The following is a 230,686-nucleotide window of genomic DNA, read 5'->3' on the forward strand; positions in this document are numbered from 1 at the left end:
TGAGTTTTATTATAAAAAAAACCAATTAGAATTAGAAAAAGAAATAAACAGAAGTACATTTATTACTTTCTTTTTATCCACCATTTATTTTTTTATAATAGCTATATTTTCTGACGTTATACTATCTTTTTTTGGTCATGAGTATCTTTTCGCTAAGAGCTCGCTTGTTCTTATGATGCTTGGTCAATGGTTGAACTCTTCATTTGGATCTGTAGGAACTATCCTTCAGATGACAGGCTATTCAAGAGTACAGCAACGTAACACGCTAATATCTATTGTAACGTCTGTATTTGTCGGGCTAATAGCTATACCTGTATTTGGTTTGTTAGGTGCCGCTTTGATGTTTTCATCATATTTAGCTTTAGTTAATTTGTTATCGTGGAATGATGTAAGGGTAAGATTAGGAATAAATACATTGAAAGTTTATAAATTTTATAAATAATCAATTATTAGTCTCTCGTTAAAGTGAACGATATGAAAGAAATATTACATGTAGTCCTAAATTCTGGCCCCACTAATATGGGGTATAATGAATTTTATTTAAATACTCAAGATAGTTCTAGGTATATAGAACTTAACCAGGGTGTTAATTTTATTGATAGTATGCTCCGATTTTTATTCCAATACTTCAAATGTTCGTCTCAATATAAAGTAATCCATGTGCACTCCAATCAACTGTTGCTAATATGTTGGTTAATTGATTTGGTTAAATTAAAAAAAAACAGATTGTTATATACCGTACATACATCTTTTGAAAATTTGAAGGGTAAAAATAGGGTTCTTTTTTTTATAAATCTATCCTTGTCGAAGAGGGTTGTGTTTTGTAGTCAGTCAAGTTTTGACAGCTTCCCTGTATCTGTTAAGTCTAATGGTAAGTGTGTAGTAATTAGAAATGGTGTGAACATACAGAGCTCTAGTTTTTCAAACGGATTTTTAGGTTTTATTTGTCTCGGCCGGCTGATTAAACTCAAGAGAGTGAAAAGTGTGCTGAACGCTTATGCTAGTTCAGGTGTTAATAGTGGCTTGAAGTTTATTGGTGATGGTGTATTACATAGCGAACTTAATGATAAAAGTCGATCCTTAATTAACGTAGCTTTGCTAGGTAAAGTTGATAGGAGTACAGTTCTCGAAGAGCTGCAAAAAGCAAAGAGTATCGTTTCTTTTTCCTCAATAGAAGGGATGCCGGTATCTGTTCTGGAGGGAATATCTAAAAAGTGTATACCAATATTATCCAAGATCCCACCACATGAAGAGTTAGCCTCTTTAGGTTTTAAAGTATACATTGCAGAAGATGAAGAGGAATTAGAAAAACATATTTTGGAAGTTGATAATCTAAGTTTTGAAGAGTGTAGTAGAATTGTAGAATATAATTACAAATTATTAATTAAAGAGTGCACTATAGAAAGTATGTTAACACAATATAATAACCAATATGAGGTTTTATTTTAATGCAAGTTGAAATTACAGGTCCTCCATGTTCTGGGAAATCTTTTTATTTGAAGGGTAAAGTTAACCTTTTAAGTAAGAATTGTGTGAATAAAGTGTTTTTTTTTGGGGCCGGATTTTTGGCGCTAAGTTATTCTGAGTTATTTTTACTGATCAGGTTATGCTCTCAAGAAAAAGTGTCTTTTTTTTTTAAAATTAACATATTCTACAATTCACTCATAAAGTTCGGGGTATACTCTAAAAACGTGAACAATGATGATGTAGTGATTGATGAAGGCATATCACATTTGGCATTTAATTTCTTAGAAGCAAAATATAATGATTTAGAATTACTTTTGAAATATAGATTACCAATTGTCCATGTTAAAATTCTTGTAGATGTTGATGAAGATGTTTTAAAGCATAGATTGCTAAGTAGGGGTCATACACGATTACGTTATTACTCTGTAGATGAATTATTGAAAAAAAACCTATTGGCTAAGAAGAAAGCGGAAGAGTATTCAAGAAAGTTTTCAGGTAATTATACGGAATTGAAATTATGATTGATTTATATAAGAGCTTATTTAGTGAGTTGGATAATAACAATATAGTAGTATCAGTTTGGAAGTCTTTGAATCGATTAGATCACTTTCTTTCTGGTAATGAAGACTTGGATTTGTGGGTGAAACTTAATAACAAGGAGTCATTTGAAAAAATACTGAGTTCCTTGGGTTTTTTAGAGTTTTCACCATTTGTAAATAAATTTGAACATGTAGCACATTTCTATGCTTTTTTTAAAGGCAAAATAGTCCATCTACATGTTTATTATAAAATCGTTACAGGTGAAAGTAATACAAAGAATTATATATTACCGTTAGAGCATTATCTAGAAAAAGAAAGGGTGAAAAATTCAGGAGTTACAACACCTAGTGCTGAGTTATCAAGAACTATTTTTTTAATACGCTCTTACTTGAAGAGTGGCAGCATATATGGCGCATTACTCTTACTAAGAGACTCTGAGAAGTATAGAGGAGAAAAGGATTACTTAAAATTAGGAGATAAGTCTGAGATTTTTTATATTCCAGATTTAATAGATAATAATTTACTTGAAGCGATGCTTGATAATACTATTGATGGAAATTTATTTAAGCGTTTCTGGTTATCTTTTAAGGTAAAGAACACCTTGAAAAAGCACGCTAGAATGAATGAGTTGAGCCACTTCTTTTATAAGATTCAAGATATTTCTTTAAGGTTATTTAATAAGCTAATTTTTAAAAGAAAAAAACGAGCAAGTATGGGTATAGTATTATCAATTTGTGGACTTGATGGTAGTGGGAAATCTACAGCTGTAGAGAATGTTGGCTGTTTGATGAAAAAAAACTTTGATTATAAGTTGATTCATTTAGGCAGACCAGCTCCGACTTTACTTACATTACCATTTTGGTTTGCTTTCAGGTTAGCAGAAAAGGTTAGGCATAAGGATAAGTCAGCCGAAAGATCTGTTGAGTCTTTCCTCCCTAATCCAAATGTTACATTATTAGCTGCCATTCGGTACTGTATTATTGCTATCGAAAGAAAAACGGCAGCAATTAAAGCGCATGCTTATTCAAAGAATGGCTATATTGTAATAACAGACAGGTATCCTTCTTTAGAGTATGGGAAAATGGATAGTCCTAGGATTACTAAAAATAAACAAAGAAACTTTTTTTATAGATTTCTTCATAATGTGGAGAGAAATTGTTACGATGCTATTCCTGCATGCGATATTTCTGTGAAGTTAAGTATACCCGTAGAGACAGCGGTCTATCGTAACTCAATTAGAGTTAAAGCAGGCAAGGAAACTGCCAACGAAATAAGAGCTAGATATCTTGTTAATTCGGACTTTAAAGCAAAAACATTAGAGCATATAGATATTGATGCATCACAATCTATTGATGCTGTTAGAGATGAGATTGTGAACCTTATCTTTAAAAAGCTAGATAGTTAATAAATATCTAGCTTTTAGATTCATGTGCTTATATTTAAATGTTTGACCTATTCTAGTGTCATTGTATTGACATGTCTGGTTGATTCAATCAAAGCGCTGACAACGAAATAAGGCGAGCGAATGAAAAGAATCGTTATCACATCTAATACCAGTTGGTATTTGTATAATTTTCGTAAAAACACCATAAAAGCTCTACTTAACTCCGGTTATAGAGTGCTCGCAATTGCTCCACAAGATGACTATTCAAAAAAACTCGAAGCACTTGGTGCTGAATATCATCATATAGCTATCGACCAAGGTGGCACGAACCCTGTTAAAGATATAGGCACATTTTTTAGCTTTGCGAAGCTGTATCGAAAAACTCGACCTGCTGCTGTTTTAAACTTCACACCAAAGAATAATATCTACAGTACATTAGCGGCCAACCTTTTTGGTGCTAAGTCTATCAATAATATTGCCGGGCTTGGTATGGTGTTCATCAACGAAAACCTGACGGCTAAGTTAGCGCGTATTCTGTATAAAATTAGCCAACCCAGAGCGCATACTATTTTTTTCCAAAACGAAGATGACAGAGCATTGTTTGCAAAGCATAACCTTGCTCCTTTAGATATTACTGACCGAGTGCCAGGCTCCGGTGCCGATTTGTCTCGTTTTTCAGTTTCACCAAGTAATGACGATGGTACTGTTCGCTTTTTACTCATAGCGCGAATGCTCTATGACAAAGGCATCGGTCATTATGTCGAAGCTGCTCGTGAACTAAAAGCAAAGTATGGTGATGCGGTTGAGTTTCGACTCTTGGGGTTTCTTGATGTGAATAATCCATCTGCGGTCTCTAAGCAGGATATGCAATCTTGGGTGGATGAAGGTGTTGTCAATTACTTGGGAACGTCTGATTCGGTTGAAAAAGAAATTGCTCAAGTTGATTGTATGGTGTTGCCTTCTTTTTATAGAGAAGGTGTACCTAAATCTCTGCTGGAAGCATGCGCGATGGGTAAGCCTATTGTGACCACTGATAATGTAGGTTGCAGAGAGACTGTCGATGATGGCATCAATGGTTACCTGTGTGAACCTCGCAGTACTGCAAGCCTTGTTGAAAAACTTGAGCTAATGGCCACTCACTCTCATGAGCAACGCCTTGATATGGGCTTACAAAGCCGCATCAAGGTCGAGAACGAATTTGATGAAAAGATTGTCATCAATAGATATCTAGAAGCGGTTAAATCTGCACTGAATTAATTTCTAAATATGATTATGTTTCGAGGTGTCAACCTTGGTGTAAAAAACAACAAGTTGGTTAAAATGAAAATTGCAATTGCCGGTACAGGCTATGTAGGCTTATCAAATGCGATGCTATTATCACAGCATCATGAGGTTATCGCGGTCGATATTATCGAAGAGAAAGTAAGGCTATTGAACGATAAACGTTCTCCGATTGTCGATGCTGAAATTGAAGATTTCTTGGCGAATAAGCCATTAAACTTCACCGCGACACTCGATAAAGAATTGGCGTATTCAAATGCCGATTATGTGGTTATTGCTACCCCTACTGATTATGACGTAGAGACGAACTATTTTAATACCTCTTCCGTTGAAGTGGTAATTAAAGACGTGATGGCGATTAATCCTAGTGCAATGATGGTGATTAAGTCGACTGTTCCTGTGGGTTATACCGCGCGCATTAAAGAGGAACTTGAATGTGAAAACCTGATGTTCTCGCCAGAGTTCCTACGTGAAGGTAAAGCGTTATACGATAACCTACACCCGTCTCGTATTGTAGTCGGTGAGCGCTCTGAACGCGCACAAATTTTTGCTAACTTGTTGTTAGAAGGGGCGGTTAAAAAAGACGTAGAAATCCTCTATACCGATTCAACAGAAGCCGAAGCCGTAAAGCTGTTCTCTAATACCTACTTGGCACTTCGCGTCGCTTACTTTAACGAGCTAGATACCTATGCAGAATCGCACGGGTTAGATACGCGTCAAATTATCGATGGTGTGAGTTTAGACCCTCGCATTGGTTCTCATTACAACAACCCTTCATTTGGTTACGGTGGTTACTGCTTACCAAAAGATACTAAGCAACTGCGTGCTAACTACTCTGATGTGCCAAATAATATTATTGGAGCGATTGTGGATTCTAATACCACACGTAAAGATTTTATTGCCGACTCTATTATTAAAAGAAACCCAAGACGCGTTGGTATCTACCGATTAGTGATGAAGTCAGGCTCTGACAATTTCCGCGCTTCGAGCATTCAAGGCATTATGAAACGCCTTAAAGCAAAAGGCATTGAAGTGGTGGTGTTTGAACCAGAGCTTAAAGAAAAAGAGTTCTTCCACTCATTAGTATTAACAGATTTCGAGCAGTTTAAGTCAGGTTGTGATGTGATTGTCTCAAACCGCATGGCTCAAGAGTTAGCGGATGTAAAAGACAAAGTGTACACGCGCGATCTATTCGGTTCAGATTAAGGAATAAGCAATGAAGTATTTGGTAACGGGTGCTGCGGGTTTTATCGGCAGCGCGGTAGTAGAACAGCTAACCGCGAAAGGCCATCAGGTTGTCGGTATCGATAACCTGAATGACTACTACGATGTCGCATTGAAAGAAGCGCGCCTAGCACGTATTCAACATGCTAATTTTAAATTGGTTCAGTTAGACATTGCCGATCGCGATGGCGTCGCGAGTTTGTTTGAAACCGAGCAGTTTGACCAAGTGATTCACTTAGCCGCGCAAGCGGGGGTTCGTTATTCCATTGAAAACCCACATGCCTACGCAGATTCAAACTTAGTCGGTCATTTGAACATTCTTGAAGGGTGTCGTCATAATAAGGTGAAGCACTTGGTTTATGCCTCTTCAAGTTCTGTATACGGGTTGAATGCTAAAACACCGTTTGCAACGTCAGATTCGGTGGATCACCCAGTATCATTGTACGCAGCGACCAAGAAGTCGAATGAGCTAATGGCGCACAGCTATTCTCACTTATACGACATTCCAACCACAGGCTTACGCTTCTTTACCGTGTATGGTTCGTGGGGCCGTCCAGATATGGCTCCGTTTATCTTCACTAAGAAGATTCTGGATGGCGATACCATTGATATCAACAATAACGGCGATATGTGGCGTGATTTTACTCACGTAAACGATATTGTTGAGGGGGTGGTGCGTATCGCTGATGTGGTACCAACACGTGATAATGATTGGACGGTAGAAGCAGGCTCCCCTGCGACCAGTTCTGCGCCTTATGCCGTTTATAATATTGGCCATGGCTCTCCGATCAGCTTGATGGATTTTGTGAAAGCCATTGAAGACGAGTTAGGCATTGAAGCGAAGAAAAACTTCCGTGAAATGCAACCTGGTGATGTATACCAAACTTATGCAGACACACGAGACTTGTTTGCAGCAACGGGTTACACGCCGAAAGTAACGGTTAAAGAAGGTGTGGCTGAGTTTATTCAGTGGTACCGCGAGTTTTACAACAAGTAGAGTTCCATAGAGTGTTTTAAAGCCCAATATACAAACGACCCGGTTTGTTAAGTAATCCCCCTGTTTATTAATAACACCCTCTGATGCCTAAATTGCCTCATTCCATACTGGTTTGAGGTATTTTTCTTTAGATGCACACCTCAATCTCATCCGCAATATTTTTATATATACGTCAGTTAATAACACATAAGAATTTAAATAATGATCAAACACTGTTTATTCCCAGCAGCGGGTTATGGCACGCGCTTTTTACCTGCAACTAAATCCATGCCAAAAGAAATGATGCCTATCGTTAATAAGCCGCTTATTGAATACGGCGTTGACGAGGCGATTCAAGCAGGCATGACCAGCATGGCCGTTGTTACTGGCCGTGGTAAAAGCTCATTAATGGACCACTTCGATAAGAACTACGAACTTGAGCATCAAATTCAAGGCACTAACAAAGAGCCTTTACTCGATGATATACGTTCTTTGATTGATTCGGCTCAGTATACGTTTATTCGCCAACGTGAAATGAAAGGGCTAGGGCATGCCATTTTAACAGGTAAAGAACTGGTGGGTGAAAACCCATTTGCTGTTGTTCTGGCTGATGACCTTTGCATCAATGATGATAAAGGCGTGTTAGCACAAATGGCCGCGCTGTATCGCCAGTTCCGCTGTTCTATTGTTGCGGTAGAAGAGGTACCAGAATCTGAAACGCACAAGTACGGTGTAATTGCCGGCGAGCACTTAAGTGATGACCTGATTCGTATTACCGATATGGTCGAGAAGCCAGAGCAAGGCACAGCGCCAAGTAACCTCGCGATCATTGGGCGCTACATTCTAACCCCTGACATCTTCGATATTTTGGAAGACACACAGCCGGGTAAAGGCGGCGAAATCCAAATTACGGATGCGCTGTTAGAGCAAGCTCAAAAGGGTTGTGTGATTGCGTATAAGTTTAAAGGTAAGCGTTTTGACTGTGGCAGTGTTGATGGTTACATCGAAGCGACAAACTACTGTTATAAAAATGTCTACCTGAAAGGCAGCAAAGCCGAAATGGATCAAACTGCTACTGAAAAGGTGTAGCGCATATAAATTCGATGAATCGCGATAGTTTTATCTTTATTGCTGTCACTTCATTGTTCCATGGAATCACCTTTTTCTAACAATCCCCAAGGCTTAAATTAATGTCATTGTTTGAATACTTTGTCGAACTTTCTCTGTTCTTCTTTCTTTCCTTTTCGGTGTTGTACTGCATGCGTAAAGTGGGCTATGCCATTGGCTTAGTCGACAAACCGAATGCCAGAAAACATCATGAAGGTGTGGTTCCTTTGGTGGGAGGCATCTCTCTTTGCATTACCGTGTTGTACTTCCTTTACGTGAATGCGGCGGAATTCAAGAGGGTTGAGATAGCGGCGGCGTGCTTAACGGTACTGGTATTGATTGGGGTGGTCGACGACCGCTTTGACATCAGTTTTAAGCTCCGAATGGGTGTGCAAGCCATCTTAGCTTTGATCATCATGAACTATACGGGGTTAACCCTCTCTCATGTTGGTGATGTATTCGGATTGGGTGTGCTGGAATTCCCTGTCGTGGTTGATAGCATCGTTACTGTGATTGCCGTGATCGCTGCCATTAACGCCTTTAACATGGTCGATGGTATTGATGGGCTACTGGGCGGTTTAAGCATGGTAGTGTTTGCATCGTTGGGTGTGGTGTTCTTCGCTTATGAACTCGAGTTTTACGCCTTTTTCATGGCTGTGATGGTGGTGATCTTATTACCCTTTGTGCTGTTTAATTTGGGTTATTTTGGCAAGCTGCGTAAAGTGTTTATGGGCGATGCCGGCAGCATGATGATTGGCTTCATTGTCATCTGGGTTTTAATTGGCGGAACGCAGTCCGAAGAGGGGCCTTATGTCATTCGACCTGTGACCGCCTTGTGGTTAATTGCGGTGCCTTTGATTGATATGATGGCCATTATGATCCGTCGGATTCGTAAAGGGCATTCTCCGTTCCATCCTGACCGTGAGCATTTTCATCACATCATGCAGCGCATCGGTTTTACACCTCGTGAGTCGTTAGTGGTGATTTGCTTGGTGCAATTGGCGTACTCAACGCTGGGCCTATTAGGCGAATACTTCCAAGTACCAGAGTTCATTATGTTCTACATCATTGTGGCGTGTTTCTTATTCCACACTTACGCGATGACGCACTCGTTTAAGATGGCGAAGATAGTAAGAAAATGGAAGAAGCTAGAATCGAAATAGTTTGATGTGTCGTTAACGGACAGGTCTATATCGCAGTGCTTAGCTGGTTAAATTAGAGAGTTAGAGAGTTAGAGAGTTAGAGAGTTAGAGAGTTAGAGAGTTAAAGAGCTAAAGCAGTCACAATAGTTCAAACTAAGACAAACATAGAAAAAGGGCCCAATCTCAATATGAGGTGGGCCCTTTTTACGTTTAACTTGAGAAGTTTTAGACTTGAGCGCTTTTGCTCTTAATCATTTTCATTTGAAACCTAAACCATTAATACACTTCTAATCACTAGTACACTTTTTCTGGAAGATTACGCCAACTTCTAATCCAGCTTGTAATACGCCAAACATAGCTCATGGCTACAGTGTATGACGTAAAACAGATCATAAACAGGATGAACATGGTCGATTCCGCAATCTCTAGGAACTCCCCGTAGATACCGAACCCTGCAAAGGCACTTGCGATTAAACAAATGATGGCCAGGGTTTGTCGTGAGGTAAAACCAAGGCGCTGGAAAATGTGGTGTAAATGCTCTCTGTCGGGTTTGAATGGAGAATCACCGCGGCGTATACGTCTGAACATGATAGCGGCCATATCCATCAGCGGCACAGCAATTAGCCACAATGCTGTAATTGGACGCATCATGGTTTCTAATGGATCTTGGCTGGCACCTAACAGTAACCAAATCACGGTAAAGCCAATCATCATGCTACCAGCATCGCCCATAAAGACTTTACGCTCTCGCCCAAGAATACCAAGGTTCATCATGATATAAGGAACGGTTGCGACAATGAACACCACGCACAAATACGCTAAGCCGTGTTGGCTGTCTACTTGAAGTAAAATGGCGATACCACCAAAGGTCACAATAGCAAGCCCACCTAATAAGCCATCAATACCATCGACCATATTGAACGCGTTAATCGCGCCAATCACAGCAAGTATCGTCACTACTGGGCTAAGAAACCCTAAATGCAGGTCGCCAGTACCAAATAGGTTGCCAATGTTCTCTAATCGAATATCGGCGAAATACATCATGCAGATGGAAAGAATCGCTTGCACCACCAGTCGTATTTTGAAGCTAATGTCGAACTTGTCATCAAGCGCCCCGATAATAATCAGCGTAATGACAGAAGCTAAAAAGAGTGGGCTATGCGGGATGACATCTGGGTGGGTAACGATGAACTGGCTAATGGTTAAGCTGATCGCTATACCCCCCACTAATGGGATCGCGCCACTGTGCAGTTTTCTCTCATTCGGTTTATCCACTAAGCCAATGGATTTCGCGAATTTTCTCATCAAAAAGAGTGAGGAAAAGGAAAAGAAACCAACAAATGATAGCTCTAATAACATGATTAACTCTAGCCAATGTTTTGTATGAATTTTAATTGCGTGCATCTTACGTTAAAATTATCAATATGTACACTCAGTTGAGTATGTTTTGTTCGTTATGTTTTGAGTGTGACATCGGTTTTCAGTATGTAAAATTGTGTTAATTAAGAATGATTGCTGCAATGCATTTTCTCGGATGATTTCTAACTCTTCATAGGTGCCTTAAACACAAAATGACATTTTTTTTCACATCCGATCCTCTTACCTGCGACGTTTCTTGATCTTCCGCTACAGTTTTGACTGTAAACTGTAGTAAAATTACGCTAATTTGTTTTTATACCGATTTATTTTGAATTGAACGAGGTCAGTCCTATGTCAGCTAAGAAGCCAATGGCTCTAGTGATCCTTGACGGTTACGGTTACCGTGAAGACAACCAAGACAACGCTATCGCGAACGCTAATACACCTGTATTAGACGGTCTTATTGCTAACCAACCTAACACGCTAATCTCGGCTTCTGGCTTAGATGTAGGCCTACCTGATGGCCAAATGGGTAACTCTGAAGTGGGTCACACCAACATCGGTGCGGGTCGCGTGGTATACCAAGATTTAACGCGTATTACTAAATCAATCGCAGACGGCGAATTCGGTCAAACTGAAGCGCTAGTGAATGCTGTTGATAAAGCGGTTAAAGCAGACAAAGCGGTTCACATCATGGGTCTTATGTCTCCAGGTGGCGTTCACTCTCATGAAGATCACATCTACGCAGCTGTTGAAATGGCAGCTGAGCGTGGCGCAGAGAAAATCTACCTACACGCTTTCCTAGACGGTCGTGATACGCCGCCACGTAGCGCAGAAAATACACTTGCACGTTTCCAAGCGCTATTCGCTAAGCTTGGTAAAGGTCGTGTTGCTTCGCTTATTGGTCGCTACTACGCAATGGACCGTGATAACAACTGGGATCGCGTTCAAGAATCTTACGACCTTCTGACTCAAGCAAAAGCAGAGTTCACATTCGACACTGCAGTAGCTGGCCTAGAAGCGGCTTACGCTCGTGACGAAAACGATGAGTTCGTTAAAGCGACTGAAATCAAAGCGGAAGGCGAAGAGTCTGCCGCTATCGTTGATGGCGATGCAGTTATCTTCATGAACTACCGTGCTGACCGTGCTCGTGAAATCACACGTGCATTCGTTCCTGATTTCGATGGTTTTGCTCGCAACGTATTCCCAGCGATCGATTTCGTGATGCTGACTCAATACGCAGCAGACATTCCACTGCTTTGTGCATTCCCACCTGCTTCTCTAGAGAACACTTACGGTGAATGGCTATCGAAAGAAGGCAAAACGCAGCTACGTATCTCTGAAACAGAGAAATACGCGCACGTGACGTTCTTCTTCAACGGCGGTAAAGAAGACGAGTTTGAAGGCGAAGAGCGTCAGCTTGTTGCTTCTCCAAAAGTAGCAACGTACGACCTACAGCCAGAAATGAGCGCACCAGAACTTACTGAAAAGCTTGTTGCAGCAATCAAAGGCGGCAAATACGACGCTATCGTTTGTAACTTCCCTAACTGTGACATGGTTGGCCACACTGGCGTTTACGATGCAGCAGTTAAAGCGGTAGAGTCGCTAGACGAATGTCTTGGCAAAGTGGTTGATGCAATCAAAGAAGCCGACGGCCAACTGCTTATCACAGCGGATCACGGTAATGCGGAAATGATGGTAAACCCAGAAACGGGTGGCATCCACACTGCGCACACTAACCTACCAGTTCCACTTATCTACGTGGGCAGCAAAGACGTTGAGTTCAAAGAAGGCGGTAAGCTGTCTGACCTAGCACCAACGATGCTTTCTCTATCTGGTATCGCAATCCCGGCAGAAATGTCAGGTGATGTGATCGTTAAGTAATTGTTTGGCTCAGCGGTTCACGTTGAGCTTTAATGATTTTGAAAGCCCGCACTTCAAAGTGCGGGCTTTTTTATAGATGCGAGATAAGAGTAAACGGGATTCGAAGAGCTTTAAGAGCAGATGCGAGATGCGGGTAAGCGAGTATCGAAGAGCTTTAAAGATCGAACCGGGTAAGCGAGTAGCGAAAAGCGATAAAGCAGAAAGAGAATTCCTTCTTTGCTTTTCGTATCTCGCTACTCGTTTACTCGTATCTATGTCATGTGCTTTTCGTATCTCGCAACTCGTTTACTCGTATCTAGTCATGTGCTTTTCGCATCTCGTCACTCGCTACTCTCATCTTGCTTTTAGAACAGAACGCTCAAAATCCAACAACCATTCTTTGCGGTTCATACCACCGGTGTAGCCGGTTAATGTTCCATTCGCACCGATGACTCTATGGCAGGGAACAACAATACTAAATGGGTTCTTGCCGTTCGCACCACCGACTGCTCTTACGGCTTTTGGGTTGTCCATTCTTTTAGCTTGTTCACCGTAACTGATGGTTTCGCCATAAGGAATGGTAGTTAAAGCCTGCCAAGCTGCTTTTTGAAAGTCAGTGCCTTTTATCGCCCTTAATGGCAAATCGAATTCTGTTCGTTGACATGCGAAGTACTCATCTAACTGTTTTGTCGCGAGTTGGCAAAGCTCATCTGGATTGCTAGTCATTAGCTCTTCGTGATTTACATGGTCAATTTCAATAATTGACACACCATTACTCACAATGATCATTTTGCCAATCGGTGTGTCATAAAGCATTTTGTAAATGGCGTCTTCCATGTCATCTTCCTTGTTCTAGTCTTTTTCTGCTCTCAAGTTCTTCGAATCTCGATACCCGAATCTCGCATCTGCTCTTACATTTTTTTGCATCTCGGTTAGTCGAATCTCTCATCTGCTCTTACATCTTTTCGCATCTCGATTACTCGCATCCCGCATCTGTTTTAGCTCTAACACGAAGCGCAAAGCAATACCCTGAAATACCGCCCATGATGTTCCCCAAGGCTAAGCCTATAAACAACCCTTCGACGCCATCGATTTGGCTGCCGATCCAAGCGAATGGAAGAGTAAATACAAATAGGCGCATGAAGCTCCACTGGAAGGCTTTGAGTGGTTGATGCATAGCATTCATGGCGCTAATCAGCATCATCACGATACCTTGGAACCCATAGCTAAATGGGACGACTAACAGGTAATGCCACAAGATGCTTCGTACGGATTCTTCTTGAGAAAAGAGGGCAGCCAAAGGGATGCTCAATGGCACCATCATTAAGAAAATCAAACCTTGGAACATCACGGCAAAGCGCATGCTTAAGAACAGAGCCTTGAAACTACGCTGTGGATTGTTAGCGCCAAAGTTCTGTGCCATGAAAGGCGTGAGGGCAGAAGTTAAAGACATCAACACGATGATCAAAATCGATTCGATACGCTGGGCAGCTCCGTAAGCCGCCACGGCTTCTGTTCCTTGTTTGGCTAACATCATCATGATTATGGCGCCAGCAATTGGGTTCAGAGCATTAGAAAGGGCGGCGGGTGTGCCGATGGTTAAGATCTGTTTCCAGTCATCGATAATGTTTTTTAGTTTGGGCGGAGCAAGTAGCTTTTCGCGTATGGTTAATACATACAGTGAGCCACATAACGCACCAAACCAACTGAATCCGCTAGCAATGGCGGCGCCTTGAATCCCTAATTCAGGGAAAGGGCCGTAACCAAAGATTAATAGAGGATCGAGAATGCCGTTGATAAGGCCGGCCAGCATCATTATCTTGGCGGGTGTTTTGGTATCGCCACTCGCTCGTATTGCGCTGTTGCCTGCCATAGGAATAACAAGCAGCGGTATCGCTAAATACCAGACTGTCATGTATTCAGATATGAGTGGCAGTAACTCAGGTTCAGCACCTAACAGAGTAAACATAGGCTCTAGCGTGAAAAGCCCTAGTGTTGATGTAAACCCAACAAGAAGCACCGCAAGTAATAAACCGTGACAAGTAAAGCGAGCTGCATTTTGCGCGCAACCTTGGCCAAGTAATCTTCCAATACATGTCGACAAGCCAATGCCTATGCCCATGGTAATGCAGTTTATGGCGAAGGTGACAGGGAAGGTAAAGCTCACCGCTGCGAGTGCTTGTGTGCCGAGCAATGAGATAAAGAACGTATCGACAAGGTTAAACATCAAGATCGCCACCATGCCGAAGATAGTCGGTATGGTCATGGTGCGTAGAGTCTGTGCTATCGGGGCCGTGAGAAGCCCATGCTTATCTTGCATGTAAAACGCCGTTGGAACTAAAACCGTAGGATAAACAGATGTGGGCGGGAAAGGAATAGCTTAAAGAGCAGATACGAGTAAACGGGATGCGAGATACGAATAGCAAAAACAAAGAAGGTGATTCTACTTTCTGCCTGCTCTTGCCTTTCGCTCTTCGCATCTCGTTTACTCGCATCCCGTATCTGCCCCTTAGATCACAATTTTTTCTTTTCCCCCTTGGGTTCTCCCACATCGCCCCAACATATTGGGTAACCCCATGCCAATCGTGGCAACTATCATATTAAATGGAAATTATCAGGAGATACGACCGATGAATATCCGTCCTCTACACGACCGAGTTATCGTTGAGCGCCAAGAAGTTGAATCTAAATCTGCTGGTGGCATCGTTCTAACTGGTTCTGCCGCTGAAAAATCAACGCGCGGTACTATTCTAGCTGTTGGTAAAGGCCGCATTCTAGAAAATGGTTCAGTACAACCATTGGACGTTAAAGTTGGCGATACCGTTATCTTCTCTGAAGGCTACGGCACTAAAACTGAAAAGATCGACGGCAAAGAAGTTCTGATCATGTCTGAAAACGACATCATGGCGATCGTTGAGTAATCCGACCCATAAAACTGAACTGAATAAAGAATTTTAAAGGAAATTAAGATGGCTGCTAAAGACGTTAAATTTGGTAACGACGCACGTATTAAAATGCTAGAAGGTGTAAACGTTCTGGCTGATGCAGTAAAAGTAACGCTAGGTCCTAAAGGCCGTAATGTTGTTCTAGACAAATCATTTGGCGCACCGACGATCACTAAAGATGGTGTTTCAGTTGCACGTGAAATCGAACTTGAAGACAAGTTCCAAAACATGGGCGCACAAATGGTTAAAGAAGTGGCTTCGCAAGCGAATGACGCGGCGGGCGACGGAACAACAACAGCAACGGTATTGGCTCAGTCTATTATCGCTGAAGGCCTAAAAGCGGTTGCTGCTGGCATGAACCCAATGGATCTTAAGCGCGGCATCGACAAAGCGGTTATCGCGGCTGTTGAAGAGCTTAAGAACCTTTCTGTTCCTTGTTCAGACACTAAAGCTATCGCGCAAGTAGGTACTATCTCTGCGAACTCTGATTCGACAGTAGGTAACATCATTGCTGAAGCGATGGAAAAAGTAGGTCGTGATGGCGTCATCACGGTTGAAGAAGGTCAGGCTCTGCAAGACGAGCTAGACGTAGTTGAAGGTATGCAGTTCGACCGCGGTTACCTGTCTCCTTACTTCATCAACAACCAAGAAGCGGGTTCTGTTGATCTAGAAAGCCCATTCATTCTTCTTATCGACAAGAAAGTTTCGAACATCCGTGAACTTCTTCCGACTCTAGAAGCAGTTGCTAAGGCATCTCGTCCACTTCTTATCATTGCTGAAGATGTAGAAGGCGAAGCGCTAGCAACTCTTGTTGTGAACAACATGCGTGGCATCGTTAAAGTGGCTGCTGTTAAAGCACCTGGTTTCGGCGACCGTCGTAAATCTATGCTTCAAGACATCGCTATCCTAACGGGCGGCACGGTTATCTCTGAAGAGATCGGCCTAGACCTTGAAAAAGTAACGCTAGAAGACCTAGGTCAAGCTAAGCGCATTACGATCACTAAAGAAAACTCAACCATCATCGATGGTGCGGGTAATGAAGAGATGATCAAAGGTCGTGTTTCTCAAATTCGTCAACAAATCGAAGATGCAACGTCTGACTACGACAAAGAGAAGCTTCAAGAGCGCGTAGCTAAGCTAGCTGGCGGTGTTGCGGTAATCAAAGTTGGCGCAGCTACTGAAGTCGAGATGAAAGAGAAGAAAGACCGCGTTGAAGATGCACTTCACGCAACTCGCGCTGCTGTTGAAGAAGGTGTGGTTGCTGGTGGTGGTGTTGCACTTATCCGCGCTGCATCTAAAGTTGCTGGCCTTGAAGGCGACAACGAAGAGCAAAACGTAGGTATCCGTGTTGCACTACGTGCAATGGAAGCGCCTATTCGTCAAATCACTAAGAACGCAGGTGATGAAGAGTCTGTTGTTGCTAACAACGTTCGTGCTGGCGAAGGTAACTACGGTTACAACGCGGCTACTGGCGAATACGGCGACATGATTGCAATGGGTATCCTAGATCCAACTAAGGTAACGCGTTCTGCACTTCAGTTCGCAGCATCAGTTGCTGGTCTTATGATCACAACAGAAGCTATGATCACTGACAAGCCACAAGATTCTGGCCCTGCAATGCCTGATATGGGTGGCATGGGCGGTATGGGTGGCATGGGCGGCATGATGTAATCATCCCCCTTTCTCGTAACAGAGAAAGTCATACATAAGCTTTAGAACGGAGACCTCGGTCTCCGTTTTTTTATGTTTTGAAATTGTCACTCCCTACTGATCTTTTCTATACGTACCAGAGGACTTTTGTGTTCTGAGATTCCAGATACTTCGTCCCTCAGTTCTGGAATGACAGTTGTTATAGCTGGAGTTATTTTGCGTTTCGTCATTCCCTACAGCGAGGCACGAGCGTGATAGGGAACCTTTAGTGTTGTGCATCGAAATGTATGCTGACGGCTACTCTTACCTCTCACCGTATCCCTTTCTTTATATTGCTCTTTATGACTTAGCGGCTTATATTCAACAGTACAGTTATGACATCAATCTAACATGGCTAACTGTTTAATTAAGGATAATAAATGCTTGATTGATAATATATAAATCAAGTTAATAATAGTCAGTGGAGACTTCCCCAATGAAAAAACTACTTTCAGTACTTGCTGTGTCTGCCGCGGTAATGGCACCAGCTGCATTCGCTTCTTCGCCTGTTATGTTCTCAACCATTAACGGCTTCAACGCACCGGACTCAGATGCGGTTGGCGGTGTGCGCTTGGCTTTACTTCACGGACAAGTGAACGACCTTAAAGGCCTTGATCTTGCTGTTGTTGGTATGTCAGAGACGCAAACCACGACGGGTGTAAACTTGGGCATTTTTGGTGCATCAAAAGTAAACCAAGAGATGACTGGTGCTTCACTTGGTTTCTTCAACTGGAATACAGGTAAAACGACGGGTCTAAACCTTGGTGCTGTAAACATCACTAACGATGTAAAAGGCGCGAACGTGAGCTTCGTAAACTACTCTGAAGGCGACACCATGGTTGATGTTGGTGCAGCTAACCTTTCTGAAGTGTCAACGGTTCAAGTGGGTATTTTCAACAAAACAACGAAGATCGAAGGCGTACAGATTGGTTTGATCAACTGTGCTGATAACGGTTTCTTCCCGTGCTTCCCTATTGTGAACTTTGCTAAGTAAATTGTAGTGAGCCTTTCAGCTCCCTATTGGCGAGTTGCTTTTTTTAGTAAGGCTTAAAGCTTTCAATGTTTAAACCTATTAACGCCTAAGCCCTTGAGTTTAGGCGTCATTGTTTTCCATTCCTAACGCACATAGCTCAAATGACTTAATAAGCATTCTGTTTTATATTTGCTATTGCAGTATTTTTACTTATAAGTACAATGTGCGATAAATTCCCAACGATGATTTATATGCTTTGATTAATACCCATACCGTCGATTTTAAAAAGGCTTTTTTAAGTCTGACCGCCAGTTTTTTAGTAGTTTTGGGCTTGTTGCTCGTTGATTCAGCGGAAGAATCAGATAAACAGTATGGAATCGAAAACCAAGGCGTGACACGCTCTTTAGCGGAGCTCACACAGATCATAAATGCGCTTGAGTACAACATCACGGCGCTCTATCCATTGCATGGGGATACCTATGTATTCTCGCATGAGAAAAAGGTCGAAGATGAAACGTGCTATTTCACTAGTGAAGAGCAGCATGCCCCTCGCTTTGACTTTATGTTCTCTGGCCCCAGCGAGATGTGCGACCCTAAGTCGGATCTTCATACTGAAGCCGGTAAGCGTCTGTTTATCGCGCCAACCATGGCTTATTTCGCCAATACCATTGATACCATCTCAGCGATCTACTTCATTTCGAAAGAGAAGTTTGTTATCTCTTCTCCCTCTGATATTGCCCAATATATGAAAGGTGATACGTTCGACTCTGTCGTAAATAGCCGACCATATTGGATTAATACGATTCGCTTTGGTTTAGCTCAAGGGCAAGACCAAGTGGTGTACACCGGCCAATACGATGATTACTTAACAGGTAAGAAAGTGGTGACCTTAACCAAGGGGATTTACGTTAATGGTGAATTCAAAGGGGTGTTGGGTGTCGATGGATATGTCTCTAATCTAGTCTCGAACCCTACCCATGGCTATAAAGTCACGAGTACTCGAGGCGCAAACAAGTACGGGTTTATGGACTTTACCTATTCCAAGCCTCTGTATGTTGATGACATTAACACCCAGCTATACCTGAGCATTGAAGAAGATAAGATCGAGCACTTTCTACATGTTTTGGAGATGGAAAGAGTCCAGCTTGTCATATTATTAGCGTTGTATTTCATCTTGTCTTTATGGCTGTGGCGTGTATATGTCAAACAAGAGCACAAGCGGTTGAATGATTTAGCGATGCTTGACCCCATGACGGGTCTAATGAATCGACGCGGCTTTGAAGCTAAATTGTTAGCACAAGAAGAAGCATCGATTATTGGCTTCGGTGTGTTCGATATTGACGACTTTAAAAAGGTAAATGATCAATATGGGCACAAAATCGGAGACGAAGTGATTTGTCATGTTGCTCAGTTGATGATGAACAGCATTAGACAACAAGATATTGTCGCCAGGTTTGGTGGTGAAGAGTTTGTCGTGGCTATTACTGGCGAATCATCGGAGTTGCTTACGTCGATTTTTGAGCGGATACAAAACGACATTAATTTACAAAGTTATCGTTGTGCGAATGGTGACAAGATTGATATATCAGTTTCAGGTGGAGCGACGCTTTACTCACTGTATAAGTTTGATAGTGTCGGGCACTTGTGGGAAAACCAGAGTATTCGCGGTTCCGACGAGCAGCTTTATAAGGCTAAAGCTTCGGGTAAGAATCAAGTGCTGATTCACGTGTACTAAGAGTTGTGCTTTGGTTTGGAATACGTTTCTAAACGAATAAATGAACAAGCGAATAGCCTAGTTGTTTTCCAACTAGGCTTTTTGATTTGATTTGATTTGATTTGATGAAGAGGGGGGGGGGAGTTGTTATTTTTTCATTCGCCCTTTATTCATCCATTTTTGGTGAACACCACGACGTAGGCTTTGGAAGCTGTTCTCGACCTTGTCGACCCCAAGCAAAATCACCAATGCCATTAGCGTGATGATAACCGACTGCGAAAGGTGCCCTAACGCAATCATCATCCCCAACGCCGCCAACACCCAAATAATGGCGGCTGAGGTGACACCATGAATCTTTCCATCCAATGTCATCATTACCCCAGCACCAAGGAATCCAACCCCCGTAATTATCTGACCAAGCACACGAGCTTGATCGAGAGTGTTGGGGGATAGGCTAATCGCCATGGTGAGGAAGAAATAGGTACCGCTGATGATCAGAATCGACGTTCGGATTCCGACGGGTTTACCACGAGTTTGTCTTTCGATTCCTATCAACGATCCACACAGCATACATGCTGCAAGGCCTGCCCAGCTAAAGGGGGCAAGGTTGAGAGTTTGTTCTATAAATTGTGACATATCACCCCTCCTAAGAATTTAGAATAGAGCCGAGTATGCTAATAATAGACCGGACGATCGAACAAAAAATTTTTGTCTTAACGGTTGGTGCTAATGATGAAGCGCTAGCAGCCTGTCGTGGTTAGTGCGAATACTGGTGTGGTCGTCTCGGTCGCTTCTTGGTACTCAAGATAGCAGTTTTCCCCTACCTTTTTACGACTTGCTGGAGCGTAGATAATTTTTCCATCTTTGTCATTACTGTTCGTAAAGTACCAATCTGCATTACCGACTCCCCACTCAGCATCAAGAAAGGTGGATTCGATGAGCATTGACCAAGCGTCGCTGTTGATTGCTGCTGGGTAGCCGTAGACGACTGAAATATTGTCACCCTCAACGTTAATCGATGCGCTAGCTGCTTTATCTAAGCCTAATGCTGATGTCTTACCATAAAGCATAGCACTAGCACCTTCCATTCCGCCCTTGAGGCCATTTAATGTTGAGATACGAGCATCGGTTTGAAGGTTGAGAAACTTAGAGGCTGCAGTCACCGAAACAATACCCAGAATCACGATGACCACGACCAGTTCAATGATGGTGAAGCCTTTTGATCTGAGTTTAGACGCTTGTCGGGATGTGATTGCTGGTGGAGTGACTGAGCTCGTGTGTTTCATTGATACTACTTCTTTATTCAATGTGTAGGTCGAGTGGCGTCTTGCTGCTGCGGCCGCCAATCTCGCGAGTTAGCTTTGGTACTAGGTAGCCAGAAACTTCAGAGATCAAGCCTTTGAAGTGGTGCTTGGCTTCTTCATCAGAAATATAGAAATGAGCAGCGCCCTGAACCTTATCAAGTACATGCATATAGTAAGGTAAAATACCGGCGTCGAATAGCTTCTTGCTTAATTCTTTCAACGAGTTAGCGCTGTCATTTACGCCTTTTAGCATCACACCTTGATTGAGTAGAGTCGCACCACTTTGCTTCAACTTATAGAAGGCTTGCTTGAGCTCTAAGTTAATCTCGTTGGCATGATTAATATGGCTGACTATCACCACATTGAGGCGAGTTTGAGCTAACAATTGGCACAGTTCATCCGTCACTCGGGCAGGGATCACGACAGGTAAACGGCTATGGATACGAACGGTTGTCACATGCGGAATCTGTTCGATGGCATGGATAAGCCAATCTAGCTCGCTGTCCTTTGCCATCAGAGGGTCGCCGCCAGACAAGATCACTTCGTTGATCTCAGGATGTTGAGCCACATAGTCTAAGCTGACTTGCCAAACTGACTTTGAGCCTTTGTTGTCTTGATAAGGGAAGTGACGGCGGAAGCAGTAGCGACAGTTGATGGCGCAACCACCTTTTACGATCATTAGCGCGCGGCTTTTATATTTGTGCAGCAGCCCTGGGATCGCGTTGTCTTGTTCTTCCAGTGGATCAGCCGAATAACCTTGGTGTACTTCGAACTCTTCGCTTAAAGGTAATACCTGACGCAGTAATGGATCGTGAGGGTTGCCTTTTTCCATTCGCTCGACAAAACTTAGGGGCACCCGAAGGGCAAATAACTCACGAGCAGCAAACCCTGCTTGCCACGGTGTTGGGTCTATTTCCAATGCTTCAAGCAGTTTTGTCGGGTCAGAGATCGCATTCGATAGTTGTTTGAGCCAGTTTTGCTCAACAGATTCGACTTTTCGGGTTATGATATGCGGCATTGAAATTAACTCAAAGATGTGGAAGAGAAAATCATGGCGTCAGTAAGCACCAATGAATTCAAAGGCGGTTTAAAATTCATGTTAGATAACGAGCCTTGCGCAATTATCGACAATGAATACGTTAAGCCAGGTAAAGGCCAAGCGTTTAACCGTGTAAAACTTCGTAAACTGCTGTCAGGCAAAGTGTTAGAGAAAACATTCAAGTCAGGCGAAAGCTTCGAGCTTGCAGATGTTGTTGACGTTGAACTAGGCTACCTATACAACGATGGCGAATTCTACCACTTCATGAACAACGAAACATTTGAGCAAATCGCAGCAGACGTAAAAGCAGTCGCTGACTCAGCAAAATGGTTAGTTGAAAATGACGTTTGTACTCTAACGTTGTGGAATGATAACCCTATCACTGTTACTCCGCCAAACTTTGTTGAGATCGAAGTAACTGAAACCGATCCTGGCCTGAAAGGCGATACACAGGGTACTGGTGGTAAACCTGCAACTCTAGCAACAGGCGCGGTAGTTCGCGTACCTCTATTCATCGCTATCGGTGAAGTTGTTAAAGTTGATACTCGTACTGGCGAATACGTTGGTCGTGTAAAATAATTTGATTGTGCCCATCTTGTTTAGGATGGCTCAATGAAATAAGAAAGGTCGCTTATGAGCGGCCTTTTTTGTATCTGACGATCAGGAAAAGCAGATTCGAGTAAACGAGATGCGAGATACGAAGAGCTTGAAGAGCAGATACAAGTAAGCGGGATGCGGGATGCGAAGAGCTTGAAGGGCAGATGCGAGTAAACGAGATGCGAGATACGAAGAGCTTGAAGGGCAGATACGCGTAAACGAGATCCGGGATACGAAGAGCTGAAAGAGCAGATTAGAGTAAGCGGGATGCGAGATACGAAAAGCAGGAAGATCAGAGCGAGTCAGAGAGATAAGATATTCGACAAACAATAAAAAAGCAGAGCTGGATAACCTAGCTCTGCTTTTAAGCTCTTCGATACTCGTTTACTCGAATCCCGTATCTGCTCTTAAATCATAAAGATGAAGATAACAGACAACGCGCTGATTAGGCCTGCAACGAAGTAGCAGCCAACTTTACCTGCAACGCCGACGTGGAACTTAAGGTCGTGCATGCCGTGGTGAAGACGGTGCATTGCGTGCCACATTGGCAGTGCTAGCGTACCGATGATGAATAGCGCACCGATAATGCTGGTGGCAAACTCAGAGACGCGTTCGTAGCTCATTGCATCCGCATCGATAATGCCCATTGGCACTAAGATACCCAGCACTAGGATCGTGATTGGTGTGATCATCGCGAACCAAGTACCACCAGCGCCGAATAGGCCCCACCAGATTGGTTCATCAGAGCGTTTCGGATTGTGGTTAACATTGTAATTTGTGTTCATAACGAAGCTCCTTACACCACCATCAGAACGATTAAAGAAATAAATGCCACCGCTGCCCACTGGGTCAGTACGATGATTCTTTTATCTACCAATTTACCTTTAAGACGGATTGGCATTACTTGAGGCATCATGCTGAAGAAGGTCTGAGCGTGCAGTAAGCTGCCTAGCAGTGCCACGATGTTGATACCAACAACGATAGGGTTAGCCATAAAGCTCAACCAACCAGCCCAAGCTTCAGGACCTTTCACTAGTGCACCCAAACCAAAGGTTAGGAACAGAGTGAATAGAATCAAAGGCAGTACAGTCGCTTCACGTAGCATGTAGAAGCGGTAGAACGGATGGTTGCTCCACCACGTTCTCTTCATCTCACGAACATAAGGCTTACGATTGCTCATATTATGCCTCCTCTGCTGTTTTTACTTGCGATCCATCAGGCTTGAACATCGAAATAACGAAGTCCATTGAAGACTCAACTTTGCCTTGGTTTACAGCTGCTGCTGGGTCTACTTTCTTCGGACATACGTCAGAACAGTAACCAACAAACGTACAGCCCCAAGCGCCGTTGTCGCCATTGATAAGCTTCATGCGCTCAGCTTTACCATTGTCACGGCTATCTAGGTTGTAACGATGAGCAAGAGCAAGTGCCGCAGGGCCGATGAACTCAGGGTTTAGACCAAACTGAGGACACGCTGCGTAACACAAACCACAGTTGATGCAGCCAGCGAACTGTTTGTACTTCGCCATTTGCTCTGGAGTTTGGATGTTAGTGCCGTCTTCTGGTTTACGGTCGTTACCAATGATGTAAGGCTTGATTGCTTCAAGGCGCTCGATAAACGGCGTCATGTCGACAATCAAATCTTTCTCGATTGGGAAGTTGGCCAAAGGCTCGATCTTGAAGCCATTCGGGTAATCACGTAAGAAGCTCTTACATGCCAGTTTTGGTACGCCATCAACCATGATGCCGCAAGAACCACAAATCGCCATACGACAAGACCAACGGTAAGACAGGTCTTTATCTAGGTTATCTTTGATGTAACCAATCGCATCAAGTACCGACATGGTTTCATCAAATGGAACTTCAAAGGTTTGAAAGTGAGGTTCTGCATCGTGCTCAGGGTCATAACGCAGGATTTCAATTTTTTGGATTCGATTCGCTGACATTATGCTTGCTCCTCTTCGCTCTTCTTAGCATTCTCTTCTGCTGCTTTTTCAGCGGCAGCGGCTTTCTCTGCTGCTTCACCGTATAGACGAGCTTTAGGTTGAGATTTAGTAATCTTAACGCCGCTGTAGTCGATGGTTGGAGCTGCATCTTCGTTGTAGAAAGAGAGAGAGTGCTTCAGGAAGTTCACGTCATCACGTTCTGTGCAGTTGTCGTCTAGACGTTGGTGTGCACCGCGAGATTCCTTACGAAGGATCGCTGAGTGAACCATCGCTTCTGCAACTTCAAGGCCGTAACCCACTTCGATAGCGTAAAGTAGGTCAGTGTTAAACACTTTGCCTTTGTCTTTAATGCTGATCTTCTTGTAGCGAGCTTTCAGTTCCGTGATCTTGTTGATGGTTTCTTGCATCAAGTCTTCTTGACGGTAGATACCACAACCTGCTTCCATGGTGTGACCCATTTCAGTACGGATGTCAGCCCAGTTCTCATCGCCTTCTTGAGCTAACATGCCTGCGATGCGATCTTCAACCGCTTTAATTTGCTTAGCGATAGCGTCTTCATTCCAGCCTTTGAATTCAGCAGCACGTTTCACTGCTTGTTCACCGGCTACGCGGCCAAATACCACGAACTCAGCCAAAGAGTTAGACCCTAGGCGGTTTGCACCGTGTAGGCCAACTGAAGCACACTCACCAACGGCGAATAGGCCTTTAATGCGAGTTTCACACGTGCCGTTAGTTTCGATACCACCCATGGTGTAGTGAACGGTTGGACGAATTGGGATTGGCTCTTTTGCTGGGTCAACGTTTACGTACGCTTTTGCAAGCTCACAGATAAACGGTAGACGTTCTTGCAGGTACTCTTCACCAAGGTGGCGAAGGTCAAGGTGTACTACATCACCAAGTGGGTGCTTGATGGTGTTGCCTTTCTGCTGCTCGTGCCAGAATGCTTGAGAAACTTTGTCACGAGGACCCAGTTCCATGTATTTGTTTTTCGGTTCGCCCACTGGAGTTTCAGGGCCCATACCGTAATCTTGCAGGTAACGGTAGCCGTTCTTGTTGACGATGATACCGCCTTCACCCCGACAACCTTCGGTCATCAAGATGCCAGTGCCCGGTAGGCCTGTTGGGTGGTATTGAACGAACTCCATATCACGCAGCGGAACACCGTGGCGATAAGCCATTGCCATACCGTCGCCAGTTACGATGCCGCCGTTGGTATTACAGTGGTAAACACGACCTGCGCCACCGGTTGCTAGAACAACAGATTTCGCTTTAATCGTAACAAGCTCACCTTCAGACATATGAATCGCGATAAGGCCTTGTACTTCGCCATCTTCAACGATCAAATCCACCACAAAGTACTCATCAAATCGTTTGATTGTGTCGTACTTCATCGAAGTCTGGAACAGTGTATGAAGCATGTGGAAGCCAGTTTTATCCGCTGCGAACCACGTTCTTTCTACCTTCATACCGCCGAATCGGCGTACGTTTACTTCACCGTTTTCTTTACGACTCCATGGGCAGCCCCATTGTTCCATTTGGATCATTTCGCGAGTCGAGTTTTCAACAAAGTATTCAACAACATCCTGTTCACATAGCCAGTCACCACCGCCAACAGTATCGTTGAAGTGGTTATCTAGGCTATCTTCGTCTTTAATTACTGCTGCTGAACCGCCTTCTGCCGCTACCGTGTGCGAACGCATTGGGTAAACTTTAGAAATCAGTGCTACTTCCAATTCAGGATTAGCTTCAGCCGCAGCGATAGCTGTACGAAGACCAGCGCCGCCTGCGCCGATGACTGCGATATCTGTGGTAATTGTCTTCACAGTTATTCTCCAGTGTGATGCGGAGTATTCCGCTTGTTATTATAAAAAAGCTTATTGGTGGCACTTACTAATTAATAGTACGTAAACGGCATCAACCGATCATCACCCCTAAGCCTTAAGTGGTAGGCTCAGTGTAAAAGAGGAGGGCGTTTCAAAAATTGATGTATTTAGGTTTTTGCTTCGGTAATGCATATGGAGGCATAGAATTTATAGGTTATGTGACTGCAATCACGGCAATCAATTGTTGATAACGATTAACCCACAGGACTGGTGTTAACGGCTTGTTGAGTATGATTTTCGTTATCAATGTTGATGTGGAAGCTGTATTGATAATTGTATTGTAGAACGTAATTTTCTGGCTTCATTAAAACAACATTTTGCTTTCATCAATAGACAGATAGATGCTTACAAAAGAGACGAAAGGTGGTAATTTTCGTCGCCTAGAATTCAGTGATATGGAACTTGATAATGCACTCCACATGGCAACCCGCCGCAACCATTAAGCAGTTAAAGCAACGTGCTGATATCCTTAATCAAATTCGCCAGTTTTTTGCAGAGCGAAGCGTGATGGAAGTGGATACACCGGCCATGAGCCACGCCACGGTGACGGATGTGCATTTGCATACGTTCAAAACTGAATTCGTAGGGCCGGGTTATGCGCACGGCCAGCCACTGTTCTTTATGACGAGCCCAGAGTTTCATATGAAACGGCTGTTAGCGGCGGGCAGTGGTTGTATCTACCAAATTTGTAAGTCTTTTCGTAATGAAGAAAACGGCCGTTACCATAACCCTGAGTTCACCATGTTGGAGTGGTATCGCGTTGGCTTTGATCATCATGACCTGATGGATGAGATGGATCGGCTGTTACAGCAGGTACTTAAATCAGGTTTCGCGGAGCGAATGACTTACCAACAAGCCTTTATTGATGTACTGGGTGTGTGTCCATTAGAAGATTCGATGGATACCTTAAAGCAGGCTGCCGCGAAACTAGGGCTCAGCGATATTGCAGATCCAGAACAAGACCGCGATACCTTATTGCAACTGCTGTTTAGTATTGGTGTTGAGGCGAAAATAGGCCAGCAGGTGCCTGCGTTTGTGTATGACTTCCCAGCATCACAAGCAGCGTTAGCTAAGATCAACCCAAACGATTCACGAGTCGCCGATCGCTTTGAGGTGTATTTCAAAGGTATCGAGTTGGCTAACGGCTTCCATGAGTTAGATAAACCACAAGAACAACTGCAGCGTTTTGAAGATGATAATGCCAAGCGTATTGAGATGGGATTATCACCTCAACCGATTGATCATCATTTGATTGAGGCGTTAAAAGCGGGCTTGCCAGACTGTGCGGGTGTGGCTTTAGGTATCGACCGTCTGATCATGCTGGCGCTGGGCTACGATCACATCGATGATGTGACGGCTTTTCCTTTCCCGCGTTCTTAGTTTTTTGCTTTTGTTTTTAGCGGATAATTAATCGTCATTAACTATCCGCTTCACTAGCTGACTAGAATACCGGTACCCACTACAGCAACAATGGCACCGATCCAAGCGTAGGCATTTGGTCTCTGTTTGGTGTACAGCCAGAGTATCGGTAACAACATGATGGGCGTGGTTGAAGATAACAGAGCGACCATACCGACATTGCCTTCCTGCAGCGCATACAAGATCAGCGTCATCCCCACCGCCATCGCTAGAAAGCCGTTAACAGCGGTAATCGCGAATATCTGCTTATTCATTGGGTTAAGTGCGCGTGAAAGCTTCGCTCCCGTTAAACGGAACAGAGAGTGAGCCACAAAGGCGGTGATCATTCGAATGGCAGAGGCGGCTATTGGGTCGATACTGGTTTGCATCACAGGCTTGGCAATAATACCGCCCAATGCTTGGCAAATCGCCGCTGTGATTCCTAACGCAACGCCAATCCACACTGTTCCCTTAATGGTTTCGAGTTGATTGTTCGCTTGTCCTCGACGACCAAAGAATATCGCGGTTAACACGCCGCTAAACACCAAAGCCGAGCCAATCAGCTCTACCGAAGTCATGCTTTCGCTAAATAGGAAGTAACCGAGAATCGCCGAAAACACGGCGTGACAAGAGAACAGCAAACCCGCTTGGCGCGGTCCCATTCGGTTCAAACAGGCAAATAGGGCAGTATCACCAATGAAGATACCAATCAGGCCTGACAGCATCATAGGTGTGATTAAGTCAGCTTCCACACTTGACCAACCACCGGTAAACCAAGCCATGCTCGATAAGATGATCGCGGTACAACCCATTCTCCAACGGCTATAGGCGAAAGAACCTAAGTGTTGAGCAGGCTTTACTGACATCAGGCTCGCAATCGCCCAAAGAAAAGCGGCAGCAAGAGCTAACCATTCGAATCCCATCTGAATAACATCCTTGTGTCTGGGATAAATTAGCTCATCAATATGCATCAAACCGAACCGAGAACAAAGTGATTCTTAATAAAAGCACCGCTTTGCTGCTCAGTTACCGCCTTGATCCTCAGTTACTGTTTTGTTCCGGTTATCCGTTTCGCTTGTCTGACTAGCGAGGCTTTATACTTTAAAGCGTTCCACATCTTGGCGCATCGATTCAGCAGCGCTGCTCATTTCATTTGAGCTATTGCGACTGCTTTCCGCCTGTTGTGCCAAATCGTCAGAGGCATCTTTGATTCCTTGCGTATTACGGCTGATGTCTTCGCTCACCGCGCGTTGCTCTTCTGCAGCGCTGGCTATTTGCAGCGCCATGTCGTTGATTTCAGTGATCGCTTGCGTGATTTTAGTCAGGCTGCCATGGGCTTGCTCAGCGAAGCCAACACTGTTCTCTGCCAGTTGAGTGCTGGTGGTCATGCTTTCAACAGCATGTTCGGTGTTTTTCTGCAGCGTATCAATCATCACGCGAATTTCTTCGGTCGAGCCATGCGTTCTCTGACTTAACACGCGCACTTCATCGGCCACAACCGCAAATCCACGACCTTGTTCACCTGCTCGAGCGGCTTCAATCGCAGCATTTAATGCCAACAGGTTGGTCTGTTCGGCAATGCCTTGAATGGTGGAGAGGATCTGGTTAATGCTTTGAGCATTGCTCTCTAATTCACGAATAACATTGGCTGCATCTTCAACTTGTGTTGCTAGGCCAGTAATCGCATCGCGGTTTTGTTGGATTACCTCTTGGCCTTCGTTACAAGCGGTAGCGGATGCCTGAGAAGCGGATGCCGTTAATTCGGCGTGGCTAGCCACTTCGGCTGCGGTGGCGGACATCTCATGAATCGCGGTCGCAATTTGGTTGATATCGTTTTGTTGATTCTCAACGCTAATCGAAGATTGGGTAGCCAGTTGATTGGCTTTCTCTGCATGATTGTTGAGATCGTGGCTGTGTTCTATCACGCCCTTCAACATGCTTTGCATCTGGCTTAAGAACTGGTTCACAAGCTCGGCAAGTTTACCAATCTCATCCATACGTGTGATATCAATGCGCTGAGTGAGATCGCCTCTGCCTTGAGCGAGCTGAGTTAGCGCTGTAGACAATGTTTGTAATGGAGAAAGCAGGCGGTTGATCACCATTGTGCTCGCAATTGAAATGATGATGTACAAAACCAAAGAGGTCAGCGTGATGAATTGAATGGCATCGGATACTGCAGAAAACGCCATCTCTTTATCGATAACAATGCCTAGCGACCAATCGGTATTCGGAACATTGGCCATGTAGACCAGCTTATCGCCTTGACCAGGCCAAGTGAGAGTAGTGATCACCTGGTCTTGGAGCAGTTGTGAAACCTTGTTGGTTGTTAGCTCTGGATTCAAACTGATCAATGGTTTTTGACTCAGCGCTTCATCGCTGTAGGCAACGATGTTGTTGTTGCCATCGACTAAAAACGCAAAGCCATCGTTATCCAGTTTTACATTGAGGACTGTATCGATAATGCTGGTTACAGTTAAATCTGCCGCGAGAACACCTTGTCTATTGCCACTGAATGCTTTGGCAAAACTGATGACAATGCTGCCGTCAAAGTCTTGATAAGGTTCGGTAATGATGAGGTCTGATGTTGCGTTGGCGTCTTTGTACCAAGGACGGGTGCGTGGGTCGTAGCCTGCTGGCCAATCTTCACCTTTGTCGCCATAAGCGATAGTGCCATCGCTGAATCCTGCATAAACAGATAGGAATTGCCCGGCTTGTTTGGTGATCAATAACTCGCGGTCAGAGTTACTGTTGCTTGAAATAGTCGATTCATTGGCAAGCATCATATCACTGCGGATAGAGAGCCAGTCGGCAATGTAATTGGTGGTGCCAACACTGACATTTTTCATTTCTTGGTTGATCGCGACTTCAGTCTCTTGAGTCAGCTGATTAACCGATATCCAGGCTTGAGCGCCACTTACGACGGCAATTATGACCGCAATCGCGATCTGAATTTTAAACTTAATAGTATGTCTCAAGGTCCATTCCTCTCTTATTAGACAAAAACCTAACTACGGTGACGTACTTGATATTGAAGTGGTGTGTTTCTTATGGGGGTATATTGCCGTTGTCTTAGGCAGAATGAATGTGTTTAAAATCATAAATTCTAAATATATTTACTCTGATTTTTGTAAAACAGTGAAGTAAAGTCACAGTTATTTATTGAGTTAAATTTCAATCACTTGTTGTGGTCATTGTGCGTGAGATAGCGTTAATAGGCGCTAAATTTACATTTAGCGCCTTAGTCGGAATAAAAGTGATCGTTGAACGTCTATTAGGTGATGATGAACAACGCGAGGTAGACCATTAACAAGCCGACAATACCTAAGATGATGCCCATCTTCGCCATGTCTTTGCTTTCGATGAGGCCAGTTGAGTAAGCCAGTGAGTTGGGTGGTGTCGATACTGGAAGAATCATACCGAGTGATGCGGAGAAGGCGACCACAACTAACAAGCCTTGTAAGCCGCCAATCGCGACCAAACTTTCCATGGACGCGCCAATTGCAGCCGCTATCGGCATCAACAAGTTGGCAGTCGCGGTGTTCGACATGAAGTTCGCCATTAACCAACACACGATAGATAGTGTCAGTACCACAGCAGCAGGCGAGAGCGATTCATAATCAATCGCGTGCGCTAATGCGGCAGCTAGTCCTGTTTTGTCTAAGCCAATACCAATCGCAATGCCCCCTGCCACTAACCACAACACATCCCAGTTAATCAGCTTGAGCTCTTCTTTGCCCATGATGCCGGTCAGAGTGAACACTGCCAGTGGAATGATCGATACCACATAAGTGTTCATGCCGTGCAGTTTGGTGGTCATCCACAATAAGATTGTCGCAGCGAAGGTGATGTAAACCACAATCGCTCGCCAACTTTTTCTAAATTGACCATCTAGCTTGAGGACCATGTTTCTTTCTTTAGAAGGGAAGAATTTTTGTAGAAGGAACCAAGCGATGGTCAGTTGGATGATCACAAAGGGTAAGCCCATCATCATCCAACTAAGGAAGTCGATACTGTTTTCGCCAGTTAGGTATTGCAGTGCGATCGCATTGGGTGGTGTACCTATTGGTGTTGCGATACCACCGGTATTGGCGGCGATTGGAATACACAACACGAGCGCTTTAATCCCCATGTCGCCTTTTGGCGCAGAGGCTACGATAGGACCTAGCAATGCGAGCATCATTACCGTTGTGGCGGTATTCGACATGAACATCGAGAACACGGCGGTGATCAGCATTAAGCCGAGCATAATGAAGCGCGGTTCCGTGCCAAACGGTTTGAGCAATACTCGTGCTAAGTTGTTATCGAGTTCGTATTTGGATGCGGATATCGCAAGAGCAAAGCCACCCATAAAAAGGATGATTATTGGTGACGAAAATGCACCGAAGATGTCGGTATATTTGATTAACTCACCGAGATCGTGTCCTGCTGGTGGATTTCTAAATAAGTGCAGGCCTTTGTCGGAGATCATCACCAGTTCAAGTGCAATGATAAGAATTGAGGTGGCGAATACCGGAACAGGCTCAAGCACCCACAGCAGGGCTGCTAATAAGAATATCGCCAACAGGCGGTGTTGAATCAGTGTGAGATCATCGATTGGTATTGAATCTATCGGCATGAATAACACGCCTAAGGGAATCGCAAAACAAATCAACAGCTTGACCAGAACGCCAATATTGAGTTTAGGCATGTACAAAGACCCTATGAAAAAAATATCTTCAAATAGAGTAAGTTATCTGGATTTTTGGTACTTGGAGACGGGTTGTAAAATCGAAAAGTTGTTTAAGGTTTCGGCAGTTGTTTTGCTTTTGGTCAATCTTTTTTCTGGACAATTCGACGTCCTGCTCGTTGGGAGTAAGGTTGTCGGTAGTTAGGCTTGTTGAACTCTTGGAGGGAAGTGTCTGGAACTAGATAAGAAAAAAGCGCGTTCTTCTCTAAATATAGAAAAATAACGCGCCTTTAAGACTAAATGAGCTAACTCAAACCGTTAAGCTTGGTCAGTGTTCTCTGCTGAATCAACAGCTTCAGTCTCAACTTCTTTACCCGCAATGTGCGCGAAAGGGGTGCCTAGAACGGTTTTCTCACCATTCTGCATAGTTTCGTCAAACTTGATTGCATCTTTAGCAAACAGGTTGATAACCGTTGAACCAAGCTTGAAGCGACCCATCTCTTCGCCTTTTTTCAAGATAATAGATTTATCACCTTGTGCCGGGTAATCCCACTTGTAAACTGAGTTACCGCGAGGTGGCGTGATGGTGCCAGCCCATACTTGCTCGATGCTACCTACGATAGTTGCACCAACCAGTACTTGTGCCATTGGGCCAAACTCAGTATCAAAGATACAAACTACACGCTCGTTACGTGCGAATAGGTTTGGAACGTTCTCTGCCGTTAGCGGGTTTACTGAGAAAAGGTCTCCTGGAACGTAGATCATCTGACGCAGTGTGCCATCGCATGGCATGTGCACGCGGTGATAATCACTTGGCGACAAGTAAAGCGTTGCGAATTCGCCGTCTTTAAATTCATCGGCTAGAGCAGCATCACCACCCAATAGTTCACGAGCTGAGTAGTTGTGGTTTTTAGCTTGAATCAGTTGACCGTCAGTAATTGGGCCAAACTGACTTACACGTGCATCAGCAGGGTGAACAATAACAGAGTCACCTTCTGCGATAGGGCGCATGCCTTCTTTCAATTCACGTACGAAGAATTCATTGAATGTTTTAAAGTGTTTTGGATCGCTATGCAGAGCTTCATCCATGTTTACTTTGTATTGCTTGATGAACCAGTTAATGATCGCTGTCGTTAAGCCACCCGCTTTAGCAGATGCCAGTTTACCGACTAGGCGAGTTAGCCCATGCTGTGGGATCCAGTACTGCAATCCAACTTTAATCTTATCCATTGTATTAATTTTCCAATGCTAATTGTTTTTCAATTAAATCTGTCGATGACGGTTTAGGGCGCGAGATGTTACTTAAATTCGCGCCAATTGTCAGTAAATGCACACATTTGTTCACAAAAACGCGATTAGAGATCGGCTTTCTTGCTTCGTGAGTACTGACGGTTATCTTTGTTGTCAGCCATTGTTTCAATAATGCGGTGGTAGCTAGCAAAGCGTAAGCGGCTAATTTTTCCGTCTTCAACGGCTTCACGCAGAAGACATCCTGGATCGTCATTGTGTTTACAATCGCGGAACTTACAGCCACCTAGGTATGGCTTGAATTCAATGAAAGCATCTGTGACTTCATCGGGTTCTAAATGCCATAGGCCGAATTCACGTACCCCAGGGGAATCGATAAGATCACCACCAGAAGGGAAGTGATACAAACGCGCTGCTGTGGTGGTGTGTTGACCCAGTCCTGAGTTTTCAGAAACTGCCCCTTCTTCAATGTCCAATGTTGGCATCAGTGCATTCACTACACTGGATTTACCTACGCCAGATTGACCAACGAAAATGTTGATACGATCTTTCAGTTCAGCTTCCAACTCTTTGATGCCGTAACCCGACTCTTTACTCACGAACATGACTTTATAGCCGATTTTCTCGTATATCTTCAGCGTTTCGCGGTATTCGCTAATTTGTTGCTCTGTCAGCAAGTCGACTTTATTGAGTACAACTAAAGGAGCAATATTCACCGTTTCAGAGGCGATCAAGTAGCGGTCGATGATATTAAGTGATAGCTCTGGTAGTACAGCTGAAACGATAACCATTTGGTCTACGTTTGCGGCAACCGGTTTTAAGCCGTCATAGTAGTCAGGACGAGTTAGCATTGATGTTCTAGGCTCAACGGCTTCGACAACACCAGAGATGCCAGCCATTGATTCAAGCCCTGCGCGCCAAGTTACTTTGTCTCCGGAAACTAACGTTTCGATACTACGACGTAAGTTACAACGGTGAACTTCGTTGGTTTCAAGATCTTCGATATCAGCATGTTGACCAAAGCGCGTAATCACGAGTCCGCTTTTTGTTCCGCCAAGCATGTTCTCATCCCACTGGATAGAATCTTCTTTCTTGAGTCGCTTGTTCTGGTTGCTACGTACGCGACGTACCTGACCTTTGGTTAACTTCTTTTTTTTAGCCACAATTTTTCACTTAACACATCTAACTTGATGATTGAGGACTCAAACAGGATGTTATTGGTGCCACTGATTTCGATGGCCCTAAAGCTAGTTTGAGTATAGTTATTTGGGTATAGTACCTCTTTTACACATAAACAAATAGGCGACGCCTTATGTCCTTTAGCGATCAGAACCTTATTTGGGTTGATCTAGAGATGACAGGACTTGATCCTGAAACTCATAAAATTATTGAAATTGCTTCTATCGTTACAGATAGTGAGCTCAACATTCTGGCTGAAGGGCCTGTTTTGGCCATTCACCAACCTCAGAGTGAACTGGATAAGATGGATGAGTGGTGTACGACAACTCATACTGGCAGCGGTTTAGTAAAGAGAATTCAAGAAAGCACCGTTTCAGAGCAAGACGCAATCAAACAAACGATTGAGTTTCTTGAAAAGTGGGTACCGAAAGGTAAATCGCCTATTTGTGGTAACAGCATCGGCCAAGATCGCCGTTTCCTATACAAGCACATGCCAGAGTTGGAAGAGTACTTCCACTACCGCTATGTCGACGTAAGCACTTTGAAAGAGCTTGCGCGTCGTTGGAAACCTGAAGTACTCGATGGTTTTTCTAAATCAGGAAGCCACCTTGCACTAGACGATATTCGAGAGTCGATTGCAGAGCTTCAGTACTACCGAAAAACAATCATTAGCATCTAATCTGATTGAATGATCACGTTTATCTAACTTTTCAGGTACATACAGGGCATTTTTTTTGCAATTTTGTGTGCTTTTTCAGCAGTTGAGTAAAAACTTGCTGATTTTTGCATTAAGGACTTGCATCACAAAAAAATGCTCTTATAATTCGCAGCCCTGAACGGCGAAAGACGTTTTCAGATTGCGATACTAGCTCAGTTGGTAGAGCGCAACCTTGCCAAGGTTGAGGTCATCGGTTCGAACCCGATGTATCGCTCCAAATTCTCTCTTTTTTAGAGAACAGTTTCATTGTCTTAAACAATGCATCCGGACGCGGGATGGAGCAGTTTGGTAGCTCGTCGGGCTCATAACCCGAAGGTCGTCGGTTCAAATCCGGCTCCCGCAACCACATTACAGTTGAACGTTGGTTTGAAGCTTCTTAGCAGAAAGATGAACGGTTAGCTTATGCGATACTAGCTCAGTTGGTAGAGCGCAACCTTGCCAAGGTTGAGGTCATCGGTTCGAACCCGATGTATCGCTCCAAATTCTATTCTTAGAAGCTGTCTCTTTGAGAAAGTGCTCAGAATGAAAATGGTTTAGTCTCATTGTCTTAAACGGTAATGATGCGAAAAGAGAAACATCCGGACGCGGGATGGAGCAGTTTGGTAGCTCGTCGGGCTCATAACCCGAAGGTCGTCGGTTCAAATCCGGCTCCCGCAACCACATTACAGTTGAACGTTGATTTGATGCTTCTAGCAGAGAATATGGACGGTTAGCTTATGCGATACTAGCTCAGTTGGTAGAGCGCAACCTTGCCAAGGTTGAGGTCATCGGTTCGAACCCGATGTATCGCTCCAATTTAAAGCCTCATTGTCTTAAACAATGCATCCGGACGCGGGATGGAGCAGTTTGGTAGCTCGTCGGGCTCATAACCCGAAGGTCGTCGGTTCAAATCCGGCTCCCGCAACCACATTACAGTTGAACGTTGATTTGATGCTTCTTAGCAGACAAGATGGACGGTTAGCTTATGCGATACTAGCTCAGTTGGTAGAGCGCAACCTTGCCAAGGTTGAGGTCATCGGTTCGAACCCGATGTATCGCTCCAAATACTCTCTTTTTTGAGAACAGTCTCATTGTCTTAAACAATGCATCCGGACGCGGGATGGAGCAGTTTGGTAGCTCGTCGGGCTCATAACCCGAAGGTCGTCGGTTCAAATCCGGCTCCCGCAACCACATTACAGTTGAACGTTGGTTTGATGCTTCTCAGCAGAAAGATGAACGGTTAGCTTATGCGATACTAGCTCAGTTGGTAGAGCGCAACCTTGCCAAGGTTGAGGTCATCGGTTCGAACCCGATGTATCGCTCCAATTTAAAGCCTCATTGTCTTAAACAATGCATCCGGACGCGGGATGGAGCAGTTTGGTAGCTCGTCGGGCTCATAACCCGAAGGTCGTCGGTTCAAATCCGGCTCCCGCAACCACATTACAGTTGAACGTTGGTTTGATGCTTCTCAGCAGAAAGATGAACGGTTAGCTTATGCGATACTAGCTCAGTTGGTAGAGCGCAACCTTGCCAAGGTTGAGGTCATCGGTTCGAACCCGATGTATCGCTCCACTTTCTTTTCGAAGAGAGAGGAAGCCTCATTGTCTTAAACAATGCATCCGGACGCGGGATGGAGCAGTTTGGTAGCTCGTCGGGCTCATAACCCGAAGGTCGTCGGTTCAAATCCGGCTCCCGCAACCACATTACAGTTGAACGTTGATTTGATGCTTCTAGCAGAGAATATGGACGGTTAGCTTATGCGATACTAGCTCAGTTGGTAGAGCGCAACCTTGCCAAGGTTGAGGTCATCGGTTCGAACCCGATGTATCGCTCCACTTTTATTCGAACAAGAAGTAGTATTCTTAGAGCCTTGCTCAGAATGAAAATGGTTTAGTCTCATTGTCTTAAACAATGCATCCGGACGCGGGATGGAGCAGTTTGGTAGCTCGTCGGGCTCATAACCCGAAGGTCGTCGGTTCAAATCCGGCTCCCGCAACCACATTACAGTTAAACGTTGGTTTGATGCTTCTTAGCAGGCAAGATGAACGGTTAGCTTATGCGATACTAGCTCAGTTGGTAGAGCGCAACCTTGCCAAGGTTGAGGTCATCGGTTCGAACCCGATGTATCGCTCCAGTTTACTCTTCATGGTAAACAAAACTCTTTAAACCACAGCGTTTAAAGACGACCTTACCGGTCACGCTCTTTCTTTAATGCTGCGAAGCATAATCCCCCAAAAAAGCAAATAATCCTCCATCATGGTGGATATTTTTTTGTCTTAAATTTTTCTTAGCAACTGGAATGCTAGTAAACATCAGGTCTCTGAAGCAGATACTTGAGGTTTTTCACATCTATAAACAGACTTATCCACAAAATGTTAGGTGTGGATAACTTGGTTGATAAAGTTATTTCAGACTTAATTCTTTACATATCTCAAAAAGATCTTTCTTTATTTCAATGCGTTAGTAAAACACAGCTCTCTGTAACCTGTTGTTTTATATTGGATTGTCACTTGGCTTGTGATTGAGCTAAAGATCGTTAACTTGTTGTTTTTTGATCTTAATCATTTATGGGCTTTGTGTTTAACTTTATGCGGGTGTTGAAAGTTTACGAAATATTTTAATTTTTTCCACATTGCCAAAATTGAGAACAAGGTCAAACATTGTTCTAATATTATGTGCAACGGGTTGTCTTAAATATTGGACTATTTAGGCAGGTTAACTAGCCAATCGTTGGTGCTTAAAGGGCTAGGCGTCTCTTGGCAGGCCTTTCTCAACAATGCGTATTAGTCGGTGCTTTTTGGTGGAGATTTTGCTGCTATTTTTTTGCACACAGTTATCTTCTTGCACGCCGCTAGCGTTGGGTAACTGTTGTAGTTGTTTATTCAAAGCCCACTCAATATGCACATCCAACATGTCGTTTTTGCCTTGATGAGATTCTAGTGTTTCAATAATGCGTTGTTGAAATGGCGCATTGCCCATAGCAACAAAGATATTGCGCAACCATTGGGTGTGTCCGATACGCCTTATTGCTGAGCCTTCCATTTTCTTTAGGAAGGTGGCTTCGTCCCAACTTGAAAGTGAAACGAGATCGGCCTCTTGGAAATCTTCTCTACGATGAAAGTCTGTTTGCTCTGTGAGTTCGGCATGACGATTCCACGGGCAAACTAACTGACAGTCATCACAACCATAAATACGGTTACCAATTGCGTCTCTAAATTCTTCCGGGATCACACCATCGTATTCAATGGTTAAGTACGAAATACACTTACGCGCATCGACAACACCGTCGGCGATAATGGCACCCGTTGGGCAGGATGTGATACATGCGGTACATTTCCCACACTCATCGACACTCGGTGTATCGACTGGCAGAGGAATGTTAACCAACAGTTCGCCTAGGAAGAACCAAGAGCCCGCGTCTTTATCGAGAATTAACGAGTGTTTACCTGTCCAACCCAGCCCCGCTTTTTGAGCGAGCGGTCTTTCCAAAATAGGCGCTGAATCCACGAAAGGACGTGAGTCAAATCCCTCAACTTCTTTCTCAATTCTTTGTCCCAGCTTTTTCAACTGGTTACGGAACAATTTGTGATAATCGCGGCCTAAAGAATAACGGCTGATATAGCCCTGAGTGGTCTCGTTTAGGTTGGATGCAAACTGAGCTTCTGGTGGTAGGTAATTCATTCTAGCGCTGATTACTCGAATGGTCCCTGGATGAAGTTCATCAGGACGTGCACGCATCATTCCATGTCGAGCCATCCAATCCATTTCGCCGTGGTTGCCAGCATCTAGCCATGCTTGAAGAGGGGCTTCGTGTTCACTTAAATCAACATCGCAGATGCCAACTTTTTGAAAGCCGAGCTCTTTTCCCCAGATTTTAATTTGTTCAGCAAGATGGTCTAGATTCATGGCTTAATTCTTATTTTCTCTGTTTTACAATTAGAGATAAGGCTAATTAAAATTAGGTTCGGCAAAAATGGGGGCGGATCTTAACGGATCTTTACGAGATTAACCAGAACAGACGTGTTTTGAGCAGTATTTTTCATAGAACTTACACTTGAGTGCTTGTCTCCCAAAAGCATCACGGTTTACTATTCTTGTTCTTTTGATTTTTATATAGTCAACGATCGATTTTTAGAGAACGTATTCATGAGCACGAAACAATTTACTTTGAAAGATGAACAAGCAACGATTCAACTAGGAACGGAGCTTTCTAATCTTTGCTCACAGCAGACGACTATTTATCTGCATGGTGATCTTGGCGCAGGAAAAACGACGTTCAGTCGTGGCTTTGTAAAAGCACTTGGCCATCAAGGAAATGTAAAGAGCCCAACGTATACTCTAGTTGAACCTTACCAACTTGCAGATTGGCAGGTGTACCACTTTGACCTTTATCGCTTGGCCGATCCTGAAGAGTTGGAGTTCATGGGTATCCGTGATTACTTTACTCCAGACGCTATTTGTTTGGTTGAATGGCCTGAGAAAGGTTATGGGATGCTACCTGAAGCAGATTTGGATATTGATATTCGTTACCAAGACGATCACCGTATTGTTTCTTTAACCGCTAATAGTGAATACGGACAGCGCTTACTTAGTCAGTTGGAGTTATGTTGATTTCTAAACGCCTTTTTTCATCAGTAGCCGTAATGGCTGCTGTTTTTTCTTTACTGTTTTCTTCACTTGTTTCTGCAAACTCATTGAAAGGGTTGAGGGTTTGGCCTTCACCTGAAGAAACTCGTGTGGTTATCGACCTTAAATCAGAAGCGGACTTTAGCTATTTTACTTTGAGTAGCCCGAGTCGCTTAGTGGTCGATTTAAAACATACCAATCTTGCGACCAAGTTACCTGTTGTGGTGAAGGATAGCCCCGTTCTGTCGAAAGTTCGTAAGAGTTCCCCGCCAGACAAAAATACCTATCGCTTGGTTTTCGAGTTGAAGAAATCCTCTAAAGCCGATTTGTTTAAACTGAGCCCGACTCCTGGTGGTCAGTATGGGCACCGTTTAGTGATTGATTTCCCTCATGGTGCGACAAGCAAGGGAACAACAGCTTCGAAGCCGAGTAAGCCAACAGTTAACAAAAATATTAATCAGGTTAAACGTCAGAAAGACATTCTGATCGTGATTGACCCTGGCCACGGCGGTGAAGATCCAGGTTCAATCGGCCCATCTCGTAAATATGAAAAGAATGCGACTCTGAGTATTTCTCACAAGCTTGCTGCACAGTTGAATGCCGTCCCGGGGATCAAAACTCGCATGACTCGCAATGCCGACTACTTTGTAAACCTTAACCGACGTGTTGCGATTGCTCGTGAAAATGAAGCTCACTTGTTTATCTCTATTCACGCGGATGCGTTTACGACCCCGCAACCACGAGGTGGTTCGGTGTTTGTGTTGAATACTCGACGCGCCAATACAGAGATCTCGCGCTGGATCGAGAACAAAGAGAAACAGTCTGAATTGCTCGGTGGTAGCGGTGCAGCTTTCACTGGCAACATTGATGATAAAAACGTAAACCAAACTCTGCTTGATTTGCAGTTCAGCCACTCTCAAAAAGAGGGCTATAAGCTTGCAACAACGATTCTGTCTGAGATGGGTAAGGTCGCTAAGCTTCATAACAGCAAGCCAATCAATACCAGTTTAGCGGTATTGCGTTCACCACAGATACCATCGGTATTGGTCGAGACGGGCTTTATTTCAAACCCGACGGAAGAGAAGCTTCTTTTCCAACGCTCGCATCAAGATAAATTAGCACGAGCAGTGACTAAAGCGGTCGTTAAATATTTGAAGGCTAACCCGCCTGAAGGGATTATCTTGTCTAATGCAACGTCATCAACGGGTGGTGTGAGCCAACATAAAGTGTCTCGTGGCGAGTCATTATCGGTAATTGCGAGCAAATATGGCACGTCGACGCAGACCTTGATGAAACTCAACAATCTGAAATCGAGCAGCCTAGCGATCGGTCAAGTACTTAAGATCCCAAGTAGTGCTTCAGGTTCGTCATCAAGCAGTGCAGTGAAAACTAAGACCATCACTCACACGGTTAAGTCTGGAGAGTATCTAGGCAAGATAGCCAGCCGTTATAAAGTTCGAGTTACAGATATCAAACGTGAGAACCGCTTGAAGTCTGAAACCGTGAGAGTAGGCCAGAAGCTACGTATTACGGTTGAAATGAAAGACGTACCTCTGCGTAAACATAAAGTCGCAAGAGGTGACTACCTAGGTAAGATTGCTTCTAAATACGGCGTGAGCGTCAACAGCATTCGCCAAGCGAATAAGCTACGATCTGACAGCCTAGCAGTGGGTCAGGTGTTGATTATTCCGCACAAATAAGCTTTTAACGCAGACATGTTTCCATCAGTGGCAGTAAGGTAACTATAAATATGACGATCAAAATACTGCCAGCTCGGTTAGCTAACCAAATCGCAGCGGGTGAAGTGGTAGAAAGACCAGCTTCTGTTGTGAAAGAGTTGGTTGAGAACAGTTTGGATTCAGGTGCCACACGTATCGATATTGATATCGAGAAAGGTGGCGCCAAGATGATCCGTGTTCGTGACAACGGCAAAGGCATCGTTAAAGATGAGCTTGCCTTGGCGCTGAGCCGTCATGCTACCTCCAAGATCCATACCCTTGATGACCTCGAGGCGATCGTCAGCCTTGGTTTTCGTGGTGAAGCACTGGCGAGTATCAGCTCTGTTGCGCGCTTAACCATGACTTCACGCCCTGCGACTCAAGATCAAGCTTGGGCTGCGCACAGTGAAGGTCGGGATATGCAGGTGAAACTGCAGCCTGCAGCGCATCCTATTGGTACCTCGGTTGAGGTGTTGGACCTTTTCTTCAATACACCAGCACGTCGCAAGTTCTTACGTACTGAGAAAACCGAATTCACGCATATTGATGAGCTGCTTAAACGTATCGCATTGAGTCGCTTTGACGTGACGATCAACCTTCGCCATAACGGTAAGATGATTCGTCAGTACCGCGCAGCAAAAACACAAGTTCAAGCAGAAAAGCGCATCGCTGCGGTATGTGGCAACCCTTTTGTTCGTCATATGCTTAAGATCAAGCTAGAACATCAAGGCCTAAAACTTCATGGCTGGATCACCACGCCTGAAGGAGCAAGGCAACAAAGCGATCTACAATACTGCTATGTGAACGGTCGTATGATGCGAGACAAGCTGATCAATCATGCGATTCGTCAAAGCTATGAGACCAGCCTACGCCCAGACCAATTTGCAACTTATGTGTTGTTCATTGAGCTAGACCCGCATCAAGTCGATGTGAATGTTCATCCTGCAAAGCATGAAGTACGCTTCCATCAAGCCCGCCTTGTGCACGACTTTATCTACCAAGCGTTGAGTGATGGCTTAGCACAAAGCAAACAAATTGATGCAGCACCGATCAATCAATCGGCTTTTCATCAGTCAGAAGCCTCAAATTATCAGCAAGATAGTTCGATGTCTGAAGCGGGGGATGTTGCGAGTTTTTCTGAGCCAGAAAGTATAACGCCGACTCATTCGGATCAAACACAGATCTCTGAGAGGCTGCGACACGCCATTGAGCAGACGCCAGCCTACCCAAGAAAAGCCGAATCTGAGCAGGTTTATGATAACCCTCAGCACAGCGTTAATGATGCTGGGCAGCACTATAGCTCACCAGAAAACAGAGGTTCATCGTCTAGCAGAAGCTCTTCAACCAACTTAGATTCGTCAACTAAGATGAGTTCAGCTAGCACAGGCTCGTCGGCTCGTGAAACCAGCTTTACAGGTTCTCCTCGTCAAGAGTGGATAGAGTCTCGACCTGCTCCGAGAAAAGAAAAAGAACCCAACCAACATCATGCTGACCCCGCGCCTTTAAAGCGTGAAGTTAAAGCCTACAAAGAGCTGTTGAAAACGCCAGATTTTGATGTTCAAGTTGTACAGCCTTCACTTTCTCAAGAGCATGTAGCACCAGTAGAAACCAGAGACAACATAGAAAATAAAGAAACTCAGTCTGCTCAACAGAATCCGGTTCATTCAAAGCCAAGAGCACCTGTGACGGACTTAGGCAAAGCAGTCTCAGTAGTGGAACGCCAATATTTGGTAATGGGAAACAAAAACGGCAGCGTATTGGTGTCTCTAGCCAAAGCAGAATTGTTACGTGTGATTGGCCAACTTGATACTCGAGAAGGGGCGTTAAAAAGCCAGCCGCTGTTGGTGCCTTTATCAATCAAATTAGGCGCTGATTTAGTCGGTGTCGCTAAGGCGCTAAGCCCAATGCTGTCCGTGCTTGGTATCGAGCTTAAAGCTAGGAATAACGAAGCGATAATGGTGATGGGAGTGCCTTCTCCTTTGAGGCAGCAAAACTTACAAATTTTGATCCCAGATCTGTTATCGTACGCGGCTTCAATAAACGCTCAGGCCTCGGAGACTCAAGGTCACAGCTTTTCTAACGATACGTTGCCATTACTGGTTAACTGGATCGGGATTCAGACAGCACAAGTAAAAAACGACTACACTTTATCTGAAGCGGTTCAACTAGTTGGGGAACTTGAGCAACTTTGGCATGGTCTACTTCCATTAGATGATCCCGAATTTGTTAATCCTATCGACTTTTCAGCGACCATCGCAGCTTTTATGGCTTAGTCGTTTATCGATTTAAAGACTCAAGTTTATTGACGGTTTAACTTTTTGCGATGACATTGATCTTCGCAACGATACGTATTTTTGCGACAAAAAAGCCCTTTGCTATAAAGCGCTATAACAGAGAAACCAATACAAAATATCATGACTGAAAAATTACCTTTAGCGTTGTTTTTAATGGGCCCAACGGCATCAGGAAAAACAGATTTAGCTATCCGCTTACGTCAGAAGTATCCGGTAGAGATCATCAGTGTCGATTCGGCATTGGTCTACAAAGACATGGATATCGGCACCGCTAAACCGGATGCGGAAGAGCTTGCGCTCGCGCCTCATCGCTTGATTGATATTCTTGATCCAAGCGAAGCGTATTCTGCGGCAGATTTTCGTCGTGATGCGATCAATGAAATGAATGCCATTGTAGCGGAAGGTAAAATCCCGCTACTTGTTGGTGGCACAATGCTTTACTACAAGGCATTGTTGGAAGGTTTATCGCCACTACCAGCCGCGGATCAAGAGATTCGTAAGCAGATTGAAGCGGAGTCTATTGAACAGGGTTGGCAGGCATTGCACGATCAATTAAGAGAGATAGATCCCGTATCCGCTGAAAGAATACACCCAAATGATCCACAAAGGCTTTCAAGGGCATTGGAAGTTTATCGAATTTCGGGTAAAACATTAACAGAGCTAACTCAAACGAAAGGCGATAGCCTGCCATTTCGTGTAAAACAATTTGCAATAGCTCCCAAGGAAAGGAAAGAACTCCATCGCCGCATTGAGCTGCGTTTCGAAAAGATGATAGAAGCGGGTTTTGAAGATGAAATGAAGGCGTTGTACGCCAGAGAAGATCTTCATCCTGAACTGCCATCGATCCGATGCGTTGGTTATAGGCAGATGTGGGATTATTTAGATGGGAATTGTGATTTAGACGAAGCGGTTTTCCGTGGTGTCTGTGCAACCCGTCAATTGGCCAAGCGACAAATCACCTGGTTACGCAGTTGGGATGATTTAACTTGGTTAGATAGCGAAAACATTGAACACGCGTTAGAAACTCTTTCAGATGCAATAGCATCTGATTAGTATTGCTGTGTATAATGTGATCGCTTTTGCGTGAATATACTCTGGAAAGGATCAGTTATTGAGGCTTTTAAAAATCACAGCCTTTCAATAACAACGGAGTTTTTTTATTCGTTTAGCTCAGATGCAAAGGCCGCACCTTTTTGTGCACCACTAGCTAAATAATTACAACAAAATATAAATAAGGAAAATAAAATGGCTAAGGGGCAATCGCTACAAGACCCATTCCTAAATGCACTCCGTCGTGAGCGCATTCCAGTCTCTATCTATCTTGTTAACGGCATTAAGCTGCAAGGTCAGATCGAGTCTTTCGATCAATTCGTGATCTTATTGAAGAACACAGTAAACCAAATGGTTTACAAGCATGCGATTTCTACTGTGGTTCCTGCTCGTGCAGTTAGTCACCACAGCGGCGAGCAACGTGCGCCATCTGATCGTCCAGAGAAGACTGAAGATTAATCGTTCAAATAATACAGCTTGCGCTGTAATAAGGAGTTGGTTGCTTGTTTGACCGTTATGAATCCGGCGAGCGAGCCGTACTTGTTCATATCAACTTCACGCAAGAGGGAGAATGGGAAGACCTAAGCGAGTGTGAAATGCTGGTCTCCTCAGCGGGGGTAGAAACGCTACAAGTGATTACTGGTAGCCGACAATCCCCACTCCCTAAATACTACGTTGGAGAAGGTAAAGCCCTAGAAATCGCACAAGCTGTTCAGCTGACCGGTGCTGAAATTGTGATTTTTAACCACTCCCTCTCTCCTGCCCAAGAGCGCAACCTCGAGCAATTGTGTAAATGTCGTGTGATTGATCGCACGGGTTTGATCTTAGATATCTTTGCACAACGTGCGCGAACTCATGAAGGTAAGCTACAAGTTGAGCTCGCTCAGCTTCGTCATATCTCTACCCGATTGATTCGTGGTTGGACTCACCTTGAAAGGCAGAAAGGTGGTATTGGTCTTCGTGGTCCAGGTGAAACTCAACTGGAAACCGATCGACGTTTGTTGCGTGACCGTATAAAAGCGATATTACGTCGTTTAGCGAAAGTGGCTAAGCAGCGTGAACAAGGACGACGTGCTCGTAATCGAGCTGAAATCCCAACAATTTCTTTGGTTGGTTATACCAACGCAGGGAAATCAACACTTTTCAATCGAATCACTAGTGCAGGTGTTTATGCAGCAGACCAACTGTTTGCAACCCTAGACCCAACACTACGTAAGATTGAATTGGCAGATGTCGGGCCTGCAATTCTCGCAGATACCGTAGGTTTTATCCGTCATCTACCGCACGATCTGGTCGCTGCGTTCAAGGCTACGTTACAAGAGACGCAGGAAGCTGACATTTTGTTACATGTTGTTGATGCCAGTGATGACCGCTTTCGTGAGAACATTCAGGCTGTTCATGAAGTATTAGAAGAAATCGATGCTCATGAAGTGCCAACCCTTGTAGTCATGAACAAAATTGACTGCATGGAAGACCAAAAACCTCGAATTGAAAGAGACGAAGAGGGCGCACCTCGCGCTGTTTGGGTTTCTGCAATGGAAGGAGAAGGTATTGAACTGCTGTTTGAAGCTTTAACTGAGCGTTTAGCAAGTCAGATGGTTCAATTCCGGTTGTGTATTCCACATCAACATCAGGGCCGTATTCGCAGCTTATTCTTTGAGATGAAATGTATTCAACAGGAAGAGTATGATGAAAATGGTAACTTGTTGATAGATATCCGAATGCAACAAATAGATTGGTCTAAACTTGAAAAAAGAGAAGGGGCGCTCTTAGGTGACTTTATCGTTACCAAAGAGACTGCTACAGTATAACGTCATATCAAATGATGGAGCTTTCTAATGGCGTGGAATGAGCCTGGAAATAACAACAACGGCGATAATAACGGCCGCGATAATGACCCTTGGGGTAAGAACAATAATCGCGGCGGCCGAGATCAAGGACCGCCAGACTTAGACGAAGTGTTTAGTAAACTAAGTCAAAAGTTAGGTGGCAAGTTTGGTAAAAAAGGTGGCAACGGTAACGGGCCATCTATCGGTGGTGGCGGTGCGATTGGCTTTGGTGTCATTGCTGTCATTGCGATTGCTATCTGGTTCTTCGCTGGTTTCTACACCGTTGGCGAAGCAGAAAGAGCAGTAGTACTTCGATTGGGTCAGTTCGACCGTATCGAAGAGCCTGGTCTTAACTGGCACCCACGCTTCATCGATGAAATCAAAGATGAGCAACTAGTAAACGTTCAAGCGATTCGTTCTCTACGTGCTGCTGGCACCATGCTAACGAAAGATGAAAACGTTGTGACCGTTGAAATGGGTGTTCAATACCGTGTTTCTGACCCATACAAGTACTTGTATCGTGTAACGAATGCAGACGACAGTTTACGCCAAGCAACCGATTCTGCGCTTCGTGCGGTAATTGGTGATTCACTAATGGATAGTATCCTAACAAGTGGTCGTCAGCAGATTCGTCAAAGCACTCAAGAAACGTTGAACCGTATTATTGATAGCTACGACATGGGTATTTTGATTGTTGACGTGAACTTCCAGTCAGCACGTCCACCTGAGCAAGTGAAAGATGCATTTGATGATGCTATCGCGGCTCGTGAGGATGAAGAGCGTTTCGAGCGTGAAGCTGAAGCTTACCGAAATGACATTCTTCCAAAAGCAACAGGTCGTGCTGAGCGTTTGAAGAAAGAAGCGGTGGGTTACTCAGAGCGCACAGTTAATGGTGCTCTAGGTCAGGTTGCTCAGTTCGAGAAACTGCTACCTGAATACCAAGCAGCTCCTGAAGTAACACGTAACCGTATGTACCTTGATACAATGGAAAAAGTGTACTCAAGCACATCGAAAGTCCTGATTGATTCTGAATCAAGCGGTAACTTGCTATACCTACCAATTGATAAGCTAGGCGCACAAGGTGGTTCTCAGTCGGGCACTCGCCCTGCAAAAGCATCATCAACTTACGATCAAATTGAGTTAGAAACTCAAGCGGATCCAAAGTCTAGCACTCAAACTCGTTCAGACAGTTCACGCCAAGGGAGATACTAATAATGCGTAAATTAATGATCCCTGTATTAGTTGTGACGATTGCCCTTCTATTGATGTCACTGTTTGTGATTCAAGAAGGCGAGCGTGGCATGGTAATTCGTTTTGGTCGAGTTCTCGATGACAACGGCGTATCACGAATCTATGAACCAGGCCTGCACTTTAAACTGCCTATGTTTGATCGCGTAAAAGTACTTGATGCTCGTATTCAAACGATGGATGGTCGTTCTGACCGCTTCGTAACATCAGAGAAAAAAGACGTTCTAATTGATACCTACGCAAAATGGCGTATTGCTGATTTTGGACGTTTTTATCTAAGTACTGGCGGCGGCAATATCATGACGGCAGAAGCACTTCTTGAGCGTAAAGTGACAGATGTTCTTCGTTCTGAAATTGGTTCCCGTGAAATTAAGCAGATCGTGTCAGGCCCTCGTAATAAGGACATCCTGCCAGACTCTGCTGATAGTGAAGTTGTCACAACGGTAGCGGCTGCAGAAGCACTAGAAGTTGATGGCGAACGCGATAAGATCATGGAAAACGTTTTGTCTGGAACGGCAGAAAGTGCGATGGCTGATTTAGGTGTTGAAGTTGTTGATTTCCGAATGAAGAAGATTAACCTTCCTGACGAAATCAGTGAATCTATCTACCGCCGTATGCGTGCAGAACGTGAGTCGGTTGCTCGTAGACACCGTTCACAAGGTCGTGAGAAAGCGGAAGTTATCCGTGCTCAAGCTGAGCTAGAAGTGGCAACAGTTCTTGCTGAAGCTGACCGTACAGCTCGAATCACTCGTGGTGATGCTGATGCAGAAGCAGCGAAGATCTACTCTGATGCGTTCAGCAAAGATCCTGAGTTCTACGGCTTCATGCGTTCATTGCAAGCTTATGAGACATCATTTAGCGATAAGAGCGACATTCTAGTGCTGGATCCGAAGACTGACTTCTTCCAATACATGAATCAAGCAAGCGGCGCTCCAGCGAAATAAGCTGATGCGTTAGCGAATGCTTAGCTCAATAAGCAAAATACGTTAAAACTTAAAAGGCTCCCATTGTGGGAGCCTTTTTGTTTTCTATGACTTATTTCAGAACGAGACACCTTTGAAGATTCACTATTGGGGCAAGGGGAGGCGCTTAACAGCGTTCTACTTATAGAAACTAACGGTAGGTCATGAAAGCGATAACGGCACCGGCAACCACAAGACAGCCTCCAATGCGGCGCAGTTGTGTGTCTGGCTGCTCGCTTAGTTGCGCGACCATGTTTCTCCAGCCATTGGGTGCAATCAAGGGGCCGAGCCCTTCAACAATAAGTACGAGCCCAATAGCGAGCCAAATTGATTGAGACATGGTTCTGCCTTTTGTCTGTAAAAAAGCAATGATATCAGTATCTTTACACATCTGCCCCCAGTTATGGCTGGTTTATTTTTGTACAGCGTTAACGTTTATGAACAAAAAGTGACTGCAAGAAGTGTGATTCAGTGCTAGAATCCATTTTTAATTAGCAACAGAAATTGGAAAGATGGGAAATAACGTAGTCGTTCTAGGCACCCAATGGGGTGATGAAGGTAAAGGTAAAATCGTTGACCTTTTAACTGAAGATGCAAAATACGTGGTTCGCTACCAAGGCGGTCACAATGCAGGTCACACACTTGTAATTGACGGTGAAAAAACCGTTCTTCACTTAATTCCATCAGGCATCCTACGTAATAACGTTAAATGTGTTATTGGTAACGGTGTAGTATTATCGCCTGACGCACTTCTAAAAGAAATGAAACCTCTTGAAGATCGCGGTATCCCAGTACGTGAGCGTCTTTTCATCTCTGAAGCTTGTCCTCTAATTCTTCCGTACCACATTGCAATCGACAACGCGCGTGAAATCGCTCGTGGCGCGAAAGCTATCGGTACAACGGGTCGCGGTATCGGTCCTGCTTACGAAGATAAAGTTGCTCGTCGCGGTCTACGCGTTGGCGACCTTTTCGATAAAGAAGCATTTGCTGAGAAGCTAAAAGAAGTTATGGAATTCCACAACTTCCAACTAGAGCACTTCTACAAAGCTGAAACAGTAAGCTACGAAGAAGTTCTTGAGCAAGCGATGAGCTACGCAGACATGTTAACTGCGATGGTTATCGACGTAACTGACGAACTAGACGCAGCACGTAAGCGCGGCGACAAGATCATGTTCGAAGGTGCTCAAGGTACGCTACTAGATATCGACCACGGTACTTACCCATACGTAACGTCTTCTAACACGACTGCTGGTGGTGTTGCTGCAGGTTCTGGTTTCGGTCCTCGTCACATCGGTTACATCCTTGGTATTACTAAGGCTTACTGTACTCGTGTTGGTTCAGGTCCATTCCCAACTGAGCTATACGATGGCCTTGAGAAGCAAGACCCAGTTGGTAAGCACCTAGGCGATGTTGGTCACGAGTTTGGCGCAACAACTGGTCGTCTACGTCGTACTGGTTGGTTCGATGCTGTCGCTATGCGTCGTGCAATCCAAATCAACTCTTTATCTGGTATCTGTCTAACTAAACTAGACGTTCTAGATGGCCTAGAAGAACTAAAAATCTGTACTGGTTACAAGATGAAAGATGGTTCTATCCTAGAAGTTTCTCCAATGGCTGCTGAGTCATTCGAAGAAGCGACGCCAATCTACGAAACAATGCCTGGTTGGTCTGAAAACACATTTGGTGCTAAATCTATCGACGCGCTTCCACAAGCTGCTCTAGATTACATCAAGCGTATCGAAGACCTAACTGGTGTTCCAATTGATATCGTATCAACTGGCCCAGATCGTAACGAAACTATCATCAAGGTTCACCCATACGGCGCATAATGCCTACTGAGTGATTACCACAGCACTAACAGTGCTTTGATAATTAAATCGTTTCTAAAAGCCGACTTTCTTAAGTCGGCTTTTTAATACCTGCAATTTAGCGTCTAAGCTTTGGGTGATGATCTTTTAAGCGTCATCAGGCAAAATATTGCCCATTAGCGGCAAGTTTTGTCTAAAGCCATCAAGGTTGTTGCCGATACAGATATCATAGAAAGTGAAGTTCACCCTATTTTGGGGCGTCTACCTCGGTAGCCAATAAAAAATAGATAACTTTAGCGACAGATAATTGAGTGCAGGTATGAAGCTACGAATTGTGGCAGCTTCATTAATAATGGCGCTGAGCTCACCCTTGAGTCATGCAAATTTGGCTGATGTGGGAGAGCCCGTTCCAATATATACAGAAGCTGAACTGATTAAATTAATCGAAAATAATCGACACCTAGAGCGTGTGAAAGCGGATAAGTGCCAGCTAGTAGAAGATATCGTTGCTCGTGCAACGCGTATTAGCTTGCCTTCTTATGAGTTTTTATACGGTGATATGCTGGCGTGGGGTGTGTGTGTTCCACAAGATGTAGAGCTTGGTCTTTACTATATGGAAAACGCAGCGCATCAAGGTTTACCCGCAGCACTAGAGCAACTGGGTCGTTATTATTCTCGTGGAACCTTGGTTCAACAAGACAAAGAGCGTGCAATTCCGTACCTACGTGAAGCGGCCTCTATGGGTAACCTAAGTGCAAGCATTCACTTAGCGGAACTCTTACTGCGTGATTACGGTAGCCCGTTAGATTATGAAGATGCTTACCGCTGGTTATACAACTCGGTGACAGCAGATGATAGGCAACACAAACGTATTACTGTGCTTCGAAGCGGTTTGGAGCGGAGAATGCCAGACAATATTATTGCTCGAGCAAAACGCCGAGATGTGTTCTGGTAATGACGAATGTAAATTAAGGTTGATGGCTAACGACTGCACTCGTTAATCATCTATCTTGAACTAGAAAGATATCGATATGAAAAGGCCTCGTAGGTAAATACCTATGAGGCCTTTTTTGATCTGAACGGAAAACCGTTTATCTCATTCGGTGACGTTATTGAACAACTTCACCAGATTCAATTACCGTTTTACGAACGACTTTGGTGAAATCGAGTGCTTCTTGACGAATCTTGTCTTCATCGACGGTTAGCATGTCGCGATCTTGCATGATGATCTTACCATCAACGATGGTGTGGCGAACGTTACCAGAATTAGCCGAGTACACTAAAGCTGAATATGGGTTGTATACCGGAATCATGTTTGGTGCTTTTGTGTCGATCACTATGATGTCAGCTAGTTTACCTGTTTCAAGAGAACCGATCTTATCTTCCATGTGTAGCGCTTTTGCTGCGCCCATTGTTGCCATGTCGATCACTTTGATCGGCGGCATTGCGGCACGATCTTTGTTTACCAGCTTGTGAACTTTAGCCACTTGGTTGAACTCATCAATGGTGCTCAGTGTGTTACCAGACATCGGTCCATCGGTCCCTAAACCAATACGAACGTTTTCGTCGTACATCTTAAGGGCAGGGGATACGCCTTTCGCGGATTTGATATTGGCACTCATGTTATGAGCCACGCCCATGTCTGATTTTTTCACCAGTTCGATATCATGGTCATCCACTAGGATCATGTGTGCACCCACCAAGTTTTTGTTTAATGCACCGATGCTGTCCATGTATTGAACCGGAGAAAGTCCTTCTGAACGCTCTGCGATTTTCTCTTCTTCACGGTGTGATTCTGCAAGGTGAATCATTACTGGTACATCTAACTTTAGAGAGAGCTTAGATATTTTCTGTAGGACTTCAGTGGTATTGGTGTAAGGCGCATGTGGTGCAAACGCAGGTGTGATTCGCGGGTGATCTTTGTATTCTTCAATGAAGTTCAATGCGTACTTAATGCCTTCTTCGGCGTTAGCTGCATCGGCTACAGGGAACTTAATCACAGTTTCACCTAGGATGGCACGCATACCGATCTTATCGACGGTTTTCGCTACTTCATCTTCGAAGTAGTACATGTCGGCGTAAGTGGTTACACCGCCTTTTACCATTTCGACGTTACCTAGGTTGGCACCAATACGTACCATGTCTCGTGACACTAACTTCTTCTCTAGAGGGAAGATATAACGGTGAAGTCGGTCTGGCACATCATCGGCTAATGAACGAAACACCGTCATCGATACGTGGGTGTGAGTATTGATGAGACCCGGCATCACGATATCACCATCAACATCTAAAACTTGCTTAGCTTGGTATTGCTTCTCTAGTGAAGCATCACCAACCGCAATGATTTTGTTGTCTTTGACGACAACAGTACCGCTTTCATAAATCGTTTTGTCTTGGTTCATGGTCAGAACCATCGCATCGGTAATCATCAGGTCAGCTTTTTCCATTGCCGAGCTAGCAAATGGAAATAGAGCTAGGCTTGCCATTGCTGAAGCCAATAAGGTGCGTTTTAGTTTCATATCATACTCAGAACAGGAGTTGGTAAAGTGCGTGGATAATAGTGTATTTCATTCATGGCGCAAACGTTTGTTTTATCGTTTGCTTAAAATTTTGATGATAGTCCACGTCTATGAAGTGATGTTTCACAAAGTGAAGATATGTATCAATCTGAGGTTATTTGAGGGTTTTCCAAAGCATATCTGTAGGTTACCCCTAGCATCAGATATACTAGGGGTATATACCTTCCTTGCTTAAGCAGGCCCGCCTATGTCAAAAAACACACCAACGTCAGAAAACACGACAGCGACAACCACTGTTGATCCTTTTGCCGACCGAGAGTCGAAAAATTACGAAAACCCAGTACCAAGCCGAGAGTTCATTATTTCGTTTCTAACTGAAGCGAATATTCCAATGAACCGTAACGATCTATTCGAAGCTTTGGGTCTGGCTGGAGAGGAACAATACGAAGGGCTGCGTCGTCGTTTACGTGCAATGGAGCGTGATGGACAGCTTATCTTTACTCGTCGTCAGTGCTACGCATTGCCTGAGAAGATGGAACTGATTAAAGGCTATGTGATTGGTCATAAAGACGGTCATGGTTGGGTTCGCCCAGATGGAAGCGTTGGTAAAGATAACGATATCTTGTTGCCACACCATCAGATGAAAACCATCATGCACGGTGATTACGTACTGGCTCAGCCTACTGACAATAGTAAGCGTGGTCGTCGTGAAGGTCGTTTGGTTCGTGTTCTTGAAGAGCGCACAACCCCACTTGTTGGTCGTTTCTTCTTAGAATATGGCCATTCTTACGTGGTTGCTGATGATTCGCGTATTAGTCACGACATCCAGATCCCTACTGAGCATAAAGGCGGTGCTCGAATGGGTAATGTGGTTGTGATTGAAATTACGGATCGTGGTGGTCGTTCTCGTAACATGATGGGTAAAGTGACCGAAGTTCTTGGTGAAAACATGGCTCCGGGTATGGAAACGCAGATCGCGATCCGTACTCACCAGATCCCACAAGAGTGGCCTGAAGCGGTAGATAAGCAAATCGAAAACCTTGGTGAGCATGTTCCTGAAGAAGCAAAAGAAGGACGTGTTGATCTACGCAAACTGCCATTGGTTACGATTGATGGCGAAGATGCGCGTGACTTCGATGACGCGGTTTACTGTGAAGCGAAGAAAGGCGGCGGCTGGCGTCTATGGGTAGCGATTGCTGACGTAAGTTACTACGTTCGCCCAGATACGGCGCTAGACAAAGAAGCGATTAACCGTGGTAACTCGGTATACTTCCCGTCACAAGTTGTCCCAATGCTGCCAGAAGTACTTTCAAATGGTTTGTGTTCATTGAACCCTCAAGTCGACCGTTTGTGTATGGTGTGTGAGATGACCATCTCAGACAAAGGTAAACTGTCGGGTTACAAGCACTACGAAGCGGTAATGAATTCTCATGCTCGTCTTACTTATAACAAAGTAGGCGCGATCTTAGATGGCAATGAAGAATTACGTGAACGTTACGAACCAGAAGTACCACATCTTGAAGAGCTTCATAAGATGTACAAGGTGCTTAAGAAAACGCGTGACGAACGTGGTGCGATTGAATTTGAAACGGTAGAAACTAAGTTTATCTTCAATGCGGATCGTAAGATTGACCGTATTGAGCCAGTAATTCGTAACGATGCACACAAGATCATCGAAGAATGTATGATTCTTGCGAATATCGCATCGGCATCTTACGTAGAAAAAGCGAAAGAGCCTGCGCTGTACCGTGTTCACGATACTCCGGGTGAAGAGCGCTTAATGGGCTTTAAGAGCTTCTTAAGTGAATTAGGTTTAACGCTAGAAGGTGGCTTGTCGCCATCTCCGGTAGATTACGCACAACTGATGCAACAGATTAACGAACGTGAAGATCGTGAATTAATCCAAACAATGCTGCTACGCTCAATGAAGCAAGCGGTATACAACGCGGATAACGCGGGTCACTTTGGTTTAGCTCTTAAACGCTATGCTCACTTTACCTCGCCAATTCGTCGTTACCCAGATTTGCTACTGCACCGTGCGATTAAGTACCTTATTGCAAAAGAAGAAGGTCGTAACAGCGAACGTTGGACGCCAACCGGTGGTTACCACTACACGTTCGATGATATGGACTTCTACGGCGAGCAGTGTTCAATGACTGAACGTCGTGCTGATGACGCTACACGTGAAGTGAACGACTGGCTGAAATGTGAATACATGCAGGACCATGTCGGCGAAGTGATGGATGGCGTGATTGCCAACGTAACTGGCTTCGGTTTCTTTGTGCGTCTAACTGAACTGCACATCGATGGTCTGGTACATATTTCTGCGCTAGCGAATGACTACTACCAATTTGATGCTGTTGGTCAGCGTCTGGTTGGTGAAAGCTCAGGTAATATCTACCGCTTGGGTGATTCGGTTAAAGTGAAGGTTTCGGCGGTTAACTTAGAAACTCGTCAAATCGACTTTGATTTAGAAGACACCGATCGTCAGCCGCGTGGTAAAGGTAAAACAGCCAAGAAGCGTGCAGCCGAAGCGATGAAAAAGGCGAAAAGCAAGAAGCGTTCAGCGGTGAAGAGCAATAAGCCGGGTGTACCAGCAACGCCTTTGGTTGAACCAACTAAACGACCAGATGGAAGTAGCGAAAGCTCAGCTAAGAAGAAAAAGCCAGCGAATAAAACCGGTGCTGCTAAAGCTCGTGCTAAGAAAAAGCGCGCAGCAAGCCGTAAGCCAAAGGCTGATAAGTCTTAAGCTATCGTCATCACAGTGACGAGTAGGGCTTAAACGTCTAACGAATTTAAATGCGAGAGTATCAGGCGGAAGATGCATGCTCTCGAAATAAACAACACAGAGGTGGGTGCATCGGGTTTGATGCCTTCATCTCTGAGCAATAAGAGTAACCAGAGACAATGAGTAACGAATTTATTTACGGTATTCACGCGGTGAAAGCCGTACTAGAAAAAGATCCAGCACGCTTTATTGAAGCGTACGTGCTTAAAGGTCGTCAAGACGATCGCCTTCTTCCATTACTGAATCAACTGCAGCAATTTGGCGTGTCGATTCAACAAATGGGTCGTAAGCCGCTTGATGAAAAAGCACAAGGTGCAAACCACCAAGGTCTTATTGCTAAGGTGAAGCCTGCTAAGCAGCTTAATGAAACTCACCTAGACGATATCCTTGCGCAGCACGAACAGCCTCTGCTGTTAGTTCTAGACGGCGTAACAGACCCTCACAACCTAGGTGCTTGCTTACGTAATGCAGATGCCGCAGGTGTGGCCGCTGTTATCGTTCCTAAAGACCGCTCTTCGCCGCTAACGGCAACAGTAAGTAAGGTTGCTTGTGGCGCTGCAGAAACGGTTCCGCTAGTACGAGTGACTAACCTAGCTCGCACAATGCGTGCACTGCAAGAGCAAGGTGTATGGTTCGTCGGTACCGCAGGTGAAGCAACGCATGATATCTATCAAGCGAAGTTGACTGGCCCGCTTGCTGTTGTGATGGGTGCTGAAGGTGACGGTATGCGTCGTTTAACGCGTGAAACGTGTGATGACCTGATTAAGATTCCAATGTCAGGCAGCGTGTCGAGCCTGAACGTTTCAGTAGCTTCTGGTATTTGTTTATTTGAAGCGGTACGTCAGCGTCTAGCTCAGTAACGTTCGATTTAACAAAGCCTAAACGACTTAAGTCTATGAATTTATTAACGCTCACTACTTGCTGGTGGGCGTTTCTTTTTAGGCAATTATGACGGAGCCTATTGGCTTGTCAGATGGCTAGATGGCGAAATAAAAACTGTTTCATTATTCGCCAAATACCACTTGCCAATACCGGGTTCTTTCTATAATATTTGCCGTCCTTAAAACTCGGTCATTTTTCTTTAGTTCCTTGCTTCCCTTGGACGACCGAGCCTTTCGTGGAAGCTAATAATCCGTAAGGAGCAACCAAATGCGTCATTATGAAATCGTATTCATGGTTCACCCTGATCAAAGCGAGCAAGTTGCTGGCATGATCGAGCGTTACACTGGTTCAATCACTGAAGCTGGTGGTACTATCCACCGTCTAGAAGACTGGGGCCGCCGTCAAATGGCTTACCCAATCAACAAACTTCACAAAGCTCACTACGTTCTTATGAACGTTGAAGCTGGCCAAGAAGTGATGGACGAGCTAGAAACTGCTTTCCGTTTTAACGATGCAGTTCTACGTAACATGATCATGCGCACTAAAGGCGCTGTGACTGAGCAATCTATCATGCTTAAGCAAAAAGAAGAGCGTGCAGAGCGTGCTCCTCGTCGTGATGACCGTGAAGAACGTGCACCACGTCGTGAAGAAGAAGCTAAGCCAGAAGCTGCTGCTGAGTAATTCTTTTTTGGCCTTTTAGGTCATTAAATTTTATTCAACTCGTTTAGGTATTTCCACTACAAGCATTTGCTTACGCTTATTTATAAGCCTGTGTGAATACCGCATTATTAAATTTAGATCAGGAGATAGCCCATGGCTCGTTTCTTCCGTCGTCGTAAATTCTGCCGTTTTACTGCAGAAGGCGTACAAGAGATTGACTACAAAGACGTAGCAACTCTAAAAAACTACATCACTGAAGCTGGTAAAATTGTACCTAGCCGTATCACTGGTACAAGTGCTAAATACCAACGTCAGCTAGCTCGCGCTATCAAGCGTTCTCGTTACCTAGCTCTACTACCGTACACTGACAAGCATCAGTAATCGGTAATAGTTAATAATAGTTTAAGAGGACTAAGATAATGCAAGTTATTCTACTTGATAAAATCGGTAACCTAGGTGGCCTTGGCGACCAAGTAAACGTTAAATCTGGTTACGCTCGTAACTTCCTTATCCCACAGGGTAAAGTAGTTATGGCAACTAAAGAAAACGTTGCTATGTTCGAAACTCGTCGTGCTGAACTAGAAGCTAAAGTTGCTGAGCAACTAGCTGCTTGTGAAGCTCGTGCAGAGACAGTTAACACTCTAGAAGGCGTTACAATCGCTTCTAAAGCTGGTGACGAAGGCAAACTATTCGGTTCTATCGGTACTCGTGACATCGCTGACGCTATTACAGCGGCAGGTGTTGCAGTAGCTAAGAGCGAAGTACGCCTACCTGAAGGCGCTCTACGTAACATCGGTGAATTCGAAGTAAGCATCCAACTTCACTCTGAAGTTTTTGCTACTGCGAAAATCACGATCGTTGCTGAGTAATTTCAGTACCAAGACGAATTCTTTCTTTTGAAAGTTTTAAACACCAGCTTCGGCTGGTGTTTTTTTTATGTCTGAAATATAGGAAAACATAAGGGAGGGTTGCAGTAGGTAAAAAGCTTACAGTGATCCATAAGCTCTTATTGCTGAACAGGTCGTTCTCAAGGTTAGAAGTGGCCTTAAGATTAGAACTGCTCCTGAGACTAGAATTGAAAGAGCAGGTTAATCGACAGCACAGAGTCTTCTTTGCTTAATCCATTAGGTACCTTATCGTGGTACTGACGAGAATGAGCAATCTTCAGTGCAATATTGTCAGTAATATCGTTGATCGCTTCTAATTCAGTATCAAATTTCAGGTTACTGTGACCAGATACTAACGTCACATCGGCTTTGAGCTGTAAATTCTTCAATACTTGCCATGATGTGTTCACATTGCCACGGAAAATGGCTTCCTCAACAATCTCAGGAAAGATGATGTCATCGTCGTCTAATTCATCGAGATTCGGTTCTTGGTAACGAAAACCAGGGCCCACTTCGACTTCCAACACAAACTCTTCTGTATTTGAAAATTGGTAACCCAAACCACTAGAAACAGTATAGTCTTTAAAATAAGCGCTATAACGTGAGTCGACACCTTTGAAGCTGCCGTAGAGGTAGGTTTTGGGGCTTAACTTATAGTCACTCTGAGCCGAGTAAGTCGATTGCCTTTTGTCTTCTTCACCATCTTTGTAGAGGTTGTAGTATTTCCATTCGCCACTGGTTCTATGACGGCCAGTCGTATACTCGCCATTTAGGCGGGCATTTAGCGATCGAGAATCAGAATTACCAGTATGCGACTGATATCCAAATTCGACTTCAGTCTTTAACGGGTTAGGCAGTTCTGTGTCACTCGTATCACTCGGTGCGATATCCATATCTTTTTCAGGTGTCGGTGCAACGACGATCGGCTCAGCAGCAGATTCTGGTACTACTATCGAGTCGAGGATTGCATCAACAGAGGCTTTAGCATCATCCGCTAAGGCCAACGGAGTGCTCAGGAGACCAATACTCAGAATACCAGTGCTCAGAGCCAATGATTTGGACACACATACCTCTAGTTATACAGTGAATGAATGGAAGGATCGTAATGCTACCCTTGGTTAATTCCGTCAGCAATAGGTAAATTCTTACTGAAGAATAAAACAATCCCCGAGGATTGCATTACAAATGCATGTTCTTGGGTATAATGAACGATCATTATTAGTTATTGAGTGTAGTCATAGTGGATACCAGAAGTCAGAAATCAGCCAACGATCAGGTGGACGCCATCAAAGTCCCACCACATTCATTAGAAGCTGAGCAATCTGTTATCGGCGGTTTGTTGCTGGACAACGAACGCTGGGATACGGTTTCAGAAAAAGTCGTGAGCAAGGACTTTTACAGTCGCCCTCACCGTCTGATCTTCGAAGCAGTAAAAGATATCCTTGAAGAAAGTTCTCCTCTGGATCTTATTACACTCTCTGAACATTTAGAGTTGCGTGAGCAGCTCGAAGAAGTTGGCGGTTTTGCATACCTTGCCGACCTTGCTAAAAATACCCCAAGTGCGGCGAACATTAACGCTTACGCGGATATCGTGGCGCAACGTGCATTGGTACGTAGCCTGATTGGTGTTGCGAATGAGATTGCCGATTCGGGTTATGACCCTCAAGGCCGTACATCAGAAGAGCTTGTTGATCTGGCTGAGAGTAAGGTCTTTGCGATTGCAGAAGGCCGAGCGAGTGAAAACGAAGGCCCACAAAACGTTGATAGCATTCTAGAGAAGACTCTGGAACGTATCGAAATCTTGTATAAAACGCCACAAGATGGTGTGACTGGTGTCGATACTGGCTTCAACGACCTCAACAAGAAAACAGCAGGCCTACAGGGTTCTGACTTAATTATTGTTGCTGCGCGTCCATCGATGGGTAAAACCACCTTTGCGATGAACTTATGTGAAAACGCGGCGATGAAACAAGACAAGCCGGTTCTGATCTTCTCTCTTGAGATGCCAGCCGAACAGCTGATGATGCGTATGCTTGCGTCACTTTCTCGCGTAGACCAAACCAAGATTCGTACTGGTCAATTGGATGATGAAGATTGGGCGCGTATTTCATCGAGTATGGGTATTCTTATGGATAAGAAGAATATGTATATCGATGATAGCTCGGGTTTAACACCAACAGAGGTGCGTTCGCGTGCTCGACGTATCGCTCGTGAGCATGATGGTATCTCTATGATCATGATAGATTACCTTCAATTAATGCGTGTACCTTCATTGTCTGAAAACCGTACCTTAGAGATTGCCGAAATTTCGCGTTCCCTAAAAGCCCTTGCGAAAGAGTTGAACGTGCCGGTTGTTGCACTTTCTCAGCTTAACCGTTCCCTAGAGCAACGTGCTGATAAGCGCCCAGTAAACTCGGATTTGCGTGAATCAGGTTCTATCGAGCAAGATGCCGATTTGATCATGTTTATCTATCGTGATGAGGTTTATAACCCAGACAGTTCACTGAAAGGTATCGCTGAGATCATCCTTGGTAAGCAACGTAACGGTCCTATCGGTTCGGTTCGTTTGACATTCCAAGGCCAACACTCCCGATTTGATAACTATGCAGGTCCTGCATTTGATGATGAGTAAGTTAATGACTTATATGAAAGCAGCGACAGCGAGCATTGATCTCGGTGCATTGGAACACAACCTTCAACTGATTAAGTCAAAAGCACCTAACTGTAAAGTTATGTCGGTTGTGAAGGCGAATGGCTACGGTCATGGTTTATTGCACATCGCTAAACACTCTAAGAACTCAGATGCCTTCGGTGTCGCCCGTATTGAAGAAGCCTTGCAACTTCGTGCTGGTGGCATTGTTCAACCTGTTTTATTGCTGGAAGGTTTTTACTCGTCAGGTGATTTACCAATATTGGTGACCAATAACATCCAGACCGTGGTGCATTGTGAAGAGCAACTTAGCGCTCTAGAAAATTCAGTTCTAGAATCGCCAGTTGTGGTGTGGCTAAAGGTAGACAGTGGTATGCATCGCTTAGGCGTTCGTTCTGAGCAGTATCAAAATTTCGTCAATCGCCTGCATCAATGTCCTAATGTAGCTAAGCCTTTGCGCTACATGAGCCACTTTGGTTGTGCTGACGAGTTAGATAAAGCAACCACAGAGCAGCAGACTGAATTATTCTTATCTTTGACGGAAGGTTGTGAAGGTGAACGCTCTCTTGCTAACTCTGCAGGTTTGCTTGCGTGGCCGGATAGTCACTTAGATTGGGTGCGACCTGGCATCATCTCTTACGGCGTGTCACCGTTTGTAGATAAGACTGCTCAAGAGTTGGGTTTTAAGCCGGTAATGACCCTGACGTCTCACCTAATTGCGGTTCGTGATTTGAAAGCCGGTGAAAGCGTGGGTTATGGCGGTAACTGGACCAGCGAACGTGATACCAAGGTTGGTGTTATCGCGATTGGTTATGGTGATGGTTACCCTCGCACAGCACCTAACGGCACGCCAGTGTTCGTCAACGGTCGAACAGTACCGATTGCAGGCCGTGTCTCCATGGACATGCTAACGGTCGACCTAGGCCCAGATGCTTTAGATAAAGTGGGTGATGAAGCGACTCTTTGGGGGAAAGGCTTACCTTCGGAAGAAGTGGCGGAACATATTGGTACTATTGCGTATGAGCTGGTCACTAAGCTGACTTCGCGCGTTGCGATGGAGTATGTGAAGTAGCTATGGACCTTGTAAAGTAAATGGCGCTCATGCGAACGACACGACACTGGCTAATGTCAGCTATGGCATTGCTCGGTGTCAGCTTTTCTTCTTCCGCGGTGAGTGAAGAAAAAGATACTGCATTTGTCCCTTTCTATTTCAGCACCGAAACCATGGGTAACACCTTTGGGGTTGCAGGTGTCGCAAAGGGTGTTTGGCAGCCTCAAGCAGCTTTGTTTGGGATGGCGCTCTATTCTGATAGAGACAGCTATGTTGGCTTTTTATCTGCTTTCAACTTTGCACTTTCTGAGAATGTTTTATTCAGTACTCAGATGTACCAAGCACGCTTCAATGACAATCCTTATTACATTGGCTCTCAAGGCGATAATGATTCATCTATTGATGATAAAACCATTGCCGATGGCTTAGAGCAAAATTATCAGTTTGAATTTAAGTATTTGCTACCTTGGGGCAATGTTGCAGAACATGGCTTGTTAGGGGCTTTTCAGCCAATCAAAGATGTTAGCTTTGCCTCACCTGTCGATTCGGGTGTCAGCTCGATTATCTTCACACCTTTTTATACCGCTCGAGAGCTAGAAGGTTTAAATAACACGGAAGAGGCGACAGGCTTTAGTCTGGCTTTGGATTGGGATAACCGTGATAGCACACGTAACCCAACTAAAGGTTCTCATACTAACCTTGAGTTCACTACCGGTGCCGATAGTTGGTCTGACGATGACTTGTGGTTGAAGTGGACGTTCCAAAACAGTCAGTACTTCGCATTAGGTCCTTTAGGCGACTTGTTCGACCAACAAGTCGTGGCTCTCGATTTCTATACCGCTGATACACCAACTTGGGATAACTGTTCTGGGCAGGATTGCGCGCGCCCACCAGAGACAGAACAAGCTCGACTTGGTGGATTATATCGATTGAGAGGCTATACCGGTGGACGTTATCACGGACGTTCTGCTGTTCACTATTCAGCAGAATACCGAGTCATCCCAGATTGGCAACCGCTAGGTGATATTCCTTTAATTAACTACTACGATTTGCCTTGGTGGCAATGGGTGGCGTTTGCTGAAGTAGGGCGTGTTGCGGACGAGTACGATATTAAAACACTGCACACGGACATGAAATGGAGCCTCGGTGGCGCGGTTCGCTTCCAAGTAGAAGGGATTGTTGTTCGTGCAGAATTAGCGCGAGGCGGCGACGAAGGAACCTTTCGGGTCATGATAAACCAGCCCTTCTAAAGCTTTCGGTCTATGGTGGGCCAAATGCTATTTTTATAAGAGTGGTTGTGGAAATACACCACTCTTTTTTATTAATAAGGCATTGTTTTTATTAAAAAGATCTCGCTTTTAAGCCGTCTACTCACCTTGAATCGTAGCGATCACAGTGCGGCTTCCACCACTATCTCGATGTTCACCTAAGTAAATACCCTGCCATGTTCCCAAGGCTAAACGACCGTTAGTGATGGGTATTGTCACACTGGAGCCAAGTGTTGATGCTTTAATGTGAGCTGGCATATCATCATCGCCTTCATAAGTGTGTCTGTAGTAAGGGGCACGTTCGGGTACAAACTTATTAAAGTGCGATTCCATATCGGAACGAACGGTAGGATCTGCGTTCTCATTTAACGTGAGACTGGCAGAGGTATGTTGAATAAAGAGATGTAATAAACCAACAGATAGAGAGTTGATATCGTGTATCTGTTGTTCAATTTCATCAGTAATGAGATGGAATCCACGCTTTCGTGCATTTAGGTGTATAGTCTTCTGAATCCACATACGCCATCCTTTATAATGTATTTGGAAAAAAAGTGGTTTAACGCTATCTTTTGAACTTGAATTTATCAGGTATCGCTCACATTTAATTATGTTAGAGCTAGAGTCTGTACCGATTCTGCTATCAGGAAATCTAATCCTGATTTATCTCAAGGTACAGCTCTTCATATGCGGCATAATACGTCGTGAAAAAAAATTACAAAGAATCTTTCAGTGGTGACGCGGTTTTGTCATCACAGAAAAATATAAACTTTCGCCTAATCGGGGGTTCTACTCATCACTTAAGTGACGTTTAGAATAAAACCTACAGTAACATCGGGATAGATACCATGTTGAAAAATATCAACCCAACGCAAACACAAGCGTGGAAAGCTCTAACTGCACATTTTGAGTCTGCTCAAGATATGGATATGAAAGAGCTGTTTGCTCAAGATGCAAAGCGTTTCGAGAGCTTTTCTACTCGTTTCGGTTCTGACATCTTAGTGGATTACTCTAAGAACCTAGTTGACGCTGAAACTATGCAGTACCTATTTGCTCTTGCAAACGAGACTGAAGTTAAGTCTGCAATTGAAGCGATGTTCGGTGGTGATGCAATCAACAAGACTGAAGGTCGTTCAGTTCTTCACACGGCTCTACGTAACCGTAGCGACAACCCAGTAATGGTTGATGGCAAAGACGTAATGCCTGCTGTTAACGCTGTACTAGCAAAAATGGAACTGTTCACGCACCGCATCGTTTCTGGTGAGTGGAAAGGTTACACAGGTAAAGAGATCACTGATGTAGTCAACATCGGTATCGGCGGTTCGGACCTTGGTCCATACATGGTGACTGAAGCACTAACGCCATACAAAACTCGCCTAAACATGCACTTTGTTTCTAACGTAGATGGCACTCACATTGTTGAGACACTTAAGCCGTTGAACCCAGAAACTACGCTGTTCCTAGTGGCATCTAAAACATTCACAACTCAAGAAACAATGACGAATGCACACTCTGCACGTGATTGGTTCTTGGCTGAAGCGGGTGATTCTGCACACGTTGCTAAACACTTCGCAGCACTATCAACAAACGCAGCTTCAGTAGCTGAGTTTGGTATTGATACTGACAACATGTTTGAATTCTGGGATTGGGTTGGTGGTCGTTACTCACTATGGTCTGCGATCGGCCTTTCTATCTCACTGTCTGTTGGCTTCGATAACTTCGTAGAGCTATTAGATGGCGCTCACGAGATGGATAACCACTTTGCTTCAACTGAGTTTGAAAGCAACATCCCAGTTATCCTTGCGCTTATCGGCATTTGGTACAATAACTTCCACGGCGCTGAGTCAGAAGCTATCCTACCTTACGATCAATACATGCACCGTTTTGCTGCTTACTTCCAGCAAGGTAACATGGAGTCGAACGGTAAGTTTGTAGACCGTGAAGGCAATCCGGTAGAGTACCAAACAGGTCCTATCATCTGGGGTGAACCTGGTACAAACGGCCAGCACGCTTTCTACCAACTGATTCACCAAGGCACTAAGCTGATCCCATCAGACTTCATCGCGCCTGCAATCAGCCACAACCCAGCATCTGATCACCACCAGAAGCTGATGTCTAACTTCTTTGCTCAAACTGAAGCATTAGCATTCGGTAAGACAAAAGAGACAGTAGAAGCTGAATTCTTAGCGGCTGGTAAAACAGCAGAAGAAGCAGCGGAGCTTGCTCCTTTCAAAGTATTTGAAGGCAACCGTCCAACGAACTCAATTCTTGTTAAGCAAATGACTCCTCGCTCTTTAGGTAACCTAATCGCGATGTACGAGCACAAGATTTTTGTTCAAGGCGTTATCTGGAATATCTTCAGCTTCGACCAATGGGGCGTAGAACTTGGTAAGCAACTAGCAAACCAAATTCTTCCTGAGCTTGCTGACGATGCTCAAGTAACATCTCACGACAGCTCAACGAACGGTCTAATCAACGCATTTAAAGCGCTGAAAGCTTAAGACTGTTTAAGTAACACCCAGTAATAACTGTAAACGCCAACCTTTCGGTTGGCGTTTTTTATGTCCGTTGATTTTACGGCAATAAAAAAGGCTGACGTATGTACGTCAGCCTTTCGTTTTTTTATTTACTCGATTGTCTCTATTCGAAACAGATCTCGATGAAGGCATTACCCCATTGAGATGAAAAAGGCATGATGATAATTGCTCCGTCACACTTGTGACGAATAGTGTGGCCTTTACCTGAAACAACGATCGGCGTTGCCATATCGAAATCAAATCCGCTTTCTGCAAGAATACGTTTTGCGCCGCCAGTCACCATGTTAGTGATTTCACCCACCATATCGGTCACTTCTTCGTTCAAGCCGTTCGGGCGCTCACCCAGCATGTTTTCCATGATTTCTAGGGCAAGACCTTCATCAAAGGTGATCGACATTGAACCACGAGATTGTGTACCCACCATACCAATCAGGCCGGATACATCACCACGAGCTATTTCGTCTTTCTTAACTCTCGGTTTTTGTGGCTTCAATTCTAGAGAAGCCATCGTTTTTAATACATTCATTAAAGAAGCTAAAAACGGGTTTACAAATTCAGCGCGCATAATGTTCTTCTATAATCTTATTCTTTCATATCAGAGGAGCAAGTTTGGCATACACCATGAGATTCAATAACGTGATTCGTTAATTGAAAACCGTGCTTCTCCGCGTTGTTAGCGAGTTGAGTGATAAGAGCATCGTCTTGTAGCTCTATTACTGTCCCACATTTATCGCAGATCAATAGCTGCGAAAAGTGTTGGTTTGCATTGCATGAACAGCAACATATGAAGCTGTTGGTTGACTCAACTCGATGAATGAAACCTTGTTCCAACAAAAAATCTAAAGCGCGATAAACTGTAGGAGGTTTGGCTTGCGGTTCACTCTGCTTTAATTGCTCTAACAATTCATAAGCACTGGAGGCTTTTTTATTAGAGAGGATGAGCTCAAACACACGCTTTCGTTGGGGAGTTAGTCTAACTCCTCGTGATGCGCATATCCCTTCAACTTGCTCTATCAATGTGTGGTCCAAATTTTTCACCATTCAATCGGACATCCCTAATCAAACACTATTTCTAGGTTACTTTATTTTGGGAGCCAATGATTTCTATTAAAGTCAGGTACAGAGCGTATTGTGACCCACGACTTTGAATAAGACAAGGTAACTCAAAATGACATTGTGACTCAAGGCATAACTGATTAATGAGGCTGAATTAGAGATCTGGTGAATAGGTTTATAAAAAAGTGTGAGGTAAAGTTCATATAGCACAATCAAGGCATAGCATTTACAATAGCCGACCTTGCTTTTGCTGGGTATTCCAGCATATTTTTTTGACTCGCTACTAGGTTACTTTGCCATGACACATTCATGTAGGTTGTCCGTCGCTCCAATGCTCGATTGGACTGACCGCCACTGTCGTTACTTTCACCGTTTGCTTTCTCAGCAGACTCTTCTGTACACGGAAATGGTAACCACAGGTGCGATCTTACATGGTAAGGGTGACTTTCTAGAATATAACGAGCAAGAACATCCTCTTGCACTTCAACTTGGTGGTTCAAACCCGGTTGATTTAGCGGCTTGTGCCAAGCTTGCTGGTGAGCGTGGTTACGATGAAGTAAACCTAAATGTAGGTTGTCCTTCAGACCGAGTTCAGAATGGTCGCTTTGGTGCATGCTTGATGGCTGAGCCTGAGCTGGTGGCAGATTGCGTATCGGCGATGAAAGAAGTGACTGATATTCCAATTACTGTAAAAACGCGAATTGGTATCGATGACCAAGACTCTTATGAGTTTCTGACTAAGTTTGTTTCGACAGTTTCTGAAAAAGGTGGCTGTGAGCAATTTACTATTCATGCTCGTAAAGCATGGTTGAGTGGCCTTAGCCCGAAAGAGAACCGCGAGATCCCACCGCTAGATTACGATCGTGCATACCAAATCAAGAAAGACTTCTCTGATCTTGTGATTGCTGTGAATGGTGGCATTACTACTCTTGAGCAAACTAAAGAGCACTTGCAACACCTTGATGGTGTGATGATCGGTCGTGAGGCTTACCATAGCCCGTTTATCTTGGCTGAAGTCGATCAGCAGATCTTTGGTTTAGATACGCCAATCAAGAAGCGCTCACAAGTGGTTGAAGAAATGTATCCGTACATCGAACGTGAACTTTCAAATGGTGCAAGCTTAGGGCACATCTCTCGTCATATGCTTGGTTTGTTCCAAAGCATGCCGGGTGCAAGACAATGGCGTCGCTACATCAGCGAAAATGCGCATAAGAAAGGCGCGGGTATCGAAGTGGTGCAGACAGCATTAGCTAAGATCCCTAAAGAGCTAAACGTATAACCTCCCTCTAGGTTAAAAGTTCGAGCTTAAAGCTCAAGATTTAAATCTAAGGTTAAATTCGCCATTAGAGGCTAAATTTACCATTGATGGTTTCTTTTAAAGCCACGCATTAAGATGTGTGGCTTTTTATTTGCCTGATAAATAAGGGTTTTGTTGTTTTTACTAACTTGGTATGGAAGCTGCAATGTTAGAAAGTAGGAAAGATAGGTCATTAACTCATTAGGGAGACCATTATGTTTGAATTAATCTTTGTTCTTATTTTCGTTGCCACTCTACTTGTCACTGGTATCACGTTTATGACGGTATTGGCTGCAACCGGAATCGCGTTAGCAGTCATGTTGGTTTTAGGTATGATGGGCGTCGTGTTTAAGTTGCTGCCTTGGTTAATCGTGATTGCATTGGGTATCTGGTTTTTCAAAAACTTTGTACACAGTTCTAACCAAAGACGTTACTAAGGTCATGGTGTCGTCAAATCTTTGAACGTCAGCGGTTTATCGTTTGAGAATTTAAGATGTGTGATAGAATTTTCCCCAATAATCTATGAATGTGCATACAATTAGCACAACGATATGGAATGGAGCTATCTCAAATGAATAAAATGCCATTAATTGCTTTAGTGGGAATGCTATCTTTAAGCTCGGCAGTATCTGCTGAAGAAGAGTTTTCTTACACGGCTAAAGTCGGTGCCGATATGTGGTGGGGAAGTACAAAGCTAAACGAAGTTAGACAAGATGATGATTCTAACTCTCCTTCGTTGTATTTCGCATTTGAGCATAATGCCCCGATGCTACCAAACGCTAGTTTTCGCTATACTTCTGTCGATGCGGATTCATTGGCCTTCGATAAGTACGACTACACCTTCTATTACACATTGTTAGATCACAAGCTGATGAACTTTGATGCAGGTGTGACGTTCACTCAGTACTCAAACTCTAACTACATTGAGCCTAAAACGAGTACTCAAGCAACCTTTGATGAATTTACGTGGAGCTTCTACGGTAACGCAGAGATCAACGTTCCTGACACCAACTTCGATATCATTGGTACGATGGAGTTTGGTGATAGCAGTGGTATTAAGAGCACTGACTTGATGGCGGGTGTTCAGTACCGAATTCCAGTATCAGAATCTGAAATTGCCCTGCGTGGTGGTTACCGTGTTATCGATTTAGACTCAGATGAGTTCTTTAGCTCTGATCTAGGTAAAAGCTTTGTCATGGTAGATGGTTGGTTTGCTGGCGCTGAAGTGCGCTTCTAGGCTATTCAAGCTCATTTAGAACAAATTTTAAGAACGCCACTTTATTAAGGGGCGTTTTTTTATATCTATTGATTATATCTTTCTGGAATTAGTTAGCACATTCATCACTTTCGACCATCCTTAATACAGAGAGCTAATTAGCGTCTATTCTTAAAAGGACTATGTTGTGAGGTCAAAGCAAGGGATGGAATATGACACTCAATGAATTACGAAATTTATATAGAGAAAACCTGTTAGTTGAAGCCATCATAGAGCCCTCAATTCAAGAAGGGTCTTGGGTTGTGGAGTTTCGCCATATGGGAGGTGGCTTTGTTCTGCTTACTGATGTTCATGGTGAAGAGTGCCATTACGCGGATTTAGACCTAGCATCTAAGTCGGCAATGGCGGTTGGCTTTCAGCAAGTACGTATTGAAAACCAGTAAGCCAATTTACGTTTCAATCGGTTTTTACTTCCAAAAAGTTATAAAACATACTTTTCTATTCTTTCTTGTTATTAAAAGGAGTGGTTAATCTATCGTCACGCAATGATTAGGGATGTCGTGACCATGTCTTTAAATAAGAAAGAGTCTTCACAAAATAATAATGCACAGTCTGGGGCTAATGAGCTACCTGGGCTAGCAGCACCACTTAATGACCAACAATTGGGTCATCTTCAACACACTGTTTCTGAGTTATCTTCACAGCAACTGGCATGGGTCAGTGGTTACCTTTGGGGCGTGAGCCAAGCACAGCCTGTCGGTGCAGCTGCGCCAATCGCTCAAGCGGCCGCGGCAGTAGCGGCTAAACCTGCGGGTAAGCTCAGCATTATCTTTGCTTCTCAAACAGGTAATGCTAAAGGCGTCGCTGAATCGCTTGAGGCAGAAGCTAAAGCCTTAGGAATCGCGGTCGAACTTTTCGATGCAAGTGATTATAAAGGTAAGAACTTAGCCAAAGAGACACACGTCATTTTTGTGGCTTCAACCAATGGTGAGGGCGAAGCCCCTGATAACGCTATTGAGTTGCATGAATTCCTACAATCGAAGAAAGCGCCAAAATTATCAAACCTACAATACGGTGTGATTGGTTTAGGTGACTCAAGCTATGAGTTCTTCTGCCAAACTGCTAAAGACTTCGATAACTTCCTCGCTAAGCTTGGTGCTAAATCGTTTGTTGATCGTCTTGATTGTGATGTTGATTACGAAGAGTCAGCAACGGAATGGCGAGCTAAAGCATTAGAGCAAGTAAAAGAGACGCTATCGACAGGTACTGAAGCCGATGTGGTTCAATTACCAGTAGGTCAAGCGGCTGCAGGTCATTCGCAATACACCAAACAAAACCCATACACCGCGACACTATTGACGAGCCAAAAGATCACCGGTCGTGATTCGGGTAAAGATGTTCGTCACATCGAGATTGATCTTGACGAGTCGGGTATTACTTATCAACCGGGTGATGCGCTAGGCGTGTGGTTTGAAAATAGTTCAGAACTCGCAAATCAGATCCTTTCTAAGGTTGGGTTGTCTGGTATCGAAAGTGTCGATGTCGATGGTGACAACTTATCTGTACACAGTGCACTCGTCAGTAAATTCGAGATTACATCTTCAAACCCTCAACTTGTGACTAAGTTTGCTGAGCTATCGGGCAGCAAGAAGTTAATCAAGCTGGTGGAAGATAAAGACAAGCTTCGTGAATACGCGGGTAATACTCAAGTTGTCGATGTTTTAGCTGAGAAGAAAACTAAGCTATCGGCTGATGAATTGATTGGTCTACTACGTAAGCTGACTCCGCGCCTTTACTCTATTGCATCAAGCCAAGCAGAAGTGGATGAAGAAGTTCACTTAACGGTTGGTCTGGTTGAATACCAAAAAGGCGATGAATCTCGTTTAGGCGGAGCTTCTAGCTTCTTAGCTCAACGACTTGAAGAAGGTGGTGAAGTGAAGGTGTTCGTTGAGAACAACAATAACTTCAAACTCCCACAAGACGACAATACTCCAATCATCATGGTCGGCCCAGGTACAGGTATCGCACCGTTCCGCAGTTTTGTTCAAGAACGTGAAAACAATGATGCGGAAGGCAAAAGCTGGTTGTTCTTCGGTGACCGTACCTTTACTCAAGACTTCTTATATCAAGTTGAATGGCAGAAGTACCTTAAGTCTGGCGCGCTAACCAAGCTAGATGTTGCCTTTAGCCGTGACCAAAAAGAAAAGGTTTATGTTCAAGATCGCTTAATCGAACAAGCAGAGCAGGTTTGGCAGTGGCTGCAAGAGGGCGCGTACATCTATGTATGTGGTGATGCAACTCGAATGGCAAAAGATGTTCATGAAGCGTTAGTTACGATAGCGGAAAAACATGGCAATCAGAGCCGCGAACAAGCTGAACAATATATTAATGATTTACGTAAAGCGAAACGTTACCAAAGGGATGTGTACTAATGAGCAAGCAAGTAATAGAGCAAGAAGTGCTAGGTCAAGTACTGGGACCTTTGGCTGACAATGAACGTCTGAAGCGTGAAAGTAAAAATCTTCGCGGTACGATTGAACAAGATCTTCAAGATAGAATTACCGGTGGTTTTACTGCTGATAACTTTCAGTTGATCCGTTTCCACGGTATGTACCAACAAGACGACCGTGATATTCGTAACGAACGCACCAAGCAAAAGTTAGAACCTTTGCATAATGTAATGCTACGTGCGCGTATGCCTGGCGGCATTATTACTCCTAAGCAATGGTTAGCAATTGATAAATTCGCAGATGAAAGCACCTCTTATGGTTCTATCCGTCTTACAACTCGTCAAACTTTCCAGTTCCACGGTGTGTTGAAGCCGAACATTAAGTTAATGCACCAAACACTAAACAGTATTGGTATAGATTCAATCGCTACTGCGGGTGACGTAAACCGAAATGTTTTGTGTACCACAAACCCGGTTGAGTCCGAGTTACACCAAGAAGCTTATGAGTGGGCGAAAAAGATCAGTGAACACCTATTACCTAAGACTCGTGCTTATGCTGAAATCTGGTTAGATGGTGAAAAGCTAGCAACAACGGATGAAGAACCTATCTTAGGTAGTAACTACTTACCACGAAAGTTCAAGACGACGGTTGTAATTCCTCCGCAAAATGACGTAGATGTTCATGCTAACGATCTTAACTTTATCGCGATTGCTAAAGACGGAAAGCTGGTGGGCTTTAACGTATTAGTGGGCGGTGGTCTTGCAATGACGCACGGCGATACTTCTACTTATGCACGTAAAGCTGACGACTTTGGTTTTGTGCCATTAGAGAAAACGTTAGATGTAGCGGCAGCTGTTGTGACGACACAACGTGACTGGGGTAACCGTTCGAACCGTAAGAATGCCAAAACCAAATACACACTCGATCGTGTTGGTATTGATGTATTCAAAGCAGAAGTAGAAAAACGTGCAGGCGTTGAGTTTTCTGAAAGCCGTCCTTATGAGTTTACTGGCCGTGGCGATCGTATCGGTTGGGCGGAAGGCATTGATGGTAAGCACCACTTAGCGTTATTCATCGAAAATGGTCGTTTACTTGATTTCCCGGGTAAAGCTCTGAAAACAGGTGTTGCTGAAATAGCGAAGATCCACAAAGGTGATTTCCGCATGACAGCGAACCAAAACCTCATTGTGGCGGGTGTACCTAAAAGCCAAAAGGCAAAAATTGAAAAGCTGGCACGTCAATATGGCTTGATGGATGATGCGGTTTCAGAGCAACGTAAAAACTCAATGGCTTGTGTGGCATTCCCAACATGTCCGTTAGCAATGGCAGAAGCTGAACGTTTTCTTCCTGAGTTTGTAACGGATGTTGAAGATATTCTGAAGAAACATGGATTACCTGAAGAGGATAACATCATCCTTCGTATCACGGGTTGTCCAAACGGCTGTGGTCGTGCAATGTTGGCTGAACTAGGTTTAGTCGGTAAGGCGCCGGGGCGCTACAACATGCACTTAGGTGGCAATAAAGCCGGAACTCGTATTCCTAAGATGTATAAAGAGAACATCACGTCAGCTCAGATTTTAGAAGAGATTGATTCGCTGGTGGGGCGTTGGGCTACGGAACGTACGGATAATGAAGGGTTCGGTGATTTTACAATCCGAGCTGGCATCATCGAAGAGGTGATCATTTCAAAGAGGGATCTGCATGCATAATTCTGTCGCTTCAAAATTGAAGTTAGCAGAGCTACTCGCATTGACTAAGACGGAGCAAATACTTCGTCTTGGACAAATCAATGCTGAGTTAGAGCAGCTAACCGCATTAGAAAGAGTTAAGTGGGCACTAGAACATTTAGAAGGGACACATGTTGTGTCTTCTAGTTTCGGAATCCAAGCGGCGTTGATGCTGCACTTAGTGACTCAAGCAAAACCCGATATTCCAGTTATTCTTACGGACACTGGGTATCTATTCTCGGAAACGTATCGATTTATCGATGAGTTAAGTCAGAAGTTGACTCTAAACCTTCAAGTCTTTCGCGCACAACAGAGCTCTAATTGGCAAGAAGCGCAATATGGTAAACTTTGGGAGCAAGGTATAGAAGGGATAGAGAAGTACAACAAGCTTAATAAAGTTGAACCGATGAGAAGAGCGCTGGATGAGCTCGAGGCTGGCACTTGGTTTTCTGGGTTGAGAAGAGAGCAATCTCAATCGCGTGCAAACTTGCCTATCTTATCTATCCAAAATGGTGTGTTTAAGTTCTTGCCAGTAATTGATTGGACAAATAAAGACGTTCATTATTACTTAGAAGAGCATGGTCTCAGTTACCACCCACTTCGCGAGCAGGGGTACCTTTCTGTTGGAGATACTCATACGACTAAGAAATGGGAACCGGGTATGACTGAAGAAGAAACCCGTTTCAATGGTCTAAAGCGAGAATGTGGTCTCCATGAAGACGATGGAGAGCAATATGGTTCTGGGATTTAGACTCATTGCCATTTAAAAAGCTGCCTCAAGGCAGCTTTTTTAGTTTCTAGGGGATAAAATTAAAGCAATTGTGGATAAGTCTGTGGTTATTATGTAGGTACTTTGTAGTTAAACTTGCATAAATAAGGCTTTGGGTGTTTATCCATCATCTAACCGTTATTTTTGCAATTTTCGGTAATAAACACTTGCCAATGTGAGGAACATCTCTATAATGCCGCCTCACTGACACGGTAGACGCCACAAGGCTTCAGCGAAGAATGTTAGTAAGGCAACTAGCTTTAAGCGATAATTCGCTTCTACTTTTAGAAAGTAGAAATTAATTTTCAAAAGTGTTTGACACTGAGAATTAAAACGCTAGAATGGCCGCCTCTTCCGAAGTGATGTAAGTCACAACGAAGAGAAGCTCTTTAACAATTTAAACCTATCAATCTGTGTGGGCACTCGTTGATGAATATCAAAACGTTTTATCGTTAGATAAAACAGATTCTTCGGAATCAAAATTGATTTCAATGAACTGAGTGACCAATACGTTTAACTACTTGTAGTTATTCGGCACAGTCAATTCATTACCATTCTGTTGGAATGGTAATAGCTTTAGAATTACATGTTCATTTTCGAATGAATATTAGTTTTGAAGTCAGTATTCGTTGAGTCACAAAATCTTAAATTGAAGAGTTTGATCATGGCTCAGATTGAACGCTGGCGGCAGGCCTAACACATGCAAGTCGAGCGGAAACGACATTATTGAATCTTCGGAGGATTTAATGGGCGTCGAGCGGCGGACGGGTGAGTAATGCCTAGGAAATTGCCTTGATGTGGGGGATAACCATTGGAAACGATGGCTAATACCGCATAATGCCTACGGGCCAAAGAGGGGGACCTTCGGGCCTCTCGCGTCAAGATATGCCTAGGTGGGATTAGCTAGTTGGTGAGGTAATGGCTCACCAAGGCGACGATCCCTAGCTGGTCTGAGAGGATGATCAGCCACACTGGAACTGAGACACGGTCCAGACTCCTACGGGAGGCAGCAGTGGGGAATATTGCACAATGGGCGAAAGCCTGATGCAGCCATGCCGCGTGTATGAAGAAGGCCTTCGGGTTGTAAAGTACTTTCAGTTGTGAGGAAGGGTGTGTAGTTAATAGCTGCGCATCTTGACGTTAGCAACAGAAGAAGCACCGGCTAACTCCGTGCCAGCAGCCGCGGTAATACGGAGGGTGCGAGCGTTAATCGGAATTACTGGGCGTAAAGCGCATGCAGGTGGTTCATTAAGTCAGATGTGAAAGCCCGGGGCTCAACCTCGGAACTGCATTTGAAACTGGTGAACTAGAGTGCTGTAGAGGGGGGTAGAATTTCAGGTGTAGCGGTGAAATGCGTAGAGATCTGAAGGAATACCAGTGGCGAAGGCGGCCCCCTGGACAGACACTGACACTCAGATGCGAAAGCGTGGGGAGCAAACAGGATTAGATACCCTGGTAGTCCACGCCGTAAACGATGTCTACTTGGAGGTTGTGGCCTTGAGCCGTGGCTTTCGGAGCTAACGCGTTAAGTAGACCGCCTGGGGAGTACGGTCGCAAGATTAAAACTCAAATGAATTGACGGGGGCCCGCACAAGCGGTGGAGCATGTGGTTTAATTCGATGCAACGCGAAGAACCTTACCTACTCTTGACATCCAGAGAAGCCAGCGGAGACGCAGGTGTGCCTTCGGGAGCTCTGAGACAGGTGCTGCATGGCTGTCGTCAGCTCGTGTTGTGAAATGTTGGGTTAAGTCCCGCAACGAGCGCAACCCTTATCCTTGTTTGCCAGCGAGTAATGTCGGGAACTCCAGGGAGACTGCCGGTGATAAACCGGAGGAAGGTGGGGACGACGTCAAGTCATCATGGCCCTTACGAGTAGGGCTACACACGTGCTACAATGGCGCATACAGAGGGCAGCAAGCTAGCGATAGTGAGCGAATCCCAAAAAGTGCGTCGTAGTCCGGATTGGAGTCTGCAACTCGACTCCATGAAGTCGGAATCGCTAGTAATCGTGAATCAGAATGTCACGGTGAATACGTTCCCGGGCCTTGTACACACCGCCCGTCACACCATGGGAGTGGGCTGCAAAAGAAGTGGGTAGTTTAACCTTTCGGGGAGGACGCTCACCACTTTGTGGTTCATGACTGGGGTGAAGTCGTAACAAGGTAGCCCTAGGGGAACCTGGGGCTGGATCACCTCCTTATACGAAGATACTTACGATGAGTGTCCACACAGATTGATGGTTTAGATTTAGTTAAAGCCAGAGCTTTAATTAATAACGTAAGTTATTGATTAAAGCTTTTTGCTTTATGCTCTTTAACAATTTGGAAAGCTGACTGATTGATTTACTTACGAGTAATTCAATCAAATTTAAAAGTTCTCAATGTTTATCTTTATTGATAAACACAACAAACACATTCAAGTGTCTTGTATTCGAATCAAACGTTAGTTTGATTCACAATTGAGTCCGGCAAACAGTTATCAAGAATTAACCCTTCTTGATGACAACCAAAAACCTTGGTTAGTTGCCATACGCTAAGACCCTTTCGGGTTGTATGGTTAAGTGACTAAGCGTACACGGTGGATGCCTTGGCAGTCAGAGGCGATGAAAGACGTAATAACTTGCGATAAGCCCAGATTAGGTAGTAATAACCTTTTGAGTCTGGGATTTCTGAATGGGGAAACCCACGTGCATAAGCACGTATCCTGTTGTGAATACATAGCAACAGGAGGCAAACCGGGGGAACTGAAACATCTAAGTACCCCGAGGAAGAGAAATCAACCGAGATTCCGAAAGTAGCGGCGAGCGAAATTGGATTAGCCCTTAAGCTTTTAATGATGCAGGTGAAGAGTCTGGAAAGTCTCGCAATAAAGGGTGATAGCCCCGTAACCGACACATCATAATCAGTGAAATCGAGTAGGGCGGGACACGTGATATCCTGTCTGAATATGGGGGGACCATCCTCCAAGGCTAAATACTACTGACTGACCGATAGTGAACCAGTACCGTGAGGGAAAGGCGAAAAGAACCCCTGTGAGGGGAGTGAAATAGAACCTGAAACCGTGTACGTACAAGCAGTAGGAGCACCTTCGTGGTGTGACTGCGTACCTTTTGTATAATGGGTCAGCGACTTAATTTTAGTAGCAAGGTTAACCGTTTAGGGGAGCCGTAGGGAAACCGAGTCTTAACTGGGCGTACAGTTGCTAGGATTAGACCCGAAACCAGGTGATCTAGCCATGGGCAGGTTGAAGGTTGAGTAACATCAACTGGAGGACCGAACCGACTAATGTTGAAAAATTAGCGGATGACTTGTGGCTAGGGGTGAAAGGCCAATCAAACCTGGAGATAGCTGGTTCTCCCCGAAAGCTATTTAGGTAGCGCCTCGGACGAATACTACTGGGGGTAGAGCACTGTTAAGGCTAGGGGGTCATCCCGACTTACCAACCCTTTGCAAACTCCGAATACCAGTAAGTACTATCCGGGAGACACACGGCGGGTGCTAACGTCCGTCGTGGAGAGGGAAACAACCCAGACCGCCAGCTAAGGTCCCAAAGTATAGCTAAGTGGGAAACGATGTGGGAAGGCTCAGACAGCCAGGATGTTGGCTTAGAAGCAGCCATCATTTAAAGAAAGCGTAATAGCTCACTGGTCGAGTCGGCCTGCGCGGAAGATGTAACGGGGCTAAGCTATACACCGAAGCTGCGGCTACGTACCTTAGGGTATGTGGGGTAGGGGAGCGTTCTGTAAGCCGTTGAAGGTGGTCTGTAAGGGCTGCTGGAGGTATCAGAAGTGCGAATGCTGACATGAGTAACGATAAAGGGAGTGAAAAACTCCCTCGCCGGAAGACCAAGGGTTCCTGTCCAACGTTAATCGGGGCAGGGTAAGTCGACTCCTAAGGCGAGGCCGAAAGGCGTAGTCGATGGGAAACGGGTTAATATTCCCGTACTTCTTACAATTGCGATGGGGGGACGGAGAAGGCTAGGTGGGCCTGGCGACGGTTGTCCAGGTTCAAGTACGTAGGCGGAAAGTTTAGGTAAATCCGGACTTTCATTAACGCTGAGATACGATGTCGAGCTACTACGGTAGTGAAGTCATTGATGCCATGCTTCCAGGAAAAGCCTCTAAGCTTCAGATTGTAAGGAATCGTACCCCAAACCGACACAGGTGGTCGGGTAGAGAATACCAAGGCGCTTGAGAGAACTCGGGTGAAGGAACTAGGCAAAATGGTACCGTAACTTCGGGAGAAGGTACGCTCTTATCAGTGAAGTCCCTTGCGGATGGAGCAGACGAGAGTCGCAGATACCAGGTGGCTGCAACTGTTTATTAAAAACACAGCACTGTGCAAAATCGTAAGATGACGTATACGGTGTGACGCCTGCCCGGTGCCGGAAGGTTAATTGATGGGGTTAGACTTCGGTCGAAGCTCTTGATCGAAGCCCCGGTAAACGGCGGCCGTAACTATAACGGTCCTAAGGTAGCGAAATTCCTTGTCGGGTAAGTTCCGACCTGCACGAATGGCGTAATGATGGCCACGCTGTCTCCACCCGAGACTCAGTGAAATTGAAATCGCTGTGAAGATGCAGTGTACCCGCGGCTAGACGGAAAGACCCCGTGAACCTTTACTACAGCTTGGCACTGAACATTGAACCTACATGTGTAGGATAGGTGGGAGACTATGAAACCGCGTCGCTAGATGTGGTGGAGTCGTCCTTGAAATACCACCCTTGTAGTTTTGATGTTCTAACGTCGGTCCCTGAATCGGGATTACGGACAGTGCCTGGTGGGTAGTTTGACTGGGGCGGTCTCCTCCCAAAGAGTAACGGAGGAGCACGAAGGTGGGCTAAACACGGTTGGACATCGTGTGGTTAGTGCAATGGCATAAGCCCGCTTGACTGCGAGAATAACAATTCGAGCAGGTGCGAAAGCAGGTCATAGTGATCCGGTGGTTCTGAATGGAAGGGCCATCGCTCAACGGATAAAAGGTACTCCGGGGATAACAGGCTGATACCGCCCAAGAGTTCATATCGACGGCGGTGTTTGGCACCTCGATGTCGGCTCATCACATCCTGGGGCTGAAGTCGGTCCCAAGGGTATGGCTGTTCGCCATTTAAAGTGGTACGCGAGCTGGGTTTAGAACGTCGTGAGACAGTTCGGTCCCTATCTGCCGTGGGCGTTGGAAAATTGAAAGGGGCTGCTCCTAGTACGAGAGGACCGGAGTGGACGAACCTCTGGTGTTCGGGTTGTCATGCCAATGGCATTGCCCGGTAGCTAAGTTCGGAATCGATAACCGCTGAAAGCATCTAAGCGGGAAGCGAGCCTTGAGATGAGTTTTCCCTGGCGCTATAAGCGTCCTAAAGGGTTGTCGTAGACTACGACGTTGATAGGCAGGGTGTGTAAGTGCTGCGAGGCATTGAGCTAACCTGTACTAATTGCCCGTGAGGCTTAACCATACAACACCCAAGGGGTTTTGTGGACTCAATAGAAATACCAAACGCTTGAATGAGTTTGAAGAGATATAACTTTTAAATCAGTTTTCCGAATTTTAAAATTTGCTTGGCGACCATAGCATTGTGGACCCACCTGATTCCATGCCGAACTCAGAAGTGAAACACAATAGCGCCGATGGTAGTGTGGGGTTTCCCCATGTGAGAGTAGGACATCGCCAGGCTTTAATTTCGACTTTGTCTATTTAATAGACAAGTCACCATAGAGTTCTAAGTTTTCTTAGTGTTTTATGTTGACTTTCAAAGTGGAAAGCGTATTATACGCGTCCTGCTTACGTGCTAAGGCACTGAAAGCAAAGCTCTTTAACAATTTAAACCTATCAATCTGTGTGGGCACTCGTTGATGAATATCAAAACGTTATTACTTAGGTAATGACAGTTACTTCGGTAACAAAATGATTTCAATGAACTGAGTGACCAATACGTTTAACTACTTGTAGTTATTCGGCACAGTCAATTCATTACCATTCTGTTGGAATGGTAATAGCTTTAAAATTACACTCTTTATTTATAAAGAATAGTTTTGAAGTCAGTATTCGTTGAGTCACAAAATCTTAAATTGAAGAGTTTGATCATGGCTCAGATTGAACGCTGGCGGCAGGCCTAACACATGCAAGTCGAGCGGAAACGACATTATTGATTCTTCGGAGGATTTAATGGGCGTCGAGCGGCGGACGGGTGAGTAATGCCTAGGAAATTGCCTTGATGTGGGGGATAACCATTGGAAACGATGGCTAATACCGCATAATGCCTACGGGCCAAAGAGGGGGACCTTCGGGCCTCTCGCGTCAAGATATGCCTAGGTGGGATTAGCTAGTTGGTGAGGTAATGGCTCACCAAGGCGACGATCCCTAGCTGGTCTGAGAGGATGATCAGCCACACTGGAACTGAGACACGGTCCAGACTCCTACGGGAGGCAGCAGTGGGGAATATTGCACAATGGGCGAAAGCCTGATGCAGCCATGCCGCGTGTATGAAGAAGGCCTTCGGGTTGTAAAGTACTTTCAGTTGTGAGGAAGGGTGTGTAGTTAATAGCTGCGCATCTTGACGTTAGCAACAGAAGAAGCACCGGCTAACTCCGTGCCAGCAGCCGCGGTAATACGGAGGGTGCGAGCGTTAATCGGAATTACTGGGCGTAAAGCGCATGCAGGTGGTTCATTAAGTCAGATGTGAAAGCCCGGGGCTCAACCTCGGAACTGCATTTGAAACTGGTGAACTAGAGTGCTGTAGAGGGGGGTAGAATTTCAGGTGTAGCGGTGAAATGCGTAGAGATCTGAAGGAATACCAGTGGCGAAGGCGGCCCCCTGGACAGACACTGACACTCAGATGCGAAAGCGTGGGGAGCAAACAGGATTAGATACCCTGGTAGTCCACGCCGTAAACGATGTCTACTTGGAGGTTGTGGCCTTGAGCCGTGGCTTTCGGAGCTAACGCGTTAAGTAGACCGCCTGGGGAGTACGGTCGCAAGATTAAAACTCAAATGAATTGACGGGGGCCCGCACAAGCGGTGGAGCATGTGGTTTAATTCGATGCAACGCGAAGAACCTTACCTACTCTTGACATCCAGAGAAGCCAGCGGAGACGCAGGTGTGCCTTCGGGAGCTCTGAGACAGGTGCTGCATGGCTGTCGTCAGCTCGTGTTGTGAAATGTTGGGTTAAGTCCCGCAACGAGCGCAACCCTTATCCTTGTTTGCCAGCGAGTAATGTCGGGAACTCCAGGGAGACTGCCGGTGATAAACCGGAGGAAGGTGGGGACGACGTCAAGTCATCATGGCCCTTACGAGTAGGGCTACACACGTGCTACAATGGCGCATACAGAGGGCAGCAAGCTAGCGATAGTGAGCGAATCCCAAAAAGTGCGTCGTAGTCCGGATTGGAGTCTGCAACTCGACTCCATGAAGTCGGAATCGCTAGTAATCGTGAATCAGAATGTCACGGTGAATACGTTCCCGGGCCTTGTACACACCGCCCGTCACACCATGGGAGTGGGCTGCAAAAGAAGTGGGTAGTTTAACCTTTCGGGGAGGACGCTCACCACTTTGTGGTTCATGACTGGGGTGAAGTCGTAACAAGGTAGCCCTAGGGGAACCTGGGGCTGGATCACCTCCTTATACGAAGATACCACGATGAGTGTCCACACAGATTGATTAGGTTTAGAAAGTAAAAGAGACGATATTGGGTCTGTAGCTCAGCTGGTTAGAGCGCTCGCCTGATAAGCGGGAGGTCGGTGGTTCGAGTCCACTCAGACCCACCAATATCGACTAGATACCTAGATGGGGCTATAGCTCAGCTGGGAGAGCGCCTGCCTTGCACGCAGGAGGTCTGCGGTTCGATCCCGCATAGCTCCACCATCTTTAAGGGTTTTTCCTTAAAAATCTTTAAAAATGGTTTCGAAAGAAATCAAGCTCTTTAACAATTTGGAAAGCTGACTGATTGATTTACTTACGAGTAATTCAATCAAATTTAAAAGTTCTCAATGTTTATCTTTCATTAGATAAACACAACAAACACATTCAAGTGTCTTGTGTTCGAATCAAACTTAGTTTGATTCACAATTGAGTCCGGCAAACAGTTATCAAGAATTAACCCTTCTTGATGACAACCAAAAACCTTGGTTAGTTGCCATACACTAAGACCCTTTCGGGTTGTATGGTTAAGTGACTAAGCGTACACGGTGGATGCCTTGGCAGTCAGAGGCGATGAAAGACGTAATAACTTGCGATAAGCCCAGATTAGGTAGTAATAACCTTTTGAGTCTGGGATTTCTGAATGGGGAAACCCACGTGCATAAGCACGTATCCTGTTGTGAATACATAGCAACAGGAGGCAAACCGGGGGAACTGAAACATCTAAGTACCCCGAGGAAGAGAAATCAACCGAGATTCCGAAAGTAGCGGCGAGCGAAATTGGATTAGCCCTTAAGCTTTTAATGATGCAGGTGAAGAGTCTGGAAAGTCTCGCAATAAAGGGTGATAGCCCCGTAACCGACACATCATAATCAGTGAAATCGAGTAGGGCGGGACACGTGATATCCTGTCTGAATATGGGGGGACCATCCTCCAAGGCTAAATACTACTGACTGACCGATAGTGAACCAGTACCGTGAGGGAAAGGCGAAAAGAACCCCTGTGAGGGGAGTGAAATAGAACCTGAAACCGTGTACGTACAAGCAGTAGGAGCACCTTCGTGGTGTGACTGCGTACCTTTTGTATAATGGGTCAGCGACTTAATTTTAGTAGCAAGGTTAACCGTTTAGGGGAGCCGTAGGGAAACCGAGTCTTAACTGGGCGTACAGTTGCTAGGATTAGACCCGAAACCAGGTGATCTAGCCATGGGCAGGTTGAAGGTTGAGTAACATCAACTGGAGGACCGAACCGACTAATGTTGAAAAATTAGCGGATGACTTGTGGCTAGGGGTGAAAGGCCAATCAAACCTGGAGATAGCTGGTTCTCCCCGAAAGCTATTTAGGTAGCGCCTCGGACGAATACTACTGGGGGTAGAGCACTGTTAAGGCTAGGGGGTCATCCCGACTTACCAACCCTTTGCAAACTCCGAATACCAGTAAGTACTATCCGGGAGACACACGGCGGGTGCTAACGTCCGTCGTGGAGAGGGAAACAACCCAGACCGCCAGCTAAGGTCCCAAAGTATAGCTAAGTGGGAAACGATGTGGGAAGGCTCAGACAGCCAGGATGTTGGCTTAGAAGCAGCCATCATTTAAAGAAAGCGTAATAGCTCACTGGTCGAGTCGGCCTGCGCGGAAGATGTAACGGGGCTAAGCTATACACCGAAGCTGCGGCTACGTACCTTAGGGTATGTGGGGTAGGGGAGCGTTCTGTAAGCCGTTGAAGGTGGTCTGTAAGGGCTGCTGGAGGTATCAGAAGTGCGAATGCTGACATGAGTAACGATAAAGGGAGTGAAAAACTCCCTCGCCGGAAGACCAAGGGTTCCTGTCCAACGTTAATCGGGGCAGGGTAAGTCGACTCCTAAGGCGAGGCCGAAAGGCGTAGTCGATGGGAAACGGGTTAATATTCCCGTACTTCTTACAATTGCGATGGGGGGACGGAGAAGGCTAGGTGGGCCTGGCGACGGTTGTCCAGGTTCAAGTATGTAGGCGGAAAGTTTAGGTAAATCCGGACTTTCTTAACGCTGAGATACGATGTCGAGCTACTACGGTAGTGAAGTCATTGATGCCATGCTTCCAGGAAAAGCCTCTAAGCTTCAGATTGTAAGGAATCGTACCCCAAACCGACACAGGTGGTCGGGTAGAGAATACCAAGGCGCTTGAGAGAACTCGGGTGAAGGAACTAGGCAAAATGGTACCGTAACTTCGGGAGAAGGTACGCTCTTATCAGTGAAGTCCCTTGCGGATGGAGCAGACGAGAGTCGCAGATACCAGGTGGCTGCAACTGTTTATTAAAAACACAGCACTGTGCAAAATCGTAAGATGACGTATACGGTGTGACGCCTGCCCGGTGCCGGAAGGTTAATTGATGGGGTTAGACTTCGGTCGAAGCTCTTGATCGAAGCCCCGGTAAACGGCGGCCGTAACTATAACGGTCCTAAGGTAGCGAAATTCCTTGTCGGGTAAGTTCCGACCTGCACGAATGGCGTAATGATGGCCACGCTGTCTCCACCCGAGACTCAGTGAAATTGAAATCGCTGTGAAGATGCAGTGTACCCGCGGCTAGACGGAAAGACCCCGTGAACCTTTACTACAGCTTGGCACTGAACATTGAACCTACATGTGTAGGATAGGTGGGAGACTATGAAACCGCGTCGCTAGATGTGGTGGAGTCGTCCTTGAAATACCACCCTTGTAGTTTTGATGTTCTAACGTCGGTCCCTGAATCGGGATTACGGACAGTGCCTGGTGGGTAGTTTGACTGGGGCGGTCTCCTCCCAAAGAGTAACGGAGGAGCACGAAGGTGGGCTAAACACGGTTGGACATCGTGTGGTTAGTGCAATGGCATAAGCCCGCTTGACTGCGAGAATGACAATTCGAGCAGGTGCGAAAGCAGGTCATAGTGATCCGGTGGTTCTGAATGGAAGGGCCATCGCTCAACGGATAAAAGGTACTCCGGGGATAACAGGCTGATACCGCCCAAGAGTTCATATCGACGGCGGTGTTTGGCACCTCGATGTCGGCTCATCACATCCTGGGGCTGAAGTCGGTCCCAAGGGTATGGCTGTTCGCCATTTAAAGTGGTACGCGAGCTGGGTTTAGAACGTCGTGAGACAGTTCGGTCCCTATCTGCCGTGGGCGTTGGAAAATTGAAAGGGGCTGCTCCTAGTACGAGAGGACCGGAGTGGACGAACCTCTGGTGTTCGGGTTGTCATGCCAATGGCATTGCCCGGTAGCTAAGTTCGGAATCGATAACCGCTGAAAGCATCTAAGCGGGAAGCGAGCCTTGAGATGAGTTTTCCCTGGCGCTATAAGCGTCCTAAAGGGTTGTCGTAGACTACGACGTTGATAGGCAGGGTGTGTAAGTGCTGCGAGGCATTGAGCTAACCTGTACTAATTGCCCGTGAGGCTTAACCATACAACACCCAAGGGGTTTTGTGGACTCAATAGAAAGACCAGACCTTGAATGAGTTTGAAGAGAGACTTTTAAATCAGTTTTCCGAATTTTAAAATTTGCTTGGCGACCATAGCATTGTGGACCCACCTGATTCCATGCCGAACTCAGAAGTGAAACACAATAGCGCCGATGGTAGTGTGGGGTTTCCCCATGTGAGAGTAGGACATCGCCAGGCTTTAAATTAAATCTTTAGGTTGACCGACCTGGAGATATGGACGCTCACTTAGTGAGTTGACCACTGCGGAGTGGTAGTTCAGTTGGTTAGAATACCGGCCTGTCACGCCGGGGGTCGCGGGTTCGAGTCCCGTCCACTCCGCCACTTATTCGATAACCTCGCCTAGTGCGAGGTTTTTTCGAATCTGAAATAAGATAAAGTTTTAGGGGTGTAGCTCCAATTGGCAGAGCAGCGGATTCCAAATCCGCGTGTTGGGAGTTCGAATCTCTCCACCCCTGCCATATTTAAGGCTCTAGCAGAAATGCTAGAGCCTTTTTACTTTCTGAATCTAATTACGCCATTAGCAAAGCAGCGGATTCTCCGGCTTACCAAAATAGCGCGTGTTGGGAGTCTAAACTTCTACTCCTGCCACATACAAAGCCTCAGCAGAAATGCTATGGCTTTTTTACGTCTGTTGCTTCTTCGAAGCAATGTTGGGAGAACTAGGCGTCCTCCTAACTTGCCAGTCTGGTTGAATCTCCGGAGTGCCGACTCAGTCCTCCTCTGGCATATTTAAGGATCTAGACTGCACGTCCCGGTAGAAATACTAGACCCTTCTTGCTACTGCATCAGATGTTTTATAGATAAGTTTCGGTTCTAGAACATTGGTGTGCGAAGCTTTAACTCTAATTACAATTCCTCTTCGATCGTGGTTCTCTTTCTACACTTTATTATGCTTTCAATGCTTCACTTGAAAAGAGGGCCATGTATCTTTACTCGAATGTACTCAAACTGGTGGTTGCTTGTTGGCTAGTTTGGGAGCATTAGGTACAACAAAGAGTCGTGATTGCATAAACAGTCATGACGCTTAAATATAAAGGGGGCAACTTGTAGGATAGAGAGACGTGCTTACCGATGGACACAGGTACAAAAAAGGCCGCTTATACTAAGCGACCTTCGATTATATTTTTCGGTGTTAATCCAATTCTTTCTCAGCTTGTTTCGCTTTCTCTATCATAGGAGTAATTGTCGAACCTTGAACTAATATTGAGAACACAACAACAGCGTATGTCATGACAAGGATAATCTCTTTAACATCAATTGACTTGTCTTCAATAACCCAAATGCCTGAAGGGATTGAAAGTGCCATTGCTAGAGCTAGACCACCACGCAAACCGCCCCAGGTCAGGATCTTGATTGACCAAGGGTTGTAAGTTCTAAAACGTTTAAATCCAATATAAGACAAGAAAACACTTAGGTAGCGTGCACTTAGTACTAGAGGGACTGCGAATGCCATTAAAATCCAGTCTTCTTGGTGGAATTTGAATAACAGCATCGACATACCGATCAATAAGAACAATACGCCGTTTAAGAACTCATCGATTAACTCCCAAAAGTGATCTAGGTGATCCTCACTCTCTTTCGAGAATCCAATAAAGCGAGTCCAGTTACCAATCATGATACCTGATACCACCATCGCTAATGGTCCTGATACATGTAGAACTTCAGCAAATGCATAACCAGCAGTTGGGATGCCTATAGTTAATAGCAACTCCATTGAGTGATCATCGGTATTGCTGATTAGGTAGTGGAATACCAGACCTAAAACAAAACCGTAAACGATGCCGCCAATCGCCTCTTGGACAAATAACATTGTCACACTACCAACTGTCGGAGCCTCTGTTCCGAATGCAATGGTAAAGAGTGTTACGAAGATGACTAGGCCAAAACCGTCGTTGAATAGAGATTCTCCCTCGATTTGAGTAGAGATTCGTCTGGGAGCATCGAGTTTCTTTACTATGGCTAATACGGCAATTGGATCGGTTGGAGATATAAGAGACCCAAACAGTAAGCAATAAATCAGGTCAAATTGAATACCGATAAATTGACAAAACCCATAGAGCACAAATCCAATAAAGAAGGTTGAAAACAGTGTTGCACCTAATGCTAATACAGTTATTTCCCACTTCTGATCTTTTAAGTTTGGTAGTTTAATCCCCAAGCCGCCCGCGAAGAGTAAGAAACCTAATATTCCTTTCAGGAGGAAGTCTTCAAAGTTGATGCTGGCAACTGTCTCTGAGGCGATGTCTGCCAATTGGAACCAATTGTTTTGTCCTGCAATGATAATCAATAGAGATAACATCATTGAGCCAGCTGTAATGGCGATGGTTGTCTGCATTTTACCAATTTTGGTATTCACGAAAGCAATAAGCATGGCTGCAGCGGACAAGAAGCATAAGGTGTAATAGACCGACATTGGGATTCCAATATGTAACAAAGTATGAAAATTAATTTTCGTTGTCTCATGCTTAAATAGCAAACACTTTTTGTCATAGCTTAGTAATCAATTTCCTTTTTTAGACGTCTAGACTCCTTTTTAATGTGTGATAGGATGGAGGGATAATTAAAGGAATGAGGCTGTACCGTGGGAAGTAATGTAAGGCAAAAGATTGAGGCTCTGTTAAAGCAACGAATTTTACTGATTGATGGTGGCATGGGTACCATGATTCAGGATTATAAATTGGAAGAGCAGGACTATCGTGGTGAGCGCTTTGCTGATTGGCATAGTGACTTAAAAGGTAACAATGACCTTTTGGTACTTACACAACCTAAGCTTATCAAAGGTATCCACACGGAGTATTTGGAAGCAGGTGCAGATATCCTCGAAACCAATACCTTTAATGCAACAACCATTGCTATGGCCGACTATGATATGGAAAGTCTTAGCGAAGAAATTAACTATGCTGCTGCTAAACTGGCTCGAGAAGCGGCAGATGAATGGACAGCGAAGACGCCAGAGAAACCTCGTTTCGTGGCGGGTGTTTTAGGTCCAACTAACCGAACTTGTTCTCTCTCCCCAGATGTTAATGACCCGGGCTATCGTAATGTGAGCTTTGATGAACTTGTAGTGGCTTATTCTGAGTCGACTCGTGCTCTTATCAAAGGTGGGTCAGACCTTATTCTTATCGAGACTATCTTCGATACACTTAACGCGAAGGCATGCTCTTTTGCCGTTGAATCAGTCTTTGAAGAAATGGGTATCACTTTACCAGTTATGATCTCCGGTACTATCACCGATGCATCTGGTCGAACGCTTTCCGGACAAACGACGGAAGCATTCTACAACGCCCTTCGTCATGTAAAACCAATCTCGTTCGGTTTGAATTGTGCATTAGGCCCAGATGAATTGCGCGAATATGTCGGTGAGATGTCTCGTATCTCCGAGTGTCATGTTTCTGCACACCCTAACGCGGGTTTACCTAACGCATTTGGTGAGTATGACCTGTCTCCAGAAGATATGGCTGAACACGTCAAGGAATGGGCTGAAAGTGGCTTCTTGAACTTGATTGGTGGTTGTTGTGGTACGACGCCAGAACATATACGCCAAATGGCAAAAGCTGTTGAAAGTGTAACGCCGCGCCAATTACCAGATTTACCCGTCTCTTGTCGTCTCTCTGGTTTAGAGCCATTGACGATATCCAAGGAATCTCTGTTTGTTAACGTGGGTGAGCGAACCAACGTTACGGGCTCTGCTCGCTTTAAGCGCCTTATTAAAGAAGAGCTATATGATGAAGCTTTGAGTGTGGCTCGAGAGCAAGTTGAGAACGGCGCTCAAATTATCGATATCAACATGGATGAAGGGATGCTAGACGCTGAAGCGTGTATGGTTAAATTCCTAAATCTATGTGCATCTGAGCCTGAGATCTCGAAAGTACCAGTCATGGTCGACTCTTCAAAATGGGAAGTTATTGAAGCGGGTCTGAAATGTATTCAGGGTAAAGGCATCGTCAACTCTATCTCATTGAAGGAAGGGAAAGATAAGTTTGTCGAACAAGCGAAACTGGTTCGCCGATATGGTGCAGCGGTTATCGTGATGGCGTTCGATGAAGTTGGCCAAGCTGATACTCGAGAGCGTAAGGTTGAGATTTGTACTAATGCCTACAATATTCTGGTTGATGAAGTGGGTTTCCCACCTGAAGATATTATTTTTGACCCGAATATTTTTGCTGTGGCAACGGGTATTGATGAGCATAATAACTATGCGGTCGATTTCATTGAAGCGGTAGGAGACATCAAACGAGACTTACCTCATGCAATGATCTCTGGTGGTGTATCTAATGTTTCATTCTCATTCCGAGGTAATAACTACGTTCGTGAGGCTATCCACGCAGTATTCCTATATCACTGTTTTAAAAACGGTATGGATATGGGTATCGTAAATGCTGGGCAATTAGAGATTTACGATAATGTGCCTGAGGATTTGCGTGAAGCCGTTGAAGATGTGGTTCTAAACCGCCGAGATGACTCCACTGAGCGCTTGCTAGACATCGCGACTGAATATCTAGAACGTGCAGTGGGGAAAGTTGAAGATAAATCTGCTTTAGAGTGGCGTACCTGGCCAGTAGAAAAGCGCTTAGAACACTCTTTAGTGAAAGGTATTACCGACTTTATTATTGAAGATACCGAAGAAGCTCGTGTTAATGCCTCCCGCCCTATCGAGGTGATTGAAGGCCCATTAATGGATGGCATGAACGTGGTTGGTGACCTCTTTGGTGAAGGTAAGATGTTCCTTCCTCAAGTGGTGAAATCTGCACGTGTTATGAAGCAAGCAGTAGCCCATCTAGAACCATTTATTAATGCAACCAAAGATGTTGGTGCGACTAACGGAAAAATCTTACTTGCGACCGTAAAAGGTGATGTTCACGATATCGGTAAAAACATTGTGGGCGTTGTCTTGCAGTGTAACAACTACGAAATTATCGATTTAGGCGTGATGGTTTCATGCGAAAAAATCCTTAAGGTCGCTAAAGAAGAGAACGTCGATATCATTGGCCTTTCGGGTTTAATCACTCCTTCATTGGATGAGATGGTTCATGTGGCTAAAGAGATGGAGAGACAAGGCTTCAAACTGCCTCTTCTGATCGGTGGAGCAACCACATCCAAAGCGCATACAGCCGTTAAGATTGAACAGAACTACTCTGAGCCTGTGGTCTACGTAAACAATGCTTCACGTGCGGTGGGTGTATGTACCTCATTGCTATCTAACGAATTGAAGCCTGCATTTGTCGAGAAGTTGGATATTGATTACGACCGTGTGCGAGATCAGCACAATCGTAAGAAACCACGTACCAAGCCTGTTACGCTTGAGCGCGCTCGAGCTAATAAAGTGGCGATTGATTGGAGAGCTTATACGCCGCCGGCCCCCGCTAAGCCTGGAGTGCACATCTTCAATGATTTTGATGTTGCGACTTTACGTCAGTACATCGACTGGACTCCATTCTTTATGACATGGTCGCTAGTCGGAAAGTACCCTGCAATTCTTGCTCATGAAGAAGTGGGCGAGGAAGCGAAACGCTTATTCAAAGATGCGAATGATTTATTGGATCGAGTACAGAAAGAGAAGTTACTTGAAGCTCGTGGGATGTGTGCGATGTTCCCTGCCAACAGCGTTGGCGATGATATCGAAGTGTATACCGATGAATCTCGTACTGAAGTGTTAAAGGTTTTGCACAACCTTCGTCAACAAACCGAGAAGCCAAAAGGTTTTAACTACTGTTTGTCTGATTATATTGCTCCGAAAGATAGTGGTAAAGCGGACTGGATTGGTGGCTTTGCGGTGACTGGTGGTATAGGTGAGCGAGAGCTTGCTGATGAGTACAAAGCCAACGGTGATGACTACAACGCAATTATGATCCAGGCGGTTGCTGACCGATTGGCTGAAGCGTTCGCTGAATACTTGCATAAAGAAGTGAGAAAGGACATTTGGGGCTACTCGCCGGATGAGGATTTGTCTAATGACGATTTGATTCGCGAGAAGTACCAAGGTATTCGTCCAGCTCCGGGTTACCCTGCTTGCCCAGAACATACCGAAAAAGGTACGTTGTGGGAGTTGATGGACGTTGAAAAAGCGATCGACATGTCACTAACCACGAGCTACGCAATGTGGCCTGGTGCTTCAGTGTCTGGTATGTATTTCTCACATCCTGATGCTAGATATTTTGCAATTGCACAGATTCAACAGGATCAAGTGGATAGCTATGCCGACCGTAAAGGTTGGGATATGTTGGAAGCTGAGAAGTGGTTAGGTCCAAACATTAACTAGTTTGAATCTATGACGAACTTTGATTCGTAACGTAAAAAAGAGAAAGGGTTGCTTAATAGCAACCCTTTTTGTATCTGTAATTTAGTTATTTATCTGTCGATGATAAACGGACTATCTATTCAAATAACTCTTGATGAAGTTTTTGAATCGCCAACTTAGACACAGATTCATCTAGCAAGAAGCATAGGTTGTGTGGGCTTGCTCCGTAACAAATCATACGTAGGTTGAAATCTTCTAGAGTGCCGAATACCTGCTTTGCATAGCCTTTGCTTTCGCTCATGTTGTTACCAATAAGAGCAACAAGGCATAGGTCGTGTTCAATATCCACGGAACACAGTTCTTCAAGCTCAAGGCGAGCGGCTTCTGGTAACTCAGGGGCACCACCAGATGTATCGGTTTGATCGAGTGTCAGTGAAACACTGATCTCTGAGGTAGTGATAAGATCGACCGAGATCTTATGTTTAGCAAGGATCTCGAACACCTTCGCCAAAAAGCCATAGGCATGGAACATGTTAGCGCTGCGTAGCGTAACCATGGTTTGATTGCAGCGTAGGGCAAGCGCTCTGAACAGAGGAGAGCTTTCAACTTGTTGACGAATCCATGTTCCACCGAGCTCTGGCGCTTTTGATGAGCCGACAAAAACCGGGATTTGATGGCGTAGTGCCGGGACTAGAGTCGAAGGGTGTAATATCTTCGCGCCAAAATTTGCCATCTCAGATGCTTCACTGAAGCTGATCTCTGGGATAGGAGATGCTTTCGATGCGATGCGTGGATCTGTGGTGTAGATACCTGGAACATCAGTCCAAATTTCTAAGCCAATCGCTTGTACCGACTCCGCAATCAGTGCAGCTGAATAATCACTGCCGCCACGACCTAACGTTGTGGTGTTACCTTCGCTGTCGGCACCGATAAAACCTTGGGTAACGACAACTTGTTCTTCGCAAAGTGGAATCAGTTTCTGCTGTGCAAGGGCTGCAATATCTTCCAGTTGTGGTTCTGCTTTACCGAAATCATCATTGGTGCGCATCACTTCTCTGATATCAAAACGAACCGCTGGTGTACCACGTTCGCGAATGATTTGAGTGAGGATATGTGTCGACATCAGTTCACCACAGGCGACAAGGTGATCAGTCAGCTTTGTGCTTACTTGGAATGATGCTGCTTCGGCTGCACTCACAATATCATCGAGAATGTTATGAACCTCTTTCTCGACACAGCTCGGATCGGCTAACTGAGCAAGAATCGTATTATGAATGTCGGTTAACTGTGTGACTGATTCTTGGCGACGAGTTTTATCTTGAACACCATTCGCGAGTTCAACAAGCAGGTTAGTGACGCCTGAGCACGCGCTGCTCACGACCAGTTTCGTATTCGAGTTATTTTCAATAATGGCAGCACAACGGCTCATTGCTTCAAAGTTGGCAACACTTGTTCCACCAAACTTAGCGACATTAAAAGAACCAGCTACATTAGATGCACTCACGATATATCTCCCACGACTTCCTAAAATAAAATTACGGTTGGGTAATCCAACGTCCGATGTTTTTCGAAGAGAGTATTTAGAGCAAAAAGAGAGGAATTATTAGAATAGTAACCTCAGAAGCTCCTCACCATATAGAAATGGCGACAGTTGCCGGGATTCAGCCCGCTCAACCGATAATAAAGGTCCTGCATCCTTTTATTATCTCGGCACTGCTCCCCCTTAATGTTTTGTATTGGAAATGCGGTTCCACAAAACATCTGCCTGGGCAGCGCTCCTCTTCTGCTAGATAGCCATTTCATTGAACGTGTTTGCGGTAACAATGTCAATCCGTAACTGGAGATATTTAAAAAATAATTTTAACAATTATGTGACACTGGTGTGACCTCAATACTTATGGCTAATTGCTGAGGTAATCAATTTGCTTTAGGGTGGATTGTTCACAACATTAACGTAAGGGATGTACATGTCTAATTTAACACTCACTACTGCTATTGATAGCTTTTATCCGCCGCACCGAACGTTAATGGGACCGGGGCCCTCAGACATTTCGCCTCAAGTTCTACAGGCCTTGAGCCGCCCAACCATTGGTCACCTCGATCCGTTGTTTATCGCGATGATGGATGAATTGAAACAACTTCTTAAGTATGCATTCCAAACAGAGAATGAGTTTACGATTGCCGTTTCTGCTCCAGGCAGTGCGGGTATGGAAACGTGTTTTGTTAACTTGATTGAGCCTGGCGAGAAGGTGATTGTTTGTCGCAACGGTGTTTTCGGTGAACGTATGCGAGAGAATGTTGTGCGTTGTGGTGGTGAAGCGATCCTTGTTGATGATGAGTGGGGCAAACCCGTCTCTGTGGAAAAGGTAGAAAAGGCATTGGCAGAAAACCCAGATGCTGTTGCTGTCGCATTTGTGCATGCAGAAACGTCTACTGGCGCGTTATCGGATGCTCAAGCGATTTCCGCAGTCGCTAGTCAATTTGATGCATTATCGATTGTGGATGCGGTGACATCATTAGGTGGTGTGCCATTGTTGGTTGATGAATGGCAACTCGATGCGGTTTATTCAGGCAGTCAAAAGTGTCTATCTTGCGTTCCTGGACTGTCTCCAGTGACTTTCTCTCAACGTGCGGTTGAGAAGATGAAGGCGCGCAAAACACCGGTACAAAGCTGGTTCCTAGATCAGAGCTTGGTATTGGGTTATTGGAGTGGAGAAGGTAAGCGTAGTTACCACCATACTGCACCCGTCAATAGCCTCTATGCTCTGCATGAGTCGTTGGTTCTATTGAAAAATGAAGGCCTAGACAATGCTTGGTCACGTCACTATGCGATGCACCAAGAACTTAAAGCTGGCGTAGAAGCTTTAGGATTAAAATTTGTGGTTGATGAAGAGAGTCGCCTACCTCAATTGAATGCGCTTTACTTCCCTGAAGGAATTGATGAAGCCAAAATCAGAACACAACTTCTAGAAGAATATAACCTTGAAATAGGTGCTGGCCTTGGCTCTTTAGCTGGAAAGGCTTGGCGTATTGGTTTAATGGGTTATGGCGCTCGAAAAGAGAATGTCGCTTTGTGCTTAAAAGCGTTACAAGACGTTCTAAAATAGTAGCTATAAACTGAAGTTCAAAAGAAAAGCGCACGAGAGATCGTGCGCTTTTTTGTGTCTAGGCTAAACGTCATTACAGCAAAATGATTCTAGATCCCTTGGCATCATTTAGCTGAAGAAATGTTGTTTTCTGCTTCTGATATCTTCTTATACTGAACCTTTGAAAAGTCTCGATTTGGGAACAAGAAGCTCGCTTCACTACGAATTTGTTCTGCTTTGCTGTGATCGCCCAACCCTTGATACGCGAGAATCAGGTTACTGTAGAAAGCAGGCCTTGGTTTACTCTTTATGATCTCTAGCGACCAATCTATATAAGGCTGGATCAGGCTAGGATCGGCTTTGTAGAGGCCAATATTTAGATAGGTACTGTACACGTCCCAATCATAGCGATCTTTCCATACTACGGGGTTCGTTACCTGCTTAAGAATGTCCGGGTTTTTCGGCTTAGACAGTTCAAATTTAGTGAGTACATAATTGGTATGTAAGGCACTAAGCATGTAAAAACTCACCAAGATAGGAACGACTAAGCTCGACACTCTGAATATGGTTTTACTGACGATACTAAACGGCTGCTGATAGTGGCGAGAAGTCCGTTGATCGACCCAGTAAATCAAAATGATAAAGGTTATCCAGTGAATCGCCGAGTGGTAAAAAGGATACTCAAGCTGAGAATGTAAGAGTATCGGTATGAACAGCGCAAGTAGTGCTAGACGTGTTCCTTTCGCTGAGTTAGCTATGCGTGACATCACCAATACCGCAGCAATCAAGATACCGATAATTGGTACAATTCCACCTTCTACTCCCCAAAACAGAAACTCATTATGTGGGTGATCCATTGAGGGAAGGCCGGGATGATAATTTGAGTTAAGTTGATGTTGGCGAGCCGTGTATAGCGTGTATTCGGATTCGAATTTTCCGTAGCCATAACCGGTAAATGGCTTTTCGATCATCATATCGAGCGCTTGTGGGAAGGTATAGGCTCGTGGACTTTCTAAGTTTGCTTTTTTACTGGCGAAACTATCAGTTGCGCTGAGGCTGATCACCGAAAAAGCGACGACGATACCGACTACCACTGATGCGCACCATCCGTAGAAGCGTTTCTTAGTAGAGAACTTGTATAGATAAGGCAGAATGCAGACAAACCCGATTACGGCAGCCAACCATCCGGTACGTGATGCGATGATGATCAGCAAAGGTACGGTTAAGGTTGGTGTTAGGTATAGTAAGAACGACTCGCTAATTTTGTGATTATATTTAGCTGGCTGTCTTGCTAAAAGATACGCTGAAAGCACAAAACCTGTAGCAAGAAAGCTTGCCATGACATTCGGTTGTTGGAATATCCCATAAGGTCTATTGGCCGCAGTGTTGTAACCAAATAGGTTGCCAGGTTCCAATAAGAAATATTGCACATAGCCAAAAAGTGCTTGTAGAACGACGGCAAGAACAATGAACCACAACATACGTTGTTTGTGTTTGTTACTGAATTTAAATTGCTGAAGCACCACGAATAAGGCGAAGCCCGCCCACAATCCTAGTAGTCGGCCTGATGCGGCTTGAGGAGAGGCGTTGCTGTAAAGAATGGGTAGCGTCAGTATTACGCAGCTTATCAGCAAGCCAACGGTTAACTTTGAATATTTGAGTGCTCGGTTAGTGGCAAGCTGGTAGAAGCCAATCGCCAACGTAAAACTAAGAGCTAACCAAGTGGTCGGATTAAAGGATAAAGCGAGGCCTGAGCCTCCAGGGTTGGGCATAAAAAAATGCATGGCTAATAAGAATACAACAGCTAAAGAGGCAAGGAATGCCTTGTTAAGCGGAAGCTGAGCTCTCTGATTTTCTAGCTGGGTACCGCTAGTATGTATTGTTGCCATAAATCCCTAACCTTATAAAAACAGAGCTTGTTCCTTCTGAAACAAGCTCTGTTACTTTAACATTTTTCTATCTGCTCGCAGGGAGCTATTTTACACCTACTTCAAATTTAACATAGGCTTAAGGAAGCGAGCAGTGTGCGAACCTTCGACTAATGCCACATCTTCAGGTGTACCTTCTGCAACAATTTCACCGCCTCCTTGACCACCTTCAGGGCCAAGATCTAGGATCCAGTCCGCTGTTTTGACGACGTCTAGGTTATGCTCAATCACGACAACCGTATTACCGTGATCACGTAATCTATGCAGTACCGTTAACAGTTGCTGGATATCATGGAAGTGTAGGCCTGTTGTTGGCTCATCGAGAATGTATAAGGTTTTCCCCGTGTCTCTTTTAGACAATTCACGCGCTAATTTAACGCGTTGCGCTTCACCACCAGATAAGGTTGTCGCTGCTTGTCCGAGGCGAATGTAGGAAAGACCAACATCCATCAATGTTTGCAGCTTACGAGCGATAACGGGTACCGGGTTGAAGTATTCACGAGCATCTTCGACAGTCATATCTAGAACTTCGTCAATGGTTTTACCCTTGTAGCGGACCTCTAGAGTCTCACGGTTATAACGCTTACCTTTACACACATCACACGGTACATACACATCTGGCAAGAAATGCATCTCTACTTTGATGACACCGTCTCCCTGACACGCTTCACAGCGACCACCACGAACGTTAAAACTGAATCGACCTGGCTTGTAGCCACGAGATCGTGATTCTTGGGTACCTGCAAATAACTCACGAATTGGCGTGAAAATACCAGTGTAGGTTGCAGGGTTTGATCTAGGGGTGCGACCGATAGGGCTTTGATCAATATCGATCACTTTGTCGAAATGCTCTAAGCCTTTTATCTTTTTGTGCTGCGCTGGAACTGCGGTTGTTGCACCGTTTAATTGAGTGTGGGCAACTTTAAAGAAGGTGTCATTGATTAGTGTAGACTTACCTGACCCCGATACCCCCGTAATACAGCTGAACAAGCCTACGGGGATCGTCGCAGTGACATTCTTTAGGTTGTTCCCCGTTGCGCCAACGATCTCGACAACCTTTTTCTTGTCGATAGGCGTTCTTTGTGTTGGTATCGCAATTTCTTTAGCGCCGCTCAGGTATTGTCCAGTTAAAGAATTCGGGTTTTCGATGATGTCTTGCATGGTGCCTTCTGCGACCACGTGTCCACCATGCACACCTGCACCTGGGCCGATATCGATAACATGGTCAGCGCAACGAATTGCATCTTCGTCATGCTCAACAACAAGCACGGTATTTCCTAAATCTCTTAGGTGAACCAGAGTTTGCAGTAGACGTTCATTATCACGCTGGTGGAGGCCAATCGATGGCTCATCCAGCACATACATAACGCCAACTAAACCGGCACCAATTTGACTTGCTAGACGAATTCTTTGCGCTTCACCACCAGACAGTGTTTCTGCACTGCGTGATAAGTTCAGATAATTCAAACCCACATTCACCAAGAAATGCAGACGATCATTGATCTCTTTCATCACTTTATCAGCAATTTGCCCACGCTGGCCGCTAAGCGATAAGTTTTGGAAAAACTCTAGTGCATCAGCAATACTGAGCTGAACGATTTCTGGCAGTGTGGTATCGCCAATAAAGACATTTCGAGCTTCTAATCTTAAGCGCGTACCATCACAGCTAGAACATGATTTCGTTGATATGTACTTGGCAAGATCTTCACGCACCGCGCTAGATTCAGTGTCGCGGTAACGGCGTTCCAGCGTATTTAAAATACCTTCAAATGGGTGACGCTTGACTCGGATATCACCACGATCATTGATGTACTTGAATTCAACTTCAGTTCTACCTGAACCCTTGAGGATGATTTCTTGGGTTTTCTTTGGTAGAGAATTAAATGGCGCATAAAGGTCAAAACCATAATGATCTGATAGCGATGTCAGCATCTGGAAATAGTAATAATTTTTCTGATCCCAGCCTTTAATCGCACCTTCAGCAATACTTAGGTTCTCATCTAAAATTACTCGACTTGGATCAAAATATTGTTGAACACCAAGGCCATCACACGTACCACACGCCCCTGCCGGGTTATTGAATGAGAACAGTCGAGGCTCGAGTTCTTGCATGCTGTAGCCACATTTTGGACAAGCGAAGTTTGCAGAGAATACGATCTCTTCTTGTTCTTTATCCTCCATCCAACCGACTACGGCGATGCCACCAGAGAGCTCTAATGTTGTCTCAAACGATTCAGCTAAACGCTGTTGAAGATCTGGGCGAACCTTAAAGCGATCAACGACAACTTCAATGGTGTGCTTCTTGTGCAGTTCCAATGTGGGTGGATCGGACAAATCACAGGTCTCGCCATCAATACGGGCACGGATAAAGCCTTGAGCCGCTAGGTTCTCAAGCGTTTTAACGTGCTCACCTTTACGTTCTTTGACTATCGGAGCCAACAGCATCATCTTTGAACCAGCAGGCAGTTCTAAGACTTTATCGACCATTTGACTGATGGTTTGTGCTGCAAGAGGGGTATTGTGATCAGGGCAGCGCGGTTCACCGACACGAGCATAAAGTAGTCTTAGGTAATCATAGACTTCAGTGATGGTGCCAACCGTTGAACGAGGATTGTGAGAAGTTGATTTCTGTTCGATGGAGATGGCTGGAGATAAACCTTCGATGTGGTCGACATCAGGCTTTTCCATGAGAGATAGAAATTGACGAGCGTAGGCCGACAAAGACTCAACATAACGACGTTGACCTTCTGCGTAGAGGGTATCAAACGCAAGTGACGACTTTCCTGAACCTGATAATCCAGTGATAACCGTTAGCTTATCACGAGGTATGGTTAGGTTAATGTCTTTGAGGTTATGCGTACGAGCGCCTCTAATTTCTATTTTATCCATCTCAACAGACCATGTAATTTTAAGTGGCTAAAGTATTACATAGAGTGAGATTTGTGCAAAGTTTTACTGGATAAAAAAACAGTAATAAAAAAGGGCGACTCTTTTGAGTCACCCTTGGAATCATTTAATGTGCTGCTAACCAACCGCTTATTGCGATCAGTTAAATAACTAAATAGTTAAACAACTCAATAGCTAAACAGCAAGTAAGCCAAAATTAGCGATTAAGCTTCTTTTGTTGTTGAGTACTTACCTAGCTCGATTTGTTGTTGGTCTTTTTTGTATAGGTTTTCAAAGCAGTAATTTGTTGCTTCGATGTAGCCTTCAACACTACCGCAGTCAAAACGTTGGCCTTTAAATTTGTAAGCCAATACGCAGCCTGCTTTTGCTTGTTTTAGCAATGCATCAGTGATCTGGATTTCGCCGCCTTTGCCTGGTTCAGTCTGCTCGATAAGCTCAAAGATATCTGGAGTCAGGATATAACGGCCAATGATCGCTAGGTTGCTTGGAGCAGTACCTGGTTCTGGCTTTTCTACCATGTCATCGACACGGAAAAGATCGTCTTTGATCATCTCGCCCGAAATAACACCGTATTTATGAGTTTCGTTTTCAGGCACTTCTTGCACTGCAACGATTGAGCAACGGAACTGTTTGTATAGCGCAACCATTTGAGCCAGAACGCCTTGCTGCTCGTTTACACAAAGGTCATCAGCAAGCACAACGGCAAAAGGTTCATCACCCACAAGCTCACGACCAGTCAAGATAGCATGACCTAGGCCTTTCATTTCGCGTTGACGAATGTAGGTGAAGTTTGCTGCTTCAATCGTCTCACGAATATTGATCAGTAAATCTTCTTTATTGGTGCCGCTGATCTGGTGCTCAAGCTCGTAGTTCTTATCAAAGTGGTCCATCAATGAATGCTTACCACGGCCAGTCACGATGCACATTCCATCCATACCGGCTTCAATTGCTTCTTCTACGCCGTATTCAATTAGAGGTTTGTTTACAACGGGCATCATTTCTTTCGGCATTGACTTGGTTGCAGGTAAGAAGCGAGTACCGTAGCCAGCTGCCGGGAAAAGGCACTTTTTGATCATGATAAGACCCTTTATCTATAATAATTATGGATTCAACCTAGGTGGTTGATATTTCTGAGGGCAACTCTAGCATAAGTAATGTCAAAAATTCAGCAACAATCCGTATGGTTCACTAGAGTTTTCCTTAAAATTATCGTCAGTTTAAGAGGCCGATCCATTATGCAAGCAGGTTCTGGTTTGCCCAGGCAATAGCTTGGACTCTATTTTTAACGGCTAACTTACGAAATATTTGATAAAGATGAGATTTGACCGTGAATTCGCTAATAAACAAATCATCGGCTATTTGAGTGTTTGATGAGCCAGATTGAAGGCAACGAATGACTTGCAGCTCTCTAATAGTTAAGTCGACATTGGTGGGGGTTGTATTGGTGATCACGATGTTTCGATAGTAGAACAACAATTGGCTTGCCACTTTTCTAGGTAGCCAATTGTCTCCATTGATCACCTCTTCAAGTCCCTTCGCTATTTTGGCTTTCTCTTCAGTGTTGTAAAACAAACCTTTTAATACGCCAAACGTAATTAACTCCGATGTAGGCAGTGCCTTGGGGACGTTGAATAGAATGATCTCATGATTTTTCCACATCACGGGTAGATTTGGATGAAGGTTCGTTAACTGAGGTACCTCTTTGTAATCAACGAGCAAAATTCGGTTGCTCTGCTTTCGGTCAAATAACATCAGATCATCTGGTATCATCTTGAAAAGGGTTAGAGACAAAAACTTTTCTATCTCTTTAACATGTAAATAGGTGTTACTCGGATCGATACAGATAAAATGCAAAGTGCGAGCATATCGAGATTTTCTCATTGAAACTCCTTGTTGATCTGGGTTTAGATTTCACGTTGTCATGCATGCTTTCGCTTCTCTAGAGCGTTTCTTGTGACTTGCGTTGAATATCAACTTGGAAAGTAAATGAGAGGTTTGTAAGTGGAGAAAAAAGCAACATCGATCTGAATATCATGATTTGTTACGTTTTTATTCTTTGTAGTGAGGCGAGAATAGGAATGCGATTTATCACTGCAGAAAAGCATGCTATTCTTGTGCGCTAAAATTTTCTGAGACTATGAATTTAGACGGAGCAAATCATGGCTAGCCGTGGAGTTAACAAAGTTATATTAGTGGGTAACCTAGGTAATGACCCTGAAATTCGTTACATGCCAAATGGCGGCGCAGTAGCGAACATTACCATTGCAACGTCAGAGTCATGGCGTGACAAAGCAACTGGCGAACAGCGTGAAAAAACAGAATGGCACCGTGTTGCTCTGTTTGGCAAGCTGGCGGAAGTTGCTGGTGAGTACCTACGTAAAGGTTCTCAAGTTTACATTGAAGGTCAACTTCAAACTCGTAAATGGCAAGATCAAAGCGGTCAAGACCGTTACACGACAGAAGTGGTTGTTCAAGGCTTCAACGGTGTAATGCAAATGCTTGGTGGCCGTGCTCAAGGTGGTGCTCCTGCTCAAGGCGGTATGGGTAACAACAACCAACAGCAAGGTGGTTGGGGTCAGCCACAGCAGCCACAACAACAGCAGCAACAATACAGTGCTCCAGCTCAACAGCAGCCAAAAGCACCTCAACAAGCTCCACAACAGGCTCAACCTCAATATAATGAGCCACCGATGGATTTTGATGATGACATCCCATTTTAAGCCCTGTTTTTAATATATTATAAAGACAGTATTAAATTGGAAAAAGCCGCGTTTATCGCGGCTTTTTGTTACCTAGAATTCTTAACGCTTTATTTACAACGTCAATTTATAGTATAAGTAGCAATACGGTATAATGTGAGTTGAAAAGGATTTCGTTATTCATGAGATATACCCCCACACTAAAATTGAGCACTCGCTTAGTCGCCTTTGTCACCGTGAGTGTCATCAGTGCGATGTTCATTCTTTTTATCGGCGGGACACTTTCTTTTAAGCGTATCGGGCAAGAATATTTAGACCACTATTTGGTGGGTATTGTCGACGTTGTAGATAAAGAGATGGAAGATCCTGACGCCGCGTATTCAATGCAGCGTTGGATGCCTAAGATGTTGCAGGCGAGCAACATTGTAGAGATGAAACTCTCAAACAAAACCGGCATTGTGTATCGCTTCAAAGATACCTCTCCTCAGATTGATCCTAATCGACTTTATGAAAAAAGCTTTGTCCTTGAGCGCAATGAAGGTTATCGAATTGAGTTTAAGGCTCTTCCTCCTTATATAGGCTATAGCTATTCGCTTGAAGCCATGTGGTCAATTACTTTAGCGGTTGCTCTCATTATTTTCTGTTTAGCCCGTGGTGTTCGATGGCTCAAAGAGCAGTTGATGGGTTCAGAAATGCTAGAGGAACGAGGAAGAATGCTTCTTGCTGGGCAAGTTGAAGCTCATGCTAAAGGGGATGAGCGGGAATGGCCCTATACGGCAAGTGAAGCGCTTGATGTGTTAATTGAAGAGCTACAAGATGCTCGTCAAGAAAGAAGCCGGTTTGATACCTTTATTCGCACCCATACCTTCTTAGATAAGCTGACAGGTACAGCCAATCGCGTTCTATTTGATAACAAGCTCGAATCGGCATTGCATGAAAGTGGTGCTCGGGGCGGCGTTTTACTGATACGTATTGATGAATGGGGTCAGGTTCGTGATGTGAACGACAAGCAAATCACCGATGGCTTTATTATTGAAGTCGGTGAAGTATTGTCGAATATTGTTCAGCGCTACCCCGATGTTATTTTCTCTCGTTATTATGAAGCGGACTTCGCTGTATTTATCCCACATCAGGGAGCAAAAGATATTGCGACGTTGGCGGCTCAATGCTTAAGGCAGTTAGATAAGTTAACCCCGCCGGAACCTCTGGAATCGGATAACTGGTGCCATATTGGTGTGACCATGTACACGGAAGGTGAGCGCCATAGCCAGATCATGGATGAAACGGAAACCGCGCTAAAAAGTGCTCAGTTAGAGCGCATCAATAACTGGAGCCGCTACCCTAAATCAAATAAAAATGAGCTTGATCGCGGCAGTGTTCGTTGGAGAACATTACTCGATAAAGCTTTGCTCCCAGAAAATTTAGTAATCTTTGCTCAGCGATGTTACCTTATGCCGGAATCTGGTCAAGCTAATGAATTACATAGAGAAATATTCATTAGAATTCAGGACCCTGAAAAGGGTTTATTGAAATCATCTCGCTTTATGCCAGCTGTCGAGCAAGTCGGTTATCAAGCTCAAATGGATCAATCGGTTCTGAAGGTGATGTTGAAGTTGGTGAAAGAATCCACTCAACCTATACATTATTCGATTAATTTGAATGTGACTCCATTTGCTAATAAGCAGCACTTTAAATGGTTTAGAAGTGAGTTGTTACAGCTCTCTGCCTTGCATCGCTCTCTGCTTGCATTCGAATTTCCTGAAGGGCATTTGATTGCTCATTTAGATTATATGAGACCGGTGGCAAAGATGTTGTCGGGGTTAGGGTGTACAGTGATTGTTGGTCAAGCAGGGCGAACCATTGTTAGCACTCACTATATAAAAGATTTAAAGGTCAATTATATTAAGCTTCATCGAAGTCTTATTAAGAAAATAGACCAAAGACATGAGAATCAACTGTTTGTTCGCAGCTTGATTGGGGCGTGTGGTGATTCACCAACTCAAGTGATTGCTGTTGGGGTCGAGACAAAACAAGAAAAGAACACTTTGATAGAGTTAGGCATCAATGGTTATCAAGGTCGATATTTTGAAGAAGAGCAACAAATCATTCCTTTGCCTCATCAAGGCGAAAAGGCAGTAAAAACCGAATCCGTAGTAAAAGTCGGTCGAAGAAATCGATGGCGTAAGAGTAGTAATTAAGCATGAATTTCAAAGCGATTTTAGACAAGGTAAGGCCAACGAGTAATAAAGGCAGTGCTCAAGTTGTTATGTTGGCCAATGATGCCATTTACATTTCACCGACAGAGCAATCCCCTCAAATTACTTGTATCTCATTGGTTAATGGGGATTGGGAAAGCGCGCTGAAACAGTCTCTCAATAGTGAGGCGTTTACTAGTGGCAGCCTTCAGCTGATCGTATGTGCCAATTATTACCAAACCTACCAAATAGATAAGCCTGATATTCCAGAGAACGAATGGTCGGTTGCGCTGCCATTCTTATTGAAAGATCTTGTTTCTGAGCGAGTGACGGATATTACCGCGAGCGCGGTGGCATTACCGACCTCGAACAAACTGCAAGTTTATGTTTTACCTAAGAAGCTATTAGATAAGCTCCTTATTGTGACCAATTCGGTACAGGTTGAGCTCAAAGGTATTGTCCCTGAAGATGAAATCTGGGGGTACAGTGCGGGTGAGCTCTCTAACTTTATTCTTCTTCAACGTAGTCAGAACGCACACTTTAAGTTAGGTGCTTTTGTTGAGCATACGGTTTGTTTTCAAAGAACGATTCGGAGTGTAGTTCCACCATTAACTGGAGTGGCTTCAAGTGCCTTACAGCTTGATGGTTTAGCATTAGAGTTACAGCGTTCAATTGATTACCTTTCCTCTCAAATTAAAGGCACTCAACTTCACCAGCTCAAAATCTGCTGTGATGAAGAGGATGAAGCCGAACTGCAAAGCGTCCTAAACGACACGTTAAGTTCGAGTGTTTCTTTGTTAGTAGACAAGGATCGTGAAAATTCAGAAAGCTTGCTGGTTCAACTTGCGGCAGAGAAAAATGATTTTAACGTTAACCTTTACCCTGAACATCTAAAGCCCCAAAAAGAGTATTTTACTCTCGCGAATGTTGTCGCGAGTTGGGCGATCATCAGTGTGCTGCTTCTCGGTAGTTATTTTGTGATGCAATATCAAGTCTCCAATCTGGACGCAGAATTAACCACTTTGCAACATGACTCCAAGCAGATTAACAAGCAAGTTAACCAGTTGAATAGTCAGCTAACTCAACATAAACCGTCACCAGAGAAAGTGGCTGCCGTTGCGCGTCTCAAATGTGAGACTCAAGCAAAAAAAGAAGCGTTGAAGGCGGTAGGGCAATACGACGAATCACAGCAAGTCGGGTATTCTGGCGTCATGAATGCCTTAGCTAAATTAGGGCGAAATGATATCTCACTTTCGAACATCTATATGACTCACGATACCTTAGATTTGAGAGGCTTTGCACGTAACGCAAATGTCGTTCCAAACTGGATTGGCCAATTTCAAAGCGAACTAAATTTAGTCGGACGAACGTTCGAAAAATTAAAAATCGGTCGCAATGATCAAGACGTGGTGACTTTTGAATTGAGTACTCGTAGGGAGAGCAAATAGTGCAACAGTGGAATCAGCTTAGCGATAAGTTTCTTGCATTAAGTCAAAGAGAAAAATGGCTGCTTTTCGTATGTGGTTTTGTTGGTCTAGCTATGTTGATTTTTACGCTGCTGGTTGAGCCTGCGTACCTCGATTTACAAGCTAAAAAAGCTAAGTCGATGAGTTTGACTCAGTCAAATCAAAGACAGCAGGGTGAGCTGCTGGTGATTCAAGCCAAGCTGAACAAAGACCCGGATAAAGAGGTTAATCTAGAGTACAAAAAACTGCTGGTGGAGAGCCAAGACCTTTCTGTTCAGTTATCAGAAATCATTGATGGATTGATCTCGCCTTCTCAAATGTCACAGTTGTTAGAAAGTGTGCTCAACGCTGGTAGTGGATTAAAGCTTGAATCTTTAGAGTCATTAAAACCAGAACCGATTTCGAATAATAAAGAAACCAGTGAGTACTCGGGCTACTTTCTTCATCCGGTAAGAATGGAGCTGACGGGGAGCTACTTTAGTATTTCAGCTTACCTTCAAGCGCTTGAGTCTCTGCCTGTGAGTTATTACTGGCGCACATTTAAATACTCGGTAGAAGAGTACCCAAATGCTCGACTTGTGTTTGAGGTTTATACGCTAGGTACCAGACAGGAGTTTATCGGTGGTTAGAATTATCCTGTTGTCCCTACTTTTTTGTGGACAAGTAGCATGGGCTGAACAAGATCCCACGGCGCCATTAGGCTGGTTAACGCCACAGAAAGCTGTGCCAGCTAAAAAAGCGCCGACTCAGTATCGTCTACCGTCATTAGAGAGCATTGTTTGTAAAGGTGATACACCTTGTTATGCGATTCTAAATGGTCAAATTCTCGCTCAAGGAGAAACGGTCAGAGGGTATCGAGTTAAGAATATCGATCCAGAATACGTCACTCTGCAGAGAAACTCTAAGCAATGGAAATTAGAGATGTTCTCTTTAGATATTAAGAATAATTAAGGTTTGAGTGAAGACATGCGTAAACTTGTAGTAGCAATTCTAGTGTCATCTTTAGTCGGTTGTTCAATGGGGCATCGTGACCCTGTTGAGATAAAAGAGTCTTTGAACGAATCCATTAATGAAGCTAATAGTAAAGCACTTCATGAGCTTCCTTCATCGGTTCAAGATGACCTCATGCCACAACTTGATTCAGACTCTATGTCTCCGAATATGGAAACGGTTAAGCGCTTTCGTATTCAGGCGAACGGTGTCGAAGCAAGAACCTTCTTTGCTAGCTTAGTTAAAGGTACTGAATACAGTGCTGCTATTCACCCAAGCGTGGCTGGAAACCTTACGTTAAATCTAACCGATGTGACGCTAGATGAAGTGTTGGCTGTTGCTCAAGATATGTATGGCTACGATATTGAGAAGCGTGGCAAAGTGATTCAGGTTTACCCTGCCGGCCTTCGAACGGTAACGATTCCTGTCGATTACTTACAAGTGAAGCGTTCTGGTCGCTCATTAACGACGATTACCACCGGCACGATCTCTAACTCAGACTCTAACTCTTCAAGCTCTTCAAATTCGAACTCAAACTCATCGAATTCATCTAACTCTTCTAATTCGTCCAATTCATCGAATTCGACGTCGAATGGCGGAACAGAGATTGAAACGACATCTGAAAGTGATTTTTGGCCACAGCTTGAAGCTGCAGTTGCTCACCTAATCGGATCTGGTGAAGGACAAAGTGTTGTGGTTACCCCACAAGCCAGTGTCATTACGGTACGCGCTTACCCTGATGAAATTCGTGAAGTTCGAGAGTTTTTAGGTATTTCTCAGAAACGCTTGCAGCGTCAAGTTATCTTAGAAGCCAAGATCATGGAAGTGACCTTGAGTGATGGCTATCAACAGGGGATTAGCTGGTCTAATTTGTCTAAGTCGATTGGTAGCGGCGGTGTTGTAATTGACCGACCTGGTGGAACATTGCCTCCCTTAGATGCAATCAGCTCTTTGTTAGGCGGACAAACCAACGTAACCATTTCAGATGGCAGTTTTGAAGCAGTTTTGAGCTTTATGGATACTCAAGGTGACTTGAATGTTCTGTCTAGCCCGCGAGTAACAGCGGCGAATAACCAAAAAGCGGTTATCAAAGTGGGTACTGATGAGTATTACGTAACAGATTTATCAAGCTCGGTAGGAAGTGGTGATAACGCCAATGTTGCTCCTGAAGTCGAGCTAACTCCGTTCTTCTCTGGTATCTCTTTGGATGTGACTCCGCAGATAGACGATAAAGGTAGCGTATTCTTACATGTTCACCCTGCCGTTATTGAGGTCGAGGAAGAAGTGAAAGAGCTCAACCTAGGTTCAACAACGGGCTTGGTACAACTTCCTTTGGCGAAAAGCTCTATTCGTGAGTCTGACTCAGTCATTCGCGCAAAAGATGGCGATGTGGTTGTGATTGGTGGTTTGATGAAATCTAACACCAGTGATGTGACGTCTAAAGTTCCATTCCTTGGTGATATCCCAGCACTCGGCCACTTGTTCCGTAACACCAGTCAATTAACTCAAAAAACTGAGCTTGTGATCTTATTGAAACCGACCATTGTGGGCGTCAATACTTGGCAGTCTGAGTTGGAGCGTTCTCGTGATCTTCTACAAGAATGGTTCCCCGATGAAGAGTAGCCATTCATCTTCTCCATGTAGATTGGCAGCGCTGAATTAAGGTAGGTCACCTTATGTATCAAGCTCATTTTGGCTTTGAACAACTGCCGTTTACTTTAACGCCGAATACCGACTTCTTTTATGGTTTGGCTCCTCACTTTGAGGCGATTCAAACGGTTATCTCGGCGTTAGAGATGGGTGAGGGCGTGATAAAGGTTACTGGTGAGGTCGGTACGGGAAAAACGATGGTATGCCGAATGTTGGTGAACCATCTACAAGACTGTACTGCGCTAATCTACCTTCCCAACCCAATGTTATCAGGTGCTGACTTACGTCAAGCCGTCGCTAAAGAGCTTGATGTTGTAGTCGAGAACGAAGCAACCTTAGTCGATAGCATTCAGCATAAATTGATTGAGTTGCACAGCTCAGGGCTAAGAGTTGTCGCGATACTCGATGAAGCTCAAGCTCTATCGGATGAGGCGCTCGAAACATTAAGGTTGTTCGGAAATTTAGAGACAGAAGATAAGAAATTATTACAAATAGTGTTACTCGGACAGCCTGAATTGGATACTCGCTTGGAGGCTTATCATCTTAGGCAGTTTCGTCAAAGAATCAGTTTTAGCTCAACACTGAGGCCGCTTAATCTTGACGAAGCGGTGGCTTATATCGATAACCGAATAACCAAATCGGGTGGCAATCAAAACCTATTTTGTTTGAATCATAAAAAAGCAATCTGGCGCTCTTCTTTAGGAATTCCAAGGTTGATTAATCAGTTGTGTCACAAAGCCTTATTGCTTTCGTTTAGCGAAGATAAAAAAACGCTTGAAAACCAACACCTATTTGCTGCAATGCACGAGACATATGATGTATGTAAGCCTAAATTTAAAACGCCAATACTGTGGGGTTGGAATTAATTATGAGCGTCATTAATAACGCCTTGTCTGAATTGGCAAAGAAAGAATCAACAACATCGATAGAAGCGGCTGTTGTGCCTAAAGTCAAAACTCGCTCGCCATTGGTTTGGGTTGTGGGTGGCTTTACCTTAAGTTTGGCAATGGGCGGCTGGGCGGTGTCACAAGCCCCTAAACTTGATAACCCCATTTCAGTAAGTGCTCCACAAGTAGAGGTGTCGCTTGTCGATAGTTCGGGGCAAGTTAATCGTGTTGTTACGCCAGCAATGCCTTTGTCACCAACCCAAAAACTGGTTGCTGTCGATTCTGAACTTACGTCAGTGACATCTCATTCTATGGTTGAAAAACCTCAAGCACCTGTAACAACTCAATTTATAGCCGCTAAGTCGCGAATAGACCAGTCAAAAAATCAAACAGCCCCTAAAGCGTTAAAAGTCGCTCCTCAAGAGCCGATTTATGTGGCAAGCGTATCGAAACAAAAGTCTTCGTCAATTAATGAGCTGACGAGTGTAGAAACGCCTGCAGCAGCATCAGAAAATTCAGCTGGCAATGGCATGTTGATCGAGCAGATTGAACTGACTTCTCAACAGCTATCCGATAATGCAGTAGGCCGAGCTCAGAAAGCCCTCGATGCGAACGATCTTGCAGGTGCTCTGAAAGGTTATACCGAAGCTCTGCGTTACGCCCCTAGGAATGAGGATGTTCGCCAGAAACTTGCGATTCTCTATTTTGGTAAGGGTGATACTCGTAAAGCTTATGAGCTTTATCAATCCGGTATCAAGCTTAATACCAATAGTGAAAAGCTACGTCTAGGTTTATCAAAATTGCTCGTCAAAGCGAATCAAGCGGAAGCCGCCTTGAGTCCATTAGTACATTTACCGCCCAATCCGACCAAAGATTATTTAGCAATGCGTGCGGCTTTGAGTCAAAAATCGCAGCAAGAAGAGATTGCCTTAGAGAGTTATAAAAAGTTGGTCGAAGTCGATTCAGCCAATGCTCGCTGGTGGCTAGGTCTTGCGATTCAACAAGAGCGACAGCTTGATTTTAGTACTGCTAAAGAGTCATACCAAGGCGCTTTAACCCGAGTTGGAATCTCATCTCAATCGCAAAACTTTGTCCGTGACAGATTAAAAATAATCGATGCCTTAGAGGAGAACGACGATGCAAATTAGATTAAGAAAGCGACTTGGTGATTTGCTCGTAGAAGAAGGCATCATTACCGAGGCTCAAGTTGCACAAGCACTGGCCGCTCAGAAAAGTACCGGACGTAAGCTTGGTGATGCCTTGATTGAACTTGGCTTCTTGTCTGAACAGCAGATGCTGAGTTTTTTGTCTCAGCAGCTAGCGATTCCTCTGATTGATTTAAGTAGAGCTGTGGTCGATGTAGAAGCGGTTCAGCTTTTACCCGAGGTACATGCTCGTCGCCTTCGTGCATTGGTGATTGGACGTCAAGGCGATACGTTACGTGTCGCCATGAGTGATCCTGCCGATCTGTTTGCTCAGGAATCATTACTTGGTCAACTAGGCGATTACGCACTTGAATTTGTTGTCGCTCAAGAGAGACAGTTAGTCGATGGTTTTGACCGTTATTACCGTCGAACCAAAGAGATCGCTTCTTTTGCCGAGCAGCTGCATGCCGAGCACCAAGTTAATGATGCCTTTGATTTTGATATCGCTGGTGAAGACAGCGATGAAGTGACGGTTGTTAAACTCATCAACTCTTTGTTTGAGGATGCAATCCAAGTTGGTGCTTCTGATATCCATATTGAGCCCGATTCAAACGTCTTGCGTCTTCGTCAACGTATTGATGGTGTGCTGCATGAAACGCTATTGAATGAAGTGAATATTGCCTCTGCTTTGGTACTGCGCTTGAAGTTGATGGCAAACTTGGATATTTCCGAGAAACGTTTGCCTCAAGATGGTCGTTTCAATATTCGAGCTAAAGGCCAGTCGGTTGATATTCGTATGTCGACCATGCCGGTACAACATGGCGAGTCTGTGGTGATGCGTTTGCTTAACCAATCAGCAGGCTTACGTAAGCTAGAAGCATCGGGTATCCCCAATGACCTTCTTGTTCGTCTTCGCCAACAATTACGCCGTCCTCATGGCATGATCTTGGTTACTGGCCCAACAGGTTCTGGTAAAACGACGACCTTATATGGTGCGTTAAGCGAGTTAAACGAACCGGGTAAAAAGATCATTACTGCGGAAGATCCGGTCGAATACCGTCTTCCTCGCGTAAACCAGGTTCAGGTAAACCCTAAGATCAACCTAGATTTCTCGACGGTATTGAGAACCTTTCTACGTCAGGATCCCGATATCATTCTTATTGGTGAGATGCGTGATCATGAAACCGTTGAGATTGGCCTAAGAGCAGCCTTAACCGGTCACTTAGTATTAAGTACGCTCCATACCAACGATGCAGTAGATAGCGCACTGCGTATGATGGACATGGGGGCTCCAGGTTATCTAGTGGCAAGTGCCGTGAGAGCGGTTGTCGCACAGCGATTAGTTCGTAAAGTGTGTACTGATTGTAAGGTCGATGACGAACTAGATGAGCCTCGTAAGCAATGGTTGAGTGTACGTTTCCCAAATCAAGTCGATGTGCCCTTCATGAAGGGACGTGGTTGTCAGAACTGTAATTTGACGGGTTACCGCGGGCGTATTGGTGTTTTTGAAATGCTAGAGCTAGAGCAAAACATGATGGATGCGCTCAGAGCTAATGACGCTGTTGGTTTCGCTCAAACGGCTAGACAGTCTGACAATTACAAACCGTTATTGGCTTCTGCGATGGAACTGGCTTTGCAAGGTGTCGTGAGCCTCGATGAGATCATGCACCTTGGTGAAGGCGATGCCTCCGGTGCAACCGATCCAATTTATCTGTAAGGGTAGACTAGTATGCCAACGTATCGTTATGTAGGACGCAGTTCTGATGGCAGTCAAGTGACTGGTCAGTTGGATGCGAATAACGAAGATCTTGCTGCTGAAAGCTTGATGAGCAAGGGGATCATTCCTACCTCTATCAAATTGGGGAAAAGTGGCGGATCAGTGTTAGATATGGATGTATCTAGCCTGTTTTCTCCTAATGTGCCTTTAGAAGTATTAGTTCTATTTTGCCGACAGTTATACAGCCTCACTAAAGCGGGTGTTCCATTATTGAGGTCGATGAAAGGCCTAACCCAAAACTGCGAAAACAAACAGTTGAAAGCGGCTTTAGAAGACGTGGTTGCAGAGTTAACCAATGGTCGTGGATTATCGGCATCGATGCAGATGCACCCAAAAGTATTTAGCCCGCTGTTTGTATCTATGATCGGTGTTGGTGAAAACACCGGTCGTTTAGATCAGGCTTTGCTGCAATTAGCTGGATACTACGAACAGGAAGTTGAGACTCGTAAGCGAATCAAGACCGCGATGCGTTATCCAACTTTTGTTATCAGCTTTATTTTGATTGCGATGTTCATTCTTAACATCAAGGTGATTCCACAGTTTTCTAGTATGTTCGCGCGCTTCGGTGTCGACTTGCCACTGCCAACTCGTATCCTGATTGGTATGTCCGAGTTCTTTGTAAATTATTGGGGCTTAATGCTCGCGGTTATTTTCGGTCTTATCTTTGCGTTTAAAGCATGGGTTAAAACAGACAAAGGGCTGGAAAAGTGGGATAGGTTGCGTTTAAAAATGCCGGTTATTGGTGGTGTTGTGAATCGAGCGCTACTGTCGCGCTTTTCACGTACTTTTGCACTAATGCTAAAAGCGGGTGTACCACTTAACCAATCATTAGCGTTATCGGCTGAGGCTTTGGACAATCGCTTTCTAGAACTGCGAGTTCAAGCCATGAAATCAGCAATCGAAGCGGGTAGTACAGTTTCATCTACCGCGATCAACAGCGAAATTTTCACACCGCTCGTGATACAAATGATTTCAGTGGGTGAAGAAACAGGTCGCATTGATGAGTTGCTTCTTGAAGTGGCTGATTTTTACGATCGAGAGGTCGATTACGATCTGAAGACTTTAACGGCCAGAATTGAACCGATTCTGTTGACGGTAGTTGCGGGCATGGTGCTGATTTTAGCGCTAGGTATTTTCTTACCTATGTGGGGAATGCTGGATGCAATCAAAGGTTAGGGAATGCTAAATAACCTACGGCGCTCACGTTTTGTTATTTGGAGTGTGGTTATTCTTTTTCTGATTGTAGGCCTACTTTCGGCATCGAAAACGGTAGAAGAGGAAGCGACTAACACGGCATTTATCGTGGCGAGTAAGCAAATGCTAGAGCGAGCCAATCGTTTCAAGCAGCAGTATTTATTAACGGGTGTTGAGCGAAATGGTATTTCAGAGCAACCAAGGTTATATAGCCGAACGGGTTGGATAATGCCGATCCAAGGCTCGGAACGGGACTGCAATTATTGGCTGGATCAATTGTATCCTCAGGAGAGCATTTTAGGGCTAAGCTCTCCAAGTGTTGAAGATAAAAGTGATAACATACAGTTTCATTGTAGTTATCATTATAGTGATAAGTATCAGATAGATATATTGCTCAAAAAAGAAAGATTTAGTGTTAAAGCCAATATTTTGGCTTTGTGAAAATATTGACAGTTTTTGTATGGTTTTATACGAGCGTGAATGTATAATGCGCGTTAATAATTAGATGAGTAGGTAGAAAATGCTTAAGAATCAAAAGGGTTTCTCCCTTGTCGAATTAGTCATAGTGATTGTGGTCGTTGGTTTATTGGCGGTGGCTGCTTTACCTCGTTTTCTCGATGTGACAGATGAAGCCAAGAAATCAAGCATTGAAGGTGTCGCTGGTGGTTTTGCAACGGCAGTTTTGTCAGCAAGAGCACAGTGGGAAGCAGAAGCGCGACCATCAGAGAAGATAGGTGTTGAAACATACAATACTGTAAATTATGATGGTGTTGATTTTTGGTTAACAAGATCAAAAAACAGTAACAACGAAGATACCGACTTTCGAGACGGCTATCCATGGACTCTGAATAATAATTCTAGCACCGCGCCACAAGACATTTCAGATAAAACATGTTCTGAATTGATGGAAAACTTGCTGCAAAATCCACCTAAAGTTGGTGCGATTTCAGATGTTGCAAGTGACTCAAATTACAAATATTCAGCGCAAGCGAATTCAGGTGATGCAACGTGTACTTACGTTCAATTAGAAGGTAGTACCGAGCACCAATTCGTTTACGAAATTAAAACTGGTCGTGTGACCGTAACTTTGCAGTAAGTCTGCGTAAAATTAAACATAGAGAGAGCTTAACTATGAAAAGACAAGGCGGTTTCACCCTAATCGAACTAGTGGTTGTTATTGTTATTCTAGGTATTCTTGCTGTAACTGCGGCACCACGCTTCCTAAACCTGCAAGATGATGCGAAGAACTCGACATTGCAAGGTTTACGTGGGGCTATTTCTGGTGCTATGGGCATTTCTTATGGTAAAGCTGCAATTGAAGGTATTGAAGGGCAACAATATGTAGCGGCGAGCGCAGCAGCAACATCTATTGACGGGATTGCTCATTCTTTTGGTTACCCTATTGCAACTTCAGCTGGTATTGGCGCTACCATTGATCAATCAGGTGAGTTTGTAGAATTAAGCTCGGGTGGTACTGTTGGTACTGACGCTACGCTTGTTTACGGTATTCAAAACTTCAATGGTAGCTGCGTAAGATACTCAGAAGCGACAGCGGCCAATGTTCCAGCTACAACTATTATTGTGGTTCCTGGTGAAGATAGCGAACCAAACACTGCGTGTGACTAATTAGTATGCATTTTTTAAGGCCAGCACCTGCTGGCCTTTTTTCTATCTACTACACAAAAATATCAAAACTATTCATATACATAAGATCGTAAGTTTCGTTATCTTGTATAATCAGTATTCGCTAGGCAGTTAGAGGCTCATTATGGATAACAGCCCCATACCCAAAGGCTTTACTCTGGTAGAGCTGATCATCGTTATCATTATCCTCGGTATTGTTTCCACTTTTGCCGCGAGTCGCTTCGCTGGCACTTCTAGCTTTTCTACCTTTGCTGCCCAAGAGCAGGCCATTTCCGTTATCCGTCAAATCCAAGTTAATCGAATGCAATCTAACGTGTCAGCAGCTAATGATAGCTTCCGTCTTGCTATCAATAGTGATTGCCTAGGCTCAGTTACGGCGTGTAGTTTAAATCTATCGAATAGTGCTCAAAAATCGCAAGCAGATGTACGTAGTGACTATGTGCGTGAGTCAGATATTTCATTTTCTCCTGCGAATACTATTATCGATTTTGATCTATTGGGTAACCCTTCGGTGAGCGCTGGGATTAATATTACTATTAATTCAAACACCTCCAGTAATAGCGCTCAGGTGTGTATCAATTCTCAAGGCTATGTACGTGAAGGGGCGTGCCTATGATTCGCTCACGTGGTTTTACTCTAATTGAAAGCATCGTTGTAATTATCATACTGGGCATTGCGATGGTTACGATTACCAGTTTTTTGGTTCCTCAAGTAGCCAGTTCTGCCGATCCACAATATCAAAATCGCTCAGTGGCTTTAGGGCAGAGTTTGATGAATCAAATATTGGCACGTGGCTTTGACGAGCATAGTGATTTTGAGGGCGGTTTGGTTCGTTGTGGTGATGCAGGAGAGGCGTCATGTTCTGCGCCAAGTGAACTAGGAACTGATGGTTCAGAGGCTACTCCCGCTGCTTTTAATGACGTAGACGACTATATAGGTTGTTGGTACACAGATACCACCGAGTCAGCCTGTACTTCATCCCCCAAGTACCCATTATCCAATATCTTAGATGAAAATATTGAAGGCAGTTATGCCAATTTTCGGGTCGAAGTATCTGTGTTTTACGATGGCAACATGGACGGAATTGATGACAACGCAATTGGAACGATGAAGCGTGTTGAGCTGCAGATTTTTGGTGGTAACAACCGCTACAGCGTTATCGCTTACAAGGGGAACTATTAATGAAGCAACGTGGTTTCACTTTAATAGAGATGATTGTAACGATTGTAGTCGTAGGTGTGATTGGGTTAGCGATAGCAGGCTTTGTTGAGTACGGTATGAAAAGTTATGTCGACACTATCGATAGACAAAAGGTACAAGTTAAAGGGCAATTTGTTGTAGAGAAAATGTCGCGAGAGATAAGCCATGCGGTTCCTAATAGCTTTGATTCAAGTATTACCCCTGCTTCGGCCTTTGCTCAAAAGTGCCTCACCTTTTACGCTATTAAGTACTCAGGCTTTTATCACCTTGATGAAGCGAGCGACGATCTGAATTTTATTATCGGTCAAGACTCCCCAATACTTGATGCAGACGATTTCTTAATTATTAACCCAACAAATTACTCTGACTTAGGAGCAGGTTCGACCAAACGGATTTCGGTCTCAGGGTTAGTTTCTGCGAATAATGTTTTTACCGTATCCTCAGTGACTTTAGAGAGTCGTTCGAAGGCTGAACGTCACTATATTTATGATTACAGAGCTTCAGTAAGTTACTGTTTAGTGAATGATACCGTTCAGAATCAAGGCCTAATTCAACGCAATGGAGTCACTGTAGCGGATAGTATCAATTATGCGGAAAGTAATTTTCGTTACGAAGAGCCAAGCTTACAAAGAGGTGGTGTGATACACATCGACCTTGTACTTGAACAAAATAACGAAGTAAGTGTTTACCAACAAGATGTGCAGGTACTCAATGCGCCATAGAAAATCATCTCAACAAGGTAGTGTTTTGGTCGTCGCAGTCTTTGTTATTGTGGTGATGGGCTTCTTAGCGACTTCTTTAGTGCAAGTTCAGTGGTCAAATCACGATACATTGACGCGCAAACAACTGGGAACTCAGGCTTGGCTTTTAGCGCATTCTGCAAATTAGTGGGCACTTACTCAAGTTTACCCTTTGACTGTATCTCCCGCGGTTTCAACAAGTGTTAGTACAGTGTGTAGCAACTTAAATCCAAATCAATTAAGTGGTGGTATGTCGACTATTTGTACCGTCGATGAATTAACTTGCAGTCAGATCGGTGTGCTAGATGGTGTTGGCTTTTTCAAAATTGAATCAACAGCCATTTGTGGCTCGGGTATCAATCAAGTACAGCGTATTCAAGAAGTTTGGGTGAAGGAGTGAGTATGAAGTCGTTATTATTCAGTATGATGTTGGTATTTTTAGTCCCTACCTCGTTTGCTGCTACGGTTTATGATATATCCGATCCAAATACGAATATTTGTAGCAACGGTCAACTTAATGGCATTACATTTTCGTGCCCCCAAGATATTATTTTGGGGAATAAAGATACGATTATTTTTAGTAGAACGGATCTTATCCCACCCAATAGCAGACCGTTACTGAAACTAACGTCAGGCAGTATTGAATTTGAAAATAACAACCAATCAGGAACGGCAGCGACACCAATAGATATTGAATCTCACTCTGATGCTATTTTTAAGGGAGCTACTGTATATGGAAATGTTGAAAGTTCAGGTGGGCAGGTCAAATCTGAGTCAGGTACTAACATATTCTATGGCAATGTTAAGGCACATAGTGATGTTGTATTAAAGAAGACCAAGGTGTTTGGCGATGTAATCAGCACTGGGGGACAGGTTAAATTTGAGACAAATCCCAATGAGGTTTTTGGTGATATTACTGCATTAAGTGATGTCGTTTTAAAAAACACACAGGTTTGTGGCGTAGTTACTACAACAGGCGGAGAGGTTAACGCTGAGAGTCAAAATAGTATCTATGCTCAAACGCGGGCTATAAATTCTCATGGTAAAGCAACAGTTAAAAGTTCTTCGGTATGTGGTGAGATAAAGGCATCATCAACGGATTTTAATAATGAAAATCTTTATTGTGGTGTTGATGACCCAAATTGTAACTATGCTTCGTCGAATTGCCCTGCAAACATATCTGAATTATGTTCATATACTCCTCCAGAACCGCCAATCAACCAAAACCCTCAATTTGAATTTGGTACTTTGACGGATAACAATTGTACGATCTCATCTCCAGGACCTGATAACAAACAAGTCGTGACTTGTACGTTGAATTTTAATAATACCTATGACATAGCGAAACCTAAACCGCTCGTGTTTGTTATGCCAACCATTGACGCAAGCTTATCCGTTAGAAGTAATGGGACTACAGAACTTCCTTCTACAGCATCTGTAATCAATACAACTTGGCAATCCGCGACAATAGTCCAAGAAATAGCTCCTAATACTAAGAAAAAGACAAACAACATTGCTTATCTAAATGCCCCTATGAGTGGACAGGGTGACCCTTTAAAAAGTAGTAATTATATTGATTATTTTGTTATCGAAGAAGGTGTCATCTCTTTAAATAATGGTGAAAGTCAAATTGTTGCCGGTCTTGTAAATACAAATACCGCCGCGTCTCAAATCTCCGGAGAAAGAAACAACGCAGATATTATTCGCTATGAGGATTATGGTTTAGACTCTTTTAATTCTAAGCCTGGCGTTTTAGTTCAACCTCAAACAAAAAACAACACATCGGCGTGGTTTACCGGTATGGCTCGCGGTGTAGGGGTTGATAGTTTTTCCTTGGCATTAGAGAAATCTGAAGTCATCAAAAATAACTCAATACCATCTAAAGAGAATGTAGCTTTTGTGGCTGGTGAAGGTTCAGGGTTTATTCAAGGTGCCCGTTTTTTCCTTGGCAATGGTGAAACAAGGGTGACTACTACGCTAAATGAAAAGGTTATTTCTCCCATAGAAATTGGTTGTGAAGAATTTACTTCAATAGCAGATGCTGGCTTTGATGCTCCTCCTATATTAGTTGCAAATAAAAACTCTCGCAGTGGTAATAATGGTGGTTGGATTCGCCGTTGTGATATCACAAAAGATAAAGTTTATTTTATCGTTGAAGAGGATATGGATAAGGACAATGAAAGATCTCACATTGCTGAGGATGTAGGCTTCTTTATGTTTGACCGACCGAATGAAATAGGCATCTGTGAAGGGTTTAATGATAAAAGCCCAGTCCAAACTTGGAAAGGCTCTAACGGGAGTTTAGAAATAAATGGTTCTCCCAAAATAGTAGGTGCGCTTAGAGATAACGGTCAACGTTATGTTGGCTTTTTAGATTCCAATACCAACGATGGAACCGGTGTCGCCTGTGAGGGGCAACAGTGTTATGGCTTGGGTGATCTACTCATTGATAAAGAAGCATTGGAAGACGTACCGGACAATCTTGGCAATTCACTGGACATACCCTACACACATAACGTTACTATCTTACCTATCACTGTTGGTGGGGTAAAAATCTACGAGTATGACAGTATTTCGATTGGTACTGGTGGTGTGGTCGAAATTGAAGCTGGTAAATACAAAATTGGTAAGTTAGATATTAACGGCAACGGTCAACTACGAGTAAAGAGCGGAGATACAGTCACAATCTTTACTAAAAATCTATCCGTTAATAATGGTAGTTATGCGGGTATACCAATTGTTAATTGGACTGGTGAAAAGCCTGTACTTGCAAGCGATACACATTTTAGAGTTAACGTATTAGAAAATGGTACTCAACAAGTAAGCTTAAATAGCAGCGGTTCCAGCAATCAGACGACTTTTACTGGTCTGTTGTACAGTGAACAAAAAGTGGATATGAGTGGTACCGCTAGGCTGTATGGTGCCGTATCTGCACAAGATATAAATATGTCATCAAATGCTCTTATTCATGCAGAAACAAGCTGTATTGTGCCTGTTGATGATTACGAGATAGAGATATCTCCTGCGACAGACTTAGCCTTAATGTGTGGCGACGACTCCCCTCAATTTACCATTAATACCTCTAATAACGGTGTGGCGGAAAGTCTAGGTGTTACCGTAGGTATTACTCCAGACGCTGATGAATTTGACGTTTCCGTACTACAAGGTTCAGGAACTTACCCTAATTATTTATCAAATGACAATGGTGAATTAACTTTAAAAGTTATTGCTCAAGATACTGCCAAGATAGATTTTGATACGGGTTATAAGCTAACTGCGACATTAGTGGATGATTCAGAAAAAGAAGTTGAAAGCCAATTCAAGTTCGTACCATTTAAGTTTTCTTTAGTGGATGGTGATAACCTGACAAATCGTTTGGATGCCATTGCGGGGCAGGCGACACCGACAGTCACTAAAGTTTTAGCATGTGACTCTGGTGACTCAATTGTTGTTGCTGAAAACTATACAGGTGAAGCTGGGGATGAAGTTACCATTGCTCATGAGCTTGATAGTTCTTGGAGTGGCTCCGATGGTTCTTTGATTTATTTACCTGAATTTGAAGAAGGCAGTGCCTCAACTGACTTAACTATCTCTGAGTCAGGGCTTTTCAACGTCACTTTAAAAGATAGTAGCTTTGATTGTACTGGTTTCTCTGGTTGTCCCGAAGATGGGAATTATGATGTAGAGGGAAGTTTCTCGGTCTACTCTCGCCCTTGGAAATTTGCGATTTGCACCGATAAGAGCTCAGATGGAAACAGCAACGAGAAAGACTCAGATAGTTTTGCTGCTGCCGGAGCGCCATTTGATGTTTATGCTCGCCCAATAAAGCATACCGACTCATCTTCTGTTTGCACTGATGATAACTTGTTGACGAATAATTACTTTGAGTCGGCAGCAAGCGTGAAAGTTACAACTACTTTAGATACCCCTTCAATTACGGATTATCCTGATGCTGAGCTAGGTGATTTGACCCCTGAGGATCGATTAACCAAGCAAATCTCCTCGAATGACCAGGCTAATAAAGGCTATAAATTTGAGGGTTTAAGATATTCAGAGGTGGGTAGTTTTAATTTTATCGCAACTGAAACTGGCAGCTTCTACGGGAGTATCCTTGGCGGCTTATCTGGTAGTAAATCTATTGGCCGCTTTTATCCTAAATATTTTGTTCAAGGTACTCCTGAATGGAATGTCGCCAATCAAAATGATATCGCATACCTAAGTCAACCTTATGATTCTACACTTCACCAAGTGTACCCAATGGCAGCTGGTGATAGTGATACGGATAATGCGCTCAATAACTATCGATTCTTCAAGTCAGACCTACAAGCTAGTTTTGGTGTTCTAGATGATACAGCTGTCGATAATGGGTTCTTGCTGGATACTGAGGCAGGCACTTGGTCTACAGATCGTAAACATTGGTTGCTGAATGACAATGCAGCTGAGCTTCAACGAGTTGTGGATTCAGATGATGTTAGCCGAAGAGATACACCGTTTAATACGTCAGATGCCAACTCGACTATTACAAACTTCGGTTTAACAATCGAGGGAACAGATCCTGTTTCATTTACCGATTCTAACCCTGTTACCGATTCGGCAGCTTTTCCAGTTCAACCGCCCGCCCGGTATGGTCGAATGGCCCTTGATGATATCGGTGGCAATTCCGGTACTACCTTAACTATCCCACTTCGAGCTGAGTTCTGGGATGGTAGTGAGTTTGTTGTTAACGAGGATGATGGCCGTAGCACATTCAATGGGGCTAATTCTTGTAAACAAGTAATCTGGCATAGCGACGGTGCGACAACCACGTTAGCTTCGCTTAACGGCAATGACAGCGTTGATGATGGAGAGGAAGACGTAGCTGCGAACCAAAACACGCCTTCTGGTACAGATGCACCTCGTGAACAAGTCCGCTTGTGGTTAAGAATGGATGACTCAGAACCAACCACTAAAACTGGTGAAAACCCTATTACCTGCTCAGGTAGCGATCAAGAGCAACCATGGTTGCGCTACAACTGGCGACAGTTAGGCGATGAAGATCCCTCTACCGTCGTCACATTTGGTATCTACCGCGGTAACGATCGTGTGATTTACCGAGGTGAAAGTGGTTTAACAGGTCAGTAAAAATATAATTTTTGCCCCTTAAGTTAGGAATCTGTAAGAAATTGCGGGTTTCAGTCCATGTTTGTACTTCAATGCCTTGCCGTAACAGCAAGGCATTGGTACATTTAGTGCAATTTTTGTCTTCTAATTCTTGCAGGATGAGCGAAGAATATGTTTAAAAAACTTCGTGGCATGTTTTCAAACGACCTATCGATTGATTTAGGTACAGCCAATACCCTTATATATGTAAAAGGCCAAGGCATCGTTCTTGATGAGCCTTCAGTTGTAGCTATTCGCCAAGATCGCGCGGGTTCTGCAAAGAGTGTGGCTGCTGTTGGTCACGCTGCTAAGCAAATGCTTGGTCGTACGCCTGGCAACATCTCAGCGATTCGCCCGATGAAAGACGGTGTAATTGCCGACTTTTACGTAACCGAAAAAATGCTTCAGCATTTCATCAAACAAGTACATGACAACAGTGTTCTTAAACCAAGTCCTCGTGTCTTGGTTTGTGTTCCTTGTGGTTCAACGCAAGTTGAGCGTCGTGCTATCCGTGAATCAGCGCTGGGTGCTGGTGCTCGTGAGGTTTACCTTATCGATGAGCCTATGGCTGCAGCAATTGGTGCTGGCCTACGCGTATCTGAGCCAACAGGTTCAATGGTGGTTGATATCGGTGGTGGTACTACTGAAGTTGCGGTTATCTCACTGAACGGTGTGGTTTACTCGTCTTCTGTTCGTATTGGTGGTGACCGTTTTGATGAAGCGATCATCAACTACGTTCGTCGTAACTACGGCAGCTTGATCGGTGAAGCGACAGCAGAGAAGATCAAACACGAAATCGGTTCAGCTTACCCTGGCGATGAAGTGGAAGAGATCGAAGTACGTGGTCGTAACCTTGCAGAAGGTGTTCCTCGTAGCTTTAGCCTAAACTCAAACGAAATCCTTGAAGCGCTTCAAGAGCCTCTATCTGGCATCGTATCTGCAGTCATGGTTGCACTTGAACAGTGTCCACCAGAGCTGGCTTCTGATATCTCAGAAAACGGTATGGTACTAACCGGTGGTGGTGCACTGCTTAAAGACCTTGATCGTCTGCTAACAGAAGAAACAGGTATCCCTGTTGTTGTTGCAGAAGAGCCATTAACGTGTGTTGCTCTAGGTGGCGGTAAAGCCCTAGAGATGATCGACATGCACGGCGGCGACCTGTTCAGCGAAGAATAATATCTAGTGTTAGGCTCTTTTCTTATCTAGTTTTATGTAAAGAGCCTAGGACCTTGTCTATAGGATCAAATGTAGCTCTAGGACCAAATATAGAATGAAGCCAATTTTTGGTAGAGGTCCCTCTCTACAATTGCGCCTGTTTTTTGGTGTAATTTTATCAGCCAGCCTTATGCTGGCTGATAGTCGTTTAGATGCTTTCTCAAATGTCCGCTATCTATTGAACAGCATGGTTGCGCCTATCCAGTATGCAGCCAACTTGCCTCGCACTATGTTCGATGGTGTATATGACCGTTTTAGCACTCGCAAAGGGCTAATCGAATCCAACCATAATATTAAACGAGAAGTCTTGCGCCTGAAGAGCGAGCTGATTCTGCTTGAGCAATATCAAGAGGAAAACAAGCGCCTTCGTAAGCTATTAGGCTCACCGTTTATCCGTGATGAGAAGAAAGTCGTCACAGAAGTTATGGCCGTTGATACTTCACCCTATCGTCACCAAGTCGTGATCGACAAAGGTCAGATTGATGGAGTATATGAAGGCCAACCGGTGATCAACGAGAAAGGCATTGTCGGTCAAGTGACCTTTGTTGCTGCTCATAATAGCCGTGTCCTTCTACTCACTGATGCAAACAATGCGATTCCAGTTCAGGTTATTCGTAACGACATTCGTGTGATCGCTTCGGGTAATGGCAACATCGATGAGATTCAGCTAGAACACATTCCAACCAGTACTGATATTCAAGAAGAAGATCTACTTGTTACCTCTGGTTTGGGTGGGGTATATCCAGAAGGTTATCCAGTGGCTTATGTTTCTGCGGTTGATTACGACCCGAAACGTGAGTTCGCCGTTATCAAAGCAGAACCAGTAGTTGAGTTTGATAAGCTCAGATACTTGCTGCTTGTATGGCCTGATGAAAACAAACAGATGCAAGCGGAACAATCCAGCATAGAACAAGCATTGTTAGAGGGCGAAGATGGCCAATAGCGTTTTAAGAAGCAAGGTAGTAATTGGTTGCTCATTTTTGATAGCGCTTATTCTGCAAACGATCCCTTGGCCCGGTAGTTTGGATCTGTTCAGACCATCTTGGTTACTATTGGTGACTTGTTATTGGGTGTTAGCTTTACCTCACCGTGTTAACGTGGGTAGCGCTTTGATTTTAGGCTTATTGTGGGATCTTTTGATCGGTTCGACGTTAGGCATTCGAGGGATGATGATGGCAATTGTGATGTACATTATTGCGATGAACTTCCTCGTAATTCGAAATATGGCGTTGTGGCAACAAGCGATGATCATCGCGGCTTTAACGGTATTGTTTGAGGTGTTGATCTTCTTTGGTGAATATTTGATCCAAGATGTCGTTTTTAATCCATTATCGCTATGGAGCGCATTGATTAACTGTATACTTTGGCCGTGGATGTTTTTATTAATGAGACGAGTCCGTCGCCATTGGCATGTGAGGTAATATGACAATGGAAAAGAAACATTTAGTTTTGGCATCCGGTTCACCACGCCGCAAAGAATTGCTATCCCAACTTGGTTATGAGTTTTCTGTTCTTGTGACTAATGTGGAAGAGTGTAAACACGCCCAAGAAACCGCCGAAGAGTACGTTAAGCGACTATCTTTAGATAAAGCCTTAGCGGCACTTTCTTTATTACAAGTTAATGCTTCTGAAGAGCAGCATGTCGTTCCTGGTTCTGATACTGTAGTTCCTAGCTTAGATGCAGTTGTACTCGGTTCTGATACCGTAGTCGTTAGCCAAGGACAAGTGCTCGAGAAGCCTGCAGACCTTGCTGATTCTAAGCGTATGCTTACTCAGTTAGCGAATGAACGTCATCAAGTAATGACGGCCGTTTCTGTCGTTTCTGCTGAAAAACAAAAAACAGAAATCATTATTACCGACGTATGGTTTAAACCCCTCAGTGAAAAAGAAATAGAACAATACTGGCAAACAGGGGAGCCATGCGACAAAGCCGGTAGCTATGGGATTCAAGGTTTGGGTGGACGCTTTGTCACCCGAATTGAAGGTAGTTATTACGCCGTTGTCGGCTTACCTTTATTTGAAACGGACCAGCTACTGCAAGAATTCTTATAATTACTAATCTGAGGTGCACCATGAGTGCTGAATTGTTGCTGAACGTGACCCCGAGTGAAACTCGTGTGGCCATGATTGAAGGGGGAGCTCTTCAAGAGATCCATGTCGAACGAGATGCTCGACGCGGTATCGTAGGAAATATCTATAAAGGACGTGTAAGCCGTGTTCTTCCTGGAATGCAGGCTGCATTTGTGGATATAGGCCTTGAGAAAGCAGCATTTTTACATGCCTCAGACATTGTTCCGCACACTGAATGTGTTGCTGAAAATGAAAAGAAGCAGTTTCAGGTCCGTGATATTTCTGAGCTCGTTCGTCAAGGTCAGGATATTGTGGTTCAGGTTGTTAAAGATCCTCTTGGAACAAAAGGCGCTCGTTTAACGACTGATATCACCTTGCCATCTCGTTACTTGGTGTTTATGCCGGGAGCAAGTCATGTCGGTGTTTCCCAGCGTATTGAAAGCGAGTCAGAACGTAATCGTCTTAAAAAAGCCGTATCTCGTTACTGTGATGAACACGGTGGTTTTATCATCCGTACTGCCGCTGAAGGCGCTGATTTTCATGAGCTTGAGCAAGACGCCGCTTTCTTGAAGCGTTTGTGGCTCAAAGTAGTAGAGCGCCGTGGTAAGCATAAGGCTCGTACGCGCTTATATGGTGAGCTGTGCTTAAGTCAGCGTATCTTACGTGATTTTGTGGGTACTGAGCTGAGTAAGATTCAGGTCGATTCTCGACTCGAGTTTGAAAATCTGAAAGAGTTTACTTCGGAGTACGTACCTGAGCTTACCGACAAGCTTGAGCTGTACGAAGGTGATAAACCCATCTTCGATATGTACGACACAGAGAATGAGATTCAACGTTCACTGGATCGTAAAGTAGAATTGAAGTCTGGTGGGTATCTGATTATCGACCAAACAGAAGCGATGACAACCGTCGACATCAATACTGGTGCCTTTGTTGGCCGTCGTAATCTAGAAGAGACGATTTTTAATACCAACGTAGAAGCGACACAAGCGATTGCTCGTCAACTTCGCCTGCGTAATTTAGGTGGCATCATCATTATCGACTTTATTGATATGTTGTCTGAAGAACACCGTAAGCGAGTACTAACTTCTTTAGAAGCGGCGCTCGATAAAGACCGTGTGAAAACCAACATTAATGGCTTCACACAGCTTGGTTTGGTTGAGATGACTCGTAAACGTACCCGTGAAAGTATTGAGCATATTCTGTGTTCTAGCTGCCCAGCCTGTGAAGGGCGTGGCAGTGTGAAGACAGTCGAAACCGTTTGTTATGAAATACTTCGAGAAATTACTCGTGTAAATCGTGCGTACGATGCGGATAAGTTCGTGGTTTATGCGGCAGCAGCGGTTGCCGAGGCATTAGAGGGTGAAGAGTCTCATGCGCTTGCTGAGCTTGAAGTCTTTATTGGTAAACAAGTGAAAATTCAGGCTGAGCCTCTGTACATACAAGAGCAGTTTGATGTCGTTATGATGTAATGGATATTTTGTGAGTTCTAGTGTTACTCTGATTTTACGTACGTGTCTGTGGTTAGTGGTTACTCTCTTAGTAACGCTAGCCATTGCTGTGACTACACTGCGTGTCGCCTTGCCCAATTTAAATAAGTATCAATCTGAAATTGAGCTTTGGGTAAACCAACATTCCGGTTTTGAATTTTCTATTCAAGATGTGGGTGGCTTTTGGCGTAACACTCATCCCTCTATTGCGCTGCAAGGCGTTCAAGCCCGTCTTCCTAATGCTGAAGATGTGACCTTCTCTGTCGAACGTGTCGAAGTTGAATTTGATTTGATTCAATCTCTGGTACAGATGCGCCCTGTTGTTGCCGACCTTGTTATGAATCGAATGTATCTGGATATACGTTCGGTCGATCTGTTTGCCGGTCAGAACGGCAAAGATAAACCTAAAAAATCAGGCTCTTCAAAGCGGGTGATGCAAGAGCTGGACAACTTACTCCTCAAAACGTTAGTGGATGTGACCGCCAAAGATTCCTCTCTCCTGTATCGAACCATCTCTGATGAAGAGCGTCAGCTCGATATCGAAACCTTAAAGTGGAAAAACTCAGGTAAGCACCACCTCGCGGAAGGTGTGGTTAGCATTAAAGACGCCAATCTTAACTCGTTGTCAGTAAGTGCTAACTTTGTCGATGGTGGCTCATTGACCGATGTAACTGGTGAGTTCTATGTGAGTGCAGACAACATCTCGGTTAAACCATGGTTAACCCGTTATATGCAGGCTGAATCCGGTATAGAAACGGGCACGGTTAGCTTGAATAGTTGGGTTACCCTGCAAAACAGCAAGCCGGTAAATGCCTACGTAGAAGTACTGCCTTCGGAGTTGAGCTGGAACGAAGATGGCCAACATGATTTGATTTTTGAATCAGGCGTTTTTAAGTTGTCTCCCATTGATGATGGTTGGCAAGTGAATGGTCACTCACTTAACCTTAGAACGGATGATAGGCCTTGGCCTGAACTCGATGTTGCCTTCAAATGGAATAAAGGCCCGTGGGAACTTAATGTTTCTGAACTTGATGTGGAAACTATTACCCCGTTAATCAAGTTGATGCCAGATTCTGCGCAATCAACCAAAATGATCAATTCGTTGAAGCCGGGTGGATCAGTTTCTGATATTCGGGTCTCAATGGATTCAGACATCGAAAGCTTACGTTATTCAGCTAGCTTTAGTGATCTTGCCATCGAGCAATGGGAACTCGTCCCGGGCTTTAGCCAAGTATCAGGCAGCGTGTTTGGCTCTGCGTCACAAGCGAAAGCCAGTTTGCACGTTATTGATGATGTGTTCCCTTATGGCGACGTGTTCCAAGCGCCTCTCAATATCAAGCAAGGTCAGGTTGATATTGTTTGGCAGCTAGATGAAAACGGTTGGAAGCTTTGGTCAGATAAGATCACCGCAGCAACGCCAGACTTACAAGTCTTAGGTGCATTTCGTTTGGACTTCCCGAATGATGCTAGCCCGTTCTTGTCTTTCTACGGTGAAGCGGACGCTTACAATGTGGGTGAAACATGGCGTTATTTACCGACGTTGGCACTTGGGCAAGATCTAACCGATTACCTTTCAACTGCGATTCAAGCGGGCAAAGCCGATACGGTGAAACTGTTATGGCATGGTGAACTGGGGCAATACCCATATACTAACCATGATGGGATCTTCCAAGTTTGGGTTGGCCTAGAAAACGCGAAGTTCAGTTTTGATACGGCGTGGCCACTGATTACCGATCTTCAGCTTGATCTCCTGTTTGAAAATGATGCGATGCATCTTGATTCGCGCTCTGCTCAATTGATGGACGTAACGGCTGACCGTATTACTGGACGTATTCCTTACTTAGGGGAAGGCGGTCATATCGAGATTGAAGCGAAAGCTACGGCTTCGGGTAATGCGGTTCGTGATTACATGACGGCCTCACCATTGGTCGACTCTGTGGGTGCTGCGTTAACGGCACTGCAAGTGAGTGGTGATGTATCGTCTGAATTCCAGCTCAATATTCCGTTTGATTCTGATAAAGAGCCAAGAGCGTGGGGCTATGCCGATCTTAAAGATAACCATGTTGAGATTGAAGCTCCGCCAATGGTGCTCGAAAACACCACCGGACGTATTGAGTTTGATAATGATGTGATTACGGCGAATGGCTTAGCCGCTGACTTACTAAAACAAGGCATCTCTGTTGATTTTAAAGGCCTTAATGACGGTCCTGGTTATGCGGTTGATATCGATGTTTTAGGTGATTGGGACGTGAAACCTCTAGAGCCTTATATTGGCGAACAGTGGTTGAGTCGCCTATCGGGTCATGCGCAATGGCAAAGTCAGATTGATATTCAGCTCAACGATATAGGTTTCAGTTACCAGTTAGACTTACAGTCAGATCTTAAGTATTTAGCCAGTGATTACCCTTATCCATTGGCGAAAAAATCCTTGGAGAGTGGTTCTGCTAGGCTACAAGCCTCGGGTAACCAAGAAGCTATTACTGCGCGTCTGCAACTGCCGAATACCAAGTATCAGGCTGAAATTGATATCACGGGTGAGGTTCCCAAGCTGACCGCAACCAATTTAGTGTTGGGGCGTGGTGGTTATAAAATTAGTCCTGTTGTTGGGCATCATGCCTTAATCCGTACTGATAAATTTAATGCCGATGATTGGTTGTCGGTTGTGATGGAGCCAGTGAAGCCATCAACCGCTGTACTTAGCCAAATGAACACGCCAACCATTCCTGCGCCTAGCCGTATTACTTTTGAGAGTAAAGAGCTGATCTTAGGCGGCATAGCTTGGAATGATGTCGATTTTAGTGCTCGCAAGAACAAACAAGCGTGGCAGATGGAAGTTTCTAGCCAAGAGATTGAAGGGGATATCAATTACTTGCCCCCTTATGACCTAACGGTGTCTCTAGATCGCCTGCATTTATTTGTTCCGGAGTGGAGTGATAAAGCAAACCAAGAACAACTGCTGCAACGAAAAGAGCAAGAAGCCCCCTTGATCTCTGAACTCGATAAAAAGATCTATGATGCAATGCCTAATCTTAAGCTGACACTGAACGATTTTTGGTTGCAGGGCTATAAAGTCGGTAAGGTCGATGTTGAGCTAGCAAGGCAAGACGATCGTCTTGAGTGGAACAAGATTCAAGTCCGAAGCGGAAACAATAAAGCTGATGTGAGCGGCTGGTGGGCACTGAATGGTGATAAGAGTCATTCATCGTTATCTATTGATGTCGAAGGTGAAAATAACAGTGAGTTAATGGAGCGCTTCGGTATTACTTCCGGGATTCAAAAGGCACCTTTTGCATTGGAAGGTCAGCTTGAGTGGGACGGTTCTCCGTGGGGTATTCAAATGGATACCATTGACGGCAACGTTAAAACCAAGCTGGGTAAAGGCTTCATCTCGGACGTAAGTGGCGCGGCTCGATTACTTGGCCTGTTTAGTCTAGATTCAATTATCCGTAAGATGCAGCTCGATTTCTCTGATGTGTTTGATAAAGGCATGGCATTCAACAGTATTACGGGTACTGGCGAAATCCAAAATGGTATCTTCTTAACCAATGATCTGAACATGGATGCGGTTGCTGGTGAGATGAAGATCAAAGGTATCGCGAATCTGAACACTCGTCAGGTCGATGCAGAGGTCAACTTCACTCCAGATATAACGTCAGGCATCCCAGTATTAACGGCGTTTGCGGTAACCCCACAAACGGCGCTGTATGTATTGGCGGTGACCACGGTTATTTCACCGGTTGTTGAGGTCTTTACTCAAGTAAATTATTCAGTAAAAGGGCCGCTAGATTCGCCAGTAGTCAGCGAGCTTTCGCGTAGCTCGGGTGAGTTTCAGTTACCAGAGAAACTGAGGGAATTAGCGGAATAGTCGTTAGATGCGAGTCAGTTTATATGCGGCTAAATTCGGATTTCTGAATCATAATGAATGGAGAAGCGGTGCACATGGATTGTGTTGGATTGATTCAAATGACTTCAGGCCCAGTCCCTGAGCATAACCTTGATTACCTTGAACAAGAGGTAGCAAAGTGCAAAGCGTTAGGGGCGAAGTGGGTTGTTTGTCCTGAGAATGCATTAATGTTCGGCAACAAAGCCGATTATCACCAATATGCAGAACCTCTGAATAATGGACCTTTGCAGCAGAAACTCTCTGAGCTAGCAAAACGACACCGTATTTGGATTGTTGTCGGTAGTATGCCAATTCGAACTGCAGCAGGCGTCACCACGACCACATTGGTTATCGATGATTTTGGTGCTTTGGTGACTCATTACGATAAGCTGCATATGTTCGATGTTGATGTCGCCGATGCTCATAAATGTTATCGCGAGTCCGATATTTTCACGCCGGGTGACCGAGTTGTGACAACGGAAACGCCTTTTGGTCGCTTAGGTTTGAGTATTTGTTATGATGTGCGCTTTCCTCACTTGTATTCAGAGTTACGCAAGCAAGGTGCGCAGATCATTGTGGTTCCCGCGGCTTTTACGGCCGTTACTGGTCAAGCACACTGGGAAGCCTTATTAAGATGCCGTGCCATCGAGACTCAGTCTTGGATTGTCGCGGTAGGGCAAGGAGGAAAGCATCCTTGCCAAAGAGAAACATGGGGACACTCAATGGTGGTTGATCCATGGGGGCGAGTGGTCGCACAGTTAGACCAAGACCCTAAAAGTATGGTGGTTGAGATAGACACATCCAGTTGCGAATCGATCAGGCAGAATATGCCAATAGCGCAGCACTCTCGATTTACCAATCAATTTTAATTTTAAACAAGAGCCATTTATGAGCATTAATCAAATTGAAGAAGCGCTACTGAACCCGACAGGGCTGACGGAGCAAAATATCGCAGATACACTGGCGAGCATTGCTACCCGCCAAATTGATTATGCTGATATCTATTTCCAATCTAGCTGGCACGAGTCGTTGGTATTAGAAGATAGCATTATTAAAGATGGCTCTTTTAATATCGACTGCGGTGTTGGTGTTCGTGCAGTATCTGGCGAAAAAACCGGTTTTGCTTACTCAGATCAAATCCAATTGGATGGTCTTAAGCAGAGCGCAATTGCAGCTCGTGGTATTGCGAAGCAAGGTCAAAACGGTAAAGTTCATGCATTCAAGCGTAACTCGAACCAAGCTTACTATGACGCAGTTAACCCGCTAGCAAGCTGGGAAAAACAGCAGAAAACAGAATTACTAAAAGCACTTGATGCTTACATTCGCACCAAAGAACCGATGATCACTGAGGTTTCAGTGAGCCTGAGTGGTGTACATGAACAAATGCTTGTTGCCGCGACTGACGGCACTTTCGCTGGTGATATTCGCCCGTTAGTTCGTCTATCAATCAGCGTACTTGCGCAGAAAGGCGATCGTCGTGAACGTGGCAGCGCTGGTGGCGGTGGTCGTTTTGGTTACGATTTCTTCTTAAGTGATGTTGATGGCTCTCAAGTTGCTTACCAATTTGCTGATGAAGCTATTCGCCAAGCGCTCGTTAACCTTGAAGCTGTTGCTGCACCTGCGGGCGCAATGCCAGTTGTTCTGGGTTCTGGTTGGCCGGGCGTTCTTCTACATGAAGCGGTAGGCCACGGTTTAGAAGGTGACTTTAACCGTAAAGAGTCTTCAGTATTTTCTGGCAAAGTGGGTGAGCAAGTTACATCAAGCCTATGTACGATTGTTGATGACGGTACATTGACTGATCTTCGTGGTTCATTGAACGTTGATGATGAAGGTGTGAATGGCCAGTACAACACGCTAATCGAAAACGGCATCCTAAAAGGCTACATGCAAGACAAGTTGAATGCTCGCCTAATGGGTGTGGCACCAACAGGTAACGGACGTCGTGAGTCTTACGCGCATCTTCCAATGCCGCGTATGACCAACACGTACATGCTACCGGGTGAACACACACCGGAAGAGATCATTGCTACGGTTGAGAAAGGTATCTACGCACCAAACTTCGGTGGTGGTCAGGTTGATATTACTTCTGGTAAGTTCGTGTTCTCGGCTTCTGAAGCGTACATGATTGAAAACGGTAAGATCACTCACCCAGTGAAAGGCGCAACGCTAATCGGTTCTGGTATCGAAGCGATGCAGCAAGTATCTATGGTTGGTAATGACCTAAGCATCGACCGTGGTGTTGGTGTGTGTGGTAAGGCTGGTCAAAGTGTGCCTGTGGGTGTTGGTCAACCAACATTGAAACTAGACTCACTAACGGTTGGTGGTACTGAGTAATTCAGGTCAGCAGCACGAGTTAGCTTCAAAATATCGCGTCATAAAATAGATTGAAAGCGCCTCCAATGTGAGGCGCTTTTTTGTTTTTAGGTTACTGATTTATTGAACAAATATAACTGTCTACATGTTCTCTTCAGCAAACTCCGCTAGTCGGCTACGCACCACGCCATTAAGGTGGATATTGGCACTGCCTTCGAAGTTTTTAAAACGCTCGACCATGTAGGTGAGACCTGATGTCACAGGGGTTAAGTAAGAAGAATCTATCTGAGCCAGGTTGCCTGAACAGACAATTTTGGTGCCTTCACCACAACGAGTGATGATGGTTTTTATTTGCGAAGCGGTGAGGTTTTGACACTCATCCAGCAGTACAAACGCATTCTGGATCGAGCGGCCACGCATGAAGTTGATCGATTTGAACTGGATGTTAGCTTTATCGCAGATGTATTTCATCGATCCTTCGGTGCAGTGATCATTCTTGTGCAGTGCTTCGAGTGTATCGGTCACCGCAGCTAACCAAGGCAACATCTTCTCTTCCTCAGTTCCGGGAAGGAAACCAATGGATTCGCCGATGTCAGGTGTGTTTCGGGTTACGATGATCTTATCGAAATGTTTGCGCTCAATGGTTTGCTCAAGGGCAGCAGCCATGGCAAGCAAGGTTTTCCCGCTCCCTGCAGCACCGGTTAAAATCACCAAATCAATATCGGGATCAAGTAACGCATCAATTGCCATGCCTTGATAGATGTTCTTTGGCGTAATGTCCCACGCCCTACGGTTCATTAATCGTTCTCGGCTTAGGTCGCGTAGGGTGATGGTTTCCGGTTCAATCTCTTCGACACGAGCAGCAAAGTCACTGTCTTGATCAATAATGTACTGGTTGATGAACGTGGGTTCAAATGGTGTTCTTGCGAGGGTATGCAGTGTTTTTCCTCCAAGACTCTTGCTCTCAACATTGTCTATACCGTCCCAAAATGACCCTTCAAGCTGTTGAAAACCCTTAGTGAGGTATTGAACATCATCAATTAATTGGTCGGTTTGGTAGTCCTCAACAAAGCGTACACCAGCACCTTTGGCTCGTAAGCGCATGTTGATGTCTTTGGTAATGAGTACCACTTCTCGTGGCGCGCGTTTATTTTGTAAGTACAACACACCATTGAGAATGCGATTGTCACCAGCCTTATCGTCGGCAAAGGCTTTAATGCTTTCTTGGAGTTCGTAGTCTGCGAGTATTGAAATGGTGCCTGAAGCGCTTACATCGGTTGAGAAAGGAATGCCTTCGGATATTTTGTCTGGGGTTGCGTCATGGAAAAGATCTTCTAATGCTCTGATTGCGACTCTGGCATCGCGAGCAACATCGCGTTTACTGTCCTTAATTCTGTCGAGTTCTTCGAGTACCGTCATTGGGATGACGACATCGTGTTCCTGAAACGAAAATATAGCAAAGGGTTCGTGAAGTAAGATATTGGTATCTAGAACAAATAATTTCCGATTGGTATCGCCCATAGCATCTCCTTGCCACCACGTGGCTCGAATGGGTTGATTGAACGCTAGCAAACTCTTGATGTGTTTGACGGCATTACTATCAAGCACTTATCAAAAGTACACCGAGTAGATCCTACCTCTAGTAGTAATAGCTCAAATATGAAGAGTCTGCTCGAAATAACTTATCTACTCCCTCTAGAGTAACCATGAATTTTTGACAGTTTGATTGCATTAGCGAAAACAGAAAAAAAGCATGAAATAGCAGCCTTTAGACGTGACCTAAATCACAGCATCGAGTAAGATTAGCGACCTTTTTCTGCACCATTTCCTTAAGATGATTTTTATCTTAAGCGCACTTTAAAAGTGGCTGCAAATTAGGCATTTTTAGCTATATTTTTATTTTGAGAGTCAGAAAATTCTGATAACAATGCAGTTAAAAAGACCAAATTCCAACTATAAGATTGAGGTAGTCGATTCATGACATTTGCTTTGGGGCAACGCTGGATAAGCGATACGGAGAGCGATTTAGGTTTAGGTACCGTTGTAGCAATGGATGCTCGAACAGTGACAGTAATGTTTGCAGCATCAGAAGAGAATCGTGTGTATGCACGAACGGATGCTCCCGTAACCCGAGTAACGTTTAATGTAGGCGACGTCATCGAGTGCCAAGAGGGTTGGTCTTTATCGGTTGAGCAAGTGATCGAAGATAAAGGCATTCTGACTTACATGGGTACTCGTGAAGATACTCAAGAAGCGGATGTGACTCTACGAGAAATCTTCTTAAGCAACCAAATCCGTTTTAATAAACCGCAAGATAAATTGTATGCAGGTCAAATTGATCGCATGGATAACTTTGTCTTGCGCTACCGAGCTTTAAGCAACCAATACCAACAACATAAAAGCCCAATGCGCGGCTTGTGTGGTATGCGTGCAGGTCTTATCCCTCATCAGCTTTACATTGCTCATGAAGTGGGTCGTCGTCATGCTCCGCGTGTTTTACTCGCCGATGAAGTTGGACTAGGTAAAACCATCGAAGCGGGCATGATCATCCACCAACAGGTGCTGTCTGGCCGTGCTGAACGTATCTTGATTGTGGTGCCTGAAACGCTACAACATCAATGGTTGGTAGAGATGATGCGTCGTTTCAATCTGCACTTTTCTATCTTTGATGAAGAGCGCTGCATTGAGTCTTTTGCTGAATCTGACAACCCATTTGATACTCAGCAATACGTTCTGTGTTCACTGGACTTCCTACGTAAGAGCCGCAAGCGTTACGAGCAAGCTCTTGAAGGTGAATGGGACCTATTGGTTGTCGATGAAGCACACCACCTTGAGTGGAGCCAAGATAAGCCAAGCCGTGAATACCAAGTGGTTGAAGGCTTAGCTGAAAACACATCTGGTGTACTACTACTGACAGCGACCCCTGAACAGCTTGGTCGTGAGAGCCACTTTGCGCGTCTGCGTCTGCTTGATCCTGATCGCTTCTACGATTACGAAGCATTCGTTGAAGAAGAAGACCAATACGCCCCTGTTGCTGATGCAGTAACGGCATTGTTCTCTGGCGTGAAGCTTGAAAACAGCGCGAAGAACCAAATTACAGAACTTCTGTCTGAGCAAGATGTTGAGCCTCTATTCCGCGTTATCGAAGGCGACAGCAGCGAAGAAGAGCAAGCGTTAGCTCGCCAAGAATTGATTGATAACCTTATGGATCGCCACGGTACAGGCCGTGTTCTATTCAGAAACACACGTGCTGCAATCAAAGGCTTCCCTAAGCGTAATGTAAACCTACTGCCGATGGACATTCCAACGCAGTACACCACCTCGATGCGTGTATCAGGCATGATCGGTGGCAAGATGGCGCCAGAAGCTCGTGCAATGAAGATGTTGTACCCAGAAGAGATCTTCCAAGAATTTGAAGGTGAAGACTCAAGCTGGTGGCAGTTCGATTCACGTGTGAACTGGTTGATTGAAAAGATCCAAGACAAGCGTAGTGAAAAGATCCTAGTGATCGCGTCGCGTGCGAGTACGGCTCTGCAACTGGAGCAAGCACTGCGTGAGCGTGAAGGTGTGCGTGCAACGGTATTCCACGAAGGCATGTCGATTCTAGAGCGTGATAAAGCTGCGGCTTACTTTGCTCAAGAAGAGGGCGGCGCTCAGGTGCTTATCTGTAGCGAAATCGGTTCTGAAGGTCGTAATTTCCAATTTGCTAACCAGTTAGTGATGTTCGATCTTCCGTTTAACCCAGATTTGCTTGAACAACGTATTGGTCGTTTGGACCGTATCGGTCAGCTTCGTGATATCGACATTCATGTTCCTTACCTAAAAGGCACATCACAAGCGATTCTAGCGCGTTGGTTCGATGAAGGTTTGAATGCATTCGCAGAGACTTGTCCTACTGGTCGCACAGTTTACGATAAGTATTCTGATGTACTTATTGAAATGCTGGCTTCTGGTAACACCGAGCAGCTTGATGAAGTCATTGAAGAATCAGCGAAGCTCAATCAAAGTCTGAAATCGGATCTAGAAAAAGGCCGAGATCGCCTACTAGAGATGCATTCAAATGGTGGCGATAAAGCCCATGAGATTGCAGAAAAGATCGCGTCTACTGATGGTGATACTAACCTAGTTTCTTTCGCTCTGAGCCTGTTTGATACCATTGGTCTGAACCAAGATGACAAGGGTGAAAATGCGTTAGTCGTGACACCTTCTGAACACATGATGGTGCCAAGCTACCCAGGTTTACCTTATGAAGGTGCAACGATTACGTTTGATCGTGAAACAGCGCTTTCTCGTGAAGACATGAACTTCATTAGCTGGGAACACCCAATGATTCAGGGCGGTATTGATCTGCTATTGAGTGAAGGTGTGGGTGCGTCTGCGGTATCTCTATTGAAGAACAAAGCGTTGCCAGTGGGTACGATTCTACTTGAGTTGGTTTACCTTGTTGATGCACAAGCGCCAAAGCGCAGCGGTATCAGCCAGTTCCTACCTAAGACGCCGATTCGCTTGATGATGGATGGTCGTGGTAACGATTTATCTGCTCAGGTTGAATTCGATAGCTTTAACCGTCAACTAAGCCCGGTAAACCGTCATTTAGCGAGCAAGCTAGTGAACTCGGTACAAGGTGAGATTCACAAGCTAATCGAAGCTGGTGAGACGCATGTACTGCCGAAGGTTGAAGAAGTTCGTCAGCAAGCTCAGAAAGATATGCAAACTAACTTGAATGGTGAGTTAGAGCGTCTACAAGCGCTTAAAGCGGTTAACCCTAACATTCGTGATGAAGAGCTAGAGGTTATCGAAGCTCAAATCAATGAACTGACAGGTTACATCAGCAAGGCTCAGGTTCAGCTTGATTCGCTACGTTTGATTGTGGTTTCTCACAACTAGTTTTGAATTAGCTAAATGCTTTAACGAAATAAGGCCTTCATCATGAAGGCCTTATTTGTATCTATAACTTAGTTAATAGTTTGGTTAAGAGCTTAGTTAACAGTTTGGTTCAGAATTTGGAGAGCAGATTACATCAACCATTTCCACCAAACGAACAGAGCTAAGAAGCCAAATAGGTAAACGAGACCCGCCACAGACAACCATTTTAGCTTAGTGCCAATCGCCAGCGCTTTAGGAAGCTTAGTTTTGCTTACTAAGATGAAGTTAAGCAATGCGAAGAATGGCGTAGTTGCAAAGGCAAGCACCATCGCAAAATCAAGCATTGGCATCAGTGCTGCGCTGAAGAACATCACAATTGCGAGTGCCGCGAGAGAGACAATGATGATCCAGCCTTGCAGCATTCTTGGGCTCGATTCTTTTTTCAATAACAGGCGCTGTGATTCGGCAAGTACGCGTGAGTAACCGTCGATAACGGTAATGGTACTGCCAAAAATACAGAAGAAGGCGATAAGAGCGATCAGTGGACGAGACCATTCACCAATCGTAGAAGCGTAGATGCCGACCAATTGATGGGTGAAACCAACACCAGAGCGAGACAGTTCAACGCCTGTTCCATGAAGTACCAGTGCACCTAAAGCAACGAATACCAAAGCAAGCAGTGCCGTACCAATGTAGCCTACGTTGAAATCGAACAGTGCAGACTGAGCGGTCACTTCTTGTTTCTCTTTTTGGCTTTTTAGCCACATAGAGGTGATGCTTGATATCTCGATAGGCGCAGGCATCCAACCCATAGTGACAACGATAAAGCCAATAGCTGCCAATGACCAAGGTGATGGTGGAACAAAAGCCGAATCAGGTTCAACTGGAGAGCCGATAGCAATGGCAACGGCAGCTAAGGTTGTGATGGTTAGGATCGCCATGATCGCTTTGGACAGCGTATCGAGCGCGCGATAATGGCCAGCGAATAGAATGATCAAGCACGTCGCTAAAACGATCATGCACAGCGTGCTGGTGGCTAAATCAAAAGGAATAAAGTAACTCAGTAAGCTTGCACTGAATAGCAGTAAGGCAGCGGTATTTACCACGGCAGAAATGGCACTTAGTATCGAAAAGATAACAAGGTAAGGTCGGCCAAGGTTAGAATATCCTTCCACCAAGCTTTGCCCAGTACCAAGGGTATATTGGATGCCAGCTCTAAAGAATGGGTACTTAAATACGTTAACTAAAAGAATCAGTGCGGCTAGTTGCCAACCATAAATAGCGCCAGCTTTCGTTGAAGCGACTAAGTGAGATCCACCGACCGCAGCAGCGGCCATCATGATTCCTGGGCCAAGAGACTTAATCAGTCTTGAAAGTGGTGCGGAGGTTGGTGTTGAGGTGGTTTTAGCCGTACTTTCCATCGTTTTTCCTTTGAGGCTTAGTTCTTATTTTCCATTACCTTATCAATACCATGTTTCGTAACTTCGTCAACTTTTATGTACGAAAATGTTGAAAATTGTATTTATTAATAAACGAATTGACCGTAAGTTATTTATTAACCAGTAATTAAGAGGCTCTAATGGCGTTAGAACAGTACACACCACCACGTGAACCGTGGACTGATATTGTCTATCAAGATGATGATATTCTTGTGGTGAACAAGCCAGCAGGCCTACTTTCGGTACCAGGGAGACTGCCAGAGCACTACGACAGTATGTGGAGTCGGTTGGTTGTGGATTTTCCGGAGATTCAGGTTGTGCATCGATTAGACATGTCGACATCGGGCTTGATGCTATTGGCTAAGCATAAGCAGGCTGAGCGCCATCTTAAGAAGCAATTCCAATATCGACTGACACACAAACTCTATTACGCGCGAGTATGGGGTTCAGTAGGTGAAGCTGAAGGTTTGATTGATCTGCCGCTTATCTGTGATTGGCCAAATCGTCCTAGGCAGAAAGTCTGTTTTGACGAGGGTAAACCATCACAGACTCGATATATTGTGGAGCAACAAGAGCCTCAAACGACATTATTGAAATTGCTGCCGATTACTGGTCGCTCTCATCAGTTGCGTGTTCACTGCATGGAACTAGGGAACCCAATCGTTGGCGACGAGTTTTATGCTACGCCAGAGGCGTTTGAGTATAGCGATAGGCTAGCTTTGCACGCATGTGAACTGAGTTTTTATCATCCAGCTAATAACCAGCTTTTCAAAGCTTTCGTGCCATGCGAGTTTTATCTTCAAGCTTCACCACAAATCGAACAGCACTTTGAAATTGCGCCTGAGCTTCCAGACTACAGTAAGCTAAAAGCTTAGAATGACTCAATTGACATAAATTCAAGGACGTACAATGCCGAAGTTGAAAGTGGTCTTTCTCGACCGAGCGACTATCCCATCTCAAATCCATTTAAAACCGCTTAGCTTTGAACATCAATGGGTGGAGTATGATTTCACTTCGCCGGAGCAAGTGTCTGAACGAATTGAAGGCGCCGATGTGGTTATTACCAATAAGGTTGTGCTCAACGAATCGAATTTGACTAAAGCACAACAACTTAAGCTAATAGCTGTTTCAGCAACGGGTGTGAACAATGTCGATGTTGGCTACTGCAAGAGTAACAACATAGCGGTGACAAACGTGCAAGGCTATGCGACTCAATCGGTACCGGAACATGTTATCGCGATGCTGTTTACGCTTAAGCGAAACCTCGTTGGTTATCATCAAGATATCGAAGCGGGCGAGTGGCAAAAGGACAAACAATTCTGCTTCTTTACTCATCCGATTCAAGATGTTGCAGGCAGTACATTAGGTTTGATCGGTAGTGGTGGCTTAGGGCAAGCGACAGCTATATTAGCAAAAGCGATTGGTATGAACGTCATCTTTGCTGAGCGTAAAGGAGCAAATTCTTGTCGAGAAGGATATCTACCTTTTGAGACTGTGTTGCAGCAAGCAGATGCGATCAGCTTACATTGCCCGTTGACCGAAGCGACCCGAAATCTGATTTCGGAGCGAGAGCTAACCATGATGAAACCAAGTGCGGTGTTATTAATGCTGGCCGCGGTGGATTAGTCGATGAGCAAGCCTTAGTTGAAGCATTGATAAATCATGATATTGCTGGTGCGGGCATCGATGTGTTCACACAAGAACCGGCTGATAACTCAAATCCATTACTGGCTAATAGTCACTTACCGAATCTATTATTAACACCACACGTAGCGTGGGGCAGTGATAGCTCAATTCAAAAGCTTTCAGATATTCTGATGGATAACATTGATAGGTTTGCTGAAGGGAAGCCGCAGAACATCGTCGGTTAATTCATAGTAAGCGGTTGTAAACTAAGTTTCAGAAAGAAAAAGGTTGGCTTTGAGCCAACCTTTTTTTATGTTTTTTCTTCAATTCGACTTAGCTATTAGCCCGAAGCCATTAGCCTTGCGGCTTAACTACCAATACATTGATTGGTGAATTCTGTACGACTTTACTCGCCACTGAACCCAATACCACTTTGTCGATTTTCGAGCGCTTATGACTAGGCATCACAATCAGGTCTGCCCCAAGCTTTTCTGCGTAATCTAAAATCGTTGTGTAGGTTTTACCTTCTGCAACGTGAACCTTATAAACCACTTCATCGTCGATGTATTTGTCAGCAAACTCTTTTAGCTGATTTTTTACATCAAGCTTCATTTGATTCGCGGCATCTTTCGGGAAGTAAGACGCAACCATCGACATGTGAATGCCTGGCAATACGTTCAAGATGTGGATTTCAGCATTACTGTGCTTTGCGTGCCATACCGCTAATTCAACAGCTTTGTCAGAAAAGCCTTTGTCGTTAAGATCAACAGGAACAAGGATTTGTTTATACATGTGTTTTTCTCTTTTTTATCAGCGCTTAATATTGACCAAGCGCTGTGATTATCCTTTCCATGTAATAAAGCCAAATAGAGTTGAGCACTACTTGGCTCTATCCATTACGCGCTAATCTCATCCTTACGAGCACGCCTTCTTTGGTTCATCGCTAAGCCAATTAGAATCAGTAGGGATGGTAAGAATACCCACTCTTTCATTGGTCTTTCTGCGTCTTGGATAACTGATTTAATTTCCCAATCAAAGTCAATGCCAGCCGCTTCTGCTGGGCTACCGAACTCAACCATGTCGACAATCATCTTGTCGTCAGCTTGTGTCAGCATTAGGCCCATTGAAGCAATGCGGTCTTCACTTGTTGTCGCAGAATCTTCAAATGGAAGGCGAACCGTCTTCTCAGAATAGTCACCTTCTAAGTTTTCGCCACCCACTCTTAACTCAAGAGATTGTCCCACAGATAGACCTTCTGTGATTTGAGCGATCTCAACTCCAGGTGAAAGAACTTTCTCTGGATAAATCATGTCCCACCAGAAGCCTGGGCGGAAGAAAGAGAAAGTTAGAACCAATAATAGGATCGTTTCCCACCATTTGTTCTTGGTAAACCACCAACCTTGCGTTGCAGCGGCAAAGATAAGTACCGCAGTTACAGAAGAGAAAATAGTGAGGAATAGATGCCACCAAGAATCAATGCCCATCAACAGTAATTGGGTATTGAAAATGAACATGAATGGCAATATTGCTGTTCGGATATCGTAGGTAAAGCCTTGAATACCGGTTCGAATCGGGTCTGATTTTGCAATCGCGGCGGCCGCAAAGGCTGCCAAACCAACTGGAGGCGTATCATCGGCTAAGATACCGAAGTAGAACACGAACAAGTGAACCGCAATCAGAGGGATGATTAGGCCATGCGCCGCGCCTAAGGTAACAATTACCGGAGCCATCAGCGTTGATACAACGATGTAGTTTGCCGTTGTTGGTAAGCCCATACCTAGGATTAAGCTGATTACCGCAGTGAATAGCAGCATAAGAATGATGCTACCGCCTGAGATAAACTCAACGAAGTCCGTCATTACCAAGCCAATACCCGTCAGAGTTACCACACCGACAACTGTACCTGCTGCAGCTGTTGCTACACCGATACCGATCATGTTACGTGCGCCTGAAACCAAGCTTTCTAATAGGTCAACGAAACCCGCTTTAGTTTGCTCTGCAAGATCGTCCGATTTGTTCATCAGAGTCATCAAAGGACGCTGCGTGATCAAAATGAAGATCATGAATACCGTTGCCCAGAAGGCAGAAAGACCTGGAGAGAATCGCTCTACAGTCAGACACCAAACAAGAACCACGATAGGCAATAGGAAATGTAAACCAGACTTAATGGTTGGGCCTGGATCTGGCACTTCTGTTAGCTCAGCATCAATGTCCATACCGCCTTCAGCCGCATATTTTGCTGAAACTCGAACCAAGGCTACATAAGCGATCAATAGAGCAACGGTAACAATTGGGGTTGCTGCATCGCCAAAGACATCTTTTGTCCAACCGACACCGTAGTAAACCGCAGCACTGATGACACATAGACCTAAAATTGTACCAGTGAAAGACAGTAGACTTTGTACGATAGTTGGTGTGTGACGACGAGGTAGGCCTGTCATGCCAGCTTTACATGCTTCTAAGTGAACAATGTAAATCAGGGCGATGTAAGAGATAAGAGCAGGCAATAGAGCCGCTTTAATCACTTCTACGTACGAGATGCCCACATATTCAACCATCAAGAATGCAGCAGCACCCATGATTGGTGGGGTTAACTGACCATTGGTTGAAGCGGCTACTTCTACAGCACCGGCTTTTTCACCTGAGAATCCGACTCTTTTCATTAGAGGGATTGTGAAAGTACCCGTGGTAACCACGTTAGCAATAGATGAACCAGACACTAGACCGGATAGGCCAGATGCAACAACGGCTGCTTTTGCTGGGCCGCCTTTCATGTGGCCAAGCAAGGAGAATGCTACTTTGATGAAGTAAGCACCTGCGCCTGCACGCTCTAGCATTGCACCAAACAGTACAAATAAGAATACGAATGACGTTGATACGCCAAGAGCAACACCGAATACACCTTCTGTGGTTAGCCATAGATGTGACATTGCCTTGTTAAGGCTCGCACCTTTATGGGCAATCACGTCTGGCATATGAGGACCGCCAAAGGTGTAAAGTAGGAATACTGCTGCCACAACCATAAGAGGTGGACCTAAAGCGCGTCGAGTTGCTTCAAGCAGTAGAATCATACCGAACACAGCCGCAACAATATCGAATGTTGTTGGCGCGCCTGAACGACCAGCTAGTTCCGTATAGAAAATATAGATATACGAAGCTGAAAAGCTACCTACAAGCGCTAATACCCAGTCGACCGCAGGAATTCTATCCCGAGGCGAATTTTTCATGGCTGGGTAAGCGGTAAAGGCTAGGAAGATGGCAAACGTAAGGTGAATTGCTCGAGCTTCAGTGTCGTTTAAAATTGCGAAGTTAAAAATGAACGGCAGCGGAGACGCATACCAAAGTTGGAACAATGACCAACATAGAGGCACAAACCATAAAATACGGCCTTGGATACCGCGAGGGCTACGCGCACCAGTGTCTGATTGTGCCACCATTTCTTGCACATCTGGAGACGGTGATGTTGTCTGCGTCATGTACTTTATCCTTATTATTGATGGTCTGCCTTTCTTACGAACAACGAGACGTTATTTATCTCCTATCTAGTGTAGTGAATCGATAGGGAAATGCGTTTTTTGTTCGTCTTTGTCTTAGGCTTGATACGAAGGTAAGTTCGCCAAATTGGAGAAACTTAAAGGTTTGTCTCTTTTCACTTGGGTTATTTTTATAAAACGTGAAAAGCCAATAAGGAGGACACGCCTCCTTATTGGTAGAGTAGGCTTAAAGTAGAGTTACTTTAGAAGGCCTACTTCTTTGTAGTATTTTACTGCGCCAGGGTGAAGAGGGATTGAGATACCCGCTTTAACCATGTCTTCTTTCTTCAGGTTCGCAAATGCTGGGTGCAGGCGTTTGAAAGTAGCAAAGTTTTCAAATACTGCTTTAGCAACGTTGTATGCTACTTCATCAGAAACGTCAGACGTTGTTACCATAGTTGCAGCAACACCGAAGCTGTTTACGTCAGCGTCTGTACCACGGTACATACCAGCTGGAACTGTGCTGTATGCGTAGTATGGGTTTTCAGCTACGATCTTGTCGATCTGTGGACCAGTTGCTGAAACCAGTTTTGCATCACAAGAAGTTGTTGCTTCTTTGATTGAACCGTTCGGGTGACCAACCATGTAGATGAATGCATCAATCTTGTTATCACAAAGTGCTTGTGAACGCTCAGAACCTTTTAGTTCAGAAGCAAGCTTGAAGCTATCGTTAGTCCAACCCATAGCGTCCATTACAACACCCATCGTTGCACGGTCACCAGAACCTGGATTCCCAATGTTTACACGCTTACCAGCTAGGTCAGACACATTGTTGATGCCAGCATCGGTACGAGCGATGATGTTGAATGGTTCTGTATGTAGAGAGAACATAGCGCGAAGTTTCTTGTATTCGCCCTGATCTTTGAACTTACTTGTACCGTTGTAGCCGTGGTATTGCCAATCCGATTGAACAACACCGAAATCTAGTTCACCAGCACGGATGGTATTAACGTTGTAGATTGAACCACCAGTAGACTCGACAGAACAACGAATGTTGTGGTCTTTGCGGCCTTTGTTCACTAGCTTACAAATAGCACCACCAGTTGGGTAGTAAACACCCGTTACTGAACCAGTACCAATTGTGATGAACTCTTGAGCGTTAACTGCACCAGCGCCCATTACAGCAGCTGCAATAGCCCCAACTTTAATAAGTTTGGTAAATGCCATGAATTTCCCTTCCTTTATTCATTATTAACCCTGAAACAATTGTAGTCGTTTCTGGAGTTTCCTATTTGGAAACGGCACCTTTTTCAATCCATGTGATGAAAAAGTGGCTGAATAATATCAAAAATTGGCAGAAAATTACTCAAATGTTAAAAGATATAGCTAAAAAATCTAACAAATGACGGTTAGATCTCGTGTTTAATTTGCTATTGAGTTTTTTAAAATCAATGGTTTAGTGGGTTTTAATAGAGGAGGGGATGGATATCTTAGGATGTGATTTGGATCACGAAGCGAATAGATGTTCGTGATCCATTAGTAGCTGTGATGGTTATGAAACTATGACAATTATCCAGCGTATTCAAACAGTTCGCACACTGAATCAAACAGTTGCTTAGTGGTCACGGACAAGGTTGGAGTAATAAAGATAGTGTCATCGCCTGCGACTACGCCCAGTATACCTTCTGACTTACCTAATGAATCCAATAAGCGGGCAATAAGCTGCGCAGCACCAGGACCAGTGTGTATCACAACCAATGCATTGTTGTGGTCAATGTCTAGCACCAACTCTCTTAAAGAGCTTGAAACTGTCGGGACGCCAAGTTCAGCTGGAAGACAGTAAACCATCTCCATTTTTGCATTGCGCGTTCGAACAGCGCCAAACTTAGTTAACATACGCGAAACTTTAGATTGGTTGATGCTTTCAAAACCTTCATGTTTGAGGGCATCGACAATCTCGCCTTGCGAACCAAAACGTTCTTCTTTTAATAATGATTTAAAAGCACGAACTAAGTTGTCTTGTTTTTCTGTATTGCGCATATGTCATTCTTATTCATTAATAAAGATATCTGCATATTCTCGCATACATATTCAATCTTAGCCAAAATATCACGGTAATTTGTTAGTCATATCACTGTAAAAATTTAATAGAATAATGTGTTATTAGTGGCGACTTATTTTGTTATTTCAGATGATTATCCCCATAATGCCAACTCGCTGTGTGGCACGGTTTTATTGACTTGCGCGAAGTCGCAAAGCTGGCGTTAATTGATTGTAATCACTTTGTGATTAATATAGTTTTTTAACTTAAATTTAGCTCAAGAATTACTCTACAAAGAATCTATAAGAGAAATCTCTCAAGGAGAATAACAATGAAAGTAGCTGTTATTGGTGCCGCTGGTGGCATCGGTCAAGCCCTAGCCCTACTACTAAAGAACCGCCTGCCTGCTGGTTCAGATCTTGCACTTTACGACATCGCTCCGGTAACCCCGGGTGTTGCTGCCGATCTTAGCCATATCCCAACGCCTGTTTCGATCAAAGGTTACGCGGGTGAAGATCCAACTCCAGCACTTGAAGGTGCGGATGTTGTGCTTATTTCTGCGGGTGTTGCTCGTAAACCTGGTATGGATCGTGCGGATCTTTTCAATGTGAACGCTGGCATTGTTAAGTCTCTAGCTGAAAAAATTGCCGTTACTTGTCCTACTGCTTGTGTTGGTATCATTACTAACCCAGTAAACACAACAGTGCCAATCGCTGCCGAAGTACTTAAGAAAGCGGGCGTTTACGACAAGCGTCGTTTATTTGGTATTACGACTCTTGATGTCATTCGTTCTGAAACGTTCGTTGCTGAGCTGAAAGATAAAGATCCAGGCGATGTTCGTGTTCCTGTTATCGGTGGTCACTCTGGTGTAACGATCCTTCCTCTTCTTTCTCAAGTTGAAGGTGTTGAGTTTACTGACGAAGAAATCGCAGCGCTAACAACTCGTATCCAAAACGCGGGTACTGAAGTAGTAGAAGCTAAAGCGGGTGGCGGTAGTGCGACTCTATCTATGGGTCAAGCAGCTTGTCGCTTCGGTCTTGCTCTAGTGAAAGCACTTCAAGGCGAAGAGAACGTGATTGAGTGTGCATACGTTGAAGGTGAAGGCGAGCACGCACCATTCTTCGCACAACCAGTTAAACTTGGCAAAGAGGGCGCAGAAGCGATTCTTAGCTACGGTGAACTGAGCGACTTCGAACGCAATGCGCTAGACAGCATGCTAGAAACGCTAAATGGCGATATTGAGATTGGTGTTGAATTCGCTAAATAAGCGATAGATAACTGAACTCTGCTAAAAAGACAGTTAACGAAAGCCGATCATGATGATCGGCTTTTTTGATCTTTGTATTCAGCCCACTCGTAATCTTTTTCTAACCACGAAGAATTAGGGTATCGGATTATGACTAGAGTACAAAAGGGAATGAATGTTAACTATCTAGGTCGCTTGGGCAAGATATTGGTTATCGATGAGCAAGAGCAGTTCGCTTTGTTTGAGTCTTACAACAGTCATAAGCAATATGCGGTTCCATTGGAAGAACTTGAAGAGATCGAAGCGCAATTACCTTTATCATTAGAATCGAGTCGTTATTGAAACTCGGAGTAATATCTAACAGGATCAAAAAAAGAGCCAACCGGCTCTTTTTTATTATATAGCTGTCTACTTAGCTTCTGTTTACTTGCTACGTTTTACTGCAAGGTGAGCTAGCGTAGTTAAAGCCTGTTTATATTCTGAATCAGGAAGAATAGAAAGCTCAGCAATGGCTTTATCTGCTTCTTCATAGGCTTTATTGGTCGTGTACTCTAACGAGCCTGTCTCTTTCATGACAGACATAATGTCGTCGAGACGTTCCATACCATTGGCTTTTTCAATCGCTTCACGAATCATGCTCGCTTGGTCTGGTGAGCCATGATGCATTGCGTAAAGCAACGGTAACGTCGGTTTGCCTTCTGCTAGGTCATCACCAACATTTTTACCCATCTCTTTACCATCAGCGGTGTAGTCCATCACATCATCAATAAGCTGGAATGCAGTGCCTAGGTACTTACCGTAGTTTTGCATTGCTGTTTCGATTTCAGGTGAAGACTCTGTAAGAATCGCGCCAATTTGGGTTGCGGCTTCAAACAAACGAGCGGTCTTTGAATAGATCACCTGCATATAGCTTTCTTCTGTGGTGTCTGGGTTATTACAGTTCATCAATTGTTGAACTTCACCCTCGGCAATCACATTTACTGATTCGCTCATTAGCTCAAGGATCCTTAAAGATCCTAGCGTCGTCATCATCTGGAATGAGCGGGTGTAGATAAAATCACCAACCAAAACGCTGGCTGCATTACCAAAAGCAGCATTCGCTGTAGCTTTGCCACGTCGCATGTCTGATTCGTCGACAACATCGTCATGAAGCAGTGTTGCTGTGTGGATAAACTCAATAAACGCGGCTGAGGTTATATGAGCCTCTCCTTGGTAACCAAGTGCGCGAGCTGATAAAAGAGCAAGCAAAGGGCGTAGGCGTTTGCCACCACCGCTAACGATATAAAAACCAAGCTGGTTGATTAAACTTACGTCAGAATTAAGTTGGGCTTGAATTGTTTCATTCACTTTTGCCATATCATTGGCAGTAAGCGTTTGGATAGCTTTAAAATCCATTGTTCATCCGGCTGAAGTTAGACCCTGTAAGGCTTATACGTTGTATTTAATTGTTGAATAATACACTAAAAAACGTTGATTAATACATCACTTAAAGGCATCATTGCCGCACTTTTCTTTGGCGAACATGTTTTCGCCAATATTTTAAAAATATGGCTTGTCATAGCGGCATGATTCCCGTAGAATCTGCGCCCTATTGATTAGTTTAGCGCACACCCGAGTTGTAGAATTAACAACCATAGGCTGTGCGGAAAAAGCGGAGTAAAATATGTACGCTGTTTTCCAATCTGGTGGCAAACAACACCGAGTAAGCGAAGGTCAAACACTTCGTTTAGAGAAATTAGACGTTGAAACTGGTGCAACTGTAGAATTTGATAAAGTTCTTCTTGTTGCTAACGGCGAAGAAATCGCTGTTGGTGCACCTCTTGTTGAAGGTGGCAAGGTTACTGCAGAAGTAGTACAACACGGTCGTGGCGATAAAGTAAAAATCGTTAAGTTCCGTCGTCGTAAGCACTCGCGTAAGCAAGCTGGTCACCGTCAGTGGTTCACAGAAGTGAAAATCACTGGCATTAACGCTTAAGTATTAGGAGAGTTTAACAATGGCACATAAAAAAGCTGGCGGTTCTACTAATAACGGCCGCGATTCAGAAAGCAAACGTCTTGGTGTTAAGCGTTTTGGTGGTGAATCTGTTCTTGCAGGTAACATCATCGTTCGTCAACGTGGTACTAAGTTCCACGCTGGCACAAACGTTGGCATCGGTAAAGACCATACTCTTTTCGCTCTTACTGAAGGTAAAGTGAAATTTGCAGTAAAAGGTCCTAAAAACCGTAAGTTTGTAAGCATCGAAGCTGAGTAATTTAATCTTTTATTAGATTATTTATACTAGCTTTCAAGCTGAATTCAAAAGCCCTGCCGATTCGGCAGGGTTTTTTATTTATAGCGAGAATAAAAAAGTAGACGCTCTGGCTTTAGTTTTGAGAAGCAGTTTGGTGTTTGAGAAACCGTTTAGTTTCAAGAATCCGTTTGTTTTTTAAGAAACAGAAAGCAAAGAACCTCTCCTTATTTGTTCCTTGGTTGCAGATCGATCTAGATCTTAGGTGATCGATCTAAACACGGATCTGCTAGAATTTATATCACTCCTTGATGAGTGGTAACGCAACGTAAGTGCGGAGTTAAAAAATGAAATTCGTTGATGAAGCATCAGTAAAGATAGAAGCCGGTGATGGCGGTAATGGTACAGTAAGCTTTTGGCGCGAAAAATTCGTCGCTAAAGGTGGTCCTGACGGCGGTGATGGCGGTGATGGTGGTGATGTTTACATTCAAGCGGATGAAAACTTAAACACACTGATCGATTACCGTTTCCAACGTTTTTACAATGCAGAGCGTGGCGAAAATGGCCGCGGTGGTAACTGTACTGGTAAACGTGGTAAAGATATGACCATGAAAGTACCTGTAGGTACTCGTGCTGTTGATATCCACACTAATGAAATCGTTGCTGAAGTTGCTGAACATGGCAAGAAAGTCATGGTTGGTAAGGGTGGTTGGCACGGTCTTGGTAATACGCGTTTTAAGTCGTCTGTTAACCGTGCTCCTCGTCAAAAGACAATGGGTACTAAAGGTGAAGTTCGCGAACTGCGTTTAGAGCTTCTTCTGTTAGCGGATGTTGGTATGCTTGGCTTGCCAAACGCTGGTAAATCTACTTTTATTCGCTCAGTATCTGCTGCGAAACCGAAAGTTGCTGATTACCCGTTTACTACGCTAATCCCTAGCTTAGGTGTTGTTAGTGTTGTCCCTGAAAAGAGCTTCGTTGTTGCTGATATCCCTGGTCTAATCGAAGGTGCTGCAGATGGCGCTGGTCTGGGTATTCGTTTCTTGAAGCACCTTGAGCGTTGTCGTGTTCTTCTGCACATGATCGATATTTTGCCGATTGATGGTTCTGATCCTATTCAGAATGCACTGACGATCATTGACGAGCTTGAGCAATACAGCGAAAAAGTGGCACAGAAACCTCGCTGGTTAGTATTCAACAAAGTTGATCTAATGCCTGAAGAAGAAGCGGACGAAAAGATTCAAGAAATCGTCGAAGCTTTAGGTTGGGAAGGCGAGTACTTCAAGATCTCTGCTGTAAACAAGATCGGCACGAAAGATCTTTGCTTTAAACTGGGCGAGTTCATGGAGAACCTACCTCGTGAAGTTGAAGCAATTGAAGAAGAAGAAAAAGTTAACTTTATGTGGGATGACTACCATAAAGATGCGATGGCCGGTAAGAATGTCGTTACTGAAGATGACGACGATTGGGATGACTGGGATGACGAAGAAGATGACGGTCATGTTATCTATGTTCGTGACTAATCCTCATAGTTCCTTATAATTACTTTGGTCGCTTCTTCTAAAGCACACTGATAGTTTTACTTAACCGCAATGAAAATTGCGGTTTTTTTGTATCTAAATCATTATGTCTTATCGAATTTTAATGCAGAATTTATTTCTAGATAATTATTACCAATCGTAGTAAATAACTGGTCACCCTAGCTTGTTAAAACGCTCGATAACTGCGTTAGAGATTTTGATTGTAGAATAACTACTTATCGAAAATCTCTGCCTTGTTCTCAAGCTTTTTTCCTGCGCTATTTCTGATCACTTACTTACTGTGATTGGTATAACGCCTATGGGAAGGAAATCATGGCATCAGAACAAAGAGCGATCTCAAGGTTAGTCGCTCAGTCAGGACAAATGTTATTGGCACACGGTGCCGAGAGTACACTGGTCGGTGATATTATGCGCCGCATCGGTATTGCTTGTGGGGTGAATGAGGTTGAAGTTGCACTGTCAGCCAATGCGTTGGTCGTGACAACTGTAATGGATGATCATTGCATAACGACTACTCGAAGCTGTGCTGATCGTGGTATTAACATGCAGGTTATCACCGACATTCAACGCATTTGCATCATGATGGAGAAGGGAATTCTCGATTATGATTTGGCGTATAAAAAGATTCAAAACATCAGCCCCGAGCGCTACAACCGTTGGTTAGTGGTTGTGATGATAGGGTTGTCGTGCGCCTCTTTTAGCCACCTTGCGGGCGGAGACTGGCAAGTCTTCATGATGACTTTTATTGCTTCAGCTTGCGGCATGATCGTCAGACAAGAAATTGGTCATCGCCATTTTAACCCCTTATTAAACTTTGCTATCACAGCGTTTGTTACGACAACTATTTCAGCGCAAGCGGTTCTTTATAACATCGGTGGCCAGCCCACTATCGTCATGGCTTCTTCTGTGCTGATGCTTGTTCCCGGTTTCCCTTTAATTAACTCTGTTGCGGATATGCTTAAAGGCCATATTAATATGGGGCTAGCACGCTTCACCATGGCCAGTTTATTAACGTTGGCAACAAGCTTAGGCATTGTCGCGGCTATGAGCCTTTCGGACGTGTGGGGGTGGGCAAGCTAATGACTATCTTTGAATTATTGCTCGGCCTTTTGAATGATATGTTTTTTGCGGCGATACCTGCCGTCGGTTTTGCACTGGTCTTTAACGTGCCACAACGAGCGTTGATCTATTGTGCTCTTGGAGGATCCATTGGCCATGGTAGCCGTTACTTAATGATGCATTTCGGGATACCCATTGAGTGGGCTACGTTCTTCGCAGCGACTATTGTCGGGATGATTGGGGTTCATTGGTCACATAAACTGTTGGCGCACCCAAAGGTATTTACCGTCGCCGCTTTGATTCCGATGGTACCAGGAGTATTTGCGTTCAAAGCAATGATCGCTATGGTAGAAATCAACAGAGCAGGGTACAACCCAGAGTTGCTCGCCATGTTGATGGAGAATTTCTTAAAATCGATGTTCATTATCGCGGGGCTAGCGGTTGGCTTGGCGGTGCCGGGGCTGTTATTCTACCGTCGTAGACCTATCGTCTAACTTCAATTTCATTTTCAGGTAAGGACAGGACTTTCTATTTATGATCATCAGTATGATAGCGGCAATGGCAAACAACCGTGTAATTGGTAAAGATAATCAGATGCCATGGCATTTACCTGCAGATTTCGCATGGTTTAAACGCTCAACGATGGGTAAGCCCGTAGTGATGGGGCGTAAGACCTATGATTCTATTGGACGTCCTCTACCAGGCCGATTGAATGTCGTAATTAGCCGCGATGAGAGCTTAGAGATTGAAGGAGTGACTACTGTTACTTCAATTGATCAAGCATTAGAAATTGTCAGTGACGTTGACGAAGTGATGATCATTGGTGGCGGTTCTATCTATGAAAGCTGCTTACCTAAAGCGAACAAGTTATACCTGACTTATATCGATTTTGATGTGGATGGTGATACGCAATTCCCAGATTGGGGAGAAGGTTGGAAGCAGAGCTTTCATGATACTTATCAAGCCGATGAGAAGAATAAACACAACATGGAGTTTGTGATTCTCGAGCGTTAAGCTCTGAAGTTAAAAACGTTTGCGTTACTGTAACAGTAACGCAAACTTCTCGTATCTCGTGTTTTTATAACGCATCTTGAGTGAAAAACTTATTATCTTCCCAGCGAAGTGCCGTCAATTCTCCTCCCCAAACACATCCTGTATCTAATCCAATCACATCTTTTCCAGAATAGCCTTCTAAGGCTGCCCAGTGTCCAAACAACACGGTTTTATCAAGCGTAATACGTTGTGAAAGGTCAAACCAGGGTATCAAAGGTTCATCTGTAATTTCATTAGGCGGCAATTTGCACGCCATGTCGAGTTGGCCATCGGGAGAGCAAAAGCGCATTCGAGTGAAACTGTTGATCGCATAGCGATAGCGCTCTATGTCTTGCAAGTCTTTGCTCCAGAGGTCTGGCGTGTTGCTGTACATATTCTCGATAAGCCACTGCCAACGGTCCGATTTGAGCAACGATGTTATTTCTTGGTTCTCTGTACGTGCTTGTTCCAAGTCCCATTGAGGTGAGATGCCTGCATGTGTCATGACAAACTCTGGGTGCTCTTGCATCAAGGGTTGTTGTCTTAACCATTCCAGCAATTGGTCACGGTCTTCAGCATCAAGAATGGGTTGAGTCTTGTCTTTTGGTTTGGCTGAAAAGAGGCCTAAGGATACCGCAAGTAGATGTAAATCATGGTTACCCAATACCACCTTCGCTGAACTGCCAAGGTTACGAACAAAACGTAACGTCTCTAAGGATTTAGGACCACGAGCAACTAAGTCTCCGGCGACCCATAACGTATCTTGTTGTTTATCAAAGTTGATGGTTTCAAGCAGTAACTGAAGTTCGTCGAAGCATCCTTGGATGTCTCCGACAATATAATTCGACACAGCATTTTCCTGTAAGTGGTAGATGTGTACTAGTTAAGAATATTGGGGATAGCCAGTCTAAATGGGTCGACTTCTGTTATGAAATCAATGCCTTTATGATCGGTCATTACATAGTGTCCCTGCATGACTCCCACTGGGGTTTCGATGACGGTGCCACTGGTGTATGTGTATTCGTCATTGGCTTCAATCACAGGTTGCTGTCCAACCACGCCATCACCTTCTATGGTGAGTTGTTTGCCGTTGGAATCGGTAATCAGCCAGCGGCGAGACATAAGTTGTACCGTTGTTTTACTTAGATTTTTGATGGTAATGATGTAAGCGAAAACGTAGCGATTCTTCGTTGGTTCAGATTGTTCTTCAATATATTTAGAATGAACTTGGCATTTGATACAAGGCGTAGATATATCCATATTCGCACCTTTTGTTGTTGGTATGCTTTAAGTATTACATAAAAAATAGGCTCCTCACCGAAGTGTAGGAGCCTTTTTCGATTATTTGTCAGCGTTGTGACTGTCGTGCAACCAGTTCGCCATATCGACAAACTGTTCGAGCGTCAGGTTCTCTGGGCGCATGCCAGGGTTTACACCTAGCTCTTCAAGCACTTCCTTGTCGATTAGGCTCTTGTAGCAGTTACGTACTGTTTTACGACGTTGGTTAAAGCCTTCGCGACATACGCGATCTAACCACTTAAGATCTTTTGCCGGGTAAGGCAGTACTTCATAAGGCTGAAGGCGAACGACTGCAGAGTCTACTTTCGGTGGCGGAACAAATGCTGTTGGTGGCACTTCTAGCACAGGAGTGACTTTACAGTAATATTGAGCCATAACCGTTAGGCGACCGTAAGCTTTGGTACCAGGGCCCGCTGCCAATCGGTTAACGACTTCTTTTTGAAGCATAAAGTGCATGTCTTGCACGTCTTTATGGAACTCAAAAAGGTGGAACATCAATGGTGTAGAGATGTTGTATGGTAAGTTACCGAAGATACGTAGCTTGTTGTTTGGCTTAACAAGTTGTTCGAAATCGAACTTCATTGCATCGCCTTCATAGATCGTTAACTTTTCAGCAAGATCAGGGTGATTACGCAGACGTTCAGCAAGATCTCTATCCAGTTCAATTACTGTGAACTTGTCGACAAGCTTGCCAACAGGCTCAGTAATCGCACCAAGACCAGGGCCGATTTCTACTAAGTTCTGGCCTGGTAGTGGGTTAATACTCGATACGATTCCATCAATAATGTATGGATCGTTAAGGAAGTTTTGACCAAAACGTTTACGCGCTTTGTGCCCTAAGTGGACATCATTTCTCATTGCTTTTTCTCTACTAATTCAATGGCGTGCGTGAGCGCTGTTCTAAAGCTCCCTGTATCGGCTTGGCCTTTCCCTGCCAAGTCTAAGGCGGTACCGTGATCGACTGATGTGCGAATAAACGGTAAGCCAAGCGTGATGTTCACTGAGCGACCAAACCCTTTGTATTTCAATACCGGGAGTACTTGGTCGTGATACATACCTAAAACAGCATCTGCATCTTGCAAATATTTTTCATTAAAGATGGTGTCTGCTGGCAATGGGCCAACTAAATTAATACCATCTTTCTGGCGAATTTTTTCTAGCGTAGGGGTGATAGTTTCTATCTCTTCACGACCCAAACAACCATCTTCACCCGCATGTGGGTTCAATCCACACACGTAAATAGTTGGTTTCTCTATAGCAAACTTTTCGACCAAATCTTTATGCAGAATAGCAATGATTTGCTCTAATCTGTCTTCGGTCACTGCTTGAGATACATAAGCTAGCGGGATGTGCGTTGTTACTAGAGCAACACGCAGCCCTTCTGTTGCCAACATCATCACGACAAGTGGAGTATTGGACTTCTCTGCAAAGAACTCGGTATGGCCACTAAAAGCAACGCCAGCTCGGTTAATTACACCCTTGTGAACAGGGCCGGTGACAATAGCATCAAATTCATCATTCATACAGCCAATTGCTGCGGTTTCTAATGTATTTAATACGTAGTGGCCGTTCGCTTCATTAAGTTGACCCGCAACGGCGACTTCAGCGAGTGGAACATGTTTCACAACCAGTGTTCCAGAGCGTTGAGGTTGCTTGGGCGCGGTTGAGTCGTAGTCCAACAGCTCAACCTCGATCCCTAATATTTCAGCTCGCTCTGCTAGTAAGGTTCTGTCCGCACAAACGACGAGCTGATGTGGCCAGCTTTCTTGAGATAGAGCTAGAGTTAGATCTGGCCCAATTCCCGCTGGTTCACCTGCCGTAATGACAAGGCGTTTAGTTGTCATCTTGGTCGTCCTCAACCATTTCAACAAAAGCACTCGCTCTTACTTCTTGCAGCCAAGCGCCAGCTTCTTCGTTGAACTTACGGTTAAATAGAATTTGGTATGCTTTATTCTTTAAAGCTGAATCGGTACGGTCTACTTCTCTGCGATCTAACACTTCAACAATGTGCCAGCCATGAACTGTTTTGAATGGTGCACTGATTTTACCTTCAGGTAGTGTTTCTACTTGGTGTTTGAACTCTGGTACGTACAAGTCAGGTGTTTGGTAGCCTAACTCGCCGTCTTGAACAGCTGAACCTGGATCTTGGCTGTATTGCTGCGCAAGTTCACCAAAGCTTGCTTCACCTGCGTTTACGCGACGAGTGATTTCTTCAAGCTGCTCTTTCGCACCGTCATCACTCAGGATAACCGTTGGTTTAATCAAAATATGACGTGCATTTACTTCGGTAACTGCAACGGTTTCCAAACCTTTTACGTCTTCAATTTTTAGAATATGGAAGCCAACACCACTTCGGAAAGGACCGATGATGCTGCCTTTGTTCTGCATTTTGATTTGGTCTGCAAAAATCGTAGGCATCTCTTCTTTACGCATCCAACCCCAATCACCACCTTGTAGTGCTTTAGGGCCTTTAGAGTAAGTATAAGCCATGGTGCTGAAGTCTTTGCCGTTGTTTAGTTCTTCCACTAAATCTGTCGCTTGTGCTTCTAACTCTTCTTTGGTTTGGTCATCATTGAATCGAAGTTGGATGTGGCCAATTTTGTATTGAACCGTCGCATTGGTTTCTTGCGCTAAGATGTCCGCTAGGTTGTCTACTTCTGCAGGAAGGATATTAATACGACGGCGAACCAAGGCATTACGAGCTTCACTTGCTGCAATCTCTTTTCTTACTTGCTCACGAAATGCGTTGTAGCTCAGGCCTTCTTCAGCAACCGATGCAGTAAGTTGTTGTACTGTTTGGTTGTTATCTTTTGCAATGCCTTCAATCGCTTGATCCAGTCGAGCATCATCAATTCGAACCCCAATACGTTCCGCTTCTTGAGTTTGAATCGTATCAATGATTAGCTTTTCTAGAACTTGCTCATTCAATACATCTTGTGACGGTAATGTTTGACCACTTTTTTTAGCATTTGCACGCAGTGTTTTCATTGAAGCGTCGATGTCACTTTGTAAGATAACGCCTTCGTTAACGATCACTTTTACGCTATCTAGCTCAACCGGTGCTGCGTAGCTCGTTGATACAGTGCAAGCTGCTGCGATAGCAATTAATGTGTGTTTCCACAATGTCATGTGTAATCCTTTATATTTATTGATTGTTTATCAATAAAGAAAATTAGTTGTTTAAGAAGAATGGGCGACCATAGCTCAATGAGTTGTCTGAACTACTATCCCCAACAGCACCTGAATCAGAGCCTAGGTTAGTACCAAAGCCAATAATACCGAAATTCACACCAAAGTTATTTTCATATTCAGGCGTAGTATTTGGGTCACTAATATTATTTGTCAGCTGGTTACTATACGTAAATCCGATATACCAACAATCCGATTTATAGTTCAAGCGAGCCAACCACTCTAGATTCTCTTGTGTGGTTAAATCATAGAAATATTGAGCACTGGCATTCCACTTCCGCGAAATCTGGTAAGCACCAAGCAAACCGGCTTGCGAGATACCATCTCTGGTTATTGAACCAACATTTATACTTTCGCCTACATTATCCTCAATATATTCCTCTGTAACATAGCGATAGTTGGTTTGGATGTAACCACCAGCAAAACGGTATTCTAACGTACTGTTTGCAAGCTGCATCGCAGTGGTATCAATATCGTATTGCACTCCGCCATGGTAAAAAAGGTAATCATCGTAGTTGAAGTCCATTTCAATTGCCCAAGATGAATAATTAGTTTTTTCACTGGAGTCTTCGTTGCTTAAAGTTTGTTTTGTGTCTTTATCAAAATAGAAAATTTGACCAAAAGATATATTAAGTCGTTCTTTATATTCATCATCAAAGAAGCGCGATGATGCACCGTAGCTCACTTGATTTGCAGCAGCTATGCGGTCTACACCACTGTATTTACGGCTTCTAAATAGACCATAGTAGTCGGTCTGCAGTAGCGTTGTGTCGTAAAGACCAATTTCGCTTTGATCTTCTTCTGGAACGTATAAGTACTGAACCTGGGGCTCTAGTGTTTGAGTATAGTTGCCGACAATTGTGGTATCTCGTTCTAGAACGATACCAGCGTGGCTTCTAAATTCAGGGATAACTCGGCTTACTGATTCTTCTAAATCTTTGTATTCGTCACTTGCTGTATCAACGCCATCTAGATCTTGTTGATAATAAGTACCAAGCAATCGAGCTTCCGTTGTCCAGGTACCCCAAGTATTTCCTACAGGGATCGTAATTCCTGGCTCTACGTGTACACGGGTCGCAGATGGCTTGTTTGATGCATCAGTATCAAATACTGAAACATGACTGATAAGGTCGAAATCGAGGTAATCCATGACCTCCGGAGCATAGTAGTTATACTCGAGTTGTGGCATTAGTCGGTATGGTTGGTTATTTTCTGTTAGGACTTGGAAATCACGGACAAGTACTGAGGCATCCCAGTTTTGTGAACGGTATGTCGCTTGTCCTTCCTGAAGCAGTTGTCCATCTTCACGGTTACCAATACCAGAACTTAAGTCAGTAAAGTAATCGATATCGCTGACTTTAGAGTAGTCGACTTCAAATAACCAAGATTGCTGAAAGATCCCTGAATGTTGGAGTTGAAAGCCCCAACGGTCACCTTTCTCTGAATATTTCTGGTCGTCAGGTAAGTATTCAGATTCAATGCTGCCAGAGCCAAAATCGCTCAAATACCTAAATTCGCTGTTGAGCTGAGTGCCACGTTCTTGCATGTATTTGAAGGTGGTTTCCAAGTCGTAGTTTGGCGCTAAGTTCCAGTAAACGGGAACTTCTGCTTCAAAACCATCGCTTGAACCGTAAGAGACGGTTGGATACAAGAAACCAGTTTTACGTGTGTCGCCGACTGGTACGGTTAAGTACGGTAAGTAAAATACTGGGACACTTTGAATTTCAAAACGTGGATTGTAAAAAGTGGCTTGCTCTTCGTCTTGGTCGACGCTGATGCTCGATGCTCTTAGACGCCAAGCGTTATCACCGATAGGGCAAGAGGTGATCGAACCATCTTCTATCTCATAAACCGCCTTGCCTGTTTTCGCAATATATACCGCATTACCTCGACCTGGTTCGCAAAGAAATTCATAGTCGGTATTTTCTAGCGTCATTTCATCGGTAGTGAGATTATTGGTCGCCTTGTCTGAGATAGACTTAATTTGACCGTCACTAAAGTTTACGTTGCCTTCAGCTACAACGATGTTTTCTTGTTGGTGAAGCGTTACATTATCAGCAAGGATTGTTTTGTTTCCTTGCGTAACTCTTACATCACCTGAATATATTGCCTTGTCACCATTGATAGCCTCTAAGCGATCTGATTCCACATGAGCGGGCAGTTGTGTCTCGTTTTCGGCTGCGGGTTCGATCAAGCATTGATCTATAGAGGGCATTTCCTGCACACTACTATCGGTGATTGTTTCAGCTTGAGTTGTCGACACGTATAATGCCGTACTTATAGACGCGGCTAACAAGGTGCGGGAAAAAGATTGCATGAAGTTGAACTATCCTGTGTCACTAGATGAAGGGTTGATCTAGTATCAATCCAATTAATAAAGCATTTTCCTTATGATAAAGGAAATATTAGCATTCAGCATCATCAGACAGCGTTACTCAGATAAAATTCATAGATAGAGAACACATAATGCAAATATTTGGCAAAATTTTGGGCGCTTTTTTTGGCTTTTTATTTGGAGGTCCGCTTGGTTTAGTTTTTGGCCTATTTTTGGGGCATCAATTTGATAAGGCTCGACGTTTAAACCAATCGGGGTTCAATAGTTCTGGTTTTGGTCGTGGACCAAGCCAAGCAGAAAGGCAAAACGAGTTCTTTAAAGCGGCTTTTTCGGTTATGGGACATGTTGCTAAGGCCAAAGGCCAGGTAACACCTGAAGAGATTCAGCTCGCTTCTACAATGATGGAGCGTATGAACCTGCATGGCGAGCAACGAAAAGCTGCCCAAGATGCCTTCCGTGACGGTAAAGAAAGTGACTTCCCGTTAAGCGATGTGCTTGAGCGTGTGAAGATCTCATCGGGCGGCCGTTTTGATCTTCTGCAGTTCTTTTTAGAGCTACAGGTATCTGCGGCATTTGCTGATGGCAGCTTGCACCCGAGTGAACGCCAAGTTCTGCATAAGATAGCGCAAGGCCTTGGATTTTCTGCAGAACAGCTAGAGCGTCGTTTACAGATGCAAGAAGCTGCATTCCGTTTTCAACAGCAAGGTGGAAGCTTTGGTGGGCATCAAGGGCATGGACAATCATCAGGTTGGCAACAAGCTTCACAACAGAATCAGCTTGGCGACGCATATAAGGTTCTTGGTGTGAGTGAAAGTGCTGATGGTAAAGAGGTGAAGAAAGCCTACCGTAAACTGATGAATGAACATCACCCAGATAAACTGATGGCTAAGGGGTTACCGCCAGAGATGATGAACGTCGCGAAAGAGAAGTCACAAGAAATTCAAAATGCTTATGACCTAATAAAGAAGGTCAAAGGTTTTAAGTAGTTGAACATAGACCGAGTCATACGATTAAATGATTCGGTTTTTATTAAAGGGAATTATATGACGGTAACGTATAAGGATGTTCTAGAGTTTTGGTTCGATGAATTGACGCCAAAAGACTGGTTTACTGGCGGCGAAGAAATTGATGTTTTGATAGAGTCTCGATTTTCTGAACTGCATAAAGCAGCCGTTCAAGGTGAGCTATTTGAATGGAGACAAAACGCACAAGGGCGGTTGGCAGAGATTATCGTGCTTGATCAGTTTTCTAGAAATATTGGCAGAAACAGTCCGACAGCTTTTTCGGCTGATCCTATGGCGTTAGTTCTAGCCCAAGAGGCTGTAGCGGGTGGCTTTGATCACCAGCTTAACGAGCAACAAAAAAGCTTCCTGTATATGCCTTATATGCACAGTGAGTCTTTGCTGATGCATGAACAGGCTGTGATGCTTTTTTCCCAGACAGGCTTAGAGAATAACTTGGATTTTGAGTTTAAGCACAAGGTCATCATCGAGCGTTTTGGTCGCTATCCTCACCGTAATGAGGTGTTAGGGAGAGCTTCGACTCCCGAAGAGGTTGAGTTCTTACAGCAACCGGGCTCAAGCTTTTAATTGTAGAAATCCGGTTCAATAGATAAAAAAGAGACTAGAGGTTAATAAAAACCTCTAGTCTCTTTTTTGTTTAGCTTCATTCATGAGTTTTAACGTTAAAACTAGTTTGCTTGGTTAAGCGACCAATCATAGTCATAGCTGATTTTATTAGTATTAGTGACAGGTTGAGTTCGATACTGATCTAAGTGATGAATGAGTTGTTTCTCTGTACCAAAATCCACAGCAAACCATTCGTAAATGGATGACAATTCAAGATCATTGCTGTTGACTAGCACACCTTTATCACTGTTTATAAACTCGGTCGTCGCTTGTTCTAGTAGCATTTCTGTATTGTCAGCAGTAAAGGCCTGAGGCTGTAAGTTAGGGCAACCTAAACTCGCGCAATTCACCGCGTAATGCGTGCGCGGATCTTGCCAAATCGGTCTTAGGATTCGATGTTCAATATCATTGAGTGTTAGTGATTTCCCGTTAACGATTACTACATCATCTCCCCACGGTCCAAAACTAAACAGTCCGCCGAGCTTGGTGATGGATTTTATTGGGTAGGCATCAAGAATTAAATCGACAGTCACGGCGTTGTATAGATTAACCCAATAGGCATACTGCTCCGCTTTTGAATAGCCGAGCGGATTAACCTGTTCTAATCTCTTGATGTACTGCTTGAGTTTGGTCTTATCGGCAGTGTTCACTGCTTGGTAGCGAACTCAGGGTATTTTGATCTTGTTGAACTAAGTAGTTGTCGAGGAATAGCTGCCAATCTTGATGAGATACCTGTTCTTGGTTGGTTTCATTGCTTTGGTTCCAGTATGGCCAAAGATCAGATTTAGGCGCAGACCAAGCTAAGGTTGAGAAAAGTAGGCTGACAATAAAAAGTAGTTGTTTCATGGCATTCTCCTGATGACTGACTACTAAGACCTTAAGGCTTACCATTTTCTTTCATTGCTCTTCATTTAAATAAACATATGAAGTTAAGTTAAAAGCTTAGCCAAATAAAAAAGGTTGGCACTTGGCCAACCTTTAGATTTATTCAGAAACGTCTCATTATTTTAGGAAGCTAGGAATCTTAGCTTCAAACTCTGAAATCTTATCTGCGTGTTGAAGCGTTAGGCCGATGTTATCTAGGCCATTCAGCAAACAGTGACGACGGAACTCATCAATCTCAAACGAGTATTTTTTTCCATTCGCACTGACTTTCATTGCTTCTAAATCAACGTCGATCTCAGCGCCTTCGTTTGCCTCAACGAACTGGAATAGTTCATCGACTTCCTGCTCTGTAAGACGAACTGGCACCATCTGGTTGTTGATCGAGTTACCGTAGAAAATATCAGCAAAGCTTGGCGCGATCATCACTTGAATACCGTAATCGGCAAGCGCCCAAGGTGCGTGCTCACGAGATGAACCACAACCGAAGTTTTCACGAGCCAGTAGAATTGAAGCGCCTTTATAGCGTGGTGCATTCATTACAAACTCAGGGTTTGGTTGTTGGCCTGCATCATCAAGGAAGCGCCAGTCGTGGAACAAGTGCTTACCAAAACCGATACGGTTCACTTTCTGTAGAAACTGCTTTGGAATGATCGCATCAGTATCGATGTTGGCCGTATCTAGAGGAACGACTAATCCGGTGTGTTGTTGAAAACCTGACATGTTAAATCCTCTAATTAAAGTTCACGAATATCGACAAAGTGACCAGCGATTGCTGCTGCGGCTGCCATTGCTGGGCTAACTAGGTGCGTACGACCATCACGGCCTTGGCGACCTTCAAAGTTACGGTTTGATGTAGAAGCACAGCGCTCTTGTGGACCTAAACGGTCGTTGTTCATGGCAAGACACATAGAGCAACCCGGTAGGCGCCATTCAAAGCCTGCTTCGATAAAGATCTTATCTAAGCCTTCAGCTTCAGCTTGTGCTTTAACTTGCTCAGAACCCGGAACGATAAGCGCTTGAACGTGTTTCGCTACTTGACGGCCTTTCGCTACCGCTGCTGCTGCACGCATGTCTTCGATACGCGAGTTAGTACAAGAACCTACGAAGACTTTATCGACGTTGTAATCCGATAGTGATTTACCCGCTTCAAGGCCCATGTAAGCCAGCGCTTTTTCTGCTGAAGCTTTTTCAACAGGATCTGCGAAGCTTTCTGGTGCAGGGATTGGTGTGTCTACCGAGATAACCTGGCCTGGGTTAGTGCCCCAAGTCACTTGTGGTTTGATGTCTGCTGCTTCTAGTGTAACAACCGCATCGAACTCTGCATCAGCATCGGTTTTTAACGTATCCCAGTATTGGATTGCTGCTTCTAAGTCTTCACCTTGTGGAGAGAACTTACGACCTTTAATGTATTCATATGTCGTTGCATCTGGAGCGATTAAGCCTGCTTTAGCGCCAAGCTCGATTGCCATGTTACATACCGTCATACGACCTTCCATTGTAAGGTCAGTAATTGCCTCACCACAGAATTCAACTACGTAGCCTGTACCGCCAGCGGCTGTTGTCTTGCCGATGATCGCGAGTACGATGTCTTTTGCTGTAATGCCTTCAGCGACTTTGCCTTTTACTTCGATCTTCATGGTTTTAGCGCGAGCTTGTTTTAGCGTTTGAGTTGCTAGAACGTGCTCAACTTCTGAAGTACCGATACCGAATGCTAATGAGCCAAATGCACCGTGTGTTGCCGTGTGTGAGTCACCACATACGATGGTCATGCCCGGTAGCGTAATACCTAGCTCAGGGCCCATTACGTGCACAATACCTTGGTATTTGTGGTTTAAGTCGTAAAGCGTGACACCAAACTCTTCACAGTTCTTCGATAGCGTTTCCATTTGGATACGAGCCATCTCGCCAGAAGCGTTGATGTCTTTAGTTTGTGTCGATACGTTGTGGTCCATGGTCGCAAAAGTTTTACCTACTTGGCGAACTTTACGGCCTTTTTCACGCAGGCCATCAAAGGCTTGTGGCGACGTTACTTCGTGGACTAAGTGGCGATCGATATAAAGAATTGGCGTTTCGCCCTTCGCTGCAACCGCAACGTGAGCGTCATAAACTTTTTCGTATAAGGTTTTTGCTTGCTGGTTTGTCGACATAGCTTTTCTTCCTTGGGAGCATCAGTCCCAGTGTTTGTTTCTAGCCAAGTCATGCGGTTTACGCTGACTTGGCTTGATATTATTCTTATGTACTTGCTTCTAATCTAAGTATCTAGCTTATGAAGCTAAGATGTACTCAGCGATCTTGTCACCCATTTCTGAGGTTGTCAGCGCTTGGTTCTTGCCTGCAAGGTCTGCAGTTAGCTCACCTGCAGAAAGTGCTTTAGATACCGCTGTTTCGATGTCTTGCGCTGCAGCTTCTTCACCTAGGCTGTAACGAAGCATTAGCGCAGCAGAAAGAATTTGCGCGACTGGGTTCGCGATGTTCTTACCTGCGATATCTGGAGCACTGCCACCTGCTGGTTCGTATAAGCCGAAGTTGCTTTCGTTCAAGCTTGCAGAAGGAAGCATGCCCATAGAGCCTGTGATCATTGCACACTCATCAGAGATGATGTCCCCGAAGATGTTAGAACAAAGCATCACGTCAAACTGAGATGGATCTTTGATTAGCTGCATGGTCGCGTTATCGATGTACATGTGGCTTAGTTTCACATCTGGGTAGTCTTTCGCTACTTCTTCAACCACTTCACGCCATAGGATAGAGCTTTGTAGAACGTTCGCTTTATCGATTGAGTAAACGTTTTTGTTACGTAGACGTGCAGATTCAAACGCAATCTTTGCAATACGTTCGATTTCGTAACGGTGGTAAACCTCAGTATCAAAGGCTTTCTCTGTTGCGCCTTCGCCTTCACGACCTTTAGGTTGACCGAAGTAGATACCGCCTGTTAGTTCACGAACAACAACGATGTCGAACCCGTTTCCTGAGATATCAGCACGTAGAGGAGAGAAAGACTCTAAACCCTTGTGGATTTGCGCAGGACGTAGATTACAGAACAGTTGGAAGTGTTTACGTAGCGGAAGTAGGGCGCCACGTTCAGGTTGGTCGTTTGGTGGAAGGTGTTCCCATTTAGGGCCGCCGACAGAGCCAAAAAGTACCGCGTCAGATTCTTCACAGCCTGCAACTGTTGCTTCTGGAAGTGGACAGCCGTGGTTATCAATTGCGATACCACCAACATCATACTCTTCGCGAGAAAAGCTAATTGCGTGTTTCTTTTCAATCGCGTCTAGCACTTTGTGTGCTTGTTGCATTACTTCTGGGCCAATGCCATCACCAGGTAGTACGGCAATTTTGTATGATTTATCTGTCATGTTAATCCTTTAATTCTTGTTACTGAGCTGCTTGGCTCGTTTTAAATTTTGTCCCTAAAGCCAACAACATCGGCTCTAGGGCTCTGTTATTGGGGTCTTAAACTGTCGCGAATTTTTGCTGCTTCATTTCAGCAATGGTGTCTGCGCGTTGAATGCTATTGATAACGTGTAGCAACGCTTGACCAGAAGCTTCAACGATATCGGTTGAAACGCCCGTACCGTGGTACTTACGGCCTTTATAGTTAGCAATGATGTCAGCTTGACCTAAGCCATCTTCGCCTTCACCTTTTGCAGTAAGGTCGAACTTATCTAACGCGATTTCGTAGCCTGTTAAGCGGTAGATACATTGGTATAAAGCATCAACAGGACCATTGCCGACAGCGGCTTCGCATTTCTCTTCATCACCACATTGCAGTTTGATGCTGGTGGTAGACATAACACTACCAGATTGTACGCTTAGGTAGTTAAGTTTATAGAAGTCATCTTCATCACGTAGATTCGCGAAGTGCATTAATGCTTCTAGGTCGTAATCGAACACTTGTCCTTTACGGTCTGCAAGCTTCAAGAAGTCTTCGTACAATGAATCTAGGTTGTACTCATTGTCTTTATAACCCATAGCGTCCATGTGGCTCTTAACAGCCGCTCGCCCACTACGGCTTGTTAGGTTTAAGGCTTTGTTTTTCAAGCCAATAGACTCAGGCGTCATGATCTCGTAAGTGTTCTTGTTCTTAAGCATGCCATCTTGGTGAATACCTGAAGAGTGGCTGAATGCGTTAGCACCTACGATTGCTTTGTTGTCTTGAATTGGCATGTGACAAAGCTGGCTTACCAACTTACTGGTACGGTGAATCTCTTTGTGATCCAAGCCTGTGTGAACACCCAAAAGCTCTTGACGAGTTTTGATGATCATTGCGATTTCTTCTAGAGAACAGTTACCTGCACGTTCGCCAATACCATTGATTGTGCCTTCAATTTGGCGAGCGCCCGCTTGCACAGCAGCAATTGAGTTTGCAACCGACATACCTAAGTCATCGTGACAGTGAACAGAGATGATCGCTTGGTCGATGTTGGGTACGCGATCGAATAGCGTTTTGATAATGCCACCAAACTCATTCGGTACTGTATAGCCCACCGTGTCTGGAATGTTGATGGTTTTAGCGCCTGCGTTAATCGCGGCTTCAACCATACGACATAGGTTGTCGATAGGGGTACGACCGGCATCTTCACATGAGAATTCAACATCATCGGTATAGTTACGAGCGTGTTTGACAGCTTTTACCGCCATCTCTACTACATCGTCGTAGCTGCGGCGTAATTTGTCTTGTACGTGAACCGTTGATGTTGAGATGAAGGTATGAATACGGAACTGGTCAGCCACTTTAAGCGCTTCTGCAGCGGCATCGATATCTTTCGCTACGGCACGAGAAAGTGCACAAATACGGCTGTCTTTGATGTGCTTAGCGATGGTTTGTACTGACTCAAAATCACCTGGAGAAGAAATAGGGAAGCCAGCTTCGATAACATCTACACCCAGTCTCTCAAGAGCATAAGCGATCTGTAACTTCTCTTTTACCGTAAGGCTTGCAGCCAATGCTTGCTCGCCGTCACGTAAGGTAGTATCAAAAATTATTACTTGATCGTTCATGGGTGCTTCCTTATATCGATAATGAATCGATTGCTATCCAAATTATTATTAAGAATGATGTTCTTTTAAAAGTGCCAGTTACAAAAAAACCCGCTCAGTGCGGGTTTTAATATTTGTGTAGTTCTTGACCCACAACTTACCCGCGCGATTGGTTCACGATAAGGAGAAGTTTCAGCAGTAGAGAAGAAGAAAAAATCATTACACAAATATCCGTAAATAAACTGTTAACACCATATTTACCGTAATTTATTCTGAGCGTCAAACAAGAAAATCCAATATCAGCGTACATTGGCAGTGTTTTGGTTTGGTTTATGCTGTTTTTTGTTTAAGTGTTAGCTAGATCGACTAAATGGTGGTTTTGTATTGGCGGGTTAGTTTATCGTTTGGTTGATGTGTAGGTTAAAACTTTGTAGTAAATCTTTTTAATGGAACGATTCACCAACAGAATTAAAAGTATGGTTCGATTTAATTAATCATTTGATTAAATAGTGAGTAATTAATCTTCTACTGTTATGCCTGTTTATCTCTATAATTAATCGAATGATTAATTATAGAGATAGGTTGATGCCATGACGGCACGAAAAGCGGGGCGACCTCAACAGAACTTAGATGTTCGACAACTATTGATTGAGCATGCTCGCGATCTGTTTGTCGTTCAGTCATACGACAAGGTATCGACACGCTTGATTGCTGATCGTGCGGGTGTCAACATTGCGATGATCCGTTATTACTTTGGCAGTAAGGCTGGATTATTTGAGGCGATGCTGCGTGAAACGCTACGACCGATGCAATTGCAAATGCAGAGATTGGTTGAAGAAAGCAGCCATGAGAACTTTCTTGATTTAATGCGGACTTACTACAAAGAGATGGTCAAGGTCCCCAAGTTTCCTCGCTTGATTGCTCAAGTGATGAATATGCCTCCCTCTGAAGTGCAAAGAGAGTTGCTCGAAAAGGTTTTTCTCGATGTCGCCAAGCCAGCCCAAGATGTCATTTTTGAAAAGCTGGTTGAACAAGGCATCTTAAAACAGAACATGGATCCAAAATTGTGTCGAGTTTCGTATATAAGCTTGATGGTGTTTCCCTTCATTGCTCCGCCCCCTCTATTAGCAATCCATGGTATTGAGATTAATGAAGAATTTCTTAACCGTTTAATCGAACACAACATTCAATTGATGACCGAAGGCTTTATCAACGCACCGAGCCCTTCTGCAGTGCAGGACAAAAGATAATGAAAATAAATAAAAAACTACTCTTCTTTCCAGCACTTGCGGTTGGTGTCATCGGCCTTGTGACTGCGATTAGCTTAAAGCCGGATCTGCCGACTAAGCCCGCGGGAGATAGGGCGCGTCTAGTCGAAACCGTCAGTTTAGAACAACAAATGATCGCGCCGTTGGCGGTGGGCTTTGGCAAAGTAGTACCTAAAGTTGAATGGAAAGCCATCGCCGAGGTGACAGGGCAGATTGTTTATCGACATCCAGACCTAGAAAAAGGGCAGATAATTCCAGCGGGTACTGAGGTACTTAAGATCGATCCCTTAGATTACGAGTTAAAGCTGGTACAAGCCGAAGCGGATCTTAAATCAAGCCAGACCTCATTAGCTAAGTTAAACCAAGAGGAAGATAACCTTAAGCAGACCCTAAAGATCGAAAAGAACCGCTTAGTGATCAGCAATAAAGAGCTGCAACGTAAACAAGATCTGCGTAAGAAAGGGCTCACCTCTCAGTCTGATGTCGATCTGCAGCAGCAAAGTGCGTTGTCTCAACAGAAACTTGTATTGGATATTGATAACCAAATTGCATTGATGCCAGATGAAAAGCGTGTTGCGGAAGCCGTGATTAAGGTGAATGTCTCTAAAGTGAAAGAGGCGCAACGCTCTTTGGATAAAACGACCATTACTTTGCCTAGAGCAATGCGAATAGCTCAGGTCGATATTGAACAAAACCAAGTGGTTAATCTTCAGCAAGAGATGTTTGTTGCTCACGGGATTAAAGTTATGGAAGTGGAGGCGCAACTTTCTATTCACGATATGCAAACTTTAGCCTCAAGCTTTACTCAATTCCCTCGTGATGCCGCAGGCATACCAAACCCTTATGAAGCGCCGATCAAAGCAAGTATTCAGTTAAACAGTGGCAGCCTTAACCTCAATTGGCCTGCAAAGGTGGCGAGGATCAGTGAAACTGTTGATGAGAACCAAGCCACAGCAGGGATCATTCTTGAAATTGGTCAAGATTATGCAGCTTTGCAGCCAAGCAGTGCCACGCCTTTGGTCAATGGCATGTTCGTCAAAGCGGAGATCGAAGGCTTGGCCAACCTTAGCTGGGTTGTCCCAGAGCGCGCTCTGCACGGTGATAAGGTTTATCTGATGGATGACAGCCAGCGCTTACAAGTGGTGAATGTTGAAGTGCTTTATCGCCGAGATAACCAAGTGGTGGTGGATGGTGAACTGCACGCGGGTGATAAGCTCATTCTTAATGACGTTTTACCTGCGATTGAAGGCATGCTGCTCAAAGAGTCAAACTCTCATGAACTAGCAGCGGATGTGCAGGAGAATGCGTCATGATTCGGTTCTTCTCCCGACACCCGACGGCTGCAAACTTATTGATGCTTGGTTTGTTGATCATGGGTTTGACCTCATTATCGACCATCAAGCGCGAAACCTTTCCCGCCTATGACCCACCTTACATTATGGCGGCGATCGTTTATCCCGGTGCATCACCACAAGAAGTGGAAGAGAGCTTGTGTGTACGAATGGAAGATGCCGTCGATGGTCTGGCCAACATTGAAGAAACTCAATGTGAGGCGATAGAAGGCAGTGCTCGTCTTATTCTGAAACTCAATGAGAAAGCGGATATTGGCCGAATGCTGGTGGACGTGCAAACTCAGATCAACTCGATCAATGATTTCCCGAGCGAGATTGAATCTCCGGTTGTTCAAGAGTTGGATTGGAATGAACCGGTAGTTGATATCGCGATTACAGCCGAAACCTCATGGCCTGAACTCAAAGCTTACGCCGAAGACCTCAAACGTACCATGAAGCTCGATTACGATGTCTCTTTAGTCGAAGTCAGTGGTTTTTCCGATCACCAATATCGTGTCGAACTGGATACCCAAGCCATTCGTCAGTTAGGTTTGAGTGTCGGCGATATCGCAGACCAAATTGGTCGACAGAATGTAAAGCTACCGAGTGGTAACGTTGAAACACCAGACAAAAACTTCTTGATTCGCTTTGATGAAAGACGAATTACGCCGGTTGAATTAGAGAGTATCGTGGTTGGATCTGCGCCGAATGGATCGGTGATCCGTTTGAGGGATATTGCCAAGATCACCGATCGCTTTGAACTGGATGAACAGAAGGTTCTGTTTGATGGTAAGCCATCTGCTCTGTTGAAGATCAGTAAGAATAAAGAAGATGATGCGTTACGAATCAAAGAGAACGTGACGCGATTCGTTGAAGATCAAAGCGCGATTGCCCCCGATGGTGTGACACTGCAAATGACCAATGATCTCTCGTCGGTACTTTGGGATCGTCTAACCATGATGGTGCGTAATGGCTGGCAAGGTATCGTGCTGGTGTTCGCCACCATGTGGTTGTTCTTCAGTTTACGTTATTCATTCTGGGTTGCGGCAGGTTTGCCGGTAGCCTTCCTTGGTGGCTTGTTCTTAATGGCTAACTTGGGCTTGTCGATCAACATTATGTCACTGGTCGGTTTATTAATGGCGATTGGTATCATGATGGATGACGCCATCGTGATAGCCGAATCGATAGCCTCCCACTTAGACCGAGGACAAAGCGTCGATGATGCGGTGTACAACGGCGTAAAGAAAGTGCTTCCCGGAGTCCTGTCTTCTTTCTTAACCACGGTGTGTATTTTCGGTAGCTTACTGTTCCTTGATGGGGAAATGGGCGCGGTGCTTAAAGCGGTGCCTCAGGTGCTTATCTTGGTGTTGTCGCTGAGCTTAATCGAAGCGTTTCTTATTCTACCAAATCACTTATCTCATTCATTACACAAAGAAAAAAATGACAAGCCAGCGCTGCGCTTTAAAGTCGTGTTGTTAGAGAAGTTTGAGAACTTTCGCAATACAACTTTGATGAACATGGTTGAGAAGGTCGTGACGTTCCGCTACGCCTTTATGGGCGGAGTGCTGACTCTGCTGTTGCTTTCAGTAGCCTTGATTGCTGGTGGCGTTGTTAAGTTCCAACCTTTCCCTGAACTGGATGGTGATATTGCCGAGGCTCGCATCATTCTTCCACCGGGCGCATCGCTGTCTCAAACCGAGAAAGTCGTCGATAAAATAGTCGCATCTGCTGAACGTTTGAATGAGCAGTGGAGTGAAGAGGTTGAGGACGGTAATAAATTGGTTGAGCATATCACCAGCCAATTCAATGCAAACGCAGATGCCAATGAATCAGGCCCACACTTAGCCACTGTGCGCTTAGACTTGCGTGGTGCAGAGAGTCGCAACACGGTGATCGATGATTTTATTGATGCATGGCGGGAAGACATCGGCGATTTGGCGGATCCTATCTCGCTGGTTTTCAAACAGCCCACGATGGGACCGGGTGGTCGTGCTATCGAGATCCGCGCCAAACATGATGATCTTGCTGCATTGAAATCGGCTTCTTTGGATATTCAGGAATACCTTAATCAGTTTGATGGTGTGCATGGTGTGCTTGATGACATGCGTATGGGTAAGGAAGAGATCTTAGTTAAACTTCGCCCAGGTGCGGAAACCTACAATGTGAATGGGCAGATGATTGCTTCCCAATTGCGTGCAGCCTTCTTTGGTCAGACTGCGGACGAAATCCAAATTGGGGTCGAGAACATTTCGATTGAGGTACGCCTTGATAAAGAACAGGCTGGCGATTTACAGCAACTGGCTAACTTCCCAATCATCACTGCAGATGGCAGCCAGATTCCGCTAGCGACATTGGCAACGCTAGATTTCCAACGTAACTACGTACGAATCCAACGTATTGATGGGTTGAGAACCATCAGTATCTTTGGTGATATTGATAACAAGAAAGCGAGCTCATCAGCGATTTTGGCTCAGTTCCAAAAAGATGAAGCAGCCAAGCTTATGCAAAAGTACCCAGGATTACGCTTTGATTTTGAAGGTGAAGCCAAAGATGCCGCGAAGACCGGAGCTTCGATGGGTAAAGGTTTCCTACTGGGTTTATTCGGTGTGTTTGCGATTCTGAGTTATCAGTTCCGAAGCTACTTGGAACCTGTGGTCGTAATGTTAGCCATTCCACTGGCCTTCATTGGGGTAGTTGTTGGTCACTGGCTGTTAGGGCACGCGTTAAGTATGCCGAGCATGATGGGCTTTGTGTCGCTTGCCGGGATCGTGGTCAATGATTCCATCTTGTTGGTGCAATATATTCGTCACCATGTCGATGAGGGAGATAGCGTGCATGACTCGGTGGTGAAAGCCAGTCGCGAGCGTTTCCGTGCGGTATTTTTGACATCAATGACGACCGCTGCTGGTTTGCTACCGCTGTTGACGGAAACCAGCTTGCAGGCTCAGGTTATCCAACCATTGGTTATTTCGATCGTGTTTGGCATATTTGCTTCAACCTTACTGGTGCTGTTTATGATCCCTGCCGCTTACGCGATATTGGCGGACTTTGGGTTGGTGAAAAAGCATGAGCCATTAGCGCTATAACCTTTAGCGCTATTATCATTAGCGAGCTCTATAACTATTAGCACGATAGAAGTAGCGTTTGTTTGCTTATATAAAGAAGCAAAGCATAGAAGAATAAAGCGGCCTTGGGTCGCTTTATTTTTATCGGCAACTTCTTGGCTCCCATCAGCTTACTTAGTGAAAGCGGTTAATTCGCTTCAAAATTCATTTTAGTTCATTCAAAACGTCACCTAACTGTCATTTCAGGGGCATACCTTGAGCCTTAACTGAATAAGGATTGTTAAGGAGATCGTATGCGTACTATCGAACCTATTGTTCGCTGGGATGTGGCATTTTCTGTTTTCTGTTTGAAGAACCGTTATAGCGGGCAACATGCAACACTGAGTAAAGCGGTGTCTCATACTGGGGATGGTCACTTATATGTGCTGATCGCTCTGATTGCGCTGTTAGCTGATGGCTATACAGGTCGTGAATTTTTAATGGTTGGTCTAGCCGCTTTTGCGATAGAGCTGCCGATTTATTGGTTAGCCAAAAACACCCTAAAGCGCCGCAGACCCGCTGAATTCTCTTCATTGCTCCACTCTCACATTGTGCCATCAGATAAATACAGCCTGCCTTCTGGGCATTCCGCTGCTGCATTTGTTATGGCGACTCTAATCGGACATTTTTATCCAAGTCTCTATCTCTTTAGCTTGACTTGGGCGACAGCGATTGCTGGCTCTCGAATCCTACTCGGTGTGCACTTTTTAACGGATGTCTTAATTGGTGCAGCGCTAGGTATAGCGTGCACAAGCCTAGCCATTTACTTCATTTTATAGCGCTTAGTCGTATGTCGGTTTGTTCTGTTGTTCATATTAAAAAGACACAGGCAAAGACAGCCGAGCTCGAATTGTTAATCTTCAAGGAACCTGAATGAAAATTTTATATGGCGTACAAGGCACTGGGAATGGTCACATCGCTCGTGCAAGAGCAATGGCTGTCGCGTTTCGCCAACATAATATTGATGTCGACTTCCTATTTTCTGGAAGGGATGAGAATAAGTACTTTTCTATGGAAGAGTTTGGCAACTATCAAACCCGCCATGGACTCACCTTTTACAGTGAGCAAGGTAAGGTTAAATACTCCAAGACCTTCATCAAAAATAGTATGTGGCGATTCCTTAAGGAAATGAAGCAGATCGATCTTACACCTTACGATTTGGTATTGAATGACTTCGAACCGGTAACCGCTTGGGCTGCCAAAAAACAAGGTGTCCCGTGTATTGGAATAAGCCACCAAAATGCATTCCGTTATGATGTGCCTAAAGAAGGGGGCAACTGGATTGAACATTCTGTTATTCAGCATTTTGCGCCAACAGAGCATGCTATTGGTTTGCACTGGTACCACTTTGAACAGCCGATATTGCCACCTATCGTTCATACGCTCACTGGTGATCAGAAAACCAAAGCACCGCAAGATTTCACTTTGGTCTACTTGCCGTTTGAAGATCTAGAAGCGATTTCGGAGCTTCTGATGAAGTTCATTTCTCACAACTTTGTCTGCTATCACCCGAATGTTATTGAGCAAAGCCGAGTTGAAAATATTGAGTTCAAACCACTCAGTCATGCCGGCTTTCAATTCGACCTCAATCAGTGCTCAGGAGTGGTGGCTAATGGTGGTTTTGAATTGCCATCTGAAGCCTTAACCTTGGGTAAAAAACTGCTTCTTAAACCGCTTGAAGGGCAGTTTGAACAGCAAAGTAATGTCGCTACGCTGGAGGCATTAGGGCTGGCGCAAACAATGAGCTTTTTGGATGCAGCGACGTTGCGTGAATGGCTCAATGAAAAACAGGCTGAGGTCGTCACTTATCCCGACGTCGCCAGTGCGATTGCAGAGTGGGTATTAGCGGGGAATTGGTCGAATCAGGAAGACCTAAGAAAGCAGCTTTGGGACAAGGTTGATTTCCCAAGTTATGCATCACTCACTTAACTCATAAGTGTTATTTCTGAATCGGCCAGTCAAACAATTCACGGGTTCAATAAATTGTAACAAATGTAACCAAACGATAGAACAGCTAAATAAGTCGAAATGAAACTCATAAGTGCAGCATTTTATGTTTTTTTATAACTCTATAAATAATTGATTTTTAGATGTTATTTAATCATTAAGGTAAAATAAAATTATTCTTTATCAATCTTGTTGGTAGCGTGCGAAGTATTGGTTAATAGTAGTGGTAATCCGAAAAACATCGGTCTGATAAATATAAGAATTAGTGGTTATCTATTCCCATACCATTACCAATTTAACGCTGTCGAACCGACAAGAGGCAACTTGAATGTTAGAGAAAAAAGACGCAATGAGTGCAATTGCAAGCTACAGAATGGAAAGCACACTTCGTGGAGTAGACTTAAACCTTTTGACTGTATTTGATGCAGTAATGCAAGAGCAAAACATTACGCGTGCAGCTCACAATCTGGGCATGTCTCAGCCAGCGGTAAGTAACGCAGTTGCTCGTCTAAAAGTGATGTTTAACGACGAACTATTCATGCGTCAAGGTCGTGGTATTCAGCCGACTCAACGTGCTCGTCAATTGTTTGGTCCAATCCGCCAAGCTCTACAATTAGTGCGCAACGAACTACCAAGTTCTGTGTTCTCTCCTGAGTCTTCTTCTCGCCTGTTTAAACTTGCGATTTGCAGCCCATGTGACATGCGTTTTGCTCCTAAGATCATGTCGACAATTAACGACCAAGCACCTAGCGTTAAACTACACATGGATGCTGAATTTGATCGTCAACTTTCTGAGCGTATGCGCTACCAAGAAATCGACTTCGTGATTGATTACGCTCGCTTTGATGAGCAAGGCTTCTCAAGCACTGAGATCTTCCAAGACGAATTAGTTGTTGTCGCTTCTGCTTCTCACCCACGTATCAACGGTGAAGTGTCAGCGGCAGAGCTGCTTAACGAAAAACACGCAAAACTGTCTCGTATTCATGGTCAACGTAGCTTCTCTGAGCAAGCGTACCGTGACCTAGATTGCACACCTTTCTACGAAGGTACGAGCTTAAGCAACGTACTTTACGTTGTTGGTCAATCTGAGCTTGTGACGATTGCTCCTCGTTGGATGGTTGAGCATGCAGCGAACAAAGATCAGCTTCAGATTCTAGATTTCCCATTCGATAATGCGGCAATTTCTGGCTTCCTAAGCTGGCACGAATCAAGTGAAAAGGATAAAGGACACATTTGGTTACGAGATCAATTAATGATGATCTGTGGCGAAGTTGTAGCGCTTAAATAAGCACTAATCCCTATGATTTGTAAGCCCTAAGCTGGGACTCTGGCTTGGGGCTTTTTTGTACCTGCTATTTTTGTTGATAGAAAACTTAGCGTGAGACGTACTATTACTTATAACTTTGAGCTTCATCAGTTGCCTTTTCCATGATCAGAGGTACACTTGTGCGCTCAAAAAAGCTTACAGGTGTAAGCCAAAGGTAAAGAGATGGCCAATTTAGATTTTCATATCGTAAAAAGACTTCGTGACCAGATTGCCCAAGGTGGCAACCGTACAGCTTTGAAGCACAAAGTAGACAATGTATGGCAAGGTATTAGCTGGGAACAATTTGGACAGCAAATCGATACGCTTTCATTAGCATTGTTAGCTCAAGGATTGAGAGTTCAAGATAAGATCGGTATCTATTCCAATAATATGCCTCAGTGGACTGTGGCAGATTTCGCATCCTTACAAGCTCGTCTTGTGACAGTACCGATTTACCCAACGAACACCGCTGCACAGTCTTCTTACATTATCCAGAATGCGGATGTGAAGATCTTATTTGTTGGTGAGCAAGCTCAGTTTGATGCTGCTGTTAACATCTTCGAAGAGTGTGAACAGCTTGAAATCATCGTCGCTATGTCTGATGACATCGATACTCAAGAGCACAGTTTTGCTGTGTCTTGGCAAGATTTTATGGCGCGTGGGGCTGAAGCTCAACAAGTTGAACTTGACGCTCGCCTCGCAGCTGCAAGCATGGATGATCTACTCACTCTCATCTATACCTCTGGTACTACAGGCCAGCCGAAAGGCGTAATGCTTGATTACACTAATATTGGCTATCAACTAGAAGGCCACGATGAGCGTCTTAGCCTGACTAAAGACGATGTCTCACTGTGCTTCTTACCTTTATCACATGTATTTGAGCGCGCTTGGACTTTCTATGTCCTTTATAAAGGCGCAACCAATTGCTATCTGCAAGACACTATGCAAGTTCGTGATGCGTTGAGCGACGTTAAACCAACGGTTATGTCTGCAGTTCCTCGCTTCTACGAGAAGATCTTCTCAGCGATTCACGAGAAGGTATCGAAAGCACCGTTTATCCGTAAAGTGCTCTTTACTTGGGCTGTGAACATGGGGGCTAAGCTCTCTGTTTGTCACCAAGAAGGTCGCACACCATCGTTAATGTTGAAGAAGAGCCATGCGCTAGCCGATAAGCTTGTGCTCTCTAAACTTCGAGCATTGCTAGGTGGCAACATTAACTTCATGCCATGTGGTGGTGCGAAGCTGGATGAAACCATTGGTCGCTTCTTCCATGCTATTGGTATCAACGTAAAACTTGGCTACGGTATGACAGAAACAACGGCGACAGTATCATGCTGGGATGATCGTTGTTTTAACCCTGATTCTATTGGTATGTCGATGCCAGGCGCAGAAGTGAAAATTGGTGCGAAGAACGAGATTCTTGTTCGTGGCCCAATGGTGATGCGCGGTTATTACAAGATGCCAGAAGAGACAGCGAAGACTTTTGATGAGCACGGCTTCCTGAAAACCGGCGATGCGGGTCATTTTGATGAAAATGGAAACCTGTTCATTACCGACCGTATCAAAGAGTTAATGAAAACCTCTGGCGGTAAGTACATTGCACCGCAAGTGGTGGAAGGTGCGATTGGTAAAGATCACTTTATCGAACAGATTGCTGTTATCGCTGATACACGCAAATTCGTTTCTGCATTGATTGTTCCTTGTTATGACTCGCTAGAAGAGTATGCCAAAGAACTGAATATCAAGTATCACGACCGTGTTGAGCTTGTTAAACATCACCAAATTGTCGAGATGCTAGAGAAGCGCGTGAATGACCTGCAGCAAGAGTTGGCTAAGTTTGAACAAGTGAAGAAATTCAAGTTGTTGCCAAAAGCATTTTCTATGGATGATGGCGAACTGACGCCTACTCAAAAATTGCGTCGTAAAGTTATCAACGATAAGTATCAAGACGAAATCGAAGAAATGTACAATGAAAAGCCTAAAGATAAGTAGTTTTCTGCTTAGATAAATTTTCAGTTGTTTAAAAATCCCCCTACGAATGCGATTGCATTTTTAGGGGGATTTTTTATGCCTACTGACACAGCACAATGTGCGAAAGCGCACATCAATAAGGGTGTAATTAATCGATAAACTGCGATTCATTTGAATATTTAGCTCTTTTTTTTAGGTGTTAACTAGTTTTTAAATCTAACTATTGGCTTTGTCTTGGGTTTTCTTTGATGCTTTCAGCTAATAGTTGGTTTTTTGACATAATTGTCGGATCTCTGGTGTTAGACCAGATGATAATAAAGCGTTAAAGTTGTTTCGTATTACTGTTTGTTGTTATCACGACAGACAGCCATAGCCGAAAAAGTGGAAGTATTTCGAATTAGGCTACGAATAAGCCCTAGACTATGTAAAACCAGCCCAACATGTTCACCAAATGTGATTGGAAACTGGTGAGGAGAGCAATATGACAACAAAACCTGAAACAGCAATGTTATCCGGCGCTGAGATGGTGGTGCAGTCTCTAATTGAAGAGGGTGTAGAACAAATCTTTGGTTACCCAGGTGGTTCTGTACTTGATATCTATGATGCCCTGCATGCTAAAACTGCTGAAATTAAACACGTATTAGTACGACACGAACAAGCCGCTACCCATATGGCAGATGGCTATACTCGTTCGACCGGTAAACCGGGTGTGGTACTTGTGTGTTCTGGTCCGGGCGCGACCAATACCGTAACGGGTATTGCTACGGCGTACATGGACTCAATTCCAATGATTGTTATTTCTGGTAACGTACCAAATAGCTTGATTGGTAACGACGCCTTCCAAGAGTGTGACATCGTGGGTGTATCCCGTCCGATCGTTAAACACAGCTTCCTCGTTAAGAAAGCGGAAGATATCCCAGACGTTGTTAAAAAAGCATTCTATATTTCAACGACAGGACGTCCCGGTCCTGTGGTTATCGATCTGCCTAAAGATATTCTAAACCCACAAATCAAACTTCCTTATGAATATCCAGAAACAATAAAAATGCGTTCGTATAATCCAACGCTTACTGGGCATAAAGGACAGATCAAGAAGGCATTAAAGGCACTTCTTGAAGCGAAAAAACCGGTGCTTTACGTCGGTGGTGGTGCGGTTATTTCTGAGGCAGATAAGCCGCTGTTAAAATTGGCAGAAGCACTGAATTTACCAGTCGTAAGCACCTTAATGGGGCTTGGGGCTTTCCCGGGTACTCATAAAAACTCTTTGGGTATGTTGGGTATGCATGGTCTGTATGAAGCCAATATGGCGATGCACAATGCGGACTTGATCTTTGGTATCGGTGTACGTTTCGATGACCGTACCACCAATAACTTAGACAAGTACTGCCCTGATGCGAAGATCATGCATATTGATATCGACCCATCTTCTATCTCTAAAAACGTAAAAGTGGATCTACCAATTGTAGGTTCAGCTGAGAAAGTACTAGAGAGCATGGTTAACCTGCTTGTTGAGCAAGGCGGAACCAATGACGCGCAAGCGATGGAAAGCTGGTGGAGCGAAATCAAGCAATGGCAAGAACGTGATTGCTTAGCATATGACAAATCTTCTGAGCGCATTAAGCCCCAGCAAGTTATTGAAACTCTTCATAAAGTAACCAATGGCGATGCCTATGTTGCTTCGGATGTTGGTCAGCACCAAATGTTTGCTGCACTGTACTATCCGTTCGATAAACCACGCCGTTGGATTAACTCTGGTGGTTTAGGCACGATGGGCTTTGGTCTACCTGCAGGTATGGGCGTTAAGTTTGCTAAACCAGATGAAGAAGTGGTTGTTGTAACGGGTGATGGCAGTATTCAGATGAATATCCAAGAGCTATCGACAGCGCTTCAATACAATATTCCGGTTAAGATCATTAACCTGAACAACCGTTTCTTAGGAATGGTAAAACAGTGGCAAGACATTGTTTATCAAGGTCGTCACTCTAACTCATATATGGACTCTGTTCCTGATTTCGCTGCGATTGCAGAGGCTTATGGCCACGTTGGCATGCGTATTTCATCTCCGGATGAATTGGAATCAGGCTTGGAAAAAGCATTAGCAATGAAAGACCGTCTGGTATTTGTCGACATCAGTGTTGATGACACCGAGCACGTATACCCAATGCAGATCAAAGGCGAGGGTATGGATAACATGTGGCTAAGCAAAACGGAGAGAACATAATATGAGACACATCATTTCACTATTAATGGAAAACCAACCAGGTGCACTTTCTCGAGTGGTTGGCTTGTTTTCTCAGCGTGGCTACAACATCGAGTCGTTGAATGTATCTCCTACGGATGATCCAACGCTTTCTCGTCTTAATGTCACCACTAACTCAAGCGAAATGCAGCTTGAGCAGATTCAGAAGCAGTTACACAAACTGATCGACGTACTTAAGGTACAAGAAGTGTCTGAGCTTGAGCATATCGAGCGTGAACTTCTGATGGTAAAAGTACGCGCTAGCGGCTTTGCTCGCGCCGAAGTGAAACGCACCGCGGATATTTTCCGTGGTCAGATCGTTGATGTAACGGCTTCGCAATACACGGTGCAAATGGCCGGTACTAGCGAGAAGCTTGATGCTTTTATTCAGGCATTGTCTGAGGTAACGGAAGTGCTTGAAGTGGCTCGAAGTGGTGTCGTTGGCATTGCTCGCGGTGAGCGCGCACTAAAAGCGTAAGCGATCGTTATTGGAAAAATAGTTTTAAAGCCGCTTTTTTAAGCGGCTTTTATTTTGTTCATTATTTAGAGTGCTATAATCCCGCGCTTCACTTCCATTCACCTGAGTTAGCAATGAGAAATAAAAAATCAATAATTACATTGCTGATTATCTCTATCACACTGTCTTCTGCTGTAGGTCTCTATTACCTGCAACGCTATCAAGAAGTGAAACAGCAGAGCTTCGACTACTCAGCGAAACAAGCCGTCCATCAGTTAGCGTATGCCAAACGAGATTATGATCTTCTTAAGACTCAATTAGTCTCCGTGATGGGGCTGTTAAGTCACAGTCAAAGCTTGGTTGATTTTGCTTCTTTTCCATCTAACCAAACCAAAAACCTACTTGAAGAGGTTTGGCAGTCAGTCCTAGTGAACCAGAAATGGTATACGCAGATCCACCTGTTAGATATCGCGGGTAAAGAGCTGGTACGCGTAAATTATTCCGCTGAAACAGGCTATATAACGATACCTCAAGAGCTTCAAGATAAGTCTGACTCTAGCTACTTCGAATATGCTCAAGAATCAGAAGCCGAGCAGATTGGCGGCTGGGGCATTGAACTTGAAACAGAGCATGGTGAGGTAATCTTGCCTTATATTCCGGTAATTCGTGTCTTTACTCCCGTAGAAACACCTGAAAAAAGAGTCGGTTACCTTGTTATAAATCTCGACGTATGGGGTTTATCGTCACGTCTTAGTTTTTCACCTGATAATGACCTTAAAGCAGAAGTGCTCAATGAAGCTGGTTATTACATCGCGAGTAACAACAGCGGTAAGCTATTCGGCGACTCTATTCCTGAACGAAAAGGCTTCAACCTAAAAAACATCGCACCGAAGACTTGGGATGCAATCTCCAATGAGCAAGCGGGACACGTTTTTGAGGATGGTAATTTGTTTGCGTTTAACACGGTTATGCTAGCGAACAATCAAAAGGTCCATTTGCTCATTCAACTTAATGAAAAACAGCTTCTTGCTCGTGCAGAGCGCGATCTCAATGATCTTGCTCATGAAGAGATCATCGTCCTCTTTACTGTTTTGATCTTTGCCTTTCCGTTCGCTTATCTGGTAACTCACTATCGACGACGCAGCTTAGAAAGTAAATTAGCGCGAGCGGCATTGAATGGTATGTCAGCGGTGATGATCTCTGATAAGCAACATCGTGCCATGATGATCAATAACGAGTTTGAAAACATAACGGGTTACAGTAAAAAGCAAGTCATTGGACAGAACGCCTTACAACTGCTTCTGGAAAATACCGAGCAGACACTCTCTAGTGATTCAATCTGGCAGCACCTAGAGCAAGAAGAAGTTTGGGAAGGGGAAGTGTTGTGTAAGAACAAACTTCGTATTCCTTTTACTGCGATCATGCGAGTTCACGCGGTCAAAAACAACTCGGGTAAAATCAGTTACTACATTACGTCACTGGTCGACATCTCGGTGAGAAAAGAGCTTGAAGTCCGTTTACGCGTTCTAAGCGAGCGAGACTCTTTGAGCAACCTCTGGAACCGTCGCAAGTTCGAAGAGCAGCTCGCTTACTATTCTCGCTTGGTTGAGCGTTATCCTAACGAAGCGACGACTTGCTTGGCTTTGGTCGATATTGATAACTTCAAGCGAATCAATGACGAGCTTGGACATGATGAAGGCGACCGTGTGATTGCTGGTGTTGCCAAGCTTTTGCAGGACAGCCTTCGTAGTACTGACTTTGTCGCTCGTGTTGGGGGAGAGGAGTTTGCGCTGCTGATGCCACACACCACTCTGCCTGAAGCAAAACGCGTTTTGGATCGTTTACGCATCGAGATAGAGCTAGCCGCGGGGACTAAAGTGACAGTAAGCGTCGGCTTTACGGATTTAACCAGTAACAGTACTCGGTCGTACAAATGTGCCGATGTTGGGCTCTACGAATCCAAATCGTCAGGTCGCAATACAGTGTCTTTGTGCCCAAGTCATGCTGATGTCGCTTAATTCTCTGTATTCAATCGTGTTTGAATACCTATGAAACCTTCATCCTTCCTCCGACTTATCCCTCTTCACTTATCTCTATTGAATGAGCAATTTATCTACTATCAACACTGAACAATCCTGCAAATCTCACTTTGGAAAGATCCGTGTCACAAACATTAGCTAGTTAGACTAAAGTCTAATATTGGCGATAATTTGAGCTAAACTGAACAATAAGCAAATGGCTGTACTTCAGATTTCATCGTATCAAACGGTGCAATAAATAGAGTGTTTACCGGAAGTAAAAGGATGACACCGTTAACTTAATTCAGTGGATTAGCTCGCTTTATTAATGAGTTGAAGCGTAACAGTCGAATTGGGTTAGCTGGAGCAAGCATTTGGGGATCATACTGTCGAGTGAAAAGAGGCGTAGTATGTTTGTCGATTTTTTAGTGAGGTTAACCATAGGCACATTAGTCATTCTTGGTTTTCAGCTGAGTGCGTTGTATTTTTTACCTATGGTTGTGCTGCTCAATACTCATCACAAAGAGTTTTTTGGGTGGTAGTTCAGTCGTAATACTGGAAATAAAAAACGGAGCCATTAGGCTCCGTTTTTATATGGTTAGAATCTATCTTGGCTTGATGTTTATGCAGCTTCGATAACTTCTTCAATTCGTTTCATTGAGCTTAGCAGGTGTTGATCCAGTAGCTCTGTCGCTTGATCGACATTTTTAGCCAGTACTAGCTTCATGATCATTTCGTGTTCATCGATATTGAACAGATCGTCTGTCACTGTTTCAGCCGATAGAACTAGGAAACGATAACGCTTAACTTGGTTGATCAAGTCATCAAAGAATTTAAACATGTTCTCTGAATCCGCGCCTTCAAGCAGTGATACATGGAACTGTTGGTGACGTTCTTCCCACTCAGCACAGTCAAACTCTTCTGCCACATATTGGATTTTAGACAGTTTATGGTAAGACGTCAGTACTTCTAATTCCCAGCTCTCATCGCCTGATGAAATGGCTTTTTTAAGCAGAACGGAAGAGACAACACGAAGGCTTTCGTACAAATCGTTAAGTTCTTTCTTTGATACCGGAGATACCCAGCAGCCTTTTTGTGGCTCTAGTTTTACGTACTTGCTCCAAGACAATTGTACCAAGGCTTCACGAATTGGCGATGCACCCACGTTGTATCTACTTTTTAGATCAGCAACAACAAGTTTTTGGCCAGGGAGCAATTCACCATTAAGGATATCTTGGCGAATCATTTTCGATACTTTATCAGTGAGAGTAGGACTAGACATTACAAACCTCATGTATATATTTGATTTCTAGTCTGCTAATCCGTCTCTTAGAAAGAGTCAATTGGAAGTTAACAGTACGTAGTTCTATTATGTATTGATAATACAGCGTACTGAAAAGTTAGGCAAGATATTGTTTCATAAAAAAAGAGGGCCGAAGCCCTCTTTTATATTTTATTGCGTTGCTGTTCTCGATTATAGAACGTGAACAGACGCTGTGTTTGTAGTACCAGAAGCAACTAGAGCACCAGAAACCATAACTACGATGTCGCCTTTGTTACCTAGGCCAGATTGTAGAGCGATTTCTTTACCGTTGATGTAGAAAGCGTCTGTGTTCTCGATAGAGTCAACAAGAACTGGCTTAACACCTTTAGTAAGAACTAGCTGTGCAGCTGTCTTTTCGTTAGTTGTTAGGGCAAGGATGTTTGCAGTTGGGAAGTACTTACGTACTGAACGTGCAGACTTACCGCCTTCAGTTGCAACAACGATTAGAGGAGCAGCTAGCTTCTCTGCAGTGTCTACCGCGCCTTTACATACTGCTTCAGTGATGCGTAGACGTGGGCTGTCTAGACGAGAACCTAGTTCAGCTTTAAGAGCTGAATCAGTACGGTTCGCGATTTGAGCCATGATAGTAACAGCTTCAACTGGGTACTTACCTTTAGCAGTTTCACCAGAAAGCATTACTGCATCAGTACCATCCATGATTGCGTTCGCAACGTCACCCGCTTCAGCGCGAGTTGGACGTGGGTTGCTGATCATAGAGTCAAGCATTTGAGTTGCAGTGATAACCATCTTACGTGCACGGTTACACTTCTCGATCATCATTTTCTGAGCGAAGATTACTTCTTCAGCTGGGATTTCAACACCTAGGTCACCACGAGCAACCATGATGCCGTCAGAAGCTTCAAGGATTGAATCGAAGTTATCTACACCTTCTTGGTTTTCAATCTTAGAAATGATGTGGATGTTTTCGCCACCGTTAGCGTTTAGAAGCTCACGGATTTCTTTAACATCGTCTTCTTTACGGATGAAAGAAGCAGCTACGAAATCAACGCCTTGCTCACAACCAAACTTAAGGTCAGCTTTGTCTTTCTCAGAAAGAGCTGGAAGTTGAACAGAAACGCCAGGAAGGTTAACACCTTTGTTTTCGCCTAGAGCACCGTTGTTAAGAACTTTACACTTAACTTCAGTTTCTGTTGTTGCGATAACTTCCATTTCGATTAGGCCGTCATCAACAAGGATTGTGTTACCTGCAGTTAGGTCTTTAGCGAAACCTAGGTAAGTTACTGCTACTACGTCTTTGTTACCAACAACTGTTGCGTCAGTTGTGAAAGTGAACTCTTGACCAGCTACTAGATCTACGTCGTTACCATCTTCAAGTTTGATAGTACGGATTTCAGGACCTTTAGTATCTAGAAGGATAGCAAGTTGCTCACCTTTGTTTTCCATTACTTTACGGAAGTTCGCGATACGAGTGCCGTGTTCTGCGAAATCACCGTGAGAGAAGTTAAGACGCATAACGTTCATGCCAGCATCTACTAGTTCAGTTAGCTTCTCTACAGATTCAGTTTTAGGGCCAATCGTACATACGATTTTGGTCTTTTTCATGGAAGGTACTCTCCGGTAAGTATTGTTACAATTTGAAATTTATTTAAGTTCTGAAGATTGGTCCGCTACATCAACATTTTGTGCCTGTTGTGTAAAAGCGCGGGACTTCCAATATGTCCTTCAGAGTTGTAAGTCTTTCATCAATTTTAGTCATTTTATGACTAAAAGATTTTGATTCAACGTCGGGTTTCTGTGACTTACACCAATATATCAGGTGAAAGTTGCAGAAAAATAACGGTCAGTTTTGTAATTTTTTTTCTTTTCGGGTGCGGATTCTACCACCTAATGAGTTCAATATCACTGCTTAACAATTGTCTTAGGACAAGGTTTTATCGCTATTTATTAATTTTTTGGATCAAAATAAATGGACTAAATAGTTTCGTTGTAACTATAATATGTTTCATATCGAAACTTAATGGCCTTTTCTAAATGTCGAAACGAAACACCCAGCTCAGAAGACATGCAATTTCCAATCTAGTGAATGAAAAGGGGGAGGTTAGTGTTGATGAATTATCCGCTAAGTTCGAAACCTCAGAGGTCACGATTAGAAAGGACTTGGCGTCTTTAGAGAAAAACGGTCAGCTTTTACGCCGTTATGGTGGTGCGATTTCATTACCGAAAGAGGTTGTGAACGAAGAACTGGGTCAACAAGTTTCGACTCGAAAGATTTCATTAGCAAAAGCCGCTGCAGATTTGATTCGCGACCATAATCGCATTGTCATCGACAGTGGTAGCACGACTGGCGCCTTGATTCAGCAGCTTAATACTAAGCGTGGTTTGGTTGTTATGACCAATTCATTGCACGTGGCTAATGCGCTTAATGAGCTTGAAAGTGAACCAACGTTATTAATGACGGGTGGTACTTGGGATACCCATTCGGATTCTTTTCAAGGAAAAGTCGCGGAGTCAGTACTTCGTGCTTACGATTTTGACCAATTGTTTATTGGAGCTGATGGTATCGACCTTGATAGAGGCACCACTACGTTTAATGAATTGATTGGCCTAAGTAAAGTAATGGCTGAAGTGTCACGAGAAGTGATCGTGATGGTTGAGTCGGAAAAAGTGGGACGAAAGATCCCGAACTTAGAGCTGGCGTGGGAACACATTGACATCTTGATTACCGATACAGACTTGGGCGAAGAATCCAAAGCAAGTATCGAATCACATGATGTTCGAGTGATCCTGACTGATCCAGCGTAAAAACAAATTTAAGTATTATGCATTTACCTTCCTATAATTGATCTTAATAAAGATCTGGCCTTTGCTTGCTGCCAATAGGAATAAAACGAAATTGATGGAGTGAAACTATGTGTGGAATTGTTGGTGCAGTAGCACAGCGTGATGTAGCCGAAATTTTAGTAGAAGGCCTTCGCCGCCTAGAATATCGTGGCTACGACTCAGCGGGTGTCGCTGTAGTTGATACCGAATCTAACCTAACTCGTGTGCGCCGCCTTGGTAAAGTACAAGAGCTAGCAGACGCAGTCGATCAGCAACATGTGATTGGCGGTACTGGTATCGCCCATACACGTTGGGCAACACACGGTGAGCCATCTGAAGCGAATGCACACCCACACATGTCTGGTGATATTGCAGTTGTACACAACGGCATTATCGAAAACCACGAAGCACTGCGTGCTCTTCTTCAAGAGCGTGGTTACGTGTTTACTTCACAAACGGATACTGAAGTTATCGCTCACTTAGTTGAATGGGAACTTCGTACTTCTGATTCATTGGTTGAAGCGCTTCAAAAGACAGCCAAACAATTAGATGGCGCATACGGCACGGTGGCGGTTGATCGTAAAGATCCTAGCCGTATCGTTGTTGCTCGTTCAGGTAGCCCGATCGTTATCGGTTTTGGTGTTGGTGAAAACTTCCTAGCATCTGACCAGCTTGCACTATTAAGCGTAACTCGTCGTTTCATGTACCTAGAAGAGGGTGATGTTGCTGAGGTGACTCGTCGTGATGTAACGGTATTTGATGTAGCGGGCGAGCGTGTTGAGCGTGACATCGTTGAATCAAACGCAGAGCACGATGCAGGTGACAAAGGTCAATACCGTCACTTCATGCAGAAAGAAATTTTTGAGCAGCCAACAGCGATGATCAACACAATGGAAGGTCGTATCTCTGACACTTCTGTAATCACTAATGCAATCGGTGTTAAAGCTGAAGAGATCCTAAGCAAGGTAGAACACGTGCAGATCATCGCATGTGGTACGTCTTACAACTCAGGCATGGCAGCTCGTTACTGGTTTGAGTCTCTAGCAGGCGTAAGCTGTGACGTAGAGATTGCCTCTGAATTCCGTTACCGTGATTTCGTTGTTCGCCCGAACAGCCTATTGGTGACTCTGTCTCAGTCTGGTGAAACGGCGGATACGCTTGCTGCACTTCGTCTCGCAAAAGAGAAAGGCTACATGTCGGCAATGACTATCTGTAACGTTGCGGGTTCTTCGCTAGTTCGTGAGTCTGACTTTGCCTTCATGACTCGCGCAGGAACTGAAATCGGTGTTGCTTCAACTAAAGCCTTCACAACACAGCTAGCGGCTATGCTGATGATGGTAACGTCAATTGGTCGTCTACAAGGTCGTATCAATGAAGAGAAAGAAGCGGAAATCGTTCAAGCACTTCACCAATTGCCTGCTGATATCGAGAAAGCATTAGCGTTTGATAAAGAGATTGAAGCGCTAGCACCTGATTTTGCTGACAAGCACCACACACTGTTCCTAGGCCGTGGTGAGTTCTACCCAATCGCAATGGAAGCGTCTCTTAAGTTGAAAGAGATCTCTTACATTCACGCAGAAGCCTACGCTGCTGGTGAGCTTAAGCACGGTCCTTTGGCTCTTATCGATGCAGACATGCCTGTAGTCGTTATTGCACCAAGCAACGACTTACTAGAGAAGCTGAAATCAAACGTTGAAGAAGTACGTGCTCGTGGCGGTCTACTTTACGTATTCGCAGATGAAGACGCTGGCTTTGAAAGCGATGAGAACATGAAGATCATCAAGATGCCTCACGTAAGTGAAGTAACAGCACCTATCTACTACACAGTACCGATGCAGCTGTTGTCTTACCATGTCGCGCTAATCAAAGGTACCGATGTTGACCAACCTCGTAACCTAGCGAAAGCGGTAACGGTTGAGTAATCGCCAGCCTATCTAAGAAAATTAGATAATAAGAAGCCCATCCTGTGATGGGCTTTTTTGTGTCTGTTAGTTAACGATCAGTGTTAGAGCTAGCTTTCCTGTTATTAAGCGCTAAGTATTAAGTGCTTGCTCTAGATCAGCTAAGATATCGTCAATGTGTTCAATACCTACTGAGAGGCGGATCATCTCTGGTGACACACCAGCCTGCTTTTGTTCCGCTTCGCTTAATTGACGGTGTGTTGTAGAGGCAGGGTGACAAGCAAGAGATTTCGCATCGCCGATATTCACCAAGCGCTTGAAGATTTGCAGCGCATCATAGAAACGAACTCCGGCTTCATAACCATCTTTCAAGCCAAAAGATAAAATGGCAGACGGCTTACCTTGCATGTATTTCTCAGCCAGAGGATAGAACTCAGACGTGGGTAAACCAGCGTAGCTCACCCAACTCACTTTCTCATGTTGCTGAAGGTACTCAGCTACTTTCAGTGCATTCTCTGTGTGTCGCTCCATGCGTAGCGATAAAGTTTCTAGACCTTGCATCAGCATGAAGGCATTCATTGGAGACAGTGCTGCACCCGTATTACGCAGTGGAACCGTTCGAGCTCGACCAATAAACGCGGCGTCACCAAAAGCCTCGGTATATACCACACCGTGGTAAGAAGGTTCTGGCTGATTAAATACTGGGAAGCGATCTTTGTGCTCTGCCCATGGGAATTTGCCTGAGTCGACAATCACGCCACCCAATGTTGTTCCGTGACCACCAACGTATTTTGTTAGCGAGTGCACCACGATATCGGCACCAAAATCGATAGGTTTACACAACACAGGTGTCGCCACCGTGTTATCGACAATCACAGGCACACCTTTTGCGTGAGCAAGTTCAGCCACACGTTCTAAGTCGATAATATTGCCTGCTGGGTTACCGATACTTTCGCAGTAAACCGCCTTGGTTTTTTCATCGATCAGTGCCGCTAAGCTTTCTGGTTTATCGTCTTTGGCAAAGCGAACTTCTATCCCTTGGTTTGGTAGCATATGAGCAAATAGGGTGTAAGTACCGCCGTAAAGCTGAGGTGTTGAAACGATGTTGTCACCGATTTGTGCCAACGTTTGAATCGCGTAGTTGATCGCCGCGCTGCCTGCACTCACCACTAAGCCTGCAATTCCACCTTCTAAGGCTGCCATGCGTTTTTCCAACACATCATTGGTTGGGTTCATTATACGAGTGTAGATATTACCTGGCACCGCAAGGTTAAACAGGTCGGCGCCGTGTTGTGCGTCATCGAATTCGTAAGCAACGGTTTGGTAAATAGGTGTCGCAACCGATTTTGTTGTTGGATCAGTGTCGTAGCCGAAGTGAATCGAGAGCGTTTCGTCTTTCATGAGTCTTCCCTGAACTATTGAATGATTTGTGTACTCTCATATTGCCGATTTTTTTATAAAAGAAAAGTATGTTTAGTCACATAGAAGAAACTGGACGAATGGGGCAGAGCGTTGAGCTAGAAGATAAAGGGCTAGAAAAGCAAAAAGCCAGAGCAGCGTGAACTGTTCTGGCTTTTCTAATTTGGTGGCCCCTCCCAGATTTGAACTGGGGACCGAACGATTATGAGTCGTGCGCTCTAACCACTGAGCTAAGGGGCCGTAGGGCATAGATTATAGGGGAACCATTCAGTGGTGTCTAGACACTATAAGGGGCAATTCCGCTTACATCTTAGCCACTTAAATCACGCAGGCACAAAAAAGGTGAGCCAACGCTCACCTTTTCTATTTTATGCTTAAAAGCTAACCACACTAAAGCGTGTAATTACTCGTCTAGGAAGCTACGCAGAGTTTCTGAGCGGCTTGGGTGACGAAGTTTACGCAGTGCTTTTGCTTCGATCTGACGGATACGCTCACGAGTAACGTCGAACTGTTTACCAACCTCTTCAAGAGTGTGGTCAGTGTTCATGTCGATACCGAAACGCATACGCAGTACTTTCGCTTCACGAGGTGTTAGGCCTGCAAGAACGTCTTTAGTTGCGCCGCGTAGGCTTGTTGCCGTTGCAGAGTCTAAAGGCAGTTCTAGCGTTGTATCCTCGATGAAATCACCTAGGTGCGAATCTTCGTCGTCACCGATTGGTGTCTCCATTGAGATTGGCTCTTTAGCGATTTTCAGTACTTTACGGATCTTGTCTTCAGGCATTTGCATGCGCTCAGCCAGTTCTTCCGGAAGTGGTTCACGACCCATCTCTTGTAGCATTTGACGAGAGATACGGTTTAGTTTGTTGATCGTTTCGATCATGTGAACCGGAATACGGATAGTACGAGCTTGGTCGGCAATCGAACGAGTGATTGCTTGACGGATCCACCAAGTAGCGTAAGTAGAGAACTTGTAACCACGACGGTATTCAAACTTATCTACGGCTTTCATCAGACCGATGTTACCTTCTTGGATTAGATCCAGGAATTGTAGGCCACGGTTTGTGTACTTTTTAGCAATCGAGATTACTAGACGTAAGTTCGCTTCAACCATCTCTTTCTTCGCACGACGAGCTTTCGCTTCACCGATAGACATACGACGGCTGATATCTTTAATGCTTTGAACAGTAAGAGACGTCTCTTTCTCGATCATATCCAGTTTTTGGATTGAGCGACGAATATCGTTCTCGTTACGTTTGATCTTTTCTGCGTATGGCTTGTCTGAAGCTAATACTTCGTCTAACCATGCTTCGCTAGATTCATTACCAGTAAATAGAGCAATGAAAGATTTCTTCGGCATTTTGCCGTACTCAACCGTTTGACGCATGATTAGGCGTTCTTGAGTACGTACGCGATCCATTGAAGTACGCAGTTCGTTTACTAGGTAATCAAACTGTTTTGGCGTTAGACGGAACTCTTTGAATACGTCTTGCATCATTGTCGTTGCAAGTGTTGCTTTCGGGCTTTCGTGGCCGTATTCATTGATCGCTAGTTGACGGTTTTGGTAGCTAGTGCGAAGTGCTGTGAACTTCTCAAGAGCAAGCTCAGGATCAATACCTGTATCTTCCTCTTCTTCTTCCTCGTCGTCTTCTGCTTCTTCTTTGTCTTCGTCTTCTAGATCTGTTTTAGCAAGTTCTGAACCGATGTGAGTCGCCGTTGGCGCAGCTGTGCCATCGTCGTCTGGGTCAACAAAGCCATTGATTAGGTCTGTTAAGCGAATCTCTTCAGCTAGTACGCGGTCAAACTGTTCCAAGATGTATGGAATTGTTCCTGGGTATTCAGCAACAGATAGTTGAACGGTATTGATACCATCTTCAATGCGCTTCGCAATGTCGATCTCGCCTTCACGAGTCAGTAGCTCAACCGTACCCATTTCACGCATGTACATGCGAACTGGGTCAGTCGTACGGCCAATCTCGCTTTCTACGCTTGAAAGCGCAGCAGCAGCAGCTTCAGCTGCATCTTCATCTATATTGGCATCGTCATCATTAAGAGCTAGATCATCAGCGTCAGGTGCAGTTTCTACTACCTTGATACCCATGTCGTTGATCATTTGAATGATGTCTTCTACCTGTTCAGAATCCACGATTTCTGCAGGTAGGTGGTCGTTTACTTCGGCGTAGGTCAGATAGCCTTGTTCCTTGCCTTTAATAACAAGTAATTTAAGCTGTGACTGCGGATTTTGATCCATAGATGATATCCAACTTCAGGTCTGGTGAAGGACGTTGCATTCTCAAATGCAAACCAATTATGTTAACAAATTTATTAAATGCTGACTAATCAAACAGGGTTACGCTTTTAGATCTAGCATTAAAGCTAGTAGCTCCCTTTTTTCTTCGGCTGATAAACCGACGCTTCTTGCTTTGGCCTGCAGGTTTTCAATTTGTTTTTCAACGCACTGGGCAAGTATGTTGTCCAGTGAGTCTAAAAATATGTCTTCTTGATTGTCTTCGTCGAGGGGGATTTCCCAGCTCGCGAGACGAGACAGAAGCGCCTCATGTTTATTGTGTCGCCAATGCTCTAATAATTGGCCTGTGTTGATATGGGGATGCGCGTGGCATTTATCAAGTACTTCGACGAATAAACTTAGTCCAGGCAACTGTAAGCCTTTGACACTTGATAAATCCGGTACCATATCAGCATAGCTCGGATTTTGGATAAGCAAAGCGATAACTTCTCGCATTGGCGTGCGTTTCAGTTCTTTATGCGGTTGAGGTGTCGGGTTCTTAGTATGAACACGAGCTCGTCTCAGTTGGTTATCAAAACCAGTACGCTCATCCAATAATTTTTCGAGCAGTTCTTGGAAGTAACTGTCAGGGATTTTGTTAATCAAGGCGCTTGCGTGTGCTCGCAGTGCCGACTTCCCTTCCGTTGTTCCCAAGTTCAACTTGTGTATCTCAATAAGATTATCGAACAAGTAAGTAGAAAGCGGTGTCGCATTCTGTACCAGTTGTTCGAAGGCCTCTTGGCCATTCTCTCTTATATAGCTATCTGGGTCTTCGCCGTCGGGTAAAAATAGAAACTTGAGCGTGTTACCTGTTTTCAGGTATTCAAGCGCATTTTCGAGTGCGCGCCACGCTGCTTCTTTACCTGCTCGGTCACCGTCGTAACAACAAACCACTGTGCTGGTTTGGCGGAACAACATTTGAACGTGGTCACCGGTTGTCGAGGTACCCAGTGATGCCACTGAGTAATCAACACCATATTGCGCGAGTGCCACAACATCCATGTAACCTTCAACCACAAGTATTTGAGGCGGTTCACGGTAGGCTTGCAGCACTTCATAAAGGCCGTAAAGCTCTTTGCCTTTATGGAAGATAGGCGTTTCTGGTGAGTTCAGGTATTTCGGTGTGCCGTCTTCTAAGACACGACCACCAAAACCAATCACTCGACCACGACGATCGCGAATCGGGAACATGACACGTCCACGGAATCGGTCGTATCGGTTGCCTTTATCGTTTTCTATCAACATGCCGCCAGTAACGAGCATGTCTTGGGCTTCTTTTTGTTGCCCAAAATTCTTACGAACCAAGTCCCATTCATCAGCGACGTAGCCAATGCCAAACTTCTGTACGATTTCACCAGACAGTCCACGATTCTTTAGATAATCAATCGCAGGCTTGTTAGCTGAGATTTTTAGTTGAGAGCGGTAAAAATTACTGATGCCGCCCATCAAATCGTAGAGGTTACGTTTTTGTTCGCTGTTGGCTCTTGGTGCTGTGGATATTTCACCACTGCGTTGTTCTCTAGGAACATCAAGGCCTAAAAATGAGGCAAGTTCTTCAATCGCTTCAACAAAGTCGAGACGTTCGAACTCCATAATGAAGTCGATGGCATTGCCATGTACGCCACAACCAAAGCAGTGATAAAACTGTTTTTCTTGGCTTACGCTAAAAGAAGGGGTCTTCTCGTTGTGAAATGGACAACAAGCACCATAGTTTTTGCCTTTTTTCTTAAGTTTCACGCGTGCGTCCACAATATCGACAATGTCGAGACGCGCTAGGAGATCATCGATGAAACTACGCGGGATGTGTCCTGCCATAAAACCTTAGAAAAATGCACTAACTGAGAGTGTGGATAATAATAGTTTGAATAGGTTACAGATACAAACAAGCCGTGCGTTCCGAAGGATTGCACGGCTTGTTGCAATTTGATTTGGGATTAAGCGAGTTTAGAACGAACTAAACCACTAACTTTTCCCATATCTGCACGCCCTTGAATTTGTGGTTTCAAGATAGCCATTACTTTACCCATGTCTTGCATGCCCGCTGGTTGAGCTTCCGCGATTGCGCTATCAAGTAGTACAACAACTTCTTCTTCAGTTAACGGTTGAGGCATAAAGCCTTCAAGTACAGTAATTTCTGCTTTTTCCACGTCAGCAAGATCTTGACGATTTGCTGATTCATATTGAGCAACAGAATCGCGACGTTGCTTAACCATTTTAACTAATATAGCAATTATGTCGTCGTCGTTCAGAGTGATCCGTTCGTCAACTTCACGTTGCTTAATTGCTGAAAGAGCTAAGCGGATAGTGCCAAGGCGCGGTTTGTCCTTGGCTTTCATCGCTAATTTTTGCTCTTCTTTGAGTTGTTCAATAAGAGCCATAACTCAGTCCTTATGGATTAAGTTATTAGTACAGGCGAACGCGACGTGCGTTTTCGCGAGCTAGCTTCTTAGCGTGACGCTTTTGAGCTGCTGCTTTAGCGCGTTTGCGAACTGTAGTTGGCTTTTCGTAATGCTCACGACGACGCACTTCAGAAAGGATACCTGCTTTTTCACAAGAGCGCTTGAAACGACGTAGTGCAACGTCGAACGGTTCGTTTTCACGTACTTTAACTATTGGCATATGCCTTTCACCTCAGGGGTTATTCATTATCGCTGGTCACTCAGTACCAAATCAGAGAAGTTACCCATCGAGCTAACTCTCTATTCGCGTTTGGCCATTAACCAGCTTGATCAAAAATGGTGCGGAATTTTAATCCGATCACAGTGGCTTTGTAAAGCACTTTGTCGATTATAGTCTGTACAATATTTGTTTGAAGAGCTTAGGCAGGGTAATATTGCGCTAATTTCCCATTTTAGATGAAAGCGTGCCGAGAAAATTATGCGCATTATTGGTATTGAAACCTCTTGTGATGAGACAGGAATTGCGATTTATGATGATGAGCAAGGCCTGCTTTCTCATCAATTATACAGCCAAGTGAAGCTGCACGCCGATTATGGTGGTGTGGTTCCTGAGTTGGCATCGCGTGACCATGTAAAAAAGACCATCCCACTTATTAAAGCGGCATTGGTTGAAGCGAATCTAACGTCAAAAGACATCGATGGTGTGGCTTACACTGCAGGACCCGGCTTAGTCGGCGCTCTGCTGGTTGGTGCAACCATTGGTCGCAGTATCGCTTATGCTTGGGGTGTACCAGCTGTACCTGTTCACCACATGGAAGGTCACCTTCTTGCTCCTATGCTAGAAGATAACCCGCCACCATTCCCATTTGTTGCTCTGCTGGTTTCTGGCGGACATACCATGATGGTCGAAGTGAAAGGCATCGGTGAGTATCGAATCCTTGGTGAGTCGATTGATGATGCTGCCGGCGAAGCGTTTGATAAAACCGCGAAGTTGATGGGTTTAGATTACCCAGGTGGTCCATTGCTGTCTCGTTTAGCAGAAAAAGGCACACCAGGTCGTTTTAAGTTCCCGCGTCCAATGACCGATCGTCCAGGACTCGATATGAGCTTTTCTGGTCTAAAAACATTTGCTGCGAACACCATTCGTGCGAATGACAACGACGATCAGACACGTGCTGATATCGCTTACGCTTTCCAAGAAGCTGTTTGTGCGACCTTGGTAATTAAATGTAAGCGTGCCTTGGCGGAAACAGGCATGAAACGTATAGTGATTGCTGGTGGCGTAAGTGCCAACAAACAGCTACGTATGGAGCTTGAAGCGCTAGCGAAGAAAATCGGTGGCGAGGTTTACTACCCACGAACTGAGTTCTGTACTGATAACGGTGCGATGATTGCTTACGCTGGTATGCAACGCCTTAAAAATGGTGAAACGGCTGATTTGTCAGTTCATGCTACGCCGCGTTGGCCAATTGACCAACTAGAACCAATTGCTTAATCATAACCAATCGCCAAATAAACCATAGTATTTCGATAAACGGTCGCTGAGTGCGGCCGTTTTTATATCCTAGCTTACCGACTATATGTCGATAAATAATTGCTGATAGAGATTAGGAAAGAAAATGAATAAGTTCACCGTAGACAATCAATCGATGACGTACCTAGATGAAGGTCAAGGCCCGGTTGTTGTACTTGGCCACAGTTACCTTTGGGATAGTGCAATGTGGCAACCACAGGTCGAGGCTCTAAAAGCTCAGTATCGCTGCATCGTTCCAGATCTTTGGTCTCATGGTGAGTCACAAGCTGCGCCGAACTCGATGCGTAACCTGAAAGATTACGCTCAACACATTTTGGATCTGCTTGATCATTTAGAAATCGAAGAGTTTTCCGTTGTCGGCCTATCGGTTGGCGGTATGTGGGGAACTGAGTTAGCGGAGTTAGCACCTGCTCGAATCAAGTCTTTGGTACTTATGGATACCTTTGTTGGTTTAGAGCCAGAAGTTGCTCATGCTAAATACTTCAGCATGTTAGACACCATTACTCAAACCAAAATGGTTCCTCAACCGATTGTTGAAGCCGTAGTTCCACTGTTCTTTGCCAATGATGCTCAAACAAACTCACCAGCTTTGGTTGAGAGCTTTACTCAGCATTTGTCTGAACTTCAAGGTGATAAAGCGGAAGAAGTCGCGCGAATCGGTCGAATGGTCTTTGGGCGTCGAGATATGATTGAAGCAGTAGAGAGCTTTGCACTGCCGGTTTTGATCGCTGTTGGACAAGAAGATAAGCCACGTCCGGCACTGGAGTCATACCTAATGCATGATTGCATTACGGGCAGTGAGTTAGTGGTGATTCCTGGTGCTGGTCACATTAGTTCGCTAGAGCAACCAGAGTTTGTGAACACAATGCTGAAGACGTTTTTAGATAAACATCTGCTGTAAGCTTTAAATATTGAATAGTATTGTTCGACAGAGATTTACGTTGGTTTAAACGTATCTCGGTTTAAAAATGATTCGGCTTAGACATGATAGTTTAAGCCGATTTTTTTTGTCCGAGCTTTGGCTCGCTGCCATCGAGAAGGCGGCGGATATTCTGATGGTGACGCAACACAATCAAGCAACACAGCATCGCTACTGGCAGCGTATATTGTGGTTTGACTAACCAAGCGTAGAAAGGTGCGAGCAACACAGTAACCAGTGCCGCTAAAGAAGAGTAACGAAACAAAAATGCCACAACCAACCAAGTCGCCATGATCATTCCCGTTAGATCGAATCCAATTGGGGCGATGGCTCCGAGTGCCGTTGCGACGCCTTTACCACCTTTAAAGTGGAAAAATATTGGGTACATATGACCAAGACACGCCGCTATCGCCACGACGCCTAAAATGATCGAGTCGATATTGAGGTAGTAGCCAAGCCATACTGGAATAGTACCTTTAAGCATGTCACACAAAAGGACGGCAGCAGCTGCGCCTTTACCGCCAACACGCAGAACATTGGTTGCTCCAGGGTTGTTAGAACCTACCGTTCGGGGATCAGGGAGTCTTAAAACTCGGCATATCAAGACCGCACTCGAGATTGAACCTAGCAAATAGGCAGCAATGATCATGATGAGAGCCAAAGGGGTCATGTCTGTCCTTAACGGTTATAAGCCTAACGATGGGAAAATAATGCTCAATCCCAGAGTAATTGATATCATATCCGGAATTACGCAAATAATACGTTTTTTTCCCCAATATGGGTATCCGACCTCTAAAAGGACAAGTCATGGCACTGGATAAAGTTTTCATTGAACAGCTAGAAGTAATTACAACGATCGGTGTTTACGATTGGGAACAAGAGATTAAACAAAAACTTGTGCTTGATATTGAAATGGCTCATGACAACCGCCCAGCAGGTAAGAGTGATGATGTAGTTGATGCTTTGGATTACTCGACTGTGAGTACTGCCGTGCTTGAGCACATTGCGAATGGCCGATTCCTATTGGTTGAGCGTGTGGCAGAAGAAGTTGCTGAACTAATCATGACTCAGTTCTCAGTGCCTTGGATTAAAATCCGTTTAGCGAAGCCTGGCGCAGTGCCACAAGCAAAAGCAGTCGGCGTGATCATCGAACGAGGTCAAGCATGACAATAGCCTATGTTGGTGTTGGCACGAACATAGACCGCGACAAGCATGCAAGGGTGGCATGGACAGAGCTTCAATCGTTAGGGACTGACCTTAAATGCTCTAAGATCTATCATTGTGAGCCTGTAGGGTTTGAAAGCCATTCGTTTTATAACTTTGTGATAGAGCTCGACACATCACTCTCATTGACTGAATTTTCACAGCAACTTCGTAAAATTGAGTTTAAATGGGGTCGCTCTCAAGATGCTCATAAACTTCAAGATCGAAAGCTCGATCTTGATATTGTGCTGTTTGGAGACGTGGTTTCTGAAAGCGAACCAGAATTGCCACGCAGTGATATCTATAAATATCCTTTTGTAACACAACCACTTTATGATCTCTGTCCTGCGAGAGTGATCCCGCAAGACGGAAGAACCGTCAGTGAAATATGGCAGAAGATGCAGCAATTAGACTCGCTCTCTGTCGTAGATATAAAACTATAATTTTTAAGGTAAGTAATGAGTTATTTTGAAGCGTTTATGTTGGCGTTGGTGCAAGGCTTTACTGAGTTTTTACCTATTTCCAGTTCTGCACATTTAATCCTTCCTTCTGCTGTATTAGGTTGGGAAGATCAAGGTTTGGCCTTTGATGTGGCTGTCCACGTTGGTACTTTGGCCGCAGTAGTTATCTATTTCCGTAAAGAAGTGGTCTCTCTTTTGAGCGCATTCTTTGGTTCCGTGTTTAAAGGCGATCGCAGTAAAGAAGCAAAGCTCGCGTGGATGATCATTCTCGCGACGATTCCAGCGTGTATCTTTGGTTTGTTGATGAAAGATATTGTTGAGCTTTATTTGCGCAGTGCGTGGGTAATTGCTACGACAACGATTATTTTTGGTCTGTTGCTATGGTGGGTGGATAAGAACTCAAGCCTGCGTGATGACGAATACCAAGCGGGTTGGAAAAAGGCGCTGTTTATTGGTCTTGCTCAAGCAATGGCGATCATCCCTGGCACGTCTCGTTCTGGCGCAACCATTACCGCAGCGCTTTACCTAGGTTTCACGCGTGAAGCGGCGGCTCGATTCTCTTTCTTGATGTCTATTCCTATCATCACTTTGGCTGGTGGATACTTAGGCCTGAAGTTAGTGACCAGTGGTGATCCTATTCATGTTGGCACTTTGCTAACGGGTATCGTGGTTTCTTTCATCAGTGCTTATATCTGTATTCACTTCTTCTTGAAGCTTATCTCACGTATGGGCATGACACCGTTTGTTATCTACCGCCTGATTCTAGGTTTTGGTCTATTTGCTTTCTTGATGATGCTGTAGCACTAGACTTACGTAGACAAATGTTTCGTCCTACAGATTGAAACGGAAAAACCCGCCTAGTAGCGGGTTTTTTAATACCGGAGAATCAGCGCTTTGGCGATTAATTATCTGCGAGTTCTAATAGGGCGCTCTCAATTGCGGCAGCTCTGCGCTTCTCTTGTTCTTCTCGAATATCTTTACCTTGAAAACCATCAGCAATAATCGATTTCACTTCGACTTGAAGAGCTGCTTGGTAAGCCACTTCAAAATGCGCTTTCTGAGGGTAAGGCTGATCTTCTAACCCTTTACGGCCAGCATGATCGGCTTGGCAGCAAAGCAGTATATCGTCGAGTCTATCTGGCTTACGCCATACATCGAACTTGTTGAGAACCTTGAGAAAGGTGGTTGGCTTTAGCTCGCCTGCACGATGGATATTAGAATGCTGCTCACACACTAACAACGCAAGGTCTCTGAATTCATTGGGCACTCTGACTCTTTCACACAGCTTCTTAATGATTTTTAAGCCTGTATGGCAATGCATCTTGTGGCTTGGCCACTCACTTTCTGGCGTGACGCCTTTACCTAAATCATGTACTTGAGCTGCAAAACGTACTGGTAATGATGAGCTTAATAGCGCAGCTTGCTGAGCAACCATCAGCGTGTGAATGCCCGTGTCGATTTCAGGGTGCCATTTTTCAGGTTGAGGCACACCAAACAGAGCGTCAATTTCAGGCAACACAACAGCCAATGCACCGCATTCTTTCAGTACAGAAAGGAACACTTCAGGGTGCGGAGTACTAAGAGATTTATGCCACTCCTGCCAAACTCGTTCGGCAGTGAGGTGTGCCAGTTCTCCAGATTGCACTATCTCACTCATCATATCCATGGTTTCAGGTGCAACCGTAAAGTTAAGGTGATGAAGCTTAGCGGCGAAGCGAGCAACACGCAGCACACGAAGAGGATCTTCAACAAAGGCATCCGAGACGTGCCTTAGAATACGATCAGAGAGATCTTTTTGGCCATGGTATGGATCGTAAAGCTCGCCTTTGTCATCTTGAGCGATGGCGTTGATCGTTAGATCGCGGCGCATGAGATCTTCTTCCAAACTCACATCTGGTGCAAAGTAACACTCGAAACCTGTATAACCCGAACCTGACTTTCTTTCGGTGCGAGCCAGTGCGTGCTCTTCTTTGGTTTTTGGGTGTAAGAATACAGGGAAATCTTTCCCGACAGCAGTAAAGCCAAGGCTTTCCATTTCTTGAGGGGTACTTCCTACCACGACCCAATCTCTATCATAACTGTCAATATTGAGCAGCTTATCGCGTACCGCTCCACCGACTAGATAGCGCTGTAGCCCATTGTCTTTTGGTAGGCTATCGTATATTTGCAACTTATCACCTCGAAATGTTTTATCACTGCTGGACTTTACTGCGAGCAATGGTACTTTCCATTAATCGTAATTATAGGGCAGCACATGTATAAGGAATATTTTGGCTTCGTTGAGATGCCATTTTCGATTGTACCAAATTCTCGCTATTTGTTTTTGAGTCAGCGTCATCAAGAAGCGATGCAAAACCTACAAGCAGGTTTAGGCGAGGGTGGGGGCTTTGCGATGCTTACTGGTGAAGTAGGTACAGGAAAAACAACGGTCGCCAAAGCGATGTTGTCATCACTCGATAATCAGACTCAAGCTGGCCTTATACTCAACCCTACGTTTTCCAATACGGATTTACTAGAAGCTATTTGTGATGAGTTCGAGGTGGAATACCCTGAACAAGCATCGCTCAAACAGCTCAGCCAAGCGATTCATTATTTTCTGTTGGATAGCCATGCAGAAGGGATTCAAACCTTATTGGTTATCGATGAGGCACAACACCTTGCTGCTGACGTATTGGAGCAGCTACGCCTTCTAACCAATTTGGAAACCGACAGCCGTAAACTGTTAAAAGTACTGTTGGTTGGCCAGCCTGAATTACAACAACACCTACAAACAACACAATTGCGCCAGTTAGCGCAGCGCATTACAGGTCGTTATCACTTACTGCCTCTTAATACTGAAGAGACTGGCAAGTACATCGCGTTTCGCTTGGAAACGGCGGGTGGCGAGCAGATGTTGTTTTCGAATCGTTCTATCAAGCTGATTGCCCAATATACTCATGGTATTCCGAGACTTATCAATTTGGTGTGTGATAAGGCTCTACAGCTAGCTTTTCATGATGGTGAGCAAGCGCCCTCCAATGAAACGGTCAACCGAGCGTGCCAGCAGATCATGGCCTTTCAGGCCGATGTATATCATGTTGAAAAACAGCACGCAGTTACCGTGGCACCAAAGCTACTCAAATATGCTGGTTTAGCGACGTTAAGCATTGGCTTAGCCTTTACTACTTTTAATTTCGCCCCGTCATACATAGATTCATGGATATCAGCTAACACTTCAAGCGAAGTTAAAACTGAAGTGCTGGCACATGCACAGCGCTCATTGGTGGCAGATACGGCTAAGTTAGCGGCAGAGGCTAACTTAGCAGCAGAGCCGAAGCCTTCAAAGTTTGCACTACCACAAGATATTCAACAGCATTTAATGCAAGGGACTAACCGTTCTCTTGCGATTAAAGATCTTTATACCTTATGGGGGTATCAGTCTTCTTTGCGTGATGGTTTGTGTTTAAGTGAACCTCAAAGCGTGTTCGTGTGTGAGCAACAACAGACCAACCTAGCTGATCTGTTGGAGCTTGGGGTACCTGTGGTTCTCAACCTTGAACTCGATCAAGAGCCTGTATTCGCTGTGCTTTATGGGGAGTCTGACGACTCGGTTGAATTACTCATTAACGATAAGTTGTTGGTGTTGCCTAAACGCTCGTTAGAACAAGTGTGGCAAGGCGATTATGTCGCTATTTGGAAACAACCACTGAGAGAAACCCTAAAAGAGGGTTATCAAGGCGAAGCCGTAACATTATTGGATTTACTGTTGTCTGAAGTGTTAGGTGAAGTCGTTTCAGGAAATGATGTGTTTGATAATGAATTGAAAATGAAAGTCGAAGCCTTTCAAACTTGGCAGGGGATGTCTGTGGACGGTATTGCGGGCAAACGTACATTGGCAAGATTGCAAAGGTTAGCTCAACTGGATTCACCTAAGCTGATGTCACTCGACGGAGGAGCCAGCTAATGTCGCGCATTATGCAAGAGCTCAAACAATCGGAGCTTAGAGGCTATCAAAGCCATCATGTCCCAAATTCTGCTGTGGCTATCAGTAAAAAGAAAGGTTCATCGCTCGCTATGGGGCTTCTTCTACTATTAGTCCCTTCTTTGCTGGTCGGTGGGGCGCTGGCTTATCAGTCTTATACTTCTTCTGCTCAAGCGCTCAGCCAGTCGACGGAGACAATGCCTCTTAAGTCTGAAGATAAAGCGACCGCTTCAAAGGCGTCAGTAACGAATGAAACAGTGGCAGTTACGCAAGATGAGTCGCCATTTTTGATTCGTACAGCACCCACACATAACGAATTAAAAGTATTGCCGCGCAAAGAGGTGTACGCCCAAGTGAATATCAGCAATGCCGCTGATATGAATGACTCGAACGTCATGTTTGCACGAACTGATGTTTCTGAGCCAAATCCAGAGTCAAATTCTGAGCCAAGTACAGAGAGCTTCGAACCTTCATTGCCACAGTCAAGCTCACCTGAGCGCAGTAATGAGTTGCAATCGAACAGTGATTTACTGCAAGGGCTAGACCTCAGTGAGTTACCACCTGATTTAGCATTGAAGCTTGAATCTATTATGGGTGACCAACAAAGCGCTCCTGAGCCAATGGATTCTAGACCCGCTGAAAGCATGGAATCTCCGGTCATCGAGTTAGAGTCTCATGGCAGTAGTTTGTCTGGAGTACTGCCAAAGCTAGATTTACAAACTCATATGTACTCGAGTAGTGAAACGAAACGTTGGGTCAAAGTGAACGGTCATGAGGTGGCGCAGGGAGATTGGATTGGACAAGACATTCAGTTGTTAGAGATTAAACCACAATCGGTGATCATTGAGTTTAATCATCAGAAGATAGAAATCCCGGCTCTATACGAGTGGAAAGGCTAATTAATAGGGATTAGCGCATTGACTTGAATATAAAACCAAGACAAATAAAAAGGAGCACCGAGGTGCTCCTTTTTGATATTCGATACTGAATTTATTCTGTTTAGCGCAAGGTAGGCTGAGCAGATAAAACGATCAGCTTACGACCAGCCGTTTGGTGACTTTCTGCGACGAGGCATAATGTGTGGCAGGATAAGTCCAAGAAGTAGACCAATACCAGCAACACCGCCACCGTACATGAAGTACTTCAGCAATAGATCATCTTTTTGTGTGTCTAGCTTAGCGCGTAGCTCACGGTTCTCTGTTTGAGAGCTCGTTAGCTGCTGGCTAATCTCGCTGTAGTTTTGCTCAAGTTCAGCAATTTGCTTGTTACGAGAGTCTAGAGAGCTCGCTAGGCCAGCTTTCTCGCTGTCTGCACTTTGGCGAGCATTTGCAAGCTTGCCTTTTACGTCAGTCAGTTCTTTTTCTAGCTTAGGCATGCGCAGAGCCATGCTTTCTTGAGTGCTTACAAACTTACTTTCTACCCAGCCTTTACGGCCGCGGTTATCTTGAACCTGGGTGTAACCCGTGCTCTTGTTAGTTTGTAGGTAAGTAATCTTTTCACCAGCATCAACACTACCGATGATACGGAATGTGTTGTTTGGGCCAGAATGCATATAAGTAAATAGTTTGTCAGCAATATAACGGTCTTGTGCAAAGGCAGCTGGAGCCGCAAGCATTGCGAGCAAAACTAAGCTAATCAGTTTTTTCACAGTAAATCCCTTAACGATTCAAATTGGGTAGGCGTATGAGTCAGCCTCAATGAGCAAATAATATTTAGTTTCTTTATGCGGTGCAACAAAGAAGGGAGGCAAAGCCTCCCTTTCTGTGCGTTTGAGTCAATAATGACATGGTATTTACATATCGTTACCGAAGCTCACCGTTTTCTGACGCTAATATTTACTAACGTCAAGGCTATTACATTGTAAACATAGCCTGAATTGCGTAGAAGAACACAACTGCAAGTAGTGCACCAGCAGGTAGCGTTACAATCCAAGAAGCAACGATGTTACGCACAACGCCTAGGTTCAGAGCTGCGATACCGCGAGCAAAGCCCACACCCAATACCGCACCAACCAATGTTTGTGTGGTTGAGATTGGAAGGCCAGTACCAGAAGCAAGAACAACGGTACACGCAGTTGCAAGCTGAGCTGCGAAACCACGGCTAGGTGTTAGTTCTGTAATACCAGTACCCACAGTCGCCATTACTTTATGACCCATGGTAGCAAGACCAACAACGATACCAATACCACCTAGTGGAAGAATCCACCATGCGATAGTGCTCTTACCTGAGATTTCACCCATGTGCTCAACCGTTGAAACAACAGCAGACAGTGGACCAATCGCGTTAGCTACGTCGTTTGAACCGTGTGCAAATGCCATTGCACAAGCTGTGATAACCATAAGTACGCTGAAGATACCTTCAACGCCTGCAAAGCCATGGTCTTCTTCGCGATTAGCAAATTTCTTTTGAATGTATAAGTAACCGCCAATCATGACTAGAGCAGAAACACCTGCTGCCCATAACCATGCTTCAGTGCCGCTTAGGTGAAGACCAACGTGCTTAAGACCTTTCTTGATCGTTACAAGTGCAATGACCATTGTCGTAATGAACATGTACACAGGTACAAAACGCTTAGCGTTAAACAACGGATTTTCTGTATCGAATATCAGTCGTTGGGCACTTACAAAAATGAGATAGGCGAAGATGCCGGAAATCAACGGTGTGACAATCCAACTACCCACAATACCTTGAACGCTGTTCCAGTCTACGGCTTCTGTACCTACAGACACACAAGCAAAACCGATGATTGCACCGATGATTGAGTGAGTCGTTGATACTGGCCAGCCCATGTATGATGCTAGAAGCAACCATGTACCAGCAGCTAGTAGTGCAGACATCATGCCGTACACAAGTACGTCAGGTTGATGAGCGAATAGAGACGTTTCGATAACACCTTTACGGATCGTGTCTGTTACTTCGCCGCCCGCAAGATAAGCACCTGCGAATTCAAAGATCATTGCGATAATGATCGCTTGTTTAACGGTTAGAGCTTTAGAGCCTACTGAAGTGCCCATTGCATTCGCAACGTCATTTGCACCAATACCAATAGCCATCAAGAAACCGAAAGCTGCTGCAACAATAATCAGGACAGTGCCGTAGTTAGCAAGGATATCCATCGTAATACCTAGTTGTTTGATAACAAGCGGAACAAATTTAGACGCAAAAAACCGCTCAGCGAGAGAAATACTCAGCGCATAAGTGGTTTGGTTAAAAAGTGCTCTTCGTTATATGGTTAACGTATGATTTAAGATCGAGAAAGCATTACTTCAAGACGAGCGCCAACACGCTGTGCTTGATCTGCAATACCACCAACCCATTCAAGAATCTTGTACAAGAACATGATGTCAACTGGATTCAGATCTTTCTCTATCGCCATAAGTTGTTGGCGTAGTTCGATCTGCATCGCGTCCGTGTCATCTTCAATTACATCTAATTGATGAATCATTTCAGCAACGAGTGTTACTTCACGGCCTTTAAAGCCCGTTTCAAGCAATTCGTCTAATTCATTGATTACGTTTTGTGCTTGGTTCGCTGCATCTAGACAACGTTTAACGTAAGCGATGAAGTTCTGTTGCATTGGAGCAGGAATGACAAGTTGACGACCATATACACGGCCAGCAATGTCTTTCGCTAGGTTTGCGAGTTTGTCTTGTTGAGTTAAAAGCTCCAACATGTCGGTGCGATCAACTGGCATAAACAAACCGCGAGGAAGTTTAAGGCGAATTTCACGTTTTAGTACGTCAGCTTCTTTCTCAAGGTGAGAAATCTGAGCTCGAATTTCAGAAGCTTTCTCCCAGTCACCCTTTGAAGAAACTTCAAAGAAATTAACTAGGTGAGAACAACATTCGTTCACGCATACTACGTGACGCTGCAAAGGTTTAATTGGGGACTTTGCAAATAACCCCATAATTGTATTTACTGGCATGGTCATCCAACCTAATAAATAATAACCTTAAAACAACATACACCATATTCATGGTGAAATGTTAAGCGATGGCTACAAAGTCGCGCATGTTAACCTAATCAATGTCTCATTAAAACTGTTTTAGATCATCATAAGGGCGATATTTCTGACTTGCTGAGTTTTCAAATTGGCAATATCCTGTCCCTATCTTCACAGAAAGGTATAACTATGGAAACCGAGATAGAACTGAAGTTTTTTGTTTCTCCTGATTTTTCAGAGACTTTACGCAATAAAATTGCTGAAACTAAAGTACTTCAGCACAGTTGTCGCGAGCTAGGTAACATCTACTTTGACACTCCTGACAACTGGCTACGCAAGCACGATACAGGCTTGCGCATTCGACGTTTTGATGACGTGTTTGTACAAACCGTTAAGACCGCAGGTCGTGTGGTTGCTGGCCTGCATCAAAGACCAGAATACAACGCAGAACACGACAGCAATGAGCCTAAGTTATCCTTACATCCTGAGGATATTTGGCCAGAAGGTAAGGACATTGAAACCTTACAAGCAGAGCTGACGCCTTTGTTCTCTACCAACTTTACTCGTGAGCAATGGCTGGTGGGTATGCCTGATGGCAGCCAAGTTGAAGTGGCATTTGACCAAGGTTTTGTCGAATCTGGTGGTCTACAAGAACCGATTTGCGAAGTCGAATTAGAACTCAAATCAGGTCAAACCGATGCTCTGTTTACATTGTCTCGTCAATTTTGCGAGCAAGGCGGCATGCGTTTAGGCAATCTTAGCAAAGCGGCTAAGGGTTATCGTCTTGCTCAAGGTTATCAAGGAGATGAAGTCACTCCTTTGACATTAGTTGATACTGACAAAAGTGATACTGTTGAATCGTGTTTCATTCAATCTTTAGAGCATGCTCTCGCTCATTGGCATTATCACGAGCAGATCTTCACCGAGCGCCAATCAATTGAAGCGCTGCATGAGATCAGTCACTCGCTGAGTTTTATCCGTCAAACCTTCACTATTTATGGTGGCATCGTGCCAAGGCGCGCGAGTGCTATTTTACGTCAAGAGTTGAAGTGGCTTGAGCAAGAGCTCGACTGGCTGAAAAGCTATGACCACTTCGAAGATTTGCTCGAAGATAAAGGCCACGTGCTGCGTAAGCTCGATGCACGTAAGTTCTTAGTCGCTGAACTCAAAGAGATGCAAGAGCAACTGCCAGATCGCGAAGAATTGCTGACTTTGCTTAGCTCTGCTCGTTATACCGGGTTACTACTAGACCTAAGCCGTTGGATCTTGTCTCGTGGCTGGCAACCTTTCTTAGATGAGAAAGCGCGTGAGCAAATGGGTCGTGGTATCGAATGGTTTTCGGTGCAGCAACTCGATCGTACATGGGCAGACTTAATGGAAGCCTTCCCGCCAGAGCGAGTGATGACCAGCCAAGCGTATATTGAGCAGCAATACCGTTTGATGCGTAATCTGTATTCTGGTGTTGGTTTCGCGAGCTTGTATGATGACGTTGAACGAAACAGCTTCCGCTTGCCATGGGCGGATATGGTGCAAGGCATTGATGACCTACTAGCACTGAAAACATTAGAGCCGTTAACTGAGAAGTTAGAAGGCGATGAGAAGGTTCAGCTAGAGCGTTGGTTGGCTCGTCAAGAGGTGTCTATCCTGCATGCGATGGAGCAGACGCGTCAAATCAGTGTCGAAGTTGAGCCATACTGGCAAGACTAAACTCAACATCTGTACCAAAATAAGTATGAATTTCTAAATAGGGCCTCGGCCCTATTTTTTTGTTTGTTGCTCAAGCTTCTCTAGTCGTTCGAGGATTTGTTGTTGCTGCTCTATGATCTTTTCAAGATGCTTCTCTTTGTTTTCAGCCCTTTGATTCTCATGATGAGTGGGAGAGGTGATCAAAGAAGTAATCAAGCCTGAAATCATACCGAACACCCCCACGCCGCAAATAATAACCAAAGACGCCACCAATTTCCCTGAGCTTGTCACTGGATAGTGGTCGCCATAGCCCACAGTACTGATGGTAACGAAAGCCCACCATAAAGCATCTTGGCCAGTGGTAATGTTGGCATTAGGGTCTTTGTGCTCTAACAGAAGTATTGTTCCTGCCCCTATGGTTAAGAGAATGACCAGAAGCAGAATGATCGAAGCGAGAGTGGTCTCTTTTCGATTGCGAAATAGCTCTCTGAAAACACGTTTACCCGAGCGCAAAACCAGAATTACACGCAAGATCTGAAAAATGCGAGCGAAACGGAGCGGCTCGACCATCGGGATGCTTGCTAAGAAATCGATCCAGTGTACTTTTAGGTATTCTTTCTTGTTTTGTGATCTGAATAGATCAATCGTGAGCTGAAAAAGAAAAACACTACAGATTATAAAATCGAGGCCGATAAGGACTTGTTTCGATTCTTTATCAATCGGTGCAAACAATAAGCCTGAGATCACAAATAGCGCTAAGAAAGAGAGAATCAGTGATAATAAGCTCATCGGCTTGGTTGTGTCTTTGATACTATTTAACATTCATACGAGGCTCAAAATAAATCGCGAACTTTGACTGACATAGCCATCTCGCGGATATAGAAGCCATCAATATATAAGAGTTAATGGAGAACTGACAATGACTAAACTGTCATTCAAGCCGTGGGAAAGGGTAATCTCTGACGTTCGTCTCGTTCCAAAAATGATCATGTTGATGATATTCAGCACGATTTTGATCATTTCGAAGCAGCTATGGGACGCGAGCACGTTTTACGATTCATTACTTGCAGTAACGAACAATGCTCAAGTTGCACAGCAGCATTACGAGACTTACCTAGTTCAAGTGGCTTGGCAAACAGCCTTAATGATCATTGTATTTGTGGTTCTTCTATTGGCTGCGGCGCGCGTTATGTTGCGCCAAACTCAATACCTAAATGATGCAATCAAAACCATGGCAGACAAGAATCTGTCAGTGCCAATTCATATGGATTGTAAAGATGAATACGGCGACGTGGCACGTGAGCTTGAGAAAACTCGGGTTCAGCTGCATGACATGGTTAAAGCTCAGGTTGCGTCTTCAGATGAGCTATTTGCTCTGACGGAAGTGATGACAATCAGCATGTCAGAAACCAAAGACTCGGCTCAAGAAGAGTTCAACGAAATCGACCAGCTAGCAACAGCAATGAGCGAAATGACTTCTACCGTACAAACTGTCGCTGAGCATGCACAAAGTGCGTCTTCATTGACAGAACAAGCATCAGGCCAAGCATTGACCGGTCAGAAGTTCGTTCAAGGATCCGTTTCTAAGATGAGCGAGTTGTCTTCCGACATCGCAGCCTCTGCAGCGGCGGTAAACCAAGTCGAAGAGCGCGTTGATTCAATCGGCAGCGTTGTTGGTACTATCCAAGGCATTTCAGAGCAAACAAACCTATTAGCACTAAACGCAGCGATTGAAGCGGCGCGTGCAGGTGAAGCGGGTCGTGGTTTTGCCGTGGTGGCTGATGAGGTTCGTAACCTTGCACAGCGCACACAACAAGCGACAGTCGAGATTCAAGATATGATCAGCCACCTACAAAGCAGTGCAAACTCTGCGGTAGAGCTGATGGAGAAGAGTGTTGTAGAGGCGGCTGAAGGTGTTGATCTAGTGACTAACGCCGGCTCTGAACTTGACGGTATCGTGAGCCAAGTAAACCAAATTAATGACATGAACTTCCAAATCGCAACAGCTGCGGGTCAACAGAGCAGTGTGGCTGAAGAGATGAGCGTCAACCTGACCAATGTTCGTGAGCTTGTCGAAGCGTCTGTCGTGGTGGTTGGTGAGCTTCTTGAGACTTCTCAGCTTATGGAAAGCAACGCGCAAGAACTCGACGGTAAGATTAAGCAGTTTAAGGTTTAATCCTTGGCCTTTGTCTTATTCCCAAAGACTTATTCATAGAGACATCGGCCTAACTCAATAAGTTCACAGATAAAACGCCCACATTGCTAATGTGGGCGTTTTTTATTGGCGTAACTTTGGTATAACTGATCTTTAGTTTTAAAACTCACTATTGAAGACTAGAACCGATAACCCGAACGTTCGTCGCATAGCTTACACAAGGAAGAAACATGCCATTGCCTCCTCAGCTCGTCACTCATTCGCAGTCTGCTTTTGAGCATTTACTAGAACATCAGAGTGAAGCCATTAATGCGTGGCCTAAGCCACTTGTTGACGATCTTAAGTATGTATTAGGCCTGAGCTGCTTCATTGGTGAATGCCTGCAGCGTGATTCGGTTTTATCGAGCGCTTTACCGGACATGCTTAAGTGCGATGAACGTGCTCAAGGGTATCGTGAGCGATTAGCAGAGCTTCTTTCTGGTTGTGCTGATGAAATGAGTGGCCAACGAGTGTTGCGCCAATTCCGCAACCGAGAAATGACCTACATTGCTTGGCGTGACTTTATGGGCTCTTGGCAACTTGAGCAGAGCTTAAGCCACTTATCGATGTTGGCTGAGGCGATGATCTTCGAGACCTACCAATGGCAATACGATATTTGCTGTAAAGAGTGGGGCACTCCTTGCAATGAACAAGGTGAAGCGCAGCCTATGTTGATCATTGGTATGGGGAAATTGGGTGGCGGAGAACTTAACTTCTCTTCGGATATCGACCTGATTTTCACTTACCCTGAAAATGGTGAAACACAAGGCGCGCGACGAAGTATCGCCAACGCCCAGTTTTTCACTCGCTTAGGGCAGCGTATTATCAAGGCGCTCGATCAACAAACGTTTGATGGGTTCTGTTATCGCGTCGACATGCGTTTGCGTCCATTCGGAGAGAGCGGCCCATTGGTGATGAGTTATGCTGCGCTGGAAGATTACTACCAAGAGCAAGGCCGTGACTGGGAACGCTACGCGATGGTTAAGGCGCGAGTCATGGGCTGTGAAATGTATCCGCAGTACCAAGAACTTCGCCAGATGCTACGTCCATTCGTGTTCCGTCGTTACATCGACTTCAGTGCTATTCAATCGTTAAGACGCATGAAGTCGATGATTGGCAGTGAGGTTCGTCGTCGTGGCTTATCGAATAACATCAAGCTTGGTTCTGGTGGTATCCGTGAAGTGGAGTTTATTGCTCAAGTCTTCCAATTGATTCGTGGGGGACGTGAACCGAGCCTTCGCGGGCGAGGTCTACTTGAAACGCTAAGTGCGATTGACGATCTGAATTTACTTGAGAGTGAAGAGGTAGGCCACTTGCGTGATGCCTATCTGTTTCTGCGCCGCCTTGAGAACCTGTTGCAAGCGATGGGTGACAAGCAGACTCAAACCTTACCTGACAACGAGCAAGAGCAGCTACAGCTCGCTATAGCAATGCAATTTGCCGATTGGGGTGGTTTGATTGATGCGACTCGTGCGCACATGGCGAACGTGCACACGGTATTTGAAGATTTGATTGGGGTTGATGAAGAAGACGCGAACCCAATTGCGAGTCACTTTAGTGAGTTGTGGGATATGGCTCATAAGTCGGATGTGATTGAGCAAGTGCTAGAACACGATATTGCAATCGCTAGCCCTGCAGAAGCAGCAAAAACGATTATCCAGTTTAAAGCTGACTTGGCTAAAAAGACGCTTGGCCCACGCGGACGTGAAGTGCTCAATCGTTTAATGCCTAAAGTCTTCCAAGCATTGTATACCGCGAAGGATGCCGAGTTTGGTTTATCTAGAGTATTGCACCTGCTGCAAAAAATAGTGACTCGAACCACGTATCTAGAGCTGCTTGATGAACACCCCGCGGCTCTGACTCAGTTAGTTCGTCTATGTACTGCCAGCCCGATGATTTCGGAGCAGCTTGGTCGTTATCCTATTCTTTTAGATGAACTTATCGACCCTCAACAACTCTATAATCCTGTGCCATTAGAGTCCTACAAAACAGAGTTGCGTGACTATCTTGCTCGCATTCCTGAAGATGATATGGAGCAGCAGATGGAAGGTCTGCGTCAGTTTAAGCAGACTTGTATCTTGAGAATTGCTGCTGCGGATATTGCGGGCGCTTTACCTGTAATGAAGGTCAGTGATCACCTGACCTATTTAGCGGAAGCGATTGTTGAGGCGGGTATTAATCAAGCATGGCTGCAAGTGTCGGCTAAGTTCGGTGAGCCCACTCATGTGAAAGATCGAGAAGGGCGCGGTTTTGCGGTGGTTGGTTATGGCAAAGTTGGTGGCTGGGAGCTGGGTTACAACTCCGATCTTGATATTGTGTTCATGCACGATTGCCCAGTACACATCTATACTGATGGTAAGAAAGAGATTGATGGACGCCAGTTTTATCTAAGGTTGGCACAGCGCATTATTCATATTTTCTCGACCAGAACCGCTTCCGGAATTTTATATGAGGTCGATACTCGCCTACGACCTTCAGGCGCATCTGGCTTGCTTGTGAGCCCAACCGATGCGTTTGATGAGTATCAGCACAATGACGCATGGACGTGGGAGCACCAAGCCTTGACTCGCGCTCGTATGATTTACGGCGATGACTTATTGGCTTCGGCATTTAACAAAACTCGCCATGAGGTTCTGTGCTTGGCTCGTGATGAGGCAACACTCAAAAAGTCCGTTGTCGATATGCGTGAAAAAATGCGCGGTCATTTAGGCGGTAAAAAATCCGATCGATTCATGCTGAAACAAGATGCGGGTGGTATTACTGATATTGAGTTCTTGGCTCAATATCTAGTGCTGAGATACAGCAACGAAAAACCTAAGCTCACCCGTTGGTGCGACAATGTCCGAATCTTTGAAAGCTTGTTGTCGCAAGGTATTATGGACGAGCAACAAGGTATGGCATTGACCAATGCCTATACGACATTAAGAGATGAAATTCACCACCGTAATCTACTCAACCTCGATGCGGATGTGGCGATTGATAAGTTTGAAATGGAAAGAGAACATGTTGTTCAAGCATGGAAGCAATGGATGGAAGCTTAACCTTAGCTAATGCTTACTGATTGCAGTACCTATCGTGATAGGTGTTTGCTGATTTTTCTATGGTTTAGCCACTGTAATCAGTGTGCTAGACTCTGGCCAGATTTGATTTTTGGAGATCAATAATGAAACCAATTCTACCTGACTACAGTCAATCAGGTGTTCTTATTGTCGGTGACGTAATGCTTGATCGTTACTGGTATGGCCCAACTGGCCGTATTTCACCAGAAGCACCGGTACCCGTTGTAAAAGTAGAAAATAACGAAGAGCGTCCAGGTGGTGCTGCCAATGTAGCAATGAATATTGCATCTCTTGGTGGTCACGCTCATGTCGTTGGTTTGACTGGTAAAGATGAACCTGCTGAGGTGTTAAAAAACACCTTGGGTGCATTAAAGGTTAAGTGTGATTTTGTTGAGTTGGACGATTACCCAACCATCACTAAATTGCGCGTGATGAGCCGTGGACAACAGTTGATTCGTCTTGATTTTGAAGACAAATTTGAGAACACGGATCCTGAACTTGTTTTGTCTCGCATGGAACAAGCGCTACCTAATGTACGTTCGGTGATCCTCTCTGATTATGCTAAAGGTGCACTTGAGCACGTCCAGAGCTTTATCCAAAAAGCACGTGCGGCGAATGTTCCGGTATTTATCGACCCGAAAGGGGCGGATTTAGAGCGTTACCGTGGTGCGACTTTACTTACGCCAAACATGGCTGAGTTCGAGTTGGTGGCTGGTAAGGTTAAGTCAGAAGAAGATCTTATCGAGAAAGGCATCGCCTTAATCGAAAAATATGACTTTGAAGCTTTGTTGGTAACGCGCAGCGAACATGGTATGACTCTACTTCGTAAAGATCAGGCACCATTCCACCTGCCGACTCAAGCGAAAGAAGTGTATGACGTTACTGGTGCTGGCGATACCGTTATCTCGGTACTGGCTGCGTCTGTTGCTGCTGGTAAGCCACTGGATGAAGCGTGTGCACTAGCGAACGCAGCGGCAGGTGTCGTTGTCGGTAAGTTGGGAACATCTACGCTGTCTACTATTGAGTTAGCGGAAGCTATTCATGGTAGCCAAGATACCGATTACGGTGTTATCTCTGAAGCAGCCTTAGTTGAAGCGGTAAAACGTGCTCGAGCGAAAGGCGAGAAAGTGGTTATGACCAATGGCTGCTTTGATATCTTGCATGCTGGTCATGTCTCTTACATGAACCATGCGGCTGAGTTAGGCGATCGTTTGATCGTTGCCGTTAATACGGATGACTCAGTGAAACGCTTGAAAGGCCCGGGTCGTCCTGTGAACCCAACCGATCGCCGTATGGCAGTATTGGCTGGTTTAGGCGCGGTTGATTGGGTTGTTCCGTTTTCTGAAGATACGCCTCAACGTTTGATCTCTGAGGTATTGCCAAGCATTTTGGTGAAAGGTGGTGATTACAAACCCGAAGAGATCGCTGGTGGCGAAGAAGTGATTGCGGCTGGTGGCGAAGTTAAAGTACTTAACTTTGAAGATGGTTGCTCTACGACTGAAATCATTAAAGCGATTAAAGGTGGCCGAGGCTAGCCCTTAGCCTTCTAGTCTCAAACTTTTTGACTCAAGCTTATAGTCAGATTGTAAATCTAGCTTTTGATAGTTAATAAAAATGCCGCTCAATGAGCGGCATTTTTGTAACTGCAATCTAGTCTAGTCACTTGATTAAAGACTCAGGTTAGAGTCTTTAATAAGGATTTAAGAATTACTTACTTGCTACTTTTAGACCTGCGTTTACATCAACAATGTCTTGTTCGCTCAGTGTACCAACCGCTTGACGAAGCTGAAGAACACTTAGGATATAGTTGTAACGAGCATCTGAAAGGTTTTTGTTTGCATCGTATAGACGACGAGTTGAATCTAGTACGTCAACGATAGTACGAGTACCCACATCAAAACCTGCTTCTGTTGCTTCTAGAGCAGACTGAGCAGAAACAACAGACTGTTCGTAAGCGCGTAGAGCACCGATCGAAGCTGTGATGTTGTTGTTGAATGCACGTACGTCTTTTACAACGCTACGATAAGTGGCTTCTAGATCTTCACTTGCTGCAACGTAGTTGTATTCAGCCTGTTTAGTCAAAGAAGTTGTGTTACCACCGGTGTATAGAGGTACAACTAAGTTCAAACCAATGTTTAGGTTGTCAGAGTCGTAATCATTTGCACTGGTAGAGCTGTCAGTCTGTTCTGCAAGACCGTAACTACCATCTAACGTTAAGCTTGGTAGGTGACCAGAGCTTGCTAGAGAGATGTTGTCTTTTGCTACGTCTTGAGAGATACGTGATGCTAGAAGGCTAAGGTTCTTTTGCTCAGCTTGTTCAACAAGTGCTGCTGCAGATTCAGAAGACTTACTTGCCGAGAAACGATCAGTATCTAGGATGCTTAGGTTAGAGTGTTCCTGACCTGTGATCTCACGTAGACCTTCGTAGCTATTAACTAAGTCGTTCTCTGCAAGAACTTCATCAGCCAAAACGCCATCGTACTGAGCTTGTGCATCATGTACATCGGTGATTGCTGAAAGACCTACTTCAAAGCGCTGCTTTGTTTGTTCTAGTTGACGAGCAACCGCGGCTTTTTCTGCACGAACAAACTCTAGGTTATCTTGAGCTCGAAGTACTTCGAAGTATGCTGTTGCAACTCGAAGGATCAAAGCTTGTTGCTCTGCCGCATACGCTGAATCAGATTGACGAGCAGTTTTCTCTGCTGTGTCTAGCGTGATCCAAGAAGAACGTTGGTAAAGCTCTTGACTGAAACCGATGCCAACACCCCATTGGTTGTTGTCATTGCTCATATCACTTCGATCGCCACGGTTAATATCGTAGTTAGCCGTTAGATTGATTTGCGGTAACAAAGAGCTACGGCTTGACGTTACTGCTTCAAAAGCGGCATCGCGCTGCGCTGCTGAACGAAGAAGTTGTGGATCGTTCTGTTTTGCTTGGTCGTAAACTTCAGCTAGCGTATCAGCAAAAGCTGACGAACTCAGGCTGCCAATTGCTGCACTGATAAATAGTGGAAGCAGTTTTTTCATTTTCCTATTCCTGCCTTTTATGGAATTTTCTTTAAAAGAGTTTAACCCAGTTTGGTGGTAATTTACTCGAAACTTTGCACTTTTTTACATTTAACTGTCCACTTGTGCAATATTTATTTTTTAAAACTTAACTTTAATTATAAATTTTATATAAAAAGTTGAACCTTATCCTTGGTAGTTAACTCGGACAATGAGTAAACTATAAAGATCACTTAGTGAGGTACCAAATGCAACAGTATGACAATCAACGACATGAGTTTACTCCGCAAGATGTGGAAATAGTCTCAAAAGAGACGCTGTTTCGTGGTTTTTTCAAAATGGTCAAATACACATTCAAGCATAGGTTGTTTGAGGGAGGCTGGAGCCAACCGGTAGAGCGTGAAATGTTTGAGCGTGGTCATGCCGCCGCTTTGTTACCTTACGATCCTGTCCGTGATGAAGTTGTGATCGTGGAGCAGATCCGTGTTGGCGCTTTAGAGCATCAGAACCCATGGCAATACGAAATTGTTGCTGGGATCATTGATACGGACGAATCCCCACAAAATGTTGCTCGTCGTGAGGCAATGGAAGAAGCGGGAGTCGAAGTCGGATCTGTATTACCGATTACTTCGTATTACCCTTCATCTGGAGGCTGTTCAGAAAGACTCGACGTCTTTGTTGGTTGCGTTGATGCCACGACAGCAAAAGGTGTACACGGATTGGATTACGAAGGTGAAGATATTCGCGTGCAAGTGATGAGTCGCGAGGCGGCTTATCAGTTAGTAAAAGAGGGTGTGTTTGAAAATGGGGCCACGATCATTGCGCTGCAGTGGCTACAATTGAACTACCAAGAATTACAGTCAGAGTGGATAGATTAACGTTATGCCAAATATAGCGGTCAAAAAACCGTATCATGTTGATCTTGCTGAATTGATGCGAGTTTACGAAACCAATTATGCCAAACTTAACGCTTTGTTACCGGTTGGGCATGAGGTCGGTGACGTTCGCTGTTACCAAGCCGTTAATATGGTGTATCAATTGACAGTGAATGAGGTCACAAAATACACCACATTAATAGATATATGTCAGAGTGACGCGATGCCAGTGTTTCCTTTGCCAAAAATGTCTGTCAGGCTATATCACGACGCTCGAGTTGCAGAAGTGTGCGCTAGCGGGGATTTTTCACGTGTCAAAGCGAAATATGACTATCCCAACACTAAGCTTCTGCAAAAGGATGAGAAATTTCAATTGAATAAATTTCTTGGGGAATGGTTAACGTTTTGTTTAAAAACTGGTATCAGCCGTACGCCAATTCCTTTTTAATTGAGCCTATTTTAAGAACACTTTTAAAGTCTAAACAGTAACGTATCTGGATTTGTTATTTTGGAATTATCACACACTTCAAAATTTGATGAGAGCAGTATTAAGCTTGTACAGCTAACGGACACGCATTTATTTGCACCGAGCAATGGCAGCTTATTAAGCATCAACACACAAGATAGCTTTCGTGCTGTAGTCGATGGCATTGTTAGCCACAACTTTGACTATCAAGCGATCTTAGCTACCGGCGATATTTCGCAGGACCACAGTGCTGAATCGTACCAAAAGTTTGAGTCGGGCATTCAGCCTTTGGCGAAACCATGCTATTGGTTGCCAGGGAATCACGATTTCAAGCCTAATATGGGCAGTGTATTACCATCGCCACAAATACAGTGTGTTGATCACGTTCTGCTAGGAGATAACTGGCAGATGGTCATGCTGGATTCTCAAGTGGTTGGTGTGCCGCATGGACGTTTGAGCGATCAACAACTTGATCTGCTGGAACAAAAACTCTCAGAGTTCCCCGAGAGAAATACCTTGGTTCTTTTGCATCACCACCCTTTACTGGTGGGTAGTGCATGGCTTGACCAACACAACTTGAAAGATGCTGAGCAGTTCTGGGATGTGGTTCAACAGCACACCAATGTGAAAGCGGTGCTTTGTGGTCACGTTCATCAAGACATGAATCGCAATCATCATGGTGTACAAGTCATGGCAACCCCATCGACTTGTGTTCAATTCAAACCAAACTCGAACGACTTTGCTGTTGATACATTATCTCCAGGCTGGCGAGAGATTGAATTGCACCAAGATGGTACGGTTACGACAGAAGTTCGCCGTTTACCTCATGGGCAATTCCTACCTGATTTTGCTGCAGGAGGATACTAATGTCTGATTCGAATGAGCAAGCCGGTAAGCCATCACTGCTACTTTATATTCACGGCTTTAACAGTTCGTCACGTTCTCACAAAGCGAATGTGATGGCGGATTACTGTGCTCAGCACCGTACGGATATTAAAGTGGTTACCCCTCAATTGCCGAGCTTCCCTCAACAAGCTGCTCTTCATTTGCAGCACTTGGTGGAGCAATATAAAGATCAATATCAGATCGCGTTAGTCGGTAGCTCCTTGGGTGGCTATCTTTCAACATGGCTGAATAGTCACTATGGTTTCAAAGCGGTGGTTGTAAACCCAGCCGTGAAGCCGTATGAGCTTCTTGCTGATTATTTAGGTGAGCAAGTAAACCCATATACAGATGAACGATATGTGTTGGAAACAAAACACATTGATGAACTGAAGGCATTAGAAGTTCCGGCTCTCGCTAAGCCAAGTGACTTCTGGTTACTTCAGCAAACGGAAGACGAAGTTCTGGATTACCGACAAGCGGTAGAGAAGTACCAAGGTGCAACACAAACAGTAGAAGAAGGCGGTGATCATAGCTTTGTTGATTTTGAGCGCTACCCACAACAAATTGTCACCTTTCTAAACCTTTAACCTGTTTCACCAACAGAGTGATTTTCTCTTGTTTGCCTGTTATTTCATCTATCAATGGTGAAATATCATAGTTTGATGTCTTAGTTTTTGAACTAGCTTGACATCATTACTCAGCTTCCAGACTATATTCCCCAATACTTCGCTCGTTCGCTCTACTATGAAGGTTCATAGTAATAATTTTGCTTTAGTGAAACTAGAGCCTGCGAACTGACGCAAACTTTTTGAGTAAACTCCGTATTATGACTGAACAATATAATGCAAAAGACCTCGAGGTACTTGAAGGTCTCGATCCTGTGCGACACCGCCCAGGTATGTATACAGAGACAGAAAGGCCGAACCACCTTGCCCAAGAAGTCATTGATAACTCGGTCGATGAAGCATTAGCGGGACACGCTAAGAAAATTAAAGTCGTGCTTCATGCTGACCAATCATTAGAAGTTACCGATGACGGCCGTGGTATGCCGGTTGATATCCACCCTGAAAAAGGGATCTCGGGTGTTGAGCTGATTTTAACTAAGCTCCACTCAGGCGGTAAATTCTCAAACAACAACTACAAGTTTTCAGGTGGTTTGCACGGGGTAGGTATCTCGGTAGTAAACGCACTGTCTAAACGTGTAGAAGTGACCGTTCGTCGTGAAGGGCAAGTGCACGAAATTGCCTTAGAAGGTGGACATGCAGTGACTGAACTCACTGTGACTGGCACTTGTGGTCACCGCAATAGCGGTACATCTGTTCACTTCTGGCCTGATCCTAAATACTTCGATAGCTCTAAGTTTTCGGTCTTACGTCTTATCAATAACCTGCGCGCGAAAGCAGTACTTTGCCCAGGTTTAGAAATCACTTTCATCGATAAAGTGGGCGGTGAAGAACATAAGTGGTACTACGAAGACGGCCTAAAAGACTACCTTGCTGAAGGTGTGAAAGGTTACACCTTACTGCCTGAAGAGCCTTACGTTGGCGAGTTTGTTGCTGAAACAGAAATGGCGAACTGGGCTATTATCTGGCAGCCAGAAGGCGGTGATATGATCACCGAGAGTTACGTGAACTTAGTACCAACTAAACAAGGTGGTACGCACGTAAACGGTCTTCGCCAAGGTCTGCTTGATGCGATGCGTGAGTTCTGTGAATTCCGTAACTTGTTGCCTCGTGGGGTTAAGCTAACGGGTGATGACATCTTTGACCGTTGTTCTTACGTTCTATCGGTGAAGATGCAAGATCCACAATTTGCGGGTCAAACCAAAGAGCGCTTATCTTCTCGTCAAACCGCTGCGTTTGTTTCTGGTGTGGTTAAAGATGCGTTTAGCTTGTGGTTGAATGAAAAGCCTCAGCTAGCAGAATTACTTGCAGAAGCGTGTATTGCTAACGCTCACCGTCGTATGCGAGCAAGCAAAAAGGTTGTACGTAAGAAAATCGCTTCGGGTCCAGCACTGCCGGGTAAATTAACCGACTGTTCAGTTCAAGACTTAAGCCGCACCGAAATCTTCTTCGTGGAAGGGGACTCGGCGGGCGGTTCTGCTAAACAAGCTCGTGATCGTGAGTTCCAAGCGGTAATGCCACTGCGCGGTAAAATTCTCAACACATGGGAAGTGTCTGCCGACCAAGTTCTGGCTTCACAAGAAGTACATGATATTTCGGTTGCTCTGGGTATTGACCCTGACAACGATGATTTATCAGGTTTACGTTACGGTAAGATCTGTATCCTTGCCGATGCGGACTCGGATGGTCTTCATATCGCGACATTGTTATGTGCACTATTTACTCGCCACTTCCATGCATTGGTTGAAGCGGGTCATATCTATGTGGCAATGCCTCCTCTGTATCGTATCGATTGCGGTAAAGAAGTGTTCTACGCACTCGATGATGCAGAGAAAGATGGTGTACTTGAGCGACTATCGCAGAAAAAAGCCAAGATCAACGTACAACGATTCAAAGGTCTGGGTGAAATGAACCCACTTCAGTTACGTGAGACCACGATGGATCCAAACACTCGTCGCCTTGTTCAGTTGACTATCGATGACAACGACGCAACCAACGAGATGATGGACATGCTGCTTGGTAAGAAACGTGCAGATGATCGCCGTTCATGGCTACAGACTAACGGTGATATGGCCGAGGTATAATGGATGTCTAACGAAATTACATATGATGGCGTTGAACAATTGCCGATGCGCAAGTTCACCGAAGATGCCTATTTAAATTACTCAATGTACGTGATCATGGATCGTGCATTGCCTTATATCGGTGATGGCTTGAAGCCCGTACAGCGTCGTATTATCTATGCGATGTCTGAGTTGGGGCTTTCTGCTGCATCGAAATATAAAAAATCAGCTCGTACGGTTGGTGACGTTCTAGGTAAGTACCACCCACACGGTGACTCTGCTTGTTACGAAGCCATGGTATTGATGGCGCAACCATTCTCTTACCGTTACCCATTGGTGGACGGTCAAGGTAACTGGGGTGCACCGGATGATCCTAAATCATTCGCGGCGATGCGTTATACCGAAGCTAAGTTATCTAAGTTCGCAGAAGTGTTACTGGGCGAATTAGGTCAGGGCACCGTTGATTGGCAACCAAACTTTGATGGCACGATGAAAGAGCCTCAGATGTTGCCAGCACGTCTTCCTCACATCTTGCTTAACGGCATCACAGGTATTGCGGTTGGTATGGCGACTGACATCCCGCCTCACAATGTCCGTGAAGTGGCGAACGCAGCGATTCATTTGATTGATACGCCGAAAGCTGAACTTCCAGATGTGATGGGTTTCATTCAAGGCCCTGATTACCCGACAGAGGCTGAGATTATTTCGCCGAAGTCGGACATCGAAAAGATCTACCGTACTGGCCGCGGGAGCATCAAAATGCGCGCGGTATGGCACAAGGAAGGCTCTGATATTGTTATCACCGCTCTTCCTCATCAAGTGTCTGGTGCGAAGTTACTTGAGCAAATCGCGAACCAAATGCGTGCTAAAAAGCTGCCAATGGTTGACGATCTGCGTGATGAATCTGATCACGAGAACCCAACGCGTATAGTTGTCGTTCCTCGTTCAAATCGTATCGACTGTGACCAATTGATGAGTCACCTATTCGCTTCGACGGATCTAGAGAAAAACTTCCGCGTTAACTTGAACATGATTGGTTTAGACAACCGTCCTCAAGTGAAAGGCTTAGTTCAGATTCTGAAAGAGTGGATTGAGTTCCGTCGCACAACGGTTCGCCGTCGTCTGCAATACCGTCTAGATAAAGTGTTGGCTCGTTTACACATCTTAGAAGGTTTACTAGCGGCTTACCTTAATATCGATGAAGTAATTGAAATCATTCGAACAGAAGACGAACCATGTCCTGTCCTAATGAACCGTTTCAACATTTCTGAAATTCAAGCCAATGCGATTCTTGATATTAAACTTCGTAACTTAGCTAAGTTAGAAGAGTTTAAGATTCGAGCTGAGCAAGAAGAGCTTGAAGCTGAACGTGAGAAGCTTGAAAAGCTACTAGGTTCAGAACGTCGCTTGAATACGCTGATCAAAAAAGAAGTCCAAGCCGATGCAGATAAATACGGCGATGATCGTCGTTCACCACTGATTGAGCGTGCTGAAGCGAAAGCGCTAACAGAACGTGACTTAGTACCAAGCGAACCAATTACGGTTGTGTTGTCTGAGAAAGGTTGGATTCGTCATGCTAAAGGGCATGAGGTTGACGCTGAAGGCTTGAACTACAAATCAGGTGATAAATTCTTAGCGAGCGCTAAGGGTAAGAGTAACCAACAAGCGGTGTTCCTCGGCAGTGATGGCCGAAGCTACTCCCTTGAGTCTCATTCATTACCGTCGGCTCGAAGCCAAGGTGAGCCAATTACAGGCCGCCTGAACGTCAGTCCGGGTACTTCGATTCGCCAAGTGGTGATGGGAGAGAATGAGCAGCTATGGTTAGTTGGTTCTGATGCTGGATACGGTTTTGTTTGTAAGGGTAGTGATCTACTGTCGAAGAACAAGAGCGGTAAAGCGTTGGTGAACTTACCACAATCTTCAGAAGTGATGCTGCCAAGCCCAATTGCTGACCTTGAAAGCAATCAGATTTTGGCGATTACTAACCAAGGTCGTATGTTGTTGTTCCCAATTAAAGACCTGCCGCAGCTTAGCAAAGGTAAGGGCAACAAGATCATCAACATCCCTTCTGCGAAAGCGAAAGAGCGTGAAGAGTTTGTGTCACACTTGATGGCTATCCCTGAGAATGCGACGCTGACTATCTATGCGGGTAAACGTAAACTTGGTTTGAAACCATCAGATCTTGAGAACTTCCGTGGTGAACGTGGTCGCCGTGGGGGTTTACTGCCAAGAGGTTTGCAACGCGTGACTCGCATCGATATCGAAGACCCAAGCGAATCATAGAGATGTTCGTTATCTTGATTAGATAAGATGATTAGATAAAAGAAAACCCAGCCTGAGAGCTGGGTTTTTTGTGTCTGTATTTTTATATGTGTACGTTGGCGGTTTGAATCGCGTCGGTAATGTTAAACCTACAAGCGTGTATCTTCGGCAATCGTCACTTTCAGAGTTTTGTTTTTACCTTGGCGTAAAATGCCCACATCGATCACCGTACCTGGGCGCAGGTCGGTAACAATGTCCATAACGCTTTGGCGGCCATTAACTTGGGTGTTGTTGATGCTGACAATAATATCTTGTGCTTCAAAGCCTGCATCGGCTGCTGGACCGTTCGGATCAATGCCTAATACTACAATACCACCGATGTTCTTATTGCCCAGTAAACGTGATGTCACTGAGTTAATATCTTGTCCATCAATGCCGATGTAACCACGAATTACACGACCATCAGCGATGATTTTTTGCATGATTTTATTGGCAAGTGGGTAGGGGATAGCAAACGAAATACCGTAGGTTTCCATATCGGTTGCTTGTTGGAAAGAAGCGGTATTAATGCCGACTAACTCGCCTTGTGAGTTAACAAGAGCGCCACCAGAATTACCTTCATTGATTGCCGCATCGGTTTGAATAAACGCTTGATGACCATCTGCACTGATTGAAGAGCGGCCGGTTGCCGAGATGATACCAAAGGTCGTCGTTTGACCTAGGTTGTATGGGTTGCCGATAGCCAGTACCACATCGCCCACATTGGCTGTGTAATCTTGGTTCAATGGAATCACTGGTAAGTTGTCACCACTGACTCGAAGTATCGCAATATCGGTGCGTTTATCTGAACCGACTAATTGTGCGGCGGCAACGCGACCGTCTTGTAAGGCAACTACAATTTGGTCAGCCTGAGCCACCACGTGGAAATTGGTAATGATGTAGCCTTTTTCGCTGACAATCACCCCTGAACCCAAACCTTGAGTCAGCAGCTTGTTGCGATCGCTTTCAGCGTATTTACGGCTATAAATGTTAACCACAGCGGGTGCCGCGCGGCGTACAGCTTGGTTAAATGAAATCTGAAGAGAGCCGATATTATCGACTTTAGGGCTAGTGACGTCAGCAACAATCGCTGGCCTTAAGCTCGGAAATACGAGAAGAATAAGCGCCGCTGAAACGAGTCCAAGGGAAATAGAACGAAATAGAAAGGACAGCATGTTTCCCTCTTCAACAAGTAAGGTGTGAAGCTTCCACCGATGGATGGACGACTTAATTACGAGTGAAGCATAGCATTTTGATTCGTCTAAAGAAAAGGGAAGCAGAGTAAGTTTCAATCAAACCTACTTCGCCTCCCTTTAAACATTGTGATGAATGGTTATCGAATCACAAGGTAGATGGTCCGGTCGCCTCGTTGGATGTTGAGCGCCAATACACCCGGCTGTTTCTCAAGTATCTCTCTAAATTCAGCAAGATTCTTAACGGTTTGGCGATTGACGCCAATAATGATGTCGTCTTTGAGAAGTTGATAAGCTTCTGCTGGTGAGCCTTGAGCCACACTTGACACCTTCACGCCTGTTGCTGAGTCGCTGTCTGTTGTGTTGGTGAGCTCTGCGCCAGCAAGTCCCTCATGGAGCTTTTCTGCTTGTGTCTTACTGTTGGTTGATTCGCCGAGGGTCACATCAAAGCTTTTGCTTTTTCCATCGCGGATAACACCGAGTTCAATCTGCTTGCCTGCGCCTAGTGTTGCCACTTTCGCTCTTAGTTCACTAAAGGTATCAATGCGCTTACCGTTGATAGAGACAATAATGTCACCCGCTTTTAAACCGGCTTTGTCTGCTGCGCTATCAGGGACAATTTGGCTAACAAACGCCCCTTTGCTTGATTCATAGCCGAGTGCTTCAGCGAGTTCAGAAGTGACTTCTCCACCTTGAACACCTAGCATGCCGCGTTTCACTTCACCGAAATCGAGGATCTGTTCCGTCAGGTTCTTCATCATATTGGATGGAATTGCAAAGCCGATGCCGACATTGCCTCCGTTAGGGCCTAGGATAGCCGTGTTGATACCAATCAGTTCACCGTTAAGATTCACTAATGCGCCTCCAGAGTTACCACTGTTAATCGCGGCATCGGTTTGAATGAAGTTCTCGAAGTTCTCTAGATTGAGACCGCTACGGCCTAACGCTGAAACGATACCGGATGTCACGGTTTGGCCAAGTCCAAATGGATTGCCGATAGCGACACTGAAATCGCCGACTCTGAGTTTGTCTGAATCTGCGACTTTTATCTGGGTAAGATTTTTGGCTTTCTCTAATTTGAGCAATGCGATATCAGACATCTGGTCGCCACCGATCAGCTCTGCATCATATTCTCGACCATCATGCAGTTTCACTTTGATATCGTCAGCGCCATTAATCACGTGATAGTTGGTGACAATATGGCCTTTTTTAGCATCAATGATGACACCAGAGCCTAATCCGCGGAATGGGCGCTCTCGTGTTTGCTCTGGGCCGAAAAAGAATTGGAATTGTTCAGGGATTTGCTGACGTTGTACCTGTTTGCCTTCAACGGCAATACTAACCACAGCGGGGGTCACTTGTTCAAGCATCGGAGCCAGGCTCGGTAATTGTTCATTACCCACACTTAATGGCAGTGCGGCGGTTGCTTGAATTGGGGTGATGATTGAACTTAAGCTTAAAGTCAGTACTGATAAAGCAAGCAAAGGTTTTTTCATCATAAACTCCTCTCTAGTTAAGGTCTTAACCCTCTTATACGTTTAATAAGTATGAGAAGTTTCAAATGACCTGAGTGAAAGTTATGACTCAAAAACCTTTGTAAAGTTCAAGAAGTGTTAAATGTTTACGATGCTTTTGCTGTGACTACATCAGGAGCATCAATGATTTCTTTCTTCTGTTCTTTAAATAAACCGGTTGCACCATTAGCGTAATCTTTTGGTTGTTCCTCAAGAGCAGCCTCTTTAGTTGAAGTCTTGTCTTGCGTCTTATCCGAATGGGCAGCGGCTGTTTTGACAAACGGGTTGTCTTGCTCTGGCAGATTAGGAATCAGCTCTGAGCTTGTTTTTTCCATGTGTTGATACAGTTTTGTGTAGTCCTTACCTAAGGTATCTAACATTTCTGCTGATTTAGCAAAGTGGTCAGCAAGTTCTTGTCGTTGCTGCTCAAGGGCAAACTTTGCACTATCTAATTCTTTTTGTACGTTCTTTTGTTTTTTGTATTCAGGCGTCATGAGACGAGAAATAGCGACCCCTAAGATAACTCCGACTAGTAAACCGGCAACGGCATACATCCAAGGCATAACAGCTCCTTATTATTGTTTTTTAACATGTTTGTTACTGCTTAGTTACACGTGATACGGCTCCATGGTACTATGAGAAAGCCGCAGTATAAAGAGAAATGCGTGTGCGCTGGATAGCAGTTTAGTGTTGCTTTATTCATCGCATCAAACCATCTCTCGTGCTGTTTGGGTACCTTTTTCTTCGCTGTCTGATATCGCTTTCATTGTGGAAATGTCGTCATGAATCCCGTTAAAAAATACGAACAAGATATAAAAGAACATGGATTTCAAAGAGATCCAGCACAAGAGCAAGCAGTTAAATCTTTAGATGAACTCTTTCATCAATTCCAAGATTACATGAATACCCCAGTTCCTCAACTTACGCGATTCCAGAAATTGCTAGGTAAAAAGCCCGAGTTGCCAACGCCTCCCAAAGGCCTCTATTTTTGGGGTGGTGTAGGGCGTGGCAAAACTTATCTAATGGATACGTTTTACGAAGCCTTACCGACCACTAAAAAAATGCGAGTTCACTTTCACCGCTTTATGTATCGAGTTCATGATGAGCTGAAAGCGCTCGGTAATGTGAGTGATCCATTACCACTGGTGGCTGACAAACTAAAGCAAGAAGCCGATATTATCTGTTTCGATGAGTTCTTTGTTTCAGACATTACAGACGCCATGATCTTAGGGACTTTGTTCCAAGAGCTCTTTGCGCGTAACGTTATCTTGGTGGCTACTTCTAATATCCCACCTGCAGATCTTTATCGTAATGGCTTACAGCGTGCACGCTTTTTACCTGCGATTAAGCTGATTCAAGAAAACTGTCACATCCTTAATGTAGACAGCGGTATTGATTACCGACTGAGAACTTTAGAGCAAGCTGAGATCTATCATTACCCATTAGATAACCAAGCCAATATTAATCTAGAGAAATATTACGCACAGTTGGTCGGTGAAGATAAAGAGAAGCTCAAGCAGATCGAAGTCAACCATCGCCAATTGGATGTCATTGAAGCGAGTGATGGGGTGTTGCATGGTACTTTTGCACAACTTTGTCAGTCAGCTCGTAGTCAGAATGATTACATCGAACTGTCTAAGGTTTATCACACGGTTTTATTAGCGGATGTTTTACAGATGGGGGCGACGTCAGACGATGCGGCGAGGCGCTTTATTGCGTTAGTCGATGAGTTTTATGAGCGCCACGTGAAATTAATCATTTCAGCGGAAGTTGAGTTAGAAAAATTGTACACAAATGGTCAGCTAGAGTTTGAGTTTAAACGTTGTCAGTCGCGTTTAATCGAAATGCAGAGCCATGAATACTTGGCGAAAGAACACTTAATTTAGCTCCTATTATCTCGAATACGAAAGAGAATTAAAAAAATCGTGATTTTGTTCAAAAAGAGGTGATTTTTTCTTCGCTCTTCTCTATAATCCTGCGACCTACCGTTACTGCGGGCCTCTAGCGATGAGTAAAATCACGTTATGCCAAGAGTTTTCCAACACTCGAAGGGGTGATGAATGGTAACTCTTAGACAGTGGGAATACGCGAGTATTCCTTAAGTGTAAATTTTTTAAATAGGTAATTATTAGCATGAAAACTTTCGTTGCTAAACCAGAAACTGTAAAACGCGACTGGTATGTTGTAGACGCTGAAGGCAAAACTCTTGGCCGTCTAGCAAGTGAAATCGCTTCTCGCCTACGCGGCAAGCACAAAGCAGAATACACTCCTCACGTAGACACTGGTGATTACATCATCGTTGTTAACGCTGAGAAAGTTGCTGTGACTGGTAACAAA

Annotated in this window: 175 protein-coding genes, 20 tRNA genes, 6 rRNA genes, 3 pseudogenes and 1 riboswitch (2 of these 205 cut by a window edge); of the genes and pseudogenes, 140 read left to right on the top strand and 64 right to left on the bottom strand. The window is 44.5% G+C overall.

The window, feature by feature from the left end; translation table 11 throughout:
- The 9 genes from AC3CKG_RS01035 to wecA (AC3CKG_RS01075) all read left to right on the top strand — a co-directional run.
- Positions 1-442, top strand: the 3' portion of a protein-coding gene (locus AC3CKG_RS01035) for an MATE family efflux transporter (RefSeq protein ID WP_488528687.1). The gene continues 806 nt to the left of window position 1, outside the view; only the last 442 of its 1,248 coding nucleotides appear in the window; its start codon lies beyond the left edge, outside the window; the stop codon is at positions 440-442.
- Between the two features lie 32 nt (positions 443-474).
- The gene (locus AC3CKG_RS01040; RefSeq protein ID WP_488528688.1) at positions 475-1,449 is read left to right on the top strand and encodes a glycosyltransferase; all 975 of its coding nucleotides are present in this window, start codon (positions 475-477) and stop codon (positions 1,447-1,449) included.
- Positions 1,449-1,988, top strand: a complete 540-nt coding sequence (locus tag AC3CKG_RS01045; protein WP_488528689.1) for a hypothetical protein — start codon at positions 1,449-1,451, stop codon at positions 1,986-1,988. Before AC3CKG_RS01040 ends, AC3CKG_RS01045 begins: the two co-directional genes overlap by 1 nt.
- Positions 1,985-3,412, top strand: coding sequence for a hypothetical protein (locus tag AC3CKG_RS01050; protein WP_488528690.1), 1,428 nt, complete (start codon positions 1,985-1,987; stop codon positions 3,410-3,412). Before AC3CKG_RS01045 ends, AC3CKG_RS01050 begins: the two co-directional genes overlap by 4 nt.
- Before the next feature lie 120 nt (positions 3,413-3,532).
- Positions 3,533-4,648, top strand: a complete 1,116-nt coding sequence (locus AC3CKG_RS01055) for a glycosyltransferase family 4 protein (RefSeq protein ID WP_488528691.1) — start codon at positions 3,533-3,535, stop codon at positions 4,646-4,648.
- Positions 4,649-4,711: 63 nt separating this feature from the next.
- A complete protein-coding gene (locus AC3CKG_RS01060; protein WP_488528692.1) occupies positions 4,712-5,878 on the top strand; it encodes a nucleotide sugar dehydrogenase in 1,167 nt (388 codons plus the stop codon).
- Between the two features lie 10 nt (positions 5,879-5,888).
- The gene (locus AC3CKG_RS01065) at positions 5,889-6,893 is read left to right on the top strand and encodes an NAD-dependent epimerase (protein WP_488528693.1); all 1,005 of its coding nucleotides are present in this window, start codon (positions 5,889-5,891) and stop codon (positions 6,891-6,893) included.
- A 201-nt stretch (positions 6,894-7,094) separates the two neighbouring features.
- Positions 7,095-7,961 carry a UTP--glucose-1-phosphate uridylyltransferase GalU gene (galU, locus tag AC3CKG_RS01070; RefSeq protein ID WP_488528694.1) on the top strand — a complete coding sequence of 289 codons (867 nt, stop codon included), beginning with the start codon at positions 7,095-7,097 and terminating at the stop codon, positions 7,959-7,961.
- A gap of 101 nt (positions 7,962-8,062) precedes the next feature.
- A complete protein-coding gene (wecA, locus tag AC3CKG_RS01075) occupies positions 8,063-9,142 on the top strand; it encodes a UDP-N-acetylglucosamine--undecaprenyl-phosphate N-acetylglucosaminephosphotransferase (protein WP_488528695.1) in 1,080 nt (359 codons plus the stop codon).
- A gap of 273 nt (positions 9,143-9,415) precedes the next feature.
- Here wecA (AC3CKG_RS01075) and wecA (AC3CKG_RS01080) read toward each other — a convergent pair whose 3' ends face one another.
- Positions 9,416-10,480, bottom strand: coding sequence for a UDP-N-acetylglucosamine--undecaprenyl-phosphate N-acetylglucosaminephosphotransferase (wecA, locus tag AC3CKG_RS01080; protein ID WP_488528696.1), 1,065 nt, complete (start codon positions 10,478-10,480; stop codon positions 9,416-9,418).
- 351 nt (positions 10,481-10,831) lie between these two features.
- Between wecA (AC3CKG_RS01080) and gpmM the strand changes: the two genes are divergently transcribed.
- Entirely contained in the window at positions 10,832-12,364 is a 1,533-nt protein-coding gene (gpmM, locus tag AC3CKG_RS01085) for a 2,3-bisphosphoglycerate-independent phosphoglycerate mutase (RefSeq protein ID WP_488528697.1), read from the top strand.
- A gap of 333 nt (positions 12,365-12,697) precedes the next feature.
- Here gpmM and AC3CKG_RS01090 read toward each other — a convergent pair whose 3' ends face one another.
- Entirely contained in the window at positions 12,698-13,180 is a 483-nt protein-coding gene (locus AC3CKG_RS01090) for a methylated-DNA--[protein]-cysteine S-methyltransferase (RefSeq protein WP_488528698.1), read from the bottom strand.
- A 139-nt stretch (positions 13,181-13,319) separates the two neighbouring features.
- On the bottom strand, positions 13,320-14,663 hold the full coding sequence (locus tag AC3CKG_RS01095) for an MATE family efflux transporter (protein WP_488528699.1): 1,344 nt from the start codon (positions 14,661-14,663) through the stop codon (positions 13,320-13,322).
- Between the two features lie 310 nt (positions 14,664-14,973).
- Between AC3CKG_RS01095 and AC3CKG_RS01100 the strand changes: the two genes are divergently transcribed.
- The 4 genes from AC3CKG_RS01100 to AC3CKG_RS01115 all read left to right on the top strand — a co-directional run bounded on the left by AC3CKG_RS01100 (position 14,974) and on the right by AC3CKG_RS01115 (position 19,685).
- On the top strand, positions 14,974-15,264 hold the full coding sequence (locus AC3CKG_RS01100) for a co-chaperone GroES (RefSeq protein WP_004733324.1): 291 nt from the start codon (positions 14,974-14,976) through the stop codon (positions 15,262-15,264).
- Positions 15,265-15,312: 48 nt separating this feature from the next.
- The gene (gene groL, locus AC3CKG_RS01105) at positions 15,313-16,959 is read left to right on the top strand and encodes a chaperonin GroEL (protein WP_017081617.1); all 1,647 of its coding nucleotides are present in this window, start codon (positions 15,313-15,315) and stop codon (positions 16,957-16,959) included.
- Positions 16,960-17,413: 454 nt separating this feature from the next.
- Positions 17,414-17,971 carry a VC2662 family protein gene (locus AC3CKG_RS01110; RefSeq protein WP_029223230.1) on the top strand — a complete coding sequence of 186 codons (558 nt, stop codon included), beginning with the start codon at positions 17,414-17,416 and terminating at the stop codon, positions 17,969-17,971.
- 235 nt (positions 17,972-18,206) lie between these two features.
- Positions 18,207-19,685, top strand: a complete 1,479-nt coding sequence (locus AC3CKG_RS01115; RefSeq protein WP_488528700.1) for a sensor domain-containing diguanylate cyclase — start codon at positions 18,207-18,209, stop codon at positions 19,683-19,685.
- 126 nt (positions 19,686-19,811) lie between these two features.
- Here AC3CKG_RS01115 and AC3CKG_RS01120 read toward each other — a convergent pair whose 3' ends face one another.
- The 3 genes from AC3CKG_RS01120 to epmB form a co-directional block, all read right to left on the bottom strand.
- Positions 19,812-20,300, bottom strand: a complete 489-nt coding sequence (locus AC3CKG_RS01120) for an MgtC/SapB family protein (protein WP_017108670.1) — start codon at positions 20,298-20,300, stop codon at positions 19,812-19,814.
- Between the two features lie 104 nt (positions 20,301-20,404).
- Complete coding sequence (locus AC3CKG_RS01125; RefSeq protein ID WP_102328505.1) at positions 20,405-20,950, bottom strand: prepilin-type N-terminal cleavage/methylation domain-containing protein; 546 nt, start codon at positions 20,948-20,950, stop codon at positions 20,405-20,407.
- Positions 20,951-20,963: 13 nt separating this feature from the next.
- On the bottom strand, positions 20,964-21,986 hold the full coding sequence (epmB, locus tag AC3CKG_RS01130) for an EF-P beta-lysylation protein EpmB (RefSeq protein ID WP_099167225.1): 1,023 nt from the start codon (positions 21,984-21,986) through the stop codon (positions 20,964-20,966).
- Between the two features lie 33 nt (positions 21,987-22,019).
- Here epmB and efp point away from each other — a divergent pair, with 33 nt between their 5' ends.
- Positions 22,020-22,586 (top strand): elongation factor P, encoded by a 567-nt coding sequence (efp, locus tag AC3CKG_RS01135; protein WP_009847919.1) that lies wholly within the window; start codon positions 22,020-22,022, stop codon positions 22,584-22,586.
- A gap of 425 nt (positions 22,587-23,011) precedes the next feature.
- Here the strand turns inward: efp and frdD are convergent, their stop codons facing one another.
- The 4 genes from frdD to frdA are packed head-to-tail and all read right to left on the bottom strand — an operon-like array spanning position 23,012 to position 26,373.
- Positions 23,012-23,389 carry a fumarate reductase subunit FrdD gene (frdD, locus tag AC3CKG_RS01140; protein WP_009847918.1) on the bottom strand — a complete coding sequence of 126 codons (378 nt, stop codon included), beginning with the start codon at positions 23,387-23,389 and terminating at the stop codon, positions 23,012-23,014.
- 11 nt (positions 23,390-23,400) lie between these two features.
- Positions 23,401-23,784 carry a fumarate reductase subunit FrdC gene (gene frdC / locus AC3CKG_RS01145; protein WP_061019340.1) on the bottom strand — a complete coding sequence of 128 codons (384 nt, stop codon included), beginning with the start codon at positions 23,782-23,784 and terminating at the stop codon, positions 23,401-23,403.
- Between the two features lies 1 nt (position 23,785).
- Complete coding sequence (locus AC3CKG_RS01150) at positions 23,786-24,550, bottom strand: succinate dehydrogenase/fumarate reductase iron-sulfur subunit (protein ID WP_009847917.1); 765 nt, start codon at positions 24,548-24,550, stop codon at positions 23,786-23,788.
- Positions 24,550-26,373 (bottom strand): fumarate reductase (quinol) flavoprotein subunit, encoded by a 1,824-nt coding sequence (gene frdA / locus AC3CKG_RS01155; protein ID WP_488528701.1) that lies wholly within the window; start codon positions 26,371-26,373, stop codon positions 24,550-24,552. The genes AC3CKG_RS01150 and frdA overlap by 1 nt, the downstream gene beginning before the upstream one ends.
- A gap of 468 nt (positions 26,374-26,841) precedes the next feature.
- Here frdA and epmA point away from each other — a divergent pair, with 468 nt between their 5' ends.
- Positions 26,842-27,813: an elongation factor P--(R)-beta-lysine ligase gene (epmA, locus tag AC3CKG_RS01160; RefSeq protein ID WP_488528702.1), complete on the top strand. Its 972-nt coding sequence runs from the start codon at positions 26,842-26,844 to the stop codon at positions 27,811-27,813.
- Between the two features lie 53 nt (positions 27,814-27,866).
- On the opposite strand, the gene AC3CKG_RS01165 is transcribed toward epmA, so the two are convergent.
- The 5 genes from AC3CKG_RS01165 to rsgA all read right to left on the bottom strand — a co-directional run bounded on the left by AC3CKG_RS01165 (position 27,867) and on the right by rsgA (position 34,908).
- The gene (locus tag AC3CKG_RS01165) at positions 27,867-28,754 is read right to left on the bottom strand and encodes an EamA family transporter (protein ID WP_372331529.1); all 888 of its coding nucleotides are present in this window, start codon (positions 28,752-28,754) and stop codon (positions 27,867-27,869) included.
- Positions 28,755-28,925: 171 nt separating this feature from the next.
- Positions 28,926-30,806 carry a methyl-accepting chemotaxis protein gene (locus AC3CKG_RS01170; protein WP_488528703.1) on the bottom strand — a complete coding sequence of 627 codons (1,881 nt, stop codon included), beginning with the start codon at positions 30,804-30,806 and terminating at the stop codon, positions 28,926-28,928.
- Between the two features lie 296 nt (positions 30,807-31,102).
- Entirely contained in the window at positions 31,103-32,518 is a 1,416-nt protein-coding gene (locus AC3CKG_RS01175) for a DASS family sodium-coupled anion symporter (RefSeq protein ID WP_372112846.1), read from the bottom strand.
- A gap of 297 nt (positions 32,519-32,815) precedes the next feature.
- Positions 32,816-33,727, bottom strand: coding sequence for an archaetidylserine decarboxylase (asd, locus tag AC3CKG_RS01180; protein ID WP_102485578.1), 912 nt, complete (start codon positions 33,725-33,727; stop codon positions 32,816-32,818).
- A 125-nt stretch (positions 33,728-33,852) separates the two neighbouring features.
- Positions 33,853-34,908, bottom strand: a complete 1,056-nt coding sequence (rsgA, locus tag AC3CKG_RS01185) for a small ribosomal subunit biogenesis GTPase RsgA (protein WP_017107428.1) — start codon at positions 34,906-34,908, stop codon at positions 33,853-33,855.
- A gap of 149 nt (positions 34,909-35,057) precedes the next feature.
- On the opposite strand from rsgA, the gene orn reads away from it, so the two are divergent.
- The 16 genes from orn (at position 35,058) to AC3CKG_RS01265 (ending at position 37,755) form a co-directional block, all read left to right on the top strand.
- Positions 35,058-35,603, top strand: a complete 546-nt coding sequence (orn, locus tag AC3CKG_RS01190; protein WP_017107429.1) for an oligoribonuclease — start codon at positions 35,058-35,060, stop codon at positions 35,601-35,603.
- 180 nt (positions 35,604-35,783) lie between these two features.
- A tRNA-Gly gene (locus AC3CKG_RS01195) sits at positions 35,784-35,859 on the top strand.
- A gap of 52 nt (positions 35,860-35,911) precedes the next feature.
- Positions 35,912-35,988, top strand: a tRNA-Met gene (locus tag AC3CKG_RS01200).
- A gap of 58 nt (positions 35,989-36,046) precedes the next feature.
- Positions 36,047-36,122 (top strand) — tRNA-Gly (locus AC3CKG_RS01205).
- A gap of 103 nt (positions 36,123-36,225) precedes the next feature.
- A tRNA-Met gene (locus tag AC3CKG_RS01210) sits at positions 36,226-36,302 on the top strand.
- Between the two features lie 58 nt (positions 36,303-36,360).
- Positions 36,361-36,436: transfer RNA gene (locus tag AC3CKG_RS01215), tRNA-Gly, on the top strand.
- A 36-nt stretch (positions 36,437-36,472) separates the two neighbouring features.
- Positions 36,473-36,549 (top strand) — tRNA-Met (locus AC3CKG_RS01220).
- A gap of 59 nt (positions 36,550-36,608) precedes the next feature.
- A tRNA-Gly gene (locus tag AC3CKG_RS01225) sits at positions 36,609-36,684 on the top strand.
- A 51-nt stretch (positions 36,685-36,735) separates the two neighbouring features.
- Positions 36,736-36,812 (top strand) — tRNA-Met (locus AC3CKG_RS01230).
- A gap of 58 nt (positions 36,813-36,870) precedes the next feature.
- Positions 36,871-36,946 (top strand) — tRNA-Gly (locus AC3CKG_RS01235).
- A 36-nt stretch (positions 36,947-36,982) separates the two neighbouring features.
- Positions 36,983-37,059, top strand: a tRNA-Met gene (locus AC3CKG_RS01240).
- A gap of 58 nt (positions 37,060-37,117) precedes the next feature.
- Positions 37,118-37,193: transfer RNA gene (locus tag AC3CKG_RS01245), tRNA-Gly, on the top strand.
- 52 nt (positions 37,194-37,245) lie between these two features.
- Positions 37,246-37,322 (top strand) — tRNA-Met (locus AC3CKG_RS01250).
- 58 nt (positions 37,323-37,380) lie between these two features.
- A tRNA-Gly gene (locus AC3CKG_RS01255) sits at positions 37,381-37,456 on the top strand.
- 87 nt (positions 37,457-37,543) lie between these two features.
- Positions 37,544-37,620: transfer RNA gene (locus tag AC3CKG_RS01260), tRNA-Met, on the top strand.
- 59 nt (positions 37,621-37,679) lie between these two features.
- Positions 37,680-37,755: transfer RNA gene (locus AC3CKG_RS01265), tRNA-Gly, on the top strand.
- Between the two features lie 611 nt (positions 37,756-38,366).
- On the opposite strand, the gene queG is transcribed toward AC3CKG_RS01265, so the two are convergent.
- On the bottom strand, positions 38,367-39,527 hold the full coding sequence (gene queG, locus AC3CKG_RS01270) for a tRNA epoxyqueuosine(34) reductase QueG (protein ID WP_488528704.1): 1,161 nt from the start codon (positions 39,525-39,527) through the stop codon (positions 38,367-38,369).
- Between the two features lie 240 nt (positions 39,528-39,767).
- Between queG and tsaE the strand changes: the two genes are divergently transcribed.
- The 8 genes from tsaE (at position 39,768) to hflC (ending at position 49,330) form a co-directional block, all read left to right on the top strand.
- Positions 39,768-40,232, top strand: a complete 465-nt coding sequence (gene tsaE, locus AC3CKG_RS01275) for a tRNA (adenosine(37)-N6)-threonylcarbamoyltransferase complex ATPase subunit type 1 TsaE (RefSeq protein WP_004735870.1) — start codon at positions 39,768-39,770, stop codon at positions 40,230-40,232.
- Complete coding sequence (locus AC3CKG_RS01280; RefSeq protein WP_488528705.1) at positions 40,226-41,947, top strand: N-acetylmuramoyl-L-alanine amidase; 1,722 nt, start codon at positions 40,226-40,228, stop codon at positions 41,945-41,947. Before tsaE ends, AC3CKG_RS01280 begins: the two co-directional genes overlap by 7 nt.
- A 50-nt stretch (positions 41,948-41,997) precedes the next feature.
- Positions 41,998-44,238 carry a DNA mismatch repair endonuclease MutL gene (mutL, locus tag AC3CKG_RS01285; RefSeq protein WP_488528706.1) on the top strand — a complete coding sequence of 747 codons (2,241 nt, stop codon included), beginning with the start codon at positions 41,998-42,000 and terminating at the stop codon, positions 44,236-44,238.
- A gap of 141 nt (positions 44,239-44,379) precedes the next feature.
- The gene (gene miaA, locus AC3CKG_RS01290) at positions 44,380-45,312 is read left to right on the top strand and encodes a tRNA (adenosine(37)-N6)-dimethylallyltransferase MiaA (protein WP_102435985.1); all 933 of its coding nucleotides are present in this window, start codon (positions 44,380-44,382) and stop codon (positions 45,310-45,312) included.
- Between the two features lie 192 nt (positions 45,313-45,504).
- A complete protein-coding gene (gene hfq / locus AC3CKG_RS01295; protein ID WP_010434097.1) occupies positions 45,505-45,768 on the top strand; it encodes an RNA chaperone Hfq in 264 nt (87 codons plus the stop codon).
- Between the two features lie 44 nt (positions 45,769-45,812).
- Positions 45,813-47,120 (top strand): ribosome rescue GTPase HflX, encoded by a 1,308-nt coding sequence (hflX, locus tag AC3CKG_RS01300; RefSeq protein WP_017107433.1) that lies wholly within the window; start codon positions 45,813-45,815, stop codon positions 47,118-47,120.
- Positions 47,121-47,147: 27 nt separating this feature from the next.
- Positions 47,148-48,350 (top strand): FtsH protease activity modulator HflK, encoded by a 1,203-nt coding sequence (hflK, locus tag AC3CKG_RS01305; RefSeq protein WP_017103358.1) that lies wholly within the window; start codon positions 47,148-47,150, stop codon positions 48,348-48,350.
- 2 nt (positions 48,351-48,352) lie between these two features.
- Complete coding sequence (hflC, locus tag AC3CKG_RS01310) at positions 48,353-49,330, top strand: protease modulator HflC (RefSeq protein ID WP_010434102.1); 978 nt, start codon at positions 48,353-48,355, stop codon at positions 49,328-49,330.
- 169 nt (positions 49,331-49,499) lie between these two features.
- Here hflC and AC3CKG_RS01315 read toward each other — a convergent pair whose 3' ends face one another.
- Complete coding sequence (locus AC3CKG_RS01315) at positions 49,500-49,688, bottom strand: DUF2065 domain-containing protein (RefSeq protein WP_010434105.1); 189 nt, start codon at positions 49,686-49,688, stop codon at positions 49,500-49,502.
- 172 nt (positions 49,689-49,860) lie between these two features.
- Here AC3CKG_RS01315 and AC3CKG_RS01320 point away from each other — a divergent pair, with 172 nt between their 5' ends.
- The gene (locus AC3CKG_RS01320) at positions 49,861-51,177 is read left to right on the top strand and encodes an adenylosuccinate synthase (RefSeq protein ID WP_017078237.1); all 1,317 of its coding nucleotides are present in this window, start codon (positions 49,861-49,863) and stop codon (positions 51,175-51,177) included.
- A 298-nt stretch (positions 51,178-51,475) separates the two neighbouring features.
- The gene (motX, locus tag AC3CKG_RS01325) at positions 51,476-52,111 is read left to right on the top strand and encodes a flagellar protein MotX (protein ID WP_017107437.1); all 636 of its coding nucleotides are present in this window, start codon (positions 51,476-51,478) and stop codon (positions 52,109-52,111) included.
- 154 nt (positions 52,112-52,265) lie between these two features.
- Here motX and AC3CKG_RS01330 read toward each other — a convergent pair whose 3' ends face one another.
- A complete protein-coding gene (locus tag AC3CKG_RS01330; RefSeq protein ID WP_102353125.1) occupies positions 52,266-53,675 on the bottom strand; it encodes an amidohydrolase in 1,410 nt (469 codons plus the stop codon).
- Between the two features lie 247 nt (positions 53,676-53,922).
- On the opposite strand from AC3CKG_RS01330, the gene rnr reads away from it, so the two are divergent.
- The 5 genes from rnr (at position 53,923) to rplI (ending at position 58,874) form a co-directional block, all read left to right on the top strand.
- Positions 53,923-56,424 (top strand): ribonuclease R, encoded by a 2,502-nt coding sequence (gene rnr, locus AC3CKG_RS01335; protein ID WP_017107438.1) that lies wholly within the window; start codon positions 53,923-53,925, stop codon positions 56,422-56,424.
- 158 nt (positions 56,425-56,582) lie between these two features.
- Positions 56,583-57,323 (top strand): 23S rRNA (guanosine(2251)-2'-O)-methyltransferase RlmB, encoded by a 741-nt coding sequence (rlmB, locus tag AC3CKG_RS01340; protein ID WP_004735856.1) that lies wholly within the window; start codon positions 56,583-56,585, stop codon positions 57,321-57,323.
- Between the two features lie 289 nt (positions 57,324-57,612).
- The gene (rpsF, locus tag AC3CKG_RS01345; RefSeq protein WP_004735855.1) at positions 57,613-58,026 is read left to right on the top strand and encodes a 30S ribosomal protein S6; all 414 of its coding nucleotides are present in this window, start codon (positions 57,613-57,615) and stop codon (positions 58,024-58,026) included.
- Positions 58,027-58,158: 132 nt separating this feature from the next.
- Entirely contained in the window at positions 58,159-58,386 is a 228-nt protein-coding gene (gene rpsR, locus AC3CKG_RS01350) for a 30S ribosomal protein S18 (RefSeq protein WP_000090472.1), read from the top strand.
- Positions 58,387-58,424: 38 nt separating this feature from the next.
- On the top strand, positions 58,425-58,874 hold the full coding sequence (rplI, locus tag AC3CKG_RS01355) for a 50S ribosomal protein L9 (protein WP_017107439.1): 450 nt from the start codon (positions 58,425-58,427) through the stop codon (positions 58,872-58,874).
- A 200-nt stretch (positions 58,875-59,074) separates the two neighbouring features.
- Here rplI and AC3CKG_RS01360 read toward each other — a convergent pair whose 3' ends face one another.
- Positions 59,075-59,956 carry a DUF481 domain-containing protein gene (locus AC3CKG_RS01360; RefSeq protein ID WP_488528707.1) on the bottom strand — a complete coding sequence of 294 codons (882 nt, stop codon included), beginning with the start codon at positions 59,954-59,956 and terminating at the stop codon, positions 59,075-59,077.
- Between the two features lie 176 nt (positions 59,957-60,132).
- On the opposite strand from AC3CKG_RS01360, the gene AC3CKG_RS01365 reads away from it, so the two are divergent.
- Genes AC3CKG_RS01365 through AC3CKG_RS01375 form a run of 3 tightly spaced genes read left to right on the top strand, consistent with a single transcriptional unit; the run spans position 60,133 to position 63,843 of the window.
- The gene (locus AC3CKG_RS01365; protein ID WP_017107440.1) at positions 60,133-61,524 is read left to right on the top strand and encodes a replicative DNA helicase; all 1,392 of its coding nucleotides are present in this window, start codon (positions 60,133-60,135) and stop codon (positions 61,522-61,524) included.
- Between the two features lie 4 nt (positions 61,525-61,528).
- The gene (gene alr / locus AC3CKG_RS01370) at positions 61,529-62,614 is read left to right on the top strand and encodes an alanine racemase (protein WP_488528708.1); all 1,086 of its coding nucleotides are present in this window, start codon (positions 61,529-61,531) and stop codon (positions 62,612-62,614) included.
- 20 nt (positions 62,615-62,634) lie between these two features.
- Positions 62,635-63,843 carry a BamA/TamA family outer membrane protein gene (locus AC3CKG_RS01375; protein WP_488528709.1) on the top strand — a complete coding sequence of 403 codons (1,209 nt, stop codon included), beginning with the start codon at positions 62,635-62,637 and terminating at the stop codon, positions 63,841-63,843.
- Positions 63,844-63,960: 117 nt separating this feature from the next.
- On the opposite strand, the gene AC3CKG_RS01380 is transcribed toward AC3CKG_RS01375, so the two are convergent.
- Positions 63,961-64,380: a secondary thiamine-phosphate synthase enzyme YjbQ gene (locus AC3CKG_RS01380; protein WP_488528710.1), complete on the bottom strand. Its 420-nt coding sequence runs from the start codon at positions 64,378-64,380 to the stop codon at positions 63,961-63,963.
- 326 nt (positions 64,381-64,706) lie between these two features.
- Between AC3CKG_RS01380 and pgi the strand changes: the two genes are divergently transcribed.
- Positions 64,707-66,359, top strand: a complete 1,653-nt coding sequence (pgi, locus tag AC3CKG_RS01385) for a glucose-6-phosphate isomerase (protein WP_488528711.1) — start codon at positions 64,707-64,709, stop codon at positions 66,357-66,359.
- 139 nt (positions 66,360-66,498) lie between these two features.
- Here the strand turns inward: pgi and AC3CKG_RS01390 are convergent, their stop codons facing one another.
- Both AC3CKG_RS01390 and zur read right to left on the bottom strand, forming a co-directional pair.
- Positions 66,499-66,960 (bottom strand): chemotaxis protein CheX, encoded by a 462-nt coding sequence (locus tag AC3CKG_RS01390; RefSeq protein WP_017059940.1) that lies wholly within the window; start codon positions 66,958-66,960, stop codon positions 66,499-66,501.
- A gap of 17 nt (positions 66,961-66,977) precedes the next feature.
- On the bottom strand, positions 66,978-67,436 hold the full coding sequence (gene zur, locus AC3CKG_RS01395; RefSeq protein WP_017107163.1) for a zinc uptake transcriptional repressor Zur: 459 nt from the start codon (positions 67,434-67,436) through the stop codon (positions 66,978-66,980).
- A gap of 313 nt (positions 67,437-67,749) precedes the next feature.
- Between zur and dusA the strand changes: the two genes are divergently transcribed.
- From dusA to AC3CKG_RS01480, 17 genes are all read left to right on the top strand, one after another.
- Positions 67,750-68,730, top strand: coding sequence for a tRNA dihydrouridine(20/20a) synthase DusA (gene dusA, locus AC3CKG_RS01400; RefSeq protein ID WP_017107162.1), 981 nt, complete (start codon positions 67,750-67,752; stop codon positions 68,728-68,730).
- A gap of 233 nt (positions 68,731-68,963) precedes the next feature.
- Positions 68,964-69,185 carry an envelope stress response protein PspG gene (gene pspG / locus AC3CKG_RS01405; protein ID WP_010434219.1) on the top strand — a complete coding sequence of 74 codons (222 nt, stop codon included), beginning with the start codon at positions 68,964-68,966 and terminating at the stop codon, positions 69,183-69,185.
- Between the two features lie 134 nt (positions 69,186-69,319).
- On the top strand, positions 69,320-69,985 hold the full coding sequence (locus tag AC3CKG_RS01410; protein ID WP_032500389.1) for a TIGR04219 family outer membrane beta-barrel protein: 666 nt from the start codon (positions 69,320-69,322) through the stop codon (positions 69,983-69,985).
- 191 nt (positions 69,986-70,176) lie between these two features.
- Positions 70,177-70,407 (top strand): hypothetical protein, encoded by a 231-nt coding sequence (locus tag AC3CKG_RS01415; protein WP_004735813.1) that lies wholly within the window; start codon positions 70,177-70,179, stop codon positions 70,405-70,407.
- Between the two features lie 123 nt (positions 70,408-70,530).
- Entirely contained in the window at positions 70,531-72,396 is a 1,866-nt protein-coding gene (locus AC3CKG_RS01420; RefSeq protein ID WP_488528712.1) for an assimilatory sulfite reductase (NADPH) flavoprotein subunit, read from the top strand.
- Positions 72,396-74,123: an assimilatory sulfite reductase (NADPH) hemoprotein subunit gene (cysI, locus tag AC3CKG_RS01425; protein WP_102312375.1), complete on the top strand. Its 1,728-nt coding sequence runs from the start codon at positions 72,396-72,398 to the stop codon at positions 74,121-74,123. Before AC3CKG_RS01420 ends, cysI begins: the two co-directional genes overlap by 1 nt.
- A complete protein-coding gene (locus AC3CKG_RS01430) occupies positions 74,116-74,892 on the top strand; it encodes a phosphoadenylyl-sulfate reductase (RefSeq protein WP_488528713.1) in 777 nt (258 codons plus the stop codon). Before cysI ends, AC3CKG_RS01430 begins: the two co-directional genes overlap by 8 nt.
- Before the next feature lie 664 nt (positions 74,893-75,556).
- Positions 75,557-77,111, top strand: a 16S ribosomal RNA gene (locus AC3CKG_RS01435).
- A gap of 354 nt (positions 77,112-77,465) precedes the next feature.
- A 23S ribosomal RNA gene (locus tag AC3CKG_RS01440) occupies positions 77,466-80,359 on the top strand.
- A 102-nt stretch (positions 80,360-80,461) separates the two neighbouring features.
- A 5S ribosomal RNA gene (gene rrf, locus AC3CKG_RS01445) occupies positions 80,462-80,577 on the top strand.
- A gap of 392 nt (positions 80,578-80,969) precedes the next feature.
- Positions 80,970-82,524: ribosomal RNA gene (locus AC3CKG_RS01450) — 16S ribosomal RNA — on the top strand.
- Between the two features lie 66 nt (positions 82,525-82,590).
- Positions 82,591-82,667: transfer RNA gene (locus AC3CKG_RS01455), tRNA-Ile, on the top strand.
- Positions 82,668-82,688: 21 nt separating this feature from the next.
- Positions 82,689-82,764: transfer RNA gene (locus AC3CKG_RS01460), tRNA-Ala, on the top strand.
- Between the two features lie 300 nt (positions 82,765-83,064).
- Positions 83,065-85,957 (top strand): 23S ribosomal RNA (locus AC3CKG_RS01465).
- Between the two features lie 98 nt (positions 85,958-86,055).
- Positions 86,056-86,171: ribosomal RNA gene (gene rrf, locus AC3CKG_RS01470) — 5S ribosomal RNA — on the top strand.
- Together the 16S, 23S and 5S rRNA genes with 4 tRNA genes alongside form the textbook arrangement of a ribosomal RNA operon.
- 67 nt (positions 86,172-86,238) lie before the next feature.
- A tRNA-Asp gene (locus tag AC3CKG_RS01475) sits at positions 86,239-86,315 on the top strand.
- Between the two features lie 60 nt (positions 86,316-86,375).
- Positions 86,376-86,452, top strand: a tRNA-Trp gene (locus AC3CKG_RS01480).
- A gap of 674 nt (positions 86,453-87,126) precedes the next feature.
- Here AC3CKG_RS01480 and AC3CKG_RS01485 read toward each other — a convergent pair.
- Positions 87,127-88,407: a cation:proton antiporter gene (locus AC3CKG_RS01485; RefSeq protein WP_017109389.1), complete on the bottom strand. Its 1,281-nt coding sequence runs from the start codon at positions 88,405-88,407 to the stop codon at positions 87,127-87,129.
- A 168-nt stretch (positions 88,408-88,575) separates the two neighbouring features.
- Here AC3CKG_RS01485 and metH point away from each other — a divergent pair, with 168 nt between their 5' ends.
- The gene (gene metH / locus AC3CKG_RS01490; RefSeq protein ID WP_488528714.1) at positions 88,576-92,253 is read left to right on the top strand and encodes a methionine synthase; all 3,678 of its coding nucleotides are present in this window, start codon (positions 88,576-88,578) and stop codon (positions 92,251-92,253) included.
- Between the two features lie 115 nt (positions 92,254-92,368).
- Here the strand turns inward: metH and lysC are convergent, their stop codons facing one another.
- Positions 92,369-93,736, bottom strand: coding sequence for a lysine-sensitive aspartokinase 3 (lysC, locus tag AC3CKG_RS01495; protein WP_488528715.1), 1,368 nt, complete (start codon positions 93,734-93,736; stop codon positions 92,369-92,371).
- A 109-nt stretch (positions 93,737-93,845) separates the two neighbouring features.
- Positions 93,846-94,023: riboswitch (Lysine riboswitch) on the bottom strand.
- A gap of 176 nt (positions 94,024-94,199) precedes the next feature.
- On the opposite strand from lysC, the gene AC3CKG_RS01500 reads away from it, so the two are divergent.
- Entirely contained in the window at positions 94,200-95,339 is a 1,140-nt protein-coding gene (locus AC3CKG_RS01500; RefSeq protein ID WP_372203036.1) for an aminotransferase class V-fold PLP-dependent enzyme, read from the top strand.
- 104 nt (positions 95,340-95,443) lie between these two features.
- Here the strand turns inward: AC3CKG_RS01500 and AC3CKG_RS01505 are convergent, their stop codons facing one another.
- From AC3CKG_RS01505 to AC3CKG_RS01520, 4 genes are all read right to left on the bottom strand, one after another.
- The gene (locus AC3CKG_RS01505) at positions 95,444-97,207 is read right to left on the bottom strand and encodes a PglL family O-oligosaccharyltransferase (RefSeq protein WP_488528716.1); all 1,764 of its coding nucleotides are present in this window, start codon (positions 97,205-97,207) and stop codon (positions 95,444-95,446) included.
- 96 nt (positions 97,208-97,303) lie between these two features.
- On the bottom strand, positions 97,304-100,135 hold the full coding sequence (gene uvrA, locus AC3CKG_RS01510; protein WP_488528717.1) for an excinuclease ABC subunit UvrA: 2,832 nt from the start codon (positions 100,133-100,135) through the stop codon (positions 97,304-97,306).
- A 221-nt stretch (positions 100,136-100,356) separates the two neighbouring features.
- The gene (gene galU, locus AC3CKG_RS01515; protein ID WP_488528718.1) at positions 100,357-101,229 is read right to left on the bottom strand and encodes a UTP--glucose-1-phosphate uridylyltransferase GalU; all 873 of its coding nucleotides are present in this window, start codon (positions 101,227-101,229) and stop codon (positions 100,357-100,359) included.
- A gap of 157 nt (positions 101,230-101,386) precedes the next feature.
- Positions 101,387-102,034 carry a LuxR C-terminal-related transcriptional regulator gene (locus tag AC3CKG_RS01520; protein ID WP_488528719.1) on the bottom strand — a complete coding sequence of 216 codons (648 nt, stop codon included), beginning with the start codon at positions 102,032-102,034 and terminating at the stop codon, positions 101,387-101,389.
- 278 nt (positions 102,035-102,312) lie between these two features.
- Here AC3CKG_RS01520 and AC3CKG_RS01525 point away from each other — a divergent pair, with 278 nt between their 5' ends.
- The 26 genes and pseudogenes from AC3CKG_RS01525 to tldD all read left to right on the top strand — a co-directional run bounded on the left by AC3CKG_RS01525 (position 102,313) and on the right by tldD (position 133,871).
- The gene (locus AC3CKG_RS01525) at positions 102,313-102,873 is read left to right on the top strand and encodes a single-stranded DNA-binding protein (protein ID WP_099167463.1); all 561 of its coding nucleotides are present in this window, start codon (positions 102,313-102,315) and stop codon (positions 102,871-102,873) included.
- A 161-nt stretch (positions 102,874-103,034) separates the two neighbouring features.
- Complete coding sequence (gene csrD / locus AC3CKG_RS01530; protein ID WP_102558882.1) at positions 103,035-105,050, top strand: RNase E specificity factor CsrD; 2,016 nt, start codon at positions 103,035-103,037, stop codon at positions 105,048-105,050.
- A 2-nt stretch (positions 105,051-105,052) separates the two neighbouring features.
- Entirely contained in the window at positions 105,053-106,495 is a 1,443-nt protein-coding gene (locus AC3CKG_RS01535) for an MSHA biogenesis protein MshI (RefSeq protein ID WP_488528720.1), read from the top strand.
- Positions 106,495-107,142, top strand: coding sequence for an MSHA biogenesis protein MshJ (locus tag AC3CKG_RS01540; RefSeq protein WP_488528721.1), 648 nt, complete (start codon positions 106,495-106,497; stop codon positions 107,140-107,142). The genes AC3CKG_RS01535 and AC3CKG_RS01540 overlap by 1 nt, the downstream gene beginning before the upstream one ends.
- Positions 107,135-107,464 carry an MSHA biogenesis protein MshK gene (locus AC3CKG_RS01545; protein ID WP_488528722.1) on the top strand — a complete coding sequence of 110 codons (330 nt, stop codon included), beginning with the start codon at positions 107,135-107,137 and terminating at the stop codon, positions 107,462-107,464. Before AC3CKG_RS01540 ends, AC3CKG_RS01545 begins: the two co-directional genes overlap by 8 nt.
- Positions 107,465-107,479: 15 nt before the next feature.
- Positions 107,480-109,126, top strand: coding sequence for a pilus (MSHA type) biogenesis protein MshL (mshL, locus tag AC3CKG_RS01550; protein WP_076670540.1), 1,647 nt, complete (start codon positions 107,480-107,482; stop codon positions 109,124-109,126).
- Between the two features lie 53 nt (positions 109,127-109,179).
- Positions 109,180-110,019, top strand: coding sequence for an ExeA family protein (locus AC3CKG_RS01555; RefSeq protein ID WP_488528723.1), 840 nt, complete (start codon positions 109,180-109,182; stop codon positions 110,017-110,019).
- Positions 110,020-110,021: 2 nt separating this feature from the next.
- Entirely contained in the window at positions 110,022-111,188 is a 1,167-nt protein-coding gene (locus tag AC3CKG_RS01560) for a tetratricopeptide repeat protein (protein ID WP_488528724.1), read from the top strand.
- Positions 111,178-112,902, top strand: a complete 1,725-nt coding sequence (gene mshE / locus AC3CKG_RS01565; protein WP_102311266.1) for an MSHA fimbrial ATPase MshE — start codon at positions 111,178-111,180, stop codon at positions 112,900-112,902. The genes AC3CKG_RS01560 and mshE overlap by 11 nt, the downstream gene beginning before the upstream one ends.
- A 12-nt stretch (positions 112,903-112,914) precedes the next feature.
- The gene (locus AC3CKG_RS01570; RefSeq protein WP_065105532.1) at positions 112,915-114,138 is read left to right on the top strand and encodes a type II secretion system F family protein; all 1,224 of its coding nucleotides are present in this window, start codon (positions 112,915-112,917) and stop codon (positions 114,136-114,138) included.
- 3 nt (positions 114,139-114,141) lie between these two features.
- The gene (locus tag AC3CKG_RS01575; RefSeq protein WP_229634131.1) at positions 114,142-114,597 is read left to right on the top strand and encodes an MSHA biogenesis protein MshF; all 456 of its coding nucleotides are present in this window, start codon (positions 114,142-114,144) and stop codon (positions 114,595-114,597) included.
- A gap of 79 nt (positions 114,598-114,676) precedes the next feature.
- Positions 114,677-115,252, top strand: a complete 576-nt coding sequence (locus tag AC3CKG_RS01580; RefSeq protein WP_102281902.1) for a prepilin-type N-terminal cleavage/methylation domain-containing protein — start codon at positions 114,677-114,679, stop codon at positions 115,250-115,252.
- A 35-nt stretch (positions 115,253-115,287) separates the two neighbouring features.
- Positions 115,288-115,782, top strand: coding sequence for a type II secretion system protein (locus tag AC3CKG_RS01585; protein WP_229634132.1), 495 nt, complete (start codon positions 115,288-115,290; stop codon positions 115,780-115,782).
- Between the two features lie 142 nt (positions 115,783-115,924).
- The gene (locus AC3CKG_RS01590; RefSeq protein ID WP_229634133.1) at positions 115,925-116,416 is read left to right on the top strand and encodes a prepilin-type N-terminal cleavage/methylation domain-containing protein; all 492 of its coding nucleotides are present in this window, start codon (positions 115,925-115,927) and stop codon (positions 116,414-116,416) included.
- Entirely contained in the window at positions 116,413-116,982 is a 570-nt protein-coding gene (locus AC3CKG_RS01595) for a type IV pilus modification PilV family protein (protein WP_229634134.1), read from the top strand. Before AC3CKG_RS01590 ends, AC3CKG_RS01595 begins: the two co-directional genes overlap by 4 nt.
- The gene (locus AC3CKG_RS01600) at positions 116,982-117,722 is read left to right on the top strand and encodes a prepilin-type N-terminal cleavage/methylation domain-containing protein (protein ID WP_229634135.1); all 741 of its coding nucleotides are present in this window, start codon (positions 116,982-116,984) and stop codon (positions 117,720-117,722) included. The genes AC3CKG_RS01595 and AC3CKG_RS01600 overlap by 1 nt, the downstream gene beginning before the upstream one ends.
- A pseudogene (locus AC3CKG_RS01605) lies at positions 117,712-118,140 on the top strand (MSHA biogenesis protein MshP). Before AC3CKG_RS01600 ends, AC3CKG_RS01605 begins: the two are co-directional and overlap by 11 nt.
- A 2-nt stretch (positions 118,141-118,142) precedes the next feature.
- Positions 118,143-122,861, top strand: coding sequence for a DUF6701 domain-containing protein (locus AC3CKG_RS01610; protein ID WP_229634137.1), 4,719 nt, complete (start codon positions 118,143-118,145; stop codon positions 122,859-122,861).
- A 150-nt stretch (positions 122,862-123,011) separates the two neighbouring features.
- A complete protein-coding gene (locus AC3CKG_RS01615) occupies positions 123,012-124,055 on the top strand; it encodes a rod shape-determining protein (protein ID WP_017062957.1) in 1,044 nt (347 codons plus the stop codon).
- 94 nt (positions 124,056-124,149) lie between these two features.
- A complete protein-coding gene (mreC, locus tag AC3CKG_RS01620; protein ID WP_488528725.1) occupies positions 124,150-125,037 on the top strand; it encodes a rod shape-determining protein MreC in 888 nt (295 codons plus the stop codon).
- Positions 125,027-125,515, top strand: a complete 489-nt coding sequence (mreD, locus tag AC3CKG_RS01625; RefSeq protein WP_017073030.1) for a rod shape-determining protein MreD — start codon at positions 125,027-125,029, stop codon at positions 125,513-125,515. Before mreC ends, mreD begins: the two co-directional genes overlap by 11 nt.
- A gap of 7 nt (positions 125,516-125,522) precedes the next feature.
- Positions 125,523-126,146 carry a Maf family protein gene (locus AC3CKG_RS01630; protein ID WP_065105657.1) on the top strand — a complete coding sequence of 208 codons (624 nt, stop codon included), beginning with the start codon at positions 125,523-125,525 and terminating at the stop codon, positions 126,144-126,146.
- Positions 126,147-126,166: 20 nt separating this feature from the next.
- Positions 126,167-127,636 carry a ribonuclease G gene (gene rng, locus AC3CKG_RS01635; RefSeq protein ID WP_017105386.1) on the top strand — a complete coding sequence of 490 codons (1,470 nt, stop codon included), beginning with the start codon at positions 126,167-126,169 and terminating at the stop codon, positions 127,634-127,636.
- Between the two features lie 10 nt (positions 127,637-127,646).
- The gene (locus AC3CKG_RS01640; protein WP_229634138.1) at positions 127,647-131,519 is read left to right on the top strand and encodes a YhdP family protein; all 3,873 of its coding nucleotides are present in this window, start codon (positions 127,647-127,649) and stop codon (positions 131,517-131,519) included.
- A gap of 74 nt (positions 131,520-131,593) precedes the next feature.
- A complete protein-coding gene (locus AC3CKG_RS01645) occupies positions 131,594-132,406 on the top strand; it encodes a carbon-nitrogen hydrolase family protein (RefSeq protein ID WP_229634160.1) in 813 nt (270 codons plus the stop codon).
- Positions 132,407-132,425: 19 nt separating this feature from the next.
- On the top strand, positions 132,426-133,871 hold the full coding sequence (gene tldD / locus AC3CKG_RS01650; RefSeq protein WP_065105541.1) for a metalloprotease TldD: 1,446 nt from the start codon (positions 132,426-132,428) through the stop codon (positions 133,869-133,871).
- A 120-nt stretch (positions 133,872-133,991) separates the two neighbouring features.
- On the opposite strand, the gene AC3CKG_RS01655 is transcribed toward tldD, so the two are convergent.
- Positions 133,992-135,371: a PhoH family protein gene (locus tag AC3CKG_RS01655; protein WP_029225732.1), complete on the bottom strand. Its 1,380-nt coding sequence runs from the start codon at positions 135,369-135,371 to the stop codon at positions 133,992-133,994.
- Positions 135,372-135,827: 456 nt separating this feature from the next.
- Here AC3CKG_RS01655 and rapA point away from each other — a divergent pair, with 456 nt between their 5' ends.
- A complete protein-coding gene (gene rapA / locus AC3CKG_RS01660) occupies positions 135,828-138,737 on the top strand; it encodes an RNA polymerase-associated protein RapA (RefSeq protein ID WP_065105542.1) in 2,910 nt (969 codons plus the stop codon).
- A gap of 128 nt (positions 138,738-138,865) precedes the next feature.
- On the opposite strand, the gene AC3CKG_RS01665 is transcribed toward rapA, so the two are convergent.
- Positions 138,866-140,137: an NRAMP family divalent metal transporter gene (locus AC3CKG_RS01665; RefSeq protein WP_488528726.1), complete on the bottom strand. Its 1,272-nt coding sequence runs from the start codon at positions 140,135-140,137 to the stop codon at positions 138,866-138,868.
- Between the two features lie 158 nt (positions 140,138-140,295).
- Between AC3CKG_RS01665 and rluA the strand changes: the two genes are divergently transcribed.
- Together rluA and AC3CKG_RS01675 are read left to right on the top strand one after the other, a co-directional pair.
- Positions 140,296-141,030: a bifunctional tRNA pseudouridine(32) synthase/23S rRNA pseudouridine(746) synthase RluA gene (rluA, locus tag AC3CKG_RS01670; protein WP_065105544.1), complete on the top strand. Its 735-nt coding sequence runs from the start codon at positions 140,296-140,298 to the stop codon at positions 141,028-141,030.
- A gap of 34 nt (positions 141,031-141,064) precedes the next feature.
- Positions 141,065-142,026: pseudogene (locus AC3CKG_RS01675) on the top strand (D-2-hydroxyacid dehydrogenase).
- A 109-nt stretch (positions 142,027-142,135) separates the two neighbouring features.
- Here the strand turns inward: AC3CKG_RS01675 and AC3CKG_RS01680 are convergent.
- The 4 genes from AC3CKG_RS01680 to argR form a co-directional block, all read right to left on the bottom strand.
- On the bottom strand, positions 142,136-142,573 hold the full coding sequence (locus tag AC3CKG_RS01680) for a universal stress protein (RefSeq protein WP_029223337.1): 438 nt from the start codon (positions 142,571-142,573) through the stop codon (positions 142,136-142,138).
- A gap of 104 nt (positions 142,574-142,677) precedes the next feature.
- Complete coding sequence (locus AC3CKG_RS01685) at positions 142,678-145,257, bottom strand: TRAP transporter permease (RefSeq protein ID WP_065105546.1); 2,580 nt, start codon at positions 145,255-145,257, stop codon at positions 142,678-142,680.
- Positions 145,258-145,512: 255 nt separating this feature from the next.
- On the bottom strand, positions 145,513-146,481 hold the full coding sequence (locus AC3CKG_RS01690; protein ID WP_017078819.1) for a TAXI family TRAP transporter solute-binding subunit: 969 nt from the start codon (positions 146,479-146,481) through the stop codon (positions 145,513-145,515).
- A 342-nt stretch (positions 146,482-146,823) separates the two neighbouring features.
- Positions 146,824-147,294 (bottom strand): transcriptional regulator ArgR, encoded by a 471-nt coding sequence (gene argR / locus AC3CKG_RS01695; RefSeq protein ID WP_004735909.1) that lies wholly within the window; start codon positions 147,292-147,294, stop codon positions 146,824-146,826.
- A 332-nt stretch (positions 147,295-147,626) separates the two neighbouring features.
- Here argR and mdh point away from each other — a divergent pair, with 332 nt between their 5' ends.
- Together mdh and AC3CKG_RS01705 are read left to right on the top strand one after the other, a co-directional pair.
- Complete coding sequence (gene mdh / locus AC3CKG_RS01700) at positions 147,627-148,562, top strand: malate dehydrogenase (RefSeq protein WP_010434414.1); 936 nt, start codon at positions 147,627-147,629, stop codon at positions 148,560-148,562.
- Between the two features lie 129 nt (positions 148,563-148,691).
- Positions 148,692-148,883 carry a hypothetical protein gene (locus AC3CKG_RS01705; RefSeq protein ID WP_009847833.1) on the top strand — a complete coding sequence of 64 codons (192 nt, stop codon included), beginning with the start codon at positions 148,692-148,694 and terminating at the stop codon, positions 148,881-148,883.
- 81 nt (positions 148,884-148,964) lie between these two features.
- On the opposite strand, the gene ispB is transcribed toward AC3CKG_RS01705, so the two are convergent.
- The gene (gene ispB, locus AC3CKG_RS01710) at positions 148,965-149,936 is read right to left on the bottom strand and encodes an octaprenyl diphosphate synthase (protein WP_102281921.1); all 972 of its coding nucleotides are present in this window, start codon (positions 149,934-149,936) and stop codon (positions 148,965-148,967) included.
- 268 nt (positions 149,937-150,204) lie between these two features.
- On the opposite strand from ispB, the gene rplU reads away from it, so the two are divergent.
- The 6 genes from rplU to folA all read left to right on the top strand — a co-directional run bounded on the left by rplU (position 150,205) and on the right by folA (position 154,380).
- Positions 150,205-150,516: a 50S ribosomal protein L21 gene (gene rplU / locus AC3CKG_RS01715; RefSeq protein ID WP_004740823.1), complete on the top strand. Its 312-nt coding sequence runs from the start codon at positions 150,205-150,207 to the stop codon at positions 150,514-150,516.
- Between the two features lie 19 nt (positions 150,517-150,535).
- Positions 150,536-150,793 carry a 50S ribosomal protein L27 gene (gene rpmA / locus AC3CKG_RS01720; protein WP_004735905.1) on the top strand — a complete coding sequence of 86 codons (258 nt, stop codon included), beginning with the start codon at positions 150,536-150,538 and terminating at the stop codon, positions 150,791-150,793.
- Between the two features lie 323 nt (positions 150,794-151,116).
- A complete protein-coding gene (gene cgtA, locus AC3CKG_RS01725; protein WP_009847831.1) occupies positions 151,117-152,289 on the top strand; it encodes an Obg family GTPase CgtA in 1,173 nt (390 codons plus the stop codon).
- 330 nt (positions 152,290-152,619) lie between these two features.
- The gene (locus AC3CKG_RS01730; RefSeq protein WP_017109334.1) at positions 152,620-153,387 is read left to right on the top strand and encodes a threonine/serine exporter family protein; all 768 of its coding nucleotides are present in this window, start codon (positions 152,620-152,622) and stop codon (positions 153,385-153,387) included.
- Positions 153,387-153,860 (top strand): threonine/serine exporter family protein, encoded by a 474-nt coding sequence (locus AC3CKG_RS01735; protein ID WP_029223336.1) that lies wholly within the window; start codon positions 153,387-153,389, stop codon positions 153,858-153,860. Before AC3CKG_RS01730 ends, AC3CKG_RS01735 begins: the two co-directional genes overlap by 1 nt.
- A 40-nt stretch (positions 153,861-153,900) precedes the next feature.
- Positions 153,901-154,380, top strand: a complete 480-nt coding sequence (gene folA, locus AC3CKG_RS01740) for a type 3 dihydrofolate reductase (protein WP_102327028.1) — start codon at positions 153,901-153,903, stop codon at positions 154,378-154,380.
- A gap of 64 nt (positions 154,381-154,444) precedes the next feature.
- Here the strand turns inward: folA and AC3CKG_RS01745 are convergent, their stop codons facing one another.
- The 6 genes from AC3CKG_RS01745 to lptD form a co-directional block, all read right to left on the bottom strand.
- The gene (locus tag AC3CKG_RS01745) at positions 154,445-155,248 is read right to left on the bottom strand and encodes a symmetrical bis(5'-nucleosyl)-tetraphosphatase (RefSeq protein WP_102327029.1); all 804 of its coding nucleotides are present in this window, start codon (positions 155,246-155,248) and stop codon (positions 154,445-154,447) included.
- Between the two features lie 29 nt (positions 155,249-155,277).
- The gene (apaG, locus tag AC3CKG_RS01750; protein WP_016767783.1) at positions 155,278-155,658 is read right to left on the bottom strand and encodes a Co2+/Mg2+ efflux protein ApaG; all 381 of its coding nucleotides are present in this window, start codon (positions 155,656-155,658) and stop codon (positions 155,278-155,280) included.
- Between the two features lie 81 nt (positions 155,659-155,739).
- Entirely contained in the window at positions 155,740-156,555 is an 816-nt protein-coding gene (gene rsmA, locus AC3CKG_RS01755; RefSeq protein WP_009847826.1) for a 16S rRNA (adenine(1518)-N(6)/adenine(1519)-N(6))-dimethyltransferase RsmA, read from the bottom strand.
- On the bottom strand, positions 156,552-157,541 hold the full coding sequence (gene pdxA / locus AC3CKG_RS01760) for a 4-hydroxythreonine-4-phosphate dehydrogenase PdxA (protein ID WP_102327030.1): 990 nt from the start codon (positions 157,539-157,541) through the stop codon (positions 156,552-156,554). The genes rsmA and pdxA overlap by 4 nt, the downstream gene beginning before the upstream one ends.
- Positions 157,531-158,826, bottom strand: coding sequence for a peptidylprolyl isomerase SurA (surA, locus tag AC3CKG_RS01765; RefSeq protein WP_102327031.1), 1,296 nt, complete (start codon positions 158,824-158,826; stop codon positions 157,531-157,533). Before surA ends, pdxA begins: the two co-directional genes overlap by 11 nt.
- 43 nt (positions 158,827-158,869) lie before the next feature.
- A complete protein-coding gene (gene lptD, locus AC3CKG_RS01770; protein ID WP_488528727.1) occupies positions 158,870-161,203 on the bottom strand; it encodes an LPS assembly protein LptD in 2,334 nt (777 codons plus the stop codon).
- 149 nt (positions 161,204-161,352) lie between these two features.
- Here lptD and djlA point away from each other — a divergent pair, with 149 nt between their 5' ends.
- Together djlA and AC3CKG_RS01780 are read left to right on the top strand one after the other, a co-directional pair.
- Positions 161,353-162,207, top strand: a complete 855-nt coding sequence (gene djlA, locus AC3CKG_RS01775) for a co-chaperone DjlA (RefSeq protein ID WP_102513548.1) — start codon at positions 161,353-161,355, stop codon at positions 162,205-162,207.
- Between the two features lie 57 nt (positions 162,208-162,264).
- Positions 162,265-162,810 carry a DUF924 family protein gene (locus AC3CKG_RS01780; protein WP_488528728.1) on the top strand — a complete coding sequence of 182 codons (546 nt, stop codon included), beginning with the start codon at positions 162,265-162,267 and terminating at the stop codon, positions 162,808-162,810.
- A gap of 101 nt (positions 162,811-162,911) precedes the next feature.
- On the opposite strand, the pseudogene AC3CKG_RS01785 reads toward AC3CKG_RS01780, so the two are convergent.
- The 5 genes and pseudogenes from AC3CKG_RS01785 to leuA all read right to left on the bottom strand — a co-directional run bounded on the left by AC3CKG_RS01785 (position 162,912) and on the right by leuA (position 168,735).
- Positions 162,912-163,695 (bottom strand): annotated as a pseudogene (locus AC3CKG_RS01785) (DUF547 domain-containing protein).
- Between the two features lie 156 nt (positions 163,696-163,851).
- Positions 163,852-164,454 carry a 3-isopropylmalate dehydratase small subunit gene (gene leuD, locus AC3CKG_RS01790; RefSeq protein WP_428781019.1) on the bottom strand — a complete coding sequence of 201 codons (603 nt, stop codon included), beginning with the start codon at positions 164,452-164,454 and terminating at the stop codon, positions 163,852-163,854.
- Between the two features lie 14 nt (positions 164,455-164,468).
- The gene (leuC, locus tag AC3CKG_RS01795) at positions 164,469-165,881 is read right to left on the bottom strand and encodes a 3-isopropylmalate dehydratase large subunit (RefSeq protein ID WP_054547852.1); all 1,413 of its coding nucleotides are present in this window, start codon (positions 165,879-165,881) and stop codon (positions 164,469-164,471) included.
- A gap of 117 nt (positions 165,882-165,998) precedes the next feature.
- A complete protein-coding gene (leuB, locus tag AC3CKG_RS01800; RefSeq protein ID WP_017109323.1) occupies positions 165,999-167,090 on the bottom strand; it encodes a 3-isopropylmalate dehydrogenase in 1,092 nt (363 codons plus the stop codon).
- Between the two features lie 97 nt (positions 167,091-167,187).
- The gene (gene leuA / locus AC3CKG_RS01805) at positions 167,188-168,735 is read right to left on the bottom strand and encodes a 2-isopropylmalate synthase (RefSeq protein WP_009847816.1); all 1,548 of its coding nucleotides are present in this window, start codon (positions 168,733-168,735) and stop codon (positions 167,188-167,190) included.
- A 569-nt stretch (positions 168,736-169,304) separates the two neighbouring features.
- Between leuA and AC3CKG_RS01810 the strand changes: the two genes are divergently transcribed.
- From AC3CKG_RS01810 to AC3CKG_RS01855, 10 genes are all read left to right on the top strand, one after another.
- Positions 169,305-169,964: a TetR/AcrR family transcriptional regulator gene (locus tag AC3CKG_RS01810; RefSeq protein WP_009847815.1), complete on the top strand. Its 660-nt coding sequence runs from the start codon at positions 169,305-169,307 to the stop codon at positions 169,962-169,964.
- The gene (locus AC3CKG_RS01815) at positions 169,964-171,295 is read left to right on the top strand and encodes an efflux RND transporter periplasmic adaptor subunit (protein WP_488528729.1); all 1,332 of its coding nucleotides are present in this window, start codon (positions 169,964-169,966) and stop codon (positions 171,293-171,295) included. Before AC3CKG_RS01810 ends, AC3CKG_RS01815 begins: the two co-directional genes overlap by 1 nt.
- Entirely contained in the window at positions 171,292-174,399 is a 3,108-nt protein-coding gene (locus tag AC3CKG_RS01820; RefSeq protein ID WP_488528730.1) for an efflux RND transporter permease subunit, read from the top strand. Before AC3CKG_RS01815 ends, AC3CKG_RS01820 begins: the two co-directional genes overlap by 4 nt.
- A 272-nt stretch (positions 174,400-174,671) precedes the next feature.
- Entirely contained in the window at positions 174,672-175,196 is a 525-nt protein-coding gene (locus AC3CKG_RS01825) for a phosphatase PAP2 family protein (RefSeq protein ID WP_488528731.1), read from the top strand.
- Positions 175,197-175,290: 94 nt separating this feature from the next.
- Positions 175,291-176,346 carry an MJ1255/VC2487 family glycosyltransferase gene (locus AC3CKG_RS01830; RefSeq protein WP_102536491.1) on the top strand — a complete coding sequence of 352 codons (1,056 nt, stop codon included), beginning with the start codon at positions 175,291-175,293 and terminating at the stop codon, positions 176,344-176,346.
- 346 nt (positions 176,347-176,692) lie between these two features.
- Positions 176,693-177,652, top strand: a complete 960-nt coding sequence (leuO, locus tag AC3CKG_RS01835) for a transcriptional regulator LeuO (RefSeq protein ID WP_017109318.1) — start codon at positions 176,693-176,695, stop codon at positions 177,650-177,652.
- 201 nt (positions 177,653-177,853) lie between these two features.
- Entirely contained in the window at positions 177,854-179,662 is a 1,809-nt protein-coding gene (locus AC3CKG_RS01840) for an AMP-dependent synthetase/ligase (RefSeq protein ID WP_102384619.1), read from the top strand.
- Positions 179,663-180,122: 460 nt separating this feature from the next.
- Positions 180,123-181,862: an acetolactate synthase 3 large subunit gene (locus tag AC3CKG_RS01845; RefSeq protein WP_065105564.1), complete on the top strand. Its 1,740-nt coding sequence runs from the start codon at positions 180,123-180,125 to the stop codon at positions 181,860-181,862.
- 1 nt (position 181,863) lies between these two features.
- Positions 181,864-182,358: an acetolactate synthase small subunit gene (gene ilvN / locus AC3CKG_RS01850; RefSeq protein WP_008219984.1), complete on the top strand. Its 495-nt coding sequence runs from the start codon at positions 181,864-181,866 to the stop codon at positions 182,356-182,358.
- Positions 182,359-182,471: 113 nt separating this feature from the next.
- Positions 182,472-184,355, top strand: coding sequence for a sensor domain-containing diguanylate cyclase (locus AC3CKG_RS01855; RefSeq protein WP_488528732.1), 1,884 nt, complete (start codon positions 182,472-182,474; stop codon positions 184,353-184,355).
- Between the two features lie 622 nt (positions 184,356-184,977).
- Here the strand turns inward: AC3CKG_RS01855 and AC3CKG_RS01860 are convergent.
- Both AC3CKG_RS01860 and pykF read right to left on the bottom strand, forming a co-directional pair.
- Entirely contained in the window at positions 184,978-185,601 is a 624-nt protein-coding gene (locus AC3CKG_RS01860) for a GntR family transcriptional regulator (protein WP_032500127.1), read from the bottom strand.
- A gap of 228 nt (positions 185,602-185,829) precedes the next feature.
- Positions 185,830-187,242, bottom strand: a complete 1,413-nt coding sequence (pykF, locus tag AC3CKG_RS01865; protein ID WP_017104457.1) for a pyruvate kinase PykF — start codon at positions 187,240-187,242, stop codon at positions 185,830-185,832.
- A gap of 429 nt (positions 187,243-187,671) precedes the next feature.
- Between pykF and AC3CKG_RS01870 the strand changes: the two genes are divergently transcribed.
- Both AC3CKG_RS01870 and glmS read left to right on the top strand, forming a co-directional pair.
- The gene (locus AC3CKG_RS01870; protein WP_017104456.1) at positions 187,672-188,442 is read left to right on the top strand and encodes a DeoR/GlpR family DNA-binding transcription regulator; all 771 of its coding nucleotides are present in this window, start codon (positions 187,672-187,674) and stop codon (positions 188,440-188,442) included.
- 107 nt (positions 188,443-188,549) lie between these two features.
- A complete protein-coding gene (glmS, locus tag AC3CKG_RS01875; protein ID WP_488528733.1) occupies positions 188,550-190,382 on the top strand; it encodes a glutamine--fructose-6-phosphate transaminase (isomerizing) in 1,833 nt (610 codons plus the stop codon).
- A gap of 111 nt (positions 190,383-190,493) precedes the next feature.
- Here the strand turns inward: glmS and AC3CKG_RS01880 are convergent, their stop codons facing one another.
- The 6 genes from AC3CKG_RS01880 to rpsU form a co-directional block, all read right to left on the bottom strand.
- On the bottom strand, positions 190,494-191,762 hold the full coding sequence (locus tag AC3CKG_RS01880) for an O-acetylhomoserine aminocarboxypropyltransferase/cysteine synthase family protein (protein ID WP_372099241.1): 1,269 nt from the start codon (positions 191,760-191,762) through the stop codon (positions 190,494-190,496).
- Between the two features lie 182 nt (positions 191,763-191,944).
- Positions 191,945-192,020, bottom strand: a tRNA-Ile gene (locus AC3CKG_RS01885).
- 163 nt (positions 192,021-192,183) lie between these two features.
- The gene (gene rpoD / locus AC3CKG_RS01890; protein WP_017106853.1) at positions 192,184-194,028 is read right to left on the bottom strand and encodes an RNA polymerase sigma factor RpoD; all 1,845 of its coding nucleotides are present in this window, start codon (positions 194,026-194,028) and stop codon (positions 192,184-192,186) included.
- Positions 194,029-194,127: 99 nt separating this feature from the next.
- The gene (dnaG, locus tag AC3CKG_RS01895) at positions 194,128-195,879 is read right to left on the bottom strand and encodes a DNA primase (RefSeq protein ID WP_017102947.1); all 1,752 of its coding nucleotides are present in this window, start codon (positions 195,877-195,879) and stop codon (positions 194,128-194,130) included.
- Between the two features lie 119 nt (positions 195,880-195,998).
- Positions 195,999-196,442 (bottom strand): GatB/YqeY domain-containing protein, encoded by a 444-nt coding sequence (locus tag AC3CKG_RS01900; RefSeq protein WP_488528734.1) that lies wholly within the window; start codon positions 196,440-196,442, stop codon positions 195,999-196,001.
- Between the two features lie 25 nt (positions 196,443-196,467).
- Complete coding sequence (gene rpsU / locus AC3CKG_RS01905; RefSeq protein ID WP_004396009.1) at positions 196,468-196,683, bottom strand: 30S ribosomal protein S21; 216 nt, start codon at positions 196,681-196,683, stop codon at positions 196,468-196,470.
- Positions 196,684-196,941: 258 nt separating this feature from the next.
- Here rpsU and tsaD point away from each other — a divergent pair, with 258 nt between their 5' ends.
- On the top strand, positions 196,942-197,958 hold the full coding sequence (gene tsaD, locus AC3CKG_RS01910) for a tRNA (adenosine(37)-N6)-threonylcarbamoyltransferase complex transferase subunit TsaD (RefSeq protein WP_488528735.1): 1,017 nt from the start codon (positions 196,942-196,944) through the stop codon (positions 197,956-197,958).
- A 124-nt stretch (positions 197,959-198,082) separates the two neighbouring features.
- Positions 198,083-198,898, top strand: coding sequence for an alpha/beta fold hydrolase (locus tag AC3CKG_RS01915; protein WP_488528736.1), 816 nt, complete (start codon positions 198,083-198,085; stop codon positions 198,896-198,898).
- A 91-nt stretch (positions 198,899-198,989) separates the two neighbouring features.
- Here the strand turns inward: AC3CKG_RS01915 and plsY are convergent, their stop codons facing one another.
- Positions 198,990-199,586 carry a glycerol-3-phosphate 1-O-acyltransferase PlsY gene (gene plsY / locus AC3CKG_RS01920; RefSeq protein ID WP_004735970.1) on the bottom strand — a complete coding sequence of 199 codons (597 nt, stop codon included), beginning with the start codon at positions 199,584-199,586 and terminating at the stop codon, positions 198,990-198,992.
- A gap of 137 nt (positions 199,587-199,723) precedes the next feature.
- Between plsY and folB the strand changes: the two genes are divergently transcribed.
- From folB to AC3CKG_RS01935, 3 genes are read left to right on the top strand one after another with little or no spacing between them, the layout of a single operon-like run.
- Positions 199,724-200,083, top strand: a complete 360-nt coding sequence (gene folB, locus AC3CKG_RS01925; protein WP_017080233.1) for a dihydroneopterin aldolase — start codon at positions 199,724-199,726, stop codon at positions 200,081-200,083.
- On the top strand, positions 200,080-200,562 hold the full coding sequence (folK, locus tag AC3CKG_RS01930) for a 2-amino-4-hydroxy-6-hydroxymethyldihydropteridine diphosphokinase (RefSeq protein WP_017106849.1): 483 nt from the start codon (positions 200,080-200,082) through the stop codon (positions 200,560-200,562). The genes folB and folK overlap by 4 nt, the downstream gene beginning before the upstream one ends.
- A 15-nt stretch (positions 200,563-200,577) precedes the next feature.
- Entirely contained in the window at positions 200,578-201,381 is an 804-nt protein-coding gene (locus AC3CKG_RS01935; protein ID WP_488528737.1) for an undecaprenyl-diphosphate phosphatase, read from the top strand.
- Positions 201,382-201,481: 100 nt separating this feature from the next.
- Here the strand turns inward: AC3CKG_RS01935 and AC3CKG_RS01940 are convergent, their stop codons facing one another.
- Positions 201,482-202,798, bottom strand: coding sequence for a multifunctional CCA addition/repair protein (locus AC3CKG_RS01940; RefSeq protein ID WP_488528738.1), 1,317 nt, complete (start codon positions 202,796-202,798; stop codon positions 201,482-201,484).
- 36 nt (positions 202,799-202,834) lie between these two features.
- Between AC3CKG_RS01940 and AC3CKG_RS01945 the strand changes: the two genes are divergently transcribed.
- A complete protein-coding gene (locus AC3CKG_RS01945) occupies positions 202,835-204,523 on the top strand; it encodes an ExeA family protein (RefSeq protein WP_488528739.1) in 1,689 nt (562 codons plus the stop codon).
- A complete protein-coding gene (locus AC3CKG_RS01950) occupies positions 204,523-205,440 on the top strand; it encodes a general secretion pathway protein GspB (RefSeq protein ID WP_488528740.1) in 918 nt (305 codons plus the stop codon). Before AC3CKG_RS01945 ends, AC3CKG_RS01950 begins: the two co-directional genes overlap by 1 nt.
- A gap of 137 nt (positions 205,441-205,577) precedes the next feature.
- Here the strand turns inward: AC3CKG_RS01950 and AC3CKG_RS01955 are convergent, their stop codons facing one another.
- From AC3CKG_RS01955 to AC3CKG_RS01965, 3 genes are all read right to left on the bottom strand, one after another.
- Complete coding sequence (locus tag AC3CKG_RS01955) at positions 205,578-206,189, bottom strand: TIGR04211 family SH3 domain-containing protein (protein WP_017080238.1); 612 nt, start codon at positions 206,187-206,189, stop codon at positions 205,578-205,580.
- A gap of 205 nt (positions 206,190-206,394) precedes the next feature.
- The gene (locus AC3CKG_RS01960; protein ID WP_017084749.1) at positions 206,395-207,657 is read right to left on the bottom strand and encodes an inorganic phosphate transporter; all 1,263 of its coding nucleotides are present in this window, start codon (positions 207,655-207,657) and stop codon (positions 206,395-206,397) included.
- Positions 207,658-207,785: 128 nt separating this feature from the next.
- Positions 207,786-208,466: a TIGR00153 family protein gene (locus AC3CKG_RS01965; protein ID WP_029223333.1), complete on the bottom strand. Its 681-nt coding sequence runs from the start codon at positions 208,464-208,466 to the stop codon at positions 207,786-207,788.
- Positions 208,467-208,673: 207 nt separating this feature from the next.
- On the opposite strand from AC3CKG_RS01965, the gene AC3CKG_RS01970 reads away from it, so the two are divergent.
- The gene (locus tag AC3CKG_RS01970; RefSeq protein WP_017109302.1) at positions 208,674-210,191 is read left to right on the top strand and encodes a CYTH and CHAD domain-containing protein; all 1,518 of its coding nucleotides are present in this window, start codon (positions 208,674-208,676) and stop codon (positions 210,189-210,191) included.
- 51 nt (positions 210,192-210,242) lie between these two features.
- Here AC3CKG_RS01970 and AC3CKG_RS01975 read toward each other — a convergent pair whose 3' ends face one another.
- Complete coding sequence (locus tag AC3CKG_RS01975; protein WP_102298413.1) at positions 210,243-210,992, bottom strand: potassium channel family protein; 750 nt, start codon at positions 210,990-210,992, stop codon at positions 210,243-210,245.
- A 97-nt stretch (positions 210,993-211,089) separates the two neighbouring features.
- Here AC3CKG_RS01975 and AC3CKG_RS01980 point away from each other — a divergent pair, with 97 nt between their 5' ends.
- The 3 genes from AC3CKG_RS01980 to hldE all read left to right on the top strand — a co-directional run bounded on the left by AC3CKG_RS01980 (position 211,090) and on the right by hldE (position 216,958).
- Positions 211,090-212,346, top strand: coding sequence for a methyl-accepting chemotaxis protein (locus tag AC3CKG_RS01980; protein WP_102269509.1), 1,257 nt, complete (start codon positions 211,090-211,092; stop codon positions 212,344-212,346).
- Between the two features lie 209 nt (positions 212,347-212,555).
- Positions 212,556-215,405, top strand: a complete 2,850-nt coding sequence (glnE, locus tag AC3CKG_RS01985) for a bifunctional [glutamate--ammonia ligase]-adenylyl-L-tyrosine phosphorylase/[glutamate--ammonia-ligase] adenylyltransferase (protein ID WP_488528741.1) — start codon at positions 212,556-212,558, stop codon at positions 215,403-215,405.
- 122 nt (positions 215,406-215,527) lie between these two features.
- A complete protein-coding gene (hldE, locus tag AC3CKG_RS01990) occupies positions 215,528-216,958 on the top strand; it encodes a bifunctional D-glycero-beta-D-manno-heptose-7-phosphate kinase/D-glycero-beta-D-manno-heptose 1-phosphate adenylyltransferase HldE (protein WP_076670657.1) in 1,431 nt (476 codons plus the stop codon).
- 172 nt (positions 216,959-217,130) lie between these two features.
- Here the strand turns inward: hldE and tolC are convergent, their stop codons facing one another.
- Positions 217,131-218,450 (bottom strand): outer membrane channel protein TolC, encoded by a 1,320-nt coding sequence (gene tolC / locus AC3CKG_RS01995; protein WP_102384607.1) that lies wholly within the window; start codon positions 218,448-218,450, stop codon positions 217,131-217,133.
- 227 nt (positions 218,451-218,677) lie between these two features.
- On the opposite strand from tolC, the gene nudF reads away from it, so the two are divergent.
- From nudF to parC, 6 genes are all read left to right on the top strand, one after another.
- Complete coding sequence (gene nudF / locus AC3CKG_RS02000; protein ID WP_488528742.1) at positions 218,678-219,307, top strand: ADP-ribose diphosphatase; 630 nt, start codon at positions 218,678-218,680, stop codon at positions 219,305-219,307.
- Between the two features lie 4 nt (positions 219,308-219,311).
- Positions 219,312-219,752, top strand: coding sequence for a DUF1249 family protein (locus AC3CKG_RS02005; protein WP_017106837.1), 441 nt, complete (start codon positions 219,312-219,314; stop codon positions 219,750-219,752).
- A gap of 60 nt (positions 219,753-219,812) precedes the next feature.
- Positions 219,813-220,637, top strand: a complete 825-nt coding sequence (gene cpdA, locus AC3CKG_RS02010) for a 3',5'-cyclic-AMP phosphodiesterase (protein WP_017106836.1) — start codon at positions 219,813-219,815, stop codon at positions 220,635-220,637.
- Positions 220,637-221,242, top strand: coding sequence for an esterase YqiA (yqiA, locus tag AC3CKG_RS02015; RefSeq protein ID WP_488528743.1), 606 nt, complete (start codon positions 220,637-220,639; stop codon positions 221,240-221,242). Before cpdA ends, yqiA begins: the two co-directional genes overlap by 1 nt.
- A 239-nt stretch (positions 221,243-221,481) precedes the next feature.
- A complete protein-coding gene (parE, locus tag AC3CKG_RS02020; protein ID WP_017106834.1) occupies positions 221,482-223,362 on the top strand; it encodes a DNA topoisomerase IV subunit B in 1,881 nt (626 codons plus the stop codon).
- 3 nt (positions 223,363-223,365) lie between these two features.
- Complete coding sequence (gene parC, locus AC3CKG_RS02025) at positions 223,366-225,624, top strand: DNA topoisomerase IV subunit A (protein ID WP_488528744.1); 2,259 nt, start codon at positions 223,366-223,368, stop codon at positions 225,622-225,624.
- A gap of 128 nt (positions 225,625-225,752) precedes the next feature.
- Here parC and degS read toward each other — a convergent pair whose 3' ends face one another.
- The 3 genes from degS to zapG form a co-directional block, all read right to left on the bottom strand.
- Positions 225,753-226,817, bottom strand: coding sequence for an outer membrane-stress sensor serine endopeptidase DegS (gene degS / locus AC3CKG_RS02030; protein ID WP_488528745.1), 1,065 nt, complete (start codon positions 226,815-226,817; stop codon positions 225,753-225,755).
- A gap of 158 nt (positions 226,818-226,975) precedes the next feature.
- Positions 226,976-228,331, bottom strand: coding sequence for a Do family serine endopeptidase (locus AC3CKG_RS02035; protein WP_488529217.1), 1,356 nt, complete (start codon positions 228,329-228,331; stop codon positions 226,976-226,978).
- Positions 228,332-228,456: 125 nt separating this feature from the next.
- Entirely contained in the window at positions 228,457-228,912 is a 456-nt protein-coding gene (gene zapG / locus AC3CKG_RS02040) for a Z-ring associated protein ZapG (RefSeq protein WP_102352312.1), read from the bottom strand.
- Between the two features lie 219 nt (positions 228,913-229,131).
- On the opposite strand from zapG, the gene zapE reads away from it, so the two are divergent.
- Both zapE and rplM read left to right on the top strand, forming a co-directional pair.
- Positions 229,132-230,235 carry a cell division protein ZapE gene (gene zapE / locus AC3CKG_RS02045; protein ID WP_017109289.1) on the top strand — a complete coding sequence of 368 codons (1,104 nt, stop codon included), beginning with the start codon at positions 229,132-229,134 and terminating at the stop codon, positions 230,233-230,235.
- Between the two features lie 247 nt (positions 230,236-230,482).
- Positions 230,483-230,686 carry the start of a 50S ribosomal protein L13 gene (gene rplM / locus AC3CKG_RS02050; protein ID WP_010434689.1) on the top strand. The gene runs 225 nt beyond the window's last position, so only the first 204 of its 429 coding nucleotides appear in the window; its start codon is at positions 230,483-230,485; the stop codon falls past the right edge of the window.

The organism is Vibrio sp. QJM3NY_15 (assembly GCF_057785995.1).

Bases quoted from the DNA above. Each gene is read 5' to 3' on its own strand.
- AC3CKG_RS01040 (WP_488528688.1), top strand. From the start codon at position 475: ATGAAAGAAATATTACATGTAGTCCTAAATTCTGGCCCCACTAATATG.
- AC3CKG_RS01045 (WP_488528689.1), top strand. From the start codon at position 1,449: ATGCAAGTTGAAATTACAGGTCCTCCATGTTCTGGGAAATCTTTTTAT.
- AC3CKG_RS01050 (WP_488528690.1), top strand. From the start codon at position 1,985: ATGATTGATTTATATAAGAGCTTATTTAGTGAGTTGGATAATAACAAT.
- AC3CKG_RS01055 (WP_488528691.1), top strand. From the start codon at position 3,533: ATGAAAAGAATCGTTATCACATCTAATACCAGTTGGTATTTGTATAAT.
- AC3CKG_RS01060 (WP_488528692.1), top strand. From the start codon at position 4,712: ATGAAAATTGCAATTGCCGGTACAGGCTATGTAGGCTTATCAAATGCG.
- AC3CKG_RS01065 (WP_488528693.1), top strand. From the start codon at position 5,889: ATGAAGTATTTGGTAACGGGTGCTGCGGGTTTTATCGGCAGCGCGGTA.
- galU (WP_488528694.1), top strand. From the start codon at position 7,095: ATGATCAAACACTGTTTATTCCCAGCAGCGGGTTATGGCACGCGCTTT.
- wecA (WP_488528695.1), top strand. From the start codon at position 8,063: ATGTCATTGTTTGAATACTTTGTCGAACTTTCTCTGTTCTTCTTTCTT.
- wecA (WP_488528696.1), bottom strand. From the start codon at position 10,480: ATGTTATTAGAGCTATCATTTGTTGGTTTCTTTTCCTTTTCCTCACTC.
- gpmM (WP_488528697.1), top strand. From the start codon at position 10,832: ATGTCAGCTAAGAAGCCAATGGCTCTAGTGATCCTTGACGGTTACGGT.
- AC3CKG_RS01090 (WP_488528698.1), bottom strand. From the start codon at position 13,180: ATGGAAGACGCCATTTACAAAATGCTTTATGACACACCGATTGGCAAA.
- AC3CKG_RS01095 (WP_488528699.1), bottom strand. From the start codon at position 14,663: ATGCAAGATAAGCATGGGCTTCTCACGGCCCCGATAGCACAGACTCTA.
- AC3CKG_RS01100 (WP_004733324.1), top strand. From the start codon at position 14,974: ATGAATATCCGTCCTCTACACGACCGAGTTATCGTTGAGCGCCAAGAA.
- groL (WP_017081617.1), top strand. From the start codon at position 15,313: ATGGCTGCTAAAGACGTTAAATTTGGTAACGACGCACGTATTAAAATG.
- AC3CKG_RS01110 (WP_029223230.1), top strand. From the start codon at position 17,414: ATGAAAAAACTACTTTCAGTACTTGCTGTGTCTGCCGCGGTAATGGCA.
- AC3CKG_RS01120 (WP_017108670.1), bottom strand. From the start codon at position 20,300: ATGTCACAATTTATAGAACAAACTCTCAACCTTGCCCCCTTTAGCTGG.
- AC3CKG_RS01125 (WP_102328505.1), bottom strand. From the start codon at position 20,950: ATGAAACACACGAGCTCAGTCACTCCACCAGCAATCACATCCCGACAA.
- epmB (WP_099167225.1), bottom strand. From the start codon at position 21,986: ATGCCGCATATCATAACCCGAAAAGTCGAATCTGTTGAGCAAAACTGG.
- efp (WP_009847919.1), top strand. From the start codon at position 22,020: ATGGCGTCAGTAAGCACCAATGAATTCAAAGGCGGTTTAAAATTCATG.
- frdD (WP_009847918.1), bottom strand. From the start codon at position 23,389: ATGAACACAAATTACAATGTTAACCACAATCCGAAACGCTCTGATGAA.
- frdC (WP_061019340.1), bottom strand. From the start codon at position 23,784: ATGAGCAATCGTAAGCCTTATGTTCGTGAGATGAAGAGAACGTGGTGG.
- AC3CKG_RS01150 (WP_009847917.1), bottom strand. From the start codon at position 24,550: ATGTCAGCGAATCGAATCCAAAAAATTGAAATCCTGCGTTATGACCCT.
- epmA (WP_488528702.1), top strand. From the start codon at position 26,842: ATGCACTCCACATGGCAACCCGCCGCAACCATTAAGCAGTTAAAGCAA.
- AC3CKG_RS01165 (WP_372331529.1), bottom strand. From the start codon at position 28,754: ATGGGATTCGAATGGTTAGCTCTTGCTGCCGCTTTTCTTTGGGCGATT.
- AC3CKG_RS01175 (WP_372112846.1), bottom strand. From the start codon at position 32,518: ATGCCTAAACTCAATATTGGCGTTCTGGTCAAGCTGTTGATTTGTTTT.
- asd (WP_102485578.1), bottom strand. From the start codon at position 33,727: ATGGATAAGATTAAAGTTGGATTGCAGTACTGGATCCCACAGCATGGG.
- orn (WP_017107429.1), top strand. From the start codon at position 35,058: ATGTCCTTTAGCGATCAGAACCTTATTTGGGTTGATCTAGAGATGACA.
- queG (WP_488528704.1), bottom strand. From the start codon at position 39,527: ATGAATCTAGACCATCTTGCTGAACAAATTAAAATCTGGGGAAAAGAG.
- tsaE (WP_004735870.1), top strand. From the start codon at position 39,768: ATGAGCACGAAACAATTTACTTTGAAAGATGAACAAGCAACGATTCAA.
- AC3CKG_RS01280 (WP_488528705.1), top strand. From the start codon at position 40,226: ATGTTGATTTCTAAACGCCTTTTTTCATCAGTAGCCGTAATGGCTGCT.
- mutL (WP_488528706.1), top strand. From the start codon at position 41,998: ATGACGATCAAAATACTGCCAGCTCGGTTAGCTAACCAAATCGCAGCG.
- miaA (WP_102435985.1), top strand. From the start codon at position 44,380: ATGACTGAAAAATTACCTTTAGCGTTGTTTTTAATGGGCCCAACGGCA.
- hfq (WP_010434097.1), top strand. From the start codon at position 45,505: ATGGCTAAGGGGCAATCGCTACAAGACCCATTCCTAAATGCACTCCGT.
- hflK (WP_017103358.1), top strand. From the start codon at position 47,148: ATGGCGTGGAATGAGCCTGGAAATAACAACAACGGCGATAATAACGGC.
- hflC (WP_010434102.1), top strand. From the start codon at position 48,353: ATGCGTAAATTAATGATCCCTGTATTAGTTGTGACGATTGCCCTTCTA.
- AC3CKG_RS01315 (WP_010434105.1), bottom strand. From the start codon at position 49,688: ATGTCTCAATCAATTTGGCTCGCTATTGGGCTCGTACTTATTGTTGAA.
- AC3CKG_RS01320 (WP_017078237.1), top strand. From the start codon at position 49,861: ATGGGAAATAACGTAGTCGTTCTAGGCACCCAATGGGGTGATGAAGGT.
- motX (WP_017107437.1), top strand. From the start codon at position 51,476: ATGAAGCTACGAATTGTGGCAGCTTCATTAATAATGGCGCTGAGCTCA.
- AC3CKG_RS01330 (WP_102353125.1), bottom strand. From the start codon at position 53,675: ATGAAACTAAAACGCACCTTATTGGCTTCAGCAATGGCAAGCCTAGCT.
- rnr (WP_017107438.1), top strand. From the start codon at position 53,923: ATGTCAAAAAACACACCAACGTCAGAAAACACGACAGCGACAACCACT.
- rlmB (WP_004735856.1), top strand. From the start codon at position 56,583: ATGAGTAACGAATTTATTTACGGTATTCACGCGGTGAAAGCCGTACTA.
- rpsF (WP_004735855.1), top strand. From the start codon at position 57,613: ATGCGTCATTATGAAATCGTATTCATGGTTCACCCTGATCAAAGCGAG.
- rpsR (WP_000090472.1), top strand. From the start codon at position 58,159: ATGGCTCGTTTCTTCCGTCGTCGTAAATTCTGCCGTTTTACTGCAGAA.
- rplI (WP_017107439.1), top strand. From the start codon at position 58,425: ATGCAAGTTATTCTACTTGATAAAATCGGTAACCTAGGTGGCCTTGGC.
- alr (WP_488528708.1), top strand. From the start codon at position 61,529: ATGACTTATATGAAAGCAGCGACAGCGAGCATTGATCTCGGTGCATTG.
- AC3CKG_RS01375 (WP_488528709.1), top strand. From the start codon at position 62,635: ATGGCGCTCATGCGAACGACACGACACTGGCTAATGTCAGCTATGGCA.
- AC3CKG_RS01380 (WP_488528710.1), bottom strand. From the start codon at position 64,380: ATGTGGATTCAGAAGACTATACACCTAAATGCACGAAAGCGTGGATTC.
- pgi (WP_488528711.1), top strand. From the start codon at position 64,707: ATGTTGAAAAATATCAACCCAACGCAAACACAAGCGTGGAAAGCTCTA.
- AC3CKG_RS01390 (WP_017059940.1), bottom strand. From the start codon at position 66,960: ATGCGCGCTGAATTTGTAAACCCGTTTTTAGCTTCTTTAATGAATGTA.
- zur (WP_017107163.1), bottom strand. From the start codon at position 67,436: ATGGTGAAAAATTTGGACCACACATTGATAGAGCAAGTTGAAGGGATA.
- dusA (WP_017107162.1), top strand. From the start codon at position 67,750: ATGACACATTCATGTAGGTTGTCCGTCGCTCCAATGCTCGATTGGACT.
- pspG (WP_010434219.1), top strand. From the start codon at position 68,964: ATGTTTGAATTAATCTTTGTTCTTATTTTCGTTGCCACTCTACTTGTC.
- AC3CKG_RS01410 (WP_032500389.1), top strand. From the start codon at position 69,320: ATGAATAAAATGCCATTAATTGCTTTAGTGGGAATGCTATCTTTAAGC.
- AC3CKG_RS01415 (WP_004735813.1), top strand. From the start codon at position 70,177: ATGACACTCAATGAATTACGAAATTTATATAGAGAAAACCTGTTAGTT.
- AC3CKG_RS01420 (WP_488528712.1), top strand. From the start codon at position 70,531: ATGTCTTTAAATAAGAAAGAGTCTTCACAAAATAATAATGCACAGTCT.
- cysI (WP_102312375.1), top strand. From the start codon at position 72,396: ATGAGCAAGCAAGTAATAGAGCAAGAAGTGCTAGGTCAAGTACTGGGA.
- AC3CKG_RS01430 (WP_488528713.1), top strand. From the start codon at position 74,116: ATGCATAATTCTGTCGCTTCAAAATTGAAGTTAGCAGAGCTACTCGCA.
- AC3CKG_RS01485 (WP_017109389.1), bottom strand. From the start codon at position 88,407: ATGTCGGTCTATTACACCTTATGCTTCTTGTCCGCTGCAGCCATGCTT.
- AC3CKG_RS01500 (WP_372203036.1), top strand. From the start codon at position 94,200: ATGTCTAATTTAACACTCACTACTGCTATTGATAGCTTTTATCCGCCG.
- AC3CKG_RS01505 (WP_488528716.1), bottom strand. From the start codon at position 97,207: ATGGCAACAATACATACTAGCGGTACCCAGCTAGAAAATCAGAGAGCT.
- uvrA (WP_488528717.1), bottom strand. From the start codon at position 100,135: ATGGATAAAATAGAAATTAGAGGCGCTCGTACGCATAACCTCAAAGAC.
- galU (WP_488528718.1), bottom strand. From the start codon at position 101,229: ATGATCAAAAAGTGCCTTTTCCCGGCAGCTGGCTACGGTACTCGCTTC.
- AC3CKG_RS01520 (WP_488528719.1), bottom strand. From the start codon at position 102,034: ATGAGAAAATCTCGATATGCTCGCACTTTGCATTTTATCTGTATCGAT.
- AC3CKG_RS01525 (WP_099167463.1), top strand. From the start codon at position 102,313: ATGGCTAGCCGTGGAGTTAACAAAGTTATATTAGTGGGTAACCTAGGT.
- csrD (WP_102558882.1), top strand. From the start codon at position 103,035: ATGAGATATACCCCCACACTAAAATTGAGCACTCGCTTAGTCGCCTTT.
- AC3CKG_RS01535 (WP_488528720.1), top strand. From the start codon at position 105,053: ATGAATTTCAAAGCGATTTTAGACAAGGTAAGGCCAACGAGTAATAAA.
- mshL (WP_076670540.1), top strand. From the start codon at position 107,480: ATGCGTAAACTTGTAGTAGCAATTCTAGTGTCATCTTTAGTCGGTTGT.
- AC3CKG_RS01555 (WP_488528723.1), top strand. From the start codon at position 109,180: ATGTATCAAGCTCATTTTGGCTTTGAACAACTGCCGTTTACTTTAACG.
- AC3CKG_RS01560 (WP_488528724.1), top strand. From the start codon at position 110,022: ATGAGCGTCATTAATAACGCCTTGTCTGAATTGGCAAAGAAAGAATCA.
- mshE (WP_102311266.1), top strand. From the start codon at position 111,178: ATGCAAATTAGATTAAGAAAGCGACTTGGTGATTTGCTCGTAGAAGAA.
- AC3CKG_RS01570 (WP_065105532.1), top strand. From the start codon at position 112,915: ATGCCAACGTATCGTTATGTAGGACGCAGTTCTGATGGCAGTCAAGTG.
- AC3CKG_RS01575 (WP_229634131.1), top strand. From the start codon at position 114,142: ATGCTAAATAACCTACGGCGCTCACGTTTTGTTATTTGGAGTGTGGTT.
- AC3CKG_RS01580 (WP_102281902.1), top strand. From the start codon at position 114,677: ATGCTTAAGAATCAAAAGGGTTTCTCCCTTGTCGAATTAGTCATAGTG.
- AC3CKG_RS01585 (WP_229634132.1), top strand. From the start codon at position 115,288: ATGAAAAGACAAGGCGGTTTCACCCTAATCGAACTAGTGGTTGTTATT.
- AC3CKG_RS01590 (WP_229634133.1), top strand. From the start codon at position 115,925: ATGGATAACAGCCCCATACCCAAAGGCTTTACTCTGGTAGAGCTGATC.
- AC3CKG_RS01595 (WP_229634134.1), top strand. From the start codon at position 116,413: ATGATTCGCTCACGTGGTTTTACTCTAATTGAAAGCATCGTTGTAATT.
- AC3CKG_RS01600 (WP_229634135.1), top strand. From the start codon at position 116,982: ATGAAGCAACGTGGTTTCACTTTAATAGAGATGATTGTAACGATTGTA.
- AC3CKG_RS01610 (WP_229634137.1), top strand. From the start codon at position 118,143: ATGAAGTCGTTATTATTCAGTATGATGTTGGTATTTTTAGTCCCTACC.
- AC3CKG_RS01615 (WP_017062957.1), top strand. From the start codon at position 123,012: ATGTTTAAAAAACTTCGTGGCATGTTTTCAAACGACCTATCGATTGAT.
- mreC (WP_488528725.1), top strand. From the start codon at position 124,150: ATGAAGCCAATTTTTGGTAGAGGTCCCTCTCTACAATTGCGCCTGTTT.
- mreD (WP_017073030.1), top strand. From the start codon at position 125,027: ATGGCCAATAGCGTTTTAAGAAGCAAGGTAGTAATTGGTTGCTCATTT.
- AC3CKG_RS01630 (WP_065105657.1), top strand. From the start codon at position 125,523: ATGGAAAAGAAACATTTAGTTTTGGCATCCGGTTCACCACGCCGCAAA.
- rng (WP_017105386.1), top strand. From the start codon at position 126,167: ATGAGTGCTGAATTGTTGCTGAACGTGACCCCGAGTGAAACTCGTGTG.
- AC3CKG_RS01645 (WP_229634160.1), top strand. From the start codon at position 131,594: ATGGATTGTGTTGGATTGATTCAAATGACTTCAGGCCCAGTCCCTGAG.
- tldD (WP_065105541.1), top strand. From the start codon at position 132,426: ATGAGCATTAATCAAATTGAAGAAGCGCTACTGAACCCGACAGGGCTG.
- AC3CKG_RS01655 (WP_029225732.1), bottom strand. From the start codon at position 135,371: ATGGGCGATACCAATCGGAAATTATTTGTTCTAGATACCAATATCTTA.
- rapA (WP_065105542.1), top strand. From the start codon at position 135,828: ATGACATTTGCTTTGGGGCAACGCTGGATAAGCGATACGGAGAGCGAT.
- AC3CKG_RS01665 (WP_488528726.1), bottom strand. From the start codon at position 140,137: ATGGAAAGTACGGCTAAAACCACCTCAACACCAACCTCCGCACCACTT.
- rluA (WP_065105544.1), top strand. From the start codon at position 140,296: ATGGCGTTAGAACAGTACACACCACCACGTGAACCGTGGACTGATATT.
- AC3CKG_RS01680 (WP_029223337.1), bottom strand. From the start codon at position 142,573: ATGTATAAACAAATCCTTGTTCCTGTTGATCTTAACGACAAAGGCTTT.
- AC3CKG_RS01685 (WP_065105546.1), bottom strand. From the start codon at position 145,257: ATGACGCAGACAACATCACCGTCTCCAGATGTGCAAGAAATGGTGGCA.
- AC3CKG_RS01690 (WP_017078819.1), bottom strand. From the start codon at position 146,481: ATGGCATTTACCAAACTTATTAAAGTTGGGGCTATTGCAGCTGCTGTA.
- argR (WP_004735909.1), bottom strand. From the start codon at position 147,294: ATGCGCAATACAGAAAAACAAGACAACTTAGTTCGTGCTTTTAAATCA.
- mdh (WP_010434414.1), top strand. From the start codon at position 147,627: ATGAAAGTAGCTGTTATTGGTGCCGCTGGTGGCATCGGTCAAGCCCTA.
- AC3CKG_RS01705 (WP_009847833.1), top strand. From the start codon at position 148,692: ATGACTAGAGTACAAAAGGGAATGAATGTTAACTATCTAGGTCGCTTG.
- ispB (WP_102281921.1), bottom strand. From the start codon at position 149,936: ATGGATTTTAAAGCTATCCAAACGCTTACTGCCAATGATATGGCAAAA.
- rplU (WP_004740823.1), top strand. From the start codon at position 150,205: ATGTACGCTGTTTTCCAATCTGGTGGCAAACAACACCGAGTAAGCGAA.
- rpmA (WP_004735905.1), top strand. From the start codon at position 150,536: ATGGCACATAAAAAAGCTGGCGGTTCTACTAATAACGGCCGCGATTCA.
- cgtA (WP_009847831.1), top strand. From the start codon at position 151,117: ATGAAATTCGTTGATGAAGCATCAGTAAAGATAGAAGCCGGTGATGGC.
- AC3CKG_RS01730 (WP_017109334.1), top strand. From the start codon at position 152,620: ATGGCATCAGAACAAAGAGCGATCTCAAGGTTAGTCGCTCAGTCAGGA.
- AC3CKG_RS01735 (WP_029223336.1), top strand. From the start codon at position 153,387: ATGACTATCTTTGAATTATTGCTCGGCCTTTTGAATGATATGTTTTTT.
- folA (WP_102327028.1), top strand. From the start codon at position 153,901: ATGATCATCAGTATGATAGCGGCAATGGCAAACAACCGTGTAATTGGT.
- apaG (WP_016767783.1), bottom strand. From the start codon at position 155,658: ATGGATATATCTACGCCTTGTATCAAATGCCAAGTTCATTCTAAATAT.
- rsmA (WP_009847826.1), bottom strand. From the start codon at position 156,555: ATGAGAAATGATGTCCACTTAGGGCACAAAGCGCGTAAACGTTTTGGT.
- pdxA (WP_102327030.1), bottom strand. From the start codon at position 157,541: ATGACAACTAAACGCCTTGTCATTACGGCAGGTGAACCAGCGGGAATT.
- surA (WP_102327031.1), bottom strand. From the start codon at position 158,826: ATGACATTGTGGAAACACACATTAATTGCTATCGCAGCAGCTTGCACT.
- lptD (WP_488528727.1), bottom strand. From the start codon at position 161,203: ATGCAATCTTTTTCCCGCACCTTGTTAGCCGCGTCTATAAGTACGGCA.
- djlA (WP_102513548.1), top strand. From the start codon at position 161,353: ATGCAAATATTTGGCAAAATTTTGGGCGCTTTTTTTGGCTTTTTATTT.
- AC3CKG_RS01780 (WP_488528728.1), top strand. From the start codon at position 162,265: ATGACGGTAACGTATAAGGATGTTCTAGAGTTTTGGTTCGATGAATTG.
- leuD (WP_428781019.1), bottom strand. From the start codon at position 164,454: ATGTCAGGTTTTCAACAACACACCGGATTAGTCGTTCCTCTAGATACG.
- leuC (WP_054547852.1), bottom strand. From the start codon at position 165,881: ATGTCGACAAACCAGCAAGCAAAAACCTTATACGAAAAAGTTTATGAC.
- leuB (WP_017109323.1), bottom strand. From the start codon at position 167,090: ATGACAGATAAATCATACAAAATTGCCGTACTACCTGGTGATGGCATT.
- leuA (WP_009847816.1), bottom strand. From the start codon at position 168,735: ATGAACGATCAAGTAATAATTTTTGATACTACCTTACGTGACGGCGAG.
- AC3CKG_RS01810 (WP_009847815.1), top strand. From the start codon at position 169,305: ATGACGGCACGAAAAGCGGGGCGACCTCAACAGAACTTAGATGTTCGA.
- AC3CKG_RS01815 (WP_488528729.1), top strand. From the start codon at position 169,964: ATGAAAATAAATAAAAAACTACTCTTCTTTCCAGCACTTGCGGTTGGT.
- AC3CKG_RS01820 (WP_488528730.1), top strand. From the start codon at position 171,292: ATGATTCGGTTCTTCTCCCGACACCCGACGGCTGCAAACTTATTGATG.
- AC3CKG_RS01825 (WP_488528731.1), top strand. From the start codon at position 174,672: ATGCGTACTATCGAACCTATTGTTCGCTGGGATGTGGCATTTTCTGTT.
- AC3CKG_RS01830 (WP_102536491.1), top strand. From the start codon at position 175,291: ATGAAAATTTTATATGGCGTACAAGGCACTGGGAATGGTCACATCGCT.
- leuO (WP_017109318.1), top strand. From the start codon at position 176,693: ATGTTAGAGAAAAAAGACGCAATGAGTGCAATTGCAAGCTACAGAATG.
- AC3CKG_RS01840 (WP_102384619.1), top strand. From the start codon at position 177,854: ATGGCCAATTTAGATTTTCATATCGTAAAAAGACTTCGTGACCAGATT.
- AC3CKG_RS01845 (WP_065105564.1), top strand. From the start codon at position 180,123: ATGACAACAAAACCTGAAACAGCAATGTTATCCGGCGCTGAGATGGTG.
- ilvN (WP_008219984.1), top strand. From the start codon at position 181,864: ATGAGACACATCATTTCACTATTAATGGAAAACCAACCAGGTGCACTT.
- AC3CKG_RS01855 (WP_488528732.1), top strand. From the start codon at position 182,472: ATGAGAAATAAAAAATCAATAATTACATTGCTGATTATCTCTATCACA.
- AC3CKG_RS01860 (WP_032500127.1), bottom strand. From the start codon at position 185,601: ATGATTCGCCAAGATATCCTTAATGGTGAATTGCTCCCTGGCCAAAAA.
- pykF (WP_017104457.1), bottom strand. From the start codon at position 187,242: ATGAAAAAGACCAAAATCGTATGTACGATTGGCCCTAAAACTGAATCT.
- AC3CKG_RS01870 (WP_017104456.1), top strand. From the start codon at position 187,672: ATGTCGAAACGAAACACCCAGCTCAGAAGACATGCAATTTCCAATCTA.
- glmS (WP_488528733.1), top strand. From the start codon at position 188,550: ATGTGTGGAATTGTTGGTGCAGTAGCACAGCGTGATGTAGCCGAAATT.
- AC3CKG_RS01880 (WP_372099241.1), bottom strand. From the start codon at position 191,762: ATGAAAGACGAAACGCTCTCGATTCACTTCGGCTACGACACTGATCCA.
- rpoD (WP_017106853.1), bottom strand. From the start codon at position 194,028: ATGGATCAAAATCCGCAGTCACAGCTTAAATTACTTGTTATTAAAGGC.
- dnaG (WP_017102947.1), bottom strand. From the start codon at position 195,879: ATGGCAGGACACATCCCGCGTAGTTTCATCGATGATCTCCTAGCGCGT.
- AC3CKG_RS01900 (WP_488528734.1), bottom strand. From the start codon at position 196,442: ATGGCTCTTATTGAACAACTCAAAGAAGAGCAAAAATTAGCGATGAAA.
- rpsU (WP_004396009.1), bottom strand. From the start codon at position 196,683: ATGCCAATAGTTAAAGTACGTGAAAACGAACCGTTCGACGTTGCACTA.
- tsaD (WP_488528735.1), top strand. From the start codon at position 196,942: ATGCGCATTATTGGTATTGAAACCTCTTGTGATGAGACAGGAATTGCG.
- AC3CKG_RS01915 (WP_488528736.1), top strand. From the start codon at position 198,083: ATGAATAAGTTCACCGTAGACAATCAATCGATGACGTACCTAGATGAA.
- plsY (WP_004735970.1), bottom strand. From the start codon at position 199,586: ATGACCCCTTTGGCTCTCATCATGATCATTGCTGCCTATTTGCTAGGT.
- folB (WP_017080233.1), top strand. From the start codon at position 199,724: ATGGCACTGGATAAAGTTTTCATTGAACAGCTAGAAGTAATTACAACG.
- folK (WP_017106849.1), top strand. From the start codon at position 200,080: ATGACAATAGCCTATGTTGGTGTTGGCACGAACATAGACCGCGACAAG.
- AC3CKG_RS01935 (WP_488528737.1), top strand. From the start codon at position 200,578: ATGAGTTATTTTGAAGCGTTTATGTTGGCGTTGGTGCAAGGCTTTACT.
- AC3CKG_RS01945 (WP_488528739.1), top strand. From the start codon at position 202,835: ATGTATAAGGAATATTTTGGCTTCGTTGAGATGCCATTTTCGATTGTA.
- AC3CKG_RS01950 (WP_488528740.1), top strand. From the start codon at position 204,523: ATGTCGCGCATTATGCAAGAGCTCAAACAATCGGAGCTTAGAGGCTAT.
- AC3CKG_RS01960 (WP_017084749.1), bottom strand. From the start codon at position 207,657: ATGGATATCCTTGCTAACTACGGCACTGTCCTGATTATTGTTGCAGCA.
- AC3CKG_RS01965 (WP_029223333.1), bottom strand. From the start codon at position 208,466: ATGCCAGTAAATACAATTATGGGGTTATTTGCAAAGTCCCCAATTAAA.
- AC3CKG_RS01970 (WP_017109302.1), top strand. From the start codon at position 208,674: ATGGAAACCGAGATAGAACTGAAGTTTTTTGTTTCTCCTGATTTTTCA.
- AC3CKG_RS01975 (WP_102298413.1), bottom strand. From the start codon at position 210,992: ATGTTAAATAGTATCAAAGACACAACCAAGCCGATGAGCTTATTATCA.
- AC3CKG_RS01980 (WP_102269509.1), top strand. From the start codon at position 211,090: ATGACTAAACTGTCATTCAAGCCGTGGGAAAGGGTAATCTCTGACGTT.
- glnE (WP_488528741.1), top strand. From the start codon at position 212,556: ATGCCATTGCCTCCTCAGCTCGTCACTCATTCGCAGTCTGCTTTTGAG.
- hldE (WP_076670657.1), top strand. From the start codon at position 215,528: ATGAAACCAATTCTACCTGACTACAGTCAATCAGGTGTTCTTATTGTC.
- tolC (WP_102384607.1), bottom strand. From the start codon at position 218,450: ATGAAAAAACTGCTTCCACTATTTATCAGTGCAGCAATTGGCAGCCTG.
- nudF (WP_488528742.1), top strand. From the start codon at position 218,678: ATGCAACAGTATGACAATCAACGACATGAGTTTACTCCGCAAGATGTG.
- AC3CKG_RS02005 (WP_017106837.1), top strand. From the start codon at position 219,312: ATGCCAAATATAGCGGTCAAAAAACCGTATCATGTTGATCTTGCTGAA.
- yqiA (WP_488528743.1), top strand. From the start codon at position 220,637: ATGTCTGATTCGAATGAGCAAGCCGGTAAGCCATCACTGCTACTTTAT.
- parE (WP_017106834.1), top strand. From the start codon at position 221,482: ATGACTGAACAATATAATGCAAAAGACCTCGAGGTACTTGAAGGTCTC.
- parC (WP_488528744.1), top strand. From the start codon at position 223,366: ATGTCTAACGAAATTACATATGATGGCGTTGAACAATTGCCGATGCGC.
- degS (WP_488528745.1), bottom strand. From the start codon at position 226,817: ATGCTGTCCTTTCTATTTCGTTCTATTTCCCTTGGACTCGTTTCAGCG.
- AC3CKG_RS02035 (WP_488529217.1), bottom strand. From the start codon at position 228,331: ATGAAAAAACCTTTGCTTGCTTTATCAGTACTGACTTTAAGCTTAAGT.
- zapG (WP_102352312.1), bottom strand. From the start codon at position 228,912: ATGCCTTGGATGTATGCCGTTGCCGGTTTACTAGTCGGAGTTATCTTA.
- zapE (WP_017109289.1), top strand. From the start codon at position 229,132: ATGAATCCCGTTAAAAAATACGAACAAGATATAAAAGAACATGGATTT.